Here is a 230,686-nt window from a genome sequence, read left to right as displayed (position 1 = left end):
CAATCATTGCGTGCGATCTTCCCGAATACCGACTTCACCCAGGTGCAAGGTTTCTCTGGTCTGCCCGAAGCGGTGTATGCATGGCAAACCCATCTCAGCGATTTGGAAAACTCCGTGAGCTGGCTCACGGGCGAAACCAACATTCTGGGCCTGCCGCAGGACTCAGTGTTGCTGGTACAGGGTTACGGTATTGATGGCAACACCGTGTTTGATTCCTTCAATGCACTGAGTGACTTCCTCGGTAATGACAGCAGTGGCCCTATTGCCACCGCACAGAATAGTCTCGCCGCCGCAAAAACCAGCTACGAGAACTACCGCCACAGTGCCGACAAGCTGGCCACGGAATATACCGACCGCCACCAGCAGTTGGGCAACTGGCTGTACAGCCTGTTGGGCCTGGAGTTTCCGAGCAACTGCTTTGCCGAGGACTGTGTGATTGTCACGGAGGATGCGCAGAACGGTAGTGAAATTTCTCTGCAGGCGAACAATATCGATATTGCGGAAATTGCACTGAGCAACAACCTGCAGCGTATGGAAGACCTGCTGAGTGCGATTGAAATCGAAATCGAGCGACGTGCGGAGGAAGAGGGTATCGTCGACGGCATGTCGAAGATCATCCTGGATTACGGCTCTAAGCAGGTTTCAATTAAGCAGCAGATTGCCAAAATTCGCAAAAAGGCGGAACAGTCTAGAAAGCGGGGTAGCCTGTTTAAAGGGATTGTGAAGTCGGTAGCAGCTATCGTGAGTCAAAACTGGGCTCAACTAGCGCAAACGGTAAAAGAAACCGCAGAAACCGTTGCTGAGCACAACCGCAATATAAAAACGATTAAAGATATTGGTAAATTGGAGGCAGAGAGCGCCCGCCTAGCGGCGGAAGAACGCGCGACCTTAAACGACAGCTCAAATAGACTACTGGGTGTGGAGAGTAAGGCTCGCGTGCGCACTATGTGGCTGGAAGCAAATACCATCGCGCTGGATATTGCCCAAGCGGAAGCTACGGTTGAGCAAGAAGTTGAACGTTTAGTCGGCATGCTGAATCAGGCACAGCGGGTTATGAACCAGATGTTCACTACTAATGCCAATCTGGCTGAGCGTTATTTTGCCGACCCGATCCATGCCAGCCGCCTGACGACTGAAGTACTGCGTGCGGAGCGTTACTTTGAAGAAGCACAGAAGTGGTTGTTCTACGCGGCCAGTGCACTGGAATACAAGTGGCAGGAATCTTTTGTGGGTTCAGTCACTGGCTTCAGAAAGGAAAGTATTTTCCGTTTGCGCAATGCGCAGGAGCTTAGAGATTTCTATAGTGAGCTTTTGGCTTTCGATCAACTCCATAAGCTTGGAAGTATAGAGCAGGCGACGGACACCTTCTCTCTGAAGGATGATGTGTTTGGCTATGTAGATGATATCAACGGTATTGCACAGACCTACGTCCATCCGGATCCTGCTCAACAAGGCGGTCCGCGCTTAAGCCCGCAGCAAGCTTTGCAGGAAAAGCTGCGCCTGTTGTCGCGTAAATACGGCAGTGATACCTGGGTAACCGTGGAATTTAGTACTGTGAAAGAATTACCGCGCAGTAACTTCTTCCTGGGGCCGGTTATTGCCGACAACGGCGATTTGTCTTGCTTGGCAACTGGCGGTAATTACCTGGATAAAATTGAAACCGTTGGGCTTAATATCCCCCTTGCATATAGTGTTAGTGGTGAAACAGAAACGCCTGCATTTTTGACTTACGGAGGTACCAGCTTCTTGCGCAGCAAAACGCCGGGAACCCTGGTAGAAAATACGGAGGGTATTGGTATTCAGGACGAATTTATTACTCATAGTACTCGATTCTGGGATACCGTTGAGGGAACTGGTCTGGCGTTCCGAAATAGCTACCGTGTCTCTATGTCTGCAAACTTGGATGTGTTTAATAGTGGTACTGGTTCAAATTCCACGATTACCAGCGCGTTTAAAGAACGCAGTGTCGCCGCCACTGGCTGGCGCTTGTCACTCAAGCTGGCAGATCGGTATGGCTCATTGGTAGATCTCAATGCGGTTAAGGATGTTGAGTTGATCTTTAACCATCGTTTCAAACCGAGAAATGTTGATAGCTGTGGTGGCGACGATGGCACTGGTCCATTGTTACTACTGCGCGAGCCGGTAGTCCACTAACTCTCTTTTTTAATGCCTAATAATTAGAGTATTAATTCGGCAACCCAGCAGTAATCATACTGCTGGGTTGCCGTCTTTATTGAAGATTATTTTTTACAGCATGACTCACGCTGGAGTCTATCGATAAAAACTACGAGTCTTTAAAGTGTTTTTTGAGGAAACACTGATTTTAAAAACAAGGATGCTTATGCTGCGCAATTTATTGCTTTCTTGCTGCATGGTTGTGTCATCTACGGCTGCTGTTGCCGCCAATGAACACACCGCTTTGCAAGCGCCCGTTCTCAATCTGCCGACAGGCCCGGGCAGTATCTCCGGGCTCGGTGAGGCTTTCACCCCTAATTTAAATACCGGCACCAGTTCACGTCTAGTGAACTTGGCTGTGCCCCCTGGGCGTAATGGACTGGCTCCGGATGTATCACTGGAATACAACAGCGGGTTTGGTAACGGGCTATTAGGACTGGGGCATAAACTGGTTATTCCCTATATCCAGCGTCAAACCGACAAGGGCCTGCCTAATTATTCAGAGTGGGGCCAGACTGATCGGCAGGATAATGACCGCGATGGTCGCACCGACGAGTTTGATGAGTTTGATACGTTTATCAATCACCTGGGCGAAGAATTAGTTCTAGTCGAAGACGGTGTTTATCGCACCAAAAATGCCAGTGATTTTGCTCGCTACGAGCGCCTGTCGAAGGGTTGGCTGGTGACACAGTCCAACGGTCTGCGTTGGTATTTGGGGCAAGACTCTAATAGCCGAGTCAGTGGCAACAACGGCACATCGGTATTCTCCTGGTATCTAGAGGCGGTAGAAGATACCCATGGCAATCGTATCGACTATCAATATCGCAAGTTGGATGATGGCGTTCAGATTTATCTGGACAGGATTCAATATAATACGAATGGCGATATGGCGGTGCAGTTTCACTATGAAGACCGCCCTGACGTCCTAACAAATTATAAAGCGGGTTTTGAGATTAAAACCGCTTATCGCTTGCAGCGCGTGGAAACACAATTTGCCGGGCGCCACTTACGTAAATACGAATTTTCCTATCAGCCGCTAACGGAATGGCAAAGCCTCTCATTGTTACAGGAAGTCCATTCCAGTGCAGGCGAGGGCGAATCTACGGTAACCCTGCCACCAGTGCGCTATGGCTACACCCACTACCAGCAGGATCAGGTGTTTATGTCACCGATGCCGGCTGCGAGTCAGGTACCACTGAATAACCCCGATGTCGCCTTCTTGGATATTAACCGGGATGGTTTGCCAGATGTTGTTAATACGGCACCGAATAAAGACGTTTACTGGCTTAATTTAGGTCCTGATAAAGATGGCCTGCCGCAATGGCAGAGTTATCGTGAAATGAATACTTTCACTACCAGCCGTATTTCCAGTGACTCGGTCACCTGGGCTGATATTGATGGCGCTGGTGATGTGAATCTATTGCAGTATAGCTCTGGTAGTACCCATTACTTTCATCTTGATGATAACTATAGTTGGCAGTATAGCGGTGCTATAGATGGACTCTATATTCCTCTCGATAGTCCCCATGTGGATATGCTGGACATCAACAATGACAAACGTATCGATGTCTTTGCGACGATAACCAATAGCAGCGGTAAGGTTTTATCCCATGTGGTGCAGCTGAACCACCCCGATGGTTGGTCACAGCCTATTCAATTGCCGATGCCCACAGGCACCGCAGCTATGCGTTTGGGTGATCCCAATGTCTTTCTCCGGGATATGAACGGAGATGGTCTGCCTGATCTGGTTTGGGTCAGCAATGGCTACGCGGCTTACTACGCTAACCGTGGCCTGCAGGGTTTTGCTCCCGCAGTAGTGTTTGCCAATAGTCCCGATACGTTACACAACCTCAAGAATGTTCGTGTTACTGATATCAATGCCGACGGCCGTGCGGATCTAATTTACCTCAATGGCACTCAGGTATCGCTATGGTTGAACCAGGGCCTGGATACCAAGCAACATCAGCTGGCAAAGTTTAGTCAGCCACAATTAATTCAAGCTCAGGGAAATGTATCCTCCGAAGAAGTGCGCCTGGTCGATATTAATGGTAACGGCTCTACGGATATTGTTTGGTACAGCCCCGGTCGCGGTGCTAATACTTTTTATTTCGCAGAGCTATTCCCCAATGAGCAACCGAATCAGCTAAAAACGATCGACAATGGCCTGGGTGCATTGACGACCCTGGAGTACGGCTCTGTTGTTGAGGAGATGGTGAGAGACCGCGAGGGTAACAGCCCCTGGTCGCAGGGTATCCCTGTGGCAATGCAGGTACTTAAGCGCGTTGTTGTGGATGATGGCCGCGGTGGTGAACAGCAAACCACCGAGATGGATTACTGGGACGGCTTTTACGATGCTGCCGATAAAGAATTCCAGGGCTTTGCACACAGTGAAGAGCGCCGCGTGGGCGATGCCAGTACCCCGACACTGGCAACCCGCTACGAATTCCACCTGGGCCAAAAAGCCGATGGCACCGAACAGGAAGCCCTACAGGGCAAGATCAAACAAATAGAAACCCGCGATGCCTTCGGCGGAATTTTCTGGCGCGAGGAAAATCAGTGGGAGTTGCGCCAACTGCTGTCTGGTTATGCCGAGGAAAGCCGCAAAGTCGAGTTTGCGGCTATGACCGAACGCCAGCAGCATATGCTGGAGCGGGGCAGTGGTACCCCCGTGACCCTTGCCTGGGAGTATGACTACGATAATTACGGCAATACCACTTATATCAAAGAGCTGGGCCGTACCGATGGCAACTGGCAGGATGAGCGTATTACCCAATTGCGCTTCAGTGCGGAATCCGCCTCTGCACAGGGCCACTGGCTCCTGCACCTACCGCTAGAGCGCAAGGTTACCGACCTATCGGGCCGCGCTGTGGCCAAAGAGCAGTGGTTCTACGATGATGAAAGTTTCTCCGCTGGTAATTTAGGCGCGGTCTCCAAGGGCAACCTGACCCTGCGTCGACTCTGGCACGATGCTGAGAGTGCAGATGCCTATGTTGCCGCAGAGCGCCACCGCTACGATGCCTTCGGCAACCGCATCCAAAGTTATGACCCCCTGTGGGATGCCAACACAGGCCACCAAACCAAAGTCACTTACGACTCGCAATATCACACCTTCCCAACAGAAGTGGGTTTGCATACCGGCAGCCGCTGGCTCACCGCTCGTGCGGGTTATGACAAGGGCCTCGGTGTACTTACCGACTACACCGACTTTAACGGGCAGCAGACTCAATATGGTTACGATAGCCATGGACGCCTCACCGCCATGGCCAAGCCAGGGGACAGCCTGCAACTCCCCACGGTCGAGTACGATTACCAACTGGCGCAGATGGTAGATGGTCACCGTATCAGCTGGGTAGAGACTCGCCAGCGCGAGCGGAGTGGTGCTAGCGGTACCATCGACAGCCGCCGTTTTTACGACGGTCTGGGCCGCACCCTGATGGTGCGCAGTGAAGCCGAGCAACCGGGACAGGTTGTGGTCAGCGATCACAGTAACTTTAATGCGCGCGGCCAGGTAGTGCAGACCGCACTGCCTTACTTTGCCCAGGGGCTCGCCTATCGCGCTAATGATAAAGGTCAGCACCACCGACAATATCTTTACGACGCCCAAGGGCGTACCCAGGAGGTTTATCAGCCCTATACCGCGCAAAGTGGGGAAAGTGTCTTCAATCGCATCACCTATTTGCCCATGGCACAGGTGCTGGAAGATGAAGAGCAAACTCGTGCGAACAGTGTTCACCATGGCGCCGCCAAAAAACTGGTGTTTGATGGCCTGCAAACGGCGCAGGGTGAATACCGCCTGAGGCAAGTGGATGAAATTGTTGGAGCCAATACCCAGGGCGGCATCGGTGGTGCCACCTGGTCCACCTATTACGACTACGACCTCAATAATAATTTTACCCGCCTGCAGGATGCACAAAATAATGTGCGCACCATGCACTACGACGACCTGGGGCGCATGCGCTTCTTGGACGACCCCAACCGCGGACAGCGCTGGCAGTACTTTGACGATGCCGGCAACCTACTGGCCACCCGCGATGCCCTGGGGCAGGAGCGGCACTATCGCTACGATGGCGCCAACCGCCTCTTTGCCGAGTATCAATTATCACCGCGAGGAGAAGCTCCCAGCGGCGCAAATTGGCAACCGGGCTTGCAGCTGGGCTCTACTTCACCGGTAGTCAGCTACCAGTACGACCAGCGCGGCGAAGAGGGCGGTGCCTTCCTGCTTGGGCGCCTGGCCAAAGTGATCGACCAAGCCGGCTTTGAACAGTGGAGTTATGACGCGCGCGGCAGAGTCGTACAGCGCCAGCGCAAGATCACCGGCCCACAAATTGACAGCCCTCTCTACACCACGCGCTTCGCCTATGACAGCGCCGGGCGTATGACACAGCAGTTCTACCCCGACAATAGCCGGGTGAACTTCGAATATAACGCCCGCGGCCTGCTCGAGCGCATCCCGGGAGTGGTGGAGCGTCTGGACTATACCGCCAATGGTGTTTTACAACACCAAGGGTTGGCCAATGGTGTTGAAACTGATTGGGGCTTTGACGAGCGCCAGCGACTGGCCGGCTTGCGCACCCAGCGCAGCGGGGACGCCCTGCCACTGCAACAGTGGGATTACCGTTTTGATGCCGTCTCCAATGTACTCGGTATCGATGATAAACGCCCCAGCGACGCCCTCGCCGCAATGGCTGCCGAACTCGGCGCAACCAGTGCCCAGGCAGCCTCCCTGGCAAAAAATATTGTCTACAGCTACGACGATGTTTATCGCCTGACCGGCGTTGCCGACGATATCGAGCAGGTTTATTACAGCTACGACAAAATCGGCAACCTGCTGCAAGTGGGCCGCGCGAGTGTCGATCTGGCAGATATGGCCACCGCTGGAAATACCCAGATCACAGATCTGCGTTACGGCGGCAGCCATGACAATGGCAACACTGGCGCCTCCAACCGCAGCAGCCGTGGCAGCCTGCCCGGCCCCCAAGCGTTGAGCTGGGCCCAAGGCCTGATTGAATACGATGACAACGGTAATCGTACGCAAGCCGGTGACCAGACCTACCACTGGGACCACGACCAGCGCCTGACTTACGCCGGTAATCAGCAAGCCGCTGACCAGTACGGTTATGACTTTAAACACCAGCGCCGCTTTAAAATCACCGAACGTGCAGGCGGAGCCCGCAGCGTCACCCTGTATATCGACGGAGATAGTGAAGTACGTGATGGCAAATTACTGAAGTACATCAGTGTTGGTCAGAAACGTATTGCCCGCAGTGACCAGAGTGGGGAAGTGTTCACGCCGACTGAGTATTACCTGCATACCCATATAGGTTCTACCGACCTGACCCTGGATAAGGCTGGCAAGATCGTTAATGCCTTTACCTATAAGTCTTACGGCGAGCTGGAAAATGTCTTCGGTGATAGTACCGCAGCACCTTACCGCTATGCGGGTAAAGAGCTGGATAAGTCCACGGGTTTAGGTTACTTCGAACGACGCTACCTGCAGTCTGACTTTGGTACTTTTATTAGCCCGGATCCTTTGCTTAACAATGCTAAGCGTTTTATCGATCCACAGCGTTGGGGGCCTTACCGCTATGTTCGTAATAATCCCATCAATTATGTTGACCCAGATGGTAGAGAGACACTCTTTGCTATACAGCAGGATGCTATGGTTGAAATGCTGGCAAATGACCAGATAACCAAGCAGGAATATAGAGAAGGCATTAGGGCACACGAGCAAAATATTGACTTTATTCCTGTTATTGGAGATATAAAAGGAATTGCTGAAGCAGTAGCCGATCCTACGGCCACAAATATATTGGCTGCTGGTATTGGATTGGTACCTATAGCTGGAGATTTGGCTGCACGTGCTTTAAAGATTTCAAAGACCGCAGGAAAACTTTGTTTTGTAGAAGGAACACTTGTCCATACACAAGATGGTTTGAAACCTATTGAAAAAATAAAAGTTGGAGATCTGGTTGCGTCAAAAGATGACCTTACCGGGGAAATAACTTGGAAACCTGTCGTTGAGTTGTTCCGTAATTATGATAAAGAGATTTTGAGTGTAACTTTGATTGACCATAAAGGTGAGGAAGAGTTATTTGGTGTTACGGGAGATCACCCTTTCTGGGTTGAGGGATTAGGATGGATAAAAGCTGAAGAGCTTCAGGATGGTTATGAAATAGCAAGCATTAATGGTAGTCAGCTCAGTGTTAAGTCAATCGTAGCTGAGAAGCGGCTGTATGACACTTACAACTTTGAGGTTGCTGATTACCATACCTATTTTGTTGGTGAGGCAGGAGCCTGGGTTCATAATGATTGTGGCCATATTCTAAGTAAAAAAGTACAGAAGGCTTTCAAGAAGGATCCTGAGCTAGAAAAAGCTTTTAAAAAATCTCTTGAAAAAGGTTTAGTTGGTGGTAAAGGGCAAGAAGGGATAAAGAAATACAAGGGCGGGAAGTGGACCCATGAGGTAAAATTCTTATCGCAGAAGTATGGTGATGTAAGGGTCTATGGTAATAAGCAGAAAGATGGCACTTTTGAGTGGGTTAAGGTTGGGACGCACAAGGCAAAATGATAAATTTTAAAGAGAAATTACTAAACGAAGCCGATTTGTATCAAGAGGCACATGATGCGCTTATGGATATTGCGAAAAGGCTTAACAATGAGGATGTTGATAAATATAGGGAGATATTTAATGAATATGCTGTGTCTGAAGTTAAAACAGAGTTGGCAAGGATTTCATATTCAAAAAATTTTGAGATCGAAGATTTATTCTACTTTGATCAGGTTTCAGATTTTCACATCTATGTGATGATTTATGTTTACGCGTTTGATGAAGATCATGATAAGGATATGTTGTGTTCTTATACGCTTATGTTTGATGAAAATCTTGAATCTATTGATGATTTTATAGGCTGACTAAGGAGCAGTTTTAAGGTTTGATTCGTTGAAAAGGGCCCCGGTAGATACGTCTTTCGGGGCTTTAATATTATCAATTGTTAGAGGTTTTTAGTTTTTGCGGGACTTGTTCTTTGGGGTTGGTTGCAATGGTTAAAACGTTCTTTTTTATTTTATGAAATTAAAATAATTTAATTTCCATATAGCCTTTGTATACATAATCTCTCGCGCTCATCAAACAAACGCTTCGAACATAGCGCAACCGCCACAAAAGTACCAAACCCAGTACCCGCAGCGATCGTAAACATAATCAAAATCTGATATTTAACCGCAATAGTAGGCGCGGTACCGGCTAGTATCTGCCCGGTCATCATACCGGGTAGAAAGACAATACCGGCTGCAGCCATCATATTGATCGTTGGCATCAACCCCGCGCGCATGGCATCCCGGCGAAATTCAATACTGGCTTGCCGCCAGGTTTCGCCCAGCATTAGACGATTTTCAATAATATCCTGTGAACGCCGCATACTTTCTGTCAGCCGGTCTAGGCCTAGGGCAACGCCGGTCATGGTGTTTCCCAGAAGCATGCCTAATAATGGAATAGAGTATTGCGGTTGGTACCAGGGCTGGGGGCCGATTAGCACCACTAGACTCAGTATTGTGACGCTAAATGCGGAAACCAGCATGGATAAAGTGCCAATGGCAAAACTCCAGCCTCCGCGGAGACGATATTTTTGCCGTGAGACGACTTGTTGCCCGGCAAACAGTAACATCGCGAGCCCTAACAGGCTGACCCATAACAGGGTGCCTACGGCGAATAGCGCTTCCAGTATGACTCCGACAAGCGCCAGCTGTATCGCTGTGCGCACCGCCGCAATAATCAGCGGTTTACCGAGCTGTAATCGGGCAATATGGGTGCAAATTGCCAGGGCGACTACCAACCCCGCAGCCAGTGATAACTGCCACCAGGAAAGATCGATCATATTCATTTAGATAGTTCCCGCTCCACAAGACAGCTGCCTTGAATTTCAATATGCCTGCTGGCCACTCGTTGGATTTGCTCTCTATTATGTGCCACCCAGATGACGGGGTATTGGTGCTTGCTGATTTCATCCATAAGCCATGTTTCTACTTTGCTGGTAGTATCTGCATCCAGATTGGCAGTAGGTTCATCCAGTAAAAGTGCCTGTGGAGTGTAGGAAAGCGCACGAATAAGTGCCAAGCGCTGTTTCTCCCCGGAAGAGAGCCGGCTTACTTGCCACTTTGTTGCCTCCTCGGGGAACCCTAATGTTTTTAACGCTTGCCCCATTGGCTGATTAAAGTGTTCGCCCACTGTCTCGTACCACCAGGCACTTTGCGCCGGTACTAACATAACCTGGCGGCGCCACTGGTGACCTGCTATTTCCTTCTGACTTTTGTCATCAAATGATATATCGCCGTCATGGGGCTCAATATCTGCAATGGCTCTAAGTAGACGGCTTTTGCCTGAGCCAGAGGGGCCTGAGAGACAAATGATTTCTCCTGCCAGTACCTTTATTTTTACTTTTTTTAGCGGGCCGATGCTCAGTGATTCGAGTTTTAGTTCAGGTTTAATCATGGTTACTTATTTCTATTCCCTTCACCTTAATAATTACTGAAGTGTTAAAACTCCGTGGGTATGGCTGGGGAGTCGAGTTTTTATAATCAATTTAATTAACCTTAAGGTTCTAGTTGGCAGTCAAGCTGATATGATGCGCGCCTGTTAACGTGGGAGCTGTACACAAAACAGCCGTTAGCAGGTATTAAATTATATTGGGGGTAAGAATGTACAAAAAATTAGCGGCACTTTCTGTAGCTACATCTCTTTTTGCGGGTTGTGCGTCGGTTCCTATGGAGAGTGATGAGTTATCCAATAAAGCGAAAGAGTTCAATTCACCTACTGAGGGGAATGCTGGTCTCTACATCTATAGAGCCTCTGGTCCCGGTACTGCTCTGAAGAAAGATATCTGGGTTAATGATGAATGTGTTGGGCAATCTGCACCTAATGTCTTTTTCTACCAGGAGGTTATTGGAGATAAAGAACATAAGGTCTCAACTGAGTCGGAATTCTCCCCGAATGACCTGCTGGTTGATGTAAAAGCAGGTGAAAATTACTTTATCGAGCAATACATTAAGATGGGTGTATTCGTTGGTGGTGCAGACTTGAAGCTTGTTGCGTCTGAAGAGGGCAAAGCTGATATTACAAAACTAAAGCTTGCTAAAGCTGGCGAGTGCAGCCAGAAATAAAATTGGTGCTGAGGGAGGCACACTGAGCAGGTGTGCCTCTCGTAATTTTGCCTGGGAGTCTTATTTCCTTAAGATTGCGTTAGGCTAGTTCGATACCCATCGAACTTTATGGGTAAGCTAAAAAGATTGTATTGAACTTACAATGAGCCTCTCCCCTTTCTTTCATTTGCTTGAAAGATGCTAATGACATTGAAGTTATTTCACTAAATTGATGAAAGTAAAGTGGGAGTAATTTCTATCCATATGTACTCCTTCAATTACCTAACACAAATGCCCTTCCTTTTTCAGCTTCCCTTTGAACCTCCCGCTCCAGTCCGCCATAATCCGCTCCTTCCGAATCGAATAACGAGTGCTGTATGACCGACACCTCTGTCTATGAGGCCACAGAGCGCCTGCCGTTAAAGGAGTACACCGAGAAGGCGTACTTGGATTACTCCATGTATGTGATCCTGGATCGCGCCCTGCCGAATATCGGTGACGGCCTGAAGCCTGTACAGCGGCGAATTGTCTACGCCATGAGCGAGCTGGGCCTGAAGAATACTGCCAAGTATAAGAAGTCTGCGCGCACGGTTGGCGATGTGATCGGTAAGTACCATCCCCATGGCGATAGTGCCGTGTATGAAGCGATGGTGTTAATGGCACAGCCGTTCAGCTACCGTTACCCGTTGATTGATGGCCAGGGCAACTGGGGCTCGCCGGATGATCCCAAGTCCTTCGCAGCCATGCGTTATACCGAGTCGCGCATGGGCAAATATTCGGAAGTGCTGCTGTCGGAACTGGGCCAGGGCACGGTGGATTGGCAGCCAAACTTTGATGGCACCATGGATGAGCCCTGTGTGTTGCCGGCGCGGGTGCCGAATATCCTGTTAAACGGTACCACCGGTATTGCCGTGGGTATGGCCACCGATATTCCGCCGCACAATTTGCGCGAAGTGGTCAACGCGACGGTGGCACTGCTGGAGAATCCCAAGGCCACGGTAGAAGAGCTGTGTGAGCATATTCTCGGTCCGGATATGCCCACCGAGGCGGAGATTATTACCCCGCGCGAAGACATTCGTAAGATTTACACCAGTGGTCGCGGCTCTATCAAAATGCGCGCCCTGTGGAGTAAGGAAGACGGCGATATTGTGATTACCGCGCTACCCCACCAGGTGAGTGGTGCCAAGGTGCTGGAGCAGATCGCTCAGCAGATGCAGGCGAAGAAGCTGCCGATGGTGAGCGACCTGCGCGATGAGTCGGATCACGAAAATCCCACCCGCCTGGTGATTGTGCCCAAGTCCAACCGGGTGGAGATGGAGTCGGTGATGAATCACCTGTTCGCTACCACCGACCTGGAGCGCAACTACCGGGTCAATATGAATATGATCGGTATCGATGGCCGCCCGCAGGTGAAGTCCCTCGATAAGATCCTGCGCGAGTGGTTAACCTTCCGCGCCACTACCACGCGCCGCCGCTTGCAGTTCCGCCTGGACAAAGTAGAGAAGCGCCTGCACCTGTTGGCCGGCTTGTTGGTAGCCTTCCTCAATATCGATGAAGTGATCGAGATTATCCGTACCAGCGACGAGCCCAAGCAGGAGCTGATGGATCGCTTCGAGCTGACGGATATCCAGGCGGATTACATCCTCGATACCAAGCTGCGCCAGTTGGCGCGACTGGAAGAGATGAAAATCCGCGGTGAGCAGGCAGAGCTTGAGAAAGAGCGCGATACCCTGACTAAGACCCTGGACAGCGAGCGCCGCCTCAAGACCCTGATCAAGAAAGAATTGCTGGCTGCGGCCAAGGAGTTCGGTGATGAGCGCCGTTCGCCCATTGTAGCCCGCGAGGAAGCCAAGGCATTTAGCGAATCGGAGCTGCTGTCTTCCGACCCCATCACCGTGGTGGTTTCTGAGAAAGGCTGGATTCGTGCCGCCAAGGGCCATGAGATCGATGCGGCGGCACTGAGCTATAAGGCTGGCGACAATCTCGGTTTTGCCGCACGCGGCAAGAGTAACCAGCCGGCGCTGTTGCTCGACAGCACTGGGCGCAGTTATTCCATCGCGTCCCATACCCTGCCATCGGCGCGGGGCCAGGGCGAGCCGTTGAGTGGCCGTATTAACCCGCCCTCCGGTGCCACCTTTGAGGGGCTGTTAATGGGGCCGGACGACCAGCGGGTTCTGTTGGCCTCCGATGCGGGCTATGGCTTTATCGCAAAACTCGCCGACCTGCAGTCGCGCAACAAGTCGGGCAAAGCCATGCTGACCCTGCCCAAAGGTGCCCAGGTCTTGCCGCCGCAGTTGTTAGACAGTCCCGAAGAGGCACTGTTGGCGGCGGTAACCTCTGAGGGTCGCATGCTGGTATTCCCCGTCACAGAGCTGCCGGAATTATCGAAAGGCAAGGGCAATAAGATTATCAATATCACTGCCGCGCGGGCTGCCAGCCGCGAGGAAGTGGTGGTGGGAATCGCCGTGTTGGAGGGTAAAAACCAACTGGTCGTGCATGCCGGTAAGCGCCATACCAAGATCAAGATCTCGGAAATGGAGCACTACCGCGGTGAGCGCGGCCGACGGGGCAATAAGCTGCCACGGGGCTTTCAGAAGGTCGATAGCATCGAGGTGCTGGAAAAATAAGCCCTTACTGATGTGGCACGGTAAAAGCGGTCATTGCGACCGCTTTTTTATTGTCAGTTTTTAGTATTGATAAGCCGCGCATTGATGAAATAATAAGCAGGCTTATAATGAGCGCCCTCAAAAAAGGGGTGAGACTATGTCAGGGATGGGCGGGTCCGGAAAAGACAGCGCAACCGAGATGAGCTTTGCGTTGCACAGCGCGGCACGCCTGCTGCGGCGTAACTTTGACCGCCGCGCACGGGATCACGGCCTCAGCGATGCCCGCTGGCAGGTGCTCTGGCATCTGACGCGGGAGCAGGGACTGAAGCAAACTGCACTGGCGGGACGCCTGGAGATGGCACCGATCAGCCTGGCGCGCCTGCTCGACAAGTTGCAGGACGAAGGGCTGGTGGAGCGACGGCCCGATCCACAGGATCGGCGCTGTTTTAGGATTTATCCCACCGATCGGGCACAGCCGGCCATGGCGCTGCTGGGAGACCTGGCGGAGGAGACCCGCAGTCATGCCCTGGATGGCTTTACTGCGGCGGAAATAGGACAACTGCAGACGCTGCTCGGGCGGCTGCGCAAGAATCTGATAGGCGAAGAGATTGAATGTGACTGACAAGCTGCACCTGAAGCTAAAGCCGAGTGCGATGCGCAAGCTGGGGGCCGCCCTGGGATTGGTGTTTGTCGCCCTGGTGGCCGGCTGGAGCCTGTATGGCGGCGGCGATATCGTCGAGACGCAAAACGCCTATGTAAAGGCGGATAAAGTTTCCCTGGCACCAGAAGTACATGGTGTGGTGACCAAGGTGTTGGTAAGTGCCAATGAGCCGGTTTTTAAGGGCCAGTTGTTGATTCAAATTGACCGCACGGCTTATGAGCTGGCGGTGACCGAAGCTGAGGCGCGCCTGGCTCAGGTGCGTAATGATCTGCTGGCGCGCCGCGCCGAATATGCCGAGGCGGATGCCGCCCTGCAGCAGGCGCGCAAAGATGCAGATTTCTACCGGCGCCAACTGGAGCGCAATGAAAAACTGGGCAAGGTAGCCTTCTCTGAAGCGGAGTTGGATAGCGCCCGCCAGCAGCTGGAGCGGGCCCGCGCGCAGATCACCATCAATGCGGAAAAGCTCTCCAGCCTGCGTGCAGAGCTGGGTGGCGACCCCAGTGTGGCCCTGGAAGAGCAGGCCGACCTCAAGGTGGCCCAGGCGCAGTTGGACAAGGCCAATTATCAACTGTCGCGTACCCGCATTATTGCACCTATGGATGGTGTGATCGCCAATACCCTGCCACAAGTCGGAGAGATGGCCACCGTCGGCGAGAGCCTTCTGTATATGGTGGGCACCAGCGGCCTGTGGGTAGAGGCCAACCTTAAAGAAACCGAACTGGCTAGGGTGCGCACGGGCCAGCAGGCGGAGGTGACCCTCGATGCCTACCCGGACTTTGAATGGCAGGCCCAGGTGGACAGCATGAGTCCGGCCAGTGGTAGTGAGTTTTCACCTGCTCCGCCGCAGAATGCCAGCGGTGAATGGCACAAGGTGGTACAGCGGGTACCGGTGCGCTTGCGCCTCTACCCCCTCAAGGATGCGCCGCCGCTCCGTGCGGGTATGAGCGCTAAAGTGCGTATCGATACCAGTGAGGATGCCAAGGTAGTATCCGCACGCGCCTCTACCGATGAGAGTGGCAGGGTGGTTCTCTAGAAGCATTTCAGTGGCTGGGATTTGCGCTGTGCGTTGGAGCGGTCGGTTTGGCTGTTAGAATCTGGCTAACAAGTGGCAACCGGCCAAAAAAAAGGCCCGCAATGCGGGCCCTAAAATTTACTCTTCGACTCTGTGCCAGGTCTGGGTGCGGTAGAGAAAACCGAGGTACCCACGCACTTTCAGGGTGTTGTCGTTTTCCAGCCAGAGCTTGCAGTCGTACACCTTGCCTTTCACCGGGTCCATAATTTCCCCGCCTTCGTATTTCTTGCCTTTCTGCACCATATTGGTGATCACGTCCATTCCTACCAGAGGCTTGCCCTTTAGGTCACCAGGGCAGTTCTCGCAAATGGTGTCATTGGGCTTCAGCAACAGCTGAACGATCTTGCCGAAGTACTTACCGTCCTTTTCATAAATTTCCACGATGGATCTGGGCTTGCCGGATTCGTCATCGATAGTGCGCCACTTGCCTACAACATCTGCGGCATTGGCCTGCAGGGCGAACAACAGGCCGAATGTGGCCAGGAGCAGGTTTCTGATCATCTGTAGGTTTTCCTCTATTCAGTGGGTGACCCAGATCTTACAGCAAGTCACTTGCAGCGACACCGCATAAGTCATCATCGGGTAAAAAAATAACCGCATACAGACGACATTTGACCGCAAATACCAGCAATTTGTTCGCAAGTTGTACCAATTTGGCCCTATTAAGAGCTACAGCTCAACGGGATACGCTTGCCGGATTCCGGAGGGGCACTGGCCCAGACTTCGTGCTGAGGATGTTCGTCGAATGGGCTCTGCAGTAGCTGGCGCAGGGTACGCAAGGGTTGGTAATCACCGGTTTCGGCGGCTTCGATAACCTTCTGCGCCAAGTAGTTGCGCAGTAGGTATTTGGGGTTTGTCGCCAGCATCGCTCGGTTGCGGGCGCAGGAATCACTGTGCTCACGCGCCAGGCGTCGATCGTAGTGCCCCAGCCACTGCTCAAGGGCGCTGTGCTGAGCCTCGGTGAGACATTCCTGAAGTCCTTGGGCGGGACGCTCTCCGCGGTAGTGGGATAGGGCGCGGAAGAAGAGGGTGTAGTCTGCCTGTTGTAACAACTGCAATAGATCTGCGCAGAGAGCCTGATCGCCCTCCTCCTCGGTGGTGAGCCCCAATTTGGCGCGCATCCTCGCAGCAAAGGCATCGGTCACCTGGGGTTGGAACTGCTCCAGGCAGTCTCGCAGTGCCTCCACACTGACAAAGCCGGATAGAGCGTGGGCTAGAGCATTCAGGTTCCAAAGTACCACACCGGGCTGCTGCTCGAAGGCGTAGCGGCCGGTATGGTCCGAATGGTTGCAGATAAAGGTGGGGTCGTAGTCATCGAGAAAGGCATAGGGGCCGTAGTCGAAGGTGTCGCCAATAATCGACATATTGTCGGTATTCAATACGCCGTGGGCGAAACCCACCGCCTGCCAGCCCGCCACCAGTTCAGCACTGCGTTTGGTGGTAAAGCGCAGCATGGCCTCTGCCTGTTCACCAATACTGAGTTCTTGGGAGTCGGGGAGAAAACGCCGGCAGATCTCGCCGATAAGCTGTTGTTGGGCCTGCAGCTGCTTGGTGTAAAACAGGTATTCGAAGTGACCGAAGCGTACATGGCTTTCGGCCACGCGGATCAACATGGCGCCCTTTTCAATTTGCTCGCGGGTTACCGGCTCGTCACTACCGACGATACTCAACGCGCGGGTAGAGCGGATGCCCAGGCCACTTAGGGCCTCGCCGGCGAGATATTCGCGTATGGTGGAGCGCAACACTGCGCGGCCGTCGCCAAAGCGGGAATAGGGGGTTTGGCCGGCACCTTTCAGGTGTAATTCCCAGCTTTTGCCCTGGTGTTCAACTTCCCCGAGTAGCAGGGCACGGCCGTCGCCCAGATCCGGGTTGTAGACGCCGAATTGATGGCCTGTGTACTTCATGGCAAAGGGTCGGCTGCCGTGAAACAATTTGGCACCACACCCCAGTTGGGCCCAGTCGGGATTACTCGCCTCAGCGGCATTGATACCCAGCAGCTGCAGCACAGGGGGATTGATATCGATAAGCTGTGGATGCTTGAAGGGAGTGGGGTTGATGCGGCGGCCAAAGGCATCGCCCATATCGGCGTAGCGGTGGCTGAGAGTAACTTCGCTGAGTTTCATAGATTTTGGGTTTGGGCTAAAAATAAATGTTGCCAGGCATGTTACCGGCATTAATCGCTATTCGCAGGGACGCTTATACCGCAAGTAGGCGTAGAGGGCGTGTCTGTGATTGCCAGTGCTGCTCCTCCTGGTAAAGCAATTCCTCTATCGCCGGGCTGCTATCCAGCCATTCACGCTCAATTTGCAAGCGATAGGCATCTCCCTGGTCTGCCAAGTTGATTCCCCGCAAAGTGCGCTCTGTGCGATCGCGGTGAATAATACTGGCAAGGCGCAGACACAGGAGTAAATCTGGGCTCGGGTGAAAACCGTAGTGCTCTTTTGGTGCTTTGATTGAACCGCGCTGGTTGCGCACTAGGTAGGCCAAGTGCTCCTGTTCGCCGTTGGAGAATCCAGCCATATCCGCATGCTTGATCATATAGGCACCGAGCTTGCGAAAGCTGCTGTGGGTGAGTGCCAGCCCCACTTCGTGTAGCTGGATGGCCCAGCGTAGTCGTTGCCTTCCCTCCAATGGGTATTCGGGGCGCAATTGCTGCAATAGTTTGAGGGCGGTGTCGTTCACTCGGCGCACTTGGTTCTGGTCAATCTGCCAGTGCTGTACCACAGCGTCTACAGTACTGGCACGGCGATCGCCACCGTGCAGCCGCCCCGCCAAGTCATGCACTATGCCCTCGCGAATGGCATAGGGCGAAACCTCCATGCGCTGGATATCCAATTCACAGAAGATGGCGTGCAGGATTGCCAGGCCGGCGGCGAATACCGGGTGCCGCTCCTCGTCGAGATCGGGCAGCTCCAGTTCGGCGATATGCTCCACCTTGGCAACTTCTTTGGCGAGACGGTCGATATCCTCGTGCACGATATCCGCCACCTCTCCTCCATTCAGTACCCGTGAAACCGCCTTCACGCTGCCAGAGCAGCCGATAACTTCCGCTTCGGCGGCAATGTGTTGTAACCCTTGCAACTCGGCGCGGGCGGCGCGCTGTGCGCGCTTAAAGTGGTTGACGGTATTTTCACTGATCAGGCCATCGGCAAAAAAGCGCCTACTGTAGGAAACGCAACCCATTTCCAGACTTTGTAACTGTTGGGGGGATTCGCTGCCGCGCACCAGTTCGGTGGAGCCACCGCCGATGTCGATAATGCAGCGAAGCCGTGGTGGGCCGTCGGCGGCGGCCATTACGCCACTGTAAATCAGGCGTGCCTCCTCAATACCGCTAATAATTTCCACGGGCACGCCGAGAATGGATTCGGCCTCTTCGAGAAAACCATCGGCATTAGCCGCGGCGGCGCGCAGGGTATTGGTACCGACGACGCGAATATGATCCACCGGTAGTTTTTGTAGTACAGGTTGAAAGCGAGTGAGAGCGGCCAGGGCGCGCTCCGATACCACGGGGTTTAGGTGGTGGTGGGCGTCCAGCCCCTCTGCCAGTCTCACCATGGCGCGGTCGGTATGCAGGCGTACCATGCGTTGATCGCGAAATTCCGCTAACAACAGGTGGAAGCTGTTGGAGCCGAGGTCGAGCGCAACGTAGCGCTCACTTGGTGATTGCATCGACATCCTTAGGCCCGTGTTAGTTAAGACGGCAAGCTACTCTACTATTAACTGTATAACCTTGTGCTCATGTTGATTATTTCAATCTGGCGGGGTCTTCCCCCTGGTTGTGACGAAAATGCGCGTAAATCTTCCTTTCGCGAGAATAGCTCGTCATAGGTTGATGCCTGTGCCCCTATAAGTTGTTCGATATGTACTTCCCCTAAATTGGCATCGAATTCTTGGGGCAGGGAAATTCACTCCGGTTGAATATGTTTTACAAACCTTCAATACCTAACGATATCCCTCTATACCCAAAAGAGTTGAGCTGGTTGTCCTTCAATGAGCGAGTGCTACAGGAAGTTGAAGACGAAACTGTACCCATTATTGATCGGGTGCGTTTCCTGGGAATTTTCTCTAACAATCTCGATGAATTTTTCCGTGTACGTGTAGCAGATGTGCGCCGTCTTGCCGCGTTCGCAGGGGCTGAACAGGAGAAAAGACATTTTGCCAAACTACTCGGGCAAATTAATGAGCGTGTACTGCGCCTGCAGCGACGTTACGCACGAGCTTACGCTAAAGCACTGGCAGATCTCGATAAACACAATATCCATGTAGTTAGGGAAACCACGCTAACTGAGCACCAACGCACCTTTGTCGAAGAATATTTCCATCGGGAAGTGTTGCCAGAGCTGGAGCCTTTTTTTATTGATGACCTTGATACTATGCCGCTGCTTAATGAGGCGAGTATCTATTTTGCCATTTTTCTGCGTTTAAAAGATGGTATCCAGCGTTATGCGGCAATGGAAATTCCCACCAATACTTTATCGCGTTTTGTTGTGATTCCACCCCGTGAGGGAATACGTGAAAAAGTATATATTGTTCTCGACAATATTATACGGGCCTGCTTGGTGGAGGTGTTTCGCCAGGTTTTGCCGATTCGCTCGGCCAAAGCGTATATGTTCAAGATTAGCCGTGATGCTGAGCTTGAATTGGGTGAGCAGATAACCCAAAACCTCGTGGACCGTATGGAGAAATCTCTCAAGAGGCGTAAGCGTGCCGATCCGGTGCGCCTTGCTTACGATGCAGAAATGCCTGAAGTGCTCCTAAATATGGTGAAGAAAAAATTAAAAATGGGGCGCTATGATACTTATACACCTGGTGGGCGTTACCACAACTCCAAAGATCTAATGAAGTTCCCCGCAGATTCTGGGAGTTATATCTATAAGCCATTATTACCGCTGCCAACGTTACCTGGTAAGGGGGGCGCCTTTGCACATATTCGCAGTGCCGATCGGCTTTATTATTACCCTTATCATGATTTTCGCGTAATCACCAATTTGCTCGCATCTGCAGCAATTGATCCACAGGTGCGAGAAATTCGGATCAATCTCTACCGGGTTGCAAAGAATTCACGGGTGGTGGCTGCTTTGATCAATGCCGTGCGGAATAATAAAAAAGTCATTGCCGTTGTTGAGTTGCGCGCGCGATTCGATGAGTTGGCAAACATTCACTGGTCGAAGGAGCTTTCCGATGCGGGGGTAGAGGTTATTTATGGTGTTCCAGGATTGAAAGTTCACTGTAAATTGATTTCTATTCTTCGTCGAGAAGAGGGTAAGGATAAGCTTTACAGTCATTTGGGAACAGGAAATTTTAATGAGAGTACTGCGCGAATTTACTGTGATTTTAGTTTGTTAACTAATAATCAGGAGTTGGGCCAGGATGTCTACAATGTTTTTGAATTTATTCGACGTACTCGACGTCGCCCGGTATTTCAGCATGTCGCAGTTTCACCTCTGACAAACCGTGCAGCGCTTTTGGGGGCAATAGATCGAGAAATTGAGGCGGCAGAAAGGGGCGATAGAGCTGAGTTGTTTTTTAAGTGTAATAACCTGGTGGACAGCCAGGTAGTGGAGCGGCTTTATAGTGCAAGTGCCGCAGGAGTAAAAGTAAGAATCATTGTACGAAGTATGTGCACCTTAGTGTGTGAGACAGCGGGTCTTTCTGACAATATTCAAGTTGTCAGTTTGGTAGATAAGTTTCTGGAGCATGCGCGTGTTTATATATTTTATAACGGTGGAGAGGAGATAATGTGGCTCTCTTCAGCAGATCTTATGACTCGTAATTTAGATCACCGGGTGGAAGTGACTTTTCCAATTATGAATACTGATCACCGTGAGACGATTCGAAAAATTTTGGAGCTGCAATGGAGTGATAATCAAAAAGCTCGGATTGTGGATGCGAGACAGAGTAATACTAAAATTGCCAACTCTGGCAAAAAAAACTGTCGTTCCCAGGATGCTATATACCGCTATTTGAAGAAGCAGTCTGACGCTTGAACTTAGTTGGTTTCGACAAGAACTGGTTTGCAGGCTTTAAAAGCACTCACAGTAATTTGGCTCACTTAGTCCCGGCTGAACCCCACCAACTTTCCTCGACTGAATGAAAAGCGATAGCGTTGTCCGATTTGCAGCCATTCATAGCAAGTCGACTGGATAATCATACGTGGAAACTGTGGGGTAACTACCCAGGTTTGGAAATCATTGCCAGGTCCTCGCCCGATCAGCCAATAGTAATCCCCTCTTTTGCAAAAGGCGCTGGGTGCGCAGGGTTCACTACCCCAAACATAGGCCAGTACATCGTATTGCATTGGCACACTGGCCTTTTCCTGAAAAGGCTGGGGTTCACTGCCGGTGAAGGTGTAGAGGTTGTCGAATGGAATTGGGCGAAATCCCTGTGCTGGAGTTGCGCAGCTGACTACTTGGGGTTTTCCAGTGATACGGGCGTGAGGAGGCGGCGCCTTTTCCTTGCCGGGAATGGTCATTTCACTGGGCAGATAACCGCAGCCACTGGCCGTTAATAGAGCTAGGGCCGCTAGAGTTGCGGCCCATGCAAGTATGCGCACTGATCACCTATTCGAATTGTGGGGGCCTCCTACCAATATAGCCATAGATTGGGTGCTTATTTGTTGCGGGCGATGGCCGGAGCACGGCGATGGAAGCGCCACTTACGCCGGTAGGGGAAGGCGCTCTCCACATGCCCGGCGCGGATACGGTCTTGCAGGCGCCTCCAGTATCGATAATCGTAGAGGTCGCTGTGCAACCTCTCAAAAGCTGAGCGCGCGGTGGGATTACCGGAGAAGAACAGGCGGAACTCCTCGGGGAAGACGTCCGCTTCATCCACGGTGTACCAAGGTTTGTCTGCCAGTTCCTGCTCGGGTGTTTGCGCTTCGGGAATCTTGCGGAAATTGCACTCCGTCAGCGGGCACAGCTCGTCGTAATCGTAGAAGACCACGCGGCCGTGACGGGTCACACCAAAGTTCTTAAGAAGCATATCGCCGGGGAAGATATTGGCTGCTGCTAGCTGCTTGATGGCATTACCATATTCCTCCATTGCTTCTCGAGTTTCCTCTTCGTTGGAGGTTTGTAAATAGAGATTGAGGGGTTCCATGCGCCGTTCTACATAGAGGTGCCGGATAATTACCCACTTCTCATTAATGACCAGTTTGGAGGGTGCTACCTCCTGTAGCTCACGCAGTAGTTCTTCACTAAAGCGATTGCGATAGAAGATGAAATTGGTGTATTCCTGGGTATCGGCCATACGCCCAACGCGGTCTGAGCGGGATACAAATTTATATTTCTCCCGCACAATTTCTTCGGTGACGGTTTTTGGGCGATCGAAGCGATCCTTAATGACTTTGAACACCACTGGATAGGAGGGCAGGGTAAATACGCTCATTACCATGCCCTTGATACCGGGTGCTATCACAAACTGATCGTTGCTCACCTTCATATGCGCAAGGATATGGCGGTAGAACTCGGTCTTGCCGTGCTTGTGGAAACCGATGGAGTTGTACAGCTCCGACTTTTCCTTGAGCGGCATAATAGTGGAGAGAAAGCGTACGAACCGCGAGGGAATGGGCGCATCCACCATAAAATAGGAGCGGGTGAAGCTGAAGATAATACTAGCGGAATCATTGCTGTGCAGCAGGGTATCCACAAAAATACCACCACGGCCGTTATTCAAGCAGGGCAGAATAATAGGTACCACTTCGCCATTAAAAATCATGCGACCCACTAAATAGGCGGCCTTGTTGCGGTAGAACACAGACTCCAGCATATCTACACGTAGCTGTTTTTCATTTTCCAGCTTGGCCAGCGGTGCCTCGCGTAAAAGCGCACAGATATTTTCGATATCCCGCTGCATATTTTCCCAGGGGGCGGAAAAGCTGAAGTCTTTGAGGATGTCCTCGATCATATATTCGAGTCCATCTCGCCCGCTATAGCTGATATAAATGCTGTAATCCCGCAGCGGTTTGTCATCTGGTGCGCGAGAGGGTTTGACAAAAATATTTTTGTCGTGAATATCCGCGTGTCGGAATTGGCTGCAAAAGACCGAATTGAAGAAGGTTTCGGCAATCTCGTAGTTGCTGTGATTGGCGATTAGTTGTGCGTAGGTGGCGCGGGCATCTCGCCACAATTCTAGTTGGCTGGTGTCTTTACTGGTAACTGAGTGCACTAGTTTGAGCACCTGGTTGACCTTGGTTTTGTACAGGTCGATGCGTTCCTTGTTGGCCTCATGTGCGGCCTGCCAGGAAGCGGTCTCAAAGCGCGCCTTGGCGCCCAGAGTGATGTTCTGATAGTCTGCGAAATACGCATCAAAACCATTCAGGATGGTCTTCGCGATGCGGCGGGCGGTCGGTGAGTGATTGGTCATGCACTAGACTTGGTTTTTGAGTTTCAGGTTAAGCATCTGCCTGGGGAGCATTTGGGGCGGCTGACGGGGGTAACCCGTGCCTTACCAGATTCCACCGCCCGGCGCTTGCCGATCTCCCCGCGGCAGGGAATAAGCGGATAGTAGCACGGCACGCCGGAGTACCAGTTGAACGATTGGATCAGTAGTTTTGTCTTTTTCTTTGCGGTAATTGATCCGGTGGGCACTCTGCCGGTATTTATTGCCGTCACTTCCCGTCACGCCGAATGGCAAAAACGCAAAATCGCCTGGCTGGCCGTATTGGTAGCCGCTGGGATCTTGCTGTTCTTTTTATTGGTCGGTCAATTCCTATTGGAGGCAATCGGTGTACCGCTGTCAGCTTTTCAGGTGGCGGGTGGCGTAGTGTTGTTCCTGTTTGCCCTCACCATGATATTTGGTGATAGTAAACCTGAGCAGGAGATGGAGATTGTCCGCGAGGGCCATGAGACCGCGATATTCCCGCTGGCGGTGCCCTCAATAGCCTCGCCGGGCGCCATGCTAGCAGCAGTGGTACTTACCGATAATCATCGCTTTGATATGATGCATCAACTCAACACTGCCACGGCGATGCTGGCAGTATTGGGGATTGTGATTGCACTGTTACTAACCGCAAATTGGATCTATCGGTTTATAGGGGATGCTGGCGCCAGTATCGTCAGCCGGGTGATGGGGCTGATACTCGCCTCGGTAGCCACCACCAATGTACTGCTGGGTATACAGCAGTTCTTCTCTATCTAAGCTGCCCAGTCAGAATGAGCAGGCACTTCGAACGTCAGTTGGGGTGTCTGTACAAGTTCTCTTGCCGACTAGTTTCGATTATTCCATGTTTCGATTTCCCCATGAAAGATGTGTTTTACTCAATAACAAGATGCTATTGAATACTGTATTGTACTATGGTGAAGCATGCTTTCTCTGTGACTTTATTATGCCGGTACAGCCAAAATACGTCTGAGTAATATTTTATGGCTTATTATTTTGTTTTCTAAATATCATTAATAAATGGCCAAAAGAAGACTGTAGTCACAGCTACGCCCTTTGTTTGTCAGGCAATAATCAGATGGTTGTTCACATCACTAAACCTAACTATGATTAAGTGATGCATAATGATAAGTAATTGTTTTACAAGAAATGAATTGGCTAAGAGATAAGATATTCAAAAGACAATCCTTTATCATTTTCTTGATGTGTTCCATTGCTCTTTTCTTGTTACTGTTTAGGAGTTTTGGAGGCATGTTGTGTTTCATTGTAAGGACCTTTTACGGCAGTGAATCCTCTCTTATTTGTTCATGTTCCTAAAACAGCGGGAACAAGTTTTCGGTTCGGCGCATCAGCTTATTTTGGTGATGGCAGTATTTGTCTTGATTATGGACCGGAGTCAATGGAGACCAGCGATGTTGTAAAAAAATGGATGGGGGAAATCCCAGATCCATGGTCCTTTTTCCAGGAGATGAAATACGAAAATAGAAAAATGCTCTCGGGTCATTTTAATGCAATACGTTATGTCCCGGTATTTGGTCTGGAAAATACAGTGACGATATTGAGAGATCCAATACAGAGAGTGGTATCAGAGTATAAACACTTTTCTCGTCACAATAGATATAAAGGTGCCTTCAGGTCCTTTTACAGCAAGCCATCATTTACCAATCGACAGCTAAAAATTTTTAGGGGCTTATCTTGGCCTGCTCTTGGGTTTGTCGGTTTGACAGAGAGGTATGATGAGTCTCTACAGTTGCTCAATAAAAAATTTGGTTTGGAAATCCCGTATCTGGCAGAGAATCTAGGGCGTGAAAAGCTTGAGGAAGAATATGATATTCCCCAAGATGAGTTGGAAGAGTTGCGTATTCTGAATGCGGGTGAAATTACTCTGTATAAAAAATCGGTGTCACAGTTTGAATGGAGGGTTTTACTTTCCCGGCGGGGGGAGAGGTTTGTGGCTGGTTCTATTTTTAGCCAATCCAATAAACGTATTAGAGGTTGCGCTATTCCCGAACAAAATAATGAGGCGGTTGTGCTTCGTGTGAAAGTTGATGGGGCCTATAAGGGCGAGGTTCTAGCGAATGAATATCGTGCTGATCTACGCGCAAATGGTGCAGGCCGTGGTGGTTTCGTCGGTTTTTCTATAGATATCTCTGGCTTTGCAATGGGCGCAACTCTGGAGTGTGAGGTGGCTGAGACGGGACAACCGCTAGTAAATTCTCCCTGGGTAATTCGTGGTGAAGACTAAGTGTACTGGAGCAAGTGACTTTTCTTCGTTATTCCTACCGATCTTTCTATGGTCTATATTGACTGACTCTTCGGGCTATCAATCGCCAGCAAACTTATTGCCTGCCTAGTAGAGGTATTTTTGAGCTGCGGATAAGAGCATGATACTAATCCCAGTTTTACTAATCTTTGGGGCCCTCTCCTGGTATATCTGCACCCTCGCTGCCGGTGGTGGGGCCATGCTGATGGTTCCACTAGTCGGCCTCTTGATAGGGCCACATTTGGTGGCTCCTACGATTACGATTGGCAGTGTTATTGCCGCACCTTCCCGCGTGTTGTTCTTTTGGCCATATATTAACTGGAGCGTTATTCGCTGGATGCTACCCGGTAGTATTCTGGGGGCGATGGTTGGTGCCTATATTTATAGTCAAATGCACCCAATATGGCTTCAGCTCTTTGTGGGCATCTTCTTGATGTCCACTTTGGTTCAATATCGGCTCGGTAGAAAACAATCTTCTTTTCCAATGCGTTTACCCTACTTTTTCTTACTTGGTGTAGTAGTCGCATTTCTTTCTGGGGTTATTGGTGCTATTGGTCCGGTGCAGAATCCCTTCTTTATCAATTACGGTGTTGATAAGGAAAATTTGATTGCAACCAAGGCGTTGAACACCATGGTCTTACAGGCCACCAAAATAATGACTTATCTTAGCTTTGGTGCTATCACCATGGATTTGGCGAGTTATGGCGTTGCTATTGGTATTGGAGGGAGTATTGGAGTTTACCTTGCTAAGCATCGCATCTTGCGTATGAGTACACAGCGCTTTCATTACTATATGCTCGCTCTAATGTTTATTTGTGGAGTGTTTCTCGCATTACGATCTTTGACACAAATTGTTCAATTAAGACCCGATATTTTTTCTGATATCACCTTACTCAGTTAGATACTTGTCGCAAAACGAGCCTATACCGATAAGCATTGAGACAGTGGAGTAATCTCTGTGATCAAGGCTTAGTAATGAATAGGGGAATTGCGGCAATGTTGTGTCTTTTGTGTAAATTCGAACTTTAGTGGTTGCTAGTACCTATGGTGCTCCGATTGAGAGCCAAAAGATACGCAAAACTTCATTGAGGGGGCGGATTGATCATTGTGAAAGCGTTAGCTGGCCAGAATGTCTCGCGTTAAGTGAGAGGCTGTCATTTACTGCTCTGTAGGAAGGCATTATAAGGGGTAAGTGTTATCCCCGTGCGCCAAGACTATGAAAGACAGAATAATAAGACTGCGGTTATTGGATCTGTGGCGTTCTATTTTTAAATGTTGGTACATTCGTCCCTCTTTCTATGTTTTTTTACTTTTAACCTTCTATGTCCTCTTCCTGCCCAAGGTTCCGGTATGGGCGCATACTCCCCTGGACGTGAACACCAATGAGCAGGGGGAAAATTCCACTGGACTCCATGCGATATGGCACGACAAGGGTGGAGAGAGTGATATTTATAGTGCACGACAAGCTCATGAGCAGGGGAAGTTTCGCACTTTGGAAACAGCGGGTTCCACCGGTCTAAGCGCCGGTGTTTTTTGGTCTCACTTTACGTTGCGCAATCGCGACAGCCACCCGCTAACCCTAAATATTGAGTATGTCGATCACCAGTTGGTCGGTTTGCAAGCTTTCGGCCGGAAGGCGGGCAGTGGAGATCTCTTCCGCGAAGTGAGCAACCTTTCTATTTATGAGCCTTTTGCCCGTCGGCAGGTGGCGCATAACCGTTTTGTTTTTCCAGTGACCATCGCACCGGGGACCACTCAGGAGCTAATGGTAAGGTTCGATTCTGGCGAATTGGGTGTGGTCTTTCCCAGTCTGCGTATCTGGAGCCCCCAGGCATTGCAACAAAACAGTAAGGGTGAGACGAGCCTGATCGCTTTTCTGTTTGGAGGCTACTTTCTAATGGCAGTCTTTGCTCTGGTGGGAGCGATCGCAATCAAAGAAAAGATTCTCTATATCTATTCTTTCTACTGCGCTAGCAAAATCCTGGTGTGGGGCACGGTGCTGGGATATACCCATCAATACCTGATGACAGGCAGCTTCCACTGGGGATACGGCTCTCTTAGTGGGGCTGTGGCAATTATGGCCGGGCTTGTCTTTGCACGGACATTTCTCGAAACCCGTCAATTCACGCCAAAGTTGGACTTCCTCTTACAGCTGATGTTGCTCAACGGTGCTTTCCTGATTGGTTGCGTGTTTTTAGAGCTGAAGGCCCTTTCCCAAATATCCATGATCATCGCATTGCTTTGTTATCCCCTGATCGTGCCCATCGCTATGATTCGCTGGCGCCAGGGAGAGAATGCTGCAGGAGTGTTTGCCCTGGGGTGGGCCACCCTAGTGCTGGGGCTACTGGTGCAGGCAATGCGTGATCTCGGTTATGTGGTGCACAACCCGGTCAATTACTATTGGCCGCCGGTGGCCTCTTTTGTGGAGATGCTGGCGATTATGGCAGCGATCGGTTTAATGGTGCAGCGCCTGCGGTTGCAGAAGGATCGGGCGGAAAAAAAATACCTGCAACAGCTGGAAGTATCCAAGATCGATCTTGAGGAGTTGGTGCAGTCACGCACTCGGGAGTTGGAGGCTGCCAAGGCCAGGGCGGAACTGGAGGCACGTACCGATCCACTAACTGGCATTCACAATCGCCGCAGTTTTTTTGAAGAGTCCAATCTTTTGCTCAAATTGGCTCAACGCAAGCAAATTCCCCTGGGTATATTGATGTTGGATATAGACCGCTTTAAATCAATCAATGATCGCCATGGCCACCTGATCGGTGATCAGGCCTTGTGTGCCACTGCCCGGGTAATAGCCCAGCATGTGCGTGAGGTGGATGTGTTTGGGCGCATAGGCGGTGAGGAATTTGCACTGCTGGTTAGTGCCGATGGCCCAGGTACGCTGTCTGTTGCCAAGCGTATCCATGAAGATATCGCCAAAATTATGATCAAGTCCGCTCTGGGGCCGGTGCAGTTTACCGCTAGCATCGGCGTGGCCCAGCTGCAGGGAGAGAGAGATGTGCTGGAATTATTGCAGCATGCCGACAACGCTCTCTACCGGGCCAAAAGGACCGGTCGCAATCGTGTATTAGAGTATGCGGTGGCGGAGGGCTGAGCTACTGCACATAGGTCACTGCGTTGAGCACCCTGATACGCACGTTTTCCGGTAGAGGTACCAGACCGATATTGCCGGCTTCCGACTGGGAATTTTGGCTCAACATAAAGACCAGCATCTGTCTTAGAGCCTGGGCAACATCATCTTTCTGATTGGCGTAGAGCAGCAACCAGGAAAAGCTGGTAATCGGGTAGGCATCTTTACCTTTGGGGTCCCAGACCCAGGCGATCAGGTTGGGCGCGCCACTCACGGGCAGCTTGCTATCGGGAAATTCCACTTCTTCTAATGCAGCTACTCCACTCTTGGCATTGGCTTCGATAAATTGGCCCGCGCGGTTTTCTAGGATTGCTACCGGTAAATTGACGATGTTGGCAAAGCCGTGCTCCACATAACCGATAGCGCCGGGTATTTCTCGTACTTTGGCCGCTACACCCTGGTTACCTGGTGCGATTTTAAAGGTCGACAGCCGGGGCCAGTCGGGTGTGCGGTCCAGGCCAATATTCTCACGGAACTCTTCACTAACGGCGCTGAGGTGGCCGGAAAAAATATAGGAAGTTCCGGAGCTCTCGGAGCGGGTAACCACTGAAATATCTGTGCGTGGTAATTTAATATCTGGATTACTGGCGGCGATAATCGGGTCGTCCCAATGGCGGATCTTGCCCATAAAAATGCCGACATAGGCTTCCCGCGACAGCTTCAATTTATCGATACCCGGTAAATTAAACACTAACACTACTTGTCCAGCAGTGACGGGTAATACAACACCTCCCTCCTTAAGCTTCTTGAGTTCATCGATTTCTATGGCCGCATCTGAGGCGGCAAAATTAACAGTATGGCCGAGAAAATCGCGGATGCCGTCGCCGCTGCTGCTCATTTCGTAAAAAATAAAAATATTGTTCTCGCGGTGGGTAAACTGGCGAAACCACTCCACATAAATCGGATAGGGGAAACTGGCGCCACTGCCGCGCAGATTAACGGGGTTTTCTGGCACCTGGGCTTGCACTTGTAGGCCGAAGAGTGAAATGCCAGCGGTCACCGCCAGTATGGCTACAAGGTGGCGTAGTACCGCGGTGTACCTCGATAACATGGGCTACCTCAACTAAAGGGTCACCGGTCTCTTATTGGAGACCAGCGACGAGCCGCCAAAAATAGGCTTCGATTAAAAAATTCTAGCAGGACCGGCGGCTTCGTGTGAAAGCGCGCCGTTCTGGGATGACTAGCTGCCCACTTCACCGCCATCGTCCCTATAGATGGCCAATACCGAGGGGCGCGGTGGCAGTTCCGGGTTGTTATCCGGCCAGCGGTGTAAGGGGTGGTCGTAAGTAGAGTTGAGGGCGTCGGCAGGGTGTTGCACTGCGATAAACAGAGTTGTGCCATCGGGAGTAAACTCGGGGCCGCACACCTCAGCGCCCTGCGGGCATCCAAAGAAGTGTTTGGGCGCGGCGCGCATTTGCCCCTCGGTGGCCATGGCCCAGAGGCCGTCGTGGAAGCCGAAACGCTCGCAGCCGTCAGTGGCCACCCACATGTTGCCATGAGGATCGAAGGCGACATTGTCCGGGTTGGTAAACCAGCCGTGATTAGAAATATTGTAAGTGGATTGCTGCCCGTAAGCGCCGCGCTCCACGGGATTCTCCGCATTGGGATTGCCGCCAAGTAAAAACTGGTGCCAGCGGAATTGGTCGCTGGTGTGATCTCGGCCGGTTTTTTTACCAGGCATGGCCGGGGGCACAATTTCCAAAATATGCCCGGCAGTATTTTGGTGACGGGGATTAGCTGCATCCACACCGTCTTCGGCGCGGCTTTTATTCTTGGTTAACATCACATAGGTGCAGTCGTTGTGGGGATTGGTCTCTACATCCTCCGGGCGGTCCATAGGAGTGGCGCCCAGCAGTACAGCGGCCTGGCGTGCGTCAATCAAGACATCTGCTTGATTGTGAAAACCGTTGTTGCTGTTTAGAGGGCCCTGCCCAAAAACTAGTGGCAACCATTTCCCACTTCCATCCGCATCAAAGCGTGCCGCATAGAGGGTGCCTTCGGTCAGTAAATTGCGATTGTGGGTTGGATCTTTGGGCAGATAAGCCTCTTTGGAGACATAGCGGTAGACGAACTGATGTTCGTCGTCATCGCCGCCATAGGCCACCACTGGTTGGCCCGGCTTACAGACCAGGGTAAAGCCCTCGTGTTCAAAGCGGCCTAGGGTGGTCAGCTTGCGCGGTATAGATTGCGGGTCGTAGGGGTCGTATTCCACCATCCAACCAAAACGATTGGGTTCGTTGGGTTCTTGCTGTATATCGAAGCGTTGGTCGTAATCACCTAAGTTGCGATTGTGGGGTCTTACGCCGAAGTCACGGTGATTGCGCGCCTCGCGAGTATCCTCGACTTTGTTGGGATCTCCTTGGAAGGCGCCACCAAATCCCTCCTCGGCCACCAATACCGTGCCCCAGGGAGTCTTGCCACCGGCGCAGTTGCCAATGGTACCGAGCACCTGGGTGCCAGAGGGATCTGCGGTTGTTTGCAAGCGTTTGTCTCCGGCGGCGGGGCCACTAATTTGCATCGGCGTGGTCGCGGTGATGCGGCGATTGTAGGGGCTCTCCAAAACCGGCTGCCAGCCTTTGTCGGTACGTGTAATTTCTATTACCGAGTGGCCACAGGCGGCTAGTTCTATGGCTACATGCTCGGCACTGACTCCCCGCGTGGCACTATACTCATCGTTGTAACCAGAGAACATCAGGTGTGGTTGGGTGTACTCGTGATTTACACATAGTAGGCCGCGATCGCTGTTACCACTCTGGCAGTGGATATCTCCGTGCCCGGCAGGGGTATTCTCCGCCAATGGCATAAAGGCGATAAAGTCGTTGTTATAGCCAAAGCGTTGAGATTGCCCCTTCGCCGTCAATTGTTTCGGCTCAAATTCTTTGAGGTTAGCGACAATGGGGTCGCCCCACCGTAGCAGGATATCGGCGCTGTAACCCTGCGGTAAATGATGTTTGAAGTCCAAGCTGTGGGGAACTTCCTGAAATGAGAGATTCTCCCGATGATGCTCCGATCCGCAGCCAGGCATAAAGCTGGTTGCGGCGCCCGCAGCCGTGGCACCACCAATGGCCTTCAATAGCTTTCTACGGTCAGGGTTTTTAGGGGAATCTTTCATTGCTGCTGCTCCGTTGCGGGGAACCTAATTAAATTAAATTAACCTGACCTAATTAAATCGATGACATATCTTTTCCGCTACCGATTAATTAAAAGAGGTTAATAAAAAGCGATAAATAAATAAGGATATTTAATTTATCTGGGAATTTTTCCAGCTATTTCTGAAAGCTTGATGACAGCTTAAAAGAACCGTCATGTAAAGTTCATAGTCGCCTACTAGTCTGCGCCCCAATAAATACGCCGCCGGGACTAATTGGAGTGGGACGCCATGAAAAGCACAACCATCAATTTTCGAACGCCCAACACCCCCGTTACCGCGCTTGCCATAGCAGTTTTTTGTGCTAATAACGGCTTGAGTGGCAATGCTTATGCACAAGAGAGCCAGGCCCGCACCATGGAAACGGTGACGGTTACCGCTCAGGCCAACAATGCGCGCAGCGACCTGGATCGTCAGCGTGACTCCAACAAGCTGGTGGCAGTACAAACTTCTGATGCCATTGGTGAGTTGCCGGATGCCAATGTAACAGAGGCCCTGCAGCGGATGCCTGGAGTCTTTATTGCCCGCGACCAGGGTGAGGGACGTTTTGTGGGGGTGCGCGGTATTGATCCCAACTTGAATGCCGCCAGCATCAATGGCGTCAGTCTGCCCGCACCAGAAATTGGCAGTCGCGCTGTGGCTCTGGATGTCATCCCCTCAGACCTACTTGCCAGCTTAGAAGTATTCAAAACCCTTACACCGGATATGAGTGCAGACTCCATCGGCGGGGCCATAGAAATCAAGAGTATTAACGCGCTGGACTACGATGGCAGTCGCTATAAATTCAGTGTTGAAAACAGTTATAGCGACCTGCAAGAGGAGCACAGTCCAAAATATGCAGCCACCATGACCAATGTTTTCGATCTTGATGGCAACAGGCGCTTTGGTGTCGCTCTGGCAGTCAGTCATCAGCAGCGAGGTTTCGGTTCTGAAAATATTGAAACCGATGGTAGCTGGGAAGCGCTTGTGGCCGAGGACGGTAGTGAGGGGATTGGGGCAACTGAAATAGAACAGCGGGATTACACCATTACTCGTGAGCGCACCGGTATGGCCGCGAATTTCGACCTGAAATTGAGTAGTGGTGCACGAATCTATCTGCACAATCTCTATTCCGACTTCTCAGATCAGGAGATCCGTCAACGCAATTCCTGGAAACTGGATGCAGAGCGCGATGAGCCAGAGACGATCTCCAGACATAGCGCCATTTGGGAAGAGGCGGCATTGGAAAAATCCTTGAAAGATCGTCTGGAAGAACAGGAGATTATTTCAACAGTATTGGGTGGAGAGCATAATTTCGAACAATGGGGTCTTGCCTACGTGCTGGGTTATTCTTACGCGGAGGAATCTGAGCCACATCGCCGCGATACCGACTTTGTCCTTGAACCACTGCGCCTGGGTTATGTGGAAGCGGGTAAAACTCCGCGTATGGCAGTGGACAGTAGCGACGCTGAAAAAATATTAGATCCCGCCAATTATCAACTGGACGAGTTGGTTATTGAGGATAATTTCTCCGAGGATGAAGAGTTGAGTTTACGTCTGGATTTTACCAGGGAGATAAACTGGGTCAGCTATGACTCAACTGTGCAATTTGGCCTGCACGAACGCCAGAGGGAAAAACGTGGTGATCTGAATGCCAGCGTTTATGATGGTTTTGCCGGTGACTATACCTTGGCAGATTTTGTTCGTAACGATATTGATTACCGTCTCGATACCTTCGGACCGGGAGTTAATCCAGGCAATCTCAATCGATTTATTAATCGCAATATTGCCAGTTTTGTGATGGATGAAACTGAAACCGCCCTCTCTTCTGCGCGTGATTACCAGATGCAGGAAGACATCAGTGCGCTCTACGTAATGAATACCATCGAACTTGATCGCGCTCAATGGGTCTTTGGAGTGCGCTATGAACGCACCGATTTCAGTGCCGAAGGAATGCGTGTGATTGAATCCGAAGAGCCAGTACCCGGTGCCGATTTCACTGCCGATGAGGTCTATGCAAGTGCGGTCAATTATCAGCGCGATTACGATCACTTCTTCCCTAGTGTAAACTTCAAGCTTGATTACAGCGATAATATTGTGCTGCGTGCGGCCTACACCGAGTCCCTGTCGCGCCCCTCGTTTGGCCACCTGAATCCCTCGCCGGCGCAAATTGAATACGACGATGGTGAGCTGGAAGTGGAAGCCGGCAATCCAGCTCTGCAACCTTATGAATCTCGCAATCTGGATTTCTCCGCAGAATACTACGCGGATCATCTGGGTATGATATCGCTGGGATTGTTCCACAAGTCTATCGATAATTTTATTGTGATGTCCGATGTTTCCAGTAGCGCAGACTTTACTCAGTATATCGGTAACCTGATAGTGGAAGAGGCCGAAATACTTCAACCTATCAATGGTGACAGGGCACGGATTAACGGTGCGGAACTGGCTTGGACACAGGGCTTCGATAATGGTTTCCTACTGCGTGCTAACGCGACCTTCACAGACTCTGAAGCCAGTCTAGGACTGGGGCCGGATCGTCAACGTAGCGATGGAATATCTATGCCATCCCAAGCAGATCTGGTGGGGAATTTTATTGTTGGTTATGAGCGAGGCGTTTTTAGCCTGCGCTTGTCTGCTGCTTTTCGCAGCGAGCGATTGCTGGAGGTAGATATGGAGGATGCATCCCGTGATCGTTATGAAGAGGATCACTTACAATTGGATCTCTCTGTGCGCTACCACTTGAACAACGGTTTACTGCTGACATTCACCGGAGTGAATTTGACCGATGAGCCTTATTATGTGCATAACTCTGGTTTCAACGGTCAATATGAAGAATACGGGCCGACTTATGCCCTGGGCCTGAGTTACAGCACTTTCTAGCGGGACAACATCTAAAGCATTTTTAATAAAATTACGGTGTTTATGCACTGCAAGGAGCCTCACACAGGTGGGGTTCTTTCTCCGGAATTGAATGGCTCTCCATGAAACAACTGCATTTTATTATTGCGATCATGCTCGCCGCTGCGCTACTCGTTAGCTGTGGTCACGATGTGGATTCTGTTTTACGCATTAAAAAGGCCTTGCCGCAACGGGTAATTCCCTTGGGTGCGATAGACGCAGAACAGATTCTGCCGATACGGGTTGGGACTGAGCAATATTTATTGCTTGCCAGCGAGCGTCGCGGTTTGCTTGTAATAAATTCCTACGGAGAAATACTCGCCTCCCAAGAGGGAAGGGTGGAACGCCTAGCCGTACAAGCTCTGCCTAATGAAAATTTACTGGTTGCCTCCTACGATGAGCGCCTGGCGGAAATAAATTTACATGAAATACGCCACAGTGATGCTTCAAAAAACGTAAATTTTAGGCTACTGGGTAGCCAGAAAATGCCAACGCCACAGAGTGCCCTGTGCTTTTCCCAACAAGAACAGCGCACTCATTTGTTTAGCATTGGTGAAGATGGCATAGGTCGTGAATATTTATTATTCCCAGCCCAACAACAGTGGCAGATGCAAGAAGTACGTCCACTCTATTTTGGTGAGCAAGTTAATGCTTGCGCAGTAAGCCCACGCTCCCAACGCCTGCTAGTATCTCAACCACCCATTGGAATCCTGAGCTTAAATACAAACGCGGAAAAGGATGAGCAGCGTAAATTATTCCTCAGTGCTCAATGGCTTGGTGAAGACTTCGGCAATCTATGGTTTGATGTTCGTAGTGAAAGTCTGTGGCTGAGTGCAGGTGATCAGATACATCGCTACCGACTGCCTTTTTCCTCAGAGGAGCCAGAGTGGCACCTTCATATTAACGAGAACCACTCGGCAGTCTCCCCAGTTTTCTTAAATGGTCAGCTCTGGGCCCTGGATGTTGGTCGGGATCAGCTGTTGGTTTTTGATGATGTGGAAAATGATTACTTAGAAACTGAGTCTACAGGATTTGATCCCGAGAGCGGTGATTCAATCGTCAGTGTATTTGCTCGCAATCAGACGGACCCGGTAGAGTCATTTGGTGATGCTGCTGATGATCCTGCTATCTGGGCCAATAAATCCCAGCCACAGAATAGCCTGATTTTGGCAACGGACAAAAAAAGTGGCCTGAATATTTACAATTTATCGGGAAAGCTGCTCGAACATTTTGCTGTGGGACGTGTGAACAATGTGGATATCCGCAGTATTGAACATCCTCATTATAGTGCATTAGCGGCAGCATCTAACCGCTCGACCGCCGGGGTGAACCTCTTTGCCATCACGGCTGAGGGGCATGTCGAGCACCTGGGGCTACGCGCTATAAATTTGCAAGATCCTTATGGCCTATGTTTGCAGAAAACCAATAATCAGCTATTTGCTTGGGTATCGGATAAAGATGCTGCCTTGCACCAGTTTGAAATTGATCTCGGCGAGAATCCCACAGAATTTTCGTTAAAAAAGCATACAGAAATAGTCGTAAATAGCCAGGTTGAAGGCTGTGTCGTCGATGATAAGTGGCAGAGGCTCTTTTTTGCCGAGGAGGATCGGGGGATTTGGTCACTGGGCCTTAAAAAGCAACAGAATAGTGAATACCAGGCTAAATTGGTTGCTGAAGTGGATGGTCAGACCCTGGTGGACGATGTGGAAGGGCTCGCCCTCTACCTAACAGAGGATAGTGGTTACCTGATCGCCTCTAGCCAGGGTAATGACAGTTATGCGTTATTCACACGTGATGGTAATGACTTTGTTGGTCATTTTAGGGTAACAATGAATGTGCGCTCAGGTATCGATGGAAGTTCTGAAACCGATGGCCTGGATGTTACCAGCCTGTATCTTGGGCCCGAATATCCAATGGGTTTGCTTGTTGTCCAAGATGGCAGGAATCGTCTGCCCAATGCCAAGCAGAATTTCAAATTGATTGATTGGTATACGGTGAGTGAGGCATTGGATTTGTCGGTCTTTGTTAAAAATTAACCATTTATATTTATTGTGACAAAACCCTGTTGGAATTTTCTATAGAATTGCTATGAAAAATATCGGGGTTCGTCTTTGCTATAAACCTGATATACATAATAAAAATTGTTTTTTATATTTCCTGCTCCAAGCTATGATCTAGCGTTATTGGTTATAGTGATTTTGATTAAATTTTCCATCTGAGCCAAAAAAAATAAAAATTTGGTGAAAGATTAAATCTAGGGGATCTCTGAATAATTCCGCGATTCCTCTGGCCTTCAGAGTAGTTTTCAATCAAAATGCTGCTTTGCAGGAATGCCTAGAATTTCCAAGAAGTTGCAATACCAAATGTAAATCGCTCTGAAACCCTTGAGGGGCAGGCCATATCTGCCACGTTCCAGCTCTTACAGAGGGTTAGGACTATCCGCGGCTAACCTCTGCAACCCCTAAGACTCGTAGAGGCATTAAGGATTTATTTAGAGGCTCCGCTGTATCCCCGATAATGATTTTTGACTCATTAATGGATTAATTGTTGGGGCAGGTTTTGTATAGGTGATATGTTTGCTTATTAACCAGCTCTTTAAAATCCCAGCTACTAACTGCCCCTGCTACTTTAAAGCTTAAATTCAGGAATATATTCAGCTGCGATTTTATCTACAAACTGGATTGGCAATCCGCCAATTAAATTTGTAAGAACAACTATGGATAGTTTATCCTCCGGATAGTGAATCATAGTTGCCGCATTTCCGCCGCTCGCACTAACTGCACGGTGATGTTCCCGATCGATAACTTGCCATCCAATAGCATAACCATTCTCTACACGATTAAACCCAGCAGTTTGGCCATTCTTTAAAGTGATCGGTGTCCAAAGTGAATGGAGGTTTTTGACCAGCTTTTTAGACTGCAAGGCGATAAGATATTGCGCAATTTCTGTTGCTGTTGAATTCATGCCAGCTGCACTTTGTAAAATGTAAGGGAATTCAACGTAGTTATTTTTGTGCTGGCTCTTATCGGAGTCGTAGAGATATTGCCTTGCATGATTGCTTATAGGGCGCGTCATGTGTTCAAAGCCGGCATCAGCTGTTAATTTCATATTAGCGATTTTAAGCTGGTTGTCGGTAATGAATTTAGGGAAGCCACCTTGAACGTATTTATCGATTATTTTACCGATAATAACATAACCCGTCTGATTATAGCTAAATTGTGTGTTTACCTCTGATTTTAAAGGTAATTCTTTTACTTTGTTCCAGGCGGCATCTGGATTGCCTCGAACAACCAAATCAGCAAGGTAACCACTGAAAATATTAGGCAGCCCAGAAGTGTGTGCCATTAAATGTTTTATCTTTATTGACTTCCAGTTGGCAGGTAAGTCAGTAAGGTGTTTGCCAATCTCATCATCTAAGGAAAGGCGTCCTTGCTCAGCGAGCTGTAGCAATGCAACACCCGTAAACGCCTTAGTCATTGAGTTAATTGGAAATACAGTGTTGGATCTTACCGGCACATTGTCTTGTAAATTAGATAACCCATAATTTCCCAGTTTGATTATTTCACCGTTTTTAACGATGGCCAACTGGAGGCCAGGAATTTGGCGCTTATCCATGATGCTTTTGATCAGCTTATCCACAGAGTCTGCATATGCTGGAAGGCTGAGGAATATCATAAAAACAGCTAGAATTGTTAAGCGTAGCCTAGTTAGTAATCGAAGCGTATAATTCATAAACAATATATCCTTATTGTTTTCCAATCTTGGGGGAGCTTTATAGCTGAATTGTCTTTTTTATAAAGAATATGATCAACGTTATAGCAAGACGGTTATCTTGCCATAGATTCTTGAAAGAAGAATGTTTTACTATAGAAATGTAATTATTTGTAATTTCTATTTTTCTTGGATATTTATGCAGTCAATGTATTTACAGGTTAAATTATGTGCTGCTCAAATATACTCAAGATAAATACACACTTCTTTATGACGAATATCTAAGGTAGCAAGTATTTATATATATTAAATCTCCGTTAATCACTTTAAGTTAAGAACGATTAAATTTCTGGTTCCTGTTGGGTTGTACAATGTATACCTCCACCACCGGCTGCTATGCCATCAATATTGATTTGTATAATATCGCGATTAGGAAATACTCTTTGTAATTTTCGCTTGGCTGAGGCATCTGCATAGTGATCGCCGAACTCAGGTGCTATGACCGCGCCATTGCAAACATAGAAGTTAATATATCCAGCGGCGAAATCCCTGTTGTCAAACCGCTCTCGAACTATTGAAGGTGCCTCTAATACAATAACTTCTAGTTCGCGGCCACTGGCATCCGTTACAGAGCGTAGAATCTCAAGATGCCGCTTTGTTACGGCGTGATCGAAAGAGTTGGGATCGGGATCATAGCCGGCAACAACTACACCTGGGTGTACGAAACGGGCATAAAAATCTGTATGTCCGTCAGTGATATCCATATCTTTAATGCCAGGTAACCAGATAATTTTCTCTAGACCAAGAAGCTGCTTTAATTCCCGTTCGCATTGTTGCTTACTAACACCTGGGTTACGGTTATCGTTGAGCACACAACTCTCGGTTATGATCGCGGTACCATACCCATCAACCTCTATCCCGCCGCCTTCGAGTATCAGGTTAGTTTGGATACTGGGCACACCGGCCGACTGAGCAGTGAATGCAGCAACCTCTGCATCATTATCAAAATCCTGCTTTTCTCCCCAACCATTGAAGTTGAAGTCAATAGCCGCTTTATCACCGTTTTCATTTACAATAAAAACAGGGCCTGTATCACGTATCCACAAGTCATCTAGAGGGCAAACAACCAGTTTAATCTTATCTCCCATTAGTCGCCGGGCAAGTGGGAGATCTGCTTGTCGAACCAGCATTGAAACGGGCTCGTACTCCGCAATCGTCAGCGCAATTGTTGCCAAATTCTGCTGGACTTCCCTAAGGAGTTTCCGTCCCCAAATTTTGCGGCTTGCACCAAAGGCCATCCAAGTACGCAGGTGAGGCTCACCCTCATCTGGCATGTACCAAGTACTTTTACTATTCATTACTGCGAATGACTCCTTGGTGCCACTCAGTAGAGAGGCTGCAGTAAAAGTACCTAGAACCTTAACGAAATTACGACGATTGGTCATAAAGTGACCTCCCTTTCTTAAATACAAATGATGCTACCGAAGAAGATAAGTTGATTAAAAGGATATCAGGTTAACTAACCCATAGCAGTAATCCATGTATATTAGCCTCTTTTATGGCTATCAATAATTCACAATAAGTCAATCATCATAAAAAAGTGATTCATTACCTCTTAAAATACGCAATTCAGAATCATCTGTGTTTAAAAGTGTTGGCCAGTGACGTTTTTTATCAAGTAACTCAATATCTAGTGGAATAAATGCTTCTGAATGCTTGATTATCTTAGTTCTTTTTCCACCTAATGTCAGTTTTAATAGATCATATAGTTTACCTAAGCTATTCCATGAGCAACCATGTGAGCAGTAAGGCTCTTGCTGAGTATCATTAAATGACAGATTTAATTTCTACTCTAATGCTTTTTTGCAACAGATGCCAAAACTATTATTGTGAATTAATGTTGAAGTTCATGTCCAAGGGTCAAACATATCATTCCTTTTTTTGTAATACTTAAAATTGGTCATTTTATTGTTAGTTTTTTCTGTAGGCATGAAAAATATACTTTTTAAATTGCCAATTTATTCACGGAGGATTTTCAAAGCCTTAGGATCCAGATAGGGTAAGCTATTAAACATAGAGTGTTGTTTATGGCTTAAGTAGCAGGCTTGCTGGCATCTTTGAATTGTTATCTTATTCTTGTCTGGTAGAGGGCGCTTAGATGAAAGTTGTTTTTTATCCTCTCAATTTATTTAAGCTTTTCTTTAAGGTTGCATACGGCGATCTTTCCGAGATCTAAATAACTTCCTGATGCTCAAAATCAGTTAATAAGTCTGACATTATTTGATACAGTCGCATACACTTTTTTCGTCATGATATTATGTGGTGTCTGAAGCTGGAATAAGCATTATCACAATATCACTTTCACTTATTAACTAGGCCGAGCCCTCTAAGTCCAACTTAAACTGCCAGGAACTTAGGGGGCTTGGTGTTGAAATTTTATGCTCGGATGAGTATCGTTAGGGGGTGACGGCTATAATTACAGCTAACCATTAATATATATTTACCATCCACTAACACTATGTTTTTCGCCTACTTTGGCGATCATTCGTATCTGTTGTTTTCCACCTTCAGATCTCTTGAATACTAAAGAGCTAACAGAAACTTCATAGGATTGCTCTCCAGTCATCTTTTCTATAACTTCAGTTAAAGATTTTTCGAGATCTTCTGCAGAAATACAAATTAAGTCTTTATTTCTATCTAAATCCATTGTCTACCTTTATTCTCACCAGTTGTTGCAATCAATTTCTATCGTAAATTCAATAGCACCATCATCAGAGCATCCCCCTGATGCGTATTCGAATAGACTTATGTAAATTGAGTGAAACTTAGAACCTGTAATTTTCTCTAAGTTTTGCCTTAACTCTGCTTCTAATCTTCCTGGTGGGAGGGACTTTAGTTTTTTAGGATTTTCTTCCATAAATAAATCCATTTAACGGGAAAAGGTCATAAAATATTTAGCTCAATCATTACTGGTGTAAATTTCACCAGTCGGTATACCCTACAATAATATGTCCTCATTGTGTATGTGTTCAATTCAAAATTACAATTTATTTTGTTTTTTTGTATTTTATCTCAATGTGATAGTTTTTAAGTCTAAGTTTTCGTGTCCATCTTTGAGTTGTGTATGCATACCTCTTGGCAATCCCTCGACCTTGATCTCAATACCGGACTCCGGGAATTTACCCTTTGCATACATTTCTATAAATCTGTTTGCCAACTTATGCCCATCATGAAGATGTTTTTCTGGCCAACCCACCAGGCTAATGTCGGGCATTCAAAATATTCGCATTCCCCTTGAATGTAACCAAATTCCATCCTTCTCCCGAGAGTACATTAGAAAAGCATGTTTTTGTAAAGAAGGTCTCCGTGGTTCAAAAAAAGTATCTGACCACTGATCAGGCGTTTAGAGCCTAGCGGCTTGAAAGTCTATTACAGTAACCACCCCCTTTATCTGTAATGGCTTAAATAATACCAATGGCGTTTTTGAGGTGCTTAAGTGATTGTACGTCCTTAAACTCACCTGACACTATGGCCATACTATTAGTTTGTATTGTTTTTTGATATAACTTCGGTGATTGCGTTTTTAGTAGTTGCCCCATTGTTCCTGACAGTAACCGAATTTTAGGTTATGACTCTGGTGTGCCATTGTTTCACATCCTTTATCATCGCCTTGTAAGTTTTATCTCTAGTTTTGATTGTGCTGCGACATTCCATATTGAATAAAACAATTTTCTTTTTATTTGTAGCTACTTTGCCTGTGTCGATGTCTACTACCAGGGTGGCACTTTCTAGTTGCGAAAAGTCAATACTATCTTTTTTGCTTTGATACTTAAACCAAGATTGAATCTGCTTGGCTATATGTAGATATACGGCCCCAGAAATAGAATGATGAGCTTCGCCCGAAAGAATGTTTACAAAGATAGTGCCATCTGGTAAGTCGGACATCATTTCTAGGTCATTGCTCATGCGCCAGCCAAAAAATATTTTACAAACTATATCTGCATAATGATTTAATCGCTTCCTACGCATTTTTTTAATTCAATATTCATTGCTGGTATTTTGTCACTCTGTATTTTGTAATGTAAGTGACATTTCATGCCAGCTAAGCCCGCCATGATCAGAACCCGATTTTCCAAGGTGTATAAAGCCGTACTTGGCATACATGCCAATAAGTTCAGCCTGGCATATAAGGTAAATTTTTGTTTTCCCTAAATCCCGCATGGACTCAATAAATCTCTCCATTAACGTACTTGCCATGCCTTTCCCTTGATATTTAGGGTGAACTACCACAGACATGATGATAATGTTCTTTCCACTCGGATCATGGCCTATTAATTCTTTGAAGTTTTCATCGGATAGTTCAACCTTATGGGTTGCTCCTGAATTAATAAAACCAATAATTTCCTCACTGTTTTCTATAACGAGAAAACCATCAGGGTAGGTCTTAATTCGCTTTAAAATTTTTTCTCTAGTTGCGGCCTCGTTACCGGTATAGGATACAGACTCAATCTCATAGCACCTATCCAGATCTAGCTCATTTACAGTGCGAATGTTTACTTTAGACATTTTCGATTAATAGTCCTAAGAAAAAACATTTATATGGTGATTAACAGGACCTCTACCACCTTGATTTCTATTCCAAACGCATTTCTGCGCTAATGTCTCCCAAAAAACATAATAAATCAATCTGCCACTTCTAAATGGTTCCATGGTGCATGCCAGAGGCTGATAGAGCAATAAATCTACAATTTTTTGAGCTTAAGAGGCGTTCTATCTTTTTGCGATGGTTCAATAAAAAGAGTGATCAAGATAACCTAAATCTTTCAGTAGATCCGGCCATATTGTTGGGGAATATGTGGGGAAATAGGAGTATTGGGGGGGAGGGCGCTCAGGGTATTCCTAAGCGCCGGAAAAGGAAATTTAAATACCTAATTCAGCCCGAAGGGCTGCCATCTTTTGCGCATTTTCTTCTTTGGATAGTGGAGTACCGGGGTCTTCTTCCAGCTTTAACTGTTCCGGGGCACCGAGTTTTTCTCCTTCCAGTACGCGCGCACAAAGCTTGCGGTAGTGCTCTGCAAATACCGGGTAGGCGATAGATTCTGGGTTGTTGGAGAGAAAATACCAGTTGGATTCACGCCCAGCATGGTAAACCGCTGGGTGACTCCAATTGTGATTGGTTTTGGGGCTGGGCGCATTGCAGGCTTCGCGGTAGGCGGCGCGGGCTTCTGGCAGGCCGTTTTCGCCGGCGGCACAGAGCTGCAGCATTTTGTGAACTGTGGGCAGGTATTCGCTCTGCAGTATCGCGCGCTTTGCGCCCTGCATAATATCCTGCGCTTCAAAAGCGGCCAGCGCTTCGAGCCACAGGCGTTTTGCGTGATGCAGGGTTTCGGTATCTGGAAATGCGGCACTGAACTGGTTGTGGTAATTCAGTTTAAACAACGCGAAGACTTCGTTAATCGCGCGCTTTTTTTCGTTCAGTAGTTCCTGATCTTGCGCATTACCAGTTTGTGTCTGTGAGTATGTCGCCGATTGAGCGGTCGCGGGTGCGCTGGTTTGCGCTGTTGTGGGCGTCTTGTGGATTGCCATAAGAGTTTCCTATTGCCAACTTGTTGCGCTCTGCCCATTGATAGCGAGCGTGACGCACAAATACGGCGTCCCAGCTTTTGCGCGCGGCGTTTTGGCCGCGCCAGTAAATAATAAATTCCGGCACCAGTGATAGGGCGAAGTCACGCTCTATCTCGCACTGGTTCACCAGGTGGCTAAGGCAGTCGCCGCCGGGCTGCCAGTTACGCGCTATGGGTTTGGCTACCGGGTTTTTCTCAATACCCTGGCAGTAGTAGGCCCATTCCTCGCGAGCGTACTCAATAAACAGCTCGCCCCAGCGCGCGCTGTGGCCACCGCGCTCTGTCCACTTGTAAATAAATTCCGGCAGCAGTTCGGCGGCAAAGCGCGGGTTGATCGCCAGGCGCTGTAGCTGTTCCCAGGTATGTTCACTGGGTTGCCAGTCGCGCGTCATGGCAGTGGGTTTGCGCTTTTCAATAAATGGAGTTTCCTGTTTCTCCCAGTCTTCCATGATCCAGTCATTGAATTCCAGATCCCAGGAAATGGATTGCTTGCCGCTGGAACGGTGGTAGTCGAGGAAGCGCTGTAGGCCGCGGCTGACAAATGTACTGGGTACCCCCTCGTCGGCCAGTTTGCGCAGGGTGTCGTTGTTCGGTTGCCAGTTATCCGGCAGGGCCTGCTTGCGTTGGGCAGTAGCGCGAAAGGCTTCCCATTTGCTCTTTACCTGGCGCAGGAACAGTGAGCCAAAGGAGTGGCGTGGCTCGGCCCGTTCGCGCCAGTAGGTGACAAACTCCGGTAACTGCTCCCGCACAAAGTGTTCCGGGATACCGAGCTGGCCGATGCGCGCCATAGTTTCGGCATCTGGCTGCCAGCTGGGGGCAATGGTGTTGGCATTGCGGTTGGCTGGTGCCGGGGCGCGGCTCGGTTCCGGGGTTTGAGCCAGGGCTGTAGGGCGGCGGTGTTCACTGGGCAGGGTGAACTTGAGGACTTCACTGCTACCGAAAGGGGCTGCGCCCAGCATCAGGGCGCCCTGATTGCGCAGGCTGGTGGCTACCCGCTGGATATCTGCTGCCTGCCAGAACGGCAGAAGCAGATAGAGTTGCTCGCCGGTGGCGGTAAACCAGTCCCGCCCAGCGTAGGGCTCCGCGGGCAGGAAAGGTATCAGGTCGCCCAGGGCGGTGAGCAATACCGCTTCCTCCAGGCCAACAGTTGAGGCCAGAGTCGGGGAGATACTCAGGGGTCTTTCGGGGAGCAGGGGGTGTTTCATGGCGCGATAATAACACTCCGGCGTGGGGCTTGCGCGGCCTTTACAGTGGCTCTTTATTACGTGCTTTTGCCAGAGCAGGGTGCGCCAGTCCAGCCGCTAAGCTGAATAATGGCGGCCGGGAAATAGGGCAGGGTAAATTGTGGCTGTAACCCGTTGCCTTACCCCTGGGGTAAGGTTGTAACTTTGTCGCCAGAAACGGTATTGAGGGAGAGCATTATGGCGAGAGAACAGCAAGCAGCGCAGACACTATTCCGCCTCAGTGGCGTGAGCTGTGCCGGCTGTGTGAATAAGATTGAAAGCGCCGTGCAGGGTGTTGCGGGGGTGCAGGATGCCCGCATAAACCTGGCCGATAAAACCCTTAAGGTGCAGGGCGCGGCGGCGCCGCAAAGTTGCATCGAAGCGGTGCGCCAGGCGGGTTATGACGCCGAGGTGGCCAAGAGTAGCGAGCGCCAACGGCGCGAAGAGCAGCGCGCCCAAGAAGAGCGCCACTATCACCAGTTGCTGTGGCGTTCCGCTATTGCCCTGGGTGTGGGCCTGCCGTTGATGGCCTGGGGCCTGATCACCGATAAGATGTCCGTCAACAGCTTCGCAGATCAGCTGGCTTGGGGCGCCATGGGGCTTATTACCCTGGCAATTCTGGTGTTCTGTGGTGGTCAATTTTTCAGTGGGGCCTGGAAAGCGCTACGCCACCACAGCGCCACTATGGATACCCTGGTGGCCCTGGGTACCGGCACGGCCTGGCTTTTTTCCATGTTGGTGGTGCTGGTGCCCCACCTGTTGCCGGAAGCGGCGCGCCATGTGTACTTTGAGGCAAGCGCCATGATTATCGGCCTGATCAGCCTGGGCCAGGCACTGGAAGTGCGCGCTCGCGGGCGTACCAGTGCGGCGGTGGAGAAACTGCTGGAGCTGCAGGATACCTCAGCGCGGGTTCTGCGCGACGGTAAAGAAGTGGATTTGCCGATTGAGCAGGTTCAGGCCGGTGACCAGTTGCGCGTGCGCCCCGGAGAAAAGATCCCGGTGGATGGCGTGGTGCTGGAGGGCGGTAGCCTGGTGGATGAATCCATGCTCACCGGCGAGCCGGTGCCGGTGAAGAAGGGCGAGGGGGACAATCTGGCTGCCGGCACCCTGAACAAGAACGGCAGCTTGCTGTTCCGGGCGGAAAAAGTGGGGGCGGACACCCGCCTGGCACAAATTATTGAGATGGTTAAAAACGCCCAGGGCTCTCGGGTGCCCATTGCGCGCCTGGCAGACAAAATCTCGGCCATTTTTGTGCCGGTGGTGATGATCATCGCTGTGGTGGCGGCACTGGTCTGGTTCAACCTGGGACCGGATCCGCGCGCCGCCCATATGCTGGTGGTTCTTACCTCGGTGCTGATTATTGCCTGCCCCTGCGCCCTGGGGCTGGCTACGCCCATGTCGGTGATGGTGGGCGTGGGTAAGGGTGCGGAGTACGGTGTGCTGGTGCGCAACGGCAAGGCGTTGCAGCAGTCCTGCAATCTGGATGTGCTGGTTGTGGATAAGACCGGCACGCTCACCGAGGGCTCACCACGCCTCACCGATATCGAGAGCGAAGGCGATAGCGATGAGTTACTGCGTTTGCTGGCGAGCCTGGAGCAGGGCTCGGAACATCCGCTGGCTGAGGCGATTGTGACTGCGGCCCATGAGAAAAAGCTTGATCTACAAAAGCCCAGTGATTTCGAAGCCATTACCGCACATGGGGTGATGGGGGTTATTTCCGGTAAAAAGATACTGCTCGGTAACAGTAAGTTAATGCAGCGGGAAAATATTCCCCTGGGTGACTGGAAGGCCCGCGCCAACAATCTGGCGGAGGCAGGGCGTACGGTGATGTATGCGGCAGTGGATGGTGTACTGCAGGGAATTATCGCTGTGGCTGATCCGATTCGGGATGATGCCGCAGCGGCCATAGCCCGTTTGCGTAAGTTGGGCTTACGCCTGGAGATGCTGACTGGTGATAACCAAGCCAGTGCCGAGGCCGTTGCCCGCCATCTTAAAATCGATAAAGTGCACGCTGAGTTATTGCCGGAAGATAAAGAGCGCATAGTGGCGCAACTGCAGAAAGACGGTGCGCGTGTGGGCATGGTGGGAGATGGTATCAATGATGCCCCAGCACTGGCTCGCGCCGATGTGGGCTTTGCTATCGGCGCCGGTACCGATGTCGCTATCGAAAGTGCCGATGTCACCCTGATGCGTTCCTCCCTACATGGAGTCGCCAATGCGGTGGAATTATCGCGGGCGACTCTCGGCAATATCAAACAGAACCTTTTTGGAGCCTTTATTTATAACACCCTAGGTATACCCATCGCCGCAGGGGTGCTATTTCCGCTCACCGGCATGTTGCTGAGCCCGATCGTGGCCGGTGCCGCTATGGCACTCTCCTCGCTCACCGTGGTGAGCAATGCCAACCGTCTACGCTTCTTTAAGCCCTCGGAGGTGCACTAATGATTGCGACCCTGGTAAATACCATCGGAGTACTGCTAATTATTGCCATCATCTGGTGGTTCTGGCTGGGCCCGAGGCGCGGTGCGGCAAAGACAGTGGCGGTCAGTGAACAACTGCAAATACTGGTCAAAGATGGGGTTTATGAGCCGGATCATATTCGCCTGCCTTCGGGTCATGCCGCCACGCTGCATTTTTTACGGGAAGATCCCAGCCCTTGCTCCGAGTGGGTGATTTTCCCCGATCTCGAAATCAGTGCTGAGCTAGCGCTCAATAAAGAAACCACGGTAGAAATCCCTGCTGCCAAACCGGGAAAATATCCCTTTAGCTGCCAGATGCAGATGTATCGTGGGACGCTTACCCTGGAATAAAGTGAACTCAACCGGAAGAGGTCAGTTTATTTTCTGCGAACAAGTCAATTAAGGTGTAATTTTTTCCAGTCAGGACCGACAACATTAATAGGTCTTCAGGCACTTCCTTCACAGCTAACCCGATTTAGAACACTTAATGGGTCATCGGAGCATAGGGAAGTGCCCGGAGGAGACAGAGGGGAAGCCACTAGGTTTTCCAGAAGTGCTATTTACGATTTGGTCCCTAAATAATGAACACCTTTTTGCAAAAAACTTCTAGGGCCCTGCTGGGCCTTTCATTCACATTGATTGCTGCTGCCTTGTTTCTTGGCCAGAATGGGGGCTTGGCCTCCATTTTCGGATTTTATGGCGTTAATAGTGAGGCGGGCTTGCATATCGTAAGAATTGCCGTAGCGCTACTCTTTGCGGTAGCTGCGGTTGTAGCCCTGCTATCACTGTTAAAACCACAATATATTCGCCCTCTGGCACTCCTGATTATATGTATATCCTTGGTCCCTCTATTAAGTCTCTTCGGAAGTGCGCACTGGATCGATAGCCTTGGTGGGTTTCCCGCTATTGGCTCCGGGCAGGGCGTGATCAAGTACTTTGCCCTCACAGCGATTGGTCTGACACTGTTGAGCTGCAGTGCCTGTCAGTCAATGCGCTATATCTGGCTGAACTATTTACCGGTGGGGTTGGTTCTGTTGTGGATTGGCGGAATGAAGTTCACTGCAATAGAAGCCCAGGGTATTGAGGCCCTGGTGAGTAGTTCACCCTTGATGGCATGGCTCTATAATTTCTTTAATATACAACAGGCCTCCAATCTGATTGGCATTTATGACTTGATCGCTCTGATCATTCTGGCTTTGGGGTTAGTCATCCGGCCCCTGTTTTGGCCGGGGATACTGCTCTGTGGTGCGGTGTTTGTAACAACTCAGACTTTTCTATTCAGCTATCCCGGAAGCTGGCAAAGCCCTGGAGTTTTGGCCTCTAGTGGCATATTTATTATTAAAGATCTTTGGTTTATCGCCAATCTGCTAATAATGATCGATATCCGTAAGCACCTAAGTCACTCAGTTACCGGTAAGTAACAGGATTGCGTCTAATCTTAGATATTGAGGTGTAAAGAATAGTATTTTTAGATTTTGGAGCATAAATGATTTCTTTGGCAGTTGGGCCTTGAGGGTTTCATTTCCTTCTGCTCCTGCCTCTCAGTAGACCTTTTATGGCGGCATAACATATGGATGATTTAATCTTTTTGCCCTTTAGCCAGTTTTTAGAAGACTCGTCTACTGAGTGAATATGTCTAGGTAACACAGGGATGTGTAGCTTTATGACTACTAAATAAAAATGAGGTGTTTATTGGTCTTCTAGTCTTGATTATTTTTTTAAGAATAATTCCTAATTTTTAGTCATATATTCAGAGAGATTTTCTTGCTGTTTAGGTAGTTACTTCTCGTTGCCTACCTGTCTAGATCTTTCTAAATATTTATACGTGGTTTTATTTTTCTTTTGTCAAGACAGTAAGCTTAAATAGAAATTCCCTTACATGAATAATTTATTCCTTTCTTAAAATGGCAGTATGGCTTTTGGTGACAGTTTTTCACTAAGTTTGCATAATTGCGAAATTATTTGGAACCGTATCTGAAGGTCAAAGTCCATTAACCTGACAATAACGCCTCACAAGTATTTTTTAAATAAAGCGATGTTTACTTGGTCGGGCAAAAATAAGGAAGTAAATAAACCCAGGAAGGAAATCGCACATGCATAAATAATGGCTGTTGATATGAATTTACGAATGAAAAAAGCGGTTTCGTCACTGAAGAAACCTGCATTAAACAAAACTCTATTGGCGATGATTCTGGTGGGGGGCAGCTCTAATACAATTGGCCATGGCTACGTGGAAGAATATGGTGGAGGTGTGGCATCTGCGCGGGGTACTTTATGTAAATACCCTCTAGCCTCTACAGGTCAAAAAAACATAAATTGTGGAGCCGTTCAATGGGAGCCGCAAAGTGTTGAAGGGCCCGAAGGGTTTCCAGAGAGTGGCCCTGCTGATGGCATGATCGCTAGTGCCGGTAGTAATGCATGGTCACCATTAAATGAACAAACTGCTGACCGCTGGCTGAAAACCCCCATAACTGCTGGTAAACAAACTTTTAAGTGGCACTTTACCGCGAATCACGTAGCTCGTGACTGGAAATATTATATTACTAAACCGGATTGGAACCCCAATCAACCATTATCCCGAGCTTCATTTGATTTAAATCCATTCTGTACTATTGATGGAAATAATCAAAAGCCACCCATTGATATGCATCACGAATGCGTGGTTCCTGAGCGAGATGGGTACCAAGTTATCCTTGCTGTGTGGGATGTGGCTGATACAGCCGCGGCCTTTTACAATGTTATCGACGTAGAATTTGATGGCGATGGCATACCCGAATCAGAATGGAATCAAGGTGGAACAATTAATCCAACACAAAACTTAAAAGTTGGCGATAAAGTTTCCACACGTGTTTATAGTAGCAGTAATGAAGAGCCAGCTTATGCAACAGTGCTGGAAATTGCTACTGATGAGCAGGGTATGGCTAATAACTGGGCACATGACCTTGCAACCAAAATCAATCAAGAACAGACCAGTATTCGCGCAGGCCAGTTTAATGGCGAAGATCAATTTAGCCCTGTCTTTGGCTCAAACCCAATATATTTACAGGATGGCAGTGGCTTAGAGCGTGTTGAAATTAATTATGAAATCAATAGTCCAACACCAGATTATGATTTAAATGTGTCAGGACTTGAGGATATGTACACAATATCTGATGATCCACTCTCACTACAGCTTGCTCTCACGGCAAAAGGAAATATCAGGGCTGAGCTAAAAGTCTTGAACCATGCTCGTGAAACACTGGCTAATTATGAAGTCAATATGAGTGACGGTCAGAGATTAGATAGGACTTTGACACTTTCAAAGTCTGAACCTGGCCATCATATGCTTGTTATTGTGACAAAAGATATTGATGGCAATTTGATTGATCAAACTACACAAGATTTCCACTTGATGGAAGACGAAACTTCTCCACCGCCAGCAGGTGACTACGACTTTGTTTTCCCCGAAGGCCTAAAATCCTATACGGCAGGAACTAAAGTAATGGGCAGTGATGGGAATATTTATCAATGTAAGCCCTTCCCCAATTCTGGCTACTGTGTCCAGTGGAGCAGAAGTGCAAACCAGTATGAACCTGGCAGAGGTAGCTACTGGCAGATGGCCTGGGAAAAATTATAAATCCAACTAATCAAATAAGGCCCCACTAGGGGCCTTTTTGTATTTTACGATGTGCATTACTTACGTTGAGCTACTCCAATAGGACACTGGCTCTATTTAGTATGTGATTTGCAGTTTTCTATGGGTTTCATGAATTTCTTTAAAGCTGGGAATTCTAGGAGGTTTGGATAAGTAATTGTAGGCTGCTCGCATATGGCCAGCACAACGCCTAGCCGGTAAATTCCCAATGCCAGTGCCCAAGCCTGGGCAAACTATGGAGTTTATCTTCTTCGTGGGGCCTGACTTATTGAATAGTTTTACTGAGTTTAAAATGGCCCTGAAAGCATAGTAGGCATTCATGGTATTTGATATGTCCTCAGGAATACGCATAGTGGGGGCAGAAATCATGTAAGGCCAATTGGCATTCGAGGTTGAAATCACTATTGCTGATCCAATGGGCAGCTCACCATGAAAATCAGATTTAATTCGCTCTTGTAACTGATCTTCCACCTCAAACCCTAATTCATTTCTAATCGGCAGGTCGAGGCCTCCATCCATAATTCCAAAACTGTTTGCTGGGCTTACCATTGCATCGACAGGTTTTGAGAAATAATCACCCTCAATAATTTCAAAAATCTCAATATCACTAAAAACCTGGTGCCAGGCTTGAGTCAGCTCTTTTGATTTGTCGATTAAATATATCTTGTCAGGGAGCATTGTCTTTTACTTATATTTGGGAGGTTAGGCGCTTTATATCTTTGTGCTCATCAAGCACTCAATATGTCCCGTATGATTATCAACTCGCTCTTTTAGTGAGTGAAAGCCTTGAGATAGGTAAAACTGATAGCTATTAACATTCTCTTTGTAAACCGTTAGGTTTAACGGGTTTCTCTGTGATTTAGCGTGCGCTATAAGCCGTTTCCCAATGCCCTGGCCTTGGAATTCTGGGTCCACAAAAAGCGCGGCTAAAGTATTGTCAGCTAGAGAGTAAAAGCCGGATATTTTTGAGTGTATATCATAGATATAGGTTTCTGAGTTCGGTATATAGGTATCGCGCATATTATCTATTTGAGACTCCCAGAAGTCAGCTGCGATAAAATTATGCGCCCTAACGGAGGCTTTTAGCCAAATATTTAAGATGGGCTCTATGTCGTTTGGATTGTAGCTTCTAATCATTTTTTTGATGTGCTTATTTATTGGATTTATATCAAAGTGGGTAGTCAGTCGTCATGGACCTATCAGTATATTTTGGCCGTCCCTGCTGATTTTCAGTTTTGGTGTAATAGTATATCTGGCTGAAAAAATTTGTGTTGTGATTGGTGCTTAGGGTGAATTCATAATGATAAAGTAGATATTTTTCCAATAACAGCTGATTACATTTGGGATTATTGCTATTGATTTTATATTAAAATTCTGCATTCGTCAGGGCTGTGTGTGTTCCTGTACTGTGTTTGATAAGCTAACCTTCATGCTTAATATTGAGAGATGAATATGGATAACAAAGATATATGGATCGTTTCGACAAGGTCACGTCGAATGGATGGATGCCAGTTAGATGATGATGGGTCTGATTTTTATTTTGTCGAGTGCCTAATTCCCTCAAATAGCTTTGAAGAGGCAAATGGTTCAATTGAACATTTATTGCGAGATAAACAGTTGGAATTGTGTGAGGTATTGAGGTGTGAAATTTATAATGCCGAGTCGTGGGTAGATACAGAGCATTTTAGTCAGATTGAGAGTGCGGCTGAAGCTGCCAGACAAAAAGATGAGCCTAAGTTTGCTTTATTCATTTCCTCTGAATCTATGAGCTTTAATGAAAGTGAAGAAAGCGATAACGATGAAGTGGAGTGGGACTGACTTTAGCTAGTTAGTAGCAAATTTAATAAGGATGTTGTTGCAATGAATATAGATTCTTTTGCTATGTCTATGGCTGAGGGCAGTCCAAGTTTTAAAATGGATGTCTCTTTGGTATTTGGAAGCCCTAAAAATAGAGAGAAAATCTTACGTACCTGCTTTGATTCGATTGATATATGGTCATTAAAGTATTTTGGATCTATAAATAAATCTCCTTTTGAAAGGAGGTTTGATTCTATAACAAAAAATGCTGCCATTATCGATAATGAAGTGTGGGTATATGGTATAGATTCTACAGTGAGTAGCGATATTGTGGCTGCAGTAAAAATTGCAGCGGAATGGTATCAAACTACTCCTCAAGCATTTATAAGAAATATATATGTTAAAAATCTGAATGCTGAGGGTGAGAGAATCATGTCACCAAATGACTTGGTTCAGGAGAATAAAAAGCTGTATACAGGTGTGAGTAAAGCAATACGTGAGGCTGCACGAATACTTGACTATAGTGGAGGGATAGATTTTTGGGTTATGAGTAACAATGTAAACCCTAAAATACCTAAAAAGGAATTACACCAAGCCCTTAGAGATGGAGGCGCTAAAGCTACAGCAGTTGCAAAACGAAAATTCAAATATATAAGTGGGTCAAATGATGGAGAAGATGCTCAAATGTTAATAACTAATTTGCATTTGGGTAAGTTGCAAGTTTAATCACGGAGTAGGTATGGTTCAAAGGTGATTATATTAGTGGTTTTTATTTTTAGTTAAAAGTTAATAAAAAAACCTCAGAAATCTTCTTAGAACAGTAGATTTCTTGCATACAATAATGTGTTGGTAGTTATCAGGACTATCTACCAACACATATAGACATCAAACCTGATAATGACTCAAAAACATCTCCGCAGTACGTTCCGCCAGTGCGGCTTGTTCGGTTGAGCTAGGCGGGCCGGAGAGTTGTAACATCTGTGGCCAAAAACAGCTTCCCTTAATTAAGTTGTGTATCTGCCCACTGGCGATTTCTGGGTCCAGTGGCTTCAGTCGGCCATCGGCTGCGGCGGCTTTAATCCAGCGTTGTACGCCGGTTTCATGGGCTTTGTATTTTTCCATTTCCTGACGCAGGGCTTCCGGCTGGTGGAAGAAGTAGTCGAAGGCCATACGGTTTAGTTCAATATACTGCGGGTTACAGATAGTTTTAATTTCCAGCGCCAACAGCGTGTGCAGTTGAGCATAAAGGTCGCTATCCGGGTTGTAGTCACAGCCTGGGGACTGGGTTGCCTGCTGCCAGAGCTCGCCAATCAAAAACATCACCAAGGCTTCCTTGCTGGCAAAGTGGTTATATACCGTGCGCTTGGACACCTGGGCGCGGGCTGCCAGCTCATCCATACTGGTTCCCTGAACGCCCAGTTCCTGAAAGGCCTGCTTAGCGGCATCAATAATGGCCTGGCGCTTAATTTCGCTTCTGGTCGGCTTCTTTTCACTCATGTGACTCTCGATATCTCTGCTTGCGTCAGGAAAGCTACCTGGCGGGGAATTAATCTAAGTGATTAATTTTACACTAACTGGTTTACTTTTTCTTCTACCGATAATAAACTGCACTGTATAGTATACTTGGTGGCATCTATGAAGAAGCGCTGGTGGTTATTACTAGGAGTGATAGGTATGTCCGTTGGTCTATTTAATAGCTGTGCTACACAGCCGCAAAAGTTTCAAAACACGGAGACCGTTTATAAAGCGGGGCTGGGTAAGATGGTGGACATCATTGCAGCCTATGCCCGTGCTGACAGGGCGGCACCGGTACCTAGAGCACCTCTTCCCCTACAGACGATCACAAAGGAAATACTCACAAATAATGAGGGTCAGCCCACGATCTATCGCCTGGGGCACTCATCCGTTTTGATCCATCTTGATGGGGAGTTTGTGCTTACTGACCCGGTATTCAGTGAGAGGGCTTCACCAGTACAGTGGATGGGGCCGAAACGTTTCCACCCGCTACCTTTGTCTCTGCAAGATTTGCCGGCGTTAAAAGCCGTAATAATCAGCCATGATCACTACGACCACCTGGATAAAACCAGCGTGCGCACCCTGGATAAGAAAGTTGAACGCTTTGTTGTCCCTACAGGGGTAGGCGATTACTTACGGGATTGGGGAGTCGCTTCAGGCAAGATTATCGAGCTGGCCTGGTGGCAGTCCTTTTCATTAGGCAGTCTGCAATTGACGGCCACTCCGGCGCAACACTTTTCCGGGCGCGGCCTTACTGATAGGGATAGAACCTTGTGGGCCAGCTGGGTAATTGCAGGACGCGAGACACGAATCTTCTTTAGCGGTGATAGTGGTTATTTCGGTGGCTTTCGGGAAATCGGGGAGCGCTTCGGGCCCTTTGATCTAACCCTGATAGAAACCGGTGCTTACAATGATCTGTGGAGTGAAGTTCATATGCTACCGGAGGAGAGTGTGCAGGCTCATTTGGATTTGCGTGGCCGTGCCATGGTTCCTATCCACAACAGTACCTTTGATCTTGCCCTGCACGATTGGTTTGAACCCCTAGAGCGCGCGTCAGTGGCCGCAGAAGCTCATGGGGCAACAGTTCTTACGCCTGTTATCGGTGTTCCGGTGAATGTGCGTACGCCCGCCCCGACACAGGCCTGGTGGAGGAAGTTTATAGCTGAAGTGCAGATCGATCTGGCTACTCAACCATAAATACGATCTTGCCAATTCAGTTGAGTTTCTTTCAAGAGGGAAGTGCAGATGGATAAACAATTTGTATTGATAACTGGAGCTTCGTGGGTTATGGGCAAGGGCTCTGACTGAGCACGGGACGTAAAGGGTTTTTTATCTACACACCTGCCCGATGTCGTGATCGAATGGGCGACCTAAAGGATCAAGATACTGCCCCTTTAAAAATGGATCTCACTCGCGAATGGTTTGGCGATCGTATTTGCAATCGGATGCTTTTATCAATGTTGCGGTAAGAGAGACTCACAGGCCGATATTTTCCTAAATAAATAGGATTTGAGTTGTATTGGGATAGTATTAAATGAAATCAAAGACTGTATTAGTTACGGGAGCTTCTTCGGGAATCGGCGAAGCATTTGCGTATGAATGTGCTAAAAGTGGTGCAAACCTAATTTTGGTGGCTCGATCTGAAGACTCCTTATCGAATATCGCAACAAAAATTAATGAATCATACCCAGTAGATACAAGCTTTATTCCTATGGATTTAAGCGTGGAAGGATCTGCGAAAAAGCTCTTTGATAAAACTAAAGAGATGGGTATTGAAGTTGACATTCTCATTAATAACGCAGGTTTTGGCAAGTGGGGAAGCTTTGAAAGCTTCAGTCTTGAAACCTATAGGGATATGTTGCAGCTCAATATTAACACCCTAACAGAGCTTTGTTACTTATATCTACCAGAGATGAGGCTTAAAAAAACAGGCGGTATCATTAATGTTGCCTCTGGGGCAGCCCTGATGCCGGTACCTTATGCTGGCGTCTACTCTGCATCCAAAAGTTACGTACTGAATTTTTCGGAAGCTCTGCACAATGAACTACAAGGAACAGGTGTAACAGTAACCTGCCTTTGCCCCGGTGGAACCAAGACAAACTTTGCTGAGGTGGCGAATAATCAAGTCAAGGTGGATGAGAGTATTTACGAAACTGCTGAGTACGTCGCTCAAATAGGGCTAAAAGCATTCTTCTCCAAAAAAAGTTATGTACTGTCAGGTAAGCAAAAATGGGCACTTGTTTTACTTTCTCGACTATTGAGCCGAGCGCAGCTGCTGCGTCTATCTGGGAAAGTATTTAAGCGTATTGTAAGTAATGAAAAGACATAAAATTTCACTATTTTACTAGAGCTGGATTATCCACTTGGCCTTGCTGTGGGCCTTGTTGATAATCTGGAAGGGTTGTATTCCTGCTGACTCTGGAGAGTCAGAATACTGGGTTGCCGCTGAGTGGTATTTTTACGCTTCAGTTAGTAAAGGTTGCCTAAATTTCCGGGGTTAAAATGGTGATTCAATATTTTCTTGTAGCTAGTAACAGTAGTTTTGGGTATTGGATTTAGGCTATTTGAGAATCGGGTGTGTCGCCATATTCAACGCGTAGGGTAAAGATTAGAGTGGATCCTGGGTAAGTTGTCTCAAAAGATACAATGATGTCTTATTTTGCAAAGTTGTAGGATGTTGTGTTGGTTTATCTTTACTTGAAGCTATGAAAAGCTACACTCCGCGAATTTTTTGTTTTTAAATAAATGTGAGTTTTATGCCTATCTATTTACATGGCTATTAATTTTTGTGTCTAAGTTGACATTATGGTTTGCTCTGAATTAAAAACTGGGGTGTCGCTGATTGCATTGGTGATAGTAATTTCATTCAGCTAGGGAAAGTTTATGCGAATATTATTGTCAACGGTTGTTTTTATACTTGTCGTTTCTGTGGGGGCGGTGTCTGCAGGAACTGCCGAGCCAGTCTCTTTTACTCGTGGCGAAATATTGTCTTTTTATTACCAGTCAGATCTCTTGGCGCGTCAGTATCAAATTGATGTTCTATTGCCAAAAGAATACGATCCGGAGAACGATACCGTTAAATATCCAGTTGTTTATATGGTGGATGGTTATCTCGATTTTCCAATGATGGCTCCAAATTTCTTCAAGCAGAGTGTAACAGGAAAGATTCCGGCTTTTATTTTTGTAGGTATTGATTATGTTGATGATAGTTTGGGGAAGTTACGGCGTCTCGATTTGACACCAACTGCTGTGGAGATGGATGGGGAGATTCAGGGGGGTGGTGCGAATCAGTTTCTTGAGTTTATTAACGAAGAGTTAAAGCCCTTTATTAGCAATGCGTTCCCTGCTGATCAACAGGACCAGACCTTTATGGGACATTCTTTAGGGGGATTGTTTGCTCTTCATACTTTGTTTACTCAGCCAGATAGCTTTCATCGTTACATCATAGCAAGCCCTAGTGTCTGGTGGGATGATAAAGTGATTCTTGCCAAGGAACGAACTTATGCAGAAAATAATATAGATATGGAGAAGCATATATTCATGTTTGTCGGTAAGGAAGAAGGGTTTATGGTGAAGGACATGAAACAACTTGTGCGCAGGTTGGAGTCGCGCAATTATCCTAGCCTTAAATTGTCGAACAAGGTATTTAAGGGAGAGAATCACCTAACGGTTCCAGTGGTAGGTTACAACTTCGGGATTAGGGAAATATTTAAAGAAGATTAACGCTTTAGTTGCATGGTTGATCTTTTTGGGTGTCTCTGTGAATTATTCTTGCCATCCTGTTTGATGTTGGGCACATAAAGATTTAAGGTTCATAGGATGAAAATGGTAAATTTCAGAGGTGCCGCTATTTTAATAGTACCAATGTTAGCTAAGGGGGAATGATCTTTGGTTTATAGCCAAGCTCGAAATCCCAGAACCCACACTGTGTCGTATACTTTTTCTCCCTCTTCGCGTTCAAAATCTGCAGTTCTTCCGATATTGCGATATTGATGTATGCCAATATATGGGGAGAATTTTGGATGAAGTTCATAACGTAAACGTATGCCAATTTCTATTTCAGATAGACCAGACCCTCCGTCTGAACTTTTGTCATTTTGCCCAAAAAAATCAAATTCTGCACGGGGTGCTAAACTGAACTTTTCTGAGAGTTTAAATGTATAAACCCCTTCTATGCGAAGGGCAGTGCTGCCGCTTCTACCAAGGAAAAATACAGCGTCCATTTCAAATGAGTAGGGGGTCTCGCCAATAATACCAATTGCAAACCAATTGCGGCTGGTATTCTCCAGGTAAAAATCATGACGAATTCCTGCGAGAATATTCCAATTAGCAGAAACTGCGTGGCTGTAAATGCCCCATAGCTCATTCTCCTCTGTCTCCCCGTTGGAGCGCTCGTAGTCTACTTCTGCGGATAGCTTGCTTTGGTCTGTAACATAACTGATGTCCCCCTCAATGGTGGCTCCGTTATTACCTTGTAATTCAAATTGATCAAGGCTGAGCTTGGCGATGGGTTTGTCTTCTCCTAGGGTTGCATCATTGTTACTTCCAGATGTGGAGTGATACTGAAGGCCATGATGTAAATCCTCTTGGGATTGTCCTTCGATAGCCAGCATCCCCATTAGTAAGGAAATAGTAATCGCTGGAGTTATTGATACTTTACGTAGAAGAATTTCACTTGCGTATCGTCTGGACTCCCGTTTACCCCATATAGGCTTGGTGCGACCTATGAGGTTCAATGAGGAGAAATCTTGCTGCAGATATGGTGAGTGAATAAAGTGTAGAGCTGAAGTGTTTATGTACGACACTTTTTGCCCTTTCTATACCATTTCTTCCTGATGTAATAATTTCATACATTTAATAGAAGTTGTTTCTGTATTCTGCCATTTTACAAAGTTTTGAGTTTGCTTGTTGTAAGGAATATTTACCAGTATAAGCATATTGCCTTTCTAATATTTCAAATTTGATAAAATCTCTCTATTAATGAATCCTAAGAAAAAGTGTGAATTACGACTGTAAGCCAAGAGAAATTCTGGTTTCCTGCTGCATTTACTTGGCGGATAGTTTGCTGTGAACAGAATTTTTTAACGAACCGGGAGCTAAAACCAGACGCGAAAACCGACAACCCACACGGTGCTATACACCTTTTCCCCTTCTTCACGGGCAAAATCTGCGGCATTGCCCACAACTCGTTCATGGTGAACGCCGACATAGGGGGAAAATTTAGGGTGAATTTCGTAGAGTAGACGCAATCCTATTTCTATTTGAGACAATCCGCTGCCACTGCCAGCGATTTCATCATTTTGGCCAAAGAAATTCAGCTCCAGGCGCGGAATAAGGCTCACTTTTTCTGCGAGCTTTGCATCATATTCCCCTTCCAGGCGAAAAGCTGTACTGCCGTTCCTTCCCAGAAATAGCACTGCATCCATTTCTAATGAGTAAGGGGTTTCTCCAACCAGCCCAATCGCCAGCCAATTGCGGCTGGTAGTTTCCCGCTGTAGGTCGTGCCGGAAGCCGGCGAGGAAATTCCAATCTTTGGAAATGGATCGGCTGTAGACTAGCCATCGCTCATTTTTTTCCGTTTCTCCTCCTCCCCGCTCAAAGTCTACTTCCAGCACTACTTTATTGACGTCATCTCCATAACTGAAATCGCCTTCGATTGCCGCGCCGTTCATACCGCGCCGTTCGAATTGGTCAAGGCTGAGTTTGGCTACCGGCTTGTCCCCCTCCCCGGCCATACCATTGTCCTCTCCAGCGACTGAACCTCCTGAGGGGGCTTGGAAGCTGTGGTGCTGGTCTTGCCGATTTTGCGCTTTAGCTGCTTGAAAACCCAGTTGCAAGCACAGAGTAACAACTATTATCACTGCCGCTTTGGTACAGGGAGTGCGCCTCATACCACGCGCACCTCTCGGAAAATACCGTAAGTGCGATAAAGCATTTGGCAGTGTAATGCCCAGCGCCCCCGGTTATCGGCATTTACCAGATAACTGATCTTGGCACCGGGCTGCACCATCAGCGTGTGCTTGCGTGGTAGATACTCTCCGTCACCAGTTTCCAACTCACTCCATAAACCATGCAGGTGCATGGGCTGGGTGAGTAGGGTGTCGTTCACCAGAGTGATACGTAGACGCTCGCCATAAGCCAATAATATTGGTGTGGCGTTTCTATATTTAACACCGTCAATGGACCATAGGTAACGAGCTGGATTACCGGTGAGATGTAGTTGTAGTTCTCGCTGCGGTTGGCGCTGGTCTAATGATGGTGTGAGATTGCGAAGATCCCTGTAGGTTAGGATGCGGCGGTTGTAGCGTTGCTGGTGTTCACGGAGTCCAACACCGGGATCATCCATTCCATTTTGGGGAGCGAGCGCGCGCAGGGCTACGCCATGGCCTTTTTCTGTTGGTTGGTGGATGATGGGGCTATGGCTTCCCAGGCCAGCGGGGGCCAGTTTGGCATTGCCTTCTTCTGCAGTGGGCTGTCTATCAGCAGCTCTAGCACCACTGGCACGGGTGAATCCCATATCGCGCTTATCGAGAATAGGGATTGGATCCATGGGGGGAACTTCGGCAGAAAGACTCTGAGCGGGCGTTAAGGTACCGCGAGCGTAACCGCCGCGATCGATCGCCTGGGCAAAAAGGGTGTAGGCTCTGTCGCCACTGGGCCTAACTACCACATCGTAGGTTTCCCCAGTACCTAGGCGGAATTCATCCACTCTCACCGGCTGAATATTCTGGCCATCAGCAGTCACCACGGTCATATCCAGATCGGGAATGCGTAGGTCGAAGATTGTCATGGCAGAGGCGTTGATAAAACGCAGCCGTACTATCTCACCGGGGGCAAATAGGGCAGTCCAATTGTCTTCCGGAGTTTGTCCATTGATCAGGTAGCTGTAGGTATAGCCTGTGACATCAGACACATCTCGATCAGACATGCCTGCGAAGTTCCATGGGTGTCGTTCACGCCAGGTTTGCTCTATGCCTTTCGCGCGTACATCTCGCCAGAGATCTGTGGTGGTGCGGTGGCGGCGCCGGTTGTAATAGTGGCCATCTTTCTTCAGGTTTGAATAAATCCGCTGGGGGGATTCATCGCTCCAATCGGAGAGCAACACTACATAGTCCCGGTCATAGGTTACCGGGTCTCCCCCAGCTGGATCGATGACGATAGCACCGTAGAGTCCCTGCTGCCTCTGGAAGCCGGAGTGACTGTGATACCAGTAAGTTCCGCTTTGTGTGACTTTAAAGCGGTATCGAAAATTTTCCCCGGGCCTAATACCGGAGAAATTGAGCCCTGGTACACCATTCATAGTATTGGGCACCCTGATGCCATACCAGTGAATCGAAGTGTTTTTATCTAATTGGTTGAGGACATTGAGAGTGACAGTTTGCCCCTCGTGCCAGTGCAGGATTGGGCCGGGAATAGAATCGTTAACTGAAATTGCGTTGCGGGGTTGTCCGGTCAGGTTGACTGCCCTTTGGTCTACCTGCAGGGAGAAATTCTCGCCAGTTAAAGTCGTGGGAGGCGGGACTCGCGCCCTGGCTGGGGTAGGGGAGCCGGGCAGGCCCAGGAGGGCCATGCCGGCGCTGATTCCGGTTACAAAGGTGCGGCGCGAAACCGAGCCGCACCGCGGAGGTTTTGTCATCGACAGTCCTCAGAACTGTTCTCCGGCCGCGTTGATTTCTGCATAAACCACGCTGCTGCCGTCCTTGTTTAACTGCATTACCTGGTAGGGGGTGAATCGATCGCCCATCTCCATGCCAGGGCTTCCGAGAGGCATACCGGGCACAGCCAGCCCCAGCGCACCTTTAGGCGGACTTTGCAAAAATTGCTGAATCAGCTTGGCTGGCACATGCCCTTCGAAAACATAGCCTTCCTTGGACACACTGGTGTGGCAAGACTGGTAGCGGGGTTCGATTCCGTGCTGTTTTTTGACGCCGTTGAGGTCATCGACATCCTTTGCCACCACTTCGAAGCCGCTGTTGCGAGCGTGGTCCACCCAAACTTTGCAGCAGCCACAGGTAGCGGATTTATAGGTAGTTAGGTTCTGCGCTTGAGATTCTTTAGGCTCGGTGGGTTCGGCACAAGCACTGAGGGCTAATGTGGTAACAAGCGCGGCAATTGCGGCTAAAAAAGATCGGTACATGGAATTACTCCTGTCATTCATATCAACTGACCCACCACATCGTCAGTGCAGCATAGGTGCAGCTAGTGGCGGGCAAAAAAGATTTATCGGCGAAGTTTACTGCTGGAGCCGAGGCTCAGGTGGCAATAGGAGGCCGCAGGGCGCTTTCCGGGTCGGGGGAAGGTTTAAATACTGTGTAAGCTGTTGCCAGGGAAATTAGCCGCAAAAAATTCGGGATATTGGCGGAGATTACGGCGAGGCTATTGCTCAATCCCGGGCAGCAGCCGCATTCGATACCACAGTCACCGCGGTGCTCACTGTGGCAATCATCGGCTTTATCGGCTTCGCAGTGGCCCTGTTCGCTGCTTTCCATGCTCAGCATATCTGCAGGTTCCGCACAGGGCACGGCCGATGCTAGGCCGGCGAAGGCCAACAGCAGTATCAGCAACAAGGTGCGAAGGTAGGCAATATACATAAAGCAGCCTAGGAGAAGTATGCCGGTCAGTGTATGTGTGGGCAGCAGGGGGCGCAAGCACAGCGAGAGATTGGAGGAGGTTAAGGGAAAGCGTCTCGCTCTCCCTTGGTTTTTCATGCCTGTATTGATTCGGAGCCTACAGGGTTATCGCTTGTAAAGACTGTCCTCTAGACAGGTCTTTAGGGTTTCCTCAGAGGCAAGCGATAGTCCTGATGTCGCAGCAGATCGGGTCCACATTCCAACCGCTCCAACCAGCTCAGGAAGCCTTCCTTAACTTCTTCAGATGCAAAATAACCGCCGTGTTGAGGCACAATCATGGCTGGGTTCAGTTCTCGCACCATTTTCACCCACAGACGACAGGCCCAGTTGCCTCCCATATAGCGCTGGTGGAAACCTTCCATGGATGGAGTATGCGCATCAAAATCGATGACTTCGCCCTCCTCTCCACCGAGGGAAGCGCCCACGTCACCGGAAAACAGGATGCGGCTAACCGGGTCGTAGAAACTGAAGTTGCCGCAGGAGTGCATAAAGTGTGCGGGCAGGGCCCAGATTTCGCTGTCGGCAAAAGGCAGCACCTCGCCCGTGTCACTGATGGGAATGATACGGTCCTGCCAACGTTCACTACCGGCACGCGAGGCGACAAAGCCGGATACTAGGTGGGGCAGGAAGCGCGACCACAGTTTGGATACCGCTACCTTGCAGCGCGAGTGCAACATCCAGCGTGGCAGTGAGGCAATGATGTCCGGATCCTGGTGCGAGGCCAGGATATATTCCAGGTCACTCAGGTTCAGGTGGCGGCTGAGTTCGATGGTTAGGGGTGTGTAGGTGAGATCACCGCCGGGATCAATCAGCGCACCTTGGGTGCCGCGGCGAATCACAAACTGGTTGGCCTGCACTCCATCGCTGCCATTCTGTTCTTTAACCAGATCGCAGAAACGCGCAACCAGGTGAGGGCCTTGCTCAAATAAAATGTCCACGCCGCGGCCTCTCTTATTTAATTAGGTCAAGGTACTGGCTGAGGCGCTCCTTGTTGACGGCGATACGTTCACTCATTCCTTGAGCGTGTTTCTTGGCATCTTCCAGGTTGCCGGCCTGGCCTACCTGAATTACACCGACCATGCCCAAGGGCAGGTGCGGATCGCACTGGTACAGGTAAACGCCTTCCCTATTCAAGGTCACACTGACTTTCTCGCCCATGCCGCCATTCCAACTGTCGCCATCGGCTGGGGAGAGTACGGAACGGCTGTTGTGTGCCATATCGGTGGGCAGGAAGGTGACAGTATCGCCCACTGCAACGTTTAGGAACGCGGGTTCGAAAGTCATCATGCCGTCCTTGCCCTGGTTCAGCATCTTAACTTCGTGATCTGCTGCCAGGGCGGACGTCGAGGCCATGACGAGTGTGAGAAGCGCACTGCGAAGAGTAATAGACGACATATTTACTTCCTGTTTTGAGTAGTCGGTGATGTTGTAATGACTCTGCCTATAGGAGGAGGCGAGACGCGCCGGATATTAGCCCGGTGAAAATACGAAGAATTGATCTAGATCAATCGCGCAGATCCCAGAGAAAGTGGGAAAAAGTGCCAATACACCACTTGGGTAAAGGAGAGTCATATCTGTCTGTTAAGCGCTGCCCTCTGAAGGGAGATAAGGGGTAAACTGTGCGCCAATTTGACTGGGTGACACTTTGGGGGAGTAACCTTGGCTGCTAAACGCAAAACTGCCTATGTGTGCAATGAATGTGGCGCTGACTATACAAAGTGGGCGGGGCAGTGCAGTGCTTGTGGTGCCTGGAACAGTCTCTCTGAAGTGCGTTTGGGGCCGGAGCACAAAGACAGCCGCGCGGCCAATTTCACCGATGCCCAGAGTGGCTATGCCGGCGCCGCCGGTGCTGGCAAGGTGCAGAAGCTCTCGGAAATCGACCTGAGTGAGCTGCCGCGTATTCCCACTTCCGCCTCGGAACTGGATCGAGTGCTGGGAGGTGGTTTGGTGCCGGGTTCGGTGGTGCTGATCGGCGGTCATCCTGGGGCCGGTAAATCCACGGTATTGCTACAGACTCTGTGTCACCTCGCTACTTCAATGCCGGCGCTGTATATCACCGGTGAAGAATCTCTTCAGCAGGTGGCTATGCGCGCCAAACGCCTGGGCCTGCCCACTGATTCCCTGCAGCTCCTCAGTGAAACTGATGTGGAGCGCATCTGCCTGGCGGCAAAAGAAGTCAATCCACGCGTGATGGTGGTGGACTCTATCCAGGTGATGCATATGAGCGATGTGCAGTCCGCTCCGGGCTCGGTAGCCCAGGTGCGTGAGAGTGCTGCTTACCTGACCCGCTTCGCCAAGCAGACTGGTACTGCGCTGATTTTAGTGGGCCATGTCACCAAAGACGGCAGTTTGGCAGGCCCCAAGGTGCTGGAACATATTATTGATTGCTCCATATTGCTCGAAGGTACTCACGACTCTCGCTTCCGCACCCTGCGTGCCCATAAAAACCGCTTTGGAGCGGTGAATGAGCTGGGGGTATTTGCCATGACCGAGCAGGGCCTTAAAGAAGTTTCTAATCCCTCAGCTATTTTCCTGCAGCGCGCCGAGGAGATCGCCGCGGGATCGGTGGTGACTTCCGTGTGGGAGGGCACCCGTCCGCTGCTGGTGGAACTGCAGGCACTGGTGGATGACAGCAGCCTCGGTAATCCGCGCCGGGTAGCGGTGGGCCTCGACCAGAACCGCCTGAATATGCTGCTGGCGGTGCTGCACCGCCATGGCGGCGTCTTGGTCGGCGATCAGGATGTGTTTATCAATGTGGTAGGCGGCGTCAAGGTAATGGAAACCAGTGCCGACCTGACTCTTTTGCTAGCAGTTGTTTCCAGCTTTCGCAATCGGGTGTTGCCGCGGGATCTGGTGGTCTTCGGTGAGGTGGGACTTTCCGGTGAGATCCGCCCCGTGCCCTCGGGCCAGGAGCGCCTGCGCGAAGCCGCTAAGCACGGTTTTCGCAAAGCGATAGTGCCCGCCGCCAATCGCCTGAAAAACGATATCGAGGGTATGGAAATGCACTCGGTAAAAACCCTGGCGGAAGCCCTCGCCGTGATCGACATGAGCTGAGTCGGATGAGTACCCGCACGTCCAGGCGTCATCTTCTCTGCTGGCAACTATTACTCGGTGCAGTGTTCATTCTGGCCGCGAAAGTCCAGGCCTATGAGCGCATTGCTTCGTTGAACCTGTGTCTGGACCAAGTACTGCTGAACTGGGCACAACCTGCGGATATTGCCTCCCTGACTTGGCTGTCCGCCGCCGAACAGTATCGCTCCCTGCCGATTCCCGAACACGTTCAGCTCAATCGCGCCCGCGCCGAGGAGCTGCTGCCATTAAAGCCAGATCTGGTGCTTGCCGGGCAGTACGGTGCCCAGCGTGCGGCTGAGCGGCTGCAGGCACTGGGTATGAATGTGGTGACCATCCCCGATGCCTACAGTCTGGAGCAGTTGCAACAACAACTCGGTGCTTTGCAAGCCGTACTGGGCCCGCTTCCTTCGCTGCAAGAGCAGAAACGCGCGTTGGCACAACTACTCGATCAGCCCGCTGCTAAACAGCGCGCCAGTGCGGTGATTCTCTCTGCCAATAACATCACTTACGGCAGCGGCATGCTGGAGCACCAGTTGCTGCAGCGCGCCGGTTTTGACAATCTCGCCACCACTCAGGGACTGGCACGGATCAGCCTGGAAGAGGTGATTGCTCTGCAACCGGATTTGTTGGTGTTCTATGGCAGCGAGCAGCATTTCGCACTGGCTTACCTGGCCGCGCGCCACCCGGTACTTCAGCGCTATATCGATAGCGGCCGCACCTATACCCTGCCGAAGCAGCTGAGCCTGTGCCCGGTACTGGCAGTGGTGGATACACTGCAACAGCTGATGGATAAGAGGGAAGCGCTTGTACAATAAAAACGCGGTTTTGTTATTACTGGCGGCCCTGCCGCTGGCCCTGCTCGGGGCACTGGGCAGTGGCCCGGTTTCGGTGGACCTTTCCAATGCGCTGGCTGAGGGCTGGAGTGGCCAGAGCAGCGATGCGGTGATTCTGTGGCAATTGCGACTGCCCCGTGCCCTGTTGGCAATACTGGTGGGCGCTGCCTTGGGAATGGGCGGCGCCGCCATGCAGGGGATGTTGCGCAATCCCCTGGCGGAGCCGGCGCTGCTCGGCGTTTCCAGCGGTGCGGCTTTGGCGGCGGTACTGTTTCTCTATTACGGCGCGGCCTGGAAATCCGGTTGGTTGTTGCAGGCTCTGGCTATTGGTGGTGCCTTTAGCGCGGCGGCGGCGGTGTGGTTGTTGGCGGGGCGCGGCGCCAGTGCTGGACGGCTGGTGTTGGCGGGGGTGGCTATTAACGCCTTCTTATCTGCACTGATTGCACTGGCGCTTAACTATGCACCGAGCATGTTCGCCATGCAGGAGGTGGTGTTCTGGTTGATGGGCTCACTGGCCAATCGCGGCTGGGACCAACTGTTTTTGGCATTGCCCTTTTTGGCCGTGGGGGTGCTGTGCCTGTTTTTCACACGCAATTATTTGCGCGCGCTGGCCTTGGGTGAAGACAGCGCAGCTTCCTTGGGTTTCCAGAGCCGCGCCTATCCCTTTCTTATTTTGCTGGGCATCGCCAGTGCCGTGGGTGGTGCCGTGGCAGTAGCTGGCACCATCGGTTTTGTCGGATTGGTGGTGCCGCACCTGGTGCGCCCTCTGGTGCGCCAGGACCCCGCCCGTTTACTGTGGATCAGCGCTTTAGCTGGAGCGCTGCTGTTGCTGCTGGCAGACATTCTGGTGATTAATTTTGTCGGCGCGCAGGAGCTGCGCATTGGCGCGGTCACCGCTTTTATCGGTGCACCTTTTTTCTTCTGGCTGATTTTGACGGCGCGCAGGGGGCAGTGGTTGTGAATATGGCTAGTGAGAAAACCATTGAGGCCGCCTGCGTTGCTCTGGAATTGCAGCGAGGGCGCAAGAGTGTCCTGCAGGGAATCCATTGTGCTTTTAAGCCCTTCGAGCTGACCGCCGTGGTGGGCCCCAACGGCGCCGGCAAGAGCAGCCTGTTGCAGTGTTTATCGGGCGTCTTGTCCCCCGATGCGGGTCATGTTGAGCTGAATGGTCTCGATGCGGGGCAATTGCCGGCATCCCAGCGCGCGAGGCTGGGGGCTTTCCTACCGCAGTCGGAAACTCCGGCCTGGTCTCTCAGTGCGGCGGATATGGTGGCATTGGGTTTACTGCCCTGGGGACGCCTGCCAGATCGGGAGCAGAGAATTCAACAGGCGTTGTTATTGGTCGATGCGCAGGAGTTTGCCCAGCGCCCGGTCACTCAATTATCCGGTGGCGAGCTGCGCCGCGTGCAATTGGCCCGCCTGTTAGTGGGGCGGGCACCGCTGCTGATCGCCGATGAACCCACTGCGGCGTTGGATATCCGTCACCAACTTCAGCTGATGCAGAACTTCCGCAGCCTGGCCGACAGTGGCAAAACCGTGGTGTTGGCACTGCACGACCTCAGCCTGGCGGCGCGCTTTTGCGATCGGATTCTCTTGATGCTGGATGGAGAATTGTTAGCTCAGGGAACACCGCAACAGGTACTGACTCCGACGTTGATTGGCGAAGCCTACGGGGTGAGTTGTGAATTCCGTTGGCGCGACGGTATCGCAGACTTTGTACCACTGGATTTGCTGCGAAAATCCAGTGGCTAGAAATTCCTGTCTCAGCCAAATCGCCTGCGCGGGGGCTGTGGCCGCCCCATTGCGGGTCCGCGGCGGAAGTCCTCGGAGGGTGTTCCTTTGTAGCAGCGCGGAATTATTGGCCACTCCTCAGTAAGGAAATAGGCATAGATACCCTGGGGAAAATCAGGGGTGCGCACAAAGCGGCCATTGCACTCATCGAGGGAGCCCGCCCCTTCAACATATTCGTAGTCCGCCACAAAGGTGCCGTCGTAATAGCCGCCAGGTTGCTTGTTGCTTGTTGGCCGATGTCCAGATTTCACCCGATAGCTGGAGTGCATTTTTACTACATCAGTCTCCTCATTCATGCCATCGCCATAGCCATATAGTGCGTAAATGGGAAAACCATCTGCGGCCCAACCAATCAATGGTGAATGCTGCTGCGGGGTGACTTGTAGTCTTGCCAATAGTCCGGTGGGCAGACCGTGATAATGGTAGGCCCCGTTGGGCTGTACATGGGCGTAGTTGTCGTCAACGCCGAGGGGAACCGCACCGGAGAGCGCCTCATAGCGCCAGAGGCCGCGATTACCCAGGTACCACTCTGCGGCGCTGGGATCAAAGGGCACGCCGTTAATGCCAATACCAAAATTTTGCAGGCTTACTGGTGTGGATTTTTTTGCCAACTTGGGGGCTGCGGGTACTCGGTATTTGTAGCGTTGGGTTTCGATTTTGTGGGGATTGCCGGAGTTTGGGAAGGCACCGGTTTTATGCGTGGAGATACCGTTGGCTTCAATCACCCGCCAGGGCCCCTCGATTGTGACTTTAACGCGGCTGGTGGTGATTGGGTTGTGGTCGGCGGGAACCCTATATTGTAATCCCTCCGACTGCACCACCCGATGCCTGCGCGCCGGTGGTCTGCCGTTAGCGCGCTCTTGAGAAGGGATTCTGGCAATAGCCAATGTGCCCGTCACACAGACCGGAGCCTGATCTTCAGATAAGCGCAAGCATTGGCCGCTACTGTGACCGATGCTACAACTGGAGCCGGAGGTTAACCCTTGGCAGGCTTCCACGGTTGTTTCCGGCAGGTGTCCCAGAGCTGCCGGGGCGACACAGGTGAGGCCCACTAATAGCCACTTTTTCATACTGCATTCTCGAACTGCGAGGCCCGCAAGGGCCCCAATGATTTACTCGTTATTTTCTTTTCGATCTTTGCCCGGTCTGCGGCCTTCCATTTTTGTGGGGACACACACCAGTTGCTCTTCTCTAGGGGGCATGCGGCAAGTGCCTTCCAGGGAACCGTGCGGAGTTTCCACTTTGCAGGCATCACCCTTCGACATGGCCTTGCAGGCATCAAAGGCTTCCTGAGGAGGTTTGCGTGGCTGTGCGTTTGCAGAGGAAATCATGGCCATTAGGGCGACAGATAATAAAACCTTGTACATGGTGCTCTCCATTGAAGGCAGCTGGACAGCGCCTGCACTGAAGAGCAGGCGCGGGCGATTAGCGGCGGCCAGTATCCCCCCTTCCTGGGAGGTGTTTTTTAACCAGCCGCTGATAGCCAACATAGTTCAGGAATGCGCAAGGAATGTGGATTTTTGGTAAAGAAGTGTGCAAGCGAGTAAGGACTGAGCGGTGTTTGAAAAACAGATTTTTATTGAAAATTACCCCGTGGATTTAACGTCTCACTTTCGCTGGGGAAGCGCCAGCCACGCTGTTATACTTGCCGCCGCTTTGGGTGCCCAGCAGTGTATTTACACTTGGCTGGGGTAAACGGGAAGTCCGGTGATGTGTACACAGAGTCCGGCGCTGCCCCCGCAACGGTAAATCATTTTTCTTTGCAAAATGACAAGCCCGATACCGGCCCTCGGCAATAAGCCGGAGTTTTTATATCTGGCCTTGAGGATAAAGCGGAGGGCTTTGTCTGGTCAGTGTGCCCGCCTGGGTTGCGCACCGATTGTACTCACCCTCCCTCAATCCGTTTTTCTGTTCGAGATTGGGGAACCACAATGAAAAAAAATTTATTAGCCGCTGCCGTCTTTGCCGCGGTGCAACCGCTATTGTCTGCGGCTGCGGACCTGGAAGAAATCACCGTGACTGCCAGCCGTCTGGATCTGCCCAAGAGCCAGCTGGGTGTCTCTGTTTCAATTCTTAATGCTGCCGATATTGAGCGATTGGGTTATACCAGCCTGCTGGATGTGATGCGCACTCTGCCAGGTGTTGCTGTCAGCAATAGCGGCGGAGCGGGTAAGGTCAGTTCCTTGTTTATCCGTGGGGAAAGTAATTTCCGCACCCTGGTGTTACTGGATGGGGTGAATATTGCCGACCCGACGGGTTTACAGGTAAGCACCCAATTGCAGCACTTGCAGGTTAGCGATATTGAGCGTATTGAAGTCCTGCGCGGGCCCCAGGGCATGCTTTACGGTGCCGGCGCCGGTGGCGTGATTAATATTATTAGCAAAAGGCCTGCTGAGAGTGTTAACGCCAGTGCCTCTGTAGAGGTGGGTCGTTACGGAAGCCAGAACACCAGTGCGAACCTTGGGGGAAGCATTGAATCCTGGTACTACGATTTGAGTGTTTCTGACTATTCCACCGATGGTTTTAATGCAACCGAAAAAGATTCTTCTGGTGAGGAAGATGGTTACGATAATTTTACCACCAGTGCACGTCTCGGTTACCAGATAAATGAAAATCTATCTCTCGAGGGTCAGTACCGCAAGGTGGATACTGAGACCGAGTACGACAACTGTTTTTCGGATTATCCTAATGATTGCCTGAGTCGCTTCGACCAGGAATTTTTCATCTTTAGTAGTCATTACCAGTTTGCCAACTGGAATCATAGAGTAAGCCTTTCTCAACAGGAGATTGACCGCGAAGAGGGTATCAGCCCTGGGGCCTTTCCATTTATAACAAGTGGTGAAATTCGTGAGGCAAATTATATCGGCAGCAATACCTTGAGCAGTGGAAAACTACTGTGGGGCGGAGAGTATGAACAGCAGAAATATGCTACAGAATTTGCCGATGAGGTATTGGAAAGTACTGGCTTCTTTACGGAGTGGCACAGTGATTTCGCCGAAACAGTTTTCTATACCCTAGGCTACCGTCGCGATAGCCTGGAGACTGAGGATCACAATAGCTGGCGTGTCTCTGCAGCTCTACCTGTTTCTCTAGGTGATGATCAGCAGCTTAAGTATCGCGCGAGTTTTGGAACTGGTTACCGTGCTCCGAGCCCGTACGAATATACTACCAATGCTTCTTTGGGGGCTGAAACCAGTCGTGGTTATGAGTTGGGTCTGGAATACCAGTGGGCACAATTATTACAGGCTGAGCTGACCTACTTCGACCAGGAGATCAGCGATGCTATTTTTTATAATTACACAACCTGGTCTTATGAGCAGGATGATGGTGATAGTCAATCTGAGGGGGTGGAACTGTCCTTGGGCGGCAACCTTAATAGCAACCTGGATTGGTCTATAACTGGCACTTGGCTGAACTCAGAGGACTTCACAGGCGCTCAGCGTGGCGGAGTTCCCCAGAGGGTATTTAACTTCGGTCTCAGCCAACAATGGCTGGGAGATAAGTTGACTCTGAGTGGTAACTGGCAGCGGGTTGAGGATCGTATTGATGGTTATACCGGAATTGCTCTGGAGAACTACAGTAAGGTTGATCTGAATGCCGTCTATCGGGTCTCCCCCAATATGCGGGTTAATCTACGCGGTGAAAATGTGTTGGACCGGAACTATCGCGAAGTTGCGGGTTATTACACAGCAGGCGCAGCAGTTTATGCCGGTATAGAATTTAGCCTATAAAAATGTTTGGAGAGATAGCCCCTTGGGCTATCTCACTGTTCACTCTCTTCTAACGATTCAATCCCGGTGTTTCTCTTCCCGGCGGCTACTATTGCAGCGTCTAGTTTTTTCCGGGAGCTATTTTGTGGCGGTATTTAGTAATGATGGCGTGGAATTGCATTTTGAAGTTCGCGGAAGGGGCCCGCGCTTAGTGTTTCACCCTGGTACCCTCAGTGATCTCAGAGCAGCCCCGACTATTTTCGACTCCCCGTTGGCGAATCGGTTTGAAATCTTAACCTTTGACCCCCGTGGCATCGGTCAGTCTAATTCACCCATCGATTCTCCCAATATGGCCGATTACGCCCTAGACCTTAAACGACTGATGGATCATCTCGATTGGCGGGATGCGCATCTACTGGGAGAATCATTTGGTGGCATGGTCGCTCAGGAATTTGCATTGCAATATCCCCAGTTGGTGCGAAAACTGGTTTTATTGGTAACCAGCTCCGGAGGCCGCGGAGGCGCTTCATTCCCGTTTCATCAATACGATATTGAGGCTATGAGCCTCGAGGAAAAAGTGAATCTATGGGTGACTGCAGGCGATAGCCGCCTGCAAAGTGCCGATGGTATACATTCAGAATCAGCACTCTATGCATTTTTAAATAAGTATTATCGCCAGGTCTGCGAACTGGCGGCAAGCAAGCCTTACGGAGCCCAGTGCCGTATTCGACAGCTTCAGGCGAGAAAAGGCCACGATACTTTTGCTCGCCTACCGACTCTGGAGGTAGAAACGCTGATCTGTGCCGGGCGCTACGATAGTGTCGCCCCTTTTGAAAATCAGCGGGCTTTATTTCGGCAGATTCCCAATTCGCGCTTGGGCATTTTTTCCGGTGGCCACAATGTTCTCTGGCAGGATGATCTGATTTGGGATTTTATTTCTGCATTTTTAGCAATGACAGAGTGAGAAGCCTTTGAATAACGACGCACACTTGAGTGCAATCTGCACGCTCCCTTTACTTTAAATGTTTGATGGTCTTTATGAGTTCAGAATCACAGGATAAAAAGAGTCGACATAAGTCACGTATGCAGAACCGTAAAAAAATTGTGGATGAGGCGGTTTCTAAAGCGCTGGAGGAGCGCGGCATAGTGATTCTCTATACCGGCGATGGCAAGGGTAAAACCACTGCGGCGATGGGCACGGTCACCCGTGCCCTGGGCTTCGGTTACTCTACCGTGGTGACTCAATTTATTAAGGGCACCTGGGAGTGTGGAGAAAAGAATCTTCTAATGGGCGCCGCCCACCCGTTACAGTGGCATCAAATGGGCACGGATTTCACCTGGGAAACCCAGGATTTTGAGGCCGATAAAGCTGCGGCAATGGCACTTTGGGAGAAGGCGCGGGAGGCGTTGCGGGATGAGCGAGTTTATCTGGTGGTTTTGGATGAGCTCACCTACGCGCTGAATTACCGCTGGTTGGACAAAGAAGAGGTAGTACAGGCGATACAGCAGCGGCCCAGGGAGCAGACGGTTGTCATAACCGGGCGTGGGGCCAAGCAGTACCTCAAGGATGTAGCCGATACTGTGAGCGAAATGTGTTCGGTAAAACACGCATTCAATACCGGTATTGCCGCTCGCAGAGGCATTGAGTGGTGATTGTGAAGTCGTGCAATCTGAATAGAGGAGCTAAATAGAGACTTAAGCTGAAGCAGGGTTTACGCAGCCAAAGCCTCTTGTCAGCAGTGCTTATTCGACTTCAGCTAACTCTTGTGCGGCTTCGCGGGCTACTATCTGTGCCATCAGCTGGCGTCTGACTCGCATTGGGGTGGTGGCAAACCAGCGATAACAGGCGCGGTTGAAAGAGCTCTGTTCGCGATAGCCCAGCATATCCGAAATCTGGGACATGGGGGGTTGTTTACCGCTTAAATAATACTCTGCACGCTCCCGGCGAATGCGATCCAAAAGATCCTCAAATACCAATTCCCGGTCCCTAAGCCTGCGCTGTAGAGTACGCTTGTGCATACCCAGCTGATTGGCGACTTCTTGTAGGCTGCACCTTTTTAAAGGCATCAGGCAATAAATCAGCTGCTGCACCTGTTCCACCAAACTGGCTTCCCCCTTTTGCAGAAGCTCTTCGATATAGGTTTTCAATAGTGGACGCAGGCTGGGATTGCATTTCTCTGTAGGTTGCAGCAGGGAGCTGCTATTCAGGATAAATGCATCAGTTTCTTTGCCGAAGTGTACGGAAACCCCAAAGAAGTTTTCGTAATGGTCATGTACGGGGCGCTCGGCTTTTAGGTGAACACTTTCCAGCTGAAAATTACTCCCACAAAGGTGTTGTAGAGCTACCAATGAAACACCGAGTAGAAACTCGCGGGATTGTTGCTGGGGGGGAGGAGCGTCCCCGGCAAGCTGAGCTTCCAGGTCATCGATACACAGAAAACTTAGATGCGTGTGTTTCCCCTTTTTTGTGAGTTCAACTCGCAGATTATAGGGAGCATTGCCTAGCTGTTTAATCGCTGTGTTAAGGAATTCACCCAAAGTAAGGGACTGTAGTACAGCAGCCCCAAGAGAACCCAGTGCGGCAGCGCCCTGACTGTAGGCAAGACGCAGTCCAAAGTCGGCGCAGTTCAACTGGCTAGCGGTCTTGTTCAGCAGCTCAGCCACTTGATCTAGTGCCAGATACCCATCAAGGCTCTCAACCTGGTGGGGGTTAATACGGGAGCTGATCAGCAGGGCTTCAGGGCTACCTTTTAATTGGCTCACCAACTCGTAAAAGCCTGTTAACAGGGTCGTTCTTATTTGTTGAGTCAATTTTTATAAATCCTGTGAATCCCCTGGAAAAATTACTTTTATACATTTCCCAGGTGGAGAAGGGTTAATCCAGCGGAATAGATCGGATCTGGGCGGACGCCAAAGATAAAAAAGAGCCATATGGCTCAATCTGTTTATCTAGTGAAGGCTTCTTTTCGACTGGTTTAAAGGACAGTCTCTCTGGCCAGGGCCTGCTCTGTGTCGACGTCCTGTAATGTCGGTAATGGAGGGCAATAGCAATCTTTACCCTTCAAAAGGGCAAGGTAGGGCACAACCACGGTGCTCGTCCTGAGCGGAAAAATGAATGATAGTTAGATCAGGGCAGGTCTATGCTGGCGATAATCCGCGTATCGATCTCCGCAAAACGTTATTACTGCGTAATGTTACTCGTTTTATTTAGGTATTTTAAAGGCCAAAGATAACTTGGGGATACTTCCCGGAAGTAGTCCCTTGGGAAATAAGTCTTTTTATTGTAATTTTTTAGGTATTTTATCCCTAAATTTTTAATTTAAGTATTTTTTGTTTTATGACGACTGCGTCACTGGGAATATAAATTTTTTAGTCTGGACGGATAAAAAATTTAATATTGGCTCAATGGTACCAATTATATCAGGGGTCGTGGAGGATTAGATGAGACGCTCGAGATCTTTCAATTACAGAATTGAGCTTAAATGTGCATATTTCTTTCACAATTGAAAAGGCCCGCTAAAAAGCGGGCCTTTTCAATAAGTGGGTTTTAGCCACCATAATAAGTTGCTGCACCGGGACCAACGGGGAGGCCCAGGGCAAATACCCAGATATAGAACAATGCAGTCCAGCCAACAAAGAAGAAGATGGAGTAGGGGATCATTGTGGCGATCAGTGTTCCCATACCCAGATCTTTTTTATAGCGGGCGGCGAAGGTGATGATCAGACCGAAGTAGCTCATCATCGGGGTAATGACATTGGTGACCGAGTCGCCAATTCGATAAGCAGCCTGTATCACCTCAGGCGCATAGCCCAGCAGCATCAACATCGGCACAAAGATTGGAGCGGTAACGGCCCACTGTGCTGAGGCACTACCCAGCATCAGATTCACAAATCCGCACATCATGATAAAGAACAGGAATAGCAGCGGGCCTGTCAGGCCGATGCTCTGCAGGGCATCGGCGCCCAGTACGGCGAAGATAGTCCCCAGGTTGGTTACCTTGAAGAAGGCGACGAACTGCGCGGCGAAAAATACCAGCACGATATACATACCCATGCTGTTCATACTTTTGGCCATGGCATCAATGACGTCACGGTCATTCTTCATGGTGCCCACTACCTTGCCATAGACAAAGCCGGGGATAGCGAAGAACACCAGGATAAGAGACACAATACCTTTTAGGAACGGCGAGCCGGCTACCAGGCCAGTTTCCGGGTTGCGCAACACACCCCACTCGGGCACAACCGTCAGGGCAAATACCGCGGAGACAGCCAGAACCGCAAGACCAGCGTACTTAAGGCCGCGTTTTTCATCGTCGGTAAGCGTACCAAGTTTGTCCTGACTGAGGTCAACAGAGGCCTCATTGGGATCGTACTTACCCAGTTTGGGTTCAACGATGGCCATGGTTACCCAGCTGCCAACAATGGTGATCAGGAAGGTACTGACGATCATAAAGAACCAGTTCACTTCCGGGCCAACGCTATAAGTTGGGTCAATCATATGGGCTGCAGATTCGGTGATTCCCGATAGGAGTGGGTCCACCGTGCCCAGTAGCAGGTTAGCACTGTAGCCTCCAGATACGCCGGCAAAGGCTGCCGCTAAACCGGCGAGTGGGTGGCGGCCAAGAGAGTGGAAGATCATGGCGGCGAGAGGAATAAGTACCACATAGCCAAGTTCAGAGGCTGTGTTGGAGATGATGCCGGCGAATACCACGATCACGGTGACTGTGCGCTTGGAGGCTTGCAGTACCAAGCCGCGAACGGCGGCACTCAACAATCCAGAGTGCTCGGCGATACCTACTCCAAGAAGGGCTACGAGAACGGTACCCAGTGGCGCGAAGCCAGTAAAGTTATTCACTAGACCGGTGACGATCATCCGGAGGCCGTCGCCACTTAATAGATTGAAGACCTCAATTACCCCATCGGGATCGCGTCCCGCAGCACCCACCGGGCGTGGGTCTGCTACAGAAAGGCCAAAGTAGGAGGCTATACCGCTTAGAATCACCACACCCACAGCAAAGAGCGCAAAGAGCGTAATGGGATGGGGGAGCAGGTTGCCGAGCCATTCCACCACATCCAGGAAGCGGGTAAAGGCCGTTTTGCGTCCGGGCGGGCTATCCTGCTGGTCGCTGGGGGAGGTCGTTGTGGTCATTGTGTGTCCTCAATTTAGTTGGCGAGTAGCCCTAATTGCCTCTGGGATACCCGTTAGCCCAATAATTGGCTGAAAAATGTGCTAAGTGCGCGATCATACACAAAAGTCCTTTAGGTAAGAATGCCCGCACCGGAATGTTCTTGGTTAGCGGGTCGGCAAAGTCGGAAAGTAAAAAGCCCTACGTGGAAGAGGGCTATATTGGCAGGCGGCGGGAAATGAAAAGCGCCTATGCGTAGGGAATTGAAGCTTAAGAGCTGGTATTTAACGTTTTAGATGACTTGTTCAAGTGACAGACTAGCCGCCTTTGCATTCCCGAATATGCCATAATCCGAAAACTCAGCAGTCAACCCAGCGGTGAAATAATGAAGATTGGAGTTTTAAAAACCGACGATGTGCGCAAGGAGCTGGTGGGCGAATACGGTGAATATCCGGAGATGTTCGCAGATCTATTGCGCAGCCAGGACCCCACACTGGAGTTCTCCACCTATGAAGTGCAGCACGGCCAGTACCCGGCCCAGGTCGATGAGGTGGATGCCTACCTGATTACCGGCAGCAAAACCGGTGTCTATGATGACAAGGAATGGATTCCTCCACTGATGGACTTTGTGCGCAAGCTGCATGACCAAAAAAAACCAACTATTGGAATCTGCTTTGGTCATCAGCTGATTGCTCAGGCACTGGGTGGAAGGGCTCGCAAATCTGATAAAGGTTGGGGATTGGGAGTGCATTCCTATGAAATGCAGGAAACCCCCTCCTGGATGTCGGAGCCTACGAATAGCTTCAACCTGTTGGTTACTCACCAGGACCAAGTAGATACCCTTCCTCCTGGCGGTCGAGTGCTGGCTTCCAGCGAGTTCTGCCCAATGGCTATGCTCCAGGTTGATGACCACATGCTCACCTTCCAGGCCCACCCGGAGTTTACCAAACCTTATTCCAATAGCCTGATGGAGTTACGTCGAGAAGCTTTTGGTACAGATGTGGTGGAAAAGGGCCAGGCCTCCCTGCAAAACGATATTCACGAGAATATGGTTGCAAAATGGATGCTGGAGTTTTTACGCAAGTAGCTTTATTCAAGGGGTAGATAATACTGCCCCTTGAGTTCGCCATCTAGTTTTAAATATTCTTCCTTCTTCCTTTTTATTCTTAAATTGACAAGATGAATTGATGATCATCTTTCTGATGACTTAATAAAATCTTCTTGTTTATTGGTTTGGATCTGAAGCTGACTATTACTGCTTCCCTTTCTACTTTCTTTTTCTCTCGTGATGATTTTGAAGTCCTGTTTGTGTGTTTATTCGCGTCGCTTTTAATGCTTTTAAATCATTTTATTAATTTATTTTTATTGGGGAGGTTATAGGGGTCGATTTTGTGGCGTTAATAATATTTTTCATTTTAAATAAATTTTTATGCCTGTTGTGTTGACTGTTTGAAGGGGAATAATATGGCTGTTTTGGTTGGTTGAATCACTATTTTATTCGAGTTGATAATGAGGTCGCTGGGGGACGATCATCGGTTTAAGTAAAGCTTGTAAATAATAAATTATAAATTTATTGATAATCAAAAGGATGGCTTTATGAAGAACTTCAAGCGGGTGCTGCTGGCTGCATCTATTAGCTTGCCGGTTATTGGGGGGCAAGCGTTGGCAGCAGGCAACGTGAATGGGTCTATTGATGGGACGGTTATCGGTAGCAATGGTAACGATCTGAGTGGCGCTACAATTATTATAGAAAATGATAAAAATGGCTTTAGAAGGACTATGTCCACGGGTGAGGATAGTGACTTCCGGGTGAATTTGCCCACAGGCATCTACAAGGTGACAGTTCAGAAAGATGGCTACCAGCCCGCGGTGGTTGAAGCCGTTGCCGTTTCAATAGGTAGCTCCACCAAGTTGGATATACCGTTGATATTGGGAGATCTGGAGGAGGTGGTTGTAGTGGGGGAGGCGGTTCCCCAGATCCGCACTGGCACGGCAGAATCTGCACTGAATATTGGCTTGTCAGATATAGAGATGTTACCGGTTGCTCGTAATATTGAATCGGTTGCTTTATTGGCTCCTGGTACTGTTTTAGGTGATTCCGGGTTTGGTGAGGATAAGGATCTGATATCGTTCGGGGGGGCATCCGTAGGAGAAAACGCTTATTACATTGATGGTCTCAATGTCACTAATTTCCGTAACGGGTTGGGTGGATCATCGGTACCTTTTGAATTTTATGACCAGTTCCAAATAAAAACCGGGGGGTATAGCGCTGAATTTGGTCGCTCTCTTGGAGGAGTGTTCAACGCTGTTACCAAGAAAGGCTCCAACGAATTTGAATATGGTGTGGTTGCCTATTATGAGCCGGCAGCCTTGCGTTCAGAAGCCCCGGACTCTCTCTCTGCAGATGGGACTCTCTATGACTTAAATTCGGAAAATGAGGAGTCCAAGTACACAACAGATTATTATGTTAGTGGCCCTATCATTCCGGATAAATTATTTTTCTATGCCCTTTACGAACAGCAGGAAACGGTTGAAGAATTCACCACAAGAGGAAGTCCAAGCAGATACAACGATAGAAGTATTGATGATGATTTCTGGGGAGTCAATTTAACCTGGAATGTAACTGATAATCATATTCTCTCTTATATGCAGTTTTCAGACAAACGCACCAGGGAAAATGATCAATTCAATTACGACTATTTTAATAGAGATAAAAAAGAGTATACGGGCACTAAGTGGGATAAGCGTGGCGGAGATAACTGGCTGGTTCGTTATGATGGTCAGATAACAGATAATTTCAGTGTTTCTATGCTCCATGGCCAGAATGAATACTCACTTACTACAATTAGTACAACTGATATGGAGTGCCCGTATGTAAGGGACTTTAGTGCTGGTGCTTTACCTGGAAATACGGATGACAGACCTGGCTGTCAAGCCAGTTCTAGGGTTCAAGCTGGGGGTGATGAAAGGGTAGCTGATCGTATCGATTTTGAGTGGGTGATTAATGATCATACAATACGCTTTGGCTACGATCAGGAAACTAACTCCTCTTCGTCTAAAGAAACTTATTCTGGAACAGGTTTTAGGGAAGATGGGGGAGTGTTTTACACTTATGATTCATATAAACCTGGTAAAGAGCTTCCCAATGGCACGGTGGTTGACAATGTAAATGGAGATGGCTCTCTTGTTCATATAGTCTCTTATCGGGTTGGCGATGTAGAAGGGGACTTTGAGGTTGAGTCAAAAGCTTTTTATATCGAAGATACCTGGGATATTACGGATACACTTACTTTAAGTGCAGGAATTCGTAATGAAACTTTCTCCAATTTTAATGGAGAGGGCGATACTTTTATTGAAATTGATGATCAGTGGGCGCCACGGTTAAGCTTCTCTTGGGATCCAGGTGGTGATGGCGAGTCCAGAGTATATGGCAATTGGGGTCGTTACTTTATGCCTATCGCTTCCAATACCAATGTGCGCTTATCTGGCGGTGAATTGGGATTTGAAAGGTATTTCATTTTTGATGGCGAATACGATCCGAAGACATATGCCCCTACAAATGTGGGTGCCGATGGTGTTCCTACATCTGAAGAAGTTGGCTCTGCAAGGGTAACTTCAGATGGTAATGTGCCGGATAGTGCTCAGCTCTCGGATAAAGACCTCAAGCCTATGTATCAGGATGAGTTCATTCTTGGTTATGAGAGGCTTTTTGCGGATGACTGGACATTGGGAATTAAAGCTACCTATCGTGATTTAAAATCACATATTGATGATGTGAGTATTGACCATGCGGTAGATGCTTTGGGATATGAGCACACTGGTGATGGCCATGGTTATGTGCTTGCAAACCCGGGAAGTGATATCACCATACCTTACGATCGTTATGGAACGGGTGAGTTGGAAATGACAACATTTTCGGCTGAACTGCTTAACTATCCTGAGGCCAAAAGGACTTATAAGGAGTTAGAATTTTCCGCGAAGCGCGCCTTTGATGGTATTTGGGGTTTAAGTGCGAGTTACACCTGGTCTCAGAGTAAGGGGAATAGTGAGGGGTACGTTAAGTCGGACAACGCCCAGGATGATGCTGGGATTACCCAAGATTTTGATTTCCCTGAGTTGATGGATGGAGCCAACGGATATTTGCCAAATGATCGTACTCATAAAATAAAAATTTATGGGAACTATCAGGTGATGGAGAGTCTTTTGTTGGGGGCTAATTTTCTTTTGCAATCAGGGCGCCCAATTAACTCCTTTGGTGCTGGCCATCCCAATGGAACCCCGGCTTATGGAGATACTTATTATGTGACTGACTCAAATGGAAATCTTATTAAGACAAGTCGAGGCAGTAGAGGGCGAACTAGCTGGGTCAATCAGATAGATTTATCCCTTGTCTATAGTACTCGCATTGGTTTGGCTGATGTGGAGCTTAGAGCTGAGGTCTTTAACCTTCTTGATGCGGATGCTGAAACAGAGGTTTATGAGTTTGCTGAGTCAAGTCCCGGTGTGTTAGATCCAAGCTGGGGGGTAAATCAAGAATATCAAGTCCCTCGATATTTTCGCTTTGGGGCAAGTGCTAGGTTCTAGCTAAAACTTATTGTAAGTTGATATTTTTTGCGGGAGGTCTTCTATAAAAAGAAGGCCTCCTTTATCGAGAGTGTTCATGTTTACTCTCAAGGCCTAGTTTATGCTGGATAAAAAATCATCATCCACCATTTGAATCCTTACTCCGATAGGTTCGTCAATCTGAAATATCCTTCTAGCCGTATTGTCAAGCTCAATGGCCATGCTTTGTATCACCTCATGAGTGCGATGAGGTGTTCTATTACAGAGAATTTCGATATAACAACCGGCCGGCTCAACCTGCTTGGATTCGATCACGACAACTGGAATTTTTTCTCCCTCTGTTTCCAAGCGCTTGGTCACTATCTCATTAAAGATATTGGCTGCAGAGTCAGGAATTATCTTCGAGACTTCTACAAATATTTTACAGCTGGACATATGCGGGATTCCTAGTATCTCTATTGAAGAGGCTCTCGCTTCTTCGTGCAGCTAATATACAGTTAGTGTAGCTGTTAAAAAATAAGCTGCTAATTTTACAAATCTTTTAGGGGTCACTAGCAATATCAGGATAATTAATGGGGCGCTGTGCCTGTTGCTGTATATTTAATTTTTCTGTTGTTTTAGGTCTTTGCCATTGTCTGCTTAATTAAAGAGAGGGATGTAGAATTTTACTGTATGCGATGTAAGTGCAATCTAACCCTGATTCAACAAACTTCGATATATTTACAGAGTCTAGATAAGTTTTAACTGGATAGGGTAAGGTGGTTCTCTGCCTAAGCTATATCATTCGGATTTGTTATATCAAAACTGGAGGCTGAGGTAGTCATAAAACATTGGGTTTCCCGAACTAATAGGCTATTAGCCAACCTCTGGGTCCTGTTTTCATGGCAGCTATTCATACAAGCAATGGCTCACCTGAGCGATAGAAACATTGTGGTAAATCAAGTGCTGAATACGGTCGCTTAATTTATCAGCTAAAGCGGAGGCTGTGATCCCACCAAGGCGGTGTCCCACTACCGGTATTTCTTGTAAATCCTCCCCTGCTATCAGGTTGACTATATCGTCAAAGAAAGTACTGATACTCACCTTAGTGGAAAGGAGGTGTTGGCACTCACTTAGGCCTGTTTGGGTTAGGCTTAAGACCCAGCGCGAGACTTTGATTGACTTTAGATCAGTACCAACCACTATGAAACAGACCGTGTATCAGTACTAGGCTTTTTGTAATTGGCTGTAATTTTATCGTCTATCTACTCGGTATAGAGCGTAGAAGTCCTCAGATGGCCCCAGAGGTATTGCTTGATGTCCTAATTTCACATTTCAAATATCTAAAGAGGGGTGAGTTATCAGCCCTTGCCTTTTTAGGTATTTCCAGGCCTGCTTGAGCTGTTATCACGGGTTTGATCGGGATGTGAAACTTCTCCAGTAAGTAAAATTTCTTCGAATTTGACTATCAGATAATAGAGAATTAGATTTGGCGCCGCGGCTCACAGATCACACTGGTTTCGCATAAATACAATGAATATTTTACTCGCCTTAACTGGTACAAACAGGGTGAATCGTATTGCCAACACCGTTTATTCAAACTTCTCGCGCGATCAACTCCGACTCAATCTACTCTCTAGCGCTGATAAGCACATTAGGGTTATTTCTATTGCTGGGCTGGGGGATATGGTTTTTTTTTAAAGAAATCACGGTTTATAGCGTTAGTGACCAGGCGAGACTTGAACAAGAGCAGAATACCGTACATGTCAGCACCCAGAGTACAGGAAGAGTAGTTGCTATTACTGCCTCGCTAGGAGATACCTTGAGAGAAGGAGACTTGCTAATAGAGCTGGATACCAGGGCATTTGATTTGGATCTAGATGGTGATCTTCGAGTATCTCAGAGCCTCTCGGATCAATTACTGGCAATAGAGCGAGAGGAGCGTTTACGGGATAAAAAATTTGCTGAAGACGACAAAGCTTTGAGTGATCAGCTGAAGCTGCTCCAAGAGCAACACAAGCTTCAGATGAACAACCAGCAGATTCAGGCAGATGTGGCGGAGCGCTATGAACGCTTGCTGAAGAAACAGCAAAGCTCTGAACTTGATTACCTTGCAGCTAAACGTACCTATCAGCAAATGGCCATGGCCACCCTCGCATCGAAAGCGGCAATAAGAGCAACCCATGATCGCCGGGAGCAATTAGCTAGCGAGTACCAGTTATCCATGAGTGAATTGGAACAGCGTCGAGCAGATCTACAAAGACAGCTGGCGGAGGTGGATACTCGCATTCAGCAGAGCACCTTGGCGGTAGATGAACAGCGTCTGCGTGCGCCTATCTCCGGTAAGCTTGCTTCACTGGCGGATATTCAGGAAGGGGAGGTATTAGTCGCAGGGCAACAGATTGCCACACTACAAGCTGAGGGTAATATCACCGTACAGGCGTTTTTCTCTCCTGCCCTTGCTTTGGGACATATTCGTTCAGGGCAGAGTGCGCGAGTAAAATTAGATGGGTTTTCCTGGGCGCGTTATGGTCAGTTACAGGCCCGTGTAGAGCGGGTCGCTAGTGCTGTGCAAAAAGGAAAGATTCTCGTTGAGTTATCTCTCCGTGGAGAGATTCCCCCACAGTTGCCGCTATTGCATGACCTACCAGCAAGGGTAGAGATTGCCACTGGAGTAAAGACACCATATCAGTTGCTATTGCAAAGTGCTGGCGACTTCTTATCAGGGCAAAAAGAAAGTAGCGTAAATTCGTTGGAGACCCTGTAGTGAAGGGACAAGTTCGCTGGTTGGTTCCCGAAGTTGTGCAAACTTCCAATATGGATTGTGGCCCTGCATCCCTTAAGAGCTTGCTTGAAGGCTTTGGTGTAAATGTACATTACGGCCACTTGCGTGATGCCTGTCAAACTGATGTAGACGGCACTTCTATTAATACCCTAGAGAAAATTGCGGTTGAGCTGGGGTTGGATGCGGCACAGATGGTCGTGCCCAAAGATCACTTGCTGTTAGGTTCGGCTGGCTACTTGCCGGGGCTGGTGGTGGTGCGCTTGCCCAATGGTAATACTCACTTTGTTGTGGCTTGGCGTAATCACCGGGGAATTATACAGGTTATGGACCCAGCCTCGGGAAGACGTTGGCCCAGTGCGCGACACTTTCTCGATGAGTTGCATATCCACACTATGCGCGTTCCGCCGCAAGGGTGGAGAAGTTGGGCTGGAGGAAAAGATTTTATCGATCCCCTGCAAGAGCGGATGGAACAGCTGAGAATTTCTAAATCCATCAGCGAAGTAATGTGTGAGCAAGCCTTGAAGAAAGGGGACTGGCTCTCACTGGCTTTTCTAGATGCCAGTGTAAGAATGTTGGCAGCGCTCGTTGGCTCTGGTGCGGTGCGACGAGGGGCAGAAACAAGTGCATTGTTGCAAAGGCTGATAGGTGACTTTTCAGAAGACACGATTAACGCTTATCAACTAGTGCCACAGAGCTATTGGTGTGTACGCCCTTCCAGTTCTCCCGGCGCTGAGGAAGTTGACACAGTTGAGCTTGAACCAGAGTTGTTGGAGTTTAGCGGCGCCGTAATAGTCAGCGTAAAGGGAGTACGTGAAAGGAAAGAAATTAAACCTAAGTCGGAGGCTCTAAGCAAAGCTTTACAAGTACAGTCAATAAGCCCACTCCGTCAGTTATGGGAGTTTTTGCGAGAGGATGGTTTGCTTGCCCCGAGTATCGTGATGCTTGCGATGTTTGCTGCGGTGCTTGGTGTGATGGTTGAGGCACTGCTATTTCGAGGCTTGATCGATATCCACTCGGAACTAGCTACGGAGGTGCAGAGAATCGGCACTGTCATTTTATTACTGGGATTTATGTTGACACTCATACTTGTGCAGTGGCCGATGACCAAGCTGCAGCTAATTATTGGTAAGCACTTGGAAAATCGTTTTCGCATGCGCTTTCTTTCCGCCTTGCCGAAAATACCAGACCATTTCTTTCAAAGCCGCCCAACCTCAGATACCGCAGAGAGAGGTCATCGTATAGCAGCTCTGAGAGAGTTGCCTTTACTGGGGGGAGGGATACTCTTCAAAGGGTTGTCATTGCTCGCAACAGCTACTGGTATCGTTTGGATAGCGCCCACTACCGCGCCTTTGGTGTTATTAATAACGGGGTTACAGGTAGTTATTCCTCTGCTATTTCAGCCAGTACTTAGTGATTATAATATGCGTGTCCAGACCCATACTGGCGCTCTGGCTAGATTTTATATGGATGCCTTGCTGGGAGTAATACCAATTCGTACACACGGTGCTGGAGAGTCTGTTCGCCGTGAACATGAAAGTTTGCTTACCGAGTGGATTAAAGCAGGCTATTCCTCTTTGCGTTTCCAGCTTAATAGCCAAGCGGTGCAGTTGATTGTGAATGGGGTTCTCACTTGTGTGCTGGTGATTTACTGTGTTCAGATCCTGGGGGCAAGTCCCTACTTACTTCTGCTTATTTATTGGGTATTGGCACTGCCGCCACTGGGGGAAGATATCGCACAGTTAATGCGGAGCTACCCTCGTCATAGGAATACCTTGTTGAGAGCTTTAGAGCCGCTGCAAGCGGTTACGGTTGGTGCTAGTGAAGAGCCTTTTAATGATAAAAGGGTTCAACCTTTAAAGGCGCCTGTATCATTTCGTTTTGATAATGTCAGTGTTAAAGCCAGTGGTAGAAGTATTCTTAAGAATATTAATCTGAATGTTGCCTCCGGGGAGCATGTCGCCATTGTTGGTTCATCTGGTGCTGGCAAGTCAAGCTTGGCCGGTTTATTGTTGGGTTGGCATAACCCTGAGAGTGGAATCCTATTGCTAAATGGCGAGAAATTACAGGGTGAATTACTGTGTCGTTTTCGTCTAAGTTGTGCTTGGGTCGACCCTGCAATACAACTTTGGAATAGCAGTTTGCTGGATAACCTAAACTACGGTAATAACTCCTCTTCCTCCTTGTTCCCAACACTGCAACAGGCTGATCTATTAAACCTAGTTGCCTCTTTGCCTGAAGGTTTACAGAGCACCTTGGGGGAAAGTGGTGCGCTTGTCAGCGGAGGGGAGGGGCAGCGCGTGCGATTAGGTCGTGCCCTAGGCCGAGAGTCTCCAGCTTGTGTCATTTTAGATGAGCCGTTTCGCGGGCTAGACCGCGGGCAACGCCAGCGCTTACTTGCTCGTGTGAGGCGAGTATGGAAAGACACCACCCTAATTTGCATCACTCATGATATTTCAGAAACCAAAGATTTTCCTCGCGTATTGGTGGTAGAAGATGGGCAAATTATTGAGGATGACACACCCACAAATCTGGAAGCGCAAACTGAATCTCGTTATGCCCAACTTCTCACAGCGGAAAAGAGACTCTGGCAAGAGTGTTGGCAAAGTACCGACTGGCGTCATCTGCGTATGGAACAAGGGCGAATTACTGAGCTTCAATCTGCAATAAAAAAACGGGCTCAAGATAGAGATACTGTGCAGTCTCAAGAGGTGCATAGTGAAACCTGAAGCTTCCATAAGCAAGCTGCGCCATCACTGTTGGCCTGCAGTCCAGCTAGATGGTGCAGTGAAAGCCCTGGCTCTTCATAGCGGGCTTGAGCCTGCAGTTCCTGACTTCGAAAACAAAGCGCAAGTATATTTGGATACAGATGCTCGCTTACAGTTACAGGCAGAAGCTTTCGATTTAAATATTGAGCGAGTTAACTGCAAATATGGGGAGTTGGAGCAGATGTTGGTCCGGGCCGCACCAGCCTTACTGCGTTTGCGCTTTGCAGAGGAGGAATATTTCATCGCTTTGTGTGGTGGTAATCGTCGTTTTTTACATTTTCTTACGCCATCACAACAAGTCGTAAAGCTGCGCCCAGGTCAAGTGTTGAGAGCACTAACAAGCGCACAAGAAACACCTCAGCGTCAACGTATTGCACGCCTACTGGACAGTGCCGAAATAGTTGGGCGGCGGCGTAAAAAAGCCACCGAGGCATTATTACGAGAAAATCTAGTAGGGCTAGAAATCGATGACTGCTGGTTGTTGCGGCAGCCTTCCCACCGCTCTTTTTGGCAGCAGCTGCGCCATCATCGCCAGCATTTGCGCTTTCTAAGTATGATCACCTGCCACACAATACAAGTACTCTTGTTTATAGCCAGCTGGTGGTTGATAGGTCGTGCTGTTCTTGATGGCCATGTAGATAGTGGCTGGCTGGTAGCCTGGGTATTATTACTGATAACACAGATCCCCCTTTCACTCTTAACTGCTCGGTTACAAGGTTCCATATCGCTAGAAACCGGTGCCCTGTTGAAGCAGCGCTTACTCGCCAGCGCTTTGCGAATAGACCCAGGCAAGGTGCGCCATATGGGGTCGGGACAGATACTTGGGCGTGTTTATGATGCAGAAAATATTGAAGCCAGTGCGCTACAGGCGAGCTTTATGCTACTACTCGGTGGTGTAGAGCTGGTATTGGCTTTCATGGTGCTACAGCTAAGTCTTGGAACTCCAATATCGTTGGGGATTTTGATCATATTTTTACTTATAGCCATCGCTCTAGGACGTGCCCAGTATTTGGCTCGTCAATACTGGACTGGTCAACGTTTGAGTATGACCCACCGTCTAATTGAGAAAATGCTTGGCCATCGGACCCGATTGGCACAGCAGAAACCTTCGGATTGGCACCGGGGGGAAGATCAGGAACTGGAAGAGTATTTGCGAAGTTCTACGGCAATGGATGGCAACATGACTCGCCTAGTCGCATTTTTGCCACGTTTCTGGTTGCTATTGGGTATAACTGGCTTGGTGCCTGTTTTTGTCAATAGCAATACTGGGAGTGGGCAAATTGCTGCGGCTTTGGGGGGGGTACTGCTTGGATATCGCGCAGTACTGAAAGGCATGACAGGGTATTCCAGTGGACTCAGCGCCCTGGTGACTTGGGAAAAAGTACGTGAACTTTTTTCCTTGGAGGCTGCTTTAAAGCGGGGCGTTACCTCTATCTCATTGGCCAATAAAGTTCATTCAGACATACAAGGGCCCAAGCAGCCATTGTGCTATATCCGTGACTTAAGTTTTAATTACCCTAATCAAGACAAGATGGTCTTAAAAAACTGTAAGCTGAGTATTTATCCTGGTGATCGAGTAATTTTACAGGGGGCTTCTGGTTCAGGTAAATCTACTTTTGCAAATGTGATTGCCGGTATCCAAAAGCAAAGAGAGGGTATATTACTTATCAATGGGTACGATAGAACCAGTATTGGTGCTGAGCATTGGCGCAGACTGATTGCATCAGTACCACAATTTCATGAAAATCATGTACTTGGCGATTCTTTCTTGTTTAATTTATTAATGGGTGATGAATGGCCACCAAAGATGGAAAGTGTTCGTAGAGCCTATAAAGTTTGTGATGAATTAGGTTTGAGCCCATTGATTAAAAAAATGCCTGCAGGGATGTTACAGACGGTGGGGGAAATGGGGTGGAGATTATCTCACGGTGAGATGAGTCGCTTGTTTATTGCGCGGGCACTTTTGCAGAATTCTGAGTTGTTGGTATTGGATGAGAGTTTTGCAGCTTTGGATCCAGATAATTTAAGACGATCGTTTCATTGTGTGCAAAACTATTCGAATAGCTTAATTGTGATCGCTCACCCATAATTTATAATCTGAAAACGTATAAGTTGGTGCATTCCGTGAGTTTTCAGTGTGTTGTTGCCCTGGGTTTTAATGTTTTTAACCCTAGGAACTTTTCCTGTGTGTGATGAATAGGGTCAATTTTGTTATCCTGCTAAGCTCTCTTAGAGAGGTATATAGCCTTTAGGTTTTTCATGTGTTAACCAATAAATGTTTGTTGGCTTGCATATCATGTGACGGGTGTCTCCTGTGAGATATTTTTTTTGATCAATTATCGTAGTTCACTTTAAAATATTGCTTCTTTTTTCGAGATATAAGTTCCTCTTATACTTGCTGCTAAGCTTTCATAAGGTGGGCTTCTCTTATTTGGTTAAAATTGCTTGCCGGACTGCTTCAGAAATTTCATTTATGCTTTTTGCAGTTTTTCTTGATCTTTTATAGGGGATTGTCCTGGTTAAGTTGTCTTTATATTGTCGCCATAATTTACCCATATTTTTCCTGAGATTTTGTGGGAAGTGCAATTTTATAAGTTTAATTGCAATGTATTTGTCATTTTTGCTAAAGGCAGGACTCTCCCTTCTGTGAGCCATCTGAATTATTTCTTTGAGGTGGTCTAGGGTGTCATAGTTTACTGTGGTCTTGTCTTTTATTTTTGCAGTGAAGGGTTGTCAGTGATTTTAAACTGATCTGAGTGTGTTGATTATAAATTTGTATGTTTTTTAGTGGGAGCTAAAAATATCTTGGGTTGTATTTTGCGTATTTTTTATTTTTTGAATTGGATGGATTGATTTTTTGTGATGCTCTCATTTTGCATTTTTTCGGTGTTGTGGCGAAAGATTCTATATGATTGCTTTTAATTTTTATAATCTGGGGGTTTTAATCTTTAGGTGATGCCTATTTATGAAAGTGGTACAGATGTATATGTTTTTGGTTTGTAATATCTCAGTGTTATAGGCTGCTTAGCATGAGGTAAACGGGCCTGATAAATTGTGATTGTTCCCTCAGAATAATAAGATTTTGTTGGATTATGGGCCTGTGGTCGGGGTAAGCTATGTTGTGCTTGGTTATTTTATTGGATGTCCAGGCATAACTAGCACATTTATAAACTACAACTTGTAAGGAGAAACATAATGCAAGTCGAAACTGATATTCAGGCAGGTCCCAGAGGGGGTGTTGAGCCTCCCCCGCCTGCGGCTTTAGCCTTAGCTTAATAGTATTTGGGTCAGGGAAGGGCTACTTTAATAGTTTTATAGGGTGCTTTTCTGGCCCATTTCAGTGAGATTTGTAGTGGCGTTGACAACAATTCTATGCCATCACCTTTAAAAATAAGGCTTCTTCAAAGGCTGTTGGTTAAAAATGTTACCATTTAGCATATAAACGTTATTTTAAAAATTTTAATTGTGTTTGGGGGAGGTGGTAACCTGCTTGGTCAATACCATATCTCCACGCTTATATTTTCAAAGCGCGCAGGCCCTGAAGATGGCTAATCGATTTTTTTTGCCTAATAATGTGAAGGTGGGTTTTGTACTTTTGTTTCATTCTAGGATCTGTTGACATCAGTTTTGGTGGAATTTGCTCTTATGGTAACCGCAAAGATACCTAATATAAAAATCATTAACGCTATTTTGGAACTTGCCAAGCACGATTGTAAATGACATGGCCTTCCTGAGTATTTTGGAAAGTGGTACAACATCTTCATGAGGGACAATCATAGAGTAAATAAAGGTAGGGTTATCTTTTCTCCGTTCTTCAGTAAACCCATGAAATCAAGATTCAGGTAACTACGGTATTCCTCAATAGCATGTTGTTAAGGTGTATTCTAACGCTACCGGCGCTAAGCAACGACCCGCAACACAAGCCATAGGCACAACATGTAGGTGAATGGATAGCCAAAGTTTTCATAAGAGCTGCTGACCTAAAAACCGTTACCTTTCTTTGTCGCCTGGAAGTAGTATGTTGATACTCAATGAGGTGCGTAATCTACTATAAGCTATTTCACTACTTCTTTTAATATAATTAACATCCATGCAATATAGAAAGAAGATGCATAATAGGATATATAGCATTCCCAATTAACGCCCAAACGATGCTAATTACCTAGCAAAAGTCCGTTCAACTCTCCAGTGCCGGGCATACTTTCTGAGCTTTCTAATATCCTGCTATGAGGCTTTTTTCCAGGCGGATGAAATCAATTCCATGATTCACGTAGGGAAATTTAAATCAGCTATGGGAGTTAAAAATGAATATTTTAACACTAGCTAGGAATGTTTCTGAGTGAATGGTAACTAGTAATTGATTAAATGAAAAAACCGGAATACCTGTTTGGGATTCCGGTTTTTATTTCTGTACAGTAAAAAGAGCTTAACTGATAGAAATTTTGGTCAAATCGACTTGTAAATCTCAGGTCTTCAGCTTCTTATAATGCATCCTATGCGGTGCGGCATCTTCGCCTTTACGCTGCACAAAGTCTTCGTGATACTCGGTGTAGTTACCTTCGAAGAAGATTGCCTCACTCTCACCCTCATAGGCGAGGATATGGGTGGCAACGCGGTCCAGGAACCAGCGATCATGCGAGATTACCAGGGCGCAGCCGGGGAAGTTGAGCAGGGCTTCTTCCAGGGCGCGCAGGGTTTCGATATCCAGATCGTTGGAGGGTTCGTCCAACAGCAACACGTTTGCGCCCTGCTTGAGGGTGTAGGCCAGGTGCAGGCGTCCGCGTTCACCACCGGAGAGTTCGCCTACGCGCTTCTGCTGGTCACTGCCCTTGAAGTTAAAGCGGCCAACATAGTTGCGCGAGCCCACTTCGTAGTTGTTGATCTTGAGCATATCGTGGCCGTCTGAGATGGCTTCCCATACGGTCTTGCTGTCATCCAGATTCTCACGGCCCTGCTCAACGTAGGCGACCTTAACGGTTTCACCGGTCTTGATCTCGCCGGAGTCCGGCTGCTCGGTGCCACTGATCATACGGAACAGGGTGGACTTACCGGCACCGTTACCGCCGACGATACCCACAATTGCGCCCTTGGGCACGCGGAAAGACAGGTTGTCGATCAGCAGGCGCTCGCCGAAGCCTTTGCTTACCTCTTTAAACTCAATCACATTGTCGCCGAGACGCTCGCCGGGCGGAATGTAGATTTCGTTGGTCTCGTTGCGGGCCTGGAAGTCCTGGGACTGCATTTCTTCCAGGCGGGACAAACGGGCTTTGTTCTTGGACTGGCGGCCCTTGGGATTTTGGCGGGCCCACTCGAGTTCCTTTTGCATGGCTTTGGCGCGGGCCTGTTCGCCGCGCTGCTCTTGCTCCAGGCGCTTTTCTTTCTGTTCCAGCCAAGTGGTGTAGTTGCCTTCCCAGGGGATGCCGTGGCCGCGGTCCAGTTCCAAAATCCAGCCGGCAACATTGTCGAGGAAGTAGCGATCGTGGGTGATGGCTACCACAGTGCCGGTGAAATCGTGCAGGAAGCGCTCCAGCCAGAATACGGATTCCGCATCCAGGTGGTTGGTGGGTTCGTCGAGAAGCAGCATATCTGGGCGGGACAGCAGCAGGCGGCACAGGGCCACACGGCGTTTTTCACCGCCGGACAGGTTGTTGACGTCCGCATCCCAGGGCGGCAGGCGCAGGGCGTCTGCGGCGACTTCCAGACGGTGCTCCAGGTTGTGGGCGTCCCAGGCCTGGATAATGTCTTCGAACTGTTGCTGTTTCTTAGCCAAGGCATCGAAGTCCGCGTCGGGCTCGGCATAATCGGCGTAGACCTGTTCCAGGCCGGCGAGGGCGTCAATGGCTTCGCGTACTCCATCCTCTACGTTGCCGCGCACAGTCTTACTGGCATCGAGTTGCGGTTCCTGGGGCAGGTAGCCGACCTTGATGCCGGGCATTGCGCGGGCTTCGCCGTTAAAGTCCTGATCGACCCCAGCCATAATGCGCAGCAGGGTGGATTTACCTGCGCCGTTGAGACCGAGTACGCCGATTTTGGCGCCGGGGAAGAAGGAAAGGGAAATGTCCTTCAGAATTTCGCGTTTGGGGGGCACTACTTTGCCCACCCGGTTCATAGTGTATACGTATTCAGCCATTTGGGGTTCCGTAACTGGGTGTTGCAATCGCTCAGATTTTGCGCGCAACTTATCAGTTTGCGTAAAAAGTGCAACCGCGCCGCAGAGCATGTCGCCGTTGTACTCGCGTGTGGCTGACGTTGAATCTGATCTGTGCTTAACTGCGACGCTAATTAGTACAAGAGCAATAAGACAGATAGCAATGGATCAGGACTCCCCGGTGTTGTTCTCCCGGCGCGGTGCATTGGCGATCGCGACCCTCAACCTGCCCAAGGCACTTAATGCGCTCAACCTGCAGATGATTGATCTGCTTTCAGCGCAACTAGGTCAATGGGCGCATGACGATGACGTGGCCGCTGTGTGGATAGAAGGCAGTGGAGATAAAGCCCTCTGTGCTGGGGGCGATGTAGTAGCGCTGTATGAGCAATCGGCCGCCTACGGTGAGACGCCGGAATATAGTTACACGACTGAATTCTTCTCTCGTGAATATCGTCTCGATTATCAAATACACACTTATCCGAAGCCGATTGTGGTCTGGGGTGGCGGTATTGTGATGGGCGGTGGTATCGGCATTATGGCAGGTGCCAGCCACCGTATTGTGACTGAAACCACACGTATGGCGATGCCGGAAATCACTATCGGCTTATTTCCCGATGTGGGTGGAAGCTGGTTCCTGAACCGTATGCCGGGTCGCCTGGGGCTTTTCCTGGGGCTGACAGGGGCCCAGTTTAATGGGGCCGATGCCCTGTTTGCCGGTATGGCCGACCGTATTATTGCCCAGGATCAGCGCGAGCCTGTGTTGGCGGCGCTGGCGGCGCTGGATTATTCGGCCAGTAGTGCGTTTAACCACCGCCTTGTAAGCGATTGCCTTAAAAGCTGCGAACTCTCCCCATTGCAGCGGCCGGAATCACAGCTGCGTGAACACTACGATCAGATTCAACAGCTTACCGACTTTGCCAGCCTGCCTGAGGTTTGCGCGGCAATCAGCGCCTACCAAGGAGTGGATAAATGGCTGCAGCGCGCCGCCACTACTCTGGCCGGTGGTTCGCCATTGACCCCCTGGGTGGTGTGGGAGCAGTTGCGACGTACGCGCCACTTGTCTCTGGCCGATGTGTTTAGGATGGAGCTGATTCTCGCGGTAAACCTCTGTGCCAGTGGTCATTTCAAGGAGGGGGTGCGGGCTCTATTGATTGACAAGGATCGCACGCCAAAGTGGCGGCCTCTTAGCCTGGAGGAAATTAGTCCACAACAGCTGGAGAGCTGTTTTACTGCTCCCTGGAGCAGGGCGCATCCGCTTGCGGATTTATAAAGCGACCCGGGCCGCTTTACGCACGGGATACCAACAACAAAATATGGAGTGGCTTTTATGGAAAAAATAGCCTTTTTTGGTCTGGGGAATATGGGCGGCCCTATGGCGGCCAATCTGGTGAAAGCCGGTTTTAGTGTGGCGGCTTTCGATCTCAATCCCACGGCTCTGGCGCAGGCGCAAGAAGATGGCTGTAGGCCCTGCGACTCCCCAATGCAGGCGGCTGAGGGGGCTTCCATTGTGGTCTCGATGTTGCCCAGTGGTGCGGCGGTGAAAGGGCTTTATCTGGGAGAAGAGGGGCTGCTGAACCGCCTGGCTGAGAATACTCTGATTATCGATTGCTCAACCATCTCTGCAGAAGATGCCCGCCTGGTAAATGAGGCCGCATCTGAGCGGGGCCTACTCGCCATTGACGCGCCAGTTTCTGGGGGGACCGCGGCAGCTCAGGCTGGCAGCTTGTGTTTTATGTGTGGAGGTGAAAAAGTGGCAGTAGAAGCCGCGCGGGCGCCGTTACAGGCGATGGGCGCCAAGATTTTTCACGCCGGCCCGGCTGGGGCAGGGCAGGTGGCAAAAATTTGTAACAACCTGCTTCTGGCTATCCATATGACCGGTACCGCCGAAGCCCTGCAGTTGGGGGTCGACAAAGGCTTGGACCCCAAGGTCCTGAGCGAGATTATGATGCAAAGCTCTGGCAACAATTGGTCTCTGGCCAATTACAACCCCTACCCAGGTGCTATGGAGAATGTACCTGCGGCAAATGGTTACTCTGGTGGTTTCACCGTGGCGCTAATGCTGAAAGACCTGGGGCTCGCCATGGATGCCGCAGCTACCAGTGCCTCTTCCACGCCTATGGGGGCTCTGGCAAAAAACCTTTATCAGCTACATGGTGCCAGTGACGAAAACCAGAAGTTGGATTTCTCCAGTATCCAGAATATGTTCCGCCGCCCGGCAGGTGGTCTGACCTGGTAGATTTCTAGCTTCCGCGGGCTCCCTCCTCAGTTGATTGTTTCTGGCCAGTACCGGAGAGGGAGCTTTGCTTCAGTGTCGCCTAACGTTAAAAATTTGGACCAGTTCGCAAAATTGGCAATAGGTACCAATTACTAGCCCCCTAGCCGTTCCTTCATTACACCCCTATCGCTATCTTCGCTGCCCCGCTCGGAAGGCCATCTGATGATTGGCCAGACAAGCGTTATGGGCAATACGCTGCTTTTAATTCCGCGAAATTCTACAGCTTGATTTGGATCAAGCTCACGATTGCGGCCAGCGGTTAACCTGCCTGCGACTTGTGATTGTGCCTGGAGGGGGCCTTCCAAAGTCGGGAAAAATGCTAAATCGCTATATGGAGAAGTTAATGAATCGTATAACTGCTTGTGCGACAGCCGCCCTGACCGCCGTACTTTCTGCACCGGTACTGGCCTACGAAGAGGGCAGCTTTATTTTGCGCGGTGGTATGGCCACAGTAGCGCCCGACACCAGTTCCAGCGCACTGTCTGCGAATGGGAGCAAGATTGGTAATACTGGGGTTGATGTGGACAACGGCTCTGCCCTGGGCTTGACCGGTGTGTATATGTTCCGCGATCACTGGGGCGTGGAGCTGGTTGCAGCAACGCCTTTTAGTCACGATATCGAAGTTGTTGGCGAAGGCCTTGGCAACTTTGATCTGGGTGAAACCAAGCATCTGCCACCCACTTTGTTAGTGCAGTGGTACCCAATGGATACTCAATCCACAATCCAGCCCTATGTAGGACTGGGGGTGAACTACACCGCTTTCTTTGATGAGGAAGTTAGCAGCACCGGTAATGCCACCCTTAAAGGCATTGGCGCAACTGGAGATTCAAAACTATCTCTCGATAATTCCTTCGGTCTGGCGGCTGAAGCGGGTATCGACTTCGCCTTCGGCGCAGATCAGCGCTGGTTGTTTAATATGTCCGTGTTCTGGATGGATATTGATACCGACGCCACCGTAAAGGTACCTGGTGTGGGCAATGTCACCGCTAAAGTAGATATCGACCCGTTGGTTTATATGGCGGGTCTAGGCTACCGCTTCTAAGGTGGCAGCACTCTAGTTTTGGAGTGTGGCAGTCGTTGCGGTTTTCCAAGTGGGAGCTCGGCGACTGCCTTTTAGTTTGTGCGGGAGGCTGTCGCAAACAATTGATTGAGGTTGTGGAAATATGATGCAAGAGACTAAAAGCACTATAGGTGGCCTATCAGAACAACTGTTATCCCGATACAGTGGCCCCTGCCCGCGCTACACCTCTTATCCCACAGCCGACAGATTTAAACCTCTGGATGGCAGTATCAAACCTTGGGATGCACTGAAAAATATTCGCAGCTTATCCCTGTATGTGCATATCCCCTTTTGCCGTTCTCTCTGTTATTTCTGTGCTTGCAACAAGGTAATTACTTCCCAATACGGTCTCGCCTCCAGCTATCTGGATAACCTCTTGCAGGAAGCTCGCTGGTATCGGGACAAGGTGGCCCAGGTACCGGTCACCCAGTTGCACTTGGGAGGTGGTACACCCACATTTCTCAGCGATGGAGATATGCGCCGCTTGATGGAAGGACTGGGTGAGATTTTTGATTTACGCCCAGGCGATGGAGTGGAGTACAGCATTGAAGCCGATCCACGCACCTTGGAGCTGGAGACCTTGGATACCCTAAGAGAGCTCGGATTTAATCGCTTGAGCCTGGGCGTGCAGGATTTTGATATCGAGGTGCAGAGATCCATCAACCGAATTTGCAGTGCCGACCAGGTGACTGAATTAACGGTTGCGGCGCGTGAGCGGGGATTCGAATCTATCTCCTATGATCTGATTTATGGTTTGCCCAAACAAAACCTCAGCAGTTTGCACAGCACCCTGGATAAGGTGCTAGATTTACAGCCGGATCGTATTGCCCTCTATCACTATGCGCATTTACCCCATCGTTTTAAAGCTCAGCGTCTTATCGATACGGAACTTATTCCCTCCGCCTCAGAAAAAGTAGCAATGCAGCTGGCTGCGGTAGAGCACTTGGGCCAGGCCGGTTATGAATTCCTGGGTATGGACCATTTTGCCCGGCCGGGAGATGAGCTGGCCAAGGCCGCTCATGCGGGGATGTTACAGAGGAATTTCCAAGGCTACACATTAATGCCCGCCGATGCGTTAGTTGGACTGGGGGCTTCCGCAATCAGCTACAGCCGTAATGGTTTCTGGCAGAACCTGCACCGTCTGAAAGAATATACCCAGGCCGTCGCTGAGCGGGGTAATGCTTCGTGTCGCGGCTGGTTAATGAGCGATGAAGATAAGTTGCGTCAGTGGGTTATTACTGAACTGATGTGCCGGTTAAGCCTGGATAAAACTGAGGCTGAGCGTCGCACTGGCGTACCTTTTAATCAATACTTTTTCCAGGAACTCAAAAGGCTGGAACCCATGTTTGAGGATGGTCTTATTTATCAGGATGAAAAAAAGATCACCGTCACGGAGCAGGGGCGCTGGTTTGTACGCAATGTTGCCTCGGCTTTTGATATTTACTTACACAGTCAGCAAACTGATGCACAATATTCTCGTGTTCTTTAATGTTCTACAGGAGACGATTGTCTTCACAGCGGGTACAATAGCCGCAAATTAGTTTACCGACTGGTTTAGTATGATGGATTCCTCAGTAGCGGTTAGTTGCAGCAACTGCTCGGTTAGACGTTTATGCCTGCCTGCGGGGTTATCTCAAGCAGATATCGATCGACTAGAGCAGGTTACGCGCCGTAAGAAAATTGTAAAAGCCGGTGAGACCTTGTATCGCTCCGGTGATCCTTTTGCAAACCTTTACGCTATTCGTTCAGGCAGTTTTAAAACTGTGGTTATCGCAGCGGATGGCGATACGCAGGTCACTCATTTTGCCCTGCCAGGTGAGTTGTTGGGGCTGGATGCCTATAGTAGCCGCGTACACCCCAGTTACGCTGAGGCGCTGGAAGACAGTAGTGTCTGCCTGTTGCCCTTTACCCAGCTGGAATTACTGGCTAATCAGGTCACCGCGTTGCAGCAACAGATTTATAGTATTTTTTCTGAGGAGCTGCGCCAGGAAAATGATATTTTAATGCTGCTGGGCAAGCGATCGGCTGATACCCGCTTAGCGGCTTTGCTGATTAATATTTCCAGCCGCTATGCTCGCCGCGGTTATTCGCACAGTGAATTTGTGTTGTCCATGCCGCGCACAGATATTGCCAATTACCTTGGATTAACTGCAGAAACCGTAAGTCGATTATTTTCGCGTTTTCAAAAAGAAAAGCTGATTAAGGTAAGTGGTCGGGCGGTGGAAATACTGGATATGATCAGTCTCAGTGAACTGGCCGGAACCCATTACGGTTACGATGAAGACTAATTAAGAACTTTATCAGAGTTTGATAAATTTAGTTGATTAAAAGGGCCAGAGCTAAATAAATAGTCAGGCCCTATAAAATTTTTCAAATGATTTGCGTTAGATTTTTCTTAAATAGCGGCGATGGTTTCGGCCCATTTTTGTTGTTGGTCTTGCGAAATATAGCTGGCCTTAAAGCTATTGATAGCCAGCTGTTTTGCCTGTTTCTTGGTCATACCAAGACTTTCACTCAGTGCTAGGTAATTGCGGTTAACGTAACCGCCGAAATAGGCCGGATCATCCGCATTTACTGTGACACAGAGCCCACGCTCCAATAACTGTAATATGGGATGTTGGCTCATATCGTCGTAGACACACAGTGCAGTGTTGGACAGAGGGCATACAGTGAGGGGAATTTCCTGATCGATAAGTCGTTCAATCAGTGCTTCGTCTTCTACACAGCGCACGCCGTGATCTATGCGGCTTACATCGAGTAAATCCAGGGCTTCTTTAATATATTCAGCTGGCCCTTCCTCCCCCGCATGAGCGACCCTCTCCAGGCCTAATTCTTTAGCCATGGCAAAGACTTGCTGGAATTTGCTGGGGGGGTGTCCCAGTTCTGAGGAGTCCAGGCCAACACCCTTAATAAATTCCAGGTAAGGTTTGGCGGCTTTCAGAGTAGTGATGGCCTCTTCCTCACTCAGGTGGCGCAGGAAGCAGAGAATCAGGTGGCTACTAATTCCCCACTCAGATTCGGCATCTTTTAGAGCGCTGTGGATGCCCCGAATAACCACACCGATATCAATACCCCTTTCTGTATGGGTTTGGGGGTCGAAGAAAATTTCAGTGTGCACAACATTATCTTCACGACAGCGCTGCAAGTAGGCCATGGTTAGATCGTAAAAGTCCTGTTCATGGATAAGGACCGAGGCTCCCTGGTAGTAAATATCCAGGAAGGACTGCAGGTTGTGAAACTTATAGGCAGCCTTAATTTCCACAACACTGGAAAAGGGGATTTCAATTTTATTGCGCCGGCTAAGCTCGAACATTAGTTCTGGCTCCAGCGAGCCTTCAATGTGCAAATGCAGCTCTGCCTTGGGGAGGGTCTTAATAAAATCCAGATCGGCGATGCTCATAGTAATAACTGTATTGGAGATAAGTGTGGGAGCTGTTACCCGGGCCGGAGGCATCGATTCAACAGCCGGAAAAATTGGCGGTAATGGTAACAGCTTCTTCCTTATGGCTGAAAAGCCATTCGCTAACCTGCCGGCCCGGGCATGGCTGGTGAAGCCGCAAGACTACAGATGTGTAAACCAGTCGGTTTACTTTGTGGGTTAAAGGTGTAACATACACCAGGCAGTGTACTTTTTCTGAGTGTTGGAGTGGACCTATGGGCAAGGTAGTACTGATTACGGGAACATCTACAGGTTTGGGACAGAGTTTGGCCACCAAAATGGCGAAGCGGGGGTATGTTGTCTACGCCACCATGAGGGATTTGGACAAAGCGGGCCCACTGCTGAAAGATGCCGGGCTTGGGCACAAGCTCAAGGTTTTAGCGCTAGACGTGCAGGATGCAGGAAGTATTCAACATGCTGTGAATACCATTATTGAGGAGCAGGGGCGTATCGATATTTTGGTTAACAATGCCGGTGCCGGCTTTGTGAAAACCACCGAAATGGCCTCAGAGGCAGAGACACAGTGGGTTATGGATGTGAACTTCCACGGGGTAGTACGTTGCACCAAGGCAGTACTCCCCCATATGCGAAAGGAACGCAGCGGTCGGATTATCAACATTTCTTCTGTGGGTGGGTTAGTGGGGCAGCCGTTTAATGAACTTTATTGTGCTGCCAAGTTTGCTGTAGAGGGGTACACAGAGGCTATGGCTAGCTATATCCAGCCCAGCTTTAACATTCAATTCACTGCGGTTGAACCTGGCGGCATTTACTCTGAATTTGCCAACAGTGTTTTATCTCAACTGCAAGTGGATGGTGGTGTTCCAGAAGGAGATTACCAGGGCTTATTCGAACAATATCTGAGTGGTATCCAGAGGCGCACACCAGAACAAACGGCCCGTCTTTATCAGAGTGCCGGGCAGGTGGCGCAGGTAGTTTTAGATGTTGTTGAAAGTGAAGATCCACCGGTTCGGGTCCGTACTTCTCCTTGGGCCAATGAATTTTGTGCTTATAAAACGCATGCAGATCCAAGTGGTAAAGCTCAGCAGAAAATGGTGATAGATACCCTGTTATCTGCCAATCAATGATTTACCGAAAAGTTCATTGTTTTCACAGGGCTTTGTTTATTTAGATAAGCCCAGGAGCACCCGCTAGTCATTATTTTTATGTAGAAGAGTAATGTCTGAAATTGTGTAAACGTAGTATATATTGGTACGTTGTTTTAGAAAGATGGTTAGCCTCGATACTAATTTTTTAATATTTAGTGTTTTATTTCTGGGTGGCGACGCTTTTCAATAATGCCGTTACAATTTTCCTATATTGTTAAACGGCGATTTGGGTATGGCTGATTCACCAGTGCCAGTAAGTTGCAGTAATTGCTCTGTCAGGCGTCTCTGTTTGCCTGCGGGCCTGTCTCTGGCAGAGATTGATCGCCTCGAACAGGTTACTGGAAAAAAGAAGGTCATTAAGGCCGGAGAATCTCTCTACCGGGCTGGCGATTCATTTCAAAATCTCTACGCGATTCGCTCTGGCAGTTTTAAAAATGTAGTAATTGCCGCAGATGGTGATACCCAGATAACACATTTTGCCCTGCCGGGAGAATTACTTGGCCTCGATGCTTATAGTACCCGTGTTCACTCTAGCTATGCCGAGGCGTTAGAAGACAGCAGTGTCTGTCTCCTGCCTTTTGCTCAACTGGAAGTACTAGCGCAACAGGTTCCGGCCCTGCAGCAACAGATTTACAGCATTTTTTCCGAAGAGTTGCGCAAGGAGAATGAAATTTTAATGCTGCTTGGCAAGCGTTCTGCAGATACTCGCCTTGCCGCATTGCTTATGAATATTTCCAGTCGCTATGCCTGTCGAGGTTATTCCCCCAATGAATTTATCCTTTCAATGTCGCGTACAGATATTGCCAATTACCTAGGGTTAACTGCAGAAACGGTGAGTCGTCTGTTTACTCGCTTTCAAAAGCAGGGGGTTATCCAAGTAAATGGCAGGGTAGTGCAGATTCAAAATTTACTGGGGCTTAGTGAAATAGCGGGAACCCACTGTGGTTATGAGGGCGAGGTTTAGAAGCCTTTGAAGTGGCGAAAATTTTCTGGAAAGGATAAGGGTTTGAGCATTAAAAAATAAAAAAGGGGGCGAAAACGCCCCCGGAATCCACTACTTATCAGGAGTGTGTGGAGAAAGCTAATTCCTTTTCTGCACCTTTTTTCTCTAATTCTTCCGGTGCTTGTGACAGCCAGTCCATGGCCTCGTGCTGCTTCTCAAAGTAACGCACTTCGCCACTTACAAACCATCCTCCAACTTTGGTGGCCAGCTGTTGCCAGCCTTCATCCCCAAGTACAGCAATGCGGCAGAATTCATTGCCATGTTTAAGGGTTAGCTTGAATTCATCCCAAATCGCGTGCAGACCCCAGCCCTCAAAATCCCGCAAGTCAATCAGCATTTGTACCTTTGGTTTTTTAACGCCCTCAAGAGCATACTCTAGCAAAGGCGTTATATATTCGTAGTCCTCATGGGTCAACTGCCCAACAGCTTTGATGTACAGGAAGAAATCATCATCAATTCTCTCCATGCCAATGGAGATTCCGTGACGCTTGATTTTCATGTCTCCGCCTTTTTATAGTTTGTGAAATGACCCGGTCATCTTAAGCAAATACTTGTGAGGGTGTTTCTGGTTGAGTCAGATATTCGCGTAAAGATTCATATACATTTCTGGTGTTTTTATCGAAAAAGGGATCTTTTAACTGCTTTACCTGCTTGTATATTTGTTTCCAGTCTTCTACCTGTAGATATTGCTCTATTTGAGGGAAAATCGCAGAATTTTCCAGCTCAATATGATTTCGCTGTAACTGCAAATAGCTATTACTAGCCCCTTGTAACACTCTCCGCTCAACCATGGCGTCATTGGCTACGGCATAGAAAAGTGCACACATATGCTTGGTGGTTGCAGCAATTTTTTCGTGCTGCATCTGCGCTTCATAAATAGCACTTCGGTCATGCACAGGTTTGGTCAGCAAGCGAGCAAGAATCAAGTCTTCTACCGGATGATGATATTTATCTGGGTAAACAGAAAAATAATCCAGTGCGTCAAGAATCAGAGAGAGTGTGTTAGGGTCCCGCTCATGAGTTCCAAAAAGGTCCTGTAGCAAGCGCTCAAAGGCATTGAGCATTTGCTGCATATTTTTATGGTCTAAACAGAGTTGTCGGTAGATGTTGTTCATCCCAGACCTCCGCGATCAGTTTCGAAGCTTATTGTTGCCAGCAGACTCGAGAGAGGAATTGATGTGGATCAAGTAGCGAAAAAAAAGTGGTACAACCTGAGGATTTTGGCGCAGTAAAGAAATTAAAGGGCACCATTTTAAAAATTATCCAAAACCAGTTGTCGAGTTAGAGTCATACAAAGGCTGTAAAATAATGAAATTGGGCTCAAGTCATGTTAATTGCCGCGCAGGGTTTGAGTATTAAGTCATCACTTTTATTTTGTAGACTGAGTGCTGTGGTGCACTCTTATCACAGGGATCAACGGTTAAATCAATAGGAGGATAGGCCATACATTTTTATTGGTGTTCTACCGGTCCACACAAGCTGGTGGCGGGTATAGGTCACTGGTGTGAGAATGAGGCAGTGACTGGTGATCCTAGTATGGTTTTGGTGTTGGCTTAGCTTAAGGGCCAGCAGTGACAAGGTATTTGAGTAAAACAAGCATTTAAAGAGGTGGCTTATGAGTCCGGCCCCTGAATTGCTCATTTCTAAGGCAATCAATAGTCCAAAACACGGCTAACTGGCCGGATTTTGGTTTTCGCGCAATCCCTGTGACCTTGGTGTACAATGCGCGCCTTTCTAAAATGCTCAGGATTCTTTGAGTAGTCAGTGGGGCCTATTGGCGCCTGAGGCCAAGTTTCAAGGCCTGAGCACAGTGGTACCGAGTTACACCAGTCTCTACTCAGCCCGCATTACCGAGGGAACACCATGTTTGATTCATCTGTCACGCTCGCTTCTTACGATCCCGAAATCTGGGAAGCTATCCGCGAAGAGGATTCTCGCCAGGAAGACCACATTGAGCTGATCGCCTCCGAGAACTACACCAGCCCACAAGTCATGGAAGCCCAGGGCAGCAGCCTCACGAATAAGTACGCAGAAGGTTATCCGGGCAAACGCTACTACGGTGGCTGTGAGTATGTGGATAAAGTGGAAACCCTGGCGATTGAGCGCGCCAAGGCGCTGTTTGGTGCGGATTACGCCAATGTACAACCGCACTCTGGCTCCCAGGCCAACTCAGCGGTATATCAAGCCCTGTGCGCCCCCGGCGACACCGTGCTGGGTATGAGCCTGGCTCACGGCGGCCACCTGACCCACGGTGCCCGCGTCAACTTCTCTGGCAAAATCTACAATGCGGTGCAGTACGGCTTGAACCCGGAAACTGGTGAGGTGGATTACGAGGAAGTGGAGCGTCTAGCTCTGGAGCACAAGCCCAAGATGATCGTGGCCGGTTTTTCCGCCTATAGCCGAGTCATGGATTGGGCGCGTTTCCGCGAAATCGCCGACAAAGTGGGTGCCTATCTGTTTGTAGATATGGCCCACGTAGCCGGTCTGGTTGCCGCTGGTGAATACCCATCGCCGATTCCCCACGCCGATGTGGTGACCTCCACCACTCATAAGACCCTGCGCGGACCGCGCGGTGGCATTATCCTGGCCCGTGCCAACGAAGAGATCGAGAAAAAACTGAACTCCGCGGTATTCCCCGGTGGTCAGGGTGGCCCGCTGATGCATGTTATCGCGGCCAAGGCGGTTTCCTTTAAGGAGGCCATGAGCCCAGAATACAAGGCTTATCAGAAGAAGGTGGTAGAGAATGCCCGCGCTATGGCGGAGACTTTCCTCGACCGCGGTATCAATATCGTTTCTGGCGGCACTGATGACCACCTGATGCTGGTGGATCTGATCGGTAAGGAATACACCGGTAAAGATGCCGATGAGGCCCTGGGCAATGCCAATATCACGGTGAATAAAAATGCGGTGCCTAATGACCCGCGTTCTCCCTTCATTACCAGTGGTCTGCGTGTCGGTACTCCGGCGATTACCACGCGCGGTTTCGGCGTGAAGGAAACCCAGCAGCTGACCCATTGGATCTGCGATATCCTGGACGCACTGGAAGGCGGCGATGTTGAAGCCACCATTGCCGATGTGAAGCAAAAAGTTCTGGAGATCTGTGCACAGTTTCCTGTGTACAAGAAAGCCTAATTTAGCTTTGCTGGAAAAAGCGGCTCGGTGAGCCGCTTTTTTTATGGCTGTATCACAGTGTGCTGCACCGCAGCGGTGCGTGGTGCAGTCACAGGGGGCAACGGCTGTGATAAACTGCGGCCCATTTTCCATTCCCCTGGGGACGATCCCACATGCACTGTCCTTTCTGCAGCGCAGAAGAAACCAAAGTAGTTGATTCCCGCCTGGTGGCGGAGGGCGATCAGGTGCGCCGCCGGCGCGAGTGCCTCGAATGCCATGAACGTTTCACCACCTTTGAAAGCGCAGAGCTGCTGTTGCCCAGGGTGATCAAACAAAATGGCCAGCGCGAGCCCTTCAATGAAGACAAATTGCGCGCGGGCATCCAGCGCGCGGTAGAGAAGCGCCCGGTCAGTATCGAGCGGGTGGAATCCGCAGTCTCCCAAATCAAGCATGCACTGCGCGCAACGGGTGAGCGCGAGTTGCCCGCAAGGGCCATTGGCGAGCTGGTTATGGAGCAGTTGCGCGAGCTGGATGAGGTCGCTTATGTGCGCTTTGCCTCGGTGTATCGACGCTTTGAAGATGTCAGCGACTTCAGTGAAGAAATTGAGCGCCTGACCAGTAAGGAAAACCAAACGCAATGAGTCAAATGGCTGTAGAGAGTGCCCAGGCACTGATGGGCCGCGCTATTCAGCTGGCGGAGCGCGGTCTCTATACCACTATGCCGAACCCCCGGGTCGGCTGTGTGATCACCGATGCTAATGGCAAAGTAATTGCCGAGGGCTGGCATAAGCGTGCTGGCGAACCCCACGCTGAAATAGAAGCCCTGCGCGATGCGGGCGAGCGAGCCCGCGGCGCCATCGTCTATGTGACCCTTGAACCCTGTAGCCACAGTGGCCGCACAGGTCCCTGTGCCGAGGCTCTGGTACAGGCCGGTGTCGCCCGCGTGGTATACGGTATGGAAGACCCGAATCCCAGGGTTGCCGGAAGCGGTTTGCAGAAACTGCGCGATGCGGGCATTGAGGTAGAGGGGCCAGTGCTGGAAGAGCGCTGCCGCGCGCTCAACCCGGGTTTTATCAAGCGTATGACCTTGGGGTTACCCCTGGTGCGCAGCAAATCTGCGATGAGCCTAGATGGTCGCACCGCCATGGCCAGCGGTGAATCCAAATGGGTTTCAGGCCCGGCTGCGCGCGCCGATGTGCAGCGCCTGCGTGCGCGCAGCTGCGCAGTGGTAACTGGCGTAGAGACCGTGCGATTCGACAACCCGAATCTCAATGTGCGCGCCGATGAGATGGCGCTGGAGCTGCTCGAAGCGGAACAGGCTGCAGAAGTTCAGCCCCTGCGCGTTATTGTCGACAGCCAGCTGCGCACGCCGGCAAAGGCCTTTATTTTGCAGGGGGACGCCCCCACACTGGTGTGTACTACTGAGCGCGCCGATCCAGAGCGCCGCCAGCGACTGGAAAACGCCGGTGCCGAAGTTGTTGTTTTGCCTCAGGACAAGGACGGTCGGGTAGACCTGCTTGCCCTGCTCAAAGAGTTGGCCCGACGCGAATGCAATGAAGTATTGATAGAAAGCGGTGCGATCCTTTCCGGTGAGTTTCTCTACCGGGGTCACGTAGACGAATTGATTGTCTATCTGGCGCCCAAGCTGCTCGGCAGCACGGCGCGGCCGCTGTTTGAATTGCCCATCGAGCGTATGGGCTCGGTGCTGCCGATTACGATTACCGATATGCGCGCGGTCGGCCACGACTGGCGCATCACCGCAACCACGGATATCGAGCGCTGATGTTTACTGGAATTATTGAAGCGGTTGGCGAGATTGCCGATCTGCAGCCGCGCGGTGGTGATCTGCGCGTGCGCGTTAGGAGCGGCAAGCTGGACCTCGCCGATGTACAGCTTGGCGATAGTATCGCCACCAACGGGGTCTGTCTGACCGTAGTGGAGCTGCCCGGTGATGGCTATTGGGCGGATGTTTCCGCGGAGACGCTGGATGTCACCAGTGTCAGCAGTTGGAAGCGCGGGGATAGGGTCAATTTGGAGAAGGCATTGACCCCACAAACCCGCCTTGGCGGCCATATTGTCAGCGGCCATGTGGACGGTATCGGCGAGGTGGTGTGGCGTAAATCTGAGGCCCGTGCCGAGCGTTTTCGCCTACGCGCACCGGATAATCTGGCTCGTTATATTGCCCACAAGGGCTCGATTACTGTCGACGGTACCAGTCTTACTGTGAACGCGGTGGACGGCGCTGAGTTTGAACTCACCATTGTGCCGCATACCCTGCAGGAAACGATTATGCAGGGCTACGCAGCTGGCACCCGGGTCAATCTTGAGGTGGACTTGATCGCACGCTACCTGGAGCGCCTGCTTCTTGGCGAGGAGGCGGCCAAATCCAGCGACGGTGGTATGACACTCGAATTTCTCGCCCAGAACGGGTTTTACAAGCGCTAGCTGGCTTTATCCCGGCATGCCGCGCCAGTGAGGGCGGGTGAGTGTAACTGCAGGGAAAGCCGCTCAATTTGCAATTGATTAATTTATCCAGAGTTAGCAATGGAATTAAATACGGTTGAAGAACTGATCGACGATATCCGCCAGGGCAAAATGGTGATCCTGATGGACGATGAGGATCGCGAAAACGAGGGTGACCTGGTGATGGCAGCGGAGCAGGTGCGCGCCGAAGATATTAACTTTATGGCTACCCATGCCCGCGGTCTGATCTGTATGCCCATGTCCAAGGAGCGCTGTGAGCAGCTGGACCTGCCGCTGATGTCGCGGGATAACGGTGCCCAGTTCAGCACCAACTTCACCGTCTCTATCGAAGCTGCCGAAGGGGTAACCACCGGTATTTCCGCTGCGGACCGTGCGCGTACCGTGCGCGCCGCCGTAAATAGAAATGCCAAACCTAGCGATATCGTTCAGCCCGGACATATTTTCCCGATTATGGCCCAGCCCGGTGGCGTACTGAGCCGTGCCGGCCACACTGAAGCAGGCTGTGATCTTTCCCGCTTGGCGGGTTTCGAGGCGGCCGCGGTAATCGTTGAAATCATGAATGACGATGGCACCATGGCACGCCGCCCGGATCTGGAAAAGTTCGCGAAAGAGCACAACCTGAAGATCGGCACCATTGCCGACTTGATTACTTACCGCGCGCTCAACGAGAAAACCGTGGAGTGCGTCAACGAACGCAAAGTGCGTACCGAGTTTGGCGAGTTTAAACTGCGCACCTATCTCGATAAGGCCCGCCGCGAGCGCCACTTCGCCTTTATCAAAGGCGAGCCTACGCCAGAGGAGCCAACCCTGGTGCGCGTACATGTGGGCAACACCCTGCGAGATGTGCTCACGATTCAGCGCGGTGATGAAAAATTTGTCCCCTGGACTTTCCGCCGCGCCATGCAGCGCATCGAGAAAGAGGGCAAAGGTGTGGTGGTATTGATCTGTCATAACGAGACCACCGAGGAAATCGAGGAGAGTATCGATTGGCTGATCAGCGGCAAGCAGCAGCGCCCCAGCCAGGACTTGGTGTACAAGCAGGTGGGTACCGGTTCGCAGATACTGCGTGATCTCAAGGTGCGCAAGATGCGCCTGATGAGTGCGCCGTTTAAGTTCAGCGCTATTTCCGGTTTTGAACTGGAAGTGGAAGAGTACTTGAACGTCGAAGAGTAATAACAGAATGTTTCCCGGCGCATTTGAAATGGCACGGGTATGGAAAGAAATACGGATTGGACATTATGAGCAACATTCAAGTGATTGAAGGGGATTTTGTCGGCAGTACAGGTAAGTACGCGCTGCTGGTGAGCCGTTGGAACAGCTTTGTGGTTGAGAGCCTCAAAGACGGCGCCCTCGATACCTTGCGCCGCAAGGGCATCAAGGATGAGGATATCACCATCTACTACGCCCCCGGTGCCTTCGAATTCCCGCTGGCCGCGCAAAAGCTGGCGGAAACCAAAAAATTTGATGCGATTATTGCACTGGGCGCGGTGATTCGTGGCGGCACTCCGCACTTCGAATATGTCGCTGGTGAGTGCACCAAAGGTCTGGCTCAGGTATCCCTGAATACCGGTATTCCGGTGACCTTTGGTGTGTTGACTGTGGACTCCATTGAGCAAGCTATCGAGCGCTCCGGCACCAAGGCTGGCAACAAAGGTTGTGAAGCTGCCGAAACCGCCCTGGAAATGGTTTCCCTACTCGGCAAAATCTAATTGCCACAGCGCCGGCCAGTTGCGCCGGCGCTGCCCATTCTGAGAAGTATCTACCGGAAAAGACAATGACCGTAACTGCATCTGCCCGCCGCAAGGCGCGCCACTACGCCATGCAGGCGCTCTACCAATGGCAAATGGCCGGCGCCAGCCTCAATGCGATTGAAGCCGAGTTCCATACTGACAACGATATGAGCAAAGCCGACGTGGAATATTTCCGCGATATCTTCCACGGGGTTGCCAAAAACCTCGACGAAGTAGAAGGCGCTTACTCCTCCCATCTGGATCGCAAAGTGGAAGATCTGGACCCGGTGTCCCGCGCCCTGCTGCGCATGGCCACTTATGAACTGAAAAACCGCATCGATGTGCCCTACAAAGTAGTGATTAACGAAGCAGTGGCACTGGCGAAAAAATTTGGCCCCACCGACGCTTTCAAGTTCATCAACGGCATCCTGGATAAGACTGCTGCAGACCTGCGCGCTGCGGAAGTGGCTGCAGACAAGAAGTCCTGAAGCCACGCTGATGGGAACTGCGCCGGGCGAATTTGAAATTATCCGCGATTTTTTCGCCAGTGCTCCTGTGGGCGAAGGGGTTGCTTTGGGTATAGGTGATGACTGCGCTCTATTGCAGGCACCCGCCTCGGGGCAGCTGGCCACCTCTATGGATACCCTGGTGGCAGGCCGCCACTTTCCGGCTGATGCGGACCCCGCTGCTATTGCCGCGCGTGCACTCAGGGTTAATCTCAGTGACCTGGCGGCAATGAATGCGCGCCCGCTCTGGTTTACCCTGGCCCTGACCCTGCCTGACAGTGATGCAGTTTGGTTGCGCAAATTTGCCGATGGCCTGCTGCAGACCGCGGCACAGTTTGGTGTTTCTCTGGTCGGGGGTGATACCACTGCGGGCCCTTTGTCGATCACCATTCAGGTGATCGGACACACGGAATCGCCACTGCGCCGAGACCGTGCCGGTCCCGGTGATCACGTTTATGTCAGCGGTCCTCTAGGTGCTGCTGCCGCCGCTCTGCCGGTGGTGCTGGGAGAGCAGCGGGTGAATGCCGATGTGCAGTTGCAGTGTGAACGCGCCTTCTATTATCCCGAACCCCAATTCCCTGTGGCTGCGGCGATTGCCGAGTTGGCCAGTGCGGCTCTGGATATTTCCGATGGTCTGCTCGCGGACCTGGGACATATTTGTGAGTCCAGCGGTGTCAGCGCTGATATTCATCTGGAGCGATTGGCCGTTTCTCCCTTGGCGCAGACTCTTGCCGCAGAGAAAGCAATGGCTCTGGCTACAGGCGGTGGCGATGATTACCAACTCTGTTTTACCGTTCCCCAGCAGCGGGTTGCAGATTTGGACCAACTGGGCCTGAAAGTAACTGCTATCGGCACCCTCATTGAGGGCAGTACCGGGGTGCGCTGCTGGCATAATGGCAACCCTTGGTCGCCAGCGGTCACTGGCTATCAGCATTTTTAAATGGTATTGGCCCGGAAGTGCCGGTGGTGGCTTTGGAAATAAGACAATGAGAATACATAACCCCAGTTTTTCCGGGCTTTTGCGCGATCCTACTCTGTTGCTGGCTTTTGGTTTTGGTTCGGGGCTGGCACCCAAGGCACCGGGTACTTTTGGCACTCTGGTTGCCATACCTTTTTGGTGGCTGATGAAAGATCTCCCCCCATCTTGGTACCTGGGAATCCTAGTGGTGACGGGTTTAGTGGGGTGTTATTTATGTGGCGCTGCGGCAAAGAAGCTCGGTGTACATGACCATGGGGGTATCGTTTGGGATGAGATGGTGGGCTACTGGCTCACTATGTTCATGGCCCCGGCTGGCTGGATTTGGGCACTTTACGGTTTCGTACTTTTTCGCCTGTTCGATATCGCCAAGCCACCGCCCATCGGTTGGGCAGATCGGCGGGTACAGGGTGGCGTCGGAATTATGCTCGACGATATACTGGCCGCCGTTTATGCGGCTTTAATATTGCAAATAACCGTGTTTTTTGTAGGGGCTTAGCGGATAGGGATTATCGATGCACAAGGCATTTTGGCTTCTGCTGGGGTTACTGGTTTCCAGTACAGCCTGGGCACAACAGGTACAGCTGAAGGGTTTGTTTGGCGATAGCGCCATGCTGGAAATCGATGGCCGTCAACGCATTCTTAAGGCAGGCCAACAATCACCGGAAGGGGTTGGCCTGATTGAATCGACGACCAGTTACGCGCGTGTTCGCGTGAATGGACGCGAACAGAAGCTCACCCTGGATGCGCCCATCGCCGCAAGCTATGCCCAGGCTGAGCGCGCCGAGGTGCGCTTGATGGGAGATAGTCGTGGCCATTTCAATACCGATGCCTGGATTAATGGGATGCGGGTTCCGGTGATGGTGGATACCGGAGCGACCACTCTGGCAATCAATTACCCCACCGCCCAGCGTCTGCGCTTAAATCTTAATGGTGCCAAGCGCATACCGGTGTCGACCGCCAGTGGCATCACCAGTGCTTATTTGATCAATCTCAGCAGTGTCACTATCGGTGGCATTAAATTGCACAATGTAGAAGCTACCGTGCACACTGATAACTTTCCCCAAGTGGTGCTTCTGGGAAACAGTTTTCTCGGCCGGTTAGATATGGAACAGCAGAGGGGTGTGCTGATACTGCGCGCCCGCAACTGACGTGAAGAGGTATTAAGTTGACCATTCGTTATGTGGAATCCTCAAAGCTGCCCACTTCCTGGGGTATGTTTGAAATGCACGGCTTCGAGGAAGTGGAGACCGGCAAGGAGCATGTGGTGCTCACCATGGGGGACTTCGATACCAACGAGCCCCTACTGGCCCGCATTCACTCGGAATGCCTGACCGGTGATGCCCTGTTTTCCCTGCGTTGCGATTGTGGTGCCCAGTTGCAACATGCCATGCACCGCATTGCCATGGAAGGACGTGGAGCTATTTTCTACCTGCGCCAGGAGGGCCGTGGCATAGGCCTTTTAAACAAGATCCGTGCTTACCATTTGCAGGATTGCGGTGCGGATACCGTGGAGGCCAATGAGCAACTCGGCTTTGGCGCCGATATGCGGGATTATTCAATTCTGAAAGCGATGATCGACCACCTCGGTATTCATGCCATTCGCTTGATGACCAATAACCCGCGCAAAGTAAAAGCGTTGGAGGACTTGGGTATAAATGTGACTGAGCGCCTGCCGCACCAGTCCGGGCGCAATCCTCACAATGCCAAGTATTTGTCCACCAAGAAAGGTAAGCTTGGTCATTTGATTGAAAATGAGGATGAGGAAGGGAAAGAAGAAAAATAACTTTTAACCTCCTTCAGACACCCCCATAAAAAAGGCCGGATAACCCCGGCCTTTTTTTGTGGAAATTAATTAAAGCCGAGCTCGAGTATTTGGAGTTCGGCTTTGAATAATTCAGAGGCTCCTAAAATATTGGGCTTCTAATCTTTAAAGACCTTGCCCCCTTTCATCACAAAATCCACATCTAAAAGCTCATCGATATTATCCAGTGGCGAGCCATCGGTGGCGATAATATCGGCGTATTTACCGGATTCAATGGTGCCCAGTGAATCGCTCATATCGATCAGATCTGCGGCGTTAACGGTAGCGGACTGCAGGATGGCCATATTGTCCATACCGGCTTCACTCATCAGGACCGCCTCGCGTGCATTGATGCCGTGCTTGGATACACCTGAGTCGGTACCGAAGGCAATTTTTACTCCGGCATCGACCGCTTTACGGAAATTGCCGCGCATATCTGTGCCAACACGTATGGCTTTTTCCTTCTGAGCTTCAGATAAAACATCAGTATTTTTTGCCAGCTGTACCACGGTATCGCCGGCGAGAAGAGTCGGAACCAGGTAAGCGCCGGTTTCTTTAAATAGCTTATGAGCGCGGGGACCGGCGTAGGTGCCGTGCTCAATACTGTCTACACCGGCCTCCAGTGCGGCGATAATCCCTTCTTCCTGATGCGCATGACTGGCCACTTTGCGACCCATGCGCTGGGCTGCCAGGACCACCTCTTTTAGCTCATCGATTTCCATCTGCTGGCCGGTACCTGTAGCGCGATCGGTAAGTACACCACCGGTAGAGGTAATCTTGATAAAGTCAGCGCCGTATTTAATTGCATGACGGGTCGCGCGGCGGCAATCATAGGGGCCGTCGCATACCGTTCTGGTTTTATCGTCATGCAGTGCCATTAACTCGGGGCTGACTCCACTGATATCGGCGTGCCCTCCGGTAATACCCACTCCGCCGGCTGCGATAATACGTGGGCCATCTACCCAGCCATTGTTGATCGCATCGCGCATCGCATACATTTCTTCACCGCTATTACCCGCATCGCGTACAGTGGTAAAACCAGATTTCAGAATACGCATGCCAAACATTTGCGAGCGCATTTGGGTCAATGGCATGGACATCTTTAGGGCTTCGGAATCGTTTTTGGGCCCCAACTCAGTTTGCAGGTGAACGTGCATATCCATTAAGCCTGGCATTACGAAGCTGTTCTTAAGATCAATGACCTCGGCATCATCTCTGTTCACATAACCAGGGCGGATGGAAGTAATCCTGCCATTCTCGATTATTACGCTTTGCTCTTTTAAAGGTTTTTTACCGGGAACAGCGAGGAGTGTGCCTGCGTGGATAATGGTTTCTGCCAGTACTGAGGAAGAGAAAAGAGTCGCTGCGATACTGCTGAGAAGGAAACGCTTCATGATTTGTACACCTATTTATTATTTAGGCACACGCTAAATCAATCTGCGGAATATGACAATTGTGGGGTTATTACTTGGTGAAAGCCGGAAATAAGTTTCTAAAAAATCCAAAAAAAGACCGGAAAATCCGGCCTTTTTTAATCTGCAGAGAATTAATATCTGCGGCGTGGCTGCACAAATACTGCGGTAGTACGGCCGGGCAGAGTAAAGGTGCCTGTGTCTCTATCAAACTTCACTCCGCGCAGGCGTGAGTCTACCGAGCGGCGTTGACGTGGATGCTTGAACAAGTACCTACCAATGAGTTTTTCACTGGTGAATTCCACCGATTCGTCATCGCCATTAAACAGCACCACAATACGTTCAAAGCGGCGATCGATGTTGCCATTGGAATCGGATAACTCCATCACAATCAGCCCAGGAATCTGGTCGGGTCCGGTGTTGAGGAAATTGAGATGTGCTTCTACGGACTCTGCATCAGACAAGCGGAACAGGGGAGAGCTGTTGCGAATCGCCAGCTGCTCGCGGAATAGAGCAGAGCTCCACAAGCGGTGCCGGCGCTCGGGAGCCAATTCCGGGTTTGCCAGTAAAGGTTGCATCAGGTACCAGTTATCTTCGTTTTTATCTGCGATAGGTAAACCCGCAGCCCAATTATCGGTGGCGAGGCTGAAGTCCAGTGCATTAAACCAGTCACCGGAGTTGTAACTGTCCCGATCCATCGACTTTGAGCGCAGGAAATCCTGGCCTGCGTGGATAAACGGCACTCCCTGGGCGAACAGAACCAGGGAATTACTGAATGCCTGGATACGCACTCGCTCAGCCAAGTCGGCGCTGTCGCTGGCTTTGATCTGTACTCCGTCGAACAACGTCTCGTTGTCGTGGGCGGCAATATAATTAATGGATTCCTGCGGGTCGGCGGTATAGCCGGTGGGCTGGCCGTTATAGACCAGCTCGCTGCCGGTAATAATATTGCCGTTGGCATCTTCAAAAGGGTAATCCGCCAGGTTGCCGGCGAGGGAAACGCGGACTTTATCTGCCAGGGTGAGCAGTGTGGCACGCTCATCTTCCCCCTCAAACTTGCCGTTGCTGTCGGTGAACAGACCGGTACCAAAGCCCTGCTCCTCAAAGCCTCCGAAGGGGTTGCCACCACGCACGGAATCGCGCAGGCGATCGTTAAAGGTGCCGATACCGCTGCCGGCCATATTGCCCTGGCGGGCCTGTACAAAGCGAGCATCGTCAGCCACCTCGCCAAAATTCCAGCCCTCGCCGTACAGATAGATAGCGTTGCCATCGACACCATCGGCTGCCGGGGTCAGTGATTGCAATGCCGCTTGCGCCTTGAGGATATTGTCGAGGCTATGGTGTCCCATGAGATCGAAACGGAAGCTGTCCACCTTATAGGCCCGGGCCCAGGTGACCAGGGAATCGATCATCAGCTTTTCCATCATGGCGTGCTCACTGGCGGTATTTGCGCAGCAGCTGCTCATTTCCACACCGCCCTCCAGATTGCGGCGGTGGTAATAGCCGGGGACGATTTTATCGAGTACGGAGTTGTCGTATTGGCCATAGGAGCTGGTGTGGTTGTAAACCACATCCATCACCAGTCGCAGGCCGGAGTGGGATAGCCCTTGCACCATTTGACGGAATTCGCGAATGCGCGCAGGTCCATCGGGAGCGCTGCTATAGCTGCCTTCGGGGACTGTGTAGTGCAATGGATCGTAGCCCCAGTTAAAGCCATCGGTATCGCGAACAGAATCCACCTGGGCCTGCTGCTCGCTGCTGTCCGATGCGTAGTCTGAGAGGTCCGGGGTTTGCTGCTGCTGGGTGCGATCTTCATTGACTGTGGCAAAGTCAAAGGCCGGCAGCAGGTGGATATGGGTGAGGCCGGCGCGGGCCAGTTTATTGAGGTGGCGCATGCCGTCGCTGTGCTTGCGGGTGAAAGCCTTGAAGGTGCCGCGCTCTGCTTCGGGGACAGTTTGATCCGCAATACTGAAATCGCGTACGTGCAGCTCGTAGATACTGATATCTTCCGGCTGGGTTAACTTGGGCTTGCGCAGGCGGTCCCAACCGCGCGGCTTCAGGTCCCGGTCATCCAGGTTGACGATCTGGCTTTTGCCGCTATTGATGGAGAGACTCAGGGAGTAGGGGTCGGTGACCAGGTTGGTTTCAATCTGGCGGCTGAAGTAGGAATACACCTCGACCTCGTAGAGGTAAAAGCTGCGGTCCCACTGCTTATCGACATTGGCACTCCAAACCCCGGTAGATTCATCGCGCAGCATGGATACCACCTGATCGGCGCTATCGCTGCTGGGGCCTGTAAACAGGTGCAGCTTTACTGCCCGTGCGGTAGGTGCCCAAAGATCGAGCTGGATACTCTCTTCGCCGACACGGGCACCGAGTTCACCTTCGTAGTAAAAGCGGTCATCGAGCGCACCGGCCATCTGCACACCAGTCGCATCCAGTAACTTGCCTTCCGCATCGTAAGCGGCGAGGGCGAGCTGCTGGGTGACCAGATCACTAATGGAAACCTGCCCTGGCAATTGCCAGGCACTGAAACTGGCCAGGTGTGGGAATTTTTGTTGGGCGCTGTCGGGCAGGGTGGCGAGAGGGGTGAGATCGATGGTGCCATCGGAACGGATATCACCGTCCTCCAGTTTTAGCTCGGCGCTGTTGCTGTAGTGCAATTTAACCTTTGCACCTTCCTGCACCTGTATATCCCAGGCAAAGCTGCTGGCATCCACCCAGTGCGCTTTATCGCTGCTCAGGTCACCTTTGGCGAAGCCGTCACTGCTGACGGTGACTTCTTTACTATTCGAATCAAAAGCAAAATAGATTTCGTCGTAATCGGCGGCCACGGTAAAGCTGACGTTGGCTCCATTGTTGCCGTAGCTCTCCTCCCAGCCTTCGTGCAGGGCTACCTTGAATTCATAGGAACCGGCAGGAAGCGCTGAGGTGATAAAGGTGTAGGTGCCATCTCCATCGGCATCCTGCATCCAGCTGCGCAGGCAACTGGGTTGCCAGTCTCCCGGGCACCCGAGCAGGGATTGGAAGTTGCCGGCTACAGTGGCGACCACGCTATTGTGGTTGTCGGTGATCCAGTGACTCTCGTGGTCGTAGATAAATTTAACTTCGCGGGCCTCATCCAGGCTGAGGGAAATATTACCGCCGTCCCGCTGGCCGCCCGAGCCATAATTTTCATCCCAGCTGTTGTTGAGAGCGGCTTTGTACTCCCAGTTGCCGGCGGGTATCCAAAAGCTGCCTTGCCATTTGTCGTCTTCGCTGTCATAGCTGAGCAGGGTGGCGACACAACCTGGTTGCCAGTCGCCATCGCAGCCCAGTTGGCTTTGTAGGTTGCCGGGAATATTGACCTCTGTGGGATCTGGTGTATCAGATGCCCAAACCGGTAATTGGATGGAGCAGAAGACTGCCCCCAGAATCAGCCCCGCCCTTGTGCCGGGGCCTGTAAATTTTGTTGTTGGCATAGCGCTTCCCATTTTTTGTTGTACTTGTTGCGGTTCTCTCAGTTGGTATTGAATCGCAGTCACGCATTGACGGCCTCCCACCCCGAGGAGGTGGAGGTCTGGGGGAGGTGGTTGGGGGTGTCATAAAACCTTTATAAATTCGTCACTTGGTGGAAACACCCGCAGGAGAAGATGCTTCTCGAGTAAACGCGATGGCGAAAGAAAAAGCCGGATCTATACTCAACTGATCGGGTTATGGTGAGTCGAGAAAGGTGATGCACTCGCTGTAATCGGATTCGAAGGCCGGCTTTTGCCGGCTTTGCTTTTTGTGGCGGGGCAATTACTGAGAGGCTTCCCGGGTTTATCCTTGCTCCTATCCCCGGGTAGTGCTAATTTGCCCATAACCCGCCAGGTACTATGGCGGAATCCAGAACTCAATAACTGCGGAGGATGATTGATGATTGTTGCAACCCTCCGTCGGGTCCAGTAGCAGCCTCCAGCTGCCCACGCCCGGCGATAGATTCCTAGACGTCGGGCTTTCCCTGAGAAAGCTCTGTTGGCCGCGTATGTGCGGTCGCTTGGTGCTTTGTTGCGCCCTGAGGGTTTCAATCTTGAGTAAATCTCACTTTACCCGCCGGTCTGTTAATAGATTCGGCACTAAATCCGCATCTATCAAAATTGAGCGGGAAGCTTCTCCGCTGCAAAAACTCGGCTGGAAGCCTTTTTTCCAACAGCAGCTGACGCTCGAAGAACTCGAGCAGTGTTTGCCGCTGCGGATTATGGCTGTACACCGCAGTCGCCTGGAATTGGCCGGCGAGCAGGGGGCTGTGTCCCTTCCGCTAACCGGGAGTCTTGTGGCTAATTTGCCCGCGGTGGGGGATTGGCTGTTGTTAGAGAAGAGCAGTGGATATTTCGTGCGTTTGTTGAGCCGCAGCAGCCAGTTTGAGCGCATGGCACCTGGGGGGCATCAGGTGCAGATGATCGCCGCCAATGTCGATAGTGTTTTTATTGTTTCGTCTCTGAATGATGACTTTAACCTCTCACGTATTGAGCGATATTTGGCTCTGGCTCGGGAGTCTGGTTGCCGCCCACACCTGATACTGACTAAGGCCGATCTGTGTGAAGATACAGCCCCTTTTCTTCAGGCATTGCGTCCATTCGGAGAATTACCCGCTGCACTGGTAAATAGCCTGGATCGAGAAAGCGTGGCACAGCTGCGCCAGTGGTGTTTACCGGGAGAAACTATCGCGCTGTTAGGTTCTTCTGGAGTGGGTAAATCCACTTTGCTAAATGCGCTGTCTGGCGAATCCCTGGCTGAGACTGGGACCATTCGCGAAGCCGACAGTAAAGGGCGCCACACTACAAGGAAACGCTCTCTTCACTCCCTGAGTTGGGGAGCGCTGTTACTCGATAGCCCTGGAATGCGGGAGCTGGGGTTGGTGCACGTTGAAGATGGCGTGGCGGAGACTTTTTCCGATATTGAGGCCTTGGCTAGGGAGTGTCGCTTCTCTGACTGCCAGCACCAGTCAGAGCCAGGCTGTGTGGTACAAGAGGCGATAACGGGCGGTTCGCTGGATGATCGGCGCTTGCGCAATTGGCAAAAACTGCAACAGGAACTAAGCCGTAACGGTCAAACTCTCGCGCAGAAACGGGCAGGGGAGAGAGCGCTATCCCAGATGTATCGATCTGTGCAAAACCAGGCACGTAAACGCAAGCATCACGGAGAGGATTGAAAAAATGACTGCCTTTTTTTTACACCTCTATTTTTTTTAAGCGCTATTTAACCAGGCTTTGAAGGGCAGCATTGGCTGCCCTTCAAAGCATTTATACAAGCTAGCGGGCCAATTTTAATGTGACTACCCCGACGATAATTAACAGTACTCCGAGATATCGTCCGAGACTGGCTGTCTCACCAAAGAAAATGACTCCCATCAGAAAGGCACCGGCCGCGCCGATACTGGTCCAGACGGCATAGGATATGCCAATGGGAATCTCTCGCTGGGCCAACCACAATAAAAACCCACTGAGGCCAATAAAAACGACCGCCATTACAACACCCAGCAGGCGAGTCGATGTCTCTTGGGATATTTTTAGCCCCAGCACCCAGCCTATTTCACAAAGACCGGCCATTAACAGGTAGAACCAGGCCATGCTTTTCCTCTTTAAAGGGTAATTTTTAAAAAATCTTATTTCGACCTCCTCTTGGAGGTTAGGTCGGAGAATAGCTATCTGCCACTTTGTCTAGAAATTAGGGGAAATAGATTGACTAATTTACAGATGACACCTTTTTATAGCGTGTTTTTATTTCGGTATAGCTTTTGACAGGGAGCTTGATAGCTTAATGCGGAAGGAGACTTTGAGAGAAGTAGGGGGAGAGTGGGAAAACCCTGCCCAGGTCCTGTATGGTTGACTGATATCGAAGGAAAAATAAGCTGGAAGCATGTTAATAAAAACCAAGAGCCTGGTGCTAATACTTTTGTCGGTCAGTCAGGTGGCTTTGTCGGATTCGGCGAAAATAGAGTCGGTCGTTGTCACAGCCAGTCGTGTTGAGAAGCAGTTTCAGGATTATCCAGAAAGTTTCTCGATGGTTGATCGTTTCGAGTTAAAGCTGATTAAGCACAATCATATCCAGCAAAGTTTAGTGCGGGTTCCTGGGGCCAATGTGGCAAGGGGTAACGGTCAGGAATATTTACCCGCATTGCGTTCGCCAGTACTGTCTGGGGCTGGAGCCTGTGGCAGTGTGCTGACAATGGAGGATGGCATCCCTCTGCGGGCACATGGATTCTGCAATATAAATGAGTTGTTTGAATCCCATAGTGAAATGGCTCAGAGAATTGAAGTTATTCGCGGCCCAGCCAGCACCCTGTATGGTTCCAATGCTATGCATGGTGTCGTGAATATTCTGAGTCCGGAAATTGAAGAAAATACCAAGGCCTTTTCTGGCATTTTAGGCTTTGAAGGTGGTCCTCACGATTACTATCGAGCCAGTATTTCGGCAGAATCTAACCTTTCTAACAAAGGCAGAGTGCGAGCAGATCTTTCCCTGACATCTGATAGTGGTTATCGGGACCACTCTGGTTATGATCAACAAAAGCTCAGCCTTTTACACTCTGTCACTACAGGGAAGACACAAATCCGTTCTCGTCTGGCAGTCACGAATTTAAATCAGGAAACAGCGGGTTATATCGAAGGATACAATGCCTATCGGGATGATCAGCGGGACAGGGAAAACCCGAATCCAGAAGCATTCCGCGATGCCTCCGCGGTACGGCTTTACTCCATTCTCGATATTGATTTGGGCTCGGGAAAAAAGCTATCACTGGCCCCTTATCTTAGAAAAACAGATATGCGTTTTCTGCAGCATTATTTGCCGGGGCAGGCGTTGGAAGAAAGTGGCCAGGAGAGTATCGGCTTGCGGAGTAGCTATCTTTTTAGCTGGGAAGGCAACTTGGAAGTAGTAATGGGGCTAGATACAGAATTTACTCAAGGCTACTTACGAGAACGCCAAAAAGATCCAACTGAGGGATCAGATTTTTTGCGGGAGACTATCCCTGTAGGTAAGCACTATGACTATCAAGTAAATGCTTACAGCGTTGCTCCTTTTACTTTGGCTACCTGGAATGTTACTGATACTTTAAAGCTTTACAGCGGTGTACGTTTTGAGTCGGTACAGTATGACTACAACAATAAAATGCTTTCTGGCCGTACGGCCGAGGATGGTCTCCCTTGTGGCTTTGGTGGCTGTAGGTTTAGCCGGCCAGAGGACCGCAAAGACAGTTTCCAGAACTGGTCACCCAAACTAGGAGCTACTTACGATTTCACATCAGACCTGCAATTATTTGTCAATATGACTCAAGGATATCGGGTTCCCCAGGCAGCAGAACTTTACCGTTTACAGCGAGAACAAACTGTTGCCGAATTGGAGTCCGAGCAAATCAGCAGTATTGAATTGGGGGTACGAGCTATTAAGGAAAACCTTTCTTATGAGCTCGTCGCTTATGGAATGCGCAAGCACAATGTGATTTTTCGGGATACGGAGTACTTTAACCAATCTAATGGGAAAACCTCACATCGCGGTGTAGAGATGGCTCTTGGCTATAAATTTGCTCAGGACTGGCGACTGGAGGTTTCTTCCAGTTATGCGGAGCACCGTTATCGTGATGAGCGAGAGCTGAGGGGAGTACTACTGGATGGCAATCTTGTGGATTCAGCTCCCAGGGCTTTCGGTAGCTATCGCCTGCAGTGGCGACCTCGGCAAGGTATAAACGCTGAACTGGAGTGGTTGTATCAGGGGCGCTATTACACCGACCCCCAAAATCAGCATGAATATTCTGGGCACAACTTATTGAACCTGCGAGCCCGGTGGGAATTTGATCGTTGGGCTCTCTCAGCAAGGGTGTTAAACCTAACCAATAGGGCTTACGCAGAGCGAGCGGACTATAGCAGCTTTGCTGGGGACAGGTATTTTCCTGGGGAGCCACGCGCAATCTATTTATCTGTATCTTCAGAGTGGTGATTTGATTAGAGGGCTTTTAGCGGATACTTCAGTCATAAAAAAGGGCAGGAAATACCTGCCCTTTCGTTTATCTAGCCCGCAGAGATTTGTGATGTTACAGGGGGAGTAACCTGGGCCGATGCAGAGCCCTGGCTTTCAATCCAGCTGTTCATTCGTGTTTCGAGAATATTTAAGGGCAGGGCACCGGCGCCAAGAAGGGCATCGTGGAAGCTGCGGATATCAAAATTATTGTCGAGTTCCTCTTCTGCTTTTGCACGTAGCTCCTTAATTTTTAATTGCCCTAATTTATAGGCCAGTGCCTGTCCAGGCCAAACCAGGTAGCGATCAATTTCCACGGTGACATCGTGCAGAGGCTTGGCACTATTTTCCATAAAATAGTCAATTGCCTGCTCACGGCTCCAGCCCAGTTGATGCATGCCGGTGTCTACAACCAGACGCACGGCGCGCCACATATCGTAGGTCAGCGCCCCAAACTCGCTGTAGGGATCTTTGTACAAACCCAGGTCATAACCGAGGCTTTCGGAGTAGAGGCCCCAGCCTTCTACATAAGCGGTATAGAAGGTCCATCGTCGCAATGGGTGAATATCCGTTTGCTCCTGGGCAAGGGCAATCTGTAAGTGGTGCCCAGGCATTGCCTCATGCACCGTCAGCGCTTCCATTTCCCACTTCGGCCTGCTGGGCAGGTTGTAGGTATTGGCAAAGAAGATGCCCGCGCGGCCGGCTTCGTTGGAGCCAGACTGGTAATAGGCCGTGGTCTGTGACTGCTCCGAGTAGCTGGGAATGGGTTTAACTCCATAGGGCAGCCTGGGCAAGGTACCAAACAGGGCGGGCAGCTCGCCATCGATGCGCTTGGCAATATCCCGGTAGTCTCGTAACAGGGCCTCACGGCTGGTGTGGTAAAAGCGTGGGTCAGTGCGTAGGAATTCGGTGAAGGCCTTGAAGTCACCTTGGAAGCCTGTCTTCTGCATGACAGCTTGCATCTCTGCACGGATACGCTTCACTTCGGCCAAGCCTATGCGGTGGATTTCTTCCGGGCTAAGGTGAGTGGTGGTGCTCTTTTCTACTTTGTAGGCATACCAGCGCAGACCGTCTGGACGACTGCTGAGGGCGATGCCTTTCTGTGCACCAGGAATGTATTCCCTTTCGATAAATTCCGCCAAGTCTCGCCATGCCGGTAATAACTGGCTCCCATAGATGGCGAGAGCGCGCTGGCGCAGGCTTTTTTGTTTCGCTTTGGGGATGGCGCTGGGCATTTCCGAGAAAGCACTGAGTAGGGGACTCCGCTCGGGAGTTGTGGGGATCAGCGCACGGATCTGTCGGGGGAGATCACGCAGAGTGATTTGCGGCGGAGTAACCCCTTTTCTTAATCCCTGCTGCATTAGCGTCTGTGTCTGTGTTACCAAAGTTGGTAGTTTTGATAGACGTGCCAGAATATCTTCATAATCAGCAACCGTACTCTGCGGCATACTGTTGAGCACATTCGGCACATCGAGCTGGATACCGCTCATATGGGTAATGGGTTGTAGATGTTCGGGGAACTGGAAGCCCTTCACCTCACCGAGTAAATCCTGGTAAAGCAGCTGGTAGTCCAGTTGTTGCTGCTTGGGCAACTCGCTGATATCGAGATTGCGGGTAGCTCCTAAAAGTCGGCGAGTCTGCTCTTGCCGCGCCTCAATGCCTCTCTTTGAGTTGTCTACCCAGCGATCATTTTGCCCTGGATAGCCCTCATAAGTGGCCTGGCTGGGAAAGCTTTCCATAATCCAGCGATAGCGCAGATCCTGTAGGGCCACCAGTCTTTCAGAGGCATTCTCTTTCGGTAGCGCCCGATAGGCCTTCTTAAAATCTTCCTGTTCCATAGCGGTTGCATTGAGGCTGGCGAACAGACCGATGGATGCGACAAGAGTTTTCTTGAGTAGTGACATCTTTCCCCCAAGGCGTGCGGAAATTGATTGATAGAAGGGCGCTAGGTCACGCGGTATCGTCAAATCAATAGTAAGCGGCTGAGTTGTGGTTCAGGAGCCCGATATCCCAGATGGTTATCGGGCCCTTATGGTTAGTTTGCGGCTGCGGCGCGGTCGTTAAAATTGTGCCGGTTAAGCAGCTGCAGGCGCTGGCGGATTTGTTCCTCAATGCCGCCGGCATCGAGGCCTATCTCTGCGAGCAGGTCTTTGTGTTTGCCGTGCTCAATAATGCGGTCCGGCAGGCCCAGTTGCAGTACGGGCAGGGTTCGCGCAGAGCTGTTGAGATACTCCATAACGGCGCTGCCAGCACCTCCGGCGACGGTATTTTCTTCGATGGTGACCAGCAACTGATGGCTGTCGGCCAGTTCATCAATCAGCGCTTCATCTAATGGCTTGACCCAGCGCATATCGGCGAGAGTGGCACCGAGGCGCTCAGCCGCTGCCGTAGCGGGGGCGAGTAGGGTGCCGAAATTCAAAATGGCCACGCCGCTGCCTTTACGCAGTAGGCGGCCCTTACCGATAGGTAACTCGCGCATCTCTTCTTCTATTGCGGTGCCCATACCGGTACCGCGGGGATAGCGCACAGCGGCGGGCCCTTCGTACTTGTATGCGGTATAGAGTAATTGGCGGCATTCGTTCTCGTCGCTGGGTGCAGCGATGGCGAGGTAGGGCAAGCAACGCATAAAGGTCAGATCGAAGCTGCCTGCATGGGTTGGGCCGTCTTCACCTACAAGGCCGGCGCGGTCGATGGCGAAGGTGACATCCAGGTTTTGGATAGCAACATCATGCACCATTTGGTCATAGCCGCGCTGTAGGAAAGTAGAGTAAATGGCCACAACCGGCTTTTGGCCCTCGCAGGCGAGGCCGGCAGCGAGAGTAACGGCGTGCTGCTCGGCAATAGCTACGTCTTGAAAGCGTTTTGGAAAACGCTTGGAAAACTCTACCATGCCAGAGCCCTCACTCATGGCGGGGGTAATTCCGATTAGGCGCTCGTCCTTTTCGGCAGTGTCACATAGCCACTGGCCGAAAATATCCTGATACTTGGGCAGCTTCTTCCTGCCCGGCACAGCCACCTGGACTTTGCTCTCTGGCTCCAGCTTGTTCAATGCGTGGTAACCCACCGGGTCGGCTTCAGCCGGACCAAAGCCTTTGCCTTTGGTAGTGGCGATATGCAGTAGCTGGGGACCGGGCTGGCTGCGCAGGTTGCGCAGGGTGTGCACCAGATCGTGCATGTTGTGCCCATCCAGTGGTCCCACGTAGTTGAAGCCCAACTCCTCAAACAGAGTGCCGGGTGTGATCATGCCTTTAACATGCTCTTCGGTGCGGCGCGCCAACTGCCAGGCTTTGGGAATAGCCGACAAAATCTTGCGGCTGCCCTCGCGCATATTGAGATAGGTTTTGCTGGCAAGAATCTTGGCGAAGTAGGTAGCCAAGCCTCCGACATTTTTAGAGATCGACATGCTGTTGTCATTGAGCACAACCAACATATCCCGGCCTGTGTGAGATGCGTGATTGAGTGCTTCGAAGGCCATACCAGCGGTCATAGCGCCGTCGCCAATCACCGCCACGACTTTGCGCTCGTCGGGGGAACCCAGGGCCATTCCCAGGGCGGCACCGATAGAAGTACTGGAATGCCCCACGCCGAAGGTGTCGTAGGGGCTCTCACTGCGCTTGGGAAAGCCTGACAAGCCGCCTTGCTGGCGCATGGTGAGCATCTGCTCGCGGCGGCCGGTGAGTATCTTGTGAGGGTAGGTTTGGTGGCCCACATCCCAGACCAAGCGGTCCTCTGGCGTGTTGTAGATATAGTGCAGGGCGATGGTCAGCTCCACCACACCGAGACCGGCGCCGAAGTGTCCGCCGGTTTGGCCGACACAATACAACAGGTACTCGCGCAACTGGTTGGCGAGTTCGGGCAGTTGGCGTTCATCGAGTGCGCGCAGCTGTGCCGGCTCGTCAATGACGTCAAGCAGCGGCGTATGCGGGCGTGTGCGTGGAATTTCTTCGAGCATCAAACGGTTCAATTGCTACAGATGGTATTAGTGAAGGGGATTGTATGCCTGTGAAGGGCATATTGCATCCCAATGACGGGGGAGAGATCCCGACTTAGTGGCCGCGTTGGACGATATAATCGGCCAGCTGCTTCAGTAGTAGTGTATCGCCGGGCAGTGTTGAAAGGGCACTTAAAGCCTCCCCGCGCAAGCCCTGGAGCTTCTCTTTTGCGCCTTTGAGCCCCAATAGGGATACATAAGTCGGTTTGTTGAGAAGGGCGTCTGCGCCCTGAGTTTTACCCAGAATGGCAGTATCTACTGTGACGTCAAGGATATCGTCCTGTACCTGAAAAGCCAGGCCAATGGCTTCTGCGTAGAGGGTTAGCGCTTCCAGTTGGTCGCTGGTGGCACCACCGTGCAGCGCGCCCATGCGCGCACTAGCGCGAATAAGGGCGCCAGTTTTCAGGCGATGCATCGCTTCTAGTTGTGCCAGGGTGAGGGTTTTATCCACAGAATCCAGGTCGATGGCCTGACCTGCAACCATTCCCCGGCTGCCAGATGCCTTTGAGAGCTCCGCAATAAGTAGTAGCTTCAATGCGGGCTCGGTGTTATCGGCCAACAGCAGTTCGAATGCCTGGGTTTGTAGTGCATCACCGGCGAGAATAGCGGTGGCCTCGTTGTAGGCGATATGGCAAGTGGGACGGCCCCGGCGCAGGTCGTCATCATCCATGGCTGGCAGGTCATCGTGCACCAGTGAATAGGCGTGGACGCACTCAAGGGCAGCGGCGCTGGCGTCGCATCTGGCAGGATCAAAATCCACCCCACGGAAGACCTGGGCACAGGCGTACACGAGTGCTGGGCGCAGGCGTTTGCCAGGGCCCAGTGCGGCATAGCGCATGGCCTCAAAGAGCTTATTGGCACCGGGAATAGATTCTGTCAGCGTGTCGCGGATACGGCTTTCGACACGCTGAGAGGAATCCTTGAGGAATGCACTCAGCTCGGCGGGCAGGGAAGGGGAACTCACTTAGGAATCGCCTGAGGAGTTGTCGGCCTCGAACGGCAACTCGCGAATACTACCGTTCTCCTCCATCAGCATTTTGACCTTTTGCTCGGCGCTGGCGAGTTTTTTCTGGCACTCACGGGTGAGTTTGACCCCTTGCTCAAAGTCGGCCAGGGCCTCCTCCAGGGGCAGGTCTCCTGCCTCCAGGCGTTCTACTAATTCTTCAAGAGCCTCCAGGCTCTGTTCAAAACTTGCCGATTTTTTCTTTGCCGCCATAGCATCGCCTCGTAATTGCGGGGCAACCTTAGCCGCTGGCGCGGCAGGGGTCAATTGGCACGGAGTAAGGGGTAAGAGGGAGTTATTGCAAAGCCTCCCTTGAAAGCAGGTAGTGGGCCAATGCTTTTTTCTGCTCCTCGGTGAAATCATATCTGGGCATCGGGGGGGTTGGCGTATCAAAATAGTCCGCCAGGCTTTGCACGGTGTACTTTTTGTTAAGCCCTGCTAATGGTACCTGTTGCTGGTGGCACTGCGCACAATTGTGGCTCAGGTATAGCGCTCTTCCCTCGCGCGCGGCGGTGGCATCGGTTGGTGGTGGTTTTTGGGGTACCCTAGGTGTGGTAGGCGTTCTCTCCGCGGATAACTTTACTTTTTGTGGGGTAGCGGTGGGTGAGAGACGATAGATGGCCCCCGCGTAATCGTCTGATATATAAATATTGCCCTTGCCATCTTCGGCAATTGCCACTGGCCTGCCAGAAACCTCCTTGCGGTTGTTGCTGAGGAAGCCCCAGAGGAAATCCCGTTGGGTGATTTTCCCGCCTTCATCCCAGTGTAGAGATACCACTTTGTAACCATCTTTCACGCTTCTGTTCCAGGAACCGTGCAGTGCTACTAAGGCAGCGCCGCGATAACCTGTCGGTTGTTCCGGACTTCGCAGGAAGCGGATGCCTAGAGGGGCATTATGTGCGGCGAACTCGTGTACAGGGGGGAGGGAAGCGGCAATCATTTCTTTGATGGTGGGGTCTTCATCGTCGATAAAGTCCGGGTCCGGTACCCGGTCACCATAGGCGTAGGGCCAGCCGTAGAATTTGTCGGCTTGGATAAGGTTGAGTTCATCGGGTGGCAGGTTGTCACCCAGCCAGTCGCGACCATTATCTGTGGCATAGAGGCCGCCATCTTTGGGTGACCAGTCAAACCCCACACTATTGCGCAGGCCGGTGGCGAATATTTTGAGGTCACTGCCATCGGGACGCAGGCGCATAATACTGGCGCGTCGACGATCTTTTTCTACACAGACGTTACAGCTGGAACCGCTACTGAGGTACAGCCAGCCATCCGGTCCCTTTTCAAGGGTTTTGGTCCAATGGCCGCTGTCTGCCAAGCCTTCGACGATTCTCTGGTAACGCCCTGCCAGGCGGGCATCGGAGTGATCAAAGGGCACTCTGCCTACAGCATCGCTTTCCGCTATATATAGCCAGTTCTCATGCAGTAGAAGCCCGTGTGGGCGGTTTAAGTCTCCAATTAATATGCGCTGGCTGTCGGCGCGTCCATCACCGTTACGATCGGGGGTTAACAGGGAAACCTGTCCCTTCTTGGGTTGGGATACGAGGATATCCCCCGAACGGGTTATTGCCAGCCAGCGAGCATTGGGCACATTATCTGTAAATAGTTGTAGTTGATAGCCAGTGGCGGCTGTTAAATTTTGAGTGACCTCCTGCTCGCTGGTTTTCGCGCCTCCAATGATTTGGCGCCAGGGAACGCTAATACCCGAAGAGACTGCTGTGAAGGCGCTTGAAACAACGGCGCTGAAGATAAGCAAAAAAATTAGCGTATATTTCAACGTCTTTTTCCCTGTTTCGATTGAACTTGAAATAAAGGTGTTTATAGTGGCCGCGCTCATGCACTGAGCTCCGTTTTAGCACAGTGTACTCATCGAGTCTCCCTCTCATTTATTAAAGAAATATTTCACCTTGTGAGATATGTCTTACATAAAATTCAGCAGATTACCCCTACTCTTTTTTCGCCTGATGTCCATAATTAACTGGCAGGGACGCAAAAGGGACTGCAACTCTGCGGCAAAGGATAAAAGGAATGCGCCGCTCGCCCTAAGGATATGGGCACCATCCTGTGAGACGCACCGCCCGGGCCGGATTGCCTGGGCGGTGTTTTACATGCTCGAAGACTTTATATTTGTTCAAATAACTTTTAATAGTAATTCTTTACTTAATCTTCATCCTCTCTAATCGTTAATTATTCACGGTCGGTACTTTTTGTAAGCCAGGTCTGCTTCTATCTGGAATTTGTAATATTTATCCGCTTTAATGATGAGAGGTCGGCCATTATTGCTCGGGCCGGTGGAGGATGGCGCATTCAGCAATCAATCATTAGCAGTGCCCGTTTACGCTCTGGCATTCTCTCACTGCCGGGCTCTTGTCCTCTCGCCATTGAAATCATCAGCGGGTTATCGCCCTTATCACTTTAACGCCTTATCCAAACTGGACTCTCAAGTTCAGGCTTATTTGTCTATCTCTTTCTTCCAGGCAGCATGTCAAATCAGATACTTGAGTGCCGGAAAAGTATCCGCTTGGTTAGCTGTAGTAGTAGGCCGGGTTCTTCTGTCTAACTGCGGGGAGGCGAAGTCATGCAAGCACGCATTTTGCGCCTGAATTTGGCGGGACAGCCATTGGACTGGCTCACTTGGCAGGAGGCTTCCTGTTTATACGTCCGGGATCTGGTTACCTGGTCTTTGGGGGGCATAGTACAGAGGGTAAGGGGCGGGTTTAATCGGAATGGAGAGCGTTCGGCCCTGGATCTGGCATCAATTATCGCCTGTGGCGGTGCTCGAATGGCGCGGCCACGCAACCGTCCGCCGCTTACAAACCGCGCACTTTTCTTTCGTGATGTGCACACCTGCCTCTACTGCGGGAGTATTTTTAAGTCAGCTGAGCTAACTCGAGATCATGTTATCCCAGTGTCGAAGGGAGGGATGGACTCTTGGGAAAATGTGGTCACAGCCTGTCGCCGCTGTAATCAGCATAAGGGCAATTTTTTACTTGAAGATATTGATATGGAATTACTGGCTCTGCCTTTTTGTCCCAATGCTGCAGAATACCTGGCTTTGATTAATAGTGAACGGATCCGCGGAGATCAGATGGAATTTCTGCGCAGTCAATTTTCCCGTAGACGGCAACAGAATTGGTTATTGCACTAGTTGTGTTTTGTTTACTGACATTAAAAAAAGGGGCTATAGCCCCTTTTTTTAATGTCACTTTTCTGAGTGGAGTTCAAGGTAGTATCTATTTAACTGATTGTTTTACCGCGGAACGAATTTGCCCCGTCAGATATTCAGTAAAATCATGGCCATGGTTTTGCATCATTTTGGGGAACATAGAGTTGGGGGTCATTCCGGGGAAAGTATTGACTTCATTTAGGTAGAGCTCCCCTTCGTCTGTTAGGAAAAAATCGATGCGAGAGAGATCTTTCAGCTTTAGGGCCTTAAAAGTACGTATCGAAACTTCCTGAATCCAAGCCAATTGCTGTTCGCTCAGACCCTCAGCTTTAATAAACGTCTCGGCGCGACTGCCTGCGGCATATTTTTCCTTATAGGTATAAAAAGTATCTGCTGGCGCGCGGACCTCACCGGGATGAGTGGCTATGAGCTCTTCGCCATAAGTGTAAACTGCCACCTCGAGTTCGCGGGCATTGAGGGCTTTTTCTACCAATACATAGGATGAGAGGGTAAAGGCTTCTGCGATTGCATCTTCCAAATCTTCCTTATGGCTGACTTTAAAGCAGCCCACCGAGGAACCCTGGTTTGAAGCTTTGATAAAGACCGCTTCCCACTCTTCCAGTGCGGCGTGGGCCTTACTCAACTCTTCAGCCTCCAGGCTGTGTAGAAAAAGATAGGGGGTGTTATCGATCCCTAGCGCGCTCAGCCACATTTTCGTTTTAATCTTGTTAAAACAAATTTTGCTCGCCTCCGGTGCTGAACCGAAATAGGGGATGCCGAACATCTCGAGCTGGGATTGCAGGTCGCCAGTTTCTCCTGGGTAACCGTGAATTGCTGGGATGACGTAATCCACATCCCAGGCATTGCCGGCTTCATCGCGAATCTTGCCATCGTAAAAGATATGATAGACGCGACCTTCTTTATCAGTCAGGCAGCCGCTAGCATCCATCTCAACTCGCATCAGGGCGATATCTTCGGATTCGGCCAATTGTCCTTCAATAAAATCTGCGGTGCGCAAGGACACTTCGTGCTCGCTGCTGCCACCGCCGCAGATAAGCAAGGTGTTGATCATAAAGTTATTCCATCGTGGTGCCAGCTGGAGGCGCCAGTAAAACCTGCTGGCACTGCTGTGGCATCGTCTTGGGTTTGGGTTTTGTCGGCTGGGCCTTAGTGCCGTTCAGTATTGCGTAGAATTCTTCGCTGAACCACCAGTCCAGGTCATTACCGCAGGGTGTGGTGCGCACCGGAGCCTGAGGCTTGCAGTCAATGCTGCCGGCCGGGCAGGCAAGCCGCACATGAAAATGGTAATTGTGTCCCCACCAAGGGCGTACTTTGCGTAGCCAATCATTGTCGACGCCCGAAATTTCACATAAGTGACGCTTGATGGTGGGATGGACAAAAATCCGCTCTACCCGCTGATCCTCTGCGGCCATACGCAGGATCTTGGGGACTCGTTCGTCCCAATTTTCTTTGACCAAGCGATGTTCGCGGGTATCCGCCAGAGGGATAGCGGAGATATTATCGCGCTCCCACTCTGTCAGTGCCCGCTCTGCGGCGCGCTTGTCTTGTGAAAACCAAATATCCACATCAAGGCCGGTCTGATGGCTACTGTGCCCTCCACTGCCAAAGGGACCACCTCGCGCCATGGACATATCGCCGATCTGAATTCTGCCGAGATTATTCCGTGCAACACTCCGGGAAAAGTCCTTGAGGAAGGCGATGGTGTCCGGATGGGCGAAGTGGCGATCGCGGCCGGTGCGCACCAGTTGATAGCCCTCGCCACGTAGAGGCAGGGTTTCTCCTCCCGCGAGACAGCCATTGGTATAGGTGCCTATGCTGGCTGGGTTCTGTGCGCTGGGGCTCTCACTCTCCTCCCAGGGGTTGGCCTGGGCCTGATAGCTCAGGATGGCGGTGGCTAGAGCCAGAGCGCTGGCGAAGAGCTTGGTATTGGCGAACAGTTTGGGGCGATTAAATAAGAGAGACATAAATCCCTAGTTACCGATAAGTCTGGTGGTCGGGTTGCGCTGGGCGCGGACCCGACGAGTATAGACTGACAGTTTACTAGCTCTGTGACGCAAGTATCTCTTTACAGTTCCCTATCAGTTGGTCCATTTCCTGATCTGTGCCAATAGAGATACGCAGGTATTCACTGATGCGGGGCTTATTGAAGTATCTCACCAGAATGCCCAGTTCGCGCAGTGCCAGGTAGAGGGCCTCGGCACCAGGGGCAGGGGGCTTCGCCAGGATGAAATTCGCTTTGGAAGGTATAACTTCAAACCCCAGTTCAAGCAGTGCCTCTTCTGTGCGAGAGCGTGTGGCGACAACCTTGCTGCAGTTGTTTTCATGCCAAGCCCTATCGCGGATGGCTGCAGTAGCCACTTCCTGTGCGATGGCATCGATAGGATAAGAATTGAAAGAGTTCTTGGCGCGCAGCAGCCCCTCAATCAGGTGTTCCTGCCCCATAGCAAAGCCGAGGCGCAGACCTGCCAGAGCATAAGACTTAGACAGGGTGTGAATGACCAGCAGATTGGGGTATTGCTCGATCAATTGGGCGGCACTTTCCCCCCCAAAATCGATGTAGGCTTCATCAATGATCACCACTCGCTCTGGTTGTAGCTGCAGTAGTGCTTCAATTCTATCGAGTGATAAGTAGCGTCCTGTCGGGGCGTTGGGATTGGGGATAATAATTCCAGCGGCAGTACCCGAGAAATCCTCCACATTGAGACTAAAGTCTTCTGAGAGGGGAATACTGCGGGACTCTATGTCGAAAAGCTGGCAGTACACAGGGTAGAAGCTGTAGGTGATATCGGGAAACAGTAAGGGTTCGTTGCGGCGGAAAAAGCTATAAAAACTCAGCGCCAGGACCTCATCAGAACCATTACCGACGAAAACCTGCCTGTCATTCAGTCCATATCGCGTGGCAATGGCTGCGCGCAACTCACAGGACTCTGGGTCGGGATAGCGACGCAGGGCGTCGGCAAAATCTCTCTGTGTCAATAGTGCCAGGGCTCGGGGCGAAGCGGGGTAGGGGTTCTCGTTGGTGTTCAGTTTAATCAGAGTTGTACCGCTGGGCTGCTCACCGGGAGTGTAAGGTTCCAACTGTTCCAGGCCGGGGCTCCAAAACACTGTATTCACTGCTCTACCTCTGCGTTCTCGTTTTCTGCGGAAGAGCTCTCCTTGCTCTCATTTTCCGGCTCTTCTTTTTTGATAGGAATATCAAATAGTGCGGCCGAACCGGTGATAAATTCCTGCATGGGCACCGGTTTACGCAACAACATATTATCGTATTTGAGCTCAGTGGAGAGAGCCGGTGTTTCGCGGAAGTCATCGATCGAGCTGATCGTTTCCACCAGACTGAGGCCTAAAAAGCCGAGCGGCAGTACTAGTGCTACCGCCCAGCGCCAGGCGCGCCCTAGGTTGGTGGCCAGATAACAAGCGCACCAGAGCATAGTGGGCAAAATGACAGCGAGTACCAGGAAGTCCAGAACCTCCATGGTATCCCCTATGGCGAAGTTGTAATTCAGTATACTGCCTAACCACTCCCAGACGGCGTAAGTGAGTACGCCCATAGCGGCGATGGAAAGGTGGGCAAAAAAGTGTGTTTCGTGGCGAACCACCCTGCCTACAAAAGCCCAGGCACCCGCATAAATCACCAAGCCGATCACCGCACTGACTAAGATGTTGACGGCGATGGTCCACTGATAAGTACGCGCGTAGCCGAGGTAGCTGAGCAGTACCGTGGACAGGGCTACGGCGAGTACCAGGAGGGTGGCGTACAGAGGGTTGGATAGGCTGGCAAACAGATTTTCCAGCGAATGCAGAGGGGTGGCCTCGGCAACATCGTCATCGCAATTAAATATTCGTAAGCGCGACTTACCACATTGTATTAGATCCCCAGAGGTAATCTGATGGGAGGAGATCTCCCCAGGCTTAACCGATCGGTCTTTCAGATTCCCCAGTAGCTGGCTGCCATTCACCGTATTCAAATCGTGCAGAATATAACTGCCATCTTCTTCCCGACGAATTTCTGCATGGCGCCCATCTGTGTGGATGTCTTCCAAGATTGCATCGTTGCTATAGGCGCGGCCCAGGGTGAACTTTTCACCTTTCATTCGGTAGCGCACCTGCACCCGGTGAGCGCGGTTGAGTTCTTCAATTATCAGTGCCATTGGATTTCGCTCGTGAACTTCTCGGCAAAGGCGTCGGCAGACTCCCGGGTAAAGCCGGATAGAGTAAAGTGGCTGACCAGCGCGCGATTCTTCTGGTCCACGCTGAGGCTCAAGAAAAAGATATCGTACAGGTCGGGGAAGTTTTTATAGCGTCTTACACAGTAACTGGTGCGGCTAATTAGCGGTTTTTTACTGCGCTCTGGTTTGGATACGGGGCCATTGCCATTGCGCGGCTGGGAGGTAAAGTTCTGGCGGCAGCGGAAGTTGGTGACATCCTCTTCACCGGCACTGTTGCCAGGATAAAAAGTGCTCATCTGATGCTCGTATTCCGCATAAAAGCGTGCCGGTAGAAGACCTTCAGATTCGAGCCAGAAAAACTCGTACTCCACTCGACCGGTGTTAAAGTCGTCGGAGAGAAAAATCACATCCTGCCCAGTACAACCTTTATCGATGCGTTTAATAGGATTGTCGCTATCTTCCTCACTGTTGCCCCAGCACTTAATGGCGGGCACTATTTCCCCAACAACCTTGGCCTCGCCGAGGGAGCGGCGCTGCCAGTCCGCCTCCAGTATGGAGTCGATAATACGCTGTTGATTGTCGAGCAGCTGCTGGTAGGTGACCTTTTGTAGGTCCAGCGCCACATTGCGTTGATGGAAGTGCTTTAACAAGTTGATCAGTTTATCCACCGGAACCAGGAAGCTTACCTGGTTACCAGCAGTTGCCACATTGATCCCCACTACTTGGCCGCGAGTATTAATAGCCGGGCCACCACTCATGCCGGGATTAATAGAACCGGCAAAATGAATACGATCGTAAAAACTACCTCCGGCGATACCGTTGTAAGTGCCTGGGATCAGGGTCATTCCAAGATCCAGAGGATTACCGAGGGAGACTATAGTTTCGCCTTGCTTTGGGGTTTCGGTGGCGAGCTGTAAGTATTCTTTGCCCGGCTTGTCCTGGCGTAGTAGCGCCAAGTCATTGACGACATCGATATCCAGGAGCTCCAGGGTGCCCTTGGTGCCATCGGTTGAAAGATATTCCAGTATATATTTATCCGGATCGCTAACTGCTTGCGCGACAACGTGGTAATTGGTGGCGAGTAGACCATCGGCGGAAATCTGGAATCCTGAGCCGAGCCCGGCTTTCGAATTAGAAGATTTTTCAATTAAGCGTATTTGATAGAGGCTGCCGCGATAGTCGCTGTAAAGCTGCTCATATCCCTGTGCCAGCGCCAGAGTTGAGAGACAGAAGAGCACCCAGGCCAGAAAGTGGGCAGAAAAATTCGGCATTTTTGTTTGATTAAATTATGGACAGAAGCGGTGATACTACGGGATATAGGGTAGTGCAACAAGCGGGCCACGGCAGGGGATAATTGCTGCGCGCCCGCGTTTGAGCTTTTTACAGGTAGTCGGTGATTTTTGGTTGTGCTTCTACAACTTTTTTATGCGATTCCAGATAGAAGCGGGTGAAGGTAGCATCCGCTTCCTGTGGTGAGATAAAGCCCTCACTAAACCCAGGGCTGACCGGGTCCAGATGTAGGCGCGCACAGCTGATCACATGAGCCGCTAGCTGGGCCATATTTTCATCTCCCACCGATATTCGGATTGTGGTTGCGAATATACCCGCCGCCTCCATGGCCTGAGGAGAAAGTTCGGAGTGAGAAGTGAGCGCGGGGCAAAGTACCATGGTATTGGTCTGCCCCAGGCTTACCATCTGTCCAAATGCGGGCTCCAGCGCATCGAAGAAACTCTTGAAAGCCTCAGTGGGAATCTGTGCCGCTTCCATATCAATACTAAATAATGGGGTTGGCAGCTGATAGCGCATCAAGGCTTTGCGTAGCTTCGAGTTCGGATGGCTTTCCACCGCATGGCTGTTCACACGAATTTTGCTGTGACTGGCGAAGAAATGGCTGAGGCACTGGGTATTGATACACTTGGTCAACATACGCATTTCCAGAGTGCGCATACCACAGTGCACCTCCCAGGCTTTATCCGCATCTAGGAAAGCGCCTTTGATGTAATACACATCCCAGAACATGCACTGATCCCAGTTCAGCCCCTTGGCACTGTCGCCCTTGGGAATAAACATACGGTGGTTTTCCCCAATCACCACGCCAGCGGTTGCGGCACCGGTGCCGCCAATGTCTTTGGTGTAGGAGTGCACAACAAAGTCTGGACGCTCCTCGCGATCTTGGCGTCGCAGTGGTTGGTAGAGGAAGGGGGTGGCCAGGGTGGCATCCAGGCTGATCAGAATATTTTCCCGGTGTGCAGCCTTACAGATAGCGGGTACGTCCAACATGATACCGTGGGGGTTGCAGGGCGATTCGATATAGACGTGGAGCTTGGAGCCCAGCTGAAGGGCATCGGCGTAATCGTGCTGTGTGTCCGCCAGTAGTTTTTCGAAGTCTTTACCGCTGGTGCCGTCAAACCAAACCAGCTGGATCGCCAGTTTGTCTGGGCGGGCGTAAAAATCCTGTAAGAGTTGGTGTACGCCGCCATAGATATTGCGCGAGACGATCAAAATATCGTCGCGGCGCAGCTGATTGGAGAGTAGTGCGTCAATGGCGGCCATACCGGAATTGAAGTTCCAGGCCATATACTCATTGGCTGCCGGTCCGCACTCCAAATCCACAATGGCGTTGGCCAGGGAGATTGAAGTGGGGTTAAGTAGGCGCGAGTAGATATCGTGGCTGGGTTCACGGCCGCGGAAGGCGTCGTCTACCCACTCGGTACAGGCATAGATATAAGTGGCGGTGCGTGCAATCACCGGCGTAGCAGAAAAAATCGCTGGGATATTATCGAATAGTGGGTAGCCACCGCGGGTGGTGATATTGAAATCATCTCCCTGCAGACTCTGAAAGCTGGCACGCAACGGATTTTGAAGGGTGTCCAATAGTTTTGCCAGCTGGAAACTCATAAAGCGCTTGGCATTGAAGTAGGCAATCTTGTCGGACCGATCCAATCGATTCAGAGTTTCGCTTACCTGACTCCACAGCTGGTTCAAGTTGCCCTGTGCTTGATATAACAGCGCCGCCGTTTGCTCCAGTAAACGCCCGTGCTCCGACTCCCGATCAATACAAAAATGCTGGAGTTGCTCCCGAGCAAGCTCCGCAATACTAGTGGCCTTAGTGCTGTTGCGTCGGGGAGAGAGAATTTTTACATCTTCGAGATTCGCTTCCATCGTATCCTCATCAGGTGATGCTTTTTGTTATTAGATGACTCTAACAGCCTAAGTGAAAGGATAAAATACTTGGCGTGTAATTCCTTGTAATTGGCCGTGATAGACCTGTAATTCCCGAATTCGTAAAGTAGCTACCAGTTGAGGGGGTACGGGAGATTGTGAAAGCGGTTCCCTGCCACGGATGGGCAGCCCCCACAACATTTCGGATGGATTTTGTATTCTCGCACTGTCGGAGGTGTGAGAAGCGGGAAGAATCAGCGCAAGCTGAGCGGACAAGCTGGAACCGACGGGTGCAGAGTCTTAGTCGGACCTTGTGGATGAGCTTGCCCGAGGCACGGATGCCAAATTTTGCTCTTGATAGTGTTGTTGTAACCGTCGATGGTTGGGACCATCATTCCGGGCCGGCAGTGGCTATACTGCCGGCTTTTTTTCAGAGCTGAACTGGTTATCATGACGCAGTCACAGACGTATTTTACACGAATAAAAACGTCTTAGGATGACACCAAATAACAAATGCTTACAAGGGGATGAACGATGAGCACTTGTGCCGATTTACCCGTACTCGAGTGCGAGGTACCTGAAGAGGGCTTGAAGCTGGATCTGGTTTTGCGGCCCAGAGAGCAAAAAGATGGTGAGCCGCAGTACTGGCCGCTATTTAATGCTGATAATCCAGAAGAGCATTTTGGTAATATGCTTTTTAAAACCCATAAGGGCGGTGTACTTACCTTAAAAATCACCCTGGACCTATCTGAAGTCTCTGGGCGTGAGTTGGAATTCGTTCGCTACAAGCAAGGTCATAAGCTGGACGGTATTATCGCATTAACTCCAGATTTCCGTCATCAATTCCGTGCGCGTGCAAGGGAAGTAGATGGAGATTACACAAAGCTGGTTATTAAAATCCGGGATCATGATCGAATCCCGGATCGTTTTAATTTTCTGTGGATGTGTGTGGACCCTGTAACTGGGATGCATTTTGTTTCTGGTGATCCGAGAGCAGGGGTTGACCCATTACCGCCAGCTGAGAACTGATGAAAACTCTAATTTTGACAAATAGAGTTGATTACAGTTTTTGAGGCCTGGGGTTGAACACAGAGCTGCTGAAATGGGGGGAGTGAAAACCACTCTTCTCCCATTCCTTGGGCTAGCAATTGTTCTAGGTGGTAATTAGCAGACTGCCACTCTCCGGCAAGAGCATAAACTTGCGCTGCTGTGTATTTTACATAGGTGTCATCTGGTGATTCTCTCAGTAAATCCATTATCAAAGCAATCGAGTCCGAAGTTGCTTCCAAGTTAGCTAGAGCCTGTGCACGATATTGCCGAGCGACTAAGCTAGAGTTGCTAGAGGCATTACTGGTAAGGTTTATTATTTTTTCATAATATTTTTCTGCGTTAGCCTGATCAGAGAGCATTGAATAGACTTCAGCTATTTGGCCAAGCATTTGAATATTATTTGGAGAGGCCTTTAAGACATCTTGATAAACATTTAGTGCTTCAGTGTAGTTTCCTTTAAAAAAGGAAATTATTCCCAGATTGGAGGTTGTGCGCCAGCTTCGGGCATTGGCGGGAATAGCTTTTATGGCTTTCTCTGCAAGATCTAGATTGCCGCTTTCTAGCTCAATTGTCCCTAACACAGCATAGGCTGGCCAGTATTCTGGAGATTCATTAATCAGGTTTAATAAAACTTTTCTTGTTGATACGTAGTCTCCGGTCGCCATGTGATTAATGGCAATAAGGTGCATATTTAGCGAGGATGGATGTAAGGCTGCTGCTTGTTCTGCAAAAGCTAGCCCCTTAGAGTAATCTCCCGTCATATATAGAAAGCGAGAGAATTGAGCTAGCATATGTGCTGAAGGGTATCCTCTTCGCTGCAATTTTTTCAGTGTTGAGGTAAAACTATCTTCATCTAGATCAAGCCCTAGAGACTGAATTAAAAGTTTAGCCTCAAGTATTGCTGCTTGTTCTGTGTTAGAAACATCTGCACTTGAGAGCACTCGTAAGGCTTTGGTGAGAAGTTTACTGTTGTTGGTTGCTATGAACTTTTTAGAAGCAGCCCATGCATATAGAGAGTAGAGGTTTAGGTTTCTCGGGTACCTTGCAATTAATTCTTCAACTAAGTCAAGGTCTGAGAATTGCATTGGCTCAGCTTTACTGCGTTTTGCAAGAATCTCAAGGTAGCTATTGTAATCAGCTGGCCTCATTCTTACTTCTGCAGTGGATTCGCTACGATAACTAGAGGCGAAAAGTTCAAGTGTACTATTGCGGATAGTATACTGAGCCTCTTGGGGTTCGTTGCTGAGAAATACAAAATTAGTCTGCTCTCTGATTTGGTTGTCCTCAACTTGGATTTTTTGAAGCTCGATATTACAGCGAGTTTGCACGCAAGCCAGGCGGGCGCGAAGGGCGTCGGTTACCCCTTTATCTTTGAGGCTTTGTAGTTGTTGATCTAAGTTAGATTCCCCTCTTGCTTCAAAGCTGACTAGTGCGCTGGACTTAAGTCGAGAGGGGGCACTGAGTAAAGCTTGGCGAACCATTGCTTTAATTAGAACTTTTGCATCTTCACCACCATTGACCTCGCCGCTTAGTTCTACTGGGAGAACAGCGATATACTGTGGTGATGGTTGCATAAACGTTCGCCACCCCCAAAGTGCGCATACCCCAAGAAGGACCACTCCCGTTAGCGTTGTTAAAATTAGACCTCTTTTTCTACGAGGCCTAATTAGAAGCTGAGTAACAGTTTCAGAATATTGCTGGGTATTCGCATCAATGCCATGCTTTCTCACCAGTTCGAGAGCCTCATAGACTCTTTCTGCGGATTCTGGCCGCTGTTCTGGGCGTTTGCCCAAAAGCCGGTCTAATAGCGCGGCTAACGGCTTGGGAATTTCTGGCCAAGCTTGTTGCGGCGGAATATGGGGCTTGCTCGTAATCTGCTGGGCAAACGCGAGTGCGTTTTTATCGCCGCGCTCAAAGGGTTTGTTTCCGCAAAGTAATTCATAGGCGATGTTGCCTAGGCTAAACAGATCGCTACGGGCATCCAGGGGGGTGCCCTGTAACTGCTCGGGAGACATGGCCTGCACGCTGCCGGCGATATGATCTTCCCTAGTAAGTTGCTGGTCGCAGTCTAGGGCTTTGGCGATTCCGAAATCGGTAATTTTGGCTACGCCATCATTGGTGACAAGGATATTCTCAGGCTTTAAGTCCCGGTGGATAATTCCCAGGCAATGGGCTTTGCCGAGTCCTTGGCAAATCTGCATCAGCAAGTCGAGCTTTTCAGCCAGTGTGGCGCTGTGCTCGCGCATCCACTCTTTGAGGGTAACGCCTTCAACCAATTCCATGACCAGGGCGATATTATGGTCTTCCTCCAGGACATCGTACAGACGTACAATGTTGGGGTGGTTCAGTCTGGCTAATAATTGTGCTTCGCTACGAAAACGGGCTTCGGCGGAGTTGCCTGTCATGTCTGAGCGCAGCTGCTTGATGGCGACTTTGCGCCCCAGCTTTACGTCTTCAGCCAGATAGACAACACCCATACCACCGGCGCCAAGGGTGCGCTCTACCCTATAGCGACCTTGATATACCTCAGTTTTCTCCAGCGCAACTACGTCCATTGTATTTAGTTCTTTTCGGATGGATAGGGGATTCTACCCGATAGTACATTTTCGTGAAGCTATCTGTCTCCATTTCAGAGGAAATGGTTCACGTTATTCCATTTCTTTTGGATTGCTATCGGTTGCAAAAAGAGACTGCCTAACGTCTACAAAGTCTTTATTTTCAGAGGAAAAGCGCTGGAGTTTCAGTACTCTAAAATCTAAGGTGAGTTCACCCTGACGGAAAGTCACATGTGACATGAATGGCTTTGCTGCTTATAAAGGCGAACAAAGGGGGGCATAAGATCCGTACTTTAAGCGTGACTGCTATACGTACGGATCGATTCTTTTGAGCTACGAATAGCGATAAGACCTTACGCTTCCTGCAGCTCGGTCTTCGCCTCCAGTTGAGTGCCTTTATAGATTTCAAACTGGTGGCAGCCCAGGCGAATTTCCCAGGAGCGTCGCTCTACTAAGTTTGAGGTATCTACGGCATCTGGCAAGGATTCAGAGATCTGCTTGCGTGCGCGGAAAATCTGGGTGTTCAGGTGGTTGACGGTGATGCCCAGTTCGTGAGTGGCTACCTGGATGGAAACCCAGCCTTGGGAATCTATATCCATGTCGTTTTGCATATCACGGAAGCGTGCTCGAGCCAGGTACAGCAGCAGGTAGTTGTGAATTCGTGCGGGCAGGGACTGCTTCATACCCTCTCGCTGCAGCTGCAGTTGTACATGTTCCTCGTGGGAGCTGACAGAGAAGCGCAGGCCGAAATCTGTAATGGATAACTGCTGTAAAGAGAGTTCTTTGGTTGCCCCTTGGTTGTCGGCGAGAAACAGTTGCCAGCTCTGCAGGCCGCAATCAATACGATCCCCATGATTGACCATGCTTTTGCTGCCCCCTTCGCCGGTACTACCGGTAAACTCGTATTGCCATTGGGCGGTAACGGGGCTGAAATGCAAGCTGGCGAGGGGCTCGCTCTCGTCCGGCAGTAGGTGGTATTGCTCCAGTAGCTGGGCCTCACCAGTCTTCAGGTCAATCAATAAGTTTTCCGGGGCATCGAGATTCTCGACAATCCAAGCGGGGTTATTGACTCGCCCAAAACAGATCTTGTCGCCGGTTTGCAATGGGTAGCTCTTGGCTGGAACCAGTTGCTGGCCATTTAGCCAGGTTCCATTGCGACTAAGATCGCGAATATTCCAATGCGTGCCGGTCCACTGAATGGCCGCGTGAATACCAGAGATTTCGGCACTGGTGATACGGGTATCCACGGCTCCTTGACGGCGGCCGATGGTGTGGTGTGCCATCAGGTATACGGGTTGGTCCCTATCTGGATGCTGTAAGCAAGCCATTATCTTGTCCTTTTTCTCCGGGTTGCGTCGGGCGCTGAGCTAGAGCTGCTTGCCAGAATTGTTGGCAGTTCAATGCTGCAGATGGGATTGCTCACTCGGCAGCAATAAAAAGTAACCTACAAGTGCTATTGTCCAGATTCTTTGAGATTCGCTCTACAAGGCCAAGAGAGTTTGGCTATTTCCCCCTCTAAGGGAGAAGTGGGCGCTCACTAGGGGTCTGGCTGTAAATAAGTTTGAGGTTCTTTATACCTACTGTGGAATGATTGTAATCACTGCTACTACTAATGGTTGCTATTTTCACTGAAAAACTTTGCTGTCGTCAAAAGTAGCGTAATAGTTTGTGCTTACTAATTGTGAACTGGTTAAAATTTTAAGTGCTTTCAGTTTCTTTACTGCCATCTGGGCTAGCTGCCAGATGTCTTTTCCCCAGTATTTAGCGAGAGCCGAGAGATTCTTTAAGAATTAGCTTTAGGGAGCTGAAAGCCATTTGGCACTAATCTAATGGATCTGCTAGCGCTTAAAAATGCCATTTTTGCGGCAGTTTCTGCCAAGTGGTGTTAAATGGGTACTTGAGGGATAGGAGCCCAATTTATTATAAATCGGGCTGTCAAAGGAATAAGAGTTTCTAAATAGGTTTAGATACGGATGCCTTCAATATCCAGAATCATTTCAACCTTCTGGGAGGCTGGGCCCAGATTGTAGTCGATACCGAAATCCTTCAGATCAAACTCTGCAGTGCCACTGAAGCCCTGACGGTAGCCACCCCAGGGGTCCTTACCGCCCCCAATATTGGTAACGTCGATAGTTAGCGGCTTGGTAACCCCACGTAGGGTTAGCTCACCTTTCAGCAGTGCCTTTCCGTCTTCTGTTGGTTCAAAGCTGGTGCTTTTGAAGGTTGCTGTGGGGAATTTTTCCGTGTGGAGGAAGTCGGAACCGCGCAGGTGCTTGTCGCGCTCGGCGTGATTACTGTTAAGGCTGGTTACGTCGATATTGACGTTTACAGTAGATTTTTCCGGTGCCTTGTCATCATAAAAGAATGAACCGTTGAAATCGTCAAAGCGTCCATAGAGCCAGCTATATCCCAGGTGTTTAATGCGAAACTGGACGAAGGCATGGGCGCCTTTGGTATCGATTTTATATTCCGCCGCTTGGGCTGTGGTGCCGAGCAGGGCAGCGAAAAGAAGGGCGGTGAGTTTCTTCATAGGGAGATTTCCTTTTTTGTGGTTGTAACTGTATTTTGCTTATTCGGACGGGTCGGCATGCCAGATAGTCCAAGCATCCTGCGAAGTGTTACGTCCTTGTCGAAAAAATGATGCTTCAATGCCGCCAGGGCGTGAAGGCTGACCAGGATGATCAGGGTCCAGGCCAGAATTTCGTGAAGGCTCCCGGCAATATCTTCCTGATTGGGAATGTCTTGGATAGTAGCCGCTACGCTAAACCAACCGAATACATCAATGGGGCGTCCATCGGCGGTCGATATCAGGTAACCCGATAGCATAATGGCCAATAGAAGCAGGTAGATGAGGTTGTGCATGCCACTGGCAGTGAGTGCTTGCCAGCGAGGTGTTCCTGGGGCAGCCCTGGGGGTGATATTCACTGAACGCCACAGTAAACGAAGCACCAGAGCAATCAAGAGCAAAATACCTATGCCTTTATGGATGCTGGGGGCCTGCTGATACCAGGGGTCATAATAGGACAGCTGACGCATCCACCAGCCGAGCACAAAGAGGCCTATGATCGCTGGGGCCATTAGCCAGTGCAGCATAATCGCGACCCAGCCGTAGTTATTTTGGTTGTTACGAGCTTGCAAGCTCTTTCTCCAAGTGTGTTTATTGATCGGGTAAATTGATGAGGCTTTAGTATGCTGATTTGATTAGCCTCGAATCCCGCCAGGGTTTTTCTTTCTGCTTGAAGAAGGTCTGGAGAGGCTACATTCGCACTCACCCCGTTAGCGGATTATAACTTGGCGCTAGGGTATCGTTTTTGTTGTCTATGACCAATGGCTGAAGGGAATCTTTGCGAGAGAGATCAATTAAGCTCAGGTGACTAATAAAAGAGACAGAAAGCGCAATAATTGTGCTGTTAGTGGTGGCGGCTCCGATTACCCTCACGTTCTGCGGCAAGAAGAATCCGCTCGCAGGCCCCTCTGTCCAGGGCTGTAGATCGCTGTGCCAGCTGCTCAGCCAGCCAGCTGGTGGAGTGATGTTCGCGGTCCAGGGCTAATTGTTCAAGCTGCCAGATCACGTCGAGCATTAACTGCCGCTCCAGTTTGTCTTCAGTTTCCTGGCTGGAGAACAGCCGTGGCTCTAGCCTCTCCAAGTCGCTGCGCTTCAATACCAGCTCTGCCAGGCTAGGGTACCAGCGGCCACTGAAGGGCTCAGGGCGTTGATGATAGTCAAACGTGATTCGCAGGCGATTGCCCTCGGCGTCCTCGAGTAGAGGGGTGTCTTGCTCATAAGCGGGTAGGGCGGGGCTGTGTCGCAAGATACCGACAAGGGCCCGCCAGTCACTGCGGTTCTCTGAGCACAGGCGCAGTGGCTCAATCAATTCCCTCTGCCCCTCGCGATTGAGAAAGGTCAGTTTCTGCCCCGGACGATACCAGTAGAGATCGAGGAGCTTTTCCTCGGCTAAATCTGCAAGATGGATGCTGGTTAGGGGTTCCTCTGCTAGGGCGCTCAAGTGGCTGACGGCCTGTTGGACACTCAGCCATTGCTTGCGATGGAAATGTTTGCCATTGGATGTGGTCATGCGCTGCTCCAGCCTCGCGTTAAGCTCCCCAAATTTTAGCAACCCTGAAAAACCACTAATAAGTGGCTTATAGGCTTGGCAAGTGATAAGTGAAGTCACATTTGCTGGCTATGATCCAATCGAGCCGTGAATTATCGCCAGATTTATTCAATTGTAGGAATATTAAAGTAGTGCTGATTGAGGAGGTCTGGAACACCTATTACATTGCCAGGGTATTAGTTTAGCAGTGGAGCACTGGTATAGGTTCGGCTCAGGAAACTGTGACTGGAGATTATTAACACAGAGACTGGGATGAATTGGTGGGTCATGCCATTGGCTGGAGATGTACAATGGCACTTTTATTTACCTGGGGTGCTTATGAAGTTACGAAATGCTCTTTTACCGCTGTTTCTCTCTGCAACCCTGTCAGCACCTGTTGTCGCTGGTGTGTCTTCTCAGGCACAGGAGACTTCTGACTATGCAGTTGAAAAATATGAAGAAGCCATGACTGAGACCTTAGCGAGCTTGGTACGCTTTGAAACGGTAGCTCGCGAAGACCTGCCTTTGGAGCGCAACCCTGAGTTTAAAGGCTTCAAGGACACTCTACAGGATAAGGCTCGGGAGCTGGGGCTGGAGTATCAGGATTTCGGCCATGTTGTGGTAATTGCCCTGGGTGAGGGGGCAGAGAAAGTGGGTATTGTTACCCATGGGGATGTCCAGCCAGCCAACCCGGCCAAGTGGCAGAAAAGCCCGTTTATGTTGGATGCGGAAAGTGAGCCAGGCAAGCTGATTGCCCGTGGCAGTGAGGATGATAAGGGTCCGATCGCTACGGCCCTTTATGCTATGAAAGCGATTAAGGATCAGGCGGTGCCCATGAAGCGCAGGGTTGAACTTCTGATCTATTTGGCGGAAGAGTCTGACTGGGAGCCCCTCAAGGAATTCCTGAAAACTTATCCTATCCCTGCCTACAACATCACCATCGACGCTAATTATCCGGTAGTGACTGCCGAGAAAGGCTGGAGTGAGGTGCAGGTCACCACCGCTGGTGTACTGGCAGCGAACTTCGATAAGCCTTATATAAAAAGTTTCTCAGGTGGCTATTTTCGTAGCCAGGTGCCGGATGAGGCGCGCGCGTTGTTGGGAAATGTTAATGCTGAGCTAGTTTCGGCTATCCGCGCTCGCGCCGCTCAGAACAAGCTTGTCTCATATGAGTTTAAAAGCGGTAATGGCAGTTTAGAGGTAGTGGCTCGCGGTGTGGCTACCCACAGCTCAGAGCCTGAACATGGGGTAAATGCGATCGCCTATCTTGCGGATGCGCTCAGTGTGTACGATTGGCCCGCCAATGACGCTGGTGCGACGGTGCGCTATCTGAATGACTTGGTGGGCACAGGGGTCCTGGCTGAGAAGTTTGGCAGTATCGCTTATCGCGATGCATTTATGGGTCCAATGACGGCGGCTGTCACCATGGTGAAAGAGACTGAATCTGGACTGATCAGCCACCTCAACCTGCGTCGCCCCACAGGTAAAACAGCCCCGCAGCTAGAAAAGGAGATTGACTCTACCTTGGCCGAGTGGCAGGAACTTTCGGGTATCACATTGGCAGATACAAAAGTGATTTTGGGGAATCCCTACCGAGTAGACGATGCTCCTCATGTAAAACCTTTGCTAGAAGTTTTTCGTCATTTCACCGGTATGGAAAAGGCTGAGCCGGTCGCGATTGGTGGTTCCACCAATGCCAAGCTATTACCTAATGCTGTGAGTTTTGGGCCCTCTATGCCTGGAGTTGCTTATTCCGGGCATTCGGAACATGAATTTATTACCGTTGAACAGTTTCGGCTGAATCTAAAAATGTATACGGCGATGATGATTGAGGTGGCTAACCTCTAGGCTGGTGAATCTGCGAGTTGTTGAATAAGAATAAGAATGTGGGCGCCAGAGTTTACTATGTAAAAACGGTTTTCTCAGGCGTCCGTTAGGAATCTCTTTTACCACTATTTTAGAAGCATAAGATGTTAAATTTTCTTCCCTCGGCAGTGTTGTTGATATTGGCTTCGGTGTTGCTGGTCATCAGCACGATCCTTTGCTTTATTCCCATTTTGTTTTTTGTTGTAGTGCGATTGATTTTTCCATTTTCAGCGCTGCGCAAAATCTACACGTCCATTTTTATGTCGATTGCTGAAGCCTGGATTACCATGAATAAAGGCTGGATGAAACTTACGCAAAAGACAGAGTGGGATGTGAAAATTGGAGGGGAGCTGAAAAAAGATGGCTGGTATTTGGTAACCTCCAATCACCAGAGTTGGGTGGATATCTTTGTACTACAGTCAATTTTTAACCGAAAAATCCCTTTCCTGAAATTTTTTATCAAGCAGGAGCTTATCAAGGTTCCTGTAATGGGGATCTGTTGGTGGGCTCTGGATTTTCCATTTATGAAGCGTTATAGCAAGGCATATTTGGAGAAGCATCCGGAAATGCGCGGCAAAGATCTGGAATCAACCAAAAAGGCTTGTGAGCGCTTTAAATTAATTCCCACCAGTATTATGAATTTCCTTGAAGGTACGCGTTTTACTCAGGAAAAGCATGATAGGCAGGGTTCCCCTTTTAACTATTTGCTCAAGCCCAAGTCTGGTGGTATTGCTTTTGCCATGCAAAGTATGGGGGAGCAACTTAACCGCCTGTTAAATGTAACCATTGTCTACCCAGATGGTATCCCATCATTTGCGGATTTCCTTGCGGGAAAAGTGAAGCGCGTAGTCGTTCGGGTGGAGCAGATTCGCATACCAGATAAATTTTTCACGGCTGATTATATGAATGACCAGGTATTTCGTGCTGAATTTAATCATTGGGTGTATAAACTTTGGCAGGATAAGGATCAATTGATTGGAAATTTATTGAGTGATTCTAAAGGGGCTTAAGAGGCGCAGGCTATTTTTATGGCGAATGCTACTTAAGAAGGCTTGAGGGGCTGTTTTTTCAGCCCCGCCTTCCCAACAGATTTCCTCAATGAGGAATCAATCAAAGCCAGATGGGTAGCTGAGCACGAATTTCATCTGGCTGGCTGTCGACCAGGTTTTTACCGGTCTCTCCGGCAACGGTGGCACGAGTGGGCGTTTTCAATGCATCGCGCAAGCTCCCCACCATATAGGGTTCAGCCACAATATATAACTTTTCAAAGCGGCCTTCTTGGCGCCCACGCTCCAGTGTATGGGCAATTTTCCTGGCAAAATCTTCACCACTGCGGCGGTGTAGATTTGCAAAATTTCCCATCGCATGGCGGCCCTGGCCGTAGCTGTCGAAGCTGCGTCCAGGTGCATCGCTATCTATTTCGCGTCCTGATAGTCGGGACTCTGGATGGAGTAGGGCTTGAATTTCATGGAGGTTGCCGGCGCGTTTTTGTGCTTCAAATATTCTGGCTTGCGATTGGTTGGCCACAAGAACCCATGCTAAAGCCATGAGCGTATCCTCATTCTTTTACTCTCTCTTATCCTAGTTAATTTCAGCGCCATCCACTATCTGTCTGGATTTAATTGGGTAACTATCTGATTTTTTTTTCATTTTCCAGAATATTGGAGAGTTAATTGTGGATAGAAGAGTGGGATTTGCCTGCGATGCTTTTCGGTTCATTTCGTAGAGCGTTATAGATTTTCTAAATAGATGAAATCTAAATATTCACAGTTGTCTTTATGCCTTTTGTGATGGTTATTGCAGGCACATATTCCTACCGAATGGCGTGAGATTACCTAGAATGAAATCAAGATGTGAGAGGCGCAAGCCGGATCCATGGGTCTAGCTTGCGCCTCTTGCGACATAGCGGTAGATGGAGGTTGTAAGTATGAGTCTGATACCCAGAGGTTCCCTGCTGGATCTGGATAATATGTTTGAGCAGATGTTGTCACCTGGCCGCGCTATCGGCAGTGAAAGGGAGGGATTTTTCTCGCCACGTATCGACGTGAGTGAACGGAAAAATAAATATGAAATCAGTGCCGAACTGCCAGGTGTTGGTAAGAATGATATCAATATCACTTTGGAGAATGGAGTTTTAACCCTAGAGGCGGAAGTACATCGCGAGATCAAGGAAGAAAAAGATGGTCGGATTCTGCGACAAGAGCGCCGTTATGGCAAATTCCTGCGTAGTTTTAATCTGGGGGAGGATGTTCGAGAAGATGAAATTGATGCGAATTTCAAAGATGGCATTCTGACTCTGACTGTCCCCAGACACGAGGGACATCCGCCACAGAGAAAGCGTATCGAAGTGCACTGATTTTTTCATGCGACGGGCTTCCGTCGCTTTAAAAGTATGTTTTCAGTATTAGTTGAGGTAAAGCAATGAAAGTGAAACAGGCAATGCACCAGGGTGTGACCTGGTGTACACCAGATACCTCTCTACAGGAATTGGCAAAAATCCTGCGGGACGAGGATATCGGAGCGGTTCCCATCGGTGAAAACGATCGATTAGTGGGTATGGTGACCGACCGAGATATCGTATGTCGCGGTGTTGTGCAGGGAGGCAATCTTTCTTCCCTAACTGCCCGTGATGTAATGACTGAGGGCATTGAGTGGTGCTGGGAAGAGGATGACCTACTCTCCGCGGTACACAAAATGGAACAGCAGCTGCTACGGCGAATGCCAGTTCTAAATAGTGAGAAGCGCATGGTCGGCATTCTCAGTCTCGGCGATATCACCTCAGCCATTGCCAGTAAGCAGGGTGGTCACTTCGCCTCTGCGGTTTCGGCTCACCACTAGTTTCCGTAGCCCCATTATGGGGCTTAACTTATTTTCTGGGCCCTGTGAGGAGAATTCTCCGATGGGGCCCAGTCTTATTTTACTTTCTTATTGATTCATAGGTTCTGGTAGGGTTGCACGAATTAGCGAGTGAGGGCGTATACTCCGCACTTTTTGAGGTAATCCATGGCGGTCAGTCAGGAACAGCTGCTTCAGCGCAGTGGTGGTCAGTGCGAACTCTGCAAAGCTCAGGATAATTTGGAAGCTTATGAACTGCCGGAGTCCCCTGTCGGGACGGAGGGCCAGTTACTCCTGTGCCAGACCTGCCGCGATCAGCTGAACAATCCAGCCGAACTCGACAGCGCTCATTGGCAGTGTTTATCTGACAGCATGTGGAGCCAAGAGCCGGCGGTGCAAGTTTTGGCCTGGCGGCTTCTCAAGCGCCTGTCTACGGAAACCTGGGCGCAGGATTTACTAGACATGCTTTACCTGGATGACGATCTTCTTAACTGGGCCCAAGCCGGTGCACTACCTCAAGCGGGCGACATTCTTGTTCACCGCGACAGCAACGGCGTGCAGCTACAGGCAGGTGATAGTGTGGCCATTATCAAGGACTTGGATGTAAAAGGGGCCAGTTTGGTGGCCAAGCGCGGTACTGCAGTTCGTGGTATCAGTTTAACGGATAACCCAGAACACATTGAAGGGCGTGTCGAGGGGCAGCGTATCGTTATCCTGACTAAGTTCGTCAAGAAAATTGGTTGAAACTCTATTGATTGCCAGCTTTAGATACAGGACTAGTTTACGAAGGGAAGGGTGGTTTCCTATCACATTTCAGTCTTGTGAAGATTACTGGAATAAATTTGCCCTGTTATCATCCCTGGGATACTTCCCTAGGACTTTAACCGCCTGGCTTTGGCCGTAGATCCCAATGCTAGCTGGTGCGCCTGGCTATGGCCGTGGTTGTAGCTGTGACAGGCAGTGGAGATGGATTGATGAGCCCCACCTATGAAATTCGCAGCGGCACCCTCGCGGGTTTCAACACTCTGGTTCCCCAGTTGGGCGGAATACCTTCGGATTTGCTCGCTGAGGTTGGCCTACCCGCGGATTGTATGCGTCGCCCGGATATCTTGATTCCAATCTCTACTCTGATCGACTTGTTAAACCTGTGTGTGCGTGAGCTGCAATGCAATGACTTTGGCTTGCGGCTGGCGGAGCAGCAGGGCCTGCGTATGCTTGGAGTGTTGGGTAAGTTGGTGCTCAAAGAGAAAGACCTGGATGCCGCGCTGAGTGCCAGCCACCGCTACATGGTATTACACAACCAGGCTGATCACTGGCGAATAATTGAGCGCGATAGCAGACTCTACGCTTATCGCATTAGCCATTATGAAGGGCTTGGAGTTGCTGAGCAGTACAGCGAGCTGGCCTTGGGCGCCGCCTGCAGGCTATTTAGGGAGTTGGCTGGAGCGGATATTCGCCCGCGCCAAGTGCATTTTTGCCATGTACCGGTTTCTTCACTCCAGCGTTACCGTGAGTACTTTGAAGCTGAGGTATTTTTTGCCCAGGAATATGATTGTCTCGTGTTTGATGCTGAAGTGTTAGAAAGGCCTTTGAATGCGGCTAGTGAGGGATTGGTGCAATATTTTGAGGAATTTACCCAGTTGCTCATTCAGGGGCAAAGGGGGGATATAGCGAGTCAAGTGCGGACGCTGATCTTGCAGACATTAGGGGCCCAACAGCATAACCTGGCACAGGTTGCCCAACTGGTGGATACCCCTGTTCGTACTTTGCAGCGCCATTTACGTGCTGCCGGCACCTCTTTCAAGCAGCTTTTACAAGAAGCGCGCATGGAAACGGCTCGATGGCATTTACGGTCCTCAAATATTGATATTGCTCTACTGTCGGCGAGCCTTGGTTATACCGATACCAGTGCCTTCTCCAAAGCTTTTCGCACTGTGCATGGGAATTCCCCCTTACAATGGCGCAAGCTACAACATTGATTTTTACTTCTAGGTTTTTCAAAGGGTATTTACCCGGCAGTGTCCCGCCTCATTTCAGTATCCTATTTTGTCCTTCCCTTTTTGCCTCATAAATACTGGCAGGCTATGCTGGGCACCTGTTGATTGAAACAACGACTAGTAAGGAATAACACCATGGGTGCAGAGACGATTCGCTGTAAAGCCGCTGTGGCCTGGAAAGCGGGCGAGCCGCTTTCTATCGAGGAAGTTGAGGTGATGCCGCCGCAAAAAGGCGAGGTACGTATCAAGCTGACGGCTACCGGGGTCTGCCATACCGATGCTTTCACACTTTCGGGGGAGGATCCTGAGGGTGTCTTCCCTGCGATCCTTGGCCATGAGGGAGCGGGTGTTGTGGAGTCGGTGGGTGAAGGAGTTACCGGCCTGGCGGTTGGGGATCATGTTATCCCGCTATATACCCCCGAGTGTGGCGAATGTAAGTTTTGTTTGTCTGGCAAAACGAACCTCTGCCAAAAAATTCGAGCAACCCAAGGTAAGGGTTTGATGCCGGATGGCACCACGCGTTTTTCGATCAATGGAAAGCCCATCTATCACTATATGGGCACCTCCACTTTTTCTGAGTATACGGTATTACCGGAAATCTCCCTGGCGAAAATTAATCCCGAGGCGCCGCTTGAGGAAGTTTGTCTTCTTGGTTGTGGTGTCACTACGGGGATGGGAGCGGTGAGGAATACCGCTAAGGTAGAAGCGGGTTCAACCGTGGCAATCTTTGGCTTGGGTGGAATTGGCCTATCGGCAATTATCGGGGCCAAGATGGCGGGTGCTGAGCGTATTATTGGCATTGATATCAATGAAGATAAATTTGCCCTGGCAAAAAAACTCGGTGCGACAGAGTGTATTAACCCCAAAAATTATGAACAACCCATCCAGGAAGTCATTGTCGACCTTACCGATGGTGGAGTGGATTACTCCTTCGAATGTATTGGTAATGTAAATACTATGCGGTCTGCGCTGGAGTGCTGCCACAAAGGTTGGGGCGAGTCTGTAATTATTGGCGTTGCCGGTGCGGGTCAGGAAATCAGCACGCGCCCCTTCCAGTTGGTTACTGGTAGGGTGTGGCGCGGCACTGCATTTGGAGGAGTGAAAGGTCGCTCTGAACTTCCGGATTATGTCGAGCGCTATCTGGCCGGGGAATTTAAGTTGGATGACTTTATTACCCACAAGATGCCCTTGGATAATATTAATGAGGCCTTTGATTTGATGCACAAAGGCAAGAGTATTCGCAGCGTCATTCATTACGAAAACGTTTGAGTGGGATAACCTATGTCAATTGAGCTTGTCAGTAGCACCAGATCGTTTGATGGCTTACAACAAGAATACCGGCACCGCTCCGCTGTGTTGAATTGCACTATGCAGTTTTCTATTTTTTTGCCTCAGGGTACAGACAGCGAAGAAGGGCATCGCTATCCGGTGCTTTATTGGTTATCGGGCCTGACTTGCACCGATGCTAATTTTAGCCAGAAAGCGGGCGCCCAGCGTATGGCTGCAGAGCTGGGTATTGTGCTGGTCATACCAGATACCAGCCCTCGTGGAGAGGATGTTGCCGATGATCCCTCCTACGACCTTGGCCAGGGAGCAGGGTTCTATGTGAATGCCACTCAAGAACCCTGGAAGCAACACTACCGTATGTATGACTACATAGCGGCTGAATTACCGGCCCTAATTGAAGGGCATTTTCCGGTAAGTAAGAAGCGCGCCATCAGTGGTCATTCCATGGGAGGTCATGGCGCCCTGGTTATTGGCTTGCGTAACCCTGAGCGATATACCTCAGTTTCAGCATTTAGTCCGATCTGTAATCCGATCGCTTGCCCCTGGGGAGAGAAAGCGTTTGGTGCATATCTGGGCGCGGATACAACCTGCTGGGAAGGTTACGATGCGAGTGTTTTAGTAGGGCGAGCGACAACGCACCTCCCGATACTGGTCTCCCAAGGCGATGAAGATCAATTCCTTGAGCAGCAGTTACGACCCGAGGCCCTGCAAATGGCCGCCGAAGCTTGTAGCTATCCTCTGCGACTGGAGCACCATGCTGGATATGATCATAGCTACTTCTTTATCGCCTCATTTATTGAGGAACACCTGCGTTTCCATGCGGATTACCTCTTGAGTAACGATAAAATTCCTGCCTAAAGCTGCTGTCATATCGTTTAGAGCTGCGCTGCAACCGGGCACTTTATAATTGCCCGGTTGTAATACATGAGCTTTTTATCGAGCTTACCTGGGTGTCTTTCACCTATCTGATTGAGCGGCAACTGCACGACATTCACCGTGAATCTCTGCCCGGCCTTTCTCGAAAGTCTGTTCAATCGGGAACCAGCCGTTAGAACAGAATCCATTTTCATTTATGAGGAGTTCCACCCTCGCCATTGCCATTTTCTTAATATCGCCTGAGTTTGATTGACTGTGGCCAGGTTTACCAGAGCTGGGTTTGCCCCTTGCTGGTTTACCCTTACCGCCCATTCCGGGGCCACCGTTATGTTTACTGCTGTGGCTTCCATCGTTATGGGGCGCTGCCCCCAGGCTTGCCTTATATACAAAGCGTTTGTGTCCTAGTTCAGTGATATCAGCAACAAAAGATTCGTTAGTGGGAACCTTAGGCGTGGAGCTACAGCCGAAGATGAGCAGGGAAGCTCCCATAGTAGAGAGGAGGTTAGCCTTCATTGTTGTTATCCTGTGAGTCATTCGTTTCCAGTATGACCTTTGCCCTTTACTAACGTCGGTTAAGCAGAGTAAACAATTGTTAAGGTCAATCAATTCATTAAGGTGTTTCTTTCTTAGGGGCCTTTACAGGATATTTTCTTTTTACCTAAATAAGTTACTCTTGAAACCTGTGTTTTTATATATGCGTAGAGGTCTACCCAGATTATTTTTACTATGATCTATGGCTTGATGATGGGATAAGGGCCTAAAAAATAAAGTGATTTTATAGCTCTATGGCGATTTATAGAGGAGAAATAGAGAGCAGATTTTCGGGTTTTATTTTAGGGTGCACAGTGTCTCCTCGGCAGCTGGAGAGACCTATTTTTCTGACGCGTTAGGAAGTTGTCCTCAGTCTCAAAGACCTGTAGAAAAGTCATAATCTGATAAGAAAAATGTTGTTACAGGCTTTTAAAAATACTTGTTTTCCACGTACTCGCCCTGGTTTTGGCCGGCGACGGTACGTCTTTGTATTGTCTCACTTATCTGCTGTGATTTACGGTGAGGAACTATAGTTTCCTAGGCGCAATAAAGTTTTATCAGGCTCGTCGCCTCTGAAAAGAAAGCAATCCGACAGCAGTCAGCGTTTTTAATACTGAGGTCCAAGCACTCATATTTGGTTTCGTTGGCTTTCCTTTGCCAATAAGGGCCAGCTGTTGTTCGTACCAAGTGACATCCAGCATAGCCATAAAATCCAGTCTGGGAATACCTGTGGTGAGCTTTTTCAATGTTATCTTATGGTTGCCATCCGATAACAGTTTGTGCGATAGCCGTGGGTCAACCGCTAATGGGCGGGCTAGGCCGATCATATCCACGGCATTTGATACAAGGGCGGCCTCCATGGCAGCTGCGGAACGGAAGCCACCGGTGACTACGACAGGAATTTGCAACTGTGCACGGGCTTTTTCTGCATAATCGAGAAAATAGGCCTCTCGCTTGATAGTGCTTTCTTTCACATTGGCACCAACCATACTTGGGTTTTCATAGTTGCCGCCGGAGATTTCAATTAAGTTAATACCTTCATCCTGTAAGGCTTTCAGAACCTGCATGGATTCTTCTTCACTGAATCCACCTTTTTGAAAATCTGCTGAATTGAGTTTTACGCCTACCGGAAAATCTTCACCAACCGCTTCGCGAATAGCGCTATACACCTCGCGTAAAAATCGTAAGCGATTTTCTAAGGTACCTCCCCACTGATCATTTCGCCGATTTTGGTGAGGGGATAGAAACTGATTAATCAGATAACCATGAGCAGCATGTATCTGAATCCCAGTAAATCCAAATTCTTTCGCCTGTGCTGCGGCCCAGGCAAATTTTTTAATGATAATTACTATTTCATTTTCAGTGAGTTCTCTCGGGCGGTTGAACGTCTTCTCTAAGCCATTAGCCAATGGAATTGCAGAAGGTGCGACGGGTTCGGTGCTTAAAAAGTTGGGTGTTTGCTTGCCTGGATGATTTAATTGCATCCAGATTTGTGTACCGTTTTGGCGTCCAGCTTGGGCCCATTTCCGGAAAAGGGAAAGGTCCGACTTCTCGTCTAATACCACATTCCGCGGCTCACCCAGAGCTGTTCGATCAACCATGACGTTGCCGGTGACCAGTAAACCTGTGCCTCCCTCTGACCATGTGTGATATAAGTGAATCAGCTCCTCGGTGGGGGCATGATTGGGATCCGCTAATTGCTCACTCATAGCAGATTTAAACAAGCGGTTTTTAACACTGGTTCCCGGCAGAATACTCAGTGGACGAGCGAGAGGTGAATCTCGATCGGTGTTTTTTAAGGCGTTGATACTATTTTTCAAAATGAATGTCCTGCCTGTAAGTTTTAATACTGGCCAGTGTTTGTGCCCCTTGTTGCGTCACCAAGGTGCTAAAAAACGTCCGTAGCTGTCTGAGTAAATCATTGGGATCACCGGATACCTGGTATTGCAGAATACTGCCCTGCCAAACGCTATAACACAGTGTCGCAAGGTTATCGGCGGGGACGTCACTGCGTAGATCTCCTTGATCTTGTGCCAAATGTAATATCGACTGAAGATTTTCCAGCCACCTGTGCTCTACAGACTCAATGGCTTCACGGCAAAGAGGACTGGCCTGGGCTACCTCGGCCGACATCGCTCCGAGTAGACAGGCACAAGACTGACCAACTTTTACTTTGTTTTGAACACGGTTATGAAAGCAGCACCAGAGCTGGATCAAGCCAGGTGCCTGATCCAGGTTTATTATCGTCTGCGCTAGTTCCGCATCAATCTGCTGGCCGTAGCGGTGAATAATGCTGGCTACGAAGGCCTCTTTACTGGGGAAATAGTTGTAGAACGAACCTTTGGGTACACCAACTGCATCCAAGACCTGCTTGATACCAGTGCCGTGATATCCCTGGCTGGTCAGCATCGCGGTGCCTGCTTCTAACAGTGCTTCTTTGGTGTTTTCGCTTTTACGTGGTCGAGCCATGAATATTAGACCGGTCGTCTATTAACTGGTGGTCAATATATGACCGATCGTCTTGGAATGCAAGAGGGAGTGTTTTGTTTTGGTATTTTCTAGGCTAGGGATCAGGAAAAGGTTACTCATATGGGGAGATTTATGGGGAGATTGGCCCCGACGACCTATTAATCATTGGCCACACACAATAGTTTACTGAAATCGAAAATACTCTTTCAAAATAAAATTTATTCAGGGATTTTGAATCAATATAAGGCTTTTTGTGCTCTTTAATTGGTTATTTTTGGTTTCAATTACCTGGTTTGGCCGGGGCGCTACTCTTTTCATCGCCGCATACTCAGATGGTTCCTCTATCAACTTGCCTGCTCCTACTATAGAGTCTCCCTCAGAGTTAGATAAGTAAATGGATCGATTGTGATTGAGTTCGCGGTGGAAACTGGGAAGAGCTGCGACCTGGATATCTTTGGCGGCAAATTGTTATGGAAGGAGGTGAGAACTGTTTTAATAGAAGAAGTAAGTTGGTTCTTCTTACTGATTTTGTTTCGCCAAAAGCCAGCCCCAAGATTGTCTTCAGGCACTGCGAATATCGATGATGCAGAGTAAATGACGGTAAAGTAAGACAATTGCAGAAGGTTTGATTGTCACTCTGTTAAATTCAGAAAGAGAGCTCGATGCCCTCCGTTATCTGAAGGTTACATTGTAGAATTCAAGGACTTTGTTGCTTGCAGAGAAAGTGGTTTAACGCCTTTCTTAACGCAGATTTGCGCCTAGCATAAAACACTAAAACAAAGAGCCCTTCTATGAAAAGAAAACTGCTTGCCCTACTTAGCTGTACAACCTTTGCGGGACTCTGTTCCGCGGATACGTTGACTATTGAGCGAATATTCTCCGATCCGGCCCTTGGAGGCACAGCGCCCCGTGCCCTTGAGTACTCTCCCGATGGTAGTCGGGTAACTTTTCTGAAGGGGCGCGATGAAGACTATAACCGTTACGATTTGTGGGAATATAACATTGCCGATAAAGAGTCCCGTATCCTGGTGAATTCCGATAGCCTGCACAGTGGTCATGAGGAATTGTCCGATGAAGAAAAAGCCCGTCGCGAGCGCCAGCGAATTTATGGTAGTGGCATTATGGAATACAGCTGGTCGGAAGATGGTAAGTCCCTGTTATTTCCGTTAGCTGGAGATGTTTATTACTACGGCCTGGATAGTAAATCCGCGCGGCGCTTAACTGAAACTGAAACTTTCGAAACCGATGTGCGGGTTTCCCCTAAAGGGCGTTATGTTTCTTTTATTCGCGACCAGGATATTTTTGTTGTTGACCTAAAGAATGGTAAAGAGCGTGCATTAACCAATGATGGCCACGGGCCTATTAAAAATGGTATGGCCGAATTTGTTGCTCAGGAAGAGATGGGGCGCATGAGCGGATACTGGTGGTCACCAGATGACCGTCATATCGCCTTTCTGCAGGTGGATGAGTCTCCGGTGGATAAGGTGACTCGCAGTGAAATCTATGCTGATCGCATTGACCTGATTCAGCAACGCTATCCCGCCGCAGGGAGAGCGAATGTAAAAATTCAGCTGGGCATTCTGAATGTAGAAACCGGTAAATCCCGCTGGGTAAACCTTGGTAATGAGCAGGATATTTATATTCCTCGCGTGCAGTGGGCGCGCGATAATCTACTGACTTATCAATGGCAGTCCCGCAATCAACAGAAGTTGCAGTTGCGTGCTTTTGATCTGAAGACGAACACTGGTAATACCCTGTTGATTGAGTCCAGTGATACCTGGGTAAATTTGAGTGATGATCTTCACTTCTTGGAGAATAAAGATCAATTTATCTGGTCTTCAGATAGAGATGGTTTTAAACATCTCTATCTCTATGATCTAAGTGGTAAATTGTTGAACCAGATCACTCAGGGTGACTGGGTAGTGGATGAAGTTGAAGCGATTGATGAGAATCAGGGCTTGGTGTATTTCACCGGGCGTAAAGATACTGTGATAGAGCGACATTTGTATCGAGCGCCATTCAATGGGGATGGAAAGATACAACGTATCTCTAGCAAGAAGGGAATGCATGATATCGAGTTTTCCCAAGATGCCTCGGGTTATATCGATAAATTTTCCAGTGTAAATACCCCGCCTCAAGTAAGCTTGCATAATGCCAGTGGCGAACTAACGACCTGGCTGGAAGAAAATGCGGTTATTAATGGGCACCCTTTACACCCATACAAAGCTGATTGGATTACTCCTGAGTTCGGTACCATTGAATCCCCTCTGGGACACCAGCTTAATTATCGACTTTATAAGCCAGCTAATTTTGATGCATCAAAGCGTTACCCGGTTATGGTTTATGTCTATGGTGGACCCCATGTTCAGGTAGTTACCAATAGCTGGGATAAAGCCTTTAACCAGTTTATGGCCCAGCAAGGGTATGTCGTTTTTTCTCTGGATAATCGAGGTTCTGCTAACCGCGGAACGACTTTTGAGAACCCCATTTTTAAAAATATGGGTAGCCCTGAAGTTGAAGATCAGGTTACTGGAGTGAAATTCTTGCGCACACTACCTTTTGTTGATAGTGAGAATATTGGTATCTTTGGGCACAGTTATGGGGGCTATATGGCTCTTATGAGTATGTTTAAAGCGGGTGACTATTTTAAGGCAGGTGTATCCGGTGCTCCTGTTACCGATTGGTCCCTTTATGATACCCATTATACTGAGCGTTATATGGGGAGCCCCGATAACGATGCGGATGCCTATCAGGCTTCATCAGTTTTTCCGTACACTGAGGGACTTAAGGGCTCCCTGTTGATTTATCACGGTATGGCGGATGATAATGTCTTGTTTACTAACACCACCCGACTGATCAAACAGCTGCAGGATAATGGCCAGCAGTTTGAATTGATGACCTACCCTGGCAAGAAGCATAGTTTGCGCGGTAAACAAACTCGGATTCACCAGTACACAATGATCAGAGATTTCTTTGATCGACATTTACGTAAAGACAGCTGATTTTAGTTATATTATTTTCTGTATATCAGGTCCCCAGGTAAATAAAGCTTGGGGTTTGATCAGTGAAGTACTGATATCATTCTTATCCCTTCTACATTTTTTGTACCAAGTCTCCAATCATCCCAAGAACATCTCTATTTGTCTCATATGGTGTTCAATCATTTTTGGTGATTGATATTTTTTGTTTACTTTCTTTCTCATGGGTTATGTTGTTTGAGGAAATTGAGAGTGCAAATAAGCTACTAAGTAATTTTTGGTAGATCTGTTCAGGAATATATTGGGTTAGGGTGAATTATGTGGAATAGAATTGGTGGTAGATTTATTGTATTAGCTGCATTGATAAGTTTTTTTGGATGTGCTGGTGTTGGAACTGAAAAAGAGATGCCGTCACAGGAAGTAAGTCGCGAAATGGTGGGAGTTGAAGCAGAACTACTATCTGCTTATATGCAGGACCAATCCCTATTGACTCTAGTTGATGCGCGAACAGTGGGGGAGTTTGAGGCTGGACATGTAAACGGTGCAATTAATGTCCCTCTAGGTGATTTCGATGAAATGAGAGAGCATTTAACAATAGGTCTTGACGAGATGGTATTGGTTTACTGCAAAAGTGGCACACGGGCAAAAAGATTGGCAAATAAATTATTTGCAGTCGGCTATAAGGATGTCAGAGTTATATCATCGCACCAGTTGAAATTTATTGAAGGAGAAATAATTTTTGCAAACTTGGATTAAAGTTTGATGTGGGTAAAAGAGACAAGGTAAACCGGCTGATATGCTGGTTTACCTTGAAGTAATTATCGTAAGAACCATTTACTGACTAGCTGTGTCAAAACGATCCAGATTCATTACCTTAGTCCAGGCTTTAGAAAAATCCTGCACGAATTTCTGCTGAGAGTTATTGAAGGCATAGACTTCAGCGACTGCTCTGAGCTCAGAGTTCGAGCCAAAGATTAGATCCACAGGGGTTGCCGTCCACTTTACCTTACCGGTTTTGCGGTCGCTACCCTCATAAACCCCCTCTGCTTTATCGGATTTTTTCCATACTGTGGACATGTCTAGTAAGTTGACAAAAAAGTCGTTAGTGAGTGTTCCTGGTTTATCGGTAAAGACGCCGTTTTTCGATCCATCAGTATTGGCGTTCAGCACGCGCATACCGCCAATCAAAACCGTCATTTCCGGTACAGTGAGGGTCAACAGACTGGCGCGGTCCACCAGCATCTCGGTAGGTGTACGGCTATTATTACTGTTGAAATAATTGCGAAAGCCGTCGGCTGTGGGCTCAAGCATGGCGATGGAATTAACATCAGTCTGTTGCTGGCTTGCATCGGTACGACCGGGCTTGAAAGAAACGCTGATCTTTTGCCCCCCATCCGCAGCTGCTTTCTCAACAGCGGCAGTGCCACCGAGAACAATAAGGTCGGCGAGAGAGACTTTCTTACCCCCAGATTGGGCACTGTTAAACTCTTGCTGAATTTTTTCTAGCTGTGCTAGAACCTCGGCAAGTTCCTCTGGGTCATTGACTGGCCATTGTTTCTGGGGATCCAGCCGTATACGTGCGCCATTTGCTCCTCCACGCATATCTGAGCCGCGAAAAGTTGAAGCAGAGCCCCAGGCCGTTCTTACCAGCTCAGGCACGGTAAGGCCTGAGGAGAGGATTTTCGTTTTAAGTTGGCCGACATCATTGTCATCTATTAGAGGGTGATCGACTTTTGGTACTGGGTCTTGCCAGATCAGATCCTCTTTGGGAACTTCCACACCCAGATAACGCGCTTGAGGGCCCATATCGCGGTGAGTCAGCTTGAACCATGCCTTGGCGAAAGCGCGTTTAAATTCCTCAGGATTTTCCTGAAAGCGCTTGGCAATTTCCCGGTAACTGGGATCAAACTTTAAAGATAAATCGGTGGTAAACATGATTGGTGCATGCCGCTTGTTTTTATCAAAGGCGTCTGGCACCAAGTTGGCCGCAGCTTGATCATCGGGGACCCACTGTACTGCACCAGCGGGGCTCTTGGTTTTTACCCAGTTAAACTTGAATAAATTATCCAGGTATTGTTGGCTCCAGTTAATTGGAAGGGCCGACCAAGCCCCTTCAAGCCCAGAGGTCATTGTGTCATCGGCATTACCCTTACCACACTTGTTTTTCCAGCCCAGTCCCTGTTGCTCAATTGGGGCTGCTGCGGGTTCTGGGCCTAAGCAATCGGCTTTTACCGCGCCATGAGCCTTGCCAAAAGTATGGCCACCAGCGATCAGAGCAACCGTTTCTTCATCGTTCATGGCCATGCGGGCGAAGGTTTCACGAATGTCGATAGCCGCAGCCTTGGGATCAGGATTACCGTTAGGACCCTCTGGGTTTACATAAATCAATCCCATCTGAACGGCCGCCAGTGGTCTTTCTAACTGGCGATTACCGGTGTAGCGCTCATCGGCCAGCATCTTTGTTTCCGGGCCCCAATAAACCAGATCTGGCTCCCAATCGTCTATACGGCCACCGGCAAAGCCGTAGGTCTCAAATCCCATGGATTCAAGAGCAACGTTGCCAGTGAGCACCATTAGGTCAGCCCAGGATAGATTGGCGCCGTATTTCTGCTTGATAGGCCACAGCAAGCGCCGTGCTTTATCTAGATTGGCATTATCTGGCCAACTATTCAGAGGGTCGAATCGCTGCTGCCCCCCCCCTGCGCCTCCGCGTCCGTCGTTAACCCGGTATGTACCTGCGCTGTGCCAGGCCATTCGGATCATAAAGGGGCCATAATGCCCATAATCCGCAGGCCACCACTCCTGGGAAGTTTTTAACAGCGTTTCAATGTCACTCTTTACTGCTTTGAGATCCAGTGTTTTAAACGCCTCGGCATAATTAAAGTTTCCTCCCATGGGGTTAGACTTTGGGGAGTGTTGCCGCAAGGGGCGCAGATCCAGCTGGTTGGGCCACCAGAATTGGTTTGATTTAGGTTGGAAGTCCTTAGGGCCCTGGCGGGTGACGGGATCGGTCACTACCTCCTCCTCAGCAGAATACATATTTGACGCCAATAATGACAGTGTGATGAAAAGAGCGGTACCGAGTGAAGCTCTATAGAAACGCATTGCAATCATCTCCATACGATAAGGAATGCAGATTACAGCTTTTTAATTTGGTCTTTCTTACGAATTTAAAGAGGTATATAGCCTATATTGGCGACGTAATTTTTGCGAGCTTTGTCGGACCAAGCAGCTGAGAAAGAGTTTTATTTCCAGTAGATGATAAATAAATAATATTGGCTAGGTGGTTTTTGGGGGGCGATATTGGACGTTATCCTTTTTTATCTATCGTGATTTTATAGGTGCTAATCACCTGTGTCTTTGATGAATAATTTCTAAGGATTAAATGTAATCTATTTGGTTGTTAAGCTTCTTTAAAAACTTAATTGTTGAAAATGACGAAATAAATACGGGTGCCAAACACTATTTTTTAATATTTGTGGCTTTTATGATGTGTGAGCGATAGCTTCTTTGGGAAGTTAAAACAAGACCACCTCAATACGCAGAGATAAGCTGTTGCGTTCAGGTGTGCTGGCCCATGATTCTATTTTCTTATTCTAGGGCTAAGCCTATGGCAATGATTTATAAGGAGATTCTGTATGCGTATTTTTTTTATTTTTTGGGTGCTTTGTCTTTTATTGATGGCTTGTGGTGAATATTCACAAAAAGCGACCAAACATTCTGAGGAACTGAATGCCAAAGTTAAGCCGGCAAGTAACGTTACCAAAGCGCATAACTTGTCTGTAGCGAAGCAATTGCCTTTCTCCAATGACTTGGATTTCCGCCTAGCCAAACGTGGGTTTATTGCCACGATTCCGGGAGCACAGGTTACAAACGCTATGGGAAGAGAGGTCTATGGACTGGCTCAGATGCAATTTCTAGAGGGGGCGCCAAAGGATACAGTTAATCCGAGTCTTTGGCGGCAGGCTCAACTTAATGCTTTGAACAATGGGTTGTTTGAAGTTGTTGAAGGGATTTACCAGGTTCGCTCACTAGACCTAGCCAATATGACCTTGATCAAAGGGGAAACGGGATGGATTGTTATCGATCCCCTAACCTCTATGGAGACAGCTGCTGCTGGCTTGGCCCTGGCTAATAGGGAGTTAGGCAATAGGCCTGTTAGCGCTGTAATTTTTACCCACAGCCATGCGGATCATTTTGCCGGTGTAGCGGGAGTTCTCACCATGCAACAGCTAGCCGAAGGAAGTGTGGAAATTATCGCGCCTGACGGATTTTCCGAGGAGGCAATCAGCGAGAATGTCCGCTCGGGCAATGTGATGCAGCGGCGGGCGCTCTACCAATTTGGGGACCTGTTACCATCCAGCCCAGATGGATTTGTGTCCTCGGGTCTTGGCAATCGCGTGTCTGATGGAGAGCACGGTATTGCAACGCCTACACAGTTGATTCCCGAAGAAGGGGCAGAGATGAAAATAGATGGTGTAGATATCATCTTTATGAGCACCCCTGGAGCCGAAGCTCCCACTGAGATGGTCTTCTTCTTTCCCCAGTTTAACGCCCTATGTATGAGTGAGATTGCCAATCACACTTTACATAATATCTATACGCTTCGCGGTGCTAAAACTCGGGATGCGCTGGCGTGGAGTCGCTACATAGAGAGAGCCATGGAAAAATTTGGTGGAGATACCCAGGTGGTTTTCAGTAGCCATCACTGGCCCACCTGGGGAAATAGTGAGGCGCTGGATTACCTAGTAAAGCAACGAGATCTCTACAAATATATTCACGATCAGACTCTACGCCTGGCTAACCATGGCCACGACATGATCGAAATCGCCGAACAAATACAATTGCCAGAGGCGCTCTCCCACACCTGGGCTAACCGGGGTTATTACGGTACGGTCAATGTGGGCGCAAAAGCGGTGTACAACCGTTATCTAGGATATTTTGATGGGAACCCTTCCAATCTACACCCACTCCCTCAGGAAGAAGCCGCGCTTCACTATGTAGAGTATATGGGGGGGGAAGAAGAAATAATGAAACGGGCACGGCAGGACTTTTCCCAGGGAAATTACCGTTGGGTGGCGATGGTGTTAAAGCACTTGGTTTTTGCTGAGCCAAAAAATCAGGAGGCACGTTATTTATTGGCGGATGCTTTCGAACAGCTGGGGTATCAGGCGGAGTCTGGAATTTGGCGCAATTTTTATTTAAGCGGTGCCAGGGAGTTACGCCACGGAGTTGAGTTCCGTGAAGAGATGCAGCCGCCGGAAGAAATTGTAGCGCGGGTGCCTCTACAACTTTTATTCGATGCCATGGCGGTGCGCCTTAATGGGGAGAAGGCGGCGGAAGCGGATATCCGTTTAAATATTGAGATGACGGACAACAAAAATAAATACTTAGTGGTCGTTAAAAATGGAGTTTTACACGGTTATCCAGATCGACACAGTGAAGACCCCTCAGCGAGTTTGGCACTAAGTAGCACCGACCTGCGACTGATGTTCAGTGGTTTGGTCGGTGCTCCCACCATGATCAAGGAGGGGCGCTTAAAGGTGCGCGGCAATCCCTTGGCTTTGATCCAGTTTGGCAGACTCTTCGATAAGTTTGATAGGAACTTCAACCTGGTGACCCCTTAATTGGGAGATGCCGGGTAAGGTGGGCAACAGTTTGTCGGACCTCATATCACCCGTTACTCGTTGCGGTATGAGTCCCTGATAAGTGGAAGCGGCCGGCTTCGCTTTTAGAGCAAAATTGTTACAAGTAGCCTCAACTTTGAGTGCCGGTGACATGCCGATTTCCTTGGAAGTGAAGTCCACACCGTTAATACCATTGCGCGCGGCAATAACAAGCCCGGTATTTATACCGCTAAGCCAACTATTGAGAAGCCCGGAAGACAGAAGATCGATACTTTCTAAACCCTTATAAAAAGGCACAAAGCTCTCTGCCAGATTGCCACGTACCGATGAGCCCCCCACAGAGTTCCAGGTGGCGTTTTCCTCACTCCAGTTATTGGCGGCCTGGTAGATACCGAAAGTGCTACCCGATCGATTCGTGACATTCAGCTGCAGAGTGGCAGAGCTGATAGAGGAGCAGCCGGAAAGACTGCCTAGATCAAATTTAATCAGTGTGTAGAGTGTCCCATAGGTGTGGTCACTCCCATCGGCCAGTAGTCCTTCGGAGTCATGGTTAAAATTACTTGATGCGTAACGGGAGGAGATAAACACATCATCGCTTATTGGTAGGGAAAAGCTGCCGTTACTATCTGAGCTCTCTTGAATCACGCTGCGGCCAGCGTTATTAGCGATCAAATTCATGGATTCCCCCAGGCGGTTGGCGCTCCACCAATTCACATTATCTGGCAGGATGAGTGGATCGGCGGCACGTGCCTCCCGAGTCAGAGTTTCTGCAGTGTTATCGAACTGTGCGGTGCGCACTACCAGTCCACTTTCACTCACCTGGATGACCTTAAACTGCTGGATACTGGCCATGTCGATGGTCCAGGTTTTGGCATTGTTAGCGGAACGGGCTGGAGCACCCCAACTCCCTTCCCCCACGTAAACGGTACCGCCGTTGTTGGTGGTAGAAAAGTTATTGCCACTGGGTATCACGGCCTCAGTCATTTTGGTGAGATGAGTATCGGATTCCACCACCAGATTCATCGCATAGTCGTAAAATGACTGCGCCCACCAGTTAAATAAAGTGGGATTGTCAGACTTGCCGCTGTAATGGGGGAACATAGGTTTGTGATATTGGGCGAGACGCCAGCTGGCAGTGCTGCCATAGCTGGATAAATCGCTCGACAACCAATTATTCATTGCGCTGGCGTAAGAGGACCATCCACTGTTCTGAAACTGGCTATTTAAGGTGTAAATACGCAGTAATGGTGACACCTGCACGGCACCATAAGTGTCGCTGGGCGAACAGTTTCCATCGCCATTAAAATCCACGCCGAAGACTTCGCAGATGGTCGAGTAATTATCATCTTCGTGATTGCCGTGAGTGGGGATCAATGGGTAGATTCGCTTGTAGCTATAACCATCAATCGTATCGCTGGAGTAAGTCAACTCCCAGTCGTCGAGGAATTCACGCATTTCTGAGGCGCTATTGGCATTGGTGAAGTCGCCGCCATGCATCACTGCGAGAGGGCGTATTTTAGCTAGCAGAGTATTTCCCTGGCGACGAGTGGTATGTCCTGTGCGGGTATCACCACCGGCAATTACTACAAAAGGCGCGTTTTCTGCTGGAGCTGTCCTAAACCAAAATCGCTCACCACAGCCATTTTGGTCACATACACGAAAATAAACAGGAGAGTCCGCATTCAAATTTTGCAGGCGTACAAAATGGCTGGTGATACCGCTATCGAATGTTTCGCTATTGCTGACAAATGCGCTGTTCCAGCTGCTTTCATTGGTGGAGTAACCGTAGCTGACATAGGGATTACTGCTGTTGCCATCTGGAGAAAAACCGATGACAGCACTGCTGGAAGCATCGCCATCCCAGGCAAGGCGGTAGTGTTTGGTGGCGGCACTGACGTTGACTGCCAGCAACAATGTCGAAATAGTGAGAGCGGGGCCTATATATCGTCTCATTGCGGAAATTCCTCTGCAAAGTTGGGACTTTTTGTGAGAGGCCACCGCCTGGAGCGGGCAGGTTGGTGGCGCGCAGGAATTATTGGGGAACGATGTGACAGATGCTTGAACGATTGGTTACCAAGCGTGTGAAAGCTGCATTGTGATAGGGAATTGTGACGGTTTGCCCATTTATAAAATTGACCGCTGCGCCACCGACTTTTAGATAGGAGTAGATGCCTTCGAGGGGGAGGTCGCCATCACTGGTCCAGTAATCACCGCGCTGGGTTTTGGGGAAGTATCCAGTTTCGATACTGGGGCTTCCCGGCTGTACGTCTGGAGCCACCAGTGAACGCAGTTCGCTGGCGGAGGGCAGGCGCCAATGTTTTGCATCACAGAGTTGTTCCCGGTTAGTGTGCCGGATTAAATCCTCTGTGTCACAGCGCTCTGCTTCGAAATAACAATCTCCATTATTGGCAACGCCCTGATTGTTTAATAGTCGCGAATAAGTCCAACGTCCATCGTGAATGTCCTCACTATCTGTCTTGACCTCCCACAGCAGACCGCTGCGGCTATCGCAGACACAGGACCAGGGGCCCTCCCAGGTATCCATTACTTTTCCCTCAGCGCTCACTTTTAGAAGGTGGTATTGCTGCGGTTTTGGAGCCTGTGGTGTGTGGATAACGGCAGCACCAATCAGACAGGCGGGGAGAATAAAAATCAAAAAGAGTCGCGTGATCATAGCGCTTTACTCAGATTCAGTTGGATGGCTCTGGTATGACGGGTGTGGGCAACTTGTGCGCGATCAAATGCGGAAACCCACAGGCAGGTGCCATCTTCGATAGGAATGTCCAGGGGAGAGGCTGTATTTAATTTGCGTACAAGCTCTAGCGACCAGTATCCATCACGCCAAATACCTTTGGCTCTAACATCCGCACGATCACCCTCGAAGCGATTGGAGGTATAAAGTACCGAAGGCATTAGAGTACCTGGTGCTATCAGGTCGCTTTCTGCTGAGTAAGGTTGGTAATCAAACCAGGAGATGGTCCAATCAAGCTCCTGGCCTTCTTTAACATTTTGAAAGGGAGCCAATACATTAGCATCACTAGGCAAGCGTTTAGGAGTGATGCCAGTGGGGGAATACCATTTCCAGTTCAGTAAATAAGCACCGGATTCCTTTGCATCCTGTTGGTAACCTGCCGTGTAGCGGCGTTTACCTGCACGCACTTTATCTGGCGCGCCGATAAAATTGTCATCCGCCAGATACATTTTATTAGTGCGTACTGCTTTCCAGTGCCAAAGATCGTGAAGTTGCCCCGATTGGCTGTAGTGATACCCCTTGCCATGCCAGTTTGATGGCTTGTTTGCCAGTGGTGAACGTCCGAGATGGGCGGTGCCAGCACCTCCGAAGTCACAGTGATTGGAAAGTAACAAGGCAAATTTGTCTTCGTAAAAATTCTTTTCATCAAAATTCTCAAAGCCTTGCTGCTTGATCTTCCAACCTTGATCCGTTTTTATCAGGGGTAAATGAGTCAGGCTTTCTGTGGGATCCTGCCAGGAAATATGAAAATAAATCTCCTCACCATTTTGTAGAGCTTTGAGATGCACATCAGTACGACCCTGATAAAAATTTGCGCCGCCATCGGTACTGATTTTTAGCGGCTGAGCTTTTGCCCATTGGGGTTCATCGGCATGGCCATCAATATCAATGATCGTATGGATAGGAATTGAGGTTACCGGCAGTTGATAATAAGAAAATTTGGTCAGAAGCAGCCAACCGCCGAGCAGAAAGATGGGCAGCAAACTACATAGCAATGCCAGTTGAACTCTTCTGTTTGTGGCTGGCTTGAGGATATAGAGAAGAGCACTTTTCCCGAACTGCAGTAGATAAACGCCTGCGTGTAGAAAAATATAGACGCTGAGTCCAAGCGCGGCGAAAAAATGTAATATTCGGACCAGTGATAACTGGCCTATCCCAGCAAAGAGCAGCCAGCCACTGGCCAACGAGATGCCAATGAGGCTAATGCCCCCCCAGGTGACTACTCGGTGGTAATTCCATTGTTTATGAGCGCATGATTGTTCAATTCGATAAAGTCGAATAGCATTCGAGTATAAATAAGAAAGGGCAACCAGCGAAAGCAGGAGTGCAGAGAAGAAATGTACACTGTGTACCTCTCCCTGGGGCAGCAGTTCTTCAATTGAGGCAATGGCGGGTTTAGTGAGTGTGGCAATACGCAACCCACTGAAAAGACTGCAGATCACTGCTATTACTAATGCAGCATGCAGTAGTATCCACATGGGACTTTTTGATCTGTCAGACATAATTAGGCCCTAAAAAAGCCCACAGGCTATCGGCGGGATATGACAGTTTAGAGAAACTTATGTGGCTCTGAGAAATGGTTAAAACTCATTACTCCGCCAAAATGCAGTCTTTGCTAGAAAAGTGATGTAGGGAGATACGTTGAAAATGTTTAGGTCATGCTTAATTAAGTTGAAATTTCAGGCAGTCTTGGCGACGCTAAGTTTTACTTGCAGATTTAAGAGCTAAGTTAGTCGCGTAATGGCGTCATTTTGAAGCTTTCTCGTACTTCGAGGGTTTCTGATAGGGCGCTTATTTGTGGCCTATCTTTGCGCCAGTTGAAGTCTTCGTGCCGAAAATCTAGGTATGAAAGTGCTGAGCCGAACGCAATTTGTAGAAGACAAAATGTCTGGGGAAATTGATGGACTCTGGCTTCAAAAAAATCCAGGGTACGATTGATTGCACTGTTGTAGCGCTGCCACCAAAATTCTGACTGAAGCCCTTCACGCCCGCGAATTTTCTCTACCTGTCTGTGAACCAAGATCTCCATTAGACCTGAGGACACACTATAGAGTGTTTTTAAATTCCAGTCATTGTCTATCGCAGAGCTGAGGTGGCCATCTCCAAGTTGTTTATCTAGGAACTCACAGATCACTTCGCTATCCATAATAACGTTGCCGTTATCTAAGGTCAGGCAGGGAACTTTACCTAAAGGATTATTGGATATTAAATCATTTGTATTGTGAAAAGGGTGAGAAAAAACCTCACTAACGCGGGAGTGTAACTTGAGTTCTTCTATAACAATTCGGGTTTTTCGGGCAAAGGGGGAGGAGTAAGTCAGAAAGAGTTGCATAACGGCGCTTAATCACTCTGCCACTCTATATGGTCGGCATTGGTGATGAGGCGCCGCTAATTTTGCAAAATAACTACTAATGATGGGGAATGACATCAGTAATACGGTTATAGAGGTGTTGTTTGAGATAGGCACGTTGTTTTTTTAGTCTTGAATAGTGATCGTCATCAGTGCCGATGCCACTATCCTGTAGTCCTCTAATTTGTTTATCCAGTTTTCGATATTGGTCGTTATCTAGCTTGAATTCTACGTCATTCCTGATCAGGTGCTTGATAGTATCGGCGTACTCGGGAAAATCCAACTCCAGCTCATGCGCGGCTATGGACATAGAAAACCTCCCCTCCATTCAGTTAAAGCATCAAGGGTAATATTAGTTTGTGAATTTGAAGTCACAAAAATCACCGCCAAGAAGCAGACTGGGCTGCTAATCATTGGACGATGATTTACCCCCGTTGTTTCAAGCTGATAACGTATTAGGCGGCTAATTTTTAGGTGTGAAAAGGTTGTTCAATTATAGGATTTCTTGAAGGCGGTATTCTTTATGAAAAAAAATTCTAACAAAAGAAAATTTTAGAATGCCAGTTTTTTTAGAGAGTATGCTTGTGATTGATCAGAAGTTTACTCTGAGTGTGTCGTTTATGACATTGTAAGGCGAAAGTGATGGTGAAATGTTAATGGCTTTCGGTATTGCCGCATTCGTAATTTTTATATTGATAAAAAATGAAATTTAACTAATTGGAAGTTTTGTTGGCTGGGTACACAAAAAAGCCTGGCAAATATTATTGCCAGGCCCTAGGTGTGTCGATATTATCTAAATTTTAATTAATAAAATTTAGGCTTTATGCGGAAGCTTCTAATGGAGCAAAGCGCAACTGACGTCTTTGCAATAGCTCTCCGAGATACAGCTTTAAGTAAGCTGCAGCGGCACGCTTGCCCTCTGCGGCGGCTTCCTCGGTAATTCTTCCGAAACGCGAGTACGCCTGAGAACAAAACGAATCATTGATATTGATGGCGCACATAAAGCGGTCGCGCCAGTCCTGTGATGGAGGCAACTCAAATTCGCGAGACAGATTCTTAATCAAGGTATCTGCCAAGCGCCAGTTGTTTTCCATCTGTAATTGACGTAGAGCCCAGCTGGACTGTGGCCCATAGTGTACTTTGAGTGCGGAGATATTATCTTCGTAATAACTACGTACTAAGTCGCACAGGTGGTAGAGCATATCTTGCCAGCTATCCGCTGGTGAGAAATCAGAGTGCCCCAGTACCACATCGCCAAATGACTTGTAGTGACGTTCCGCCAGAGCGGTAAGACTGGCATCTACGCTTGGGAAAAAGTGGTACACGGATGCAGCTGGGACCCCGGCTACCTGGCTTAGATTGGCTAGACTTATGTCCGTTGAATCCTGCTCGGCAATGAGGGTTTCCAGCGCGTCGAGAAGCTTTTCATACTTCTCACGGCCGTTTTTACGTTGTGGTTTGCGCGGACTAGCAGTGTCGCGCCGGCTAATAGCACGTCGATCGATTTGGTTCAAATTCACCTCCCCTTAGACAAGCGCAGTTGGCAAGCGCCAGAAGTGCGCTTTACTTCCTTGTAAAAAATTGTCTTCTGGAATTGATGATTATTATCGTACCAATTTCGGGGAGCAAGGGGATTTTGTTCGAATTGTGGGATAGTTCCGCACTGGCAGATTAATTTTGATCAAGTGTTACTATCCCACACAATTCGAAAAAGGTTGTGCTAATGGTAGTGAAGTTCGGAAGCTTTACCGCGAAACACATAGTACGAGAATGCCGTATAGATCAGTATGATCGGCACTACAATCAGGGCGCCCACTAAAATGAATTTCAGTGAAGCGGTGGCACTGGCTGCCTGCCAGATATTCAGCTGCCCAGGCACTATGTCGGGAAAGAAGCTAAAAGCCAGACCGATAAAGCACATCAGAAAAATAGTCACTACCAATGTGAAGGGCAGTGCACTGTGCCTATCGTTGGCTTTGGGTAACCTGGCCAGCAGGAGGTCATTAAAAATAAAAGCCAGAAAACACAGGGTGGGTATCAGGAGTACGAACATCACCAGTGGATAGCTGAACCAACGATCAAAAACGGCTGGATTGACCAGTGGATTGATCGTGGAGACTGAGACTACGCCAAGGAGAGTCGCCCGCCCAGCCCGACGCGCCCAGCGTACGGCCCGTTCCTGCAACAGTGACTCGGTTTTCAATACCAGCCAGGCCGAGCCCATATAGCTGTAGGCGGCAGTTACCCCCAGGGCACTGACCGCAGAGAAAAGCTGTGCCTGCCAGCCAGGCTGGAACCCCATCACATATTGCCCCAGCATATAACCCTGGGCCAGGCTGGTGATTATGGATCCTGCTTTAAACGTCCTGTCCCAAGCGAGCTTATGCCCCACGGCTGCTTTGGCGCGAAAGTCAAAAGCCACGCCGCGCAAAATCAGCCCCACCAGCATTATCGCTGCTGGTATATAGAGATGCATCAGCACTAGGTTGTGGGCGATGGGAAAGGCGATAAGCAGCAGGCCGATGGCGAGCACCAGCCAGGTTTCATTGGCATCCCAGAAAGGACCAATCGAGGCAATCATGGTGTCCCGCTGGGGCTCGTCTTCCTTACCCAGGGGGAGGAGAATACCCACCCCAAGGTCGTAACCATCCAGAATGGCGTAAACCAGTACTGCTAGACCCATTAGGCCGATAAAGACAACGGGTAGCCAATAGGCTGCGGATGATGCGGCCTCATTCATGGGATTCCCCCTTGGATTGCTCTTGGGTGGATTTCGGTAGGTTGGTCAGGCTGCCACCGGCGAGAGGTTCTTTGGTTTCAAACTCCTCCACTTTGACAGATTTCAAAGCCATTACTTTTAGGGTGTGAATATAGGCATAGAGCAGGATGACATAGACAAGCAGATATAGGGTGAGAGAGAAGCCCACATGGGAAGGTGGAATCTGGGTTACGGCATCTGCGGTTTTGAGAACCCCGGTCACAAGCCATGGTTGCCGACCAATTTCAGTGACATACCAGCCTGCTAAGGTGGCTACCCAACCCGCGAACGTCATTCCTACCAGGGTTTTGAGCGCCCAGTTGGGTAGCTCTTTGCGCCGCCAGAGGAGGTAGCAACCTCCCCAGGCGACAGCCAGCATTAATATCCCCATACCCACCATAATTCGGAAGGCGAAGAAAACGGGTGCAACCGGCGGATGATCATTGGGGAATTCTTCGATACCTTTTATTTCTCCATTTAAATCATGGGTCAGAATAAAGCTGGCCATTTTGGGGATAGCTATCTCGAAATGATTGGTCTTCTTCTCACCATCGGGTATTGCAAATAGTAATAGTGGCGCGCCCCTTTCGGTCTCCCATACTCCCTCCATTGCCGCCACTTTCTGCGGCTGGTACTTAAAAGTGTTAAGACCGTGTAGGTCGCCGACAAAAATCTGGATTGGAATAAAAACAGCTGCCAATACCAACCCGGTTTTTAGTGCTAGCCGCGGTGCACGCTTTGGGTCACCTTTAAGTATCCGGTAAGCAGAGATACCTGCGACAAAGAAGGCTGCAGTGAGACCCGAGGCCAGTAGCATATGAGTGAGGCGATAGGGGAAAGAGGCATTAAAAATAATAGCCAGCCAGCTCTCGGGGTAGGCGACACCATCTCGTAGTTCAAAGCCGGATGGGGTCTGCATCCAGGAATTGAGTGCAATGATCCAGAAGGCGGAAAGTGTGGTGCCAATAGCTACTACAAAGGCTGAGAAGGTGTGAACTTTGCTGGGGACACGATTTATTCCAAACAACATGATACCTAGAAAAGTGGCTTCCAGAAAAAAAGCGGTAAGCACTTCATAACCCAAGAGAGGCCCGGCGATATTGCCAACCCGTGCCATAAATCCTGGCCAGTTGGTACCAAATTGGAAAGACATAGTGATGCCACTAACGACACCGAGCGCGAAGGTTAGGGCAAAGACCTTTACCCAAAAACGATAGGCTCTCATCCAAACAGGATTATCAGTTTGGTCGTAGCGAAGCTTGAAGAAAACAATAATCCAGGCGAGGGCTATTGTGATGGTGGGAAAGAGAATATGAAAACTGATATTGGCCGCAAACTGTATTCGGGAGAGGATCAGAGTATCTAGCATGGGAGCCTCTGCTGGTCGGACTAATTTATTAACCAGATAACCGGGCGACTCTTCCTGATAGGCCCGGGGGTGCCCGTTAAACACCATTGCAGGAGTATGGACCCACGGTGTTTATTGAGCGGCTGCCGACGTTGTGTCGGCGGCGGTTTATCCTTTTACCGCCTGTCTTGGTTGCCCAGCGGGCAATTCAGGTATAGGTTTATTCTGGAGCCTTTCCTCCTGTCATTTTACTTTTCAGCTCCAGTAGCTTGACGATGCCGGAGCCCAGTTTCATTAGCTTGAGTAAATCGTCGTGTTCCAGCTTGCTCAGGGTGTTGGCAAACTCTTCAAGTAATTCCAGCAGACTGTAGACTTCTTGAATTTTTTCCTGGGCCTGTGCTTCTTGTTCATCCTGAGGCTCATTGAGCAAGAGCTGGCGCAATAGGCTCAGGGTGGGGTCCAGTTCACGTTTACGTCGCTCTTCAAATACAGTTCGAGCAAGCTCCCAGATGGACCCTGCAGCGGTGAAATAGTCTTTTCGGTCACCTGGCTGGTGCTGTAGCTCAACAAGGCGCCAGGCTTGCAGTTCTTTGAGGCCCATACTCACATTGCCGCGACTGATCTTCAGTGCCTGAGCCAGCTGCTCGGCATTTAGGGGGGAAGGGTGGATGGTAAGCAGGGCAAACATCTGGCCCACGGTGCGATTAAAACCCCACCGGCTGCCCATTTCTCCAAAGTGCAGTACAAAAGCCTGGGCTTGACTGGATAGTTTCATTTTCTTCTTAAGTTTCAGAAATTTCTGAAAATTGTAAATGTAAATTGATCCAAGTCAATAAATAATTGGAAAAATTTTGTTTTAAGTTTTTTGCTTTGGGCTGTAGATAAGTAAATTGTCAGGCAGGGCGGGCCCACAAGTAGTGGTAGGCAGAAAGTGTTTTCTCTCAGGACGTTATGGGTGTTTCTGTGGGAGTGATGCCTGTGCTCTACGCGGCCAGTCGCTAGGTACAATAAAGCCGCGACCCATTTCACCTTCTTGGCCCATAAGAGCAAAACATAGAGGCTTATCAATTGCTGAGCTCTGAAGTCCGGCCATAAGTTGCTCAAAAGAGACGCCGTGGGGTTCTTCCCATTCTATTGATGCTAGCCAGGCTTTTTTGGGAAGTTGGAGCCAGCGCAGGCCTGCTGAGATATTTCCTTGAGTGGCAAGGTTTCCGAGGGTTTCCAAGTCGGTCCACCAATTACTATTGCATAGTTGTTTCAGATTACCCCCAGCTGTCCGATTACCAAGAGTTGGTAATCGGTTAAAGAGTCGGCCTGGCATCAGCGTCCACTGCCGATCAATATAAAGCTCCTGAGCTTCTAATAGAGTTTGTACGGATTGTTGCTGGATGAGAGGCAGTTGATGTTCCGCCATACGCTTTAATTTGATATCCAGGCGATCCTTGAGGCCTGGGCCAACCCAGAAGCCGACGGGCTGAGCGAGGTAGAACTTCACCGCAACCTCCCAGTGCTCGCAGCGATTACTGGGTAGGTGGTGAACGACAAAGTCCAGTTCGCCGAGAGTTCTACCCTCAATACGCAGGGGCAGGTTCTGGTGCAGCAACTGGTAATCTGGGTGGTATTGAAAAGCGAAAGACCAGAGTCGCTCAAAGTAAACGCCAAGCCGGTTGGTGGGTTTGTGTCGGTCGCCTTCAATCAGGTATGTTTCGAGCTTATCTATTAATTCTTGTTTGACTTCTTTGCGGGAAAAATAAGTGTGCAATTGGTTGCGGCGAGCCATAGGTAGCCATGGCAGGTCAATGGTGCTAGTTGATTTGTCACTAGTATCAACAATATCGCTACTGCCCAGGGACCAAAGTAGGTTGGACCAGTCATCTACAACAGGTCTGTGAAGTCGATTGGTCATATAAACCCTGTCAGCGGCAAAAAAACTCTCTGATTCTACCAGAGTCGGCACTTGACTTGGGACTGTGCTAGGGTTCATCTTCCAGAGAGATATTTAATAATAAAACTGCTGTCCCCCTATATCTCACCTCGTGTGGATTACCCGTTTTTGCCAAAGCGTAATCTACATGGGATATGGGGAGATATAGCCAGACAATAATAAAAAGAGGAGGTGAATGTGGAATCAGGGCCTATGATCTCGATCGGTCTACCCATCGCACTGTTTATCATTATGGTGGGCATTGGAATGACCCTGACCGCCAGGGATTTCCATCAGGTGACGGTAAAACCAGGTGGGTTAGTGGTGGGCACACTTGCCCAGATTGTACTTATGCCAATTGTGGCTTTTGTTCTGTGTTGGGCGCTCAGTTTACCCGCACCGATAGCTGTGGGTTTGGTGATTATTGCAGCCTGCCCGGGTGGAACGACCTCAAACCTTTTTACGTTACTCGCTCGCGGTAATGTAGCGCTCTCCATAGTGTTAACGGTTTCGGCAAGCCTAATTACGATTCTGACCCTGCCATTCTTCACCAATTTTGCCCTGCGCCAATACTTTGGAGCAGAGCAGGAAATCGTTCTCCCTTTTGCTAAAACTGTGGCCATGTTATCGGTGATAGTCTTGCTGCCCGTGGTGATTGGCATGTTGATACGGGCTTGGAACCCTCATTTGGCCAGCCGCGCTGAGGGCATTGTAAGTATTTTTGGGGCGCTGGTACTGGTCATTTTAGTGGTGGGATTGGTGTGGGGTATGAGAGACCGGATTGGAGAGCTCATGCTGTTGGCCGGCCCCTCTACAATTTTGCTGAATTTACTGGGGGTGTTGACTGGCTTAATCATCAGCCACTTTTGTGGGCTCTCCCGGCGGGATGGCCTGGCAGTAGCTACCGAGCTGGGCATCAAGAACGGGACTATTGGTCTCATGGTAACCCTCACACTGATGCACTCCAGTGAAATGTCGGTGCCTTCAGCTGTATATGGAGTGCTTATGTTTCCATCGGGGATGTTGCTTGCCTATTATGGTCGCAAGAAAGCGCGCGAAGCTGGGGAGGCAGACGCGGCGCAAGCTGGCGGGGTCGGATGAAATCCTCTCAGTCCAACAGCTTTATATAGGTATCCAAGTGCGAGATATCCGGCACACTGATGCGACCGTAAGAGCACTCTATTAGTCCCTTGGATTCAATATTCTTTAATACCCGGTGTACTCCCTGCCGGGTCATCCCCATGGTGTTGGCGAGTAGTTCTTTGGTGAGGCGGAAACTGGTTGGGCCACTTTTTTCGCCGCCGTTGTGCATTTGGGCCATAAAAAGCAGACGTCGAGCAATTCGCGCTTCAGTACCACGTAGTACATCGTCCTGGATAATGGACATTACTGTCCAAAGCCTGAGGCTAATTTGTTCCAATGCTATTGGGTAGGCTTCGGGGTGTTGTTTCATTTTTGCCCTCAAGATTTCACCCGGAATATCGACTACAGCACAGTCAGTGTGAGCGCTTGCTCCAAATACTCGCGGAGTGCCAGGGCAAAATACGGTATCACCAAACCAAGCTCCACTATCTAAAATCGCAAGGGTCGCTTCGCGCCCGGCAAAATTACTGGAGCATATTCTTACTTGCCCTTCAGCGATAATTGAAAGGCGCTCCTGATGGGAGCCCGAAGGGTAGATGCTATCACCCTGAGAAAAGTACTGGCATTGTGCCTGTTGGGCTAAGAATTCTCGACCCTCACCGGGTAGGCCAGCTAGCAGTGGGCATTTATCAAGGAAGCTAATGTTTTTATTCATTTGCCAAGTGTAAACAATTTGACAGTGTTTACAGCAGGGATGATTCAGAATTTGAGCTCTAATAAAGCTGGGGAGAGGACGATGAAACTGGAAACCATACCTTCACTTGAGGGACGCGTTAGCGATGAAGAGTGGCAATTACGCATAGATTTGGCGGCGGCTTACCGATTGATCGCCTATTTTGGGTGGGACGATACTATTTTCACTCATCTCTCTGTACGTATTCCTGGGCCGGAATCACACTTTCTTATTAACCCTTTTGGAATGTTTTTCGATGAAATTACTGCTTCAAGTTTGGTAAAAATCGATTTGCAGGGGGAAAAAGTGGATGAAAGTGCGGCAATGGTGAATCCTGCAGGGTTTACTATTCACAGTGCAATTCATGAAGCGAGGAAAGATGCCCACTGCGTTATACATACCCATACTACTGCTGGAGTAGCTGTATCTGCTCATGCAGAGGGTTTACTGCCAATCTCGCAGCAATCACTATTTCCCCTTTCAAGTATTGCCTACCACGATTACGAGGGTATTGCTGTGCGCAAGGATGAAAAGTCTCGCTTGGTGGCTGACCTGGGATCAGCGAACTATATGATCCTGCGCAATCACGGACTGTTAACCTGTGCTTCTACAATTCCTGATACCTTCTTAGCAATGTTTATATTGCAACGTGCCTGTGAAATTCAGGTTACAGCTCTTGCTGGCAACCCACCTCTCACTCCGGTGCCTCAAAATATTGTGGATAAAATAGTGAGTGAAGGAGATATGGTTACCAGTAATCAAGGGGGGCTATTGGCTTGGCCTGGATTTTTAAGGAGGCTGGATAGAGTTAACCCTGGGTATACTGAATAGCATCTGTCCCAAATGCCCTGAATGTGATTTTAGGTTCTATATTTCAGGGCATTGATCAAAAATTTAAGATTTAAACTGGATGCTGGGGAATTAAGCGCCACAATGAAAGGAACCCTGATTTAGGCCTGGCTAATGGACTTTACTTTCAACAAAATGGAATTAATGTGGGCTTATCGCCACCAATGAGTCCTTGAAGGCTAATCAACGGTATTCCAACATGCTCCAGTACTTTCTTAAAAAAAGATTAAAAAAACATGACTCTAATAATAATTTAAAAGTGGAGTCTCTGGTTTTAGGCCATCTTCTAGGCTTGAAGGCTCTGAATTGTGAGTCATCCGGCGTTGGCAATCATAAGCCGCATAATATAGTCGTTTCGCTGACTTCTTATAATAAGCGTATTTATGATGTTTACTTATGTATAGAAAGCCTTTATCAACAATCCTTGAGAGCAGATGCAATAGTTCTATGGTTATCCTTACGTGATTTCCCCGATAGGAGATTACCTGAGATACTTCGAAAACAGCAGGCTAGAGGCCTACAAATTCATTTTGTGGAGAATGATTTTGGGCCTTATATGAAATATATATATGCCTTTGATATGTTTCCAAATAGTCTCATTGTCACTGTGGATGATGATGTGCTTTATCCTTCAGATACTATCGATTTACTATATCAATCTTATTTGAGAGCTCCCTCACATATCCATTGCCATAGGGCACATAAGATTCTGTTAAACGGAAAAGGGGAATTGAAACCTTACGAAAGTTGGCGCTCTTATGGGCTAAATAGTGAGCCATCTCCTTTCCTTTTTGCTACGGGAATGGCTGGGGTTTTGTACCCTCCGGATTCATTACATGAGGATGCTTTCAATAGTAAAAAATTTATGGAGTTATGTCCTGCTGCTGATGATGTTTGGTTGAAGGCGATGAGTTTATTGCGAGGAAAATATGTTACTAGGGTTCCAGACTATCGATACTGGAGGGAACGCTTTCTTACTATTCAGGGGTCACAGATTCAACAGTTAAAGGAGATCAACTTGAGAGGCACAGGTGGTAATGACTGCAAGATTAAAAGGGTGTTTTCAGAGTATCAATTACTTGACTATTTACAGGAGCGAAATCAGCCTGTTTTAAGTCCTCACTAGGGGGTGACTTGGGTGAAAGACTAGAGCTGCCCCAGATAGGGGTAAGCTACTCAAGCACTTTTTTTTAGGTGAAAGAAACTGCCCCTCGGCCTTTAATTGGGTTTTTGTCCTAAATATGGTGTTTGAGTGGCCATTGGCTGTGGCATCTGGCATAATCTGCCAAGTTTGTACCCACTTCCGCCCTCTTCTCTTTTGATGGTGTTCCCAAGCTGAGCGGATTGCTGTTCGGCTATTCGGTACAATAGGTTGAGTTTGCTGGATGGCCCTGAATGTTCCAATATTTTTTAAAGAAGCGCTTAAAAAAGCACGACCTAAACAATAATTTGAAGTTGGAAGCGCTTGTTCGCTGCCAGTTGCTTGGTCTACACGCTTCAAGCAATACAGATCTTGGAGTGGGAAATACTAAGAGAGATAATATCGTTATATCTCTAACGTCCTTCGATAAGCGAATCCACGATTTATATTTGTGTATTGAAAGCCTTTTCCAGCAATCCCTTAAGGCTGATGCAATTGTTCTGTGGTTGTCTACCAAGAACTTTCCAAATAAGACTTTGCCTGAGACCCTTAAAAAGCAACAGCAAAGAGGGCTGCAAATATTTTTTGTTGAGGAAGATCTGGGACCCTATAAAAAATATGCTTATGCTTTTGAAAGATTTCCTGACAGCCTGATTGTTACTGTTGACGATGATGTTCTTTATCCGCCGGATATGATTGATTTACTTTATCAGGCATATGAAAAAGATCCATCCAAGATTTATTGCCACAGGGCTCATCGAATGCGTCTAGATAAAAAAGGAGCACTACTGCCTTATGGAAGTTGGGAAAGTAGCATAAGGGACACAGAGGCATCTCATTTAGTCTTTCCAACAGGCATGGGAGGGGTTATGTATCCTCCAAACTCTTTACATAAGGATGCGTTTGACCCCGAAAAATTTATGACCTTGTGCCCAAATGCAGATGATATTTGGTTGAAGGCAATGAGTATTAAAAGCGGGACTTTGGCTGCGCGTATTTCTGATTCCCGTAGCTGGAGACATCGCTTCTTAATGATTCAGGGCTCACAAGAATATGCATTAATGAAGGAAAATCATAAGAACCGTCAGGGGAATGATTGCAAAATTAAGAAGGTTTTCTCTGAATATGACATCTATCATTTGTTAAAATAGTAAAAGATTGAATTGTCGTTGAGATTAGAAGCTAGAGTCTACCATTTATAACGAAATCCAAGCTCCAGCCCTCCCACAAAACTGTCCCCAATACTCTCCAGGCCGCTGCTGAAAAATAATTCGGTATAAATGGAACAGTGGTCCCCGCATTCCTCATAGCTAGCCCCCATTCTTAAGTCTGCATACCAAAAGTCTGGTTTTTGGTAGAGGCGGGCTCCAGAAACGACCAAGTCAGTTTCCTGGTTGAGATTCAGAGTGACTCCAGGAGTTACATAATAACCAAAGCGCTCTAGAGGTAGGGAGCCGTACATATTTCTACTTGATTTACGCTGGCTTTTGCGCTTTTCAAAAGTGGTGCCTAGGCGTAATAAAAACCCATTATTATTAATATCTCCTACTTTTACGGCGTAGGTATCTTCGAAATCCTCTGCTTCCTCAGAAGTATAAATAAGTTGTGCATGGGGGGTAATAGAATAATAATCATAGAGCTTGAAGCTCCACCCTCCTTCTACAGAAAAGCCATAACCATAGCCCTCACTGCTATTGCGGAGAGCACGCAGGTCTTCTGCGTCGAAGTCAAAGTCAAACCAACTTAGCTTAAACTGAGTATCCAGGTACAGGCCTTGGTAGCCATACCAGGTTAAATAGCTACTGACGCCATATGTTTTGGCATCTATATTGCCATCACCAAAAAAAGATTCTACTGTATTTCTTGAATCGCCATAGTGCAAAGCCAAACTAACAATAGGTGTGGTGTCAAGAATTAATAGGTTGAGAGGAAAGTCGATACCAAACTGAAATTGATAATAAGTTTGATCCCAACTTGCCCAGGTGGTGGACTCTTTGGGAGTTGTAGTTATATAGCGTGCGCCATTACGTAGCCATAGTCCCTTGCGATCAATAGCGGTTTCCAATGAACTGGTGTAATCGGTGTTATAGACGTCCCGATAACTGCTACCAACCCAATAACGATTGCCTACACGACTCCGCAATGTGGAGGGGATATTTAAAGAGCGCAGCACTTGCGGAAGGGTTTCATACATTACCGCAGCGGGCTGCCAGCGAATCATACCGCCTTTGGGAAGGCGACTTGAATTACTTACCGTAGAACGTAGATACCAATTACCATCCTCATTTCCAGTTTCGTCACTGTGGTGCAGGGTATAGGCGTATGCTCCACCAATAGTTGCTGGTTGCTCATCCTTGGTAATGTAGTCGCCGTTTAAAATAAAAGCATGTTCAGTAGAGTCACCCTCGATAGAAATTAGTTTTATTCCATCGTCTTGGGTACGTGCGCCAGTGCCGTTGCGATTATAAACGGTTACATAAGTTGATCCGCTGGTATCCCCTCTGATGATTAACTGGTCACTGCCGGCAGAACTGTCATTGAGTGCTACATCTAACCACAGGCGTCCGTTTTCGCCGCTATAGTGTCCATAATTATTATCACTATCTTTTTGAATGATTAGAGTGTTGAATTCTTTATTCGTAAGATCGATAGTGCCGTCGTTAGCAACGTTGCCGGTAATTCTATACTCTTTGGCATCTATAAAAGTTTGGCCGCCCCATTTGATGTGTAACCCTAATGGATTGTTTTCAGCGTCTTGGCCGCCGCCAACATTTAAACTGCCAGTTAAAATAATTTTTGAACTACCCCAAACAACAACACGTTCCCAGTTGGTTAGTTTGTTGCCATCCACACGATAGTCTAGCTTGAAAATCAGTGTGTCGATATCCCCATCTTCTGCACTGAGGTCATCACCACCATTTAAAATTGCATCACCGTCGAAAGAATAGGAGTCAATGACTAAGGTATCTGATCCAGTACCACCGCGTATCTCATTGCTAATTCCCTCATCCCAATGGATGTAATCATCTCCCCCGCCGGCATCCAGGTAATTAAAAATGAAACCTCCATCCAGAGTAATTTGGTCGTTACCTTCGCCACCCCAAACATGAAAGGTGAGCCCGTCTAAAATTTGAATATTATCGTCACCAGCTCCGCCATAAATCCCCCCGCCATTGAGGTAATTACCAATGTCGCTATTGCGATTATCCAGTACGATTAGATCGTTTCCATTTCCGCCAAAGACAGAATCTTTAACTATTGCCCCTTTCACATGAATGGCATCATCGCCTTCGCCACCGAAGGCGCTATTGATAGTACCGCCATTTAAATCTAAGGTATCATTGCCGCCTAGTGCATCGACATCGGCCTCTTCTGCATCATTATCTTCGTCACAGGTTATTTGATCTGCGCCACTAGTACCCGTATTACTCGGAGTACACTGCGCAATGGCTTTCAAGGGGAAAAAAATCGCTAGTGTCAATGCGGGAGAAAAAAGTAAAGCATTAATCCACTGGCGGACGAAAAAGTTTGATTTATAGTTTTCCATTGGGGTATCTGCACTAAGTTTCATTTACAGAGTTCCGCCATTCAGAACTTGGTGCCAATGCCAACATTGATGATCCATGGGTTGTAATCGAAGTGTGCGTAGAGGCGGTCTGATCCTAACTCTGTGGGGAAGTTAACTGTGGGGTCGGTATCTGATAAGTAGTAAAGAGCCGCCAGATTAATTAACAGAGGATAACGAAATTGACGGAAATCTAGGTTGAAGTCGATTCCCCCTTGAAGAGCCCAATCCCAGGAATGTCCCATATTAAGAGCCCCTGGCGCCACTGACATACCTGAGTCCATCAAATATTCATCAAATTGGCGGCTGATAGAAACCGTATGGTAATCGGTATAGTTAATACCGGCGCCTAGATAGGGTCGAAAAAAATAGGATGGATCGAGAAAATACCAGTTAGCAAAGGCGAGAGTGGTCGATACCTTAAAATCCCCCAGTTGAATTTGGCTGCTGCCTGGGTTGCCAGTAAAATTGTCGAGAGTCACATCATAGGCAGCACTGTTAATGTGCATCAGCTCGAACCCCAAGCGGTCTGAGGGGCGCCATACTCCGGAAATTTGCCAAGTTTGTGCTGTGTCTATTTCCCAGGTCGAATTATATAAGTCCCATTGTTGTAATACCCGGTATTTCAGTGAAGTTCCGGCATCATTGGGAGCAACATAACTGAGCCCGAAGCGAACTATAAATTCACCCCAGTCAATGTTGCGCCAATCCTCTTGAGCTTTAACACTGATTGTGCTTGTGGCTAAAAGGAATATAAAGAGTCTGAAAATTATTCCCTGGATTTTCATCGTTATACCTTTCTGTGAAAATCGATGACGGCCGGCGCCATTTATTGTTTCTCGTTGCATTAGATAACTGGTGATTTTGGACTCACCAATAGGTATCCAAAAAGTAGCAGGATTCGGCAGGTGCAGAGGAAATTTGACGAGTATTAAATCGGGATTTTTTGGTGGAAGATTGGCTATCAGCCAAGAGGTTTAACCTGTGTGCGGAGTTAGCCAATTCAAATACTGAATTTTTCTGTGCTTTTACACTATGGATTATTGATTGGGAGATAGAGGCCAAGCGATACCGCTCTCTACCGGTACCGTCTCAAGATTGCGGGCATACTCAAGGAATTCTGCGGCGGCAGGAGATAATGGACGGGACTTTCGCCTGGCCAGATACCAATGGGTAATAATTGGTAGTGATTCCACTTCTAAAATTGACAGGCCGGAATGGCCGCCAAATGCGAGAGTATGTTCGGAGAGAATAGATACCCCGAGCCCTGACATTACAGCGTGCTTTATCGCTTCATTACTTTCGATGGTCATGCGGATATTGAGGTCGATATGTCTCTCCTGTAGGAAACGCTCAATGGCGTGACGGGTTCCAGAGCCCTCCTCGCGCCGCAGGAAGGGACCGCTGGCAAACTCTTCAAGGGGAATCTTTTTTCTACCTGCTAACGGGTGCTTCTCCGGTGCTATGGCCAACAGTCGATTGGGCAGGAATTCCACCAATTCCAGATCAGGGTTTTTGGGAGGATGGCTGAACACATAAAAATCATCCTCATCCTCACTGGTGTAGTCGATGATTTGCTGACGATTACCCACGCGAAAGAGAATATCCAACTTTGGATGCTGCTCGTAAAATTCGCCAATCAGGTGGGGAATAAAATATTTGGCGGTAGTGACGACAGCCAGTTGTAAACGCCCTGTTTCTAGACCGCGCAGTCTGGCTAGCTTTAATTCCAGATATTCATAGCTCTTGAGGATCTCTCGGGCACTGTCCACCAGAGTCTGTCCGGCTTCAGTGAATTGCAATTGCTTGCCTACGGCGTAGTAGAGGGGCAAGCCTACGGCACCAGACAACTTGGCCAACTGCATGGATACACTGGGCTGAGTTAGGTGCAGCGCTTTTGCGGCGCCACTGATACTGCGGTGTTCATATACTGTAAGTAAAACCTCCAACTGCCTGACAGTGCCGATGCGGGAGTGAGCTCTGCTGGATAACATGTTTTTTCTTATTCATAGATAAAAGATGATAGTTAGCATAATCATTATCTATTTTTATCTATTGGTCTACCTAGGGATAATGCCCCCACTTCAATCCATGGGAGGGGCCCCTGCATGCACAAGTCACAACTTTACTTTGGTACCTTGGTAGGACTGTTAGTTATGTCCATTGGATGGGTATTGGCGCTGGTTGGTATTGATGCCGCTGCACTAATGGTGGTGGGGCTGGTGGTGTTGCTTGCCAATGTGGGTTACGTGCTAATGAAGCGCGTTCCCCAGAAAATTCGACTACCCCTATCTGAACGTCGCGATCGCTCCAAGTGCGGGAAGCACTGATCATGCAGCTGGATGTTGTAGTTGGTTTCTTCATCCTTGGGGCTCTGGCACAGCTGGTACGTAGTGATTTACGCCTGCCCACCGGTCTCTACCAAAGCTGTGTGATCTTTCTGCTGCTGGCTATAGGACTCAAGGGTGGAGCGGCGCTCAGTACTTATTCCGCTTCCGCCCTGATTCCCCAATCTCTCGCAGTTTTGGCCTTTGGTGCACTGCTTCCTTTGTTGGCCTTCCCACTTCTCTATTGGATAGGCAAGTGGAGTCGTCTGGATGCAGCGGCTACTGCAGCCCACTACGGGTCGGTCAGTGTCGCCACCTATGCTGTGGCGGTGGCCCTGTTGGAGGCGAAGGGCATCGAATACGAAGCCTATTTCCCCTTATTTGTGGCCTTACTGGAAGTTCCGGCTATTGTGGTGGGAATTCTCCTTGCGCGGAAGTCGATGCAGAACAGCAATAAGGGGCGCCTGGCCCATGAGTTGACCTGCAATCAGGGGGTTCTTCTCCTGCTTGGCGGGATCGCCATTGGGGCCTGGGCCGGTGAGCGTACAGCAGCAGTCATGCCTTTTTTTGGTCAGTTATTTCACGGTGTGCTGGCTCTTTTTCTGCTGGAAATGGGGAGAGTCGCGGCGGCGCGACTCGCAGATGTGCGCGGGCAGGGTGCGTTCTTGCTGAGTTTTGGTATATTTATGCCCCTGCTAGGCGGTGCAGCCGGGGGTGCCCTGGGAGCATTACTGGGGTTGTCGGCGGGAGGAATTTTCCTGCTGGCAGTACTCGGTAGCAGCGCCTCCTATATCGCGGTGCCCGCAGCTATGTCTGTGGCTCTGCCGCAGGCCAATGCCAGCGTGTCCATCACACTGTCCCTGGCGATAACGTTCCCTTTCAATGTCCTGGTGGCGATTCCCGTCTACCTGGCGTTTGTTCAACATTGGAGTTAGCCGCAAGTGAAATCACTGCCCTTTGAAAAAGTCACCATCGTTATGGGGTCGCGATCGGATTGGCCCACCATGGCCAATGCCACCAAACCCTTGAACGAGCTGGAGGTTCCTTTTGCCACTGCGGTTGTGTCCGCTCACAGAACCCCCCAGCGTCTGGTGGAATTCGCCAGTGAAGCCCACAAAAACGGCACCCAGGTGATTATTGCCGGAGCTGGTGGCTCTGCCCACCTGCCGGGAATGATTGCCGCTATGAGCCCGCTGCCAGTGATTGCCGTGCCTGTTGAAAGCCGTTTTATGACCGGAATGGATAGCCTTCTTTCCATCGTGCAGATGCCCAAAGGTATCGCCGTAGCTACCCAGGCGGTAGGTGCCTCTGGGGCTTATAACGCGGGCCTGATGGCGGCACAGATGCTCTCCCTGGGCGATGCTGAACTACAGGAGCGACTGATCGCTTGGCGCGAGCGTCAAACTGACCAGGTTCCGCTAACGGTGGAGTGAAGTCAGTGAGTGAAGTAACCAGACATATCGCTATTGTCGGCTGCGGGCAGCTGGCGCAGATGATGGCACAAGAGGGTAAGCCCCTCGGTATTACATTTAGTTTCCTGGCGGAGAAGGGCGAGGACGCGGGTTGTGTTGAAGGTCTCGGCACAATAGTCAGGCTGGATGAGGCGGGCAGTGGCGAGGATTTATTTCAGGCACTTGGCTGCCCTGAGGTGATTACCGCCGAGCGTGAGCAGGTGGATGTGGCGCTGTTGAGAGCGTTGCAACGCTTCTGTCCCGTTTACCCAGACCCCCATGTTTTTGAGAAAGCCCAACACCGCTTGAGAGAGAAGAGGGCTCTTACTGAGAGTGGTCTTCCGGTTGCGCCTTTTATGCCGGCGCAGGGGCGCGATGAATTAATGAACGCCTTGGATAAGCTCGGTTATCCAGCGTTTATCAAGAGCTGTGAAAATGGCTATGACGGTAAGAACCAGTGGCGGGTGAAAGATGCAGCAGAGCTGCAGAAAGCCATAGAAGAGGCCAAAGATCTGCCCTGCGTGGTGGAAGCCTCGGTAGATTTTTCCTGTGAGGTTTCCCTGATCGGTGCCCGCTCTGTTTCAGGGGAAGTAAAGACTTACCCACTAACTGAGAACTTGCATCGCCAAGGTACGCTGTTACTCTCCAAGGCGCCTTATCAGGATGAGCAATTATTGGCCAGTGCCCGTGCCTATTTGCAAAAGCTGATGGATGACTGGGACTATGTGGGCGTACTCTCAGTGGAGTGCTTTGTCACCAGTGAAGGCTTGCTGGTGAATGAAATTGCGCCACGGGTCCACAACAGTGGTCACTGGACTTTAGTGGGTGCGGGCACCAGCCAATTTGCCAATCATTTGCGTGCGATATTGGATATGCCACTGGGGGACACCGACTGCCCGCGGCCCGCTGCCATGGTCAATATGCTTGGTGTGGATCGAGCGCCAACAGGCAAGAATGAGGGAGTTTGGCTCTATGGCAAGACGCTCCGTCCCGGGCGTAAGATGGGCCATGTGCTCTTAGTGGATGACAGTTCAGCAGAGCTGGCTCAGCGCTGTGAGGCGATGATTGCCGATCTCTATCAGCAGTAACTGATTCACCTGGGCAGGATCTACTTTAAGTCCCTCTTCGGGTTTTTGAAGCGGGGGCTGGCGGTCCTGCCTCGCCACATAGGGGTGCCTACCCGATAGGCTGCTCGCGCAATCATATGCACCCCGATGGGCACAGTGAAGAGCAAAAATAGCAGCGCCGCCACTGCGCGTGCGGTTACCTGGGTATCGTGGAACATTGCGGCTACGCCCCCCAGTAACAGTCCGCAGCACAGGGTGGCGGCTTTGCCCGAAGTGCTCATGCGAGTGTAGAAATCCGGCATTCGTAACAAACCCAAAGCCGCACTAAAACCGAATAGGCTGCCCACTAGCAAAAGGGTAGCAATAAAAACCTCATCGAATACCACTGCCACCTCCCTCTTGTAATACGGTCTTTTTTCCGCTTTTCTCGATAAAGCGGGCGAAGGCGACACTCACCAGGAAGGCTACCAGCGCCAGGGCAATGGCCGCACTCAGATAGGCTGGCTCTCCCGAGGCAATCGCCAGCAGGGCGCAATAGGCCACTGCAAGAATATTCAGCACATCAAGGGCCACAACCCGGTCTGCCAGTGTTGGACCGAGAAAAATTCGCATAAAACACATGGCCAGAGCCAGCAATAAAATGAGTGATGAGACATTAATGGCCGCTACGATTAGCGGCGCGTTGATATCAACGATAGTACTGTGCATCAGGAAAACGCCTCCCGCACGCGCTTCTCAAATCCCAGATGAATTTCCTCACGAAAAATATCTGGGTCATCAACGAACATAGTGTGTACCAAAAATTCAGAGTTATCCGGAGTGATTTCCAGAACTACCGTTCCCGGTGTGAGTGATATTAAATTCGCCAGTATAAAAATCTGGGTTTGATCGGTTATTTCTAGAGGTAGCCGCACTACCTGTGGACGGCTTTGTAATTTTGGTGAGAACACCTCCAAGACTGCACGTAAACTTGAAAGTACCAGTTCCTGTAGAAAAAAACTGCCTAGGCGGATTAGACGAGGTAGACGCTGGAAGTACTTGGTTCCCTCAGGGATCTTGGGCGAAACCCGCAATGCCAGATAACCGACAAAATAACCAAAACAAAAGTTTGTCAGTGTCGCATTACCGGTAAGGGCCGACCAGCTAATGGCCAATATTAAATTGAGTAAAAATACGCGCATAATTAGTGGTTCCCCGCGTATTGGGTTTCCATTCCCAGTACCGCCTCAATGTAATCACTTGGATTCAACAATTCCCCTGCCGCGGCCAGTGAGTACTCGATAAAAGGGCCCGGTGCCAGCCCGAGCACTAGAGTGATCAGGGCCAGTAATGCCACCGGCAGCAGGCGCTGGTAGCGCTCCTGCTGGGGAATATTCTTTAAACTCTGACAATAGTCCTTCGGGTGATCCTTTAAAAAAGCTTCCGCCCAAATTTTGCTCATGGAAAACAGGGTCAGGGCCCCGGTAATTAAGGCTACGGCCACAACCCAGTAAGCGTCCAGATCTAGGCTTGCCTTCAATAGCAATAGTTTGGCCCAGAAACCTGACAACGGTGGAAAACCGGCCAGGCTGAAGGCGGCTATAAAGAAAAAAACAGAAAGCAGTGGACTGGCCCGATAGAGGCCTCCAATCTGGCTTAATTCGTAACTGCCTGTCAGGCGTTTGGCTGTACCACTGATAAGAAATAAATTGGTTTTGGCGACGATATTATGAATGGTATAAAAGATCGCTCCGGCCAATGCCAGTGGTGTATCGAGCGCCAAGCCTAGTACCAAGAAGCCAATCTGGCTGATGATATGGAATGCGAGAATTTTACGAAATTCATAATGTGCAGCTGCGCCCAATACGCCGGTGAGCATGGTCAATAATGCAGTACCCAGCAAAATAGTGTGGGGGAACTCCAGCTCACTGGGAAAAATCAGAGTGAAGGTACGGATTAAAGCGTAAACCCCTACCTTTGTAAGCAGGCCGGCAAAAACTGCGGTCACTGTGACAGGTGGTGCATGATAAGAGGCGGGCAGCCAAAAAAATAATGGAAAAATGGCAGCCTTAATACCAAAGGCACAGATAAATAACACCGCCAGAGCAGAAACAGCAGTGGGGTTATCCACAGTGGCTAAAGAGACATGCAGCTGGGCCATGTTCAAAGTGCCTGTCAGCCCATAGGTCATACCGATAGAGGTCAGCATTAGCAATGTGGAAACTAGGTTAAGTGCTACATATTTAATTCCGCCATCCAGTTGAATACGATCTCCACCAAGCACCAGCAATGCGAAAGAGGCAATTAGCATTACCTCAAACCAGACATACAGATTAAATAAATCTCCAGTAATAAAACTACCGCAAACTCCGGCCAGCAATAACTGGAAGAAACTATGAAAGCCCAGTTTAACCCGGTATTTCCTGATATCGGAAAGGGAAAAGACCGATACACAGAGTCCAACGATACCGCTAATTAGTAGCATAATGGCGCTCAGTCGATCTGCGACTAAGGTGATACCGAATGGCGCAGCCCAATCTCCCATCTGTGCCGCACGGGTGCCGCCTGTTTCCACCAAGTACAGAATGATAAAGGTCACACCGAGTAGAAGTGTGCAGCCAAAGACAGAAATAGCACCACACAGGCGCTTTCGTCCTCGCGCCGGAAAAGTGGCGAGTGCGGTAAGGATTGGTACTAAAAAGGGTAGGGCCAGTAACCAGCTCAAGGGGATTTATCCCTCTTGGGCAAAACCGGCTCGGCAATACGCATCGAATCCACATCCAGGGTGCCGAGTACTTTATAGGCCTGAGCAATCAGGGCCAGAGCAAAGGCCAGTAGGCCAAAGCCAATCACAATGGCGGTAAGGATTAATGCCTGAGGCAAGGGGTTGGAAATTGGCCCAGGAGCAACTTCCATGCCTTTTGGAATTAAGGGAGGGGCGGCGCGAGTGACGCGCCCCGCGACAAATATTGCCAAGTTGGCGGCATTACTAATGAGTATCAGCCCAAAAAGATAATGTAGTAAATTTCTGGCCAACATCAGGTAGACACCGGTAGCGATCAGAATGCCAACAACGAGAGCGAGTGGACCTTCCATCTTAGTTGGACTCCTCCAGGGCAAAAATCAGGGTCAACACAGCGCCGAGCACTGCGAAATAAACCCCGATATCAAAAATCAGTACATTGCTAATAGTGATTCCGCCAGTATTTTTACCACCGGTAATCTGCAGCCACTGTCCTGAGAATGGCGCTTCACCAGAAAAAAGGCCCAGCATTCCGGAAACTGCGGCGATGAGTACACCGCTCGCAGCCAAAGTGCTAGGGGGAATCTTTAGGGCACTCTGTGCGGACTCCATACCCCAAGCGATGGCAAATAAGGCAAATGCGGAGGCGGCGATCAAGCCAGCAATAAATCCTCCTCCTGGATAGTTGTGCCCACGCAGTAACATATAGATAGAGAACAATAGAATCAAAGCAACCAGTACTCGGGTTGCGGTTTGAAGTATCAGTGAATTCATTGCTTACCTCGCCGCAATTGATGACCGAGTAGGGTGACTGCAGCCACAGCCGCAGTGAAGACCACAATAATTTCTCCAAATGTGTCCAGTGCTCGAAAGTCCACCAAAATGACGTTGACGATATTGCGGCCATGGGCTTCCGGAACCGATGCTTTTTCAAAAAACTCGGTGGTTGGGCTCTCCAGAGGTGTCTGTAGTACCGCAAGTAAGCTGAAGGTGACCAGTAGACCTAAAACCGCGCCGAGGGTGGCATCTCGTGGGCGGAACAATACCTTGCGACCGGGATTAAATACCGGTAGGCGCGGCAGGATTGCCGCAACCAATACCAGGTAAAGGGTTTCTACTAGTAGTTGGGTAATCGCGACATCCGGTGCGCCAAGAAATAAGTAGATCAGGGCAATTCCCACTCCTAGGGCTCCCAGGGCACAGATGGCAATAAGTGGCTTGCGCGCCGAGCCCGCCATATAGGCCCCTCCCACGGTCAATAGCAGGGCGGCCCATTCCTTTAGGTTGAGGCGTGGCCAAGCGTATTCCATAGGAAATTGTCCACTGCGTATCAGGGCATAAGCGAGGGCCAGGGACACAGTGACAAAAATTACTGTTAGGTAACGCCGCATAATACCGTTTTGTAGTATACGGGTTTGTAGTGCGGCAAAGGCTTTGAGTAAATCCAGAGATTTATCCCACAACTGATCGGCATTGGTGGGCGCATGTTTGAAATCCCAGGCCAACCAAGCACGCATGCGCCGTAAGCCCAGATACATGGTGACTCCTAAAACAAAAGTGAGAATACTCATCAGCAGGGGAATATTAATGCCGTGCCATAACTTAAGTTTGATGGTCTCTGGGATTCCCAGAATTGCGCTCAGTGCCGGTTCTACCAAGCCGCCACCAACAAGATCTGGCGCCATACCGAAAGTAAGGCCCAAGCCACTCAAAATTAACGGGCTAATCCACATGCCCAGTGGTGCTTCTTGAACATTGGATATATGTTGCGGCTTTTTTTTCCAGAACGGTTTGATCGCCACCATACCCGCTACGGTTACCGTGACGGCATTGACAAAAACCGCCACTGTAGCAACCAGCGCCGGTTCTGAGGCTACTGCTAAAGCGCCTTCATATTTAAGCTCTTTACCGATAAAGCCTAAAAAAGGTGGGAACCCGGCCATGGAGAGAGCCGCCGCTGAAGCCGCAATCACAGTAATATGCATTGAGTGGCCGAGCCCACCCAACTTGTTGAGATTGCGTGTGCCAGCCTGTTTGTCGATAATGCCCACCACCATAAACAGCGCCGCTTTGTAGAAAGAGTGCACGATAAGAAAGGTAATGGCAGCGGCCACAGCAGCCGAGGCATCGGAGCCCAGGAACATGGTCAGGGTACCTAGCGCAATCAGGGTGGTATACGCCAGGGCCAACTTCAGATCGGTTTGTCGCAGCGCCGCCAAGGCCGCAACCGCTGCCGTAGCGGCACCCGTACAGGTTAAAATCCATTCCCAATACTCGGTATGCGCTAACACTGGATGCATACGCGCGAGCAAGTAAATTCCAGCTTTTACCATGGTGGCTGAGTGAAGATAGGCACTTACTGGAGTAGGGGCGGCCATAGCATTGGGCAGCCAGAAATGAAAGGGCAGCTGTGCAGACTTACAAAAGGCGCCTATTAATATCAGTATTAAGATCGGTAAATAAAGAGGGCTTGCTCGTACAGTTTCACCGGTGGCCAATACCTGGACTAAATCGAAACTCTCTGCCAGAGAGGCGAGTAGTAGCAACCCAACGAGTAGGCACAACCCACCTAGTGTGGTGACCAGCAAGGCTTGTAAAGCAGAACGACGCGCAATGGCGCTGGTGTTGTTATAGCTAATTAGTAAATAGCTGGAAATGGTTGTTATTTCCCAAAATACAAATAGGGTAATTAAGTCTCCCGCCAGAACCAAACCCAGCATCCCTACCATAAAAAGGTAGAGGTAAAAGTAAAATCGGCGCAAATCAATGTCGCCGCGCATATAAGCGGCAGCATAGATGGTAACAAAAATTCCAATGCCACTAATTAACAGGGCAAAAAGGAAACTCAGGCCATCGACATAAAAACGCAGGTCAATTCCCAGTGCTTCAACCCAGGTAACGCCAAAGGAGAATTCCTTACCGGCTGAAATATCCGGCATATGCACCATTAAGATCATGGTGAAAATAGTCGGAAGCACAGGTGAGAGTAGGGATATCCATCTCCCTGGCGTAGCCTGATCTATTTTGCGACCTTCCGTGTCGCCCACTGCGCCCATCAATACATCCCCGATTGCCTCGATCTATTTTAGGAGGGAATTGGCAATAGAGCTGGCGCGGAATCTTAGTATCGAGATTATTATGTTTCTGTCGATTGGATTGCTTTGCAATTGACACGTATCGAGTTGAATGAAAATTGCGACTAGCTGCTTCTATATATGCTTTTCAGATGGGCCTTTTAAAAAGTAACTTTCAATCAGCTAGTTGGAAATAATTCTTATTGGAATTGTTTAAAAGCCTGGAGAGGATATCCGTCAATTACAGAATCTGAGGTATTTAGGGGCTCAAGTTGAATATCTCGATGAGTGCCGGTTTATTCGACTAAGAAATTTATCTTACTTAGAGTCAGGTGCTCTTCTTAGGGTATGACTTTGCGCCATATTGCATAAATAGAAGTAGGGTAATAATTTGATGGTGGAATACCTGCTATTTAGAGGCTCCCTGGGTAGTTGAGCAAGATAAGAATTTCACTAATTTCATAAATAATATGCTTAAAGGATGCAACTATGAATCGGTCACTTAACAAACATCCTGAGCTAAAGATCCTAGATCAAGATTTATTCGAGTTGGTGCGTGGGGTGGAAATTCTTGCGGCAATTGAGCCAAGAAATTTTCGGGCGATGAAAGAAGATTTTTTCTCGAAGAATTTTTCCATTAATCCTCAGTTTGTATACCGTGAACAAAAAATGGACATATTTCAGCGCAAACGGCTGCTTTATGCCCTTCCAGTAGAATCCCTGCCAGATGAGGATCTGACTCAGCTATATAGCGATATCATCGAATCTTATGTCGATAAATTGGATCAGTTTCGCTCTGTGGGAACGGATGATTTTGTTTATAACTCCTTGCGTTACTTTGGAGAGCCCACAGATAAAGATGTAAATAATGCCAATTTTATTCTGCACTTGCCTGATGATTTGGAATCTAGTGAAGATCGGTTTCTGAATGCTAATGAGATGATGCAGTATCTTAGTGACTTCGCTAATAGACAGGGCTATAGCTACGATATTCGCATCGATGATCATATGATTGCCAATGCTTTGGTGGCTGGTAGTACGATTAAAATCAACTCCCATGCCAATATTTCGGAGACTGAGGTCTCTGCGCTGGCTCACCACGAGCTGGGGGTTCACCTGGTCACCACTCTTAACGCCCGTAGCCAGACGCTAAAAATTCTAGAGTTGGGTTGCCCGGTCAATACAACTACTCAGGAAGGCTTGGCTATTCTGTGTGAGTACCTGGCTGGATACCTCACTCTGCCAAGACTAAAAGTATTGGCCTTGCGGGTGGTTGCGGTGCAATCCATGTTACAAGAGAAGGATTTTAAACGTACTTTTATCCTGCTCAAAGAAAAATATCAGGTGGAGGAAAATCTGGCCTTTACGATTACTACCAGAGTCTATCGAGGTGGTGGCTTCACCAAGGATTATCTTTATCTACAAGGTTTTCATCAGATGTTAAATGCCATGGAAAACTGTAAGGATTTTAATAACCTTATGACCGGTAAGGTATCAGTGGAATATCTGCCTATTATTTCTCGGTTGATTGATAAAGGCTATCTGCATGCACCACATTTTATCAGCCCTGCGATAAAAGAACCGCAGTCTATTGATCCCGTTAAGCGGTTTATTGCCCATGCGATTAAATAATTTTTTAGAGAATCTTACCTAGATTCAGTTGGCTGGTAGGTCAAACCACAGGGCCGTGATGCTATTCTTTATCGCTTTCAGTTGTACTTGTTTCTTGAATAAACCCAGGCCGTCCCCTGAGGCCAGTATAGATTTATCATTTACACTGGCCTCACCTTCAATGACATGTAAGTAGCCGGGCCGCTCATGGGTTTGTATTGTAATGCTTTCTCCAATATTTAATTGCAAACGGTATAGACTGGTATCCTGATGTATGGAGAGTGTGTTTCCGCTTCCATCGGGGGTGATAAGCGCGGTCAGCTTATCCCGTTGTGGGATTGATTGTTGCTCGTAACTGGGTTTTATGCCTCGGCGATTCGGTTCAATCCAGATTTGCAAAAATTTAAGCTGCTCCGTTTGTGAGTGGTTGTATTCCGAGTGAGTGATACCGGTTCCCGCACTCATCCTCTGAATCTCTCCAGCTGATACGACCAAACGATTACCCTCACTGTCTCTATGTTCAATCGTACCCTGCAAAATGTAGGATATAATCTCCATATCCCGATGGCCATGAGTATCAAATCCTGCACCAGGTATGACAGTGTCATCATTGATAACACGCAGTACAGAAAACCCCATATGATTAGGGTCGTAATAATGCCCAAAAGAAAAGCTATGTCTACTGTCTAGCCAGCCAAAACGGGCTCTACCACGTGCTTGTGAGGGTCTGTAATAATACATAGCCTGATCCCTATTAATAAGATTGGTTTTGATGATAGGGCTATGATAGATAATGGTTACGAAAACAAATATTGGATAAAAACGAACAAGTAATTCGCCTTAATCGAATGAATGGCCTCCAACTGAACATTCGTCTATCCCTTCTCCCCATGCTAAAAAAGAGAAAGCGATAAAGAAATATAGATCTATGGAGAAGAAAGGAAGCAGGAAAAAATGAAGAATAAGCACTATTACTCAGAGGCTGGCATCTCCAGAGTTAGTAGGCGCAGTTCTCCAATAAATTCCCGAGCCACAGGTCCAAGCTTATCCTGGTCTTTGAAGTTTATATAAAAACTGGCGGAACGTGTCCCGCCTTTTTTTAAGCGAAGCAGTTTCAGAGTCCCATCATTGAGTGAGTCAGCCACCAGTGGCATGGGCAGCCAGGCAAACCCCATGCCCTGGGTGATTAAATCTAGAGATGCACGCAAACTACCCACCTTCCAGCGTTGTTCTGCTCCCAGCCAGCCTGAATCCCGGTTTGTTTGAATCGCCGAATCCCGCACAATAATCTGCCGATAGGATTTTAGATCTTCAAATGTCAACTCACGCTTAAACTGGAGTAGTGGATGTGCATTGTGAGCCACGGCCACAAATTTAATACGGCAGATTTCATCGTTGAGGCTGTCATCCATGGTAAAAGCCGAAAGGCCCAGGTCTACGAGTCCTTCCTGGATTAATTCGTTGGTACCGGATAAAACAGTATCCACAATATCAATATTGACCTGAGGGTAGACTCCAGACACTTTCTCTAAAGCCTGGAAGACTACCTTCTGTGGAAAGGCTCCATCTACCGCAATGCGTAACTCCGATTCCACCCCTTCACTCAGGCTATCAGCAATAGCCTCAATACGAGATACCTCTTCCAGTAGGAACTTGCCACGACGCAGCATTAATCGACCAGCCTCAGTAAGTACTACCTTACGCCCCGATACTTCAAACAGCTTAACACCGAGTGCGACTTCTAAGTTCGTTACCGCATGGTGAATACTGGATTGGCTCTTGTGAACCACCGAGGCTGCCTGATTAAAACCGCCAGCATCTACAACGGCCTTGAACATCCGCCATTGCTCAAGGGTGGTCTTTTGCATGAGTTTTCCCTCTCCTGAGAGCTATTTCAAAAGGCTACTTTATTCTTCGACTACACAGAATGATAGTGAAAATTATAGGTGGTACTCCTGTGAAGCTTTGAAAGTAATTGTTTTCTCCGGCTTGGTAAGGCGCTATTGAAGGAGAAAAATCTCGGTATCTCCTTGTGTTGTATCTTTACACTTGTTGTCCAGGGGAGGAGAGAATGAGCGAATTAGCAGTTTTGTTTTTGAATGCATCAAAGCTAGTCGGATGAGAAACAAGATAAGCTCTGAATTGAGTATGGTATTGCTCGTGCCACTTTTGAAACAGATATAGAGAAAAATATGAATACGCTTCTATTGATATTGAAAAAGTTAGTTGCTTTACCGTAATGGTCTTGACTAAATTTCAACGTCTTATATTCTCTGTTCAGAGACGTATATATTCCCTGTCATATTAATCTTTGTATGCCGTAAATGGAAAATCTCGAAATTAGCTTGCTCAGTAATTAACTCTGTGATTTGTAAACTATTATGGCGTGGTTTATCTGCAAACAGATTCACGCTTTAAGACCCCAAAGAAAAAAGGAGGCCGCGTTGCGGCCACTGTAAGGATATGTGGATAAGTGTGCAGTAACGGCTTTTTGGGCTAGGCTTAAGCCCGATTGTGAGGGGTGGTGTAATCAATATCCGGTCCCACTGGAACTATCTGAGTTGGATTGATCATTGCGTGACTAAAGTAATAATGCCGCTTGATATGGTGAAAGTTCACGGTCTCTGCAACTCCGGGCCACTGGTATAGTTCGCGTACATAATTGCTGAGGTTGGGGTAATCCTCAAGGCGTTGACGATTACACTTGAAGTGTCCGTGATAGACTGAATCAAAGCGTATTAGGGTAGTAAATAACCGCCAGTCGGCCTCAGTAATTTTTTCTCCTACTAGATAGCGCTTTTGACCTAAAATATTCTCTACCCGATCCAGGGCATCAAATAAATTTGTATAGGCTTCTTCATAAGCTTCCTGAGTGCTGGCAAAACCGCTTCGGTATACGCCGTTGTTGATATTTTCGTATACTAGTTCATTGATGGTATCAATTTCCGTTTGTTTTTCCTCAGGGAAAAAGTTCTGCGTATCCCCGCTAATTTCATTAAATGCTTGATTAAACATACGGATAATTTCTGAAGATTCATTGCTGACAATACAATTTTGCAGCTTATCCCAAAGTATTGGCACAGTAACGCGACCAGTGTGATCAGCTTTATTAAGTGTATATAATTGATGCAAGAACTGATAGCCAAATAGCGAATCACCACTGCTGCCCTCATCGGTATTAAAACTCCAACCATGTTCAAGCATATCCGGGCTGACTATAGAAACACTGATGTGCTCCTCCAGTTTTTTTAACTTTCGGAAAATTAAGGTGCGATGTGCCCAGGGGCAAGCCAGCGATACATATAAATGGTAACGCCCGGATTCCGCCTTAAAGCCACCTATACCGCTAGGACCTGCGCTGCCATCAGGGGTAATCCAATTGCGCAGTTGAGCAGCCTCTCGCTTAAAAGACCCACTGGAATCTTTGGTGTCATACCACTGGTCTTTCCATTGGCCGTTGACTAATAATCCCATGTTTCTCTCCTGAATCAGTATTCGTGCTAATCGGCCCTAGGGTAGTTAGGGCGAGACAAAAGTATGTTGGATAAATTATTAAATGGTTTTTTTACGCTTATCGATGCTTAAGCGCCCGGCGCCATGAGCGGCCAGTACCAGGAAGCCGCCAGCCATGGCCAGGTTTTTAAAGAACATCAAAAATTGCATCTGATCGGCTAAGTTATGGTGATACAAGGCCGCGGTTAGCAGGCTGAATGCCGCAAATGCCAGGGCGGCAAGGCGAACATGGAAGCCGACGATCAATGCCAGGGCTCCGCCAATCTCAAATAAGATTACCAGTGGCAGAAGGAATTCTGGCAGGCCGCCCATAGCCAAGTACTGGGCGCTGCCCTCATAGTTCTGAAGCTTATTCACTCCCGCTAGTATAAAGATTGCTGCCAGGCCGATACGCCCACTGAGGTCGGCGATGTCTGCAAACAGATTCGAGTTTGTACTTGTCTGGGCTGTGGATAAAGTAGAAGTGGTCATAGGGATGCTCCTCAAAATGTGAATAAGTGGATAACACTGGGTTTTGGCTAAGTAGTCGATGTCTTTAAGGAGCAGTTTAGTGATATTTAATAGAATGAAAATTGGTATAAATAGGCTTATTCATTCTGATAAATAGAATGATGGGGCGGCGTGCTGAGCACCTCAGAAGTGGTAGCCGATACCCAGGGAGTAAACAAATGGGTCTATATCCACATTCACCCGAATGTGAGAGCTATCATCAGCTCCAGAGCGAAAATGGATCTTTGCCTTGGTATCAATATCCAGATACCAAATAGCCGCGTTAAACAACCAGCGGCTCTCCCTGCCAAAGGCGACATCTATACCAACCTCCCCGGCAAGTCCCCAGGAGTTGTCCAGCTTGAGTCTTGCCCGTGATTCGGCTCCGAGAACTGTCTCAAAGTAGTTCTGGGCTACACGGTTGATATGCTCGCTAAAAAAATGGGTGTAATTTACTCCAACACCAATATATGGCTGCACCCAGGATTCTGTACATACCGGGTACCACTGCAACGTAAGGGTAGGAGGCAGGTGTTTGATATCCCCCAGGCGAACCCTGCCCAGAGGTTCCCCGGTATTCGGGTCTGGCAGGCCACTCACCTTAAGGTCGTGCTTGAATGGCAGTGCAGCCAAAAGCTCCAGCCCCCAGTGATTGGCGAATAACCAGGTGCCTGTAAAGCTCACGGAGTAACCAGTATCCACGTAAACTCGTGTATCAGGCAGTATGGTGCCATTTAGGCGCAGATTGTTGGAATCGTCGTTGGGAGCTACTGCAGCGGCGCCAACACGAACTATAAAGTCTCCTTTTTGGTAATCTGCTATTGCTAGGCTACTGGTTAATAAGGTGGCAAAGAGTGTTATTGCCAGTCTGAGCCGTATCATCTCTCACTTCCCTGAAAGTCCATCTGAGAAAGGGGGCTTTCAATGAGTGTAGACTTAAAAAATAGTTAATTTGGAGATGAATTAACTACCGCCCAGTGGAGATTGAGTAGAGAGAGAAAGGTGATTTGGAGTGATTTAACGAGCAATTATTTTAGGGATGAAATATCTAAATACTGCCTAATTTTATAGGTGCCGGCCTATCCCGGCACTTTTCTAATGCAAAATGTGCGAAATGAATTTTAGGGGGATCACACCTGGAGTATTAGGCAGATAGCTGTTCCAGCAGATCTTCATCACTCTCGTACCAATATTCATTACCACGGCCAAAGGTACTGCTTGCGGTTGCATGTATTGCTCGGACCTGACTTGTCCACTTGGTTGCCTGGGTTTTTGCAACCACAAAGGCGGCAGCAGTACAGACTGCGGCGGCTCCGATTGCGGCTGCAGTCGGGTTGTTAATGGCGGCTTGATACACGTTCGATAACATGCCCCCCTGTTTTTGAATAGTAAGGATACCTGTCTCTTTTAAGGAAACTGCTGTTACGCCAGTACCAGCGGCTGCTGCGCCGATTCTTTTAATCTCATTCCAGGAGTTTTCTCTTCCTGCGGCGGTTTTAAGATTGCGAGGGTTAGTATTACTATTTACATAGGTGAGGCCAACGATTTTGCAGAGCTTTTCCAGCTTGTCGGGGTTTGCGCCCACAGGATTAGAGAAGAAAACTTTTTGCCCGGACATTTTATTGCGCAAATTGCGTACTATTTCCTCATCTTTTGCTTCAAAACGGCTCAAAGAGGGTGTGTTCTGCAAAATTTCCAGAGCCTGCTGGAAAGTTTTGGCACCTTCACCATGAACCAACCAGTTGACGGATTCTCTGGCGCTTGCTGCCTGTTGAATCAAGGAGGTCAGGCCATCGATAGATGGAAGTGCACTGTGCTGTTTATTGTTAATCCAATAAAGTGAGTAGAAGTTGTCGATCTTAGGAATATCTCTGGGCAGTATTTCAGTCCCTCCATAGGCTTTCTCAATATGCTTAATTAGCAAACGCCCGGCTGAATTATTTGAACTGAATTTGCCACTCACTGCAGCATAGTGAGCACCATTCCACTTATGTTTCATGGGCATTTGAGTCTTGGGACCTTCAGGCTTCCATTCTTTGCCATCATATTGAACTTGGTAAACCCCTGTTACTTGATTACCGGAAGCTGTTTGCAGAGAGTTATCAAAGTGGAGTTTATGGATCAGCACGTCGCCATTGTCGATATAGTACTCAATGGCCATACCATTGCGTACCAGATAGCGAATGGTTCCGGCACCATTGGCACTCTGGCTGCTGCCAGTATCGGCATTTAGGCTTATGAGCGCGCGCAGTAGGGTGGCAGAGTAGTAATTAGTTTGTGCCTCTTGCTTCACTTTTTCATACATGGGGTAGTGAGCATTGTTAACATAGACATCACGGCCCTGTTTTGTGCCCATAGGGGCCATTTCAATTATCTTGGTCCAACCGACTCTAAATGCTGGCATAAGATCTCCTTATCATAGTTCTAAATAACAAATAAATTTATTAGGGGTTAAAATTTGGTGGAGGTGTTCCTTTTTCGATTAGGATAAAAGAGTCTTCCCCAATTCTGTCGTTGCCCTCACGGAATTTATGGTAAACCCAGGACTCCGGTTCGCGGCTTTTACTAAATTTTGCATCAGGAAATTGCTGAGAGATTTCTTCCTTTCGCTTTTGTATGGTCGGGCTCAATTCCAACTTCAGTGTTGAGTAAATATCACTCATTAAATTGTTCATTACGGTGATGCTGTAATTGGCCGGTGCATACCCTAATGCACTGAAGTAAATGTTAAGAAAATAATTGTCATCCAGTGGAGCATAGAGTTGTGCGTTATATGTTGATTCGTTAAAAGGATTCTCTCGTAACTCTTTTTCATCGCAATTCTGATGAGCTTCACAATACAGCCAGTCTGAATTCCCTATTTTTTTTTGCTGCCAATTAATGGGGGCTAGCATAGGTATCATTAGATTTTTTGCTGGTCCGTAATGAAAATACAGGTCTCTTAAAATAACCTGTTCAAAATGGCGTGGATTAAAGCAGCTCATACTCTCCGGTAAGTCATCTACTCGGTAGACCCTAATTACCAGCGTTACGAATCCATATTCCATGGAAATCCAGGGTGGTCCATAAAAACCCCAGTTGCGTTTTAAAATGGACTGCCCTGGCATTCTTCCCTCTTGGTACCATTTGCCGCGACTTAGATCGTCATAGGCTTCCCGGTTATAGATATCAATGCGGGGGCCATAATATTCCTCATTAATATCGGCCACGCTGTTGGGGGGCAGTGAGATACTAAAGTGGCTGCCGGACAGGTTGGCAGTCAGTGTTTCAAGTTTGTCCCGATTTGGTACAAATGGCTTTTTTCTGGAGGCAAAGAGGCGTTCAAACATAGACTTGGTGGTTCCTATCCACAACGCTAGCGCTTACGGGATTTTGGCCGCCGTATTATAGTGCTGGCTATTTATTGTAAAGTGCAAACTACTTCACGTTTTTATTGTGAGGGAGTTCCTTTTTGCGGTACGTTCGTGCAGTAAGCGGGGAGGTTATGGATCAAGTATCGTTGGTGGGGAATAGTTTCTGTGAAATTTGGTAGATGAGTACCGTTTATCTTTTTGTTCTTTCATTTTTGACTGCTCGCTTCCGAAGTGTAACCAATGTTTCAATTGACTTATAAAGCCAAATACAAGTGCCTATTTTATTCGCCAATAAAATAAGCACCTTTACCCCTGCTCACCAACTGAATTTGATTGGTGCTGGATTAAGGATTGCTTTAGCAGAAGCCAGGTATGGTAAATGATCCCCAAGAAGTAAATCATCATGCAGAGTGCAATGAGAATACCTGCTGGGATAAAGGCGTCGCTTTGTTTGAACAAGCTGGAGAAATACTGGTAGTCAAAAATATTACCCTCAGTAGATAGTTGAAAAATAAATAGGAAAAAATAGCTATACCAAATATTTGAATTGATTTTGGAAAGGTGTTTTTTTTGCAGTTCAGATATGAAAGGTTTTCCGGTATGTAGGTATCGTATGCGATAAGTAATGCAGGCTGAACAAGAAATAAATAAGAATGCAAGAAAACTAGTTGCGAAAATGGTGTTGGCATTTTGCATGTTTAGGTTGGATAGGTAGTGGAGATCAAAAATGTCGCCTTCGGTGTACACTTGATAGATAAATAAAGTTAAATATATATAGCTAATATTTAAGAGAATATTTTCAAGATGTTCTCTTGTAGGCTTTGAGATAGAAACTTTTCTCATAGTTCTAAAAACTTCTATTCTGTTTAATCCATTTGTAAATTTTCTACCAATCGTAATAATAACATCAGTTGTTTGTCTAGGGTGAGAAAGGCTAAAGTCCTCTGCCTATTGGGCTTGGCGCTCAGTTTTTTAGTTTTACAAAATCGTGATCCTACCTGAAATTGGCGGGCTGTTTAACATGTTATTGGGCGATCAAATAATGGGTTATCTGATCGCCACAATGATAGGAAGCTAAATAAGAATTTATTTAGCTTCTTGCTGTTAGGAATTTCTGATACTGGAATGCCGCCCCCAGCATGCACAGCCCCACCAGCATACAGACCACAATCTTTTGTATCAGGGAAAAGTCCTGCATATCCCACAGTACAATTTTTAGTGCAGCAATGCCGAACAACATGAGTGAGAGCTTCAGTAACTTTTTGGTATCAGGTTTTAGGGTTTGGAATAGTAGCAATGTTGCATGTACCACTAAGGCAAATGATATTGCCGGCAGCCACATGGTTTCCAGCACTTGCGCCAGCAGCGCAATATAAGCTGGGATGGCTGTAAGGTGCAGCCCCCACAGGTTAAACATCCTGCGGCCGGGCCATACGGCTCTATTGGCGAAAAAGCGCTGATAAACCAACAGTGAAGCGATTCCCAGGGCCACCAGGTTATACACTCCCAACACTGGCGCCTTGGCGGAATTGGCAATGACCGCTGCAACTTGCAACAAGGTAATAAACTCAAACAGGCGCAGACTCAGCATATAAAGGGGGGTCAACTGGTTGCGCAGCGGCGCTAATTGGGGTTTAAAAATATACAGGCCGGCGAAGTACAGCTGGCATAGTAAAAGTGCCAGTGCAAAGTCACGGCTTAGCGCGTAGCTAATAATAAGTAGCGTTGCCGCAAGATAGTAAAAGGCCAATGGAAAGAGTGGCTTAAGTGTCCGGTGCAGGGCCAACCGCCAATCCTGGCCGACCGGCTTTCGCCGCAATCCCAGGCCGATCCACAACAGTGCAGCCATTGATACCAGCCCCAACAGCAACCCACTCAAGGCAAACCCTTGCCAGTTGGCGAACTCCTGCAGGGCACAACTGATTATTGCTACAAAGCTTGCCCCTGCGATTAAGATGCGCAGTTCCTGTTTCAATACCTCCAGCTTCAGGCGTGTATAAAGTGCCAGGGCGATAGCGCCAGACAGCCAAACGGCGATGGGGAAGTAGTCGTTGGCCTTATAAAGTATTGTTGGTAGGAAAAATATTGGCACCAGAGCGTAAAACAGCTTGCGCAAATTGAGTGCCAGAGAGAAGCCAGTGGATTGCATATCCAGGTGTTTATACAGAGCCGCAATCATCCACAAGCTAAGGAAAGCCTCTACACTAGCGATCTTTCCATAAGGTATTTGATCGTAGAAATGCAAGTTACCCACAATCGATGCACTCGCCAGTAGTGGGATAAACAGCAGTAAGTAATGGCTGAGTCCAAACCATTCACTAAATGCTGAGCCAGTGCGCTTGCCGTGCCAGATTAAAAAGCCCATCGGTAACAAGGCAAGCAGCCACATACCCTGGGGCCAGAGGATGCCAACAGATAGCAGAAAGCTTGCGGATAAAAACACCACAAAAGCGTTATCTGCGAAAGAGGTTAAATGGTGCTCTCTAGGAGTAATCCGATCTGCGCAGTGCTGTAACAGTCGGGTTAATGCAAAGGCAGCCGCACAGAGCGCCAACCAGTTACCCCAACCAGCATCTGCGCTTAATGACAGCAACATTGGTGCGGGAACAACTCCGCCAGCTACCCAGGTCAGAGCTTGCCACAGCATGGTAACGCCAGCTGCAGATAGGGCGATGTAACCCTCGCTTCTTACACTGATAAAACCAAAATGGGCACCGAGAAAAATCAGCAACAATCCCTCTAGACACCAGACAATCCCTAATAAAGCGGGACTGCACAACGCAAGGATTGCCAAGCCTGCCAGTAATCCACCGTGTAGTAGAGCCATATTCTGTACAACACGGGCGGAAATGCTGGTGGCGTTGTAGCCAAACAGCCAGCGTGAATAAATAGCCAGTGCTATCCAGGGTAGAAGGTTCAGCAACCACACAACACCCAGCGCGTTGCTGCTGGGTGCCAGGGACCAGCAGATGTGGATAAACAGCACCAGATTTGCGGCAATAATAATCAGGCGCCTTCGCTCTAGCCCTTTGGACTCTATTAATTCAGCGCTTAGTCCTCGCAGAGCGTAGTGGGCAAAACCATAAAAGAAGCCGTGTAGTATTAGTAATGGCCCCCAGGCAGATGTAGCCTCATCCAGATTTGAGACGGAAAACTCCAGCATGCCTGCGCTCAGTACCATGGTTACGATCGCAAGCTGTGGCCAGCGTATTTGCCTGGACAAATGCAGCATCGCCAGGGCGAGAGCCAATAAATAGCTGAGATAAACAAGTGCGGAAGGATCAAAATGATTCGTCACCAAAGGCATGGTGGCGCCGCCCAGCAGTGTGACCATGGACACCACGCGTGTCTCAAACAATAAAGCCAGTAAGTAAGAGAGCCCTGTTGTCGCCACCAACAGGCCGACTCCAACAGGAACAGGCAGCAACTGATAGTAAGGCCCAGCAAAGTACCCACACAGGTAGAGAAGAATCACTCCGAGCGCTATTAATCCAGAGCCGTAGTCCGCCATATGGGGCATACGCCGGCTAAAAGTCACACCGCCAAAAGTGGTTGCCGCCGCAACCAGAAAGCCCAGGGCAACCTTACCGGCGGGGCCCAAATAGCTGTTGAAAGAGAACTGCAGCAAGTATGCGAAGCCAAATACCAGTGCCAATATGCCGGCAGCGGTCATAAAGAATACCGGGGCTTTACCCTGGCGCTGGTAATGGCGATAAAAGTTCGCAAGGGGCTCCCACACACGATTCAGCGGTTCCAGAGCTGGTGCCACTAGGCTGGCTAATCCCTCCTGCAACCAGGGTGTGGCTACTGATGCTTTTTTGTTTTTTTGTGGAATTGATTTGGATTCAGCAGACGTGGTTGTAAGGGGTATGTTTGCTGGCTGGGTTGGCTCAATGGTTTGCCGGGACTCAGAGGGGGAGCCCATAAGTAGGGCTAAATCATCCTCTAACCCTGTAGTGTTTTCTGACAAGGCATCTTTGTTTTCTGTATTGCCTCGCTTGAGTTGTGCCTCAAGGGCGGAGAGTCGCCTTTCGAAGGTCTCCAGCCGACGCCGGTTGTCACGTTCCAGAAGGGCTAGTTCAGCCCGGAGCGACAGCAGTTCACTTTCCATAACTTGCTCTTATCGTTTTGGTCGAGACTATCCCGTGTTTGTTTTTACAACAAGTCCCGGGGGAGCCTCTGAAAACCCTGTAAGCGGGTCTTGAAGACTACAGCTGCCTTGCAAAGGGCTATGGCCATTCGCTGCAAGCTGTGCCTAACACCTGCAGTTTTCAAAATCTGCAGAGATATTACGGAGTTATTCAGGGGCTCCCTAGTGAACTGCACGGGTTTAATCGATCATTTTTCCATCGTCTTTCTTTAATGTACCTGAGTAGCCAAAGATAAGGCCCAGCAATGGCAAGGAGATTTTTATTTCAAATTGGTAGAGCCCATTCACAACGGCTTTTCCAGCGGAAACCCTGGGCCTGAATATTGTTGGAATAGGAATACGAAAAAGTGACACAGATTGCTGTATCCATTGCCAGTTGCCACCCTCTGTTGAGACCCCTAGCTGAATTTTGACCGGGCCAGTGGATTCCACCCAGTAACCACCTTGTTGGTAGGTCTTTACTGGCTGGAACTCTGAGGTAACAGTATGGGTTCTGGCAAAAGTGCGGGACCAAGTCAGTTTTTCTGGGGAGTGATGGATGTCTACAGAAAAAGGCACTTTGCGAGCTGTCGTTGGAGCCCCTAGCTTGTGCGCCATTCGCCGACCAATCCAGCCGGCGACGCTGGAACCAAAACGGATATCCACTTCCCCATACAGCTTGGCACCTTGCGTATGCAGGTGCTGCAAAAGTGGATTCAATTCACTAAAACTAGGCCCAAACCAGTTGATGACAGCAGTATTCACTGGTTAATACTTAAAGAAATCACTAGAACTCTTTTGTATTCTGCAGTGTTCAAGCTTTAGGGCGAACTACAGCTCGTATTGCGCAGTAAATGGTTTTATCACCATCCTTAACCAGCACTTCAGAAGACTCAGAAATCACCTGGGATACAACGAGGTCTGAAACACTAACCACCTCCATTAGCTCTTCCTTGCAGCCTGCAATATTGGCGGCATTAGAAATGGCAGAATCGTAACTGGTTTTGTGGGAGAAACCTCTCTCTTCCTCACCGCGGCGGCTGCGTTGAATACTTTGATAAGCCTCTTTGCCCGCATCCACGGTATCGCCAATAACACGGCCCGGTTTGACTTCGAGTTGCATGCAGGAAGCGGTGGCAAGAGTAATGGCTATAAGGGCAAAAAGTTTGTTCATTTTTCGATCTGAATCCATTTGACATTGAATACTGACGTAGAGCTTTGAGACACGCTTGTTACGGTCGCAAAAATTACCCGCGGGATCTTATAGGGATATTGTCAGCAATCAAGTGACTTAGTGGGTAGATAGGCCCAACAGATGGTTAAGAACAGCCAGTCAATAAGTGAAGCCTGAGATTTGTCACAGTTCTCAGATTTTCCGGAACAGGTGAGGTTGTTTATATTCAAAGCTACCGGGTGTAAGAAATTTACTAGCTAGTACGACAAATCTAGGTAAGCAGCCAAACTTGCCTATTTATTGAAATTTTCAACCCTTCACTTGGGATATTACTAGCATGAAAGTATTTCACCACACCCTGTTCTTAGCTATCTTACTGCTCTCTATGCCCTTCGCATCAGCGGGAGAGCCCTTCTCCGAAGAGCGCTTCAAAGAGCTACAAGCTGCCAAGCAACCCGTATTGATTGATGTACGGGCAGACTGGTGCCCTACCTGTAAGAAGCAGGGCATAATTCTTGCGCAGTTCCAGGAAGATAACCCCCAGTGCGGCCTCACAATCCTTAATGTGAATTTTGACAAGCAAAAAGAGTGGGTAAAGCATTTCCGTGCGCCCAGGCAGTCAACTCTGCTGCTCTATCGTGGGGACAAGCAGGTATGGTTCAGTGTTGCTGAAACACGCGCTGATGTTATTCGCCAGAATATCTTTAACTCAGTTAAGGCCTGCGGCGAAAATGCTTGAAGTCAGCGCCATCCCCCTGGCCTTGATTGCGGGCACACTTAGTATTCTCTCCCCCTGTGTTTGGCCGCTGGTACCAATGGTGGTTGGTGCATCCAGCAGTGCTGGGCGCTGGGGACCTTATGCGCTCGCCGTAGGGCTCAGCTTGTCATTTGCCCTGGCTGGAACTGTGCTCAGTTTCCTGTTGGTTTCTTTAGGGCTGGACCCAGAGCTATTTCGCTATATTGCTGCAATCCTGCTTGTGGCTGTTGCCCTTATTCTGCTGATCAAACCCCTTTCCGACTGGGTGACCCTGCGTTTGGCGAAAGTTACCGCTGGGGCGAGTATTACTGGTGATGGCGCCTGGGCCGGGCAGTTTGGTATCGGCTTTCTCACAGGAATTATTTGGTTGCCCTGCGTAGGTCCCACGCTAGGAGCAGCAATCGCGCTTGCTTCCATGGGCCAGCAACTAGGCCAGTCATTTATGGTGATGTTTTCTTTTGGGCTTGGTACCGGAGCTGCGCTACTGGTGGCAGGCGGGCTATCACGGAAAATTTATAGCCGCTTATCACCATCAGTTGGTGCTTTTGCTGTTGGTGGCAAAGTAGCACTTGGTGCCATACTTTTGTTGCTTGGGATTATGGTGTTGAGTGGCTTTGATAAAGTCCTGGAAACCTGGGCTCTGAACTGGATGCCCGAGTGGACTTTTAGTTTTTAATAATCATCTCAAAATAAATCACTATTTAGTCGAGGTGTCCAAAGCGACTAATAGTTATTTTGGTGTCTAGAAAAAAACTGAAAATTACCTCAGGAATCCAAGAAGTTTTACGAGTAAGTTTAAAGCCCCAGTAACCTTCAATTACTGGGGCTTTTTTATGTCCTGTTAAGGAACTGTTAAAAATTATGGCTGGTAAGAAGGGTAATCGGTATAGCCCTCATCGGTACCGCCATACATAGTTTCCGGGTCAACTTTATTAAGAGGCCAATCATTACGAATACGTGTGGGAAGGTCCGGATTGGCAATGAAAGGGCGGCCAAAACCAAAGATATCTCCGTTACCCGCCTGCAACACCCGCAAAGCTTTCTCTGGGGAATACTTGCCGGCATACATGATGCGCCCGCCAAAGATCTCTCGTACTTCCTGGTAGAAATTCTCAGGTAAATCCGGTGCATTGTCCCAATCCGCTTCTGCTAGAGATAGATAGGCAATTCCCGCCTCGTTCAACAGTTTGATAGCTTCGATATAGGTTGTGTGTGGGTCACTCTCCACCAGGCCAAGATAAACACGGTCCTCATCGGTACTTTCAAACAGCGGAGCAAATCGAACGCCGAGACGATCATTACCTACCTCTGCTGATACCGCTGCAACAATCTCTTTGAGGAAACGCAGTCGGTTCTCCAGGCTACCGCCATACTCGTCATCGCGTTGGTTGGTATGCTCAGAAATAAACTGGTTTACAAGATAACCATTGGCACAATGCAGCTCAACGCCGTCAAAGCCTGCTTCCAAAGCATTGCGTGCTGCCTGGGCATAGAGTTGCACCAGTTCTTTAACTTCTGCTGTTGTCAGTGCACGAGGCTCACTGGGTTCAGCCAAAGCACCTTGCCCTGGCCCTGTCTCAATAAATACCTTTACCGCATCTGCTCGGATTGCAGACGGCGCAACAGGAGCCGTTCCACCCGGCTGCAGTGATGTGTGAGATACTCGCCCCACATGCCAAAGCTGCGCAAAAATAATACCGCCTTGATCGTGTACGGCTTTGGTCACTTTTTTCCAGCCTTCGACCTGGTCCTGTGAATAAATTCCGGGAGTCCAGGCATAACCCTGGCCGCGGGGCTCAATTTGCGTGCCCTCTGTAACCATAAAGCCTGCACCGGCACGCTGAGCGTAGTAGTTGGCCATTAAGTCATTAGCGATGTTGCCAGGTTGTGAACTACGCGACCGGGTAAGCGGCGGCAGCACAATGCGGTTTTTCAGGGTGTAAGGGCCCAGGTTGATTTCACTGAATAGTGCTTCGTTTTTCATAACTACTTTCCTGCTAAAAGCTTATTACAGTGAGGCTTAAAAAAGACCGTAGGGCTTTTCATTAAGACTGATAAAGATATTCTTCTTCTGCGTGTAGGCATCAATCATCGATTTATGGGTTTCACGCCCAATACCTGACTTCTTGTAGCCGCCGAACGGTGCATGGGCAGGGAGTTCGTGATAGGTATTCACCCACATGCGGCCAGTTTCCACGGCTCGTGCAACGCGCAGAGCTCGGTTGATATCTTGAGTCCACACAGCGCCAGCTAAGCCATAATCGGATTGGTTGGCCATCGCTATAACTTCTTCCTCAGAGGAGAATGGAATCACTACAACAACTGGGCCAAAGATTTCTTCTTGTGCGACTTTCATTGCGTTATCGGCATGGGTAATGATTGTCGGCTCAATATAAAAACCCTGTTCTAATCCCGGCTTTTGTAATCGCTTACCTCCAGTCAGGATTTTTGCACCTTCCTCTTTGGCGACATCTATGTAGCCAAGAATACGGTTCATTTGCGCTTCACTGATCTGGCTACCCATTTGTGTGCTGGGGTCCATCGGGTCGCCGACATTCACGGCTTCAAACTTGGCTTTTAGTTCCGTAGTAAAACGCTCAACAATATCTTCGTGCACAAAAAGACGGGCACCAGATTCACAGACTTGCCCTTGGTTCAGCAAGATAGACAGGGCTCCGCCCTCCAGTGCTTTTTCCCAGTTTGTGTCGGGGAAGACAATGTTGGCTGATTTACCGCCCAGCTCCAGAGTTGCCGGTACCAATTTATCAGCCGCAGCTTTGGCCACGTTATAGCCGATGCCGGTAGACCCGGTGAAGGCCAGCTTCGCGACTTTAGGGTGATCCAGTAAAGCCTGGCCCGCTTCTGGGCCTACGCCGGTGACAACATTCACCACACCATCTGGTAATACTTCTTTGAAAATCTTGGTCAGCTCCAGCAGGGTGGATGAAGTCATCTCGGATGGCTTAATCACTACGGTGTTACCGGTTGCGATAGCGGGTGCAATCTTCCAGGCTGCCATCAGCAGAGGGTAGTTCCATGGGATTACCTGACCGACTACACCCATTGGCTCGCTGAATACCAAGCTCATGGTTTGATTATCAATCATCACTGCTTCGTCGCTGTGGGAGCGTATAACCCCTGCAAAGTAGCGGAAGTGGTCTATGGCCAGTGGGATATCAATATTTGAAGTTTCGCGAATTGGCTTACCGGTTTCCAGTGCCTCAAGGTGGGCGAAAAATGCTTTCTTTTCTGAAAGCATGTCTGCAATTCTGAGCAGTGCATCCTGTCGTTCAATAGCGGAGGTAAGTTTCCAGGTGGGGAACGCCTCTTCTGCCGCAATGACAGCAGCATCGACATCACTTGAATCGGCCAACGGTATGCGAGTCAGTAATTCGCCTGTAGCAGGATTGAGGCTGTCCATCGTACGCCCCGAGTTGCTATTAACCCATTCACCACCAATAAATAATTTATAAGATTCCTGAGGAGCAAAGCGCTTAGTGGGTCGGCTCATATCTATCTCCAGATAATTAGAAGAGTAACTACTTGGGCTATTAAATAGCCCCAGCCAGATGTGGCTGTGCCTTACGATGGTGGGAATAATAGATAGGCAAAGATACAATTAGAAACAACTGCTCTTTGTCCTGGTTACAAATATGAATGGTATAGCCCGGTTAGACCTGAAACAGCTACGTATATTGGAAGCGCTACTGCAAGAGAGAAACCTATCGCGGGTAGCGGAAAAGGTAGGGTTAACTCAGCAAGCAATCAGTGAACAGCTGCGTAAGTTGAGGGAAGTATTTGATGACCGTCTGTTCATTAGGCAAGGTAACGGCATGGTGCCCACTCCTATTGCCGAACAACTGGGCGGTAGGATCAGCAGCATTTTAAAGGATGTAGAGTCACTGCTGACCCCAATAGCTTTTGACCCGGCAACCTATAAGGGGGTTTTTAGCATTAGTGCCACAGACTATGCGATTCAATCGGTACTACCCCAACTACTAGAGGTTGTCCGTCAATCTGCCCCAGAGCTTAAAGTTATCGTTAGGGATTTTGAAACAGATAACCTAAATCAATTAATGGTTGCCGGCGAGATCGATCTCGCGCTCACTTTCCCTGATTTCATCCCGGATGACCTGCCTTACAAACTGTTATTTGAAGAGCAACATGTTTGTATTGCAGGAAAAAAATCTCCTCTAAAGGGCAGATCATTGACTTTGGCTGACGTAGCCGAGCTTCCACAATTGATTATTTCGCCTTCTCGCCCGAACTTGAGAGGGTCTCACGATGAATGGTTTGCTATGCAAGGACTAAAGCGCAATATCGTAATGTCAGTACCTTGCTTTTCAGCCGCACCAGATATTATTGCTGCCACTGACACAATTGCTTTTTACCCCTCAAGATTGCTGCCTAATAAGAAAGTGGTTCCTCTTAATTTGGATACACAAACCCCAAAATTCGAAGTCATTGCAGCATGGCATAGCCGATCTAATCACAGCCAGCTCCATATGTGGGTAGTTGATCAGCTTATGAGATTATTTAAAAGTGAGGCTTAACAATAAGTGGCAATATTCTGGAATTATCGACTCCAGGATAAGGTGTCGATTTCTCGATTTCTCGATTTAGTGAGAAGCTCTCCGGAATGAAGAGCTGCTTACTGTAGTAATAGATAAAAGCCTTGAGCTCTCAGTTGGCTCTAGAAAGTTTTCTACAATTTTGCGTGGGATTGGTTATAAATCGATACTCGCTTTTCTATATAGCCGCTCTCAAACAGAATTATTTGATTCCTTAAGCTCCAGCTGATTCTGTTCAGTCTTCTTGTTTTGGCCAATCAAACTGCGACGTTTGAACCAGAAAATTATGGCACCTAATGGGAATCCTGCGGTAAGAATTAGTGGAGCATGCTCACTTGCGGATACCGCTCCGCCTCCAAAAAGCTGGAAGCTGAGGAGCTTTATTTGGTAAGCCCTAGTGGTCCAGTTAAGCTTGATTGCCCCGACACTAAATAGGATAAATAGTATCCATAACCATTTGCGCTTTTGTAGTGGTGTTCTAATACAGACTACTAGCGTTATAAGGATAAATATTGGGGAAATAATGGTCATCGCCAGCACTAAATAGTGTAAATGGGATTTGTCGGATAAGGTGAAACGGTTCAATTCCTTTTGTGATGCTAGTGTTTTATAAACATTAAGCCCTATAATGGTAGTCTTTCCCTCCGATCGCTTAATTGCTGCATTTGCCAAGGCCCAGCCACCTTCAAAGTGATACTCGAAGATGAAATTTCCAATCCAAGTGTCATTGGTGGCTTGTGCTTCTGAACCAATTAGCTCAGTGGAAAGCAGGTTCCCCTCTGGAAGGTGGCTGAGCATTTTTTCAAGTAATTTAGGTGTGAGTTCATCAGCCAGCTCTGGATCGACAAGACTTATCACATAGTCGGAATCCTTTTGCATAAATCTGCCAATATAATTTTGGGCGAAGTTTGCATCTTCCTGTGATATCAAGCTGTTCTCCGAAAGCTCGGCAGAGGTCAGTTGAGAATAGATTAATATGGTGAATACGAGGAGTTTCAGAATGCACTTCATTGTTACTTCTTAATAGTACGAGGGTTATAAAACTAATGGTTGTCGCCAAGTGGTAAATTCCTAGGGGCTGCCATGCCGAGGTGAGCTTTCAGCAGTACACAGTGGGCAAAGGTGATATCCAATAGGAATGTGCGCATGATAAATCTGGTATTCAAACATGCCAACTGGCTACAGCTTAAGGGATAACTTAATTAGTGGCGGAACCTATATTCACTAAACCTGTGTTGTCACCTTCTAACGGAAATCAGTAAAGAGTTCGTTGCGATAGATAAAGTGGCACTTCTGTACAACTTACGAAACTTACCGATCGCGAGATTACTACAGCAATATAAATCTTAAATGGCTTGATGCGTCGAAAGCATCTAAGAGGAGTAGGATTAGAGGTTACATCGCTTTTGGCATTCAAGGCATCATAAGAATTATAATGATCCTTTAAATAGGGAGCCGAATATGAAGCAGTTTTTCGGAAAAACATTGACAACAATTTTACCACTAATTTTTTTGTCAGCCTGTAGCGGAGGTGGTGGAAGCGGTTCGAGCGATGGTGGTTCGAACAGTGGCAGCCCCAATAGTCCATCCAATCGTACGCCCGTGTTCTTATCCTCAAGCGAAATAGCTTTCCGGGAAGATGGTTCCGGTGCTCTACTCACACTATCGGCTAGTGACGCTGATGGAGACAGTATCAGTTACAGTATTATCGGTGGTGAAGATCAGTCCCGTTTTTTAATCGAGAATGGAAACCAGTTACGCTTTGGCTCTGCACCGGATTTCGAGAATCCTGCCGACTCAAATGGAGATAACGTCTACCGGGTAACGGTCGAGGCCAGCGATGGTAACGGCGGCCAATCAACCCAGGAAATTGTAATTACTGTTGTTGATGTTAATGATGGCGCTCCAGAATTTTCTTCTGCAGCTGAGATCACAGTCAAAGAAGGTGTTAGCGGTATTTTTTACACCGCTACGGCTAAGGACCCAGATAAGGACGAGGTTACCTATTCTTTGAGCGGTGGTGCTGATGTTGCGTTGTTTTCTATTGATTCAACTAGTGGAGAGCTGCGTTTCAACACGGCCCCAGATTTTGAGTCGCCTGCGGATAGTGACGAGGATAACAATTATCAGCTGTTCATCAGTGCCGCCGATAGTGAAGGGCTCGCGAAGCAGCTTTCGTTGCAGATCGCTGTAACTAATCTACCGACACCTTCGGCTCGCATCATTTTCCCGACCGGCGGTGCCAATATGGGTGGGAAGCTTTCCAGTATCGCTCTTACTGCCAGGGTGTTCAACCTAGAAAGTGGTGAGAATGCCTCTGAGCAATTGGTTAATATCCTTCTCGATGGACAGTCACCGACTGCGGACACAGCTTCTCCTTCAACCTGGTATCTTGATACTCCAATTAGTGAAGGTAGACATTCTTACGCTCTCTCAAGCCAGTTCGTCACTGGTGAAACGGTTCAAGAATCAATCATCGTCAAGAACGAGCTGTCAATCTCGTACCCAATCGGTGTGTCCTATGACAACTTTTACGGAGGCTGGTATTTCGCCGACGCCTTTTTAGGAACGATATTTGAGGTAGGCAGTGCGCGTCGAGTGATTTCTGGGCCATCGGTTGGTTCAGGCCCGACATTCGATCCGATCGATATGGAACAAAACTTCCCTGAAATACGCAGCAATCCTGCCAATGACTACTTTATCGTATTAGATGATAACGGGAGTATCTACTCTGTCCAACGCGACAGCGGTGACCGCACGCAATTGACCAAATGGGTATCGGGAGACCTCACCTCACTGACCCTGACGGACTCTGGAGGTGAAGCTTACACCACAAGAGCAGCGGGAACTTATGGAGAGATTATTAAATTTGATCTGTCGAGCGGGGATTACTCCGTGATATCCAGCTCAAACTCATCATCTCCGACGGGTACTGGTGCAGATATGGTGTACCCGAAGGGTGTTGCATTAGATGAGGCGAATGGACAGCTGTACGTGGGTGATGATAGTACCGACTCTATTCTTAGGATAGATATTGCCAGCGGCGATAGAACGACAATAAGCGGTAATGGTATTGGTAGTGGTGAACCTGTCTACCAGCCAATGGATTTAATCGTCGATTTTGATAGTAATCAAATTTATGTCGCCAACGGTAGCGCCCAGAATATTCTGCAAGTGGATATTGCAACTGGTAATCGATCAGTTGTAACTAGTTGGACTAAAGGTAAAGGGTTGCGACTTGAAAACCCTTGGTCAATTGGCCGGGGGGCTGATAGCGATCGTTTGCTGGTTTCTGGAATTCTTATCGATCCGGTGCTCATGTCCGTTGACCCCATTACTGGTGATCGTGCAGAAATTTCCTCCAACCATGTCGGGACGGGACCCAGCTACAGATGGCACGATGTGAGCTATAGTCGTTCGACCGACCGGTTATTGGTGGTCTCCCAAAGTAATCACGCAGCTGCGGAAATAGATTTGCAGAACGGCAACCGTACCATTGTGTCTTACTTTGATCCGAACGACTCGCCGCGCGTGGTAGCGTCTACAATCGTTTCCGGCGAGTCAGGTCGCAACGCCTATATATTCGATGAATACTCCGATCGATTGCTCAAGATTGATCTAGAAAGCGGTGAACCCGAGGTAGTCTCTGCTTCAGATATAGGTGAGGGTCCTGAGTTCTACGGTCTCGTAGAGGCTATGGAGTTGGATGCCACTAACAATCGTATGCTTTTATTACAGGCCTCAGGGCTGATGAGCGTCGACCTTGACAGCGGTGACAGGGAAATTATCTCCGATAACTACACTGGCTCCTCGCCCTTCTTTGACTCCGTCGAGGGCTTAGCACTGGATCTCGTTAACAACCGAGCCTTTGTCAGCGATTCTCGAGTCGGTGATATCGGAGGTATCTGGCAGGTGGATCTGGCTACTGGCGACAGGAAAATTATTGCTGCGCCAGTGCACGGTGGTACCACAGACCAGATTCCTACTGACGTTGTCTTGGATCCAACTGGTAACCGTCTTCTGGTAGGTACTGAAAGTGGAAGTCTGGTAGCGATCGACCTGGATGGGTTTTCACAATCAACCCTCTCCAGCGGTAAGGGGTGTGATAGCGACTGTCGAGGTGGTGGTGTTGCAGTGGCAAGTCTTGACTCCCTGACCATTGATGCAGATGGCCGCAGAATCTTTGCCTATGACAATGGTATGTTTGGTGTCAGAGGAGTCGTTGTTATCGACTTACGTTCTGGCCAACGTGCACTAGCTTCCAAATAACGAGCAACAGGGTCCCTGCTCTAAGGGGCCCTATTTCTCTATCCTGAAATGTGGATTTTAATTTTTCGCAGAGACTATAAAGTGGTTCTCAACCAATATTGTAATTTCTACTGGGATGGCAGTATGCCTATGTCGACTTTGTAAGCTTCCAAATAATTTAATTACTTCTCTGTATTCAATATTGGGTAGCCTAAATTCTCCTAAACTTTTTTCTTGGCTTATCTATTTTTTAAAAAAAGCTCAGCCACTTCCTTTTTAGCGGCAACAACATAAGTAATCATCAGGTTTCCTTGATTAACATCGGTTAAGTAATCGATATCCCTGTGCACTGCCTTCAAAATGGAAAAGTTATCGGTGTCGAGATTGTATGACCACAGCTGATCGTTTTGATTGATTGAGTAAATCACATTATCTTCGATAACAAATCTCTTTTCGCTACCTTGATCAACCAGCTTCTCGATAAGCTGGTCTTCCGCGGCGCCAGGTTGCCAGAAGCGGTTCATATGGTCCATATAGATCAGTCGGCCATTTTTAGTCCTCTGGGCCCAGCTAACTTGTTTTTCATTGATAAACCTGGGCTCAAGGCTATCTAAATAGACTTCTGCAAATTGTGTAACCCCTTTAATCGTCAAGGATAGTAACGCTGAATTATCGATACTGTTCCACTGGAAGAGCTGATCAACAGGCGCATTCAGGGGCAAGCTCTCTACACGGCCATCCAAGAAAGTTTTATTGAGCTTGTTATTGGCATTTACCAGAATACTTTTTCCATCGGCAGCCCAATGGATACCGTTGATATTGGTATCGATTGGAAACTGAGATACCTGCCGTAAATCACTGCCATCAGTTACCCACACCTGGTCTTCACCAGAGCGCCTGGAGGTAAATGCAATCAAGTTGCCATTGGGTTGGAAAATGCCGTCATCCTCCCCGGAAATCGATCGGGTAGCGCTTGGGTAAATTGTGCTGACATCTTCTTCTGAAGGTGTGGTGCTAGCCCCCGGCAGGTTTAGCGGAATCGAGGCAATATCACTATCGTATTGCCCTTTAATAACCAGTGCCCTATGTCCATCTGGATGAAAGTCTGGAGAGCTGGCGGACTGGTCCAGAGGTAACTGAATTCTACTGACCTTGCCATCATAGGTGAGAGAGAAGAGTCTTCGTCCTGTACTAAAGATTAGCTCATCCTCTCTCGGTGAAAAGTTAGGGGAAATGGCTCTGTGTTCAGATATTTCATCTGGATAGTCAATCGGATGGCTGGTTAAAAGCGCCCCCTTAGAATCGAGCATATCGATATAAAGCTGGCCATCTTGATGATAGCTGGTGACGGCTATTAAATCGTCATTGATTGAATAATCAAAGTGGGCTAGGTTTCCCTCTTCCAGATCATAAAGGACTCGACTGGTATTATCCCTGACTGAATAGTTGATCAAGCGCCAACGGTTAGTCTCTTTATGCAAAATAGCGAGATCATTGTTATTTAACCATACGGGATTCTTAATGGCCGAGTTCCTACAGCGCATTAAAATATTTGGCTGCTGTGGGCTTACTAATGCCTTTTGGAAGTCCAGGCTTATCAGGTTGTAACAGGTATTCTGGGTTAGCGGTATGGTACAGTCTTCTTCTGAAATAAATACCAGTTTTTTGCCATCCGGAGATAATGTATGGCGGCCATAAGTACCCCATTCGGGAGTTAATTCCGTTTCCTGCTGGGTATGTATATTCCTGGCCCAGATTTTATTCACACAGAGCTTATCCAAATAACGATTAAATATAATATATTCACCATCAGGTGAATATGAGGGGCCAAACTCTTTGTGATCCGTAGCCGTTACTGCCTGTAATCGATCAAATATAAGCTGATCGTTTTGCTTGGGTGAAGAGTAATTAAATCCAACAAATATCAATAATACCATCCCGATTAGCGCAAATATTGGGAATCTATTTGGTTTAACTGGCTGGGTTTGATAATCCGGATTACTTGGTTGTATATCTATTACAGGCTCAGGGGGTGCAGGGGGAACTGGAGAGGGAGCGTCTTCTTCCGGTGCTATCTTATCCTGTGGAATAGAATCACCATCTTGCCAAACAATATCACACTCCAGGCTATAACCCTGTTTGGCATGGGTTCTAATATAAGACTGCTGCTTGCGATCCTCCCCAAAGGCTTTTCTAAGTTGCGCAATACTTCTTTGCAGCGTATTCGGTGTGACTATTGTATCGGGCCAGACTTCAGACAGTAGCTCATCCTGGCTCACCACCTTTCGCTGATGCTTTGCCAAGTGGGTTAAGACAGCAAGGGCTTTTGGGGGGATAGTTTGTGATTGCTCATGTCGGGTGATCTGGTTTCTGGATAAATCAATAAAGAAGTCACCCACCCAATATTGTGAAGCCATTGATGTATCTACCTGAGCAAAATTTGAGCTGAATTTTTGCCATCGATACTAGCACAGACCCTGATTACAGCTAAAGCGCATCATTTAAGCTATTGATAAGTAAACATTTTATGCAGGCAGCAGAAAGTCATCGAAAAATCAGGAGCACTTCAGGTGTTTCACTGGCTCCTTGTTTAGATTGAGTGCTTCTCCGATCACATGTAACGGTATAAATACTGATATGAAAAAGCGCTTACTAGTCGCCCTCTTCTTGTTGCTACCTATTACAGCCCTTAAAGCAGGTGAGCATAAGACCCTGGAGTTATCCACAATCCAAGTGATACCCATTCAGGATTCCAGCAATAATAGACAATACGAGCTGTTTATTAAGTTACCTGAGAAATACGAGGAGAGTGATACTAAAAAGCATCCGGTTATTTACTATACAGACGCTTTATGGGCGGTTGAAATGCTATCTTCCACTACTGAATACGCACTGGAAGATGCCATTTTGGTGGGTATTAGTTGGCAGAAGGATATGGCCGCTGCCGAAAAAGAATGGTCGAGTCGATATCGGGACTTTAAACCGGCAGTTCTCTCTAATAAAAAAGATAAAAAATCATGTAAAGGAGAGGCCCATCAGTATCTCGCCTTTATAAGAAATGACGTTATTAAGTATATCGAAAGCAATTACCGTGCGAAGTCAGATAACCGCACTTATTTCGGTTACTCATTCGGGGGGCTCTTTGGGGTTTACGCCTTAATAAGCCAACCGGATACTTTTCAAAACTATATTATCGGTAGTCCATCAAGATTGATAGGCACTTATATGGATTTTCGTCTTGAATCAGAGCTTAACAAACCTTTGATCGATATACCCAAGCGAACAAACGTATTTATTGCTTACGGAGAATTAGAGAAGGAGCTGGGCGCTACGGTAGAGAGGTTTGTTAGGGAGTTAAAGGACCAAAAATTGGCTAACTTAACTCTGGAGCCGGTGGTTATCGAATCGGCGAATCACACTACAGCTTTCCCGAAGACTTCAGTGCGCAGTATCTATTGGCTTGCCGAGAAGCTGAAAAATTAATCGATAGCATATCGAGTCATATTAATAAAAACTTCAAAGTTAAATTAAGGATATAAGATGATTTTTAAGAAGCTAATCACAATCGGCCTATTGTACGGCATAAGCGCCACTGCAGGCGCGGGAGACTTACAGGCACCAGAAATAAATATGGCCGACTATCGTAGTGACCTCCCAAGCCTAGAGAGATCCACGCCAAAGCTAAAAAAAGCATTTATTGATACAGCTCCAACGGATAGAGAAGATGGTATTCCAGTCGGTGAGATAGATAAAATCAAAGAGAGCTTGCAACAGCTGGCCCAGGAAATAGCGGATAACCAACACACCCCCTACGATAGCCTGCTTATCGCCCAAAATAACAAACTGGTTTTTGAATCCTACTATTCCCTTGGACGTGTAAACTTGCCTCACCCGCAAGCATCTGCCACCAAGGCCTATACAGCCCTGGCAATTGGTCGGGCGATACAGTTAGGTTATTTGACCATGGCAGACTTGGACAAGCCTGTCATTTCCTTTCTAAAAGGGTTGGATCGGAAGCAGCTTGTTAAAGGCGCAGAGCTTGTTACATTGAATCATACCATGAGCATGCAGTCAGGAATTCGTATTAAAGAGGAAAAACTGAGCGCCTTACTGGAAAACAAAGAGCAGTTAACAGGGAAAAAGCTGGCTCAAATCTATTTGAGCCATAGCAAACCGATAACCTCAGAATCGCAAACCTATTTATACCAAGGCTCAGACCCAATGATTGCAATGCTGGTTCTGGATGCCGTAGTCCCTGGTTCAGCGAGTGACTTTATTAAAAAAGAGCTACTGGAAAAGATGGGGATCGACATCTATCACTGGAAGGAGGCCGTAAGCGGCGTGCCCCAGGCTGGGTCAAGAGCCATGATGACATCTCGCAGTATGGTTAAGTGGGGTACTTTGGTACTTAATAAGGGAAAATGGAATGGCCACCAGTTAATACCGGAGGCGTATATTGCCAAGGCTACTGGTAAAGTGGCTGTTCCTACAGATGATGAGTTTGACTACACCAATTTCTCCTATGGTTATTTCTTCTGGCGAACCCCTCTGAAGGTTGGCAACAAGAAATACTTGGCGAAGTTTGGCTGGGGCGGTGGTGGCCAGTATGTGATCTCTATTGAAGATTTGGATTTGGTAATTGCGATCACAGGCCGTGGTGATGATGATAAAACCCTGGATTTAATAGAGAAACGCATTCTGCCTGCCTTTGCTTTATCCACTTAATAGAAAGTAGTTAAAGCAAACTATGGGCCTATATTTTTTATAGGCAGGGTGTTTAAGTAGTAACTTCAGAGCTTCCTCAGTCACTTCTGCTAATGTTAAATAGAGGGGCTGAGGGAGCTTCGTGGCAACTTGATACTGTATTATAGGGAGGGGAGGCTTAGGAGCCATCCCCACTAGAAGTAGCCAGCTCTTAAGGGTTTTCATCAGCCGCCTTCTGGTGCTTTTGGATACGCCTGTAAATTTCCTCTCGGTGAACAGGTAAAGATCTGGGAGCGTGTATCCCTATCTTTACCTGATTACCGTTAACCTCCAATACGGTGACTGAGACATTAGCTCCAATTCTCAGGTTCTCTCCGGTCCGGCGTTTTAAAATTAACATGCTTATTTCCTTTGATCATCAAATCATGGAGTGGCCGTTCCACAGTGGGAAAGCTTGGGAAGTACCAACTGGAAATACGAGGAGGGGCGCGAGAACGGTAGGCGTAAAAGAAGAAAAGGCGGGCGCTAGACTCCCAGTGCTTGGGGAATCGCCTCAGGTTACTGAATTTGCAACCTTTTATTGAAGACGAGTGGGTTTCTAGCGTACCATTCATGGAGCCATTTTGATAACTGTTCTATCAATTTGGTTAGCTGGCCCCAGGTGTTGCCGCACCTTGGGTCAGCGCCTTTTACTTACTCTTACGTCACGCTACCGTTCTCCTTTGAGAGTGCGTCTTTTAGAAAATTCTCGGTGTTCTTGTTTTATCTTGGGCTGTTGGCTTGTAGAAGCTGGTTTGATCACTGCCCACAATGTTGATAAATATCTTTCGATTCTACGCAGCTTTAGCGCTGAAGAAAACTTAATAAAATCCAATAAGATTATTTGGGCGCCTATATTTTACTGGTTTTCTGGGGTAATATCTGACAGATGATTGGTATATTGCTCTGTAGAATTTGTTATTTGTTAATTTGGTTTATATTTTTAACTCGCTAGAATTTCTTGCGTCTTTGATGTGGTGGGGCGGTGTTATCTGAAGAGCTGAAAGGTGGATGATGAAAGTAGGAACTTTAATATTTCTGCTAGCCTCTTCCTCTACGATTTCTCAGGCAGGAATTCCTGAGATGTTAAAAGCGGATAAAGCAGATTTTATGTGTTCTCTACCGGAAGCATTTGGTGATACGAAATTGTCTTTCCATGTGTCCAGCAACCAACTTACAGGTTTGACAGTTGCTTATAAGGGCCATAATGTGCGTGCCCCAAAAAAATTACTTATGGGTATATCTTCGCCTTCATGGGATTCTCCTACTGTGGCTTATGAAAATGTAGACGGTGATGAGGTTGTTCAATACCTTTCCTCTGTTTCTATGAAGAGTCAAAGATAGGCACTGGTAAGCAGTCGAGATTTATTGTCTATTCTGTCTATGAAGAAAAAATAGATAGAAGAATTATTGATGATTTTGGTTCATTGGTTCCCGTAAACTGTTGGCCAGCTTTTTTGACTTGCCGAGAATAATAGCGCTAGAGAAGCGGATAAACGAAATACTGGAAATAGCTGGAATTGTGCTCGATGGTGAATAAACCTTAAACGTCGTTTATCCTGTTGGACTCTTCAATCCACTGCAGGTAAAAGCCCACATTTTTTGTATAGCCAATGAATATATTTATTAGCTTTTCCATAAGTCTATCAAGATCTACTTCAAGCTTTATCTCTTTGTCAGCGGAAGAAATGTCATTGTTGCTGAGTATAATATTTTCAGTCGATTGGTTTGCTGGATTTCTAGTGTAGTGAATGGCTGCATCTCTAGCGGTGAGTTCGTATGCGTTCCTTTTTATCACCATTTTAAGGGTCAATATTTTTTTCTATAAAATTATTCCGAACTAAAGGCGATTTTTGGGTTTGCCTTTAGCGCTTATAGGAGGTGATTTGAGCCGTTTTTTGTCAGTTACTGTAGCTACCACAACGACTATAAAAGTAGCCGCACATTGTAAGGTGGCCTCGTAATTAGATTTTAGGCATTATCAATTTCATTATCCCACTGTTTTTCAAGGCCTGCTTCTTCCAGATTGATTGATCCCACACATAAAAACTAGGACAAGCTCCTTCTTTGATAAGACTTTTACTCGAGTTTGACGAAATAATAATCCTTTAGTTGTGAGGTACTATCTACCGGTGAGGAGGGGGGGTTCCAGCGGAAGTCCGCTACCTAGAAAGGGGGAAGGGAGTTTAATAGCTGAGGGTTGCCCCACCTATGAGGAAAAGGTTGCGAAACTCTAAGCAACTGAAGATATTTTTGTGCAAAGCCCAAGGGCGGCTCTTAGGGTGATTATTGTTGGGTTCTGTCGCAAAGTTTGCGACAGAACCCAAAGTGGACCGTTAAGGTTGGTGTTTACTTGTGGATGACAAAAAAGGCTTTTAGGTTTCCTATACCCAAAAGCAATTTATTGGCTCAGCGTAATTTCACCGCCCTCAGCAGGCAATCCGGATACCGGCAGCGAATCACCGCTGTCTTTTCGGCGAATATCCACGGCGGTAACACTGCTGGAGAAGGTTTTGGATACGGAACCGCCGGTGCTGCCGGAACCGTCGGTGCTGCCGGAACCGCCGGTGCTGCCGGAACCGTCGGTGCTGCCGGAACCGCCGGTGCTGCCGGAATCGCCGGTGCTGCCGGAACCGCCGGTGCTGCCAGAACCACCGGTGCTACCGGAACCGCCGGTGCTGCTGGAGCTATCCGAACTGCCGCCCCCGCCGCTACAAGCACTGAGAGCTATTAACAGCAGAGCAGAGACTGCAGATTTAAGTATGAAGTTTTTCCCGTTCATTAGTTTGTGCTCCTTCATTGCACAAAATCGTAAGTGACGATGAAATGACTCTCGCCGGGCTTCAGCGCCATCGGTCCGGGCATGTCGAGTTGGAAAGTCAGTTCACCGTCATCTGCTTGAAACCCACTGCTGGCAAGTATGGTGTCGTCCTCATCCAGGTTTCCGTCGCTGTTATTGTCAAGGTAGAGTTTTGCCTGGGCGATATCCAGTACGTCGTCTCCATTGCCGGATGCCTGCAAGGTCAGAGTGTTGAGTTCCGACTCCACGTCCGTCTCCAGGCTAAACAGCTGCACCACCACATCCTTCTCGCCGGGACTCGCCTCGCGATCGTCTGCAGTACCCGAATTGAGCTCCACGCCTGAACTTGATGCCAACTGGAAGCGGGGGTTAAAGGGCTGGGCATCTTCGCTGTCTACAGCGCCATCATTATCGGTATCCACTACCGTTGCCGCATTCAAGCCCAGCACGAAGGCGCCGCGAATCGTGTTTTGCACACTGTTGCCGGCACTGTCTGTGGCGACAATGCGCAGGTCGGCAACGGCGGATTCCGACACTTCAGGCAGCAGGGTAAGGTAGCGCCCGTCCTCGAGTGCGGTTTCCAGCTGCAACCAGTCACCCCCGTCCAGCGCCAGCTCAGTGGTCACAGAGTCGAGCGGCAACTGGCTTTCGAGGGACAAAAACAGCTTGGCGTTGCGGCGCGCAAAGTGTGAAATCACGCCGTCATCCAGCAGTTCCAGCATGGCGATGCGCGGCGCGGTGGCACCGTCCAGATTGTTGAGTTGCACCCGGGCGCTGGAGGTATATTCATTTTCACCGAGAGACGTGGTGTACTCGAAATCCACCTGCACCGAGGTGCATTCGCTGTCGGCGAAGAACAAGTATTCTTGAATAAAGTCGCTGCTGCTCAACTCACTATCGCCGGGCAGGCACAGGGCGTGGTATCTGGACTCCGGTCTATAGCCGTTGCCCCAGCTGTCCATTATCCAGCTCGAAGAAATACTGCCGATGTGGCTGGGAAGCAAGTGGTGATTACCGCCGTCATTACGCAGGCCCCCAGCAAAATACCTGGGGCCCTGACCCATAAGCATGATTCCGTTGGACCGCTCCAGTATTACCTCGGGGGTAGTGAAGTCTTTATCGCTAGGCCGCAGCTTGCGGTAGACCGTGCGGCCGACGGAAATCTCGTTACTGTGGGCCGCTGTGGTCTGATTTTCCCCTATGGGTACATACAAACTCAAAAATGTGGGCCAAGTGGCGATATCCTCCTCGCGCCCATGCAGGGTAAGCAGCGACGATTTGTGGGTCAACTCACTTGGGTACGACCACCAGTTTACAGCGGCCTCATACGTATTCAGCCCGTAACCCACGGTATAGCCTCCCCAATTCCAGAACGGATTACCGATCAGCAGTTGCGTACTGCCGGAATTACTGAGATCGAAGTGCAGATCTTCAGACATGCCCTGTTGGCTGTGCTTAACCATATACAGCTTGCGGTCCTGCGGGTGCGTGTTCTCTTCCTCCGCCAGGCCCATATAGTTGACATGGAAGCTGTCAGGCAGGTTACGCAGGGTTGTGGTCGGTATATCCCCACCGTACCTTTGGAACATGGCTGACCCGGGAAGTTCGGGGTGGGTCACCTCAAGGGACTGTTGTACAAACTGGAGTGTCTTGCCACTTTCTGTTTGCAGAGGGGGAATGCCAGCTCCCCGAACTCTTGCAGGTACTACCAATTCACCATCGGACACCTGTCGGTTTTCAAATGCTTGCCAGACGTCATACCGCTCCCCATCAGCAAAGACGTCCGTACCGAACAGAATGTTGATCGGCTCGTCACGCACCGCCATATGCAGAACCGGTTCAGTACTCTCGAAATCAAATAGGCTCCCCCTGGCAGACCAGCCCTCATTGAACACCAATGCGGAATAGGACCAGAATTCCCCCGGCGCCTCGGATTCACGTATGGCCAACACCTCCGCACGATGGAAGGCGACTGGCAGGCGCACCCGTTCTTCGCCGGAGAAATATTCAAGTGCCGAATCGTAGGCGACTTCCAGCGGTTCGTGGTAGGGCACCTGACCGTGATCGACATTCAGGTCGACGAGCTCGGCTCTGCTCGCACCCACTGCCAAATCGAACTGGTCGGCAGAAAGGTCCAAGTCGGCGCCGGCGGGGAAATTACCCCCGTTTGCAATTTTAAATTCGGTAGGAGCGCTCAGGTTTTTAATCGTCACCTGCAGGCTTCTCTGAGCATGAGCGCCCTGTCCGAAGTGACCCGCATACAGTGTGGGGGGGCTGACCAGAAAACGCGCGCTCGCGGCCGCGAAGGCATCTAACTGCCCGTTGCCGACCTCGGCCAGTTTGCCGTCCACCTGCGTGGCGCGGTTGACCAGTAGCGCCTTGATCTCGGTGCTGGTCAGTTCCGGGTGTAACTGGCGCAGTAGTGCCGCGGCGCCTGCCACATGGGGCGCGGCAAAAGAAGTGCCGGATTCAGTGCGGAGGCCGCCGCCCAGGTTGGTACTAGAGATAGCCACACCAGGCGCGACTATCTCCGGCTTGATGCTGTTACTGCTCAGGTCCAGTCTGGTACCGAACATGCCCCGGGAACTGAAGTCCGCCAGGTGGCCCGCCCCATCCACCGCGCCCACGGTGACTATTTCTTCCGCGGAACCGGGACTGCCAATGGAGTTGAGAAAGGGACCGTCGTTGCCGGCGGCGGCGACTACCACGACACCGGCGCGCATGGCATTGTTGGCGGCGACGGACAGAACCGAGTTGTTTCCACCCGCGCCGCCCAGGCTCAG

185 protein-coding genes and 1 riboswitch (2 of these 186 running past the window's edge) are annotated in these 230,686 nt (G+C 49.0%); of the genes, 86 read left to right on the top strand and 99 right to left on the bottom strand.

Annotation, left to right across the window (positions count from 1 at the left end; all coding sequences use genetic code 11):
- The 3 genes from ACJJIB_RS19665 to ACJJIB_RS19655 all read left to right on the top strand — a co-directional run.
- Positions 1–2,154, top strand: partial view of a fibronectin type III domain-containing protein gene (locus ACJJIB_RS19665; RefSeq protein ID WP_444887286.1) — the final stretch only. It extends 2,502 nt beyond the left edge of the window; only the last 2,154 of its 4,656 coding nucleotides appear in the window; its start codon lies beyond the left edge, outside the window; it ends in the stop codon at positions 2,152–2,154.
- A 187-nt stretch (positions 2,155–2,341) separates the two neighbouring features.
- Complete coding sequence (locus tag ACJJIB_RS19660) at positions 2,342–8,743, top strand: toxin TcdB middle/N-terminal domain-containing protein (RefSeq protein ID WP_444887285.1); 6,402 nt, start codon at positions 2,342–2,344, stop codon at positions 8,741–8,743.
- Positions 8,740–9,087 (top strand): hypothetical protein, encoded by a 348-nt coding sequence (locus ACJJIB_RS19655; protein WP_444887284.1) that lies wholly within the window; start codon positions 8,740–8,742, stop codon positions 9,085–9,087. The genes ACJJIB_RS19660 and ACJJIB_RS19655 overlap by 4 nt, the downstream gene beginning before the upstream one ends.
- Before the next feature lie 170 nt (positions 9,088–9,257).
- Here ACJJIB_RS19655 and ACJJIB_RS19650 read toward each other — a convergent pair whose 3' ends face one another.
- Complete coding sequence (locus ACJJIB_RS19650) at positions 9,258–10,055, bottom strand: ABC transporter permease (protein ID WP_444887283.1); 798 nt, start codon at positions 10,053–10,055, stop codon at positions 9,258–9,260.
- Positions 10,052–10,663 carry an ABC transporter ATP-binding protein gene (locus ACJJIB_RS19645; protein ID WP_444887282.1) on the bottom strand — a complete coding sequence of 204 codons (612 nt, stop codon included), beginning with the start codon at positions 10,661–10,663 and terminating at the stop codon, positions 10,052–10,054. The genes ACJJIB_RS19650 and ACJJIB_RS19645 overlap by 4 nt, the downstream gene beginning before the upstream one ends.
- Before the next feature lie 206 nt (positions 10,664–10,869).
- Here ACJJIB_RS19645 and ACJJIB_RS19640 point away from each other — a divergent pair, with 206 nt between their 5' ends.
- The 4 genes from ACJJIB_RS19640 (at position 10,870) to ACJJIB_RS19625 (ending at position 15,610) form a co-directional block, all read left to right on the top strand.
- Entirely contained in the window at positions 10,870–11,331 is a 462-nt protein-coding gene (locus ACJJIB_RS19640; RefSeq protein ID WP_444887281.1) for a DUF2846 domain-containing protein, read from the top strand.
- Between the two features lie 356 nt (positions 11,332–11,687).
- Positions 11,688–13,937 carry a DNA topoisomerase IV subunit A gene (gene parC / locus ACJJIB_RS19635; protein ID WP_444882862.1) on the top strand — a complete coding sequence of 750 codons (2,250 nt, stop codon included), beginning with the start codon at positions 11,688–11,690 and terminating at the stop codon, positions 13,935–13,937.
- Between the two features lie 271 nt (positions 13,938–14,208).
- Positions 14,209–14,538: a MarR family winged helix-turn-helix transcriptional regulator gene (locus ACJJIB_RS19630; protein ID WP_444887280.1), complete on the top strand. Its 330-nt coding sequence runs from the start codon at positions 14,209–14,211 to the stop codon at positions 14,536–14,538.
- Positions 14,531–15,610: an HlyD family secretion protein gene (locus ACJJIB_RS19625; protein WP_444887279.1), complete on the top strand. Its 1,080-nt coding sequence runs from the start codon at positions 14,531–14,533 to the stop codon at positions 15,608–15,610. Before ACJJIB_RS19630 ends, ACJJIB_RS19625 begins: the two co-directional genes overlap by 8 nt.
- A gap of 117 nt (positions 15,611–15,727) precedes the next feature.
- Here ACJJIB_RS19625 and ACJJIB_RS19620 read toward each other — a convergent pair whose 3' ends face one another.
- The 3 genes from ACJJIB_RS19620 to ACJJIB_RS19610 form a co-directional block, all read right to left on the bottom strand.
- Positions 15,728–16,150 (bottom strand): DUF2147 domain-containing protein, encoded by a 423-nt coding sequence (locus ACJJIB_RS19620; protein ID WP_444882859.1) that lies wholly within the window; start codon positions 16,148–16,150, stop codon positions 15,728–15,730.
- 161 nt (positions 16,151–16,311) lie between these two features.
- Entirely contained in the window at positions 16,312–17,772 is a 1,461-nt protein-coding gene (locus ACJJIB_RS19615; protein ID WP_444887278.1) for a protein adenylyltransferase SelO, read from the bottom strand.
- 73 nt (positions 17,773–17,845) lie between these two features.
- Positions 17,846–19,318, bottom strand: a complete 1,473-nt coding sequence (locus ACJJIB_RS19610) for a Ppx/GppA phosphatase family protein (RefSeq protein ID WP_444887277.1) — start codon at positions 19,316–19,318, stop codon at positions 17,846–17,848.
- A gap of 251 nt (positions 19,319–19,569) precedes the next feature.
- On the opposite strand from ACJJIB_RS19610, the gene ppk1 reads away from it, so the two are divergent.
- Entirely contained in the window at positions 19,570–21,636 is a 2,067-nt protein-coding gene (ppk1, locus tag ACJJIB_RS19605) for a polyphosphate kinase 1 (RefSeq protein WP_444888949.1), read from the top strand.
- A 65-nt stretch (positions 21,637–21,701) separates the two neighbouring features.
- Here the strand turns inward: ppk1 and ACJJIB_RS19600 are convergent, their stop codons facing one another.
- Together ACJJIB_RS19600 and aceK are read right to left on the bottom strand one after the other, a co-directional pair.
- Positions 21,702–22,202 carry a hypothetical protein gene (locus ACJJIB_RS19600; protein ID WP_252083413.1) on the bottom strand — a complete coding sequence of 167 codons (501 nt, stop codon included), beginning with the start codon at positions 22,200–22,202 and terminating at the stop codon, positions 21,702–21,704.
- Positions 22,203–22,258: 56 nt separating this feature from the next.
- Entirely contained in the window at positions 22,259–24,013 is a 1,755-nt protein-coding gene (gene aceK, locus ACJJIB_RS19595) for a bifunctional isocitrate dehydrogenase kinase/phosphatase (protein WP_252083412.1), read from the bottom strand.
- A 165-nt stretch (positions 24,014–24,178) separates the two neighbouring features.
- On the opposite strand from aceK, the gene ACJJIB_RS19590 reads away from it, so the two are divergent.
- The 4 genes from ACJJIB_RS19590 to ACJJIB_RS19575 all read left to right on the top strand — a co-directional run bounded on the left by ACJJIB_RS19590 (position 24,179) and on the right by ACJJIB_RS19575 (position 29,391).
- Positions 24,179–24,787 (top strand): MarC family protein, encoded by a 609-nt coding sequence (locus ACJJIB_RS19590; RefSeq protein WP_252083411.1) that lies wholly within the window; start codon positions 24,179–24,181, stop codon positions 24,785–24,787.
- A gap of 526 nt (positions 24,788–25,313) precedes the next feature.
- On the top strand, positions 25,314–26,273 hold the full coding sequence (locus ACJJIB_RS19585) for a sulfotransferase family 2 domain-containing protein (protein ID WP_444887276.1): 960 nt from the start codon (positions 25,314–25,316) through the stop codon (positions 26,271–26,273).
- Between the two features lie 139 nt (positions 26,274–26,412).
- Positions 26,413–27,192 (top strand): sulfite exporter TauE/SafE family protein, encoded by a 780-nt coding sequence (locus ACJJIB_RS19580; RefSeq protein ID WP_444887275.1) that lies wholly within the window; start codon positions 26,413–26,415, stop codon positions 27,190–27,192.
- A 315-nt stretch (positions 27,193–27,507) separates the two neighbouring features.
- Positions 27,508–29,391: a diguanylate cyclase gene (locus tag ACJJIB_RS19575; RefSeq protein ID WP_444887274.1), complete on the top strand. Its 1,884-nt coding sequence runs from the start codon at positions 27,508–27,510 to the stop codon at positions 29,389–29,391.
- Position 29,392: 1 nt separating this feature from the next.
- Here ACJJIB_RS19575 and pstS read toward each other — a convergent pair whose 3' ends face one another.
- The gene (gene pstS, locus ACJJIB_RS19570; RefSeq protein WP_444887273.1) at positions 29,393–30,478 is read right to left on the bottom strand and encodes a phosphate ABC transporter substrate-binding protein PstS; all 1,086 of its coding nucleotides are present in this window, start codon (positions 30,476–30,478) and stop codon (positions 29,393–29,395) included.
- 129 nt (positions 30,479–30,607) lie between these two features.
- Positions 30,608–32,539, bottom strand: coding sequence for a PhoX family protein (locus tag ACJJIB_RS19565; protein WP_444887272.1), 1,932 nt, complete (start codon positions 32,537–32,539; stop codon positions 30,608–30,610).
- A gap of 267 nt (positions 32,540–32,806) precedes the next feature.
- Here ACJJIB_RS19565 and ACJJIB_RS19560 point away from each other — a divergent pair, with 267 nt between their 5' ends.
- Together ACJJIB_RS19560 and ACJJIB_RS19555 are read left to right on the top strand one after the other, a co-directional pair.
- Positions 32,807–35,437 carry a TonB-dependent receptor gene (locus tag ACJJIB_RS19560; RefSeq protein ID WP_444887271.1) on the top strand — a complete coding sequence of 877 codons (2,631 nt, stop codon included), beginning with the start codon at positions 32,807–32,809 and terminating at the stop codon, positions 35,435–35,437.
- Between the two features lie 101 nt (positions 35,438–35,538).
- Positions 35,539–37,491 (top strand): phytase, encoded by a 1,953-nt coding sequence (locus ACJJIB_RS19555; RefSeq protein ID WP_444887270.1) that lies wholly within the window; start codon positions 35,539–35,541, stop codon positions 37,489–37,491.
- 592 nt (positions 37,492–38,083) lie between these two features.
- On the opposite strand, the gene ACJJIB_RS19550 is transcribed toward ACJJIB_RS19555, so the two are convergent.
- From ACJJIB_RS19550 to ACJJIB_RS19515, 8 genes are all read right to left on the bottom strand, one after another.
- On the bottom strand, positions 38,084–39,094 hold the full coding sequence (locus tag ACJJIB_RS19550) for a serine hydrolase domain-containing protein (RefSeq protein WP_444887269.1): 1,011 nt from the start codon (positions 39,092–39,094) through the stop codon (positions 38,084–38,086).
- Between the two features lie 413 nt (positions 39,095–39,507).
- Positions 39,508–40,611 carry an agmatine deiminase family protein gene (locus ACJJIB_RS19545; protein WP_444887268.1) on the bottom strand — a complete coding sequence of 368 codons (1,104 nt, stop codon included), beginning with the start codon at positions 40,609–40,611 and terminating at the stop codon, positions 39,508–39,510.
- A 1,055-nt stretch (positions 40,612–41,666) separates the two neighbouring features.
- A complete protein-coding gene (locus ACJJIB_RS19540) occupies positions 41,667–41,873 on the bottom strand; it encodes a hypothetical protein (RefSeq protein ID WP_444887267.1) in 207 nt (68 codons plus the stop codon).
- A gap of 15 nt (positions 41,874–41,888) precedes the next feature.
- On the bottom strand, positions 41,889–42,083 hold the full coding sequence (locus tag ACJJIB_RS19535; RefSeq protein WP_444887266.1) for a hypothetical protein: 195 nt from the start codon (positions 42,081–42,083) through the stop codon (positions 41,889–41,891).
- A 704-nt stretch (positions 42,084–42,787) separates the two neighbouring features.
- Positions 42,788–43,195, bottom strand: a complete 408-nt coding sequence (locus ACJJIB_RS19530) for a hypothetical protein (protein WP_444887265.1) — start codon at positions 43,193–43,195, stop codon at positions 42,788–42,790.
- A 33-nt stretch (positions 43,196–43,228) separates the two neighbouring features.
- The gene (locus tag ACJJIB_RS19525; RefSeq protein ID WP_444887264.1) at positions 43,229–43,732 is read right to left on the bottom strand and encodes a GNAT family N-acetyltransferase; all 504 of its coding nucleotides are present in this window, start codon (positions 43,730–43,732) and stop codon (positions 43,229–43,231) included.
- A 354-nt stretch (positions 43,733–44,086) separates the two neighbouring features.
- Positions 44,087–44,752 carry a replication protein P gene (locus tag ACJJIB_RS19520; protein WP_444887263.1) on the bottom strand — a complete coding sequence of 222 codons (666 nt, stop codon included), beginning with the start codon at positions 44,750–44,752 and terminating at the stop codon, positions 44,087–44,089.
- Complete coding sequence (locus tag ACJJIB_RS19515) at positions 44,664–45,995, bottom strand: DnaT-like ssDNA-binding domain-containing protein (RefSeq protein ID WP_444887262.1); 1,332 nt, start codon at positions 45,993–45,995, stop codon at positions 44,664–44,666. Before ACJJIB_RS19515 ends, ACJJIB_RS19520 begins: the two co-directional genes overlap by 89 nt.
- A 216-nt stretch (positions 45,996–46,211) precedes the next feature.
- Between ACJJIB_RS19515 and ACJJIB_RS19510 the strand changes: the two genes are divergently transcribed.
- From ACJJIB_RS19510 to gbpA, 4 genes are all read left to right on the top strand, one after another.
- Complete coding sequence (locus ACJJIB_RS19510; protein WP_444887261.1) at positions 46,212–48,455, top strand: heavy metal translocating P-type ATPase; 2,244 nt, start codon at positions 46,212–46,214, stop codon at positions 48,453–48,455.
- Positions 48,455–48,823 (top strand): cupredoxin domain-containing protein, encoded by a 369-nt coding sequence (locus tag ACJJIB_RS19505; protein WP_444887260.1) that lies wholly within the window; start codon positions 48,455–48,457, stop codon positions 48,821–48,823. Before ACJJIB_RS19510 ends, ACJJIB_RS19505 begins: the two co-directional genes overlap by 1 nt.
- A 230-nt stretch (positions 48,824–49,053) precedes the next feature.
- Positions 49,054–49,893, top strand: a complete 840-nt coding sequence (locus ACJJIB_RS19500; protein ID WP_444887259.1) for a DUF417 family protein — start codon at positions 49,054–49,056, stop codon at positions 49,891–49,893.
- A 683-nt stretch (positions 49,894–50,576) separates the two neighbouring features.
- Positions 50,577–52,088: an N-acetylglucosamine-binding protein GbpA gene (gene gbpA / locus ACJJIB_RS19495; protein WP_444887258.1), complete on the top strand. Its 1,512-nt coding sequence runs from the start codon at positions 50,577–50,579 to the stop codon at positions 52,086–52,088.
- A 96-nt stretch (positions 52,089–52,184) separates the two neighbouring features.
- Here gbpA and ACJJIB_RS19490 read toward each other — a convergent pair whose 3' ends face one another.
- Positions 52,185–52,784, bottom strand: coding sequence for a macro domain-containing protein (locus tag ACJJIB_RS19490; protein ID WP_444887257.1), 600 nt, complete (start codon positions 52,782–52,784; stop codon positions 52,185–52,187).
- 33 nt (positions 52,785–52,817) lie between these two features.
- Positions 52,818–53,243, bottom strand: coding sequence for an N-acetyltransferase (locus ACJJIB_RS19485; RefSeq protein ID WP_444887256.1), 426 nt, complete (start codon positions 53,241–53,243; stop codon positions 52,818–52,820).
- Between the two features lie 315 nt (positions 53,244–53,558).
- On the opposite strand from ACJJIB_RS19485, the gene ACJJIB_RS19480 reads away from it, so the two are divergent.
- Both ACJJIB_RS19480 and ACJJIB_RS19475 read left to right on the top strand, forming a co-directional pair.
- Positions 53,559–53,924 (top strand): hypothetical protein, encoded by a 366-nt coding sequence (locus tag ACJJIB_RS19480; protein ID WP_444887255.1) that lies wholly within the window; start codon positions 53,559–53,561, stop codon positions 53,922–53,924.
- Positions 53,925–53,966: 42 nt separating this feature from the next.
- Positions 53,967–54,629: a hypothetical protein gene (locus tag ACJJIB_RS19475; protein ID WP_444887254.1), complete on the top strand. Its 663-nt coding sequence runs from the start codon at positions 53,967–53,969 to the stop codon at positions 54,627–54,629.
- 159 nt (positions 54,630–54,788) lie between these two features.
- On the opposite strand, the gene ACJJIB_RS19470 is transcribed toward ACJJIB_RS19475, so the two are convergent.
- Positions 54,789–55,400, bottom strand: a complete 612-nt coding sequence (locus tag ACJJIB_RS19470; protein WP_444887253.1) for a TetR/AcrR family transcriptional regulator — start codon at positions 55,398–55,400, stop codon at positions 54,789–54,791.
- A gap of 138 nt (positions 55,401–55,538) precedes the next feature.
- On the opposite strand from ACJJIB_RS19470, the gene ACJJIB_RS19465 reads away from it, so the two are divergent.
- The 3 genes from ACJJIB_RS19465 (at position 55,539) to ACJJIB_RS19455 (ending at position 59,141) form a co-directional block, all read left to right on the top strand.
- Positions 55,539–56,615, top strand: a complete 1,077-nt coding sequence (locus ACJJIB_RS19465) for an MBL fold metallo-hydrolase (RefSeq protein WP_444887252.1) — start codon at positions 55,539–55,541, stop codon at positions 56,613–56,615.
- 337 nt (positions 56,616–56,952) lie between these two features.
- Positions 56,953–57,747: an SDR family NAD(P)-dependent oxidoreductase gene (locus ACJJIB_RS19460; protein ID WP_444887251.1), complete on the top strand. Its 795-nt coding sequence runs from the start codon at positions 56,953–56,955 to the stop codon at positions 57,745–57,747.
- Positions 57,748–58,301: 554 nt separating this feature from the next.
- Positions 58,302–59,141: an alpha/beta hydrolase gene (locus tag ACJJIB_RS19455; RefSeq protein WP_444887250.1), complete on the top strand. Its 840-nt coding sequence runs from the start codon at positions 58,302–58,304 to the stop codon at positions 59,139–59,141.
- A gap of 170 nt (positions 59,142–59,311) precedes the next feature.
- On the opposite strand, the gene ACJJIB_RS19450 is transcribed toward ACJJIB_RS19455, so the two are convergent.
- The 7 genes from ACJJIB_RS19450 to ACJJIB_RS19420 form a co-directional block, all read right to left on the bottom strand.
- Positions 59,312–60,223 carry a copper resistance protein B gene (locus ACJJIB_RS19450; protein WP_444887249.1) on the bottom strand — a complete coding sequence of 304 codons (912 nt, stop codon included), beginning with the start codon at positions 60,221–60,223 and terminating at the stop codon, positions 59,312–59,314.
- A gap of 291 nt (positions 60,224–60,514) precedes the next feature.
- Positions 60,515–61,309 (bottom strand): copper resistance protein B, encoded by a 795-nt coding sequence (locus ACJJIB_RS19445; protein ID WP_444887248.1) that lies wholly within the window; start codon positions 61,307–61,309, stop codon positions 60,515–60,517.
- Entirely contained in the window at positions 61,306–63,054 is a 1,749-nt protein-coding gene (locus ACJJIB_RS19440) for a copper resistance system multicopper oxidase (protein ID WP_444887247.1), read from the bottom strand. Before ACJJIB_RS19440 ends, ACJJIB_RS19445 begins: the two co-directional genes overlap by 4 nt.
- A gap of 9 nt (positions 63,055–63,063) precedes the next feature.
- Positions 63,064–63,555, bottom strand: a complete 492-nt coding sequence (locus ACJJIB_RS19435; RefSeq protein WP_444887246.1) for a DUF411 domain-containing protein — start codon at positions 63,553–63,555, stop codon at positions 63,064–63,066.
- Between the two features lie 115 nt (positions 63,556–63,670).
- Complete coding sequence (locus tag ACJJIB_RS19430) at positions 63,671–64,009, bottom strand: hypothetical protein (protein ID WP_444887245.1); 339 nt, start codon at positions 64,007–64,009, stop codon at positions 63,671–63,673.
- A gap of 179 nt (positions 64,010–64,188) precedes the next feature.
- Entirely contained in the window at positions 64,189–64,986 is a 798-nt protein-coding gene (locus ACJJIB_RS19425; RefSeq protein ID WP_444887244.1) for an oxygen-binding di-iron domain-containing protein, read from the bottom strand.
- Between the two features lie 13 nt (positions 64,987–64,999).
- Positions 65,000–65,401 (bottom strand): pseudoazurin, encoded by a 402-nt coding sequence (locus ACJJIB_RS19420; protein ID WP_444887243.1) that lies wholly within the window; start codon positions 65,399–65,401, stop codon positions 65,000–65,002.
- A 306-nt stretch (positions 65,402–65,707) separates the two neighbouring features.
- Here ACJJIB_RS19420 and radA point away from each other — a divergent pair, with 306 nt between their 5' ends.
- The 4 genes from radA to ACJJIB_RS19400 are packed head-to-tail and all read left to right on the top strand — an operon-like array spanning position 65,708 to position 69,705.
- Entirely contained in the window at positions 65,708–67,102 is a 1,395-nt protein-coding gene (gene radA, locus ACJJIB_RS19415) for a DNA repair protein RadA (RefSeq protein WP_444882823.1), read from the top strand.
- Between the two features lie 5 nt (positions 67,103–67,107).
- The gene (locus tag ACJJIB_RS19410; RefSeq protein WP_444887242.1) at positions 67,108–67,935 is read left to right on the top strand and encodes an ABC transporter substrate-binding protein; all 828 of its coding nucleotides are present in this window, start codon (positions 67,108–67,110) and stop codon (positions 67,933–67,935) included.
- Positions 67,925–68,914, top strand: a complete 990-nt coding sequence (locus ACJJIB_RS19405; protein WP_252083381.1) for a FecCD family ABC transporter permease — start codon at positions 67,925–67,927, stop codon at positions 68,912–68,914. Before ACJJIB_RS19410 ends, ACJJIB_RS19405 begins: the two co-directional genes overlap by 11 nt.
- 2 nt (positions 68,915–68,916) lie before the next feature.
- Positions 68,917–69,705, top strand: coding sequence for an ABC transporter ATP-binding protein (locus tag ACJJIB_RS19400; protein ID WP_444887241.1), 789 nt, complete (start codon positions 68,917–68,919; stop codon positions 69,703–69,705).
- 11 nt (positions 69,706–69,716) lie between these two features.
- On the opposite strand, the gene ACJJIB_RS19395 is transcribed toward ACJJIB_RS19400, so the two are convergent.
- Together ACJJIB_RS19395 and ACJJIB_RS19390 are read right to left on the bottom strand one after the other, a co-directional pair.
- On the bottom strand, positions 69,717–70,814 hold the full coding sequence (locus tag ACJJIB_RS19395) for a YHYH protein (RefSeq protein ID WP_444887240.1): 1,098 nt from the start codon (positions 70,812–70,814) through the stop codon (positions 69,717–69,719).
- A 42-nt stretch (positions 70,815–70,856) separates the two neighbouring features.
- Positions 70,857–71,234, bottom strand: a complete 378-nt coding sequence (locus tag ACJJIB_RS19390; protein ID WP_444887239.1) for a hypothetical protein — start codon at positions 71,232–71,234, stop codon at positions 70,857–70,859.
- A 151-nt stretch (positions 71,235–71,385) separates the two neighbouring features.
- Positions 71,386–71,549: riboswitch (cobalamin riboswitch) on the top strand.
- A 126-nt stretch (positions 71,550–71,675) separates the two neighbouring features.
- Between ACJJIB_RS19390 and ACJJIB_RS19385 the strand changes: the two genes are divergently transcribed.
- The 3 genes from ACJJIB_RS19385 to cobO all read left to right on the top strand — a co-directional run bounded on the left by ACJJIB_RS19385 (position 71,676) and on the right by cobO (position 75,107).
- Positions 71,676–73,475: a TonB-dependent receptor plug domain-containing protein gene (locus tag ACJJIB_RS19385; RefSeq protein WP_444887238.1), complete on the top strand. Its 1,800-nt coding sequence runs from the start codon at positions 71,676–71,678 to the stop codon at positions 73,473–73,475.
- A gap of 124 nt (positions 73,476–73,599) precedes the next feature.
- The gene (locus ACJJIB_RS19380; RefSeq protein ID WP_444887237.1) at positions 73,600–74,418 is read left to right on the top strand and encodes an alpha/beta fold hydrolase; all 819 of its coding nucleotides are present in this window, start codon (positions 73,600–73,602) and stop codon (positions 74,416–74,418) included.
- Positions 74,419–74,492: 74 nt separating this feature from the next.
- Complete coding sequence (gene cobO, locus ACJJIB_RS19375; RefSeq protein WP_444887236.1) at positions 74,493–75,107, top strand: cob(I)yrinic acid a,c-diamide adenosyltransferase; 615 nt, start codon at positions 74,493–74,495, stop codon at positions 75,105–75,107.
- Between the two features lie 90 nt (positions 75,108–75,197).
- Here cobO and ACJJIB_RS19370 read toward each other — a convergent pair whose 3' ends face one another.
- Together ACJJIB_RS19370 and ACJJIB_RS19365 are read right to left on the bottom strand one after the other, a co-directional pair.
- Complete coding sequence (locus ACJJIB_RS19370; protein WP_444887235.1) at positions 75,198–76,265, bottom strand: AraC family transcriptional regulator; 1,068 nt, start codon at positions 76,263–76,265, stop codon at positions 75,198–75,200.
- Between the two features lie 736 nt (positions 76,266–77,001).
- Positions 77,002–78,603, bottom strand: coding sequence for an AbgT family transporter (locus ACJJIB_RS19365; RefSeq protein ID WP_252083373.1), 1,602 nt, complete (start codon positions 78,601–78,603; stop codon positions 77,002–77,004).
- Positions 78,604–78,965: 362 nt separating this feature from the next.
- Between ACJJIB_RS19365 and ACJJIB_RS19360 the strand changes: the two genes are divergently transcribed.
- Together ACJJIB_RS19360 and ACJJIB_RS19355 are read left to right on the top strand one after the other, a co-directional pair.
- On the top strand, positions 78,966–79,667 hold the full coding sequence (locus tag ACJJIB_RS19360; RefSeq protein WP_252083372.1) for a glutamine amidotransferase-related protein: 702 nt from the start codon (positions 78,966–78,968) through the stop codon (positions 79,665–79,667).
- A gap of 509 nt (positions 79,668–80,176) precedes the next feature.
- Entirely contained in the window at positions 80,177–83,164 is a 2,988-nt protein-coding gene (locus ACJJIB_RS19355) for a TonB-dependent receptor (protein WP_444887234.1), read from the top strand.
- Positions 83,165–83,257: 93 nt separating this feature from the next.
- On the opposite strand, the gene ACJJIB_RS19350 is transcribed toward ACJJIB_RS19355, so the two are convergent.
- Positions 83,258–83,578, bottom strand: a complete 321-nt coding sequence (locus ACJJIB_RS19350) for a hypothetical protein (RefSeq protein WP_252083370.1) — start codon at positions 83,576–83,578, stop codon at positions 83,258–83,260.
- A 1,123-nt stretch (positions 83,579–84,701) separates the two neighbouring features.
- Between ACJJIB_RS19350 and ACJJIB_RS19345 the strand changes: the two genes are divergently transcribed.
- The 3 genes from ACJJIB_RS19345 to ACJJIB_RS19335 are packed head-to-tail and all read left to right on the top strand — an operon-like array spanning position 84,702 to position 90,761.
- Positions 84,702–85,889, top strand: coding sequence for an HlyD family secretion protein (locus ACJJIB_RS19345; RefSeq protein WP_444887233.1), 1,188 nt, complete (start codon positions 84,702–84,704; stop codon positions 85,887–85,889).
- On the top strand, positions 85,889–88,633 hold the full coding sequence (locus ACJJIB_RS19340; RefSeq protein WP_444887232.1) for an ATP-binding cassette domain-containing protein: 2,745 nt from the start codon (positions 85,889–85,891) through the stop codon (positions 88,631–88,633). Before ACJJIB_RS19345 ends, ACJJIB_RS19340 begins: the two co-directional genes overlap by 1 nt.
- A complete protein-coding gene (locus ACJJIB_RS19335) occupies positions 88,623–90,761 on the top strand; it encodes an ATP-binding cassette domain-containing protein (RefSeq protein WP_444887231.1) in 2,139 nt (712 codons plus the stop codon). Before ACJJIB_RS19340 ends, ACJJIB_RS19335 begins: the two co-directional genes overlap by 11 nt.
- Before the next feature lie 2,376 nt (positions 90,762–93,137).
- On the opposite strand, the gene ettA is transcribed toward ACJJIB_RS19335, so the two are convergent.
- Complete coding sequence (gene ettA / locus ACJJIB_RS19330; protein WP_444887230.1) at positions 93,138–94,802, bottom strand: energy-dependent translational throttle protein EttA; 1,665 nt, start codon at positions 94,800–94,802, stop codon at positions 93,138–93,140.
- 181 nt (positions 94,803–94,983) lie between these two features.
- On the opposite strand from ettA, the gene ACJJIB_RS19325 reads away from it, so the two are divergent.
- The 5 genes from ACJJIB_RS19325 to fnr (ACJJIB_RS19305) all read left to right on the top strand — a co-directional run bounded on the left by ACJJIB_RS19325 (position 94,984) and on the right by fnr (ACJJIB_RS19305) (position 100,443).
- Entirely contained in the window at positions 94,984–96,090 is a 1,107-nt protein-coding gene (locus ACJJIB_RS19325; protein WP_444887229.1) for an enoyl-CoA hydratase/isomerase family protein, read from the top strand.
- Between the two features lie 57 nt (positions 96,091–96,147).
- Complete coding sequence (gene mmsB, locus ACJJIB_RS19320; protein WP_444887228.1) at positions 96,148–97,056, top strand: 3-hydroxyisobutyrate dehydrogenase; 909 nt, start codon at positions 96,148–96,150, stop codon at positions 97,054–97,056.
- Between the two features lie 382 nt (positions 97,057–97,438).
- Positions 97,439–98,137 carry an OmpW/AlkL family protein gene (locus tag ACJJIB_RS19315; protein ID WP_444882803.1) on the top strand — a complete coding sequence of 233 codons (699 nt, stop codon included), beginning with the start codon at positions 97,439–97,441 and terminating at the stop codon, positions 98,135–98,137.
- 124 nt (positions 98,138–98,261) lie between these two features.
- Positions 98,262–99,644 (top strand): oxygen-independent coproporphyrinogen III oxidase, encoded by a 1,383-nt coding sequence (hemN, locus tag ACJJIB_RS19310; RefSeq protein WP_444887227.1) that lies wholly within the window; start codon positions 98,262–98,264, stop codon positions 99,642–99,644.
- Positions 99,645–99,714: 70 nt separating this feature from the next.
- The gene (gene fnr / locus ACJJIB_RS19305) at positions 99,715–100,443 is read left to right on the top strand and encodes a fumarate/nitrate reduction transcriptional regulator Fnr (RefSeq protein WP_444887226.1); all 729 of its coding nucleotides are present in this window, start codon (positions 99,715–99,717) and stop codon (positions 100,441–100,443) included.
- A 107-nt stretch (positions 100,444–100,550) separates the two neighbouring features.
- Here the strand turns inward: fnr (ACJJIB_RS19305) and ACJJIB_RS19300 are convergent, their stop codons facing one another.
- Positions 100,551–101,555 carry an adenosine deaminase gene (locus tag ACJJIB_RS19300; RefSeq protein WP_444887225.1) on the bottom strand — a complete coding sequence of 335 codons (1,005 nt, stop codon included), beginning with the start codon at positions 101,553–101,555 and terminating at the stop codon, positions 100,551–100,553.
- 25 nt (positions 101,556–101,580) lie between these two features.
- On the opposite strand from ACJJIB_RS19300, the gene ACJJIB_RS19295 reads away from it, so the two are divergent.
- From ACJJIB_RS19295 to fnr (ACJJIB_RS19285), 3 genes are all read left to right on the top strand, one after another.
- On the top strand, positions 101,581–101,757 hold the full coding sequence (locus tag ACJJIB_RS19295; RefSeq protein WP_444882799.1) for a hypothetical protein: 177 nt from the start codon (positions 101,581–101,583) through the stop codon (positions 101,755–101,757).
- A gap of 52 nt (positions 101,758–101,809) precedes the next feature.
- Positions 101,810–102,679 (top strand): SDR family oxidoreductase, encoded by an 870-nt coding sequence (locus ACJJIB_RS19290; protein WP_444887224.1) that lies wholly within the window; start codon positions 101,810–101,812, stop codon positions 102,677–102,679.
- A 253-nt stretch (positions 102,680–102,932) separates the two neighbouring features.
- On the top strand, positions 102,933–103,664 hold the full coding sequence (gene fnr, locus ACJJIB_RS19285) for a fumarate/nitrate reduction transcriptional regulator Fnr (RefSeq protein WP_444882797.1): 732 nt from the start codon (positions 102,933–102,935) through the stop codon (positions 103,662–103,664).
- 97 nt (positions 103,665–103,761) lie between these two features.
- Here fnr (ACJJIB_RS19285) and ACJJIB_RS19280 read toward each other — a convergent pair whose 3' ends face one another.
- Entirely contained in the window at positions 103,762–104,202 is a 441-nt protein-coding gene (locus ACJJIB_RS19280) for a SpoIIAA family protein (RefSeq protein ID WP_444887223.1), read from the bottom strand.
- A gap of 40 nt (positions 104,203–104,242) precedes the next feature.
- A complete protein-coding gene (locus ACJJIB_RS19275) occupies positions 104,243–104,818 on the bottom strand; it encodes a hemerythrin domain-containing protein (protein ID WP_444887222.1) in 576 nt (191 codons plus the stop codon).
- A 748-nt stretch (positions 104,819–105,566) separates the two neighbouring features.
- On the opposite strand from ACJJIB_RS19275, the gene glyA reads away from it, so the two are divergent.
- From glyA to ribA, 11 genes are all read left to right on the top strand, one after another.
- Positions 105,567–106,835: a serine hydroxymethyltransferase gene (gene glyA / locus ACJJIB_RS19270; protein ID WP_252083354.1), complete on the top strand. Its 1,269-nt coding sequence runs from the start codon at positions 105,567–105,569 to the stop codon at positions 106,833–106,835.
- Positions 106,836–106,987: 152 nt separating this feature from the next.
- A complete protein-coding gene (gene nrdR / locus ACJJIB_RS19265) occupies positions 106,988–107,455 on the top strand; it encodes a transcriptional regulator NrdR (RefSeq protein ID WP_252083353.1) in 468 nt (155 codons plus the stop codon).
- Positions 107,452–108,597 carry a bifunctional diaminohydroxyphosphoribosylaminopyrimidine deaminase/5-amino-6-(5-phosphoribosylamino)uracil reductase RibD gene (gene ribD / locus ACJJIB_RS19260; RefSeq protein ID WP_444887221.1) on the top strand — a complete coding sequence of 382 codons (1,146 nt, stop codon included), beginning with the start codon at positions 107,452–107,454 and terminating at the stop codon, positions 108,595–108,597. The genes nrdR and ribD overlap by 4 nt, the downstream gene beginning before the upstream one ends.
- Entirely contained in the window at positions 108,597–109,259 is a 663-nt protein-coding gene (locus ACJJIB_RS19255) for a riboflavin synthase (RefSeq protein WP_252083352.1), read from the top strand. The genes ribD and ACJJIB_RS19255 overlap by 1 nt, the downstream gene beginning before the upstream one ends.
- Before the next feature lie 99 nt (positions 109,260–109,358).
- Complete coding sequence (gene ribBA, locus ACJJIB_RS19250) at positions 109,359–110,471, top strand: bifunctional 3,4-dihydroxy-2-butanone-4-phosphate synthase/GTP cyclohydrolase II (RefSeq protein ID WP_252083351.1); 1,113 nt, start codon at positions 109,359–109,361, stop codon at positions 110,469–110,471.
- Positions 110,472–110,536: 65 nt separating this feature from the next.
- Positions 110,537–111,007, top strand: coding sequence for a 6,7-dimethyl-8-ribityllumazine synthase (ribH, locus tag ACJJIB_RS19245; RefSeq protein WP_152454910.1), 471 nt, complete (start codon positions 110,537–110,539; stop codon positions 111,005–111,007).
- A gap of 65 nt (positions 111,008–111,072) precedes the next feature.
- Positions 111,073–111,516, top strand: coding sequence for a transcription antitermination factor NusB (gene nusB / locus ACJJIB_RS19240; protein WP_152454909.1), 444 nt, complete (start codon positions 111,073–111,075; stop codon positions 111,514–111,516).
- A 10-nt stretch (positions 111,517–111,526) separates the two neighbouring features.
- Positions 111,527–112,474 carry a thiamine-phosphate kinase gene (thiL, locus tag ACJJIB_RS19235; RefSeq protein ID WP_252083350.1) on the top strand — a complete coding sequence of 316 codons (948 nt, stop codon included), beginning with the start codon at positions 111,527–111,529 and terminating at the stop codon, positions 112,472–112,474.
- Between the two features lie 46 nt (positions 112,475–112,520).
- A complete protein-coding gene (locus tag ACJJIB_RS19230) occupies positions 112,521–113,009 on the top strand; it encodes a phosphatidylglycerophosphatase A family protein (protein ID WP_444887220.1) in 489 nt (162 codons plus the stop codon).
- A gap of 16 nt (positions 113,010–113,025) precedes the next feature.
- Positions 113,026–113,661, top strand: a complete 636-nt coding sequence (locus ACJJIB_RS19225) for a retropepsin-like aspartic protease family protein (protein ID WP_444887219.1) — start codon at positions 113,026–113,028, stop codon at positions 113,659–113,661.
- A 17-nt stretch (positions 113,662–113,678) separates the two neighbouring features.
- Positions 113,679–114,296, top strand: coding sequence for a GTP cyclohydrolase II (ribA, locus tag ACJJIB_RS19220; protein WP_252083347.1), 618 nt, complete (start codon positions 113,679–113,681; stop codon positions 114,294–114,296).
- A 137-nt stretch (positions 114,297–114,433) separates the two neighbouring features.
- On the opposite strand, the gene ACJJIB_RS19215 is transcribed toward ribA, so the two are convergent.
- A complete protein-coding gene (locus ACJJIB_RS19215) occupies positions 114,434–115,708 on the bottom strand; it encodes a metal-dependent hydrolase family protein (protein WP_444887218.1) in 1,275 nt (424 codons plus the stop codon).
- 152 nt (positions 115,709–115,860) lie between these two features.
- Entirely contained in the window at positions 115,861–119,187 is a 3,327-nt protein-coding gene (gene pulA, locus ACJJIB_RS19210; protein WP_444887217.1) for a pullulanase-type alpha-1,6-glucosidase, read from the bottom strand.
- 590 nt (positions 119,188–119,777) lie between these two features.
- Here pulA and rsgA point away from each other — a divergent pair.
- Positions 119,778–120,899, top strand: a complete 1,122-nt coding sequence (gene rsgA / locus ACJJIB_RS19205; protein WP_444887216.1) for a ribosome small subunit-dependent GTPase A — start codon at positions 119,778–119,780, stop codon at positions 120,897–120,899.
- Positions 120,900–120,999: 100 nt separating this feature from the next.
- Here the strand turns inward: rsgA and ACJJIB_RS19200 are convergent, their stop codons facing one another.
- A complete protein-coding gene (locus ACJJIB_RS19200) occupies positions 121,000–121,317 on the bottom strand; it encodes a DMT family transporter (RefSeq protein WP_252083343.1) in 318 nt (105 codons plus the stop codon).
- A 289-nt stretch (positions 121,318–121,606) separates the two neighbouring features.
- Here ACJJIB_RS19200 and ACJJIB_RS19195 point away from each other — a divergent pair, with 289 nt between their 5' ends.
- Positions 121,607–123,682: a TonB-dependent receptor gene (locus ACJJIB_RS19195; protein WP_444887215.1), complete on the top strand. Its 2,076-nt coding sequence runs from the start codon at positions 121,607–121,609 to the stop codon at positions 123,680–123,682.
- 71 nt (positions 123,683–123,753) lie between these two features.
- Here the strand turns inward: ACJJIB_RS19195 and ACJJIB_RS19190 are convergent, their stop codons facing one another.
- The 5 genes from ACJJIB_RS19190 to ACJJIB_RS19170 all read right to left on the bottom strand — a co-directional run bounded on the left by ACJJIB_RS19190 (position 123,754) and on the right by ACJJIB_RS19170 (position 130,468).
- Positions 123,754–125,604: a DUF885 domain-containing protein gene (locus tag ACJJIB_RS19190; protein ID WP_444887214.1), complete on the bottom strand. Its 1,851-nt coding sequence runs from the start codon at positions 125,602–125,604 to the stop codon at positions 123,754–123,756.
- Between the two features lie 131 nt (positions 125,605–125,735).
- Positions 125,736–127,652, bottom strand: coding sequence for a 1-deoxy-D-xylulose-5-phosphate synthase (dxs, locus tag ACJJIB_RS19185; protein ID WP_444887213.1), 1,917 nt, complete (start codon positions 127,650–127,652; stop codon positions 125,736–125,738).
- 94 nt (positions 127,653–127,746) lie between these two features.
- Positions 127,747–128,640 carry a polyprenyl synthetase family protein gene (locus tag ACJJIB_RS19180; RefSeq protein ID WP_444888948.1) on the bottom strand — a complete coding sequence of 298 codons (894 nt, stop codon included), beginning with the start codon at positions 128,638–128,640 and terminating at the stop codon, positions 127,747–127,749.
- Between the two features lie 15 nt (positions 128,641–128,655).
- Positions 128,656–128,907, bottom strand: coding sequence for an exodeoxyribonuclease VII small subunit (locus tag ACJJIB_RS19175; protein WP_444882781.1), 252 nt, complete (start codon positions 128,905–128,907; stop codon positions 128,656–128,658).
- A gap of 82 nt (positions 128,908–128,989) precedes the next feature.
- Complete coding sequence (locus ACJJIB_RS19170) at positions 128,990–130,468, bottom strand: DUF7133 domain-containing protein (RefSeq protein ID WP_444887212.1); 1,479 nt, start codon at positions 130,466–130,468, stop codon at positions 128,990–128,992.
- An 801-nt stretch (positions 130,469–131,269) separates the two neighbouring features.
- On the opposite strand from ACJJIB_RS19170, the gene ACJJIB_RS19165 reads away from it, so the two are divergent.
- Entirely contained in the window at positions 131,270–131,839 is a 570-nt protein-coding gene (locus tag ACJJIB_RS19165) for an HNH endonuclease (RefSeq protein ID WP_444887211.1), read from the top strand.
- Between the two features lie 85 nt (positions 131,840–131,924).
- On the opposite strand, the gene ACJJIB_RS19160 is transcribed toward ACJJIB_RS19165, so the two are convergent.
- The 6 genes from ACJJIB_RS19160 to ACJJIB_RS19135 all read right to left on the bottom strand — a co-directional run bounded on the left by ACJJIB_RS19160 (position 131,925) and on the right by ACJJIB_RS19135 (position 139,206).
- A complete protein-coding gene (locus ACJJIB_RS19160) occupies positions 131,925–132,929 on the bottom strand; it encodes a D-alanine--D-alanine ligase (RefSeq protein ID WP_444882778.1) in 1,005 nt (334 codons plus the stop codon).
- Positions 132,930–132,933: 4 nt separating this feature from the next.
- Positions 132,934–133,842, bottom strand: coding sequence for a penicillin-insensitive murein endopeptidase (mepA, locus tag ACJJIB_RS19155; RefSeq protein ID WP_444887210.1), 909 nt, complete (start codon positions 133,840–133,842; stop codon positions 132,934–132,936).
- Between the two features lie 76 nt (positions 133,843–133,918).
- Positions 133,919–134,992, bottom strand: coding sequence for a histidinol-phosphate transaminase (gene hisC, locus ACJJIB_RS19150; RefSeq protein WP_444887209.1), 1,074 nt, complete (start codon positions 134,990–134,992; stop codon positions 133,919–133,921).
- Positions 134,989–136,026: an FHA domain-containing protein gene (locus ACJJIB_RS19145; protein ID WP_444887208.1), complete on the bottom strand. Its 1,038-nt coding sequence runs from the start codon at positions 136,024–136,026 to the stop codon at positions 134,989–134,991. The genes hisC and ACJJIB_RS19145 overlap by 4 nt, the downstream gene beginning before the upstream one ends.
- The gene (locus tag ACJJIB_RS19140) at positions 136,017–137,315 is read right to left on the bottom strand and encodes a S1C family serine protease (RefSeq protein WP_444887207.1); all 1,299 of its coding nucleotides are present in this window, start codon (positions 137,313–137,315) and stop codon (positions 136,017–136,019) included. Before ACJJIB_RS19140 ends, ACJJIB_RS19145 begins: the two co-directional genes overlap by 10 nt.
- A 109-nt stretch (positions 137,316–137,424) precedes the next feature.
- Positions 137,425–139,206, bottom strand: coding sequence for a trans-sulfuration enzyme family protein (locus ACJJIB_RS19135; RefSeq protein WP_444887206.1), 1,782 nt, complete (start codon positions 139,204–139,206; stop codon positions 137,425–137,427).
- 534 nt (positions 139,207–139,740) lie between these two features.
- Between ACJJIB_RS19135 and ACJJIB_RS19130 the strand changes: the two genes are divergently transcribed.
- Positions 139,741–140,235 (top strand): hypothetical protein, encoded by a 495-nt coding sequence (locus ACJJIB_RS19130; protein WP_444887205.1) that lies wholly within the window; start codon positions 139,741–139,743, stop codon positions 140,233–140,235.
- Positions 140,236–140,243: 8 nt separating this feature from the next.
- Here ACJJIB_RS19130 and ACJJIB_RS19125 read toward each other — a convergent pair whose 3' ends face one another.
- The 5 genes from ACJJIB_RS19125 to ACJJIB_RS19105 form a co-directional block, all read right to left on the bottom strand.
- Positions 140,244–142,733, bottom strand: a complete 2,490-nt coding sequence (locus ACJJIB_RS19125) for a protein kinase domain-containing protein (protein ID WP_444888947.1) — start codon at positions 142,731–142,733, stop codon at positions 140,244–140,246.
- 431 nt (positions 142,734–143,164) lie between these two features.
- The gene (locus ACJJIB_RS19120; RefSeq protein WP_444882770.1) at positions 143,165–144,139 is read right to left on the bottom strand and encodes an FHA domain-containing protein; all 975 of its coding nucleotides are present in this window, start codon (positions 144,137–144,139) and stop codon (positions 143,165–143,167) included.
- A 635-nt stretch (positions 144,140–144,774) separates the two neighbouring features.
- Positions 144,775–145,341 carry a YceI family protein gene (locus tag ACJJIB_RS19115; protein WP_252083326.1) on the bottom strand — a complete coding sequence of 189 codons (567 nt, stop codon included), beginning with the start codon at positions 145,339–145,341 and terminating at the stop codon, positions 144,775–144,777.
- Positions 145,338–145,949, bottom strand: coding sequence for a cytochrome b (locus tag ACJJIB_RS19110; protein ID WP_444887204.1), 612 nt, complete (start codon positions 145,947–145,949; stop codon positions 145,338–145,340). The genes ACJJIB_RS19115 and ACJJIB_RS19110 overlap by 4 nt, the downstream gene beginning before the upstream one ends.
- Before the next feature lie 272 nt (positions 145,950–146,221).
- The gene (locus tag ACJJIB_RS19105; RefSeq protein ID WP_252083324.1) at positions 146,222–146,887 is read right to left on the bottom strand and encodes a hypothetical protein; all 666 of its coding nucleotides are present in this window, start codon (positions 146,885–146,887) and stop codon (positions 146,222–146,224) included.
- A gap of 291 nt (positions 146,888–147,178) precedes the next feature.
- Here ACJJIB_RS19105 and ACJJIB_RS19100 point away from each other — a divergent pair, with 291 nt between their 5' ends.
- Positions 147,179–148,753, top strand: a complete 1,575-nt coding sequence (locus ACJJIB_RS19100) for a dipeptidase (RefSeq protein ID WP_444887203.1) — start codon at positions 147,179–147,181, stop codon at positions 148,751–148,753.
- A gap of 122 nt (positions 148,754–148,875) precedes the next feature.
- The gene (gene yihG, locus ACJJIB_RS19095; protein WP_252083322.1) at positions 148,876–149,781 is read left to right on the top strand and encodes a 1-acylglycerol-3-phosphate O-acyltransferase, YihG family; all 906 of its coding nucleotides are present in this window, start codon (positions 148,876–148,878) and stop codon (positions 149,779–149,781) included.
- Between the two features lie 100 nt (positions 149,782–149,881).
- Here yihG and ACJJIB_RS19090 read toward each other — a convergent pair whose 3' ends face one another.
- Positions 149,882–150,319 (bottom strand): host attachment protein, encoded by a 438-nt coding sequence (locus ACJJIB_RS19090; RefSeq protein WP_252083321.1) that lies wholly within the window; start codon positions 150,317–150,319, stop codon positions 149,882–149,884.
- 379 nt (positions 150,320–150,698) lie between these two features.
- Here ACJJIB_RS19090 and ACJJIB_RS19085 point away from each other — a divergent pair, with 379 nt between their 5' ends.
- The 6 genes from ACJJIB_RS19085 (at position 150,699) to fghA (ending at position 155,748) form a co-directional block, all read left to right on the top strand.
- On the top strand, positions 150,699–151,127 hold the full coding sequence (locus ACJJIB_RS19085; RefSeq protein ID WP_252083320.1) for an Hsp20/alpha crystallin family protein: 429 nt from the start codon (positions 150,699–150,701) through the stop codon (positions 151,125–151,127).
- Between the two features lie 65 nt (positions 151,128–151,192).
- A complete protein-coding gene (locus ACJJIB_RS19080) occupies positions 151,193–151,609 on the top strand; it encodes a CBS domain-containing protein (RefSeq protein WP_252083319.1) in 417 nt (138 codons plus the stop codon).
- A 165-nt stretch (positions 151,610–151,774) separates the two neighbouring features.
- Positions 151,775–152,350, top strand: a complete 576-nt coding sequence (locus ACJJIB_RS19075) for a PhnA domain-containing protein (RefSeq protein WP_444887202.1) — start codon at positions 151,775–151,777, stop codon at positions 152,348–152,350.
- A 188-nt stretch (positions 152,351–152,538) separates the two neighbouring features.
- On the top strand, positions 152,539–153,585 hold the full coding sequence (locus ACJJIB_RS19070) for an AraC family transcriptional regulator (protein WP_444887201.1): 1,047 nt from the start codon (positions 152,539–152,541) through the stop codon (positions 153,583–153,585).
- 153 nt (positions 153,586–153,738) lie between these two features.
- Positions 153,739–154,872, top strand: a complete 1,134-nt coding sequence (locus ACJJIB_RS19065; RefSeq protein WP_444887200.1) for an S-(hydroxymethyl)glutathione dehydrogenase/class III alcohol dehydrogenase — start codon at positions 153,739–153,741, stop codon at positions 154,870–154,872.
- Positions 154,873–154,884: 12 nt separating this feature from the next.
- Complete coding sequence (fghA, locus tag ACJJIB_RS19060) at positions 154,885–155,748, top strand: S-formylglutathione hydrolase (RefSeq protein ID WP_444887199.1); 864 nt, start codon at positions 154,885–154,887, stop codon at positions 155,746–155,748.
- Positions 155,749–155,847: 99 nt separating this feature from the next.
- On the opposite strand, the gene ACJJIB_RS19055 is transcribed toward fghA, so the two are convergent.
- From ACJJIB_RS19055 to ACJJIB_RS19045, 3 genes are all read right to left on the bottom strand, one after another.
- A complete protein-coding gene (locus tag ACJJIB_RS19055; protein ID WP_444887198.1) occupies positions 155,848–156,279 on the bottom strand; it encodes a hypothetical protein in 432 nt (143 codons plus the stop codon).
- Between the two features lie 575 nt (positions 156,280–156,854).
- Complete coding sequence (locus tag ACJJIB_RS19050) at positions 156,855–158,117, bottom strand: NADH:flavin oxidoreductase/NADH oxidase family protein (RefSeq protein WP_444887197.1); 1,263 nt, start codon at positions 158,115–158,117, stop codon at positions 156,855–156,857.
- Positions 158,107–158,766 (bottom strand): TetR/AcrR family transcriptional regulator, encoded by a 660-nt coding sequence (locus ACJJIB_RS19045; RefSeq protein WP_252083313.1) that lies wholly within the window; start codon positions 158,764–158,766, stop codon positions 158,107–158,109. The genes ACJJIB_RS19050 and ACJJIB_RS19045 overlap by 11 nt, the downstream gene beginning before the upstream one ends.
- A gap of 405 nt (positions 158,767–159,171) precedes the next feature.
- Here ACJJIB_RS19045 and ACJJIB_RS19040 point away from each other — a divergent pair, with 405 nt between their 5' ends.
- The 3 genes from ACJJIB_RS19040 (at position 159,172) to ACJJIB_RS19030 (ending at position 162,500) form a co-directional block, all read left to right on the top strand.
- Positions 159,172–159,360 (top strand): hypothetical protein, encoded by a 189-nt coding sequence (locus tag ACJJIB_RS19040; RefSeq protein WP_444887196.1) that lies wholly within the window; start codon positions 159,172–159,174, stop codon positions 159,358–159,360.
- A 197-nt stretch (positions 159,361–159,557) separates the two neighbouring features.
- Positions 159,558–161,768 (top strand): S9 family peptidase, encoded by a 2,211-nt coding sequence (locus tag ACJJIB_RS19035; protein WP_444887195.1) that lies wholly within the window; start codon positions 159,558–159,560, stop codon positions 161,766–161,768.
- Between the two features lie 294 nt (positions 161,769–162,062).
- Complete coding sequence (locus ACJJIB_RS19030; RefSeq protein ID WP_444887194.1) at positions 162,063–162,500, top strand: rhodanese-like domain-containing protein; 438 nt, start codon at positions 162,063–162,065, stop codon at positions 162,498–162,500.
- 78 nt (positions 162,501–162,578) lie between these two features.
- Here the strand turns inward: ACJJIB_RS19030 and katG are convergent, their stop codons facing one another.
- On the bottom strand, positions 162,579–164,849 hold the full coding sequence (gene katG / locus ACJJIB_RS19025) for a catalase/peroxidase HPI (protein ID WP_444887193.1): 2,271 nt from the start codon (positions 164,847–164,849) through the stop codon (positions 162,579–162,581).
- A 533-nt stretch (positions 164,850–165,382) separates the two neighbouring features.
- Here katG and ACJJIB_RS19020 point away from each other — a divergent pair.
- Positions 165,383–167,371: an alkyl/aryl-sulfatase gene (locus ACJJIB_RS19020; RefSeq protein ID WP_444887192.1), complete on the top strand. Its 1,989-nt coding sequence runs from the start codon at positions 165,383–165,385 to the stop codon at positions 167,369–167,371.
- Here the strand turns inward: ACJJIB_RS19020 and ACJJIB_RS19015 are convergent.
- The 10 genes from ACJJIB_RS19015 to ACJJIB_RS18970 all read right to left on the bottom strand — a co-directional run bounded on the left by ACJJIB_RS19015 (position 167,282) and on the right by ACJJIB_RS18970 (position 178,485).
- Positions 167,282–169,324: a DNRLRE domain-containing protein gene (locus ACJJIB_RS19015; RefSeq protein WP_444887191.1), complete on the bottom strand. Its 2,043-nt coding sequence runs from the start codon at positions 169,322–169,324 to the stop codon at positions 167,282–167,284. The two genes, ACJJIB_RS19020 and ACJJIB_RS19015, sit on opposite strands and share 90 nt — an antisense overlap.
- Before the next feature lie 79 nt (positions 169,325–169,403).
- On the bottom strand, positions 169,404–169,916 hold the full coding sequence (locus ACJJIB_RS19010; RefSeq protein WP_444887190.1) for an Lcl C-terminal domain-containing protein: 513 nt from the start codon (positions 169,914–169,916) through the stop codon (positions 169,404–169,406).
- Between the two features lie 125 nt (positions 169,917–170,041).
- Positions 170,042–171,625, bottom strand: a complete 1,584-nt coding sequence (locus ACJJIB_RS19005) for an ethylbenzene dehydrogenase-related protein (RefSeq protein ID WP_444887189.1) — start codon at positions 171,623–171,625, stop codon at positions 170,042–170,044.
- 227 nt (positions 171,626–171,852) lie between these two features.
- Entirely contained in the window at positions 171,853–172,455 is a 603-nt protein-coding gene (locus ACJJIB_RS19000; protein WP_444887188.1) for a glutathione S-transferase N-terminal domain-containing protein, read from the bottom strand.
- A gap of 76 nt (positions 172,456–172,531) precedes the next feature.
- Complete coding sequence (locus ACJJIB_RS18995) at positions 172,532–172,783, bottom strand: HP1242/YdcH family protein (protein ID WP_252083304.1); 252 nt, start codon at positions 172,781–172,783, stop codon at positions 172,532–172,534.
- 511 nt (positions 172,784–173,294) lie between these two features.
- Complete coding sequence (locus tag ACJJIB_RS18990) at positions 173,295–173,987, bottom strand: TetR/AcrR family transcriptional regulator (RefSeq protein WP_252083303.1); 693 nt, start codon at positions 173,985–173,987, stop codon at positions 173,295–173,297.
- A 206-nt stretch (positions 173,988–174,193) separates the two neighbouring features.
- The gene (locus tag ACJJIB_RS18985) at positions 174,194–175,213 is read right to left on the bottom strand and encodes a cytochrome d ubiquinol oxidase subunit II (RefSeq protein ID WP_252083302.1); all 1,020 of its coding nucleotides are present in this window, start codon (positions 175,211–175,213) and stop codon (positions 174,194–174,196) included.
- On the bottom strand, positions 175,206–176,600 hold the full coding sequence (locus ACJJIB_RS18980) for a cytochrome ubiquinol oxidase subunit I (protein WP_252083301.1): 1,395 nt from the start codon (positions 176,598–176,600) through the stop codon (positions 175,206–175,208). The genes ACJJIB_RS18985 and ACJJIB_RS18980 overlap by 8 nt, the downstream gene beginning before the upstream one ends.
- 199 nt (positions 176,601–176,799) lie before the next feature.
- Entirely contained in the window at positions 176,800–177,354 is a 555-nt protein-coding gene (locus ACJJIB_RS18975) for a GbsR/MarR family transcriptional regulator (RefSeq protein WP_444887187.1), read from the bottom strand.
- A 174-nt stretch (positions 177,355–177,528) separates the two neighbouring features.
- Positions 177,529–178,485, bottom strand: coding sequence for a DUF1853 family protein (locus ACJJIB_RS18970; RefSeq protein ID WP_444887186.1), 957 nt, complete (start codon positions 178,483–178,485; stop codon positions 177,529–177,531).
- A 216-nt stretch (positions 178,486–178,701) separates the two neighbouring features.
- On the opposite strand from ACJJIB_RS18970, the gene ACJJIB_RS18965 reads away from it, so the two are divergent.
- Positions 178,702–179,604, top strand: coding sequence for a bile acid:sodium symporter family protein (locus ACJJIB_RS18965; protein ID WP_444887185.1), 903 nt, complete (start codon positions 178,702–178,704; stop codon positions 179,602–179,604).
- 7 nt (positions 179,605–179,611) lie between these two features.
- Here the strand turns inward: ACJJIB_RS18965 and ACJJIB_RS18960 are convergent, their stop codons facing one another.
- Complete coding sequence (locus tag ACJJIB_RS18960; protein WP_444887184.1) at positions 179,612–180,301, bottom strand: Crp/Fnr family transcriptional regulator; 690 nt, start codon at positions 180,299–180,301, stop codon at positions 179,612–179,614.
- Positions 180,302–180,382: 81 nt separating this feature from the next.
- Between ACJJIB_RS18960 and ACJJIB_RS18955 the strand changes: the two genes are divergently transcribed.
- The 3 genes from ACJJIB_RS18955 (at position 180,383) to ACJJIB_RS18945 (ending at position 183,460) form a co-directional block, all read left to right on the top strand.
- Positions 180,383–181,150: a class II aldolase/adducin family protein gene (locus tag ACJJIB_RS18955; protein WP_444882744.1), complete on the top strand. Its 768-nt coding sequence runs from the start codon at positions 180,383–180,385 to the stop codon at positions 181,148–181,150.
- Positions 181,151–181,367: 217 nt separating this feature from the next.
- Entirely contained in the window at positions 181,368–182,294 is a 927-nt protein-coding gene (locus ACJJIB_RS18950; protein ID WP_444887183.1) for a hypothetical protein, read from the top strand.
- A gap of 269 nt (positions 182,295–182,563) precedes the next feature.
- Entirely contained in the window at positions 182,564–183,460 is an 897-nt protein-coding gene (locus ACJJIB_RS18945) for a glycosyltransferase (protein ID WP_444887182.1), read from the top strand.
- Positions 183,461–183,498: 38 nt separating this feature from the next.
- Here the strand turns inward: ACJJIB_RS18945 and ACJJIB_RS18940 are convergent, their stop codons facing one another.
- The 3 genes from ACJJIB_RS18940 to ACJJIB_RS18930 all read right to left on the bottom strand — a co-directional run bounded on the left by ACJJIB_RS18940 (position 183,499) and on the right by ACJJIB_RS18930 (position 187,868).
- Positions 183,499–185,880 carry an autotransporter family protein gene (locus tag ACJJIB_RS18940; RefSeq protein ID WP_444887181.1) on the bottom strand — a complete coding sequence of 794 codons (2,382 nt, stop codon included), beginning with the start codon at positions 185,878–185,880 and terminating at the stop codon, positions 183,499–183,501.
- A gap of 17 nt (positions 185,881–185,897) precedes the next feature.
- Positions 185,898–186,662, bottom strand: a complete 765-nt coding sequence (locus tag ACJJIB_RS18935; RefSeq protein WP_444887180.1) for an OmpW/AlkL family protein — start codon at positions 186,660–186,662, stop codon at positions 185,898–185,900.
- 252 nt (positions 186,663–186,914) lie between these two features.
- Positions 186,915–187,868, bottom strand: coding sequence for a LysR family transcriptional regulator (locus ACJJIB_RS18930; protein ID WP_252083291.1), 954 nt, complete (start codon positions 187,866–187,868; stop codon positions 186,915–186,917).
- Positions 187,869–187,982: 114 nt separating this feature from the next.
- On the opposite strand from ACJJIB_RS18930, the gene ACJJIB_RS18925 reads away from it, so the two are divergent.
- From ACJJIB_RS18925 to ACJJIB_RS18910, 4 genes are read left to right on the top strand one after another with little or no spacing between them, the layout of a single operon-like run.
- Positions 187,983–188,204: a hypothetical protein gene (locus ACJJIB_RS18925; protein ID WP_444882739.1), complete on the top strand. Its 222-nt coding sequence runs from the start codon at positions 187,983–187,985 to the stop codon at positions 188,202–188,204.
- 2 nt (positions 188,205–188,206) lie between these two features.
- Positions 188,207–189,136, top strand: a complete 930-nt coding sequence (locus ACJJIB_RS18920; RefSeq protein WP_444887179.1) for a sodium-dependent bicarbonate transport family permease — start codon at positions 188,207–188,209, stop codon at positions 189,134–189,136.
- A gap of 6 nt (positions 189,137–189,142) precedes the next feature.
- Positions 189,143–189,634 (top strand): 5-(carboxyamino)imidazole ribonucleotide mutase, encoded by a 492-nt coding sequence (gene purE, locus ACJJIB_RS18915; protein ID WP_286036982.1) that lies wholly within the window; start codon positions 189,143–189,145, stop codon positions 189,632–189,634.
- Positions 189,635–189,639: 5 nt separating this feature from the next.
- On the top strand, positions 189,640–190,740 hold the full coding sequence (locus ACJJIB_RS18910; protein ID WP_444887178.1) for a 5-(carboxyamino)imidazole ribonucleotide synthase: 1,101 nt from the start codon (positions 189,640–189,642) through the stop codon (positions 190,738–190,740).
- A 20-nt stretch (positions 190,741–190,760) separates the two neighbouring features.
- Here ACJJIB_RS18910 and mnhG read toward each other — a convergent pair whose 3' ends face one another.
- The 7 genes from mnhG to mbhE are packed head-to-tail and all read right to left on the bottom strand — an operon-like array spanning position 190,761 to position 196,497.
- Positions 190,761–191,105 (bottom strand): monovalent cation/H(+) antiporter subunit G, encoded by a 345-nt coding sequence (gene mnhG / locus ACJJIB_RS18905; RefSeq protein WP_252083287.1) that lies wholly within the window; start codon positions 191,103–191,105, stop codon positions 190,761–190,763.
- Positions 191,092–191,427, bottom strand: a complete 336-nt coding sequence (locus tag ACJJIB_RS18900; RefSeq protein WP_252083286.1) for a cation:proton antiporter — start codon at positions 191,425–191,427, stop codon at positions 191,092–191,094. The genes mnhG and ACJJIB_RS18900 overlap by 14 nt, the downstream gene beginning before the upstream one ends.
- The gene (locus ACJJIB_RS18895; protein ID WP_252083285.1) at positions 191,427–191,900 is read right to left on the bottom strand and encodes a Na+/H+ antiporter subunit E; all 474 of its coding nucleotides are present in this window, start codon (positions 191,898–191,900) and stop codon (positions 191,427–191,429) included. The genes ACJJIB_RS18900 and ACJJIB_RS18895 overlap by 1 nt, the downstream gene beginning before the upstream one ends.
- A gap of 2 nt (positions 191,901–191,902) precedes the next feature.
- On the bottom strand, positions 191,903–193,423 hold the full coding sequence (locus ACJJIB_RS18890) for a Na+/H+ antiporter subunit D (protein WP_444887177.1): 1,521 nt from the start codon (positions 193,421–193,423) through the stop codon (positions 191,903–191,905).
- Positions 193,420–193,794: a Na+/H+ antiporter subunit C gene (locus ACJJIB_RS18885; RefSeq protein WP_252083283.1), complete on the bottom strand. Its 375-nt coding sequence runs from the start codon at positions 193,792–193,794 to the stop codon at positions 193,420–193,422. Before ACJJIB_RS18885 ends, ACJJIB_RS18890 begins: the two co-directional genes overlap by 4 nt.
- Before the next feature lies 1 nt (position 193,795).
- Positions 193,796–194,215 (bottom strand): Na+/H+ antiporter subunit B, encoded by a 420-nt coding sequence (locus tag ACJJIB_RS18880; protein ID WP_252083282.1) that lies wholly within the window; start codon positions 194,213–194,215, stop codon positions 193,796–193,798.
- Complete coding sequence (gene mbhE / locus ACJJIB_RS18875) at positions 194,212–196,497, bottom strand: hydrogen gas-evolving membrane-bound hydrogenase subunit E (protein ID WP_444887176.1); 2,286 nt, start codon at positions 196,495–196,497, stop codon at positions 194,212–194,214. Before mbhE ends, ACJJIB_RS18880 begins: the two co-directional genes overlap by 4 nt.
- A 507-nt stretch (positions 196,498–197,004) precedes the next feature.
- On the opposite strand from mbhE, the gene ACJJIB_RS18870 reads away from it, so the two are divergent.
- Complete coding sequence (locus ACJJIB_RS18870) at positions 197,005–198,147, top strand: flavohemoglobin expression-modulating QEGLA motif protein (protein ID WP_444887175.1); 1,143 nt, start codon at positions 197,005–197,007, stop codon at positions 198,145–198,147.
- A gap of 24 nt (positions 198,148–198,171) precedes the next feature.
- On the opposite strand, the gene ACJJIB_RS18865 is transcribed toward ACJJIB_RS18870, so the two are convergent.
- The 10 genes from ACJJIB_RS18865 to ACJJIB_RS18820 form a co-directional block, all read right to left on the bottom strand.
- Positions 198,172–198,867, bottom strand: a complete 696-nt coding sequence (locus ACJJIB_RS18865; RefSeq protein ID WP_444887174.1) for a pirin family protein — start codon at positions 198,865–198,867, stop codon at positions 198,172–198,174.
- 230 nt (positions 198,868–199,097) lie between these two features.
- A complete protein-coding gene (locus ACJJIB_RS18860) occupies positions 199,098–199,994 on the bottom strand; it encodes a LysR family transcriptional regulator (RefSeq protein WP_444887173.1) in 897 nt (298 codons plus the stop codon).
- Positions 199,995–200,628: 634 nt separating this feature from the next.
- The gene (locus ACJJIB_RS18855; RefSeq protein WP_444887172.1) at positions 200,629–201,600 is read right to left on the bottom strand and encodes a glutathione S-transferase family protein; all 972 of its coding nucleotides are present in this window, start codon (positions 201,598–201,600) and stop codon (positions 200,629–200,631) included.
- A gap of 78 nt (positions 201,601–201,678) precedes the next feature.
- Positions 201,679–202,110, bottom strand: coding sequence for a DoxX family protein (locus ACJJIB_RS18850; protein WP_444887171.1), 432 nt, complete (start codon positions 202,108–202,110; stop codon positions 201,679–201,681).
- 162 nt (positions 202,111–202,272) lie between these two features.
- Positions 202,273–203,010, bottom strand: coding sequence for an OmpW/AlkL family protein (locus ACJJIB_RS18845; protein WP_444887170.1), 738 nt, complete (start codon positions 203,008–203,010; stop codon positions 202,273–202,275).
- A 262-nt stretch (positions 203,011–203,272) separates the two neighbouring features.
- Positions 203,273–204,532, bottom strand: a complete 1,260-nt coding sequence (locus tag ACJJIB_RS18840) for a hypothetical protein (RefSeq protein WP_444887169.1) — start codon at positions 204,530–204,532, stop codon at positions 203,273–203,275.
- 40 nt (positions 204,533–204,572) lie between these two features.
- The gene (locus ACJJIB_RS18835; RefSeq protein ID WP_444887168.1) at positions 204,573–205,457 is read right to left on the bottom strand and encodes a hypothetical protein; all 885 of its coding nucleotides are present in this window, start codon (positions 205,455–205,457) and stop codon (positions 204,573–204,575) included.
- 1,114 nt (positions 205,458–206,571) lie between these two features.
- On the bottom strand, positions 206,572–209,592 hold the full coding sequence (locus tag ACJJIB_RS18830) for a DUF2339 domain-containing protein (protein ID WP_444887167.1): 3,021 nt from the start codon (positions 209,590–209,592) through the stop codon (positions 206,572–206,574).
- Between the two features lie 219 nt (positions 209,593–209,811).
- Positions 209,812–210,375 carry a DUF4166 domain-containing protein gene (locus ACJJIB_RS18825; protein WP_444887166.1) on the bottom strand — a complete coding sequence of 188 codons (564 nt, stop codon included), beginning with the start codon at positions 210,373–210,375 and terminating at the stop codon, positions 209,812–209,814.
- Between the two features lie 49 nt (positions 210,376–210,424).
- Entirely contained in the window at positions 210,425–210,784 is a 360-nt protein-coding gene (locus ACJJIB_RS18820; RefSeq protein WP_444887165.1) for a hypothetical protein, read from the bottom strand.
- Between the two features lie 337 nt (positions 210,785–211,121).
- Here ACJJIB_RS18820 and ACJJIB_RS18815 point away from each other — a divergent pair, with 337 nt between their 5' ends.
- Entirely contained in the window at positions 211,122–211,523 is a 402-nt protein-coding gene (locus ACJJIB_RS18815) for a thioredoxin domain-containing protein (protein ID WP_444887164.1), read from the top strand.
- Positions 211,516–212,217, top strand: a complete 702-nt coding sequence (locus ACJJIB_RS18810; RefSeq protein ID WP_020414590.1) for a cytochrome c biogenesis CcdA family protein — start codon at positions 211,516–211,518, stop codon at positions 212,215–212,217. Before ACJJIB_RS18815 ends, ACJJIB_RS18810 begins: the two co-directional genes overlap by 8 nt.
- Before the next feature lie 183 nt (positions 212,218–212,400).
- Here ACJJIB_RS18810 and ACJJIB_RS18805 read toward each other — a convergent pair whose 3' ends face one another.
- Entirely contained in the window at positions 212,401–213,525 is a 1,125-nt protein-coding gene (locus ACJJIB_RS18805; protein WP_444887163.1) for an alkene reductase, read from the bottom strand.
- A gap of 36 nt (positions 213,526–213,561) precedes the next feature.
- Complete coding sequence (locus ACJJIB_RS18800; protein ID WP_444887162.1) at positions 213,562–215,052, bottom strand: aldehyde dehydrogenase family protein; 1,491 nt, start codon at positions 215,050–215,052, stop codon at positions 213,562–213,564.
- A gap of 184 nt (positions 215,053–215,236) precedes the next feature.
- On the opposite strand from ACJJIB_RS18800, the gene ACJJIB_RS18795 reads away from it, so the two are divergent.
- Positions 215,237–216,094, top strand: a complete 858-nt coding sequence (locus ACJJIB_RS18795) for a LysR family transcriptional regulator (RefSeq protein WP_444887161.1) — start codon at positions 215,237–215,239, stop codon at positions 216,092–216,094.
- A gap of 210 nt (positions 216,095–216,304) precedes the next feature.
- On the opposite strand, the gene ACJJIB_RS18790 is transcribed toward ACJJIB_RS18795, so the two are convergent.
- A complete protein-coding gene (locus ACJJIB_RS18790) occupies positions 216,305–217,123 on the bottom strand; it encodes a hypothetical protein (RefSeq protein ID WP_444887160.1) in 819 nt (272 codons plus the stop codon).
- Between the two features lie 450 nt (positions 217,124–217,573).
- Here ACJJIB_RS18790 and ACJJIB_RS18785 point away from each other — a divergent pair, with 450 nt between their 5' ends.
- Complete coding sequence (locus ACJJIB_RS18785) at positions 217,574–220,381, top strand: Ig-like domain-containing protein (protein ID WP_444887159.1); 2,808 nt, start codon at positions 217,574–217,576, stop codon at positions 220,379–220,381.
- 218 nt (positions 220,382–220,599) lie between these two features.
- On the opposite strand, the gene ACJJIB_RS18780 is transcribed toward ACJJIB_RS18785, so the two are convergent.
- Positions 220,600–222,777 carry a winged helix-turn-helix domain-containing protein gene (locus ACJJIB_RS18780; RefSeq protein ID WP_444887158.1) on the bottom strand — a complete coding sequence of 726 codons (2,178 nt, stop codon included), beginning with the start codon at positions 222,775–222,777 and terminating at the stop codon, positions 220,600–220,602.
- Positions 222,778–222,997: 220 nt separating this feature from the next.
- Here ACJJIB_RS18780 and ACJJIB_RS18775 point away from each other — a divergent pair, with 220 nt between their 5' ends.
- Entirely contained in the window at positions 222,998–223,843 is an 846-nt protein-coding gene (locus ACJJIB_RS18775; protein ID WP_444887157.1) for an alpha/beta hydrolase, read from the top strand.
- 57 nt (positions 223,844–223,900) lie between these two features.
- Complete coding sequence (locus ACJJIB_RS18770) at positions 223,901–225,085, top strand: serine hydrolase domain-containing protein (protein ID WP_444887156.1); 1,185 nt, start codon at positions 223,901–223,903, stop codon at positions 225,083–225,085.
- A gap of 190 nt (positions 225,086–225,275) precedes the next feature.
- On the opposite strand, the gene csrA is transcribed toward ACJJIB_RS18770, so the two are convergent.
- Positions 225,276–225,464 (bottom strand): carbon storage regulator CsrA, encoded by a 189-nt coding sequence (csrA, locus tag ACJJIB_RS18765; protein ID WP_444887155.1) that lies wholly within the window; start codon positions 225,462–225,464, stop codon positions 225,276–225,278.
- 650 nt (positions 225,465–226,114) lie between these two features.
- On the opposite strand from csrA, the gene ACJJIB_RS18760 reads away from it, so the two are divergent.
- Entirely contained in the window at positions 226,115–226,447 is a 333-nt protein-coding gene (locus ACJJIB_RS18760; protein WP_444887154.1) for a hypothetical protein, read from the top strand.
- Positions 226,448–226,646: 199 nt separating this feature from the next.
- Here the strand turns inward: ACJJIB_RS18760 and ACJJIB_RS18755 are convergent, their stop codons facing one another.
- From ACJJIB_RS18755 to ACJJIB_RS18745, 3 genes are all read right to left on the bottom strand, one after another.
- Positions 226,647–226,916, bottom strand: a complete 270-nt coding sequence (locus ACJJIB_RS18755) for a hypothetical protein (protein WP_444887153.1) — start codon at positions 226,914–226,916, stop codon at positions 226,647–226,649.
- A 588-nt stretch (positions 226,917–227,504) separates the two neighbouring features.
- Positions 227,505–227,885: a hypothetical protein gene (locus ACJJIB_RS18750; protein ID WP_444887152.1), complete on the bottom strand. Its 381-nt coding sequence runs from the start codon at positions 227,883–227,885 to the stop codon at positions 227,505–227,507.
- Positions 227,886–227,899: 14 nt separating this feature from the next.
- A protein-coding gene (locus ACJJIB_RS18745) for a S8 family peptidase (protein ID WP_444887151.1) crosses the window boundary here: on the bottom strand, positions 227,900–230,686 show its 3' portion. Its footprint extends 897 nt past the window's final position; the window shows 2,787 of its 3,684 coding nt (coding positions 898–3,684); its start codon lies off the right edge, out of view; the stop codon is at positions 227,900–227,902.

Source organism: Microbulbifer mixtoriginis (SeqCode) (genome assembly GCF_052467705.1).
The sequence above is the reverse complement of the archived record's forward strand: the minus strand, read 5'-3'. Positions and strand labels throughout refer to the sequence as shown.

Bases quoted from the DNA above. Each gene is read 5' to 3' on its own strand.
- ACJJIB_RS19010 (WP_444887190.1), bottom strand. From the start codon at position 169,916: ATGGATACCTGGGAGGGCCCCTGGTCCTGTGTCTGCGATAGCCGCAGC.
- ACJJIB_RS19545 (WP_444887268.1), bottom strand. From the start codon at position 40,611: ATGACCAATCGTCGTAATTTCGTTAAGGTTCTAGGTACTTTTACTGCA.
- ACJJIB_RS19480 (WP_444887255.1), top strand. From the start codon at position 53,559: ATGGATAACAAAGATATATGGATCGTTTCGACAAGGTCACGTCGAATG.
- ACJJIB_RS19230 (WP_444887220.1), top strand. From the start codon at position 112,521: ATGAGAATACATAACCCCAGTTTTTCCGGGCTTTTGCGCGATCCTACT.
- ACJJIB_RS19075 (WP_444887202.1), top strand. From the start codon at position 151,775: ATGGCGGTCAGTCAGGAACAGCTGCTTCAGCGCAGTGGTGGTCAGTGC.
- ACJJIB_RS19475 (WP_444887254.1), top strand. From the start codon at position 53,967: ATGAATATAGATTCTTTTGCTATGTCTATGGCTGAGGGCAGTCCAAGT.
- ACJJIB_RS19080 (WP_252083319.1), top strand. From the start codon at position 151,193: ATGAAAGTGAAACAGGCAATGCACCAGGGTGTGACCTGGTGTACACCA.
- ACJJIB_RS19300 (WP_444887225.1), bottom strand. From the start codon at position 101,555: ATGAGCATCGCCGATCTGGATTTTATTAAGACCCTCCCCAAGGCAGAG.
- ACJJIB_RS19410 (WP_444887242.1), top strand. From the start codon at position 67,108: ATGAGTACCCGCACGTCCAGGCGTCATCTTCTCTGCTGGCAACTATTA.
- ACJJIB_RS19145 (WP_444887208.1), bottom strand. From the start codon at position 136,026: ATGGCACTGATAATTGAAGAACTCAACCGCGCTCACCGGGTGCAGGTG.
- ACJJIB_RS19090 (WP_252083321.1), bottom strand. From the start codon at position 150,319: ATGGCTTTAGCATGGGTTCTTGTGGCCAACCAATCGCAAGCCAGAATA.
- ACJJIB_RS19100 (WP_444887203.1), top strand. From the start codon at position 147,179: ATGAATTGGTGGGTCATGCCATTGGCTGGAGATGTACAATGGCACTTT.
- ACJJIB_RS19045 (WP_252083313.1), bottom strand. From the start codon at position 158,766: ATGGCTCGACCACGTAAAAGCGAAAACACCAAAGAAGCACTGTTAGAA.
- ACJJIB_RS19650 (WP_444887283.1), bottom strand. From the start codon at position 10,055: ATGAATATGATCGATCTTTCCTGGTGGCAGTTATCACTGGCTGCGGGG.
- ACJJIB_RS18895 (WP_252083285.1), bottom strand. From the start codon at position 191,900: ATGCGCGTATTTTTACTCAATTTAATATTGGCCATTAGCTGGTCGGCC.
- ACJJIB_RS18920 (WP_444887179.1), top strand. From the start codon at position 188,207: ATGCAGCTGGATGTTGTAGTTGGTTTCTTCATCCTTGGGGCTCTGGCA.
- ACJJIB_RS19400 (WP_444887241.1), top strand. From the start codon at position 68,917: ATGGCTAGTGAGAAAACCATTGAGGCCGCCTGCGTTGCTCTGGAATTG.
- ACJJIB_RS19290 (WP_444887224.1), top strand. From the start codon at position 101,810: ATGGGCAAGGTAGTACTGATTACGGGAACATCTACAGGTTTGGGACAG.
- ACJJIB_RS19525 (WP_444887264.1), bottom strand. From the start codon at position 43,732: ATGTCTAAAGTAAACATTCGCACTGTAAATGAGCTAGATCTGGATAGG.
- ACJJIB_RS18860 (WP_444887173.1), bottom strand. From the start codon at position 199,994: ATGCAAAAGACCACCCTTGAGCAATGGCGGATGTTCAAGGCCGTTGTA.
- ACJJIB_RS18850 (WP_444887171.1), bottom strand. From the start codon at position 202,110: ATGACCACTTCTACTTTATCCACAGCCCAGACAAGTACAAACTCGAAT.
- ACJJIB_RS19445 (WP_444887248.1), bottom strand. From the start codon at position 61,309: ATGAGGCGCACTCCCTGTACCAAAGCGGCAGTGATAATAGTTGTTACT.
- ACJJIB_RS19510 (WP_444887261.1), top strand. From the start codon at position 46,212: ATGGCGAGAGAACAGCAAGCAGCGCAGACACTATTCCGCCTCAGTGGC.
- ACJJIB_RS19660 (WP_444887285.1), top strand. From the start codon at position 2,342: ATGCTGCGCAATTTATTGCTTTCTTGCTGCATGGTTGTGTCATCTACG.
- aceK (WP_252083412.1), bottom strand. From the start codon at position 24,013: ATGACCAATCACTCACCGACCGCCCGCCGCATCGCGAAGACCATCCTG.
- ACJJIB_RS18790 (WP_444887160.1), bottom strand. From the start codon at position 217,123: ATGAAGTGCATTCTGAAACTCCTCGTATTCACCATATTAATCTATTCT.
- ACJJIB_RS18800 (WP_444887162.1), bottom strand. From the start codon at position 215,052: ATGAGCCGACCCACTAAGCGCTTTGCTCCTCAGGAATCTTATAAATTA.
- ACJJIB_RS19580 (WP_444887275.1), top strand. From the start codon at position 26,413: ATGATACTAATCCCAGTTTTACTAATCTTTGGGGCCCTCTCCTGGTAT.
- ACJJIB_RS18970 (WP_444887186.1), bottom strand. From the start codon at position 178,485: ATGACCAATCGACTTCACAGACCTGTTGTAGATGACTGGTCCAACCTA.
- csrA (WP_444887155.1), bottom strand. From the start codon at position 225,464: ATGTTAATTTTAAAACGCCGGACCGGAGAGAACCTGAGAATTGGAGCT.
- ACJJIB_RS19105 (WP_252083324.1), bottom strand. From the start codon at position 146,887: ATGACCACATCCAATGGCAAACATTTCCATCGCAAGCAATGGCTGAGT.
- mmsB (WP_444887228.1), top strand. From the start codon at position 96,148: ATGGAAAAAATAGCCTTTTTTGGTCTGGGGAATATGGGCGGCCCTATG.
- ACJJIB_RS19160 (WP_444882778.1), bottom strand. From the start codon at position 132,929: ATGATCAACACCTTGCTTATCTGCGGCGGTGGCAGCAGCGAGCACGAA.
- ACJJIB_RS18925 (WP_444882739.1), top strand. From the start codon at position 187,983: ATGCACAAGTCACAACTTTACTTTGGTACCTTGGTAGGACTGTTAGTT.
- ACJJIB_RS19325 (WP_444887229.1), top strand. From the start codon at position 94,984: ATGGATCAGGACTCCCCGGTGTTGTTCTCCCGGCGCGGTGCATTGGCG.
- ACJJIB_RS18900 (WP_252083286.1), bottom strand. From the start codon at position 191,427: ATGCACAGTACTATCGTTGATATCAACGCGCCGCTAATCGTAGCGGCC.
- ACJJIB_RS18930 (WP_252083291.1), bottom strand. From the start codon at position 187,868: ATGTTATCCAGCAGAGCTCACTCCCGCATCGGCACTGTCAGGCAGTTG.
- ACJJIB_RS19020 (WP_444887192.1), top strand. From the start codon at position 165,383: ATGCGTATTTTTTTTATTTTTTGGGTGCTTTGTCTTTTATTGATGGCT.
- ACJJIB_RS19280 (WP_444887223.1), bottom strand. From the start codon at position 104,202: ATGAAAATCAAGCGTCACGGAATCTCCATTGGCATGGAGAGAATTGAT.
- parC (WP_444882862.1), top strand. From the start codon at position 11,688: ATGACCGACACCTCTGTCTATGAGGCCACAGAGCGCCTGCCGTTAAAG.
- ACJJIB_RS19355 (WP_444887234.1), top strand. From the start codon at position 80,177: ATGAAGAACTTCAAGCGGGTGCTGCTGGCTGCATCTATTAGCTTGCCG.
- ACJJIB_RS19535 (WP_444887266.1), bottom strand. From the start codon at position 42,083: ATGGAAGAAAATCCTAAAAAACTAAAGTCCCTCCCACCAGGAAGATTA.
- ACJJIB_RS19200 (WP_252083343.1), bottom strand. From the start codon at position 121,317: ATGGCCTGGTTCTACCTGTTAATGGCCGGTCTTTGTGAAATAGGCTGG.
- ACJJIB_RS18840 (WP_444887169.1), bottom strand. From the start codon at position 204,532: ATGCCAGCATTTAGAGTCGGTTGGACCAAGATAATTGAAATGGCCCCT.
- ACJJIB_RS19005 (WP_444887189.1), bottom strand. From the start codon at position 171,625: ATGTCTGACAGATCAAAAAGTCCCATGTGGATACTACTGCATGCTGCA.
- ACJJIB_RS19515 (WP_444887262.1), bottom strand. From the start codon at position 45,995: ATGAAACACCCCCTGCTCCCCGAAAGACCCCTGAGTATCTCCCCGACT.
- ACJJIB_RS19505 (WP_444887260.1), top strand. From the start codon at position 48,455: ATGATTGCGACCCTGGTAAATACCATCGGAGTACTGCTAATTATTGCC.
- ACJJIB_RS18750 (WP_444887152.1), bottom strand. From the start codon at position 227,885: ATGAACGGGAAAAACTTCATACTTAAATCTGCAGTCTCTGCTCTGCTG.
- ACJJIB_RS18975 (WP_444887187.1), bottom strand. From the start codon at position 177,354: ATGAAACTATCCAGTCAAGCCCAGGCTTTTGTACTGCACTTTGGAGAA.
- hemN (WP_444887227.1), top strand. From the start codon at position 98,262: ATGCAAGAGACTAAAAGCACTATAGGTGGCCTATCAGAACAACTGTTA.
- ACJJIB_RS19420 (WP_444887243.1), bottom strand. From the start codon at position 65,401: ATGGCCTCGACGTCCGCCCTGGCAGCAGATCACGAAGTTAAGATGCTG.
- ACJJIB_RS18815 (WP_444887164.1), top strand. From the start codon at position 211,122: ATGAAAGTATTTCACCACACCCTGTTCTTAGCTATCTTACTGCTCTCT.
- ACJJIB_RS18950 (WP_444887183.1), top strand. From the start codon at position 181,368: ATGCTCCAGTACTTTCTTAAAAAAAGATTAAAAAAACATGACTCTAAT.
- ACJJIB_RS18945 (WP_444887182.1), top strand. From the start codon at position 182,564: ATGTTCCAATATTTTTTAAAGAAGCGCTTAAAAAAGCACGACCTAAAC.
- ACJJIB_RS19135 (WP_444887206.1), bottom strand. From the start codon at position 139,206: ATGGAAGCGAATCTCGAAGATGTAAAAATTCTCTCTCCCCGACGCAAC.
- ACJJIB_RS18760 (WP_444887154.1), top strand. From the start codon at position 226,115: ATGATGAAAGTAGGAACTTTAATATTTCTGCTAGCCTCTTCCTCTACG.
- ACJJIB_RS19115 (WP_252083326.1), bottom strand. From the start codon at position 145,341: ATGAAGAAACTCACCGCCCTTCTTTTCGCTGCCCTGCTCGGCACCACA.
- ACJJIB_RS19070 (WP_444887201.1), top strand. From the start codon at position 152,539: ATGGCCGTGGTTGTAGCTGTGACAGGCAGTGGAGATGGATTGATGAGC.
- ACJJIB_RS19395 (WP_444887240.1), bottom strand. From the start codon at position 70,814: ATGAAAAAGTGGCTATTAGTGGGCCTCACCTGTGTCGCCCCGGCAGCT.
- ACJJIB_RS19500 (WP_444887259.1), top strand. From the start codon at position 49,054: ATGAACACCTTTTTGCAAAAAACTTCTAGGGCCCTGCTGGGCCTTTCA.
- ACJJIB_RS19435 (WP_444887246.1), bottom strand. From the start codon at position 63,555: ATGTACCGATCTTTTTTAGCCGCAATTGCCGCGCTTGTTACCACATTA.
- ACJJIB_RS19455 (WP_444887250.1), top strand. From the start codon at position 58,302: ATGCGAATATTATTGTCAACGGTTGTTTTTATACTTGTCGTTTCTGTG.
- ACJJIB_RS18830 (WP_444887167.1), bottom strand. From the start codon at position 209,592: ATGGAAAGTGAACTGCTGTCGCTCCGGGCTGAACTAGCCCTTCTGGAA.
- ACJJIB_RS18810 (WP_020414590.1), top strand. From the start codon at position 211,516: ATGCTTGAAGTCAGCGCCATCCCCCTGGCCTTGATTGCGGGCACACTT.
- ACJJIB_RS19015 (WP_444887191.1), bottom strand. From the start codon at position 169,324: ATGAGACGATATATAGGCCCCGCTCTCACTATTTCGACATTGTTGCTG.
- ACJJIB_RS19520 (WP_444887263.1), bottom strand. From the start codon at position 44,752: ATGGCAATCCACAAGACGCCCACAACAGCGCAAACCAGCGCACCCGCG.
- ACJJIB_RS18960 (WP_444887184.1), bottom strand. From the start codon at position 180,301: ATGAATAAAAACATTAGCTTCCTTGATAAATGCCCACTGCTAGCTGGC.
- ACJJIB_RS18780 (WP_444887158.1), bottom strand. From the start codon at position 222,777: ATGGCTTCACAATATTGGGTGGGTGACTTCTTTATTGATTTATCCAGA.
- mepA (WP_444887210.1), bottom strand. From the start codon at position 133,842: ATGTCTCTCTTATTTAATCGCCCCAAACTGTTCGCCAATACCAAGCTC.
- ACJJIB_RS18820 (WP_444887165.1), bottom strand. From the start codon at position 210,784: ATGAACAAACTTTTTGCCCTTATAGCCATTACTCTTGCCACCGCTTCC.
- ACJJIB_RS18880 (WP_252083282.1), bottom strand. From the start codon at position 194,215: ATGAATTCACTGATACTTCAAACCGCAACCCGAGTACTGGTTGCTTTG.
- ACJJIB_RS19190 (WP_444887214.1), bottom strand. From the start codon at position 125,604: ATGTCACTACTCAAGAAAACTCTTGTCGCATCCATCGGTCTGTTCGCC.
- ACJJIB_RS19350 (WP_252083370.1), bottom strand. From the start codon at position 83,578: ATGTCCAGCTGTAAAATATTTGTAGAAGTCTCGAAGATAATTCCTGAC.
- ACJJIB_RS19465 (WP_444887252.1), top strand. From the start codon at position 55,539: ATGAAGAAGCGCTGGTGGTTATTACTAGGAGTGATAGGTATGTCCGTT.
- ACJJIB_RS19540 (WP_444887267.1), bottom strand. From the start codon at position 41,873: ATGGATTTAGATAGAAATAAAGACTTAATTTGTATTTCTGCAGAAGAT.
- ACJJIB_RS18775 (WP_444887157.1), top strand. From the start codon at position 222,998: ATGAAAAAGCGCTTACTAGTCGCCCTCTTCTTGTTGCTACCTATTACA.
- ribH (WP_152454910.1), top strand. From the start codon at position 110,537: ATGAGCAACATTCAAGTGATTGAAGGGGATTTTGTCGGCAGTACAGGT.
- ppk1 (WP_444888949.1), top strand. From the start codon at position 19,570: ATGTTTTACAAACCTTCAATACCTAACGATATCCCTCTATACCCAAAA.
- nusB (WP_152454909.1), top strand. From the start codon at position 111,073: ATGACCGTAACTGCATCTGCCCGCCGCAAGGCGCGCCACTACGCCATG.
- pulA (WP_444887217.1), bottom strand. From the start codon at position 119,187: ATGCCAACAACAAAATTTACAGGCCCCGGCACAAGGGCGGGGCTGATT.
- ACJJIB_RS19655 (WP_444887284.1), top strand. From the start codon at position 8,740: ATGATAAATTTTAAAGAGAAATTACTAAACGAAGCCGATTTGTATCAA.
- ACJJIB_RS19275 (WP_444887222.1), bottom strand. From the start codon at position 104,818: ATGAACAACATCTACCGACAACTCTGTTTAGACCATAAAAATATGCAG.
- ACJJIB_RS19530 (WP_444887265.1), bottom strand. From the start codon at position 43,195: ATGCGTAGGAAGCGATTAAATCATTATGCAGATATAGTTTGTAAAATA.
- ACJJIB_RS18855 (WP_444887172.1), bottom strand. From the start codon at position 201,600: ATGGGATTATTAGTCAACGGCCAATGGAAAGACCAGTGGTATGACACC.
- ACJJIB_RS18940 (WP_444887181.1), bottom strand. From the start codon at position 185,880: ATGAAACTTAGTGCAGATACCCCAATGGAAAACTATAAATCAAACTTT.
- fghA (WP_444887199.1), top strand. From the start codon at position 154,885: ATGTCAATTGAGCTTGTCAGTAGCACCAGATCGTTTGATGGCTTACAA.
- ACJJIB_RS19360 (WP_252083372.1), top strand. From the start codon at position 78,966: ATGAAGATTGGAGTTTTAAAAACCGACGATGTGCGCAAGGAGCTGGTG.
- ACJJIB_RS19460 (WP_444887251.1), top strand. From the start codon at position 56,953: ATGAAATCAAAGACTGTATTAGTTACGGGAGCTTCTTCGGGAATCGGC.
- ACJJIB_RS18870 (WP_444887175.1), top strand. From the start codon at position 197,005: ATGAATCGGTCACTTAACAAACATCCTGAGCTAAAGATCCTAGATCAA.
- ACJJIB_RS19615 (WP_444887278.1), bottom strand. From the start codon at position 17,772: ATGAAACTCAGCGAAGTTACTCTCAGCCACCGCTACGCCGATATGGGC.
- ACJJIB_RS19430 (WP_444887245.1), bottom strand. From the start codon at position 64,009: ATGTATATTGCCTACCTTCGCACCTTGTTGCTGATACTGCTGTTGGCC.
- ACJJIB_RS19035 (WP_444887195.1), top strand. From the start codon at position 159,558: ATGAAAAGAAAACTGCTTGCCCTACTTAGCTGTACAACCTTTGCGGGA.
- ACJJIB_RS19555 (WP_444887270.1), top strand. From the start codon at position 35,539: ATGAAACAACTGCATTTTATTATTGCGATCATGCTCGCCGCTGCGCTA.
- ACJJIB_RS18885 (WP_252083283.1), bottom strand. From the start codon at position 193,794: ATGGAAGGTCCACTCGCTCTCGTTGTTGGCATTCTGATCGCTACCGGT.
- dxs (WP_444887213.1), bottom strand. From the start codon at position 127,652: ATGCTCGAAGAAATTCCACGCACACGCCCGCATACGCCGCTGCTTGAC.
- mbhE (WP_444887176.1), bottom strand. From the start codon at position 196,497: ATGGGCGCAGTGGGCGACACGGAAGGTCGCAAAATAGATCAGGCTACG.
- katG (WP_444887193.1), bottom strand. From the start codon at position 164,849: ATGCGTTTCTATAGAGCTTCACTCGGTACCGCTCTTTTCATCACACTG.
- ACJJIB_RS18995 (WP_252083304.1), bottom strand. From the start codon at position 172,783: ATGTCCATAGCCGCGCATGAGCTGGAGTTGGATTTTCCCGAGTACGCC.
- ACJJIB_RS19390 (WP_444887239.1), bottom strand. From the start codon at position 71,234: ATGTTGGCTATCAGCGGCTGGTTAAAAAACACCTCCCAGGAAGGGGGG.
- ACJJIB_RS18935 (WP_444887180.1), bottom strand. From the start codon at position 186,662: ATGAAAATCCAGGGAATAATTTTCAGACTCTTTATATTCCTTTTAGCC.
- ACJJIB_RS19560 (WP_444887271.1), top strand. From the start codon at position 32,807: ATGAAAAGCACAACCATCAATTTTCGAACGCCCAACACCCCCGTTACC.
- ACJJIB_RS19645 (WP_444887282.1), bottom strand. From the start codon at position 10,663: ATGATTAAACCTGAACTAAAACTCGAATCACTGAGCATCGGCCCGCTA.
- ACJJIB_RS19255 (WP_252083352.1), top strand. From the start codon at position 108,597: ATGTTTACTGGAATTATTGAAGCGGTTGGCGAGATTGCCGATCTGCAG.
- ACJJIB_RS19315 (WP_444882803.1), top strand. From the start codon at position 97,439: ATGAATCGTATAACTGCTTGTGCGACAGCCGCCCTGACCGCCGTACTT.
- ACJJIB_RS18805 (WP_444887163.1), bottom strand. From the start codon at position 213,525: ATGAAAAACGAAGCACTATTCAGTGAAATCAACCTGGGCCCTTACACC.
- ACJJIB_RS18845 (WP_444887170.1), bottom strand. From the start codon at position 203,010: ATGATACGGCTCAGACTGGCAATAACACTCTTTGCCACCTTATTAACC.
- ACJJIB_RS18785 (WP_444887159.1), top strand. From the start codon at position 217,574: ATGAAGCAGTTTTTCGGAAAAACATTGACAACAATTTTACCACTAATT.
- ACJJIB_RS19120 (WP_444882770.1), bottom strand. From the start codon at position 144,139: ATGGCTTGCTTACAGCATCCAGATAGGGACCAACCCGTATACCTGATG.
- ACJJIB_RS18985 (WP_252083302.1), bottom strand. From the start codon at position 175,213: ATGAATGAGGCCGCATCATCCGCAGCCTATTGGCTACCCGTTGTCTTT.
- ACJJIB_RS19365 (WP_252083373.1), bottom strand. From the start codon at position 78,603: ATGACCACAACGACCTCCCCCAGCGACCAGCAGGATAGCCCGCCCGGA.
- ACJJIB_RS19620 (WP_444882859.1), bottom strand. From the start codon at position 16,150: ATGATCAGAAACCTGCTCCTGGCCACATTCGGCCTGTTGTTCGCCCTG.
- ACJJIB_RS19225 (WP_444887219.1), top strand. From the start codon at position 113,026: ATGCACAAGGCATTTTGGCTTCTGCTGGGGTTACTGGTTTCCAGTACA.
- fnr (WP_444882797.1), top strand. From the start codon at position 102,933: ATGGCTGATTCACCAGTGCCAGTAAGTTGCAGTAATTGCTCTGTCAGG.
- ACJJIB_RS18980 (WP_252083301.1), bottom strand. From the start codon at position 176,600: ATGCTAGATACTCTGATCCTCTCCCGAATACAGTTTGCGGCCAATATC.
- glyA (WP_252083354.1), top strand. From the start codon at position 105,567: ATGTTTGATTCATCTGTCACGCTCGCTTCTTACGATCCCGAAATCTGG.
- ACJJIB_RS19485 (WP_444887256.1), bottom strand. From the start codon at position 53,243: ATGATTAGAAGCTACAATCCAAACGACATAGAGCCCATCTTAAATATT.
- pstS (WP_444887273.1), bottom strand. From the start codon at position 30,478: ATGTTATCGAGGTACACCGCGGTACTACGCCACCTTGTAGCCATACTG.
- gbpA (WP_444887258.1), top strand. From the start codon at position 50,577: ATGGCTGTTGATATGAATTTACGAATGAAAAAAGCGGTTTCGTCACTG.
- thiL (WP_252083350.1), top strand. From the start codon at position 111,527: ATGGGAACTGCGCCGGGCGAATTTGAAATTATCCGCGATTTTTTCGCC.
- ACJJIB_RS19065 (WP_444887200.1), top strand. From the start codon at position 153,739: ATGGGTGCAGAGACGATTCGCTGTAAAGCCGCTGTGGCCTGGAAAGCG.
- ACJJIB_RS18835 (WP_444887168.1), bottom strand. From the start codon at position 205,457: ATGTTTGAACGCCTCTTTGCCTCCAGAAAAAAGCCATTTGTACCAAAT.
- ACJJIB_RS19085 (WP_252083320.1), top strand. From the start codon at position 150,699: ATGAGTCTGATACCCAGAGGTTCCCTGCTGGATCTGGATAATATGTTT.
- ribBA (WP_252083351.1), top strand. From the start codon at position 109,359: ATGGAATTAAATACGGTTGAAGAACTGATCGACGATATCCGCCAGGGC.
- ACJJIB_RS19490 (WP_444887257.1), bottom strand. From the start codon at position 52,784: ATGCTCCCTGACAAGATATATTTAATCGACAAATCAAAAGAGCTGACT.
- ACJJIB_RS18770 (WP_444887156.1), top strand. From the start codon at position 223,901: ATGATTTTTAAGAAGCTAATCACAATCGGCCTATTGTACGGCATAAGC.
- ACJJIB_RS19385 (WP_444887238.1), top strand. From the start codon at position 71,676: ATGAAAAAAAATTTATTAGCCGCTGCCGTCTTTGCCGCGGTGCAACCG.
- ACJJIB_RS19000 (WP_444887188.1), bottom strand. From the start codon at position 172,455: ATGCAACTCTTTCTGACTTACTCCTCCCCCTTTGCCCGAAAAACCCGA.
- ribD (WP_444887221.1), top strand. From the start codon at position 107,452: ATGAGTCAAATGGCTGTAGAGAGTGCCCAGGCACTGATGGGCCGCGCT.
- ACJJIB_RS19140 (WP_444887207.1), bottom strand. From the start codon at position 137,315: ATGCCGAATTTTTCTGCCCACTTTCTGGCCTGGGTGCTCTTCTGTCTC.
- yihG (WP_252083322.1), top strand. From the start codon at position 148,876: ATGTTAAATTTTCTTCCCTCGGCAGTGTTGTTGATATTGGCTTCGGTG.
- nrdR (WP_252083353.1), top strand. From the start codon at position 106,988: ATGCACTGTCCTTTCTGCAGCGCAGAAGAAACCAAAGTAGTTGATTCC.
- ACJJIB_RS19565 (WP_444887272.1), bottom strand. From the start codon at position 32,539: ATGAAAGATTCCCCTAAAAACCCTGACCGTAGAAAGCTATTGAAGGCC.
- ACJJIB_RS19165 (WP_444887211.1), top strand. From the start codon at position 131,270: ATGCAAGCACGCATTTTGCGCCTGAATTTGGCGGGACAGCCATTGGAC.
- ACJJIB_RS19440 (WP_444887247.1), bottom strand. From the start codon at position 63,054: ATGACAAAACCTCCGCGGTGCGGCTCGGTTTCGCGCCGCACCTTTGTA.
- ACJJIB_RS19195 (WP_444887215.1), top strand. From the start codon at position 121,607: ATGTTAATAAAAACCAAGAGCCTGGTGCTAATACTTTTGTCGGTCAGT.
- ACJJIB_RS18865 (WP_444887174.1), bottom strand. From the start codon at position 198,867: ATGTATTATTACAGACCCTCACAAGCACGTGGTAGAGCCCGTTTTGGC.
- fnr (WP_444887226.1), top strand. From the start codon at position 99,715: ATGATGGATTCCTCAGTAGCGGTTAGTTGCAGCAACTGCTCGGTTAGA.
- ACJJIB_RS19125 (WP_444888947.1), bottom strand. From the start codon at position 142,733: ATGGGTGTTGTCTATCTGGCTGAAGACGTAAAGCTGGGGCGCAAAGTC.
- ACJJIB_RS19610 (WP_444887277.1), bottom strand. From the start codon at position 19,318: ATGCAATCACCAAGTGAGCGCTACGTTGCGCTCGACCTCGGCTCCAAC.
- ACJJIB_RS19030 (WP_444887194.1), top strand. From the start codon at position 162,063: ATGTGGAATAGAATTGGTGGTAGATTTATTGTATTAGCTGCATTGATA.
- ettA (WP_444887230.1), bottom strand. From the start codon at position 94,802: ATGGCTGAATACGTATACACTATGAACCGGGTGGGCAAAGTAGTGCCC.
- ACJJIB_RS19175 (WP_444882781.1), bottom strand. From the start codon at position 128,907: ATGGCGGCAAAGAAAAAATCGGCAAGTTTTGAACAGAGCCTGGAGGCT.
- ACJJIB_RS19055 (WP_444887198.1), bottom strand. From the start codon at position 156,279: ATGAAGGCTAACCTCCTCTCTACTATGGGAGCTTCCCTGCTCATCTTC.
- ACJJIB_RS18955 (WP_444882744.1), top strand. From the start codon at position 180,383: ATGAAACTGGAAACCATACCTTCACTTGAGGGACGCGTTAGCGATGAA.
- cobO (WP_444887236.1), top strand. From the start codon at position 74,493: ATGAGTTCAGAATCACAGGATAAAAAGAGTCGACATAAGTCACGTATG.
- ACJJIB_RS19575 (WP_444887274.1), top strand. From the start codon at position 27,508: ATGAAAGACAGAATAATAAGACTGCGGTTATTGGATCTGTGGCGTTCT.
- ACJJIB_RS19215 (WP_444887218.1), bottom strand. From the start codon at position 115,708: ATGAAGCGTTTCCTTCTCAGCAGTATCGCAGCGACTCTTTTCTCTTCC.
- ACJJIB_RS19130 (WP_444887205.1), top strand. From the start codon at position 139,741: ATGAGCACTTGTGCCGATTTACCCGTACTCGAGTGCGAGGTACCTGAA.
- ACJJIB_RS19640 (WP_444887281.1), top strand. From the start codon at position 10,870: ATGTACAAAAAATTAGCGGCACTTTCTGTAGCTACATCTCTTTTTGCG.
- ACJJIB_RS19470 (WP_444887253.1), bottom strand. From the start codon at position 55,400: ATGAGTGAAAAGAAGCCGACCAGAAGCGAAATTAAGCGCCAGGCCATT.